This window comes from Nocardia vinacea, assembly GCF_035920345.1.
Classification (GTDB): Bacteria; Actinomycetota; Actinomycetes; order Mycobacteriales; family Mycobacteriaceae; genus Nocardia; species Nocardia vinacea_A.
Window position 1 is genome coordinate 1,198,417 of sequence record NZ_CP109149.1, and the last position, 228,866, is coordinate 1,427,282.

The window sequence follows — 228,866 nt, forward strand, 5'->3', positions numbered from 1 at the left end:
GCACACCCTCAAGGAAGTGCGGATCGTGGATTTGCAGGAGGGCACCTTCTACGCGGATCTGGTCTTCGAGAACGATCTGCGGATCTCGGCGCGGCCGTCGGATTCGATAGCGATCGCTTTGCGGGTGGGTTGCCCCATCTATGCCGAGGAGCCGGTGCTCGAAGAGGCGGGGCTGGTCATGCCGGACGAGCGCGAGGACGAGGTGGAGAAGTTCAAGGAGTTCCTCGAGTCGGTCTCGCCGGACGATTTCAAGGCCACCGATAGCTGAGTCATTGGCCGCGCCTCCGGCGCGGCGTGTTCGCGGCCCCCTGTGTCTCGCGTCCGAGCCGTCGAGACTCGCGCCTGCGGCGCATGCGCTTCGACGACTCGGACGCGAGACGGGCCGCGAACGGGTCGCTCGTAAGACTCGCTCCGTTGGGGTCGCTGATGGCGGATCGTTCGGCACCTGATGCCCTCACGTCGGGCGGTGGGGTTCCGCGTGTGCGGCGGATGCGCTTCGGCCACTGGGACGCGAGACGGGCCGCGAACGGTCGCTCGTAAGACTCGCTCCGCCGCGGTCGAGTTTTCTGGAGAACACGAATTGTGTACTGGCCCTAAAGTACTGGCCCTAAAGTAGAGGTCGAGACTCTTACCGCGCGTCGCGTTTGGTCGGATGATGCGGCTCCCGGGACAATCAGGGGGAGTAATCTCGATAGTTGGGCCACGTCCGTTATGGCCGGTCGTTGGTCGTTACGGAGCCGGGTCATCGATGAGGCAAGGCGTCGGCGAAGCAAGGGAGTGGTCAGTGGCAGAGCAATCGCAGGATGTGGTACAGCCAGGCCTGTTCCCGGATGATTCGGTGCCCGACGATCTGGTCGGCTACCGCGTGCCCAGCGCATGCCAGGTGGCCGGGATCACGTATCGGCAGCTCGACTATTGGGCGCGGACCGGACTGGTCGTGCCCTCCATCCGAAGTGCAGCGGGCTCGGGCAGCCAACGGCTGTATTCGTTCAAGGACATTCTGGTCCTGAAAATCGTGAAGCGACTATTGGACGCGGGCATCTCGCTGCAGAACATCCGCATCGCGGTCGATCATCTGCGCAGCCGCGGCGTGCAGGATCTGGCGGGTATCACGCTGTTCTCCGACGGCACCTCGGTGTATGAATGCACCTCGCCCGAGGAGGTAGTCGATTTACTGCAGGGTGGGCAGGGCGTCTTCGGAATCGCGGTCAGCGGCGCCATGCGGGAACTGACCGGAGCCATCGCCAACTTCCCGGCCGAGCGGGCGGTCAGCGGCAGTGCGAGCGAACGCCCGGAGGACGAACTGTCCTTCCGTCGTAAGGCTCGGATGAACCAGAAGACCGGCTAGAGCTCGGTCGAGCGCCCGTCGCCGCCGCGGCGGGCGCTTGTCATATGCACCGGAGTGATGAGCGCTACACGCCCATCCGGGGTCCGGTGGCGTCATTTGTTGCGCGCGCGGCATAAACTAGCGATGCGTCGCCGCCGTGCGGGAGAGTTCCGGACTTCACAAGAGTCCGGGCGCCGAAGGAGCAGCACCTCCCCGTCAATCTCTCAGGCAAAAAGGACCGTACGGGCTTCGACGTCTCTGGAAAGTGGTGTTTGGCGCACAACGCGGCGATCGCCCGCCCATGGGGAAAGGGGTCCTGAGCCCTGTCCGTTCGAGGCAGGGTGTCGCGGCGTCCGAATCTCTCAGGCTCCACGACAGAGGGGGAGGGCTGGTACCCGTCGACCACCGCTGGTCGACCCCGCCCGACCCTGGAGCTGCCGTGACTCGATCATTCGCCGACCGCCACATCGGACCCGACCGGGACGAACTCGCCCGGATTCTGGACGTCGTCGGCGTCGGCTCGCTGGACGAGCTCGCTACCGCGGCACTGCCCGCGAGCATTCTGGACGGCTCCGGCCTCGAGGTGCTGCCGCCCGCGGCCACCGAGCACGAGGTGCTCACCGAACTCGCCGAGCTCGCGCACTCGAATACCGTCGCCACCTCGATGATCGGACTCGGCTACTACGACACGCTGACCCCGCCGGTGCTGGTGCGCAGCCTGCTGGAGAATCCGGCCTGGTACACCGCCTACACGCCGTACCAGCCGGAGATCAGCCAGGGGCGGCTCGAGGCGCTGCTCAATTTCCAGACCATGGTGTCGGATTTGACCGGGATGGAGGTGGCCAATTCGTCCATGCTGGATGAGGCCACCGCCGCCGCCGAGGCGATGACGCTGCTGCGCCGCGCGGGCAAGTCCAAGTCCGCACGTTTGCTCATCGATGACGATCTGTTCCCGCAGACCAAGACCGTGCTGTCCACCAGGGCCGAGCCGCTGGGCATCGAGATCGTCTCGGCGGATCTGTCCGGCGGGGAGTTGCCCGAGGGCGAGTTCTTCGGCGTGCTGGTTCAGGTTCCGGGTGCGTCGGGGCGGATCGTGGACTGGCGGCCGGTGATCGAGGCGGCGCACGAGCGTGGTGCATTGGTGGCGGTCGGCGCGGATCTGCTTGCGCTGACATTGATTACGCCGCCGGGGGAGCAGGGTGCGGACGTATGTTTCGGCACCACACAGCGTTTCGGGGTGCCGATGGGCTTCGGTGGTCCGCATGCCGGATATCTGTCGGTGCACACCAAGCATGCGCGGCAACTGCCCGGCCGGTTGGTCGGCGTCTCCGTGGACGCGGATGGCAATAAGGCGTACCGGCTCGCACTGCAGACCCGTGAGCAGCATATTCGCCGGGAGAAGGCGACCTCGAATATCTGCACCGCACAGGTGCTGCTGGCCATTGTGGCCGCGATGTACGCGAGCTGCCACGGTGCCGATGGACTGCTGGCGATCGCCCGTCGCGTTCATGCGCGCGCGGCCGCCATCGCGGTGGGGCTCGATGGTGTCGTGGTGCATGAGAATTTCTTCGACACCCTGCTGGTGCGCGTGCCCGGCGGCGCGGAATCCGTTGTCGCGAAGGCGAAGTCGCGCGGGATCAACCTGCGGCTGGTGGATGCCGATCACGTCGGCATCGCGTGTGACGAGGCCACCACCGAGGCGCATGTCACCGCGGTGCTCGAATCCTTCAGTACCGGACTGCCATCGGGCGTCAGCGATCCGGGCGGTGTTCCGAGCGTGACCGGCGGTTCGATCGAGACCCGCACGTCGGAATTCCTCACCCATCCGGCCTTCACCAGCCACCACACCGAAACCGCGATGCTGCGCTATCTGCGCAGGCTCTCCGATAAGGACATCGCATTGGACCGCAGCATGATTCCGCTCGGCTCCTGCACCATGAAGCTCAATGCCACCGCGGAGATGGAAGCCATCACCTGGCCCGGTTTCGCGCGGGTCCATCCGTACGCGCCGGTCGAGGATGCGCCCGGTCTGCTGCGGGTGATCACCGACCTGGAGGGCTGGCTCTCGGCCATCACCGGGTACGACCAGGTGAGCCTGCAGCCGAATGCGGGCAGTCAGGGTGAGTACGCCGGGTTGCTGGCCATTCGGCGCTATCACCTGGATCGTGGTGATACACACCGGGATACGTGCCTCATTCCGTCCAGTGCGCACGGCACCAATGCGGCCTCGGCCACCATGGTGGGGCTGCGCGTCGAGGTCGTGAAGTGCCGGGAGAACGGCGATGTGGACCTCGACGACCTGCGCGCCAAGATCGCCGACCACGCCGACCGGCTGGCCTGCATCATGATCACCTACCCGTCCACGCACGGCGTGTACGAGCACGAGGTCGCCGAGTTGTGCGCGCTGGTGCATGATGCGGGTGGTCAGGTGTACGTCGACGGCGCGAATCTGAATGCCCTTGTGGGCCTTGCCCGTCCGGGCCGGTTCGGCGGCGATGTCAGCCATTTGAACCTGCACAAGACCTTCTGCATTCCGCACGGCGGCGGCGGTCCCGGCGTCGGCCCGGTGGCAGTGCGCTCGCATCTGGCGCCGTATCTGCCCGGTGACCCGCTCGAGCAGGGTTCGCACGCGGTGTCGGCGGCGAAGTATGGTTCGGCGTCGATCCTGCCGATCACCTGGGCTTACATCCGGATGATGGGGGCGGATGGCCTGCGTAAGGCCACGTTGACCGCGATTGCCTCGGCCAACTACATCGCGCGACGGTTGAACGAGCACTTCCCGGTGCTGTATACCGGTGAGAATTCGATGGTTGCGCACGAGTGCATTCTGGATCTGCGCGAGATCAGCAAGCGGACCGGTGTGACCGTCGACGATGTGGCAAAGCGGTTGGCGGACTACGGATTCCACGCGCCGACCATGAGCTTCCCGGTGGCGGGCACCTTGATGGTCGAGCCGACCGAGAGCGAAAACCTTGCCGAGCTGGACGAATTCATCCTCGCTATGACAGCGATCCGGGCCGAGATCGATCAGGTCGCTGCGGGTGTCTGGCCGGTCGAGGACAACCCGCTGCGTGGTGCGCCGCATACCGCGGCCTGCCTGGTCGGGGAGTGGGACCACCCGTACAGCCGGGAGGTAGCGGTGTACCCGCAGGGTCTGGATCCGGCGCGGGGCAAGGTGTGGCCCGCGGTGCGGCGCATCGACGGCGCCTACGGTGACCGCAACCTCGTCTGCTCGTGCCCGCCGCTGGACGCGTACTGACGGCTACCGAGCCGCACCTCGACCCTGTTGCAGGTGCGGCTCGGTAGCCGTCTTCACGGCGCGGCAGTCGCGTGATCTTGCTGTGGGGCAGCGGGTTTGTCTGGTCTGCGCGATCCTCTGCGCTTTTTCGAACGGAATTCGAGCCGCCCCACGCGTGATTACGCCGGGTCCGGAGCCGCTTCGGGTTCGAGTTCCGGGATCTCGCTGAGGGCTTCGATTCCGAGTTCCGAGCGTGTTGCGTCGATGACAGCGCGTTCGTCTTGGACGGTATTGGCAATTGCTTTGTGCCACAGTGCGCGGATCGCGTTGACGTCGTCCATGGTTGCTTCCTGATCGAGTTCGACCTTGAGGCGTTGCACGGTGATGCTCTCGGCTGCGGTGAGGGTGCGGAGGAGATCTTCGCACCGGTGCGGGATCTTGGGGTTCGACAGGACGCGGAGTCGGGTGATGTAGCGGTTGCATGCGGAGATGTTCTGATGCACCTCCTTGCCGAAACTGTCCACCTCCTCGACGGATTCGGCCTTCCAATCGAGGGTGTCCCACAGGGTTTGGCGGACGTCGGCGGTGGAGAGCAGTACCGAGGAGATCGCGGTGAGAACCGACTCACGTCGCCATTTGTCCTGTTCGCGGCGTTCTGCGGCGGCGTTGGCGTTGTCGATGTTGCGTTGCACGGCGGCGTTGGTCGTCTCGATATTGCGCTGTGCGGCATCGAGTGTGGTCCGGTTGCGCTCGTCGGCCGCGGTGATCGCGTTGCGATTGGTCCGGTTGTTGATCAGGACGCCGATTAGCGCCGCGGCGGCGACGATGAGCGAGCTGAGAAGCGGAAGCCAGGAAGTCACCGGGTCATCATTGCATTGCGAGGTGCTCCGCTGTGCCCCGATCGGCCGTCGGACTGCGCAGGCGTGCGCGTCGGCCAGCTCGGCATCGACCGCGCGGAGGCTGTCTTGCGTGGTCACCGGTTCGTAAGTCGGGTACTGAACGAATCGATATCGGCCAGTCCTCACGGCGTCGTCAGAGCATGCATCACCGCAGTCCCGAAGCTGACGTCGTCCGTGGTCGGCAGCCGCGTGTACGTCCCTCCGGTTCGCTGGGCGGCGGTTTGGAGGGTCTCGGTGCCATTGCTCCCGATGACGATCACATCGATGCGAACCGGGTGGGCCGGATCGGCGGCCGAGGTCAGCTCGGTCAGTAGCTTGGCTCCGGTAATGGTCGAGTCGTCATCCGGGCCGTCGGTGATGAGCAGAACGGAGTTGGTCAGCCCCGCGGTATATCCGCGAATAGCCGAGCGGTAGGCGGCGATCAGTGACGGATACGCCTGGTCGGTGCGAGGCTCGGTGGGTTTCACCGCCTCCAGCGCCGTATCCAACGCGGTGCGCTGCTGATTGCTCAGTGGCGCGGTGGGCGTTTGGATCTTGTACGGCGTTGTCCCGTCGAGGTTCTTCCCGAACGTCCACACGCCGAGTCCGAAGTCCGGCGGCATCACATTCATCGTGGAGCGCAGCGCGCCGAGTGCATTCGAGAGCCGGGTGACGGATCCGTCGTTGTTGCCCATCGAGGACGAGACGTCGAGCAGCACGGTAGCCTGCACGCCGAGAACAGGATTGGCGAGTGTGGCACGCACCTTGTCCAGTGCGGTCCGGGGCGCGGCGGGTGCGATGGTGGCCGGTGCCGCGGCGAATCCGGCGGCGGTGAATGTCGAGGACTGTTGGGGTGCGCGCAAGTAGTCGGTGAACAGCGATGCGATCAGATTCTGGGTCTTGTCCACCCACGCCCCGGACATCAGCGCAGCAGGATGATCGGCGACCGGTGCCGTCCCCGCGGGCCGAAATTCCGACGTACTACCAACAGCTTTCAGTTGCTGCTCAGTAGCCGCTACCGCATGAATGGGCGAATTCGTCCCACCGATCGCGGCCAATGCGGCCGTGGTGTCCGCCGCCTGCGGCGCTTTCGCGGCGAGCCCGGAGATCGCCGCGACAACCTGACCGGACTGCGCGACCTGATCGGTGAGCGGATCGGTTCCCGAAACTGCGGAGCCGACCGCTGCTGCCACCGCCAAGGTCGAGTCCCCGGCGGGCAATGCCATCCGCAGCCCACCCCACCCGGACAATCCGAGTTCATCCAGCGAACCCTGTTGCAGCCGTGGCAAATCCGCCCAGGTGATCTTGGCTTGCTCGAGCGCACCCCGCAGATCCTCGGGAACGGCGACCACGATCGGACTCATCGCAACCGACGCGGGTGTGCCCTCGATCAGCCCGGGCACCCGCATGGATTCGATGGACCGCATCGAATCGGCGATCCACAGCCCCGGCTGCGGACCGAGCGCACCGTTCCACGGTGTGCCCGCGGCGGTGAACCCGGCGACGATCGCCGCTGATGGTTGGGCGGTCACCACTACTTTCGCGCAATGATCGCGCACCTTCGGATTGGTCGTGTTGTAGCGCTCCGCCGCGGCCCGCACCGGATCGGCGATATCCGGATCGACCGTCACGAACAGCGTCGACGGCCCCTCCTTACATTCCGCCGCTGCCGACTTGTCCCGGTTCGCGGCGCGATCACTGAGTTGAAAAAACGCGAAGACCGCCGCGACTAGCAGCAAAACGGCAACCACTGCGATAACCGGACCTTTGCTGACGCCCCGGGACCTGGTTCCGCTGCGATGTGTGCCCACGATCCTCAGTGTATGTTCACGCGAGATTTGCCGTGCCGGTGTGTCCGGTGCGGCGCACCGGCACGGCGTGGCGTGAACGTCCGACTAGGGTCGGATCATCCGTCCGCGGTCGAACTCGTGTCCGCCCCAAACTCCGGACTGTCCAGTCCGCGCGGCGAATTCACCGCAGGCGTCCCGGATCGGGCAGCCGGCGCAAACAGCACGCGCGTACGCGAAATCCTGCGACGGGTACGGGAACCACGCCTCGTGATTCGAATCACCTCGGCACGCCGCCCGATGCCACTCTCGGGAATCCGAGAGCGGGAGCAGGTCGGTCAGATCGACAACCGCGCCGGTCTCCAATTCGACGGTCATTTCGAGCCTTCTCCTTTCTCTCTCGGCTCAGGTGGCGGCCAGTTGCTTCCAGATCCGCTGCTGCCGCTTGGCCAGGTGGTCTGGGGCCTTCGGCTGCCACAGCAAACGCATGCCTGCCTCCTCCGGCGTCCGGTCGGCCTTGCTCGAGTTGCACGGCGCGCACGCAGCGATCAGGTTGTCCCAGGTGTTCGGACCACCTCGGCTGCGGGGCCGGATATGGTCGACGGTGCGCGCCCAGGACGCGCAGTACCCGCACCGGTGGTGGTCCCGGCGCAGCACACCGGCCAGCGTCGCGCGACTGCCGTCGTGTACTCGCGTCACATGGTCGAGATACACGTACCGCAGCAGCCGGATCGTCTCCGGCAGCGCGAGCTCCAGGCGCTTGGACCGAATCGGGAAGTGCGGCTCCCGATCCGCGATCGACTCCGCGGCGCCGCCCATGAGCAGCACCACGGCCCGGTCGGCGCTGATCTCGGTGAGCGCCTCGTAGCTGGCGTTCAATACCAGTACCCGGGTGTGTATCCAGTCGTCGACAGTAGACACCACCGGATCGGTGGCACGGTGGAACATCATGGGAGTCACCATGTTTCGAGAGAGCGAGCGGATTCGGAAGGCGAGGGTCGGTCAGTTACCGGCCGGGAGGCGGCGCAATTCCTGCTCGACGCACGCGTCATATCGACGCAAGCTCGATACGACAATGGTCACGGCCGCCGCCTCCTTCCTCATACTCGTCGGCACCCGCAGAACCGGGTGATCATCATCGAAATCCATGGTGGCACAGCGCACCCACCGCTGGCGAAGGGTTTTTCAGGCCAGGCCGACCAGCCACTGCCGCAGCCACGAGGTGGCGGTGGCGCCGTTGGAATCCACGACGTAGGCCGGATAGTTCTGGTGTACGAATGAGTTGTAGAACCGCTCGAATTCCTGCTTGCGCTCGTTCATTTCCGGATCGGCGAGCTGGTTCTGGATGAGCGGGGCCACCCCGGTCGCCATCAGGTCGTTGAAGATGGCGAACGCCTCCTGCTGATAGCGCCACAGCTGAGCCGGGTCGGGATCGGAGGCCTGGGCCAGGAATCCGGCGAAGCGGGTCGCGAAGTCGGTGGGCGGTGCGGCGCAGTAGAGGTCGCCCACAGCGCAGATGGTGCGGGTCTTTTTGGTGAGGAAGCCGAAGCCGCCGATGCGTGGGCCGCCCGCACCGGCGCCGTTGACCGGCGGACCGACGAGTGCATCGGTCGGGGAGCGGCGCGGATCCGAGATGAGCCCGACCGCGGCGATGCGTTCGGGCCGAACGGGACTCAGTCCGGTGCCGATTTCGGCGGCGAGGTCGCCTGCCGCATCCGCGCCCTGGCTGTAGCCGATCAGCGCGATCTTGGTGTCGGTGCATTGCTGGGCCGTGGCCGTGACCAGACCGCGGGCATTATCGATGGCCTGCCGCTTGGACCGGCCGTAAACATCGGTCTCCCAGGGGAAAGCGGTCGCCGCGTAGGTCACGTAGTCGGTCCTGGTATTTCGCGGCAGGTTATCGGTGACGCTCGCGAGCATGCCCTCGCTGGGATTGGCATCGGAGGTCTCCCACGTGCCGGGTACCGCCACGACATACAGGTCGGGGCAGCCATCGGGCGCTGCCGTCGCCGCGCCGGCACCGCCGACGGCGCCCGCCGCACCTACCATGACGGTTCCCGCCATGGCACCGATCATCCTGCGCATAAACATGGTCCACACCTCGGTTTGCTAGGTCCGAAGCGGCCGGAGGGCCGTACGCGACTGCCTGCCGTCGCGTCGGAGACAACCGTACGGTCTGACCAGGGGTTGATGCGGGAACCACCCGTGACAAACGCCGAACATTTTTAACACAATGCGCAATGCCGACGATTCGCCCGGCGCGGCGGGATGAAGGAGCCGCGGGCGAGGGGGTGCGCGACTCCTTCATCGTGTCCGAGGGGCAGTCAGCGCCTCGTCCACGGTTGTGGTGGTTATCAGGACACCGATGACTCGCTCCCGTGCATCATCGTGTGCCCATCCATTGAACTCCGATCGACAGGCGTGTGTCCCGGCTTCGAACATATGCCGTTCGAGAAGGTCGGGTCAGCCGATGGGCGTGTGGCCCAACAGAACTCGACCGGTGAACCGGGTCTGCTTGGCCCGTGGCAGCGGGTGGAACAGGCAGCCGTGGATGTCGCGGTACCACATCTCCAGCTCGCAGCCGCGGAAAGCGTCGGTACTGCGACTGACAGCGTGTCTGAAGACCCTTGTGGGTCTTCAGACACCGCCCTTCTCGGGCGTCGTCGGTTCACGCCACGATGGTGTGAACGTCGGTTCCCGCGTCTTCCGGGCCGGTTTCACCGGCACACGTAGGGTACTGGTCAGCGCCTTCCCGTCGGCGGGCATTGGTGACCCGGCCTCCTGCTTGGGGGTCCGGGGATCGTGATCGGTTTTGGTGGGTCGCCGCCCACACGGCGAGGTTGACCGCCGCGTTCAGGTCACGGTCGGCGCGATACCCGCACCCGCAGGCGAACACCCGATCCGCCAGCGTGAGATCGGGATTGACGACCCCGCAGGCCGAACAGCGTTTACTCGACGCGAACCAGCGGTCGGCAGTGGCGACCGTGCCGCTGCGCCACGTCTGTTTGTAGCGCAGTAGTCGCGCGAAATCGGCCCATCCGGCGTCGCTGATTGCGCGCGCCAGACGATGGTTGCGGAGCATGCCCGCCACGTGGAGGTCCTCGGCAACGAGCTGGTCGTGGGTTTTGACCAGCGTGTTGGTGACCTGATGCAGGAAGTGGCGGCGAATGTTGGCGATTCGGTGATGGTGCCGCGCCAGCCGGGCAGCTGCGACTTGGCGGTTGCGGGATCCTTTCTGCTTGCGGGACAACGCTTTCGCCAGCCGCCGCTGCTGACGCAATCCGGTCGCAAGGGGTTTGGGTGGGTCGTTGATCCGGGCGACTTCGGTGCCATCGGCGGTGGCGGCGACCACGAACGCCGACAACCCACGATCTATCCCCACCCAGCCACCGTCATCGTCGGCTGTGCGCGGCGGGTGGTGGCAGGCGGGGTGCAGGTCAGCGGCCTCGGTGGTGATGCTGATCTGCCAGCGGCCCGCCCGGTAGGTGATGGCGGCGGACAGGATTTCGCCCGTCCCTTCGCGAGCAGGCGACGCAGGCGGCGGGTGTCCTCCCGCACCCGCAGCATCCCGATACCGGGCAGGGTAATCGACCGTGCGATGTCTTTGTCGCCGACGCGGATCGCCGCACGACCCGTCTTGGAAAGTTTGTTGCGTAGCCGAAACGACGGGGTGGTGGTGTGTTTCTTTTTGAAGCGCGGAAACCCGACCTTGGTGCCTTTGCGTTTGCCGGTGCGGGAGTCGGAGAACGCGGTCAGGGCGCGGCCGCAGTCGACGGCGGCTTCTTCGAACACCTGCTGACGCACCTGGGTGCGCCAGGCCAGCCCGGTCACCTCGACTTGGGCGACGCCCGCCGCGTCGACGGCGATCACGCGTCCGGCGGCTTCGGTTTTCTTCCACGTGTTGAATGCGTTGATCAGGCTGTATCCGGTCCACGGCACCGAATGGTCGGGATCGAATTTCCGTTGGGTGAGCGCGGTTTTGACGAAGTCCAGGGATTTGTTGAACGCGAACCGGGCCGCTCCGGCATGGCGTGCGAGCACAGCTTGCTGCTCGACGGTAGGGTCGAGGCAGTACCGGAAGGTGGTGTGGCGGCTCATTACGGCGAGTGTGACACGTGCCACCGACAGCAACGGGCCACTCCGGTGACCGACGGTGGCACACGAATCCGATCCCGAGATCTCGGATATGCTCTGAGTCCCGTTGCGGGATATACGGATCCGGTTGTACGCGCCTCGTGACCACTACGCAGTAGTCTCCCGAGCGTAGATGTAGTAGCGGTAGACGCCGTCCCCGGGATCGGCGCTCAGCGGCCACTCGCCGTCGGCGATGAACCATGCCCATTCGAGGGCGAGGCCCGCGTCGCGTTCGGCGATCGACTTCGCCCGGTCCAAGGAGCTGTCGGTGCCGAGGGCCTGGTCGTCGGTGCCGCAGAACTCGCAACTGTGCACCCGCCGCACCTCGTATGCGATCACTCGGTTACCTCCGGGCATCCAGATTAGACCCGGTTTATCCGGGTGTGCACCGATAACGTTCGGCGGATGCGGCCGATAACCAGCTCAACAGGCTCGTCCGCCGGGGTGACCGCGTGTCGAATGGGGAGTTCCGGAAGTGGCGTCCGCATACGCTGAGCGTCCACCCCGTGGCCGCCGGATGGTGAGATTTCAGAGGTTGCCGACGATGTGTTCGAGGCGGCGGGCCACCAGTTCGCGGGCCTGTTCGCGCAGGGCGGGACGGTAGCCGCTGGGGTAGACCGGGTCGCCCGGAGTGTAATCCTTCAGGACTTCCTTGGCGAGGGTGATCTTGTGGACCTCGGTGGGGCCGTCGGCGATCGCCATGACCTCGGCGTAGTTCATCATGTCGACGAACGGGAGGTCCTGGCTGACGCCGATGGCGCCGTGCAGATGCAGTGCGCGCTGGGCGATATCGTGCATCACCTTCGGCATCGCCACCTTGATGGCGGCAATGTCCTTGCGCACCTTCAGATAGTCCTGCTCCTTATCGATGCGCCAGGCGGTGCGCAGGACGAGCAGGCGGAACTGCTCCATCTCGATCCAGCTGTCGGCGATGCGTTCCTGGGTCATCTGCAGGCCCGCGAGCGGTCCCTTGCGCATCGGGCGGGAGACCGCGCGTTCGGCCATCATGTCGAAGGCCTTGCGCACCAGCGCGACTGTGCGCATCGCGTGGTGCACCCGACCGCCGCCGAGGCGGGTCTGCGCGACGACGAAGCCCATACCCTCCTGGCCGAGCAGGTGGTCGGCGGGCACCCGGACATCGGTGAAGCGCAGATGTCCCTCGTGCTCGCTGAAACCGTGCACGTGGAAGTTCTTGACGATCTCCAGGCCGGGGGTGTCGGCGGGCACGATGAACATCGACATGCTCTGGTACGGGCTGACATCCGGATTCGTGACGACCATGACGATATGGAAGCTGGCGAACTGCGCGTTCGAGTTGAACCACTTCTCGCCGTTGATGACCCAGGAGTCGCCGTCGCGCACGGCGCGGGTCTTGAACAGCGTCGGATCCGAGCCGCCGGTCGGTTCGGTCATGACATAGCAGGAACCGATCTCACCGGCCAGCAGCGGCTGCAGGTACTTTGCCTTCTGTTCCTCGGTGCCGTAGTGCGCGAGGATTTCCGCGTTACCGGAATCCGGTGCCTGGCAACCGAATACTGACGGCGCCCACACCGAGGTGCCGAGCACCTCGTTGAGCAGGCCGAGCTTCAGCTGCCCGTAGCCGGGGCCGCCCAGTTCCGGTCCGAGATGGCAGGCCCACAGTCCCTGTTCCTTCACCTTCTCCTTCAGCGGCCGCATCAGCGCCATCGCCTCGGTATCGGTGCGGTCGTAGGGATTCGGGTAGAGCAGATCGAGGGGCTCCACCTCGGTGCGGACGAACTCCGCCGCCCAGTCCAACTTCTGCTGGTATTCCGGGTCGGTTTCGAAATCCCAAGCCATGGTCAGCCTTTCGTGTCGGTGATGCCGTCGAGAATGGTGGACGCCACAATGCCGGCGATTTCGTCGGGGGAGCGCCCGCCGTGCGGGCGGTACCAGAAGGTCACCATGTTCAGCATGCCGAGGACACTGTTGGTGACCACGTGGTCGTCGGTGCGCAGCAGGCCCGCCGCATGCCCCGCGTCGATGACGCGCTGCCAGCAGGCCTGTATTTCGTCACGCATTTCCTGTAGTTCTTCGCCGCGCTCACCGGTCAGTGCGGTGACGTCGCGCAATTGGATGGCGACCTCGCGGCGGTGCTCGATGATCAGCCCGACGTGGCTGTGGATCAGCTTGCGCAACTTGACGATCGGATCATCGATGCCGCGGGAGATCCGCTGGGCATCGGTGAGCATGAGCTGGATGTAATCGCGCAGGATCTGCCAGAGCAGCTCTTCCTTGGAACCGATGTGGTAATACAGCGCACCCCGCTGTACCCCGGCTCGATCACCGATTTCCGCGACGCCGGTTCCGTGGAAACCCTGCTCCGCGAACAGTTCCGCCGCGGCCGCCACGATGCGCGCCCTGGTCGCCTCCGCCGTGGTCTCCGCTGCCGGTGGACGACCGCGGCGACGAGGCGAGGCCAACTCTGGCCCACCCGTCACCCGGCCACCACCCCTCATCGAATCGCTGTGCGATGCCGCGGTCATCGGCGCGGATCCAAGACGACTTTGGAAACCCCGTCGGCACGGTCGGCGAACATGCGGTAGGCGTCCGCGCCGTCCGACATCGGGAATCGGTGTGTGACAACGGCTTCGGGCCGGATTCGGCCTGCCGCAGTGAGTCGCAGCAGTGCGGGCAGCTCGTATTGGATCGAGCAGAGTCCGATATGGAATTCGAGCTCCTTGACCTGTGCCAACTGCATATGGAACGGGAAGGCGCGATTATGACTGACGCCGACCACGCCGACCCGGCCACGATGCCCCACGGCGCTGATGGCGAGCTTGATGGTCGCATCGGCGCCGACCGCCTCGATCGCGACATCCGCACCACCGTTGAGCATTTCGCGGATGACGGTCTTGGGTTCGTCGGATTCGACTATCTTCGCGCCCAATTCGGCGGCGCGCTTGCGGCGCTCGGCCACCAGATCCACCCCGAGCACCTGCGACGCGCCCATCGCGAATGCCGACTGCACGGCCATCAGCCCGACCGGTCCCAGCCCGATCACCACCACGGTCTCGCCGGGCGCAATGCGGGTGCGGCGCGCGCCGTACCAGGCAGTCGGGGCGTTGTCGGTGAGCACGATCGCGGCCTCATCGCTGACCGAATCGGGCAGCCGTACCAGATTCCCCTCGGCATGGGGGACCGCGAGATATTCCGCCTGCGCACCAGCGAGCGATCCGCCGAGTCCATAGCAGGCGTCGGCAGGCAGCGGATGGCGTTCACAGGCTGCCACGATGCCGGCCTTGCACTTCGCGCAGCGGTTACAGCCGACGGATGCGGAGACCAGCACTCGGTCGCCGACCGCGAATCCCTGCGTGTCCGAACCCAATTCGACGATCTCCCCGACCGCCTCATGGCCGACGCTGTATCCGGTGCCGTCAGTGAAGCCGTGCCCGGCGTAGATGTGCAGATCACTGCCGCAGATTCCGGCGGCGGTCACCCGAACGATTGCGCCGTCGCGGCCCGGCAGCACCGGATCGGGAACCTCGGTGTACGAGATCTGTTGCGGTCCTTGGTAAGTCAATGCCTTCATCGCCAACCACCGTCCAGCGCCAGAGTTGCGCCGGTGCAATACGCCGAGGCGTCCGTCGCGAAGTACAGTGCTGCGCCGACGATCTCATCCGGACGGCCGATCCGCCCGAGTGCCATATGCCGAGTCAGCTCAGTGCGCAACTCATCGGGCCACGCCTTGGAAATATCCGTCTCGAACGGACCGCATTGAATCGTATTGACCCGCACCCTCGGTGCGAAACTCTGCGCGAGTCCGCCGGTGAGATTGGCCAATCCCGCCTTGGCGGCCGCATAGGGCACCGCGAGCGGTTCCGGTCGTTCGGCCTCGACCGAGGAGATATTGATGATCGAACCGCCGCCGGCGGCGGCCATCCGGGTACCGATCAAGGTCGACAAACGGAACGGGCCCTTGAGATTGACCGCGATCACCTTGTCGAACATGTCCTCGCTCACCTGATCCAGGCTCGGATACAGCAGCGACATCCCGGCATTGTTGACCAGCACGTCGACCTTGCCGAACTCCGCGTAGGCCGCCTCGACCAGCGCATCGCACTGTGCCCAATCGCTGACATTGCACGCCACAGGCAATGCGCGCCGACCATGGGTGTTCTTCACCTCATCGGCCAGTTCGACACACCCGTCGAGTTTGCGACTGGCGATCACCACATCCGCACCGGCTGCGGCGAAGGCCAGCACCATCTCCCGGCCGAGCCCGCGGCTACCGCCCGTGACCAGCGCGACCTTATCCGCTAACGACTGTCCTGGCATTGCGCTCCATTGCTCCGGCTGCCGGTAATGTTCCAATCAGTACATTAATTCCGCCGGACGATACAATCAAGGCCCCGACACACCGTCAGGTCACTACCGATGGGTAACATTGGTTGCGATTTTTCCCACCCGGCTTTCTCAAAAGTGAGGCAGTAGATGACAGAGCGGATTCAGGTCGGCGGGCTCCAGGTGGCCAGCGTTCTCCACGAGTTCATCGAGAACGAGGCGCTCCCCGGAACCGGCGTAGATTCCGCCGCGTTCTGGGCCGGAGCCGAGCAGGTCATCAATGACCTCGCTCCGCGCAACCGCGTCCTGCTGGCCGAACGCGACGAGATCCAGGGCAAGCTCGATGCCTGGCACGCCGAGCACCCCGGCGCGAACTACGACAAGGCCGCCTACAAGAGCTTCCTCGGCGATATCGGCTATCTGCGCGCGGAACCGGCCGGCTTCAAGATCGCCACCCAGAATGTGGACGACGAGATCGCCACCACCGCGGGCCCCCAACTGGTGGTGCCGGTGATGAACGCCCGCTTCGCGATCAATGCCGCGAATGCGCGCTGGGGCTCGCTCTACGACGCCCTCTACGGCACCGATGCCATTTCCGAGGCCGACGGCGGCGAGAAGGGCACCGGCTACAACCCGGTCCGCGGTGGCCGCGTGATCGAGTTCGCGCGCAAGTTCCTCGACACCGCCGCGCCGCTGGCCAACGGCTCGCACCGGTCCTCGACGCACTACGCGATCGATGGCGGCAAGCTGGCGGTCACGCTGAGCAACGACGAGGTCACCACGCTGGCCGCCGATGGTGCGGAATTGGTCGGCTACCTGGGCGATCCGGCCTCGCCGGCCTCGATCCTGTTGAAGCACAACGGTTTGCACATCGACATCCAGATCGACACCGCCTCGCCGATCGGCAAGACCGATCCGGCGGGTGTCAAAGATGTGGTGCTGGAGTCCGCGGTCACCACGATCATGGATTTCGAGGATTCGGTTGCGGCGGTGGACGCCGAGGACAAGGTGCTCTGCTACCACAACTGGCTCGGCCTGATGAAGGGCGAGTTGGCGGAGAAGGTGACCAAGGGCGATAAGACCTTCACCCGCACCATGAACCCGGACCGTGTCTACACCGCGGTCGGCGGCGGCGAACTGGTGCTGCACGGCCGTTCGCTGCTGTTCGTGCGCAATGTCGGTCACCTGATGACCTCCGACGCGATCATCGACGCCGAGGGCAATGAGGTGCCAGAGGGCATTATGGACGGCCTGATCACCTCGCTGATCGCCAAGCACAGCCTGCTCGGCGATACCGAGCTGAAGAACAGCCGCACCGGTTCGGTCTACATTGTGAAGCCGAAGATGCACGGCCCGGACGAGGTCGCGTTCACCAACGAGCTGTTCGGTCGGATCGAGGACGTCCTCGGCCTGATCCGCAACACCCTCAAGGTCGGCATCATGGACGAGGAGCGCCGCACCACGGTCAACCTGAAGGCCTGTATCCAGGCGGCCGCCGAGCGCGTGGTGTTCATCAACACCGGCTTCCTGGACCGCACCGGCGACGAGATCCACACCTCCATGGAGGCCGGGCCGATGGTCCGCAAGGCCGAGATGAAGACCCAGCAGTGGATCCTGTCCTACGAGGACTGGAACGTCGATACCGGTCTGGCCGCCGGCCTGCCCGGTAAGGCGCAGATCGGTAAGGGCATGTGGGCCATGCCGGATCTGATGCGCGACATGCTCGAGCAGAAGATCGGCCACCCGCGTGCGGGCGCCAATACCGCCTGGGTGCCCTCGCCGACCGCGGCCACCTTGCATGCGACGCACTACCACCAGGTCGACGTGTTCGAGCGGCAGCAGGAGATCGCCGCCGGCGGCCGCCGCGCCACCGTCGATCAGATCCTGGAGATCCCGCTCGCAGCCGATCCGAACTGGACCGAGGAGGAGAAGCGTCAGGAGCTGGACAACAACTCCCAGGGCATTCTCGGCTATGTGGTGCGCTGGATCGATCATGGCGTCGGCTGCTCCAAGGTGCCCGACATCCGGGATATCGGTCTCATGGAAGATCGTGCGACCCTGCGCATTTCGAGCCAGCTCATGGCGAACTGGCTGCGCCACGGTGTGGTCACCGCCGATGAGGTGATGGCCAGCCTGCAGCGGATGGCGCCGGTGGTCGACAAGCAGAATGCGGGCGATCCGAACTACCGGCCGATGGCGGCGGACTTCGCGGGCAGCATCGCGTTCCAGGCCGCGAAGGAACTGGTGCTGGAAGGTACCAAGCAGCCGAACGGCTACACCGAGCCCATCCTGCACCGGCGTCGCCGGGAGGCCAAGGCGCTGGCTTGCGTCTAAGACATTGCGCGTCTGAATAACTCGTGATTCCCCCGCCCGGGAGCGTGCCGGGCGGGGGAATCTTGTATCACACGACGGCCGTCGACGGGGCGGATGACCGGTTTCGACCCACATAACGATCCGTTACCCTGGGCGCTGCACGAGACAGTCGGATGTGAGGAAGTTTTATGGGAAGTGTTGTCCTTGATGTATTCGCGCTGGTTGTGAATCGCGCGGCGATGTTCTGGAACTGGATGGCCACAGGTTCGGCCGGTTTCCCGCCGCTGTAATAGCCGAGCTGAACGTCTGGTACGACGACCCCCGGTCCCGGCCCCTCGATGGGATGCCGGGCCGGGGGTTTCCTTTGCCCGGCGAGACATCTCCACAGACGGTGAGCCGATTCCCTTCGGGGACAGGGCGGATCGACGTATCTTCTTTGGCATGAGCAACAGCCCCCGACCGACACCATTGTGGTTCGAGCTCTGGATGGGCGCCATCACCACCGTCATCGCATTGCTCTGTGCCGCGCTGTGCTGGGAATTGGCTGCTCAGGGCAGCTTTCCGGCCAAAGTGCTACTGTGGGTGGGACTTTCGGTGGTCGGGCTGGTCGCGATCGTCTTCGCCATCCTGGGCCTGATCCGCTATCACGCTGTCCTCGTGAGCCTTACCGCACCGCTACTGATCGCCGCGCTCGCCGCGCTGGTGTGGTACGAAGTGCCCGAAACCACCGGTTGGCGCCTGTCCCGCCCCATCCTCGAAGATCAGGCCACCGCCTGCGCCAACCCGGGCCACCACACCCGCCTCGGCGTCTACACCGTCACCTACGTCACCCGCCGCGACGGCGCCTGCCTGTTCTACGTCAGTGGCGGAGCCACGAATTCCGAAGGCTTCGCCTACTTCCCGGACAGCGCCCCGAGTACCGGGCCGGCCGGGCCCGGCGGCATCGGCTACGAACCCTTCCACGGTTCCTGGTACCGCTTCGTCGAAAACACCTGACGGATCCGGCCGAGGCCGCCATCGCTGTACAGCTCAGCGCCCGACACCAACCAGTGTTCGGATAATCATGAAGATTGCGGCCAGGCCGAAACAGGCCAGTCCGACCACCCATACCGTGAACATCTGCCGCATCGGTATCAATTTGTCCAGTCGGCCGCCTTCGAGATCGACGCCATCCTGTTGCGTCTCGAAGACGGTGCCGTGCGCACCCCAGGCGCCCGCACCGATCTGCAGCTGTTCGAACCGCTCCAGCCATCGGGCGTCCTTGCGTTCGGCGAGGCGATGGCTCGCCATGAGCATGATCGAGATGATCGACACGATCAGCGCGAGTAGCGCCGAGGCTATCCGCGCGACGGCATCGCTCCCGGCCCCCATCGAGATACTGAACAAGAATGCCTGGGCAGTCAGACTGAGGGTGGGAACCTGCCAGAGGAGGTTCTCGTATTGCAGACGTCGGTCCGCCACGGTCTGGTAGACCATCTCCAGATCGGCCGAACGGCGAGGAACTGGCTCCTCCACAAGGGGTACTGTCGCACAGTCGCGCAGATCTGGTGGGTGTTTGTCATGTTCGGGATGGGGTGCGAACCAGGATGAGGACGCTGACCACGAGCACCCACGCCGGGAAAGCCAGTGTCATCCATCTGCTCGTTTCGCTGGCCACCAGGAGTGCCACGGCCGCCAGGTAACTGAGACCGGCGAGCCAGCGGGGCATCAGCCCGGTCTTCAGCCAAATCGTCGCGAGCGAGATCATGAACACGGCCGCCATCCGCAGTGCGTAGGTCTGGCACGCCGAAACCACGATCATCTTGCCGAAGTCGACCACTTCGGCGCGGGCGGCCGGGTCGGTGACGTCGGTGTCACTGGACACCAGACCGGCGGCGACGGCGGTGCCGACGAACATCATCGCCAGGAACAGCAGTCCGCTGCCGAGGAATACCGATAGGAAGAACCGGTCCTCGTAGCGCCCGAATCCGTCCCGGACGACGCCGATGAACCATAAGAAGCTGATTCCGGCGAAGGGCATGAGCACCGTCGCTATTCGGATCGCGCTCCGCTGGCTGTTCAGCCAATGAGTCGAGCCTTCGATGCCGTCGGGCATGTCGATACGGATCAAGATCAGCGTTGTGCCGAACAACACCGCGAAGATCACTCCGGCCAGTGCGGCCGCTCGCGGTGTCGACAACCGGTGCGGGGTCGGCTCGGTGTGTTGCGGCGATGTCGACATGCCGTCATCCTGTCAAATCCGAGCGCCGGTGGGCTGGATTTCCGGCCAGGTCTGTTTTCCTCGTTTTGCTCCCGGCGCACAATTCGACGCACCGACGTCGTTGATTGAATTCCGTCCTAGTTGCCGGTGCTGTGTGGGTTTCGGCGAGGTCGGCCGAGGCATAGCATATTGAAAGTCCAGCTTACTGCCGAGCGGAAGGTGGGTGAAGATATGACGACCGAGCCCGACTGGAGTAAACCGGCGGCGGTGGCTATCCCGGCGGAGGGCTATTTCGAGCTGGAGCGGGGCAGATACGGTCCGATCTATCCCCGAACGCCGGCCTGCTACGGGTTCTCGATCATCGCCAAGGTGAAACCGGGTCGTGAGGAGGCTATTCGCGCATACGGCAAGCAGATCCAGGATGCGGTAGCAGCCGGTCCCGATGTGCTGGCACCGCTGCGGCTGCACTATCTGCGGTGGGTGTTGTTCGATGTCGGATCGGGACTGCATTTCCAATATCAAGGCATCTTCGACACCGATTTCGACAAATACACCGAGGATGCCGTAGCCCTGTTCTCCCAGACCGGTATCACCACGGCTTTCACCAATCTCGAAGGATTTCCGGAGGATTGGAAGGAAAACCCGGAGGCGTTCGTGAAATTTGTTCGCGAACACCAGTTTCCGAGCTTCCTCGAATACGGTGAGTATCCGTACGTCACCGCCGACGAGATCAAAAAGGCGCTGCGGCTGAAAGCGGCGTTCTCCGACATGCTCGACCAGATGCAGTAACCCCGTGCCATGCTCGAACTCGACGATATTCAGCACATCCTGCTGACCCGGACCCCGGCGATGACCGGCCGCTACGAGTTCCTGTCCTTCGACGATCCCGCAGGGGCACGGGCTTGGTTGACGCCGCTGGTGGACCGCGTGCAATCGGCGGCGGACGTGCGCGCCACGATGGACAGTTCCGACCGCTGGGTCACGCTGGCCTTCACCTGGCGCGGGCTGCGGGCGCTCGGCGTGCCCGAGGAAACGCTCGCCACCTTCCCGGACGAGTTCCGCGAAGGCATGGCCGCACGCGCTGACATCCTGGGCGACACGGGCGCTGCTCATCCCGATAACTGGGTAGGCGGGCTGGCCGGTGACGACCTGCACGCCATCGCGATCCTGTTCGCCCGCACCGATGCCGAGTACCAGCGCTGCACCACCGAACACCACAAACTGGTCGCTCGTTGCTCCGGTGTGCGCGTGTTGTCGTTTTTGGATCTGAACGCGACGCCGCCCTTCGACTACGCCCACGATCATTTCGGGTTCCGAGATCGGTTGTCCCAGCCGGTGATCGCCGGATCCGGCGAAGCACCGACCCCCGGCTCGGGCGCAGCGTTGCAACCCGGGGAATTCATCCTGGGCTACCCCGACGAGGAGAGGCCGGCGCGAGCGCTGCCACAGCCGGAGGTGTTGTTCCGCAACGGAAGCTATATGGCCTACCGGCGGCTACAAGAACACGTCGGCGCGTTTCGGAACTATCTGCGTGAGCACGCGGACACCCCGGACGGGCAGAACTTGATCGCCGCGAAGCTCATGGGGCGCTGGCGCAGCGGCGCACCCCTGGTGCTGGCACCGGACCGGGATGATCCGGCGCTGGGCGCGGACCCCATGCGCAACAACGACTTCAACTACAAGGAAATGGACCCGCACGGCTACGCGGTACCACTCGGCGCGCATGCGCGGCGCCTGAATCCCCGTGACACCGCGGTGAACATGAACCGCCGCAGAATGATTCGCCGCGGCGCCACCTACGGGCCCGCGCTACCCGAGGATGCCCCCGACGACGGGGTGGACCGCGGGATCGCCGCGTTCATCATCTGCGCCAGCCTGGTACGCCAGTTCGAGTTCGCCCAAAACGTCTGGATCAACGACAAGACATTTCACGAACTCGGCAACGAACACGACCCCATCTGCGGCACCCAGGACGGCACCCTCGACTTCACGATCCCCAAGCGGCCCATCCGTAAGACGCATGCGGGACTGCCGGCGTTTACCACGCTCAGAGGCGGTGCGTACTTCTTCCTTCCGAGCATAAGCGCTCTGCGATACCTGGCCACGCTCGACAGCCGAGAGGTCACACCATGAGCAGCACTCTGCCGCCGGCACGGACGTACAACCAGAGCCATATTCCGCGCAATCACGACGGGCGACGACGGATGAGCATCTATTGGGCCTGGAGCTATCCATGGGAGGCCCAACGCGATCCCGCCGAGATGTACAACCGCTTCTCGACGATGACCGAGGTCCGCAACGTACTGTGGCCGGGCTACGAGACTCCGGAATACGACGCCGCGCACTTCCTGCAGGGCATCGCCGGCACACTGGAGCTGTTCCATCGCTCGACGCTGGCGTTTCAGCAACTGGCCGAAGAGGCCACCGGTCACCCCGTCGCGGTGTTCCAGCGCATCGACCAGGCCGGCTACACCTTGCCGATCGACGAGCGGATCCTGGCCGACACCGACACCCTGATGGTATTCGGGCTCGATCACATCCTTTCTGAGCAGCAAGCCGCCTCAGACGAGATCGACGCGATCCGCGACTGGCTGCAACGTGAAGGCACCTGCCTGCTGCTGGCGCCGCACCACGACGTCGGGTGCACCGACGACTACGCGCAGCGACAAATGGAATACGCGCATCACGGCGACCCGTTGGTGCCGCGGCAGCAACGATTCGGCCAGTACACACGCTCGCTCATGCAGGGCCTCGATGTTCCGGTGCACAACAAATGGGGCCTGCGACCCGCCGTCGTCGACGGCACCGGCGACATCGCACCCTTGACCGGGTTCCGCGATCTCGACATGCCCCGGCTGCTGGACAACGTGACGACGTTCAACTTCCACCCCCATTTACCGCACTACGAGCTGACCGCGCCGGAATCCGACTCGCTTCGCGTCCTTGGCCGCCAGCGTGTCGACCCCGGGCGACCCCATCCCTTCACCGCCGCCGGCAATACCGAATTCAATGCGTTGATCTGGATGCCACCTGTCGACCGACGAGCCGGCGATATCGTGCTGATCGACTCCACCAACTTCACCACGCTGTTCGGCGGCACTGACAGTCTCCGCAACCTCTGGCACAACCTGGCCACCATGAAGTGACCACTGGTTCAGGGTTTGGGGTGAATCCAGAGGGCTTGGGCTACGGCGCAGAGGTCGCCGGAGGGGGTGGCGAGTGCGATGCCGACGGTGTGTTTGCGGCCTTGGTGGCTGATGGGCCAGGCGTAGGAGATGTAGGGGGAGTCGGCGTAGACGGGGTGGAGTTGGTTGGCGGTGAGGGCCGCGGTTACGCCGCCGAAGCCCATGCCTTGTTTGCGCATCGCGGTCCAGCCGCCGGGGCAGTCGAGAGCGGCCCAGACGACTTCCGGTGGGAGTCGGCCGGATTCGTCGGCCAGGCCGGGATCCGGAGTCCATGCGGCGATGACGAGGTCGTGATCCGGTGTGTCCCAGGTGAGTAGCCGCAGGCCGCGCCCGGGTGCGCAGGCGGCGCCGCAGCCATAGCAGTCGGTGACGCGGCGCGACACCATGGCCGCGTCGGTGACGGCCTTCGCCTCGGCCCAGCTCGGGGCGGGCGGCGGATCGATGGTGAGTGCCGCCGGAGTGGATTCGGCGAGCAGCGCGCCGTCGGCATCGGTCAGCGCATAGCCACCGGATCTGGTGGGGCGCAATGACATCGGGGTCTCCAGTGGTACCCTCGCGCGGAAGTCGACGCGCATCTCGGTGGCCTCGCATGGCCCGGCCAGCAGGCCCGCGACATAGCCGCCGAACGCGACGTCGGGATATCCGTGCACGTGTTCGGGGACGGTGACTGTCTCGGTCTGGATCACGTGTCGCTCGAGCCCTTCTGTGCCGTCTTTCTGGATCGACCGTACCTCCGGATTCGGACGCATCGGAATCTTGGTAGTGAAAACCTCGGGCTGTTCACCGCGTGGCCGACCCGCATCCGGTGAGGGGCGGGTCGGTTATTGCGCGGCCTGACCACCGAGTTGGGTGAGCAGCACGCTGATCACACCGGCCTCCTGACTCTGGCTCTGGAACATCGAGCGCGCGGTTTCCTTGATCGGGCCTGAGGTCAGAAGCTCGTCTGCGGCACGAGCCATCACCAGTCCGCCTTGATGATGACGGAACATCAACTGCAGGAACAGTATTTCGGCATCGTGACCGCGGGCTGCGGACAGTGCGTCGAGTTCGGCGGTAGTCGCCATACCCGGCATCGCATCGCCGGTCGACTGGCCTGCGCTCGGATGATGTTGCGACACAGCCGCCTCGGCGTGCATCCACGCCATCGGATGCGACGACAGTGGCGACGCATCGGCCAGCCGCAACCACCCGAGCATGGTCCCGATCTCGATGCGCTGCGCGTCCGAAAGCTGTTGCGCCAGCCGCAGCACGGTCGGGTCCACGTCACGATCCAAGCGCTGCACCATGATCAGTGCTTGCTGATGATGTGCGGTCATATCCTGCGCGAATCCGATCTCGACCGGGTTGAGAACCGGTGCGGCCGTATGCTCTTCGGGCAGTACGAGTGGGCGCAGCGCCGCGCCGAGCACCACCAGGACGAACGCAACAGAGACGAGCGCCGCGACTCGGAACCAACGGGACACAGCTACGACCCGACGGTCGATTGCTGATTCTCGGGCACCGTATACACGTCGTTCTCCAGTTGCAGCACCATGAATCCGTTATCGGAGCAGGCGACATACAGCTGGTTGCCGCGCCACTCCGGCGGCGAGAAACACCAGTCGGTGGAGACATCGCCGAAGGCGAGGTTGCCGGTGCGCGGGGTGAGCGCGTCCAACGGATTGAATTGACCCTCCAACACCGCGCGTACGGCCGGTGGTGTGCTCATCAACGGCACACCGATGATCGACGCGAGTGCATGCGGTGAGTTCCACAGGCTCAGGTTCTGGCCGGTTCGTGCGGGCGGATTGAAGTAGGCGATCTCGCGGATATCGTGCGGATCGCGGACGTCGAAAATCCTGATGCCGGAGGAGATCCAACCGCACGCGAGGGCAGTGGGGTTGTCCCGGCGGTCGGCGGCACAGTAGTGCGATTCGTAGGCGAAGACCGAACCGCCCATCGAACTACCGATATTGCTGTCGATGTTCTGCAGCAGGTTGATCTCCAGCTTCACCTTCCCGGCCACCTTCGGTGCGGTGTCGTTGGAGATATCGATGAGTTTCACGCCGCCGGAACCGCCTTCGTCGACGGTGTAGAGGTAGGGCTTGCCGTCGTAGGTCACCGGGATGCTGTGCTGGGTAGCCCAGCCGTCGGTCCAGAAGGTGCGGCCGATATGGGTGACCTGCGGGTTGGGATCGCGGCGCTGAACCGCGCTGATATCGAGCACAGTGAATCCGCCGAGCGCGGAAAGGTACATGCGATTGCCGTCCGGACTGATGCCGAAGCCGTGCGCCTCGATTCCGGTCAGCCCCTGCCAGATGACGTGCGGATCGGTCGGATCGGTGAGATCGACCGCGCTGACGAAACCGGGCGCGACGCCCGAGGCCCAGTAGGTGCGGCCGTCGGGCGACCAGCCGCCCTCGTGTGTGGTGATCGGCAGCGGCATCAGCAGATTCGTGCCCGGTCCCGGATTGAGCAACTTCGGATACGCGCAATCGGAGACGTCGTAGACCGACAGATAGCCGACGCCCTCGCCGACCGGCACACCGGTCCCGACCAGCAGTTTGCGTTCGGTATTGACCTTGAGGCTCTCCCAGGTACCCGCGAGCATCGCGGGTTCGGTCAGGGTGACCGTCGGGCGCGGGTGCGCTGGATCGGAGACGTCGAGCACCTGGACGCCGCGGCCCTCGCTGATCAGGTCGCCGGGAAAGAACGAACCCAGGTAGGCGCAATGGTCGAAGCTGGTGGAAGTGATGCCCGCGCCGCGCCCGGCGTAATTGCCGACCATCGACATATTGCAGCTGTAGCCCTGCGTGCTGCGCCGACTGTCGCGGTCGGCGGCCGAAACATCGCCCTGCAGCCCGGTTTCCGGCATCGATCCCGGTCCGCAGTCCGCCCGGGGTACCGAGGTCCGGCCGACATCGAGGAATTCCTGGACCGCCGTGGCGATATCGGATTGCAGATCGGCAGATGCGCTGCTCGGCAACAGCATCGCGGCCACGATAGTGGTGGCGAACAAGGCCAAGGGCCGGGCACGGCGCAGTCTCAGCTTCGGGTGCATCGTTGCATCCCAACTTTCCTCATCATGGGCACAGACCACGCCGACTCAGACGGAGCATGAACTGACTACATGGTAGTAATAGGGAGTAACTTAAAGGAGTGTTTTGGCGGAAAAGCCAGGTGCTCGGCGTGCGGCGCCGCGACGCTCAACTGGCGGTGAGTGCCTTGGTGTCTGCTGTCAGCAATGATGTGCAGACGTCGAGCAGTGACTGTCTGAGTCCCGTCGACCGCTCGGCCAACGCCGACTGCGCCCGGACGTATTCGGCACGCCCTACCGGTGTTTCGATGCGGATCGGCTCGTAGCCGTAGTCGGTGAGGTCGTACGGACTGGCGCACATATCGAGTTCGCGTGCAGCGCAGGCGAACTCGAAATAGTCGAGCAGCAGGTCGGAGGAGATGAGCGGGGTCAGTTTGAAACCCCATTTGTAGAGGTCCATATTGGCGTGCAGGCAGCCGGGCTGTTCACGGGCGACCTGGTCGGCACGGGTCAACGGTTCCGCGTTGCGACCCACCGCGTCCGGGGTGAAGAAGCGGAATGCGTCGAAGTGGGTGCAGCGCAAGGACATCGATTCGACGACGGCATCGGTGCCGGTGCTGCCCAGGCGCAGTGGCACCTGTTGGTGGCGGACCTCGTCGGTTTTGTACACCATTGCCCACTCGTGCAGGCCGAAGCAGGACAGCTGTGCCGGGCGGGATGCCGTGGCGCGCAGCAGTTTTGCGATGAACTCGACGGTGTCGCGACGCCGCCCGATGAACGCGGGGTCGGCGGTGTAGACAACCGCGCCGGAACGCATGTCATGCCGGTGATACCCCCGAGCTTCGTCGTACTCCCGCGCGCCCGCCAATGCGACACCGAATCCCGGGTGCCAGCGCCGCAGTTGGGCGGGCTTATGTCCGTAGTAGGTGAACAGGAAGTCGATCACCGGATGTGATGATCCCGCCGCGCGTCGTTCGAGATACGGTCCGACGAGCTCGTGCAGCCGAGCCCGGTGCGCGGCGGCCTTGGTCCGCCACTCGGACTCGGCCAGCACGATCATTCGATCACCCGGTGCGTCCCGTCGCGCACAGTGCCGACGAACTCTTCCACCAGATCCTCCAGCGCCACAATGCCCACCGTATTTCCACGGGTGTCCACGACACGGCCGAGGTGGGAATTGGTGCGGCGCAAGCGGGCCAGCGCCTCGTACAGGGGAGTACCGGCGCTCACCGTCGGCAGTGGGCGAATATCCGTGCGCGGGATGGGTGTATTCGGTCCGGCGCTTTCGTCGGCGACCTTGTCGAGCACATCCTTCACATGCAGATACCCGACCAGCGAGCCGTCGCTCGCGCACACCGGATACCGGGAGAAACCGGTTTCGGCGACCGCGGTTTCGATATCGCCGAGCGTGGTGCCATTGCCGCGCAACGGAACCGAGCGGGTCGTCGCCAGCTGCACCATCACATCGCCGACCACCCGATCGGAGGTGCCCAGCGCCTGGGTGAGGCGGCGGTGCTCCTCCTCGTCGAGCAGGCCCTCCGAACGGGATTCACCGATCATCTCGGCGAGCTCAACACTCGAGACCGTTGCCTCGAGCTCATCCTTCGGCTCGATCCGCAACATGCGCAGCGACAGATTCGCCGCCAGGTTGTAGAAGGCGATGAGCGGACGCGCCAAGCGCAACCACATCAGATGCGCCGGAACCAGCAGCAGCGCACTGCGTTCCGGTCCGGCCAGCGCGATATTCTTCGGAATCATCTCGCCGAACAGAATGTGCAGGATCACCACGATCGCCAGCGCGATGGCGAATGCCATCGGATGCAGCAGCTGCTCGGGCAGGCCGACCAGCTCGAACGGCCCCTCCAGCAAATGCGCCACCGCGGGTTCGCCGACCCGGCCGAGCAGGATCGAGCAGATGGTGATGCCGAGCTGCGCGGCGGCCAACATCATGGACAGGTTCTCACCGGCCCGGATCACCGTGTGCGCCTTGCGCTTTCCCTGTGCGGCGAGCGCCTCGAGACGGTCACGGCGGGCCGAGATGAGCGCGAATTCGGCGGCGACGAAGAAGGCATTGCAGGCCAGCAGCACCACCGTCAACAGGACACCGAGGAGATCACCCATGGCTGTTCTCCTTCAACACGGCGGCCGCGACCGGGACGAGCCGGATCCGATCGATACGCCGCCCGTCCATCCGTTCGACCTTGGCGATCCAGCCGCCGTCATCATCGTTCGGGTAGCGATGCGAGGACCGTGGATTCGGCAGGATCACCTCATCACCGGTAACCGGGATGCGGCCGAGCCGGGTGAGCACCAGACCGCCGAGGGTTTCGTATTCGCCCTCCGGCGCGTCGTAGCCGGTGGCCCGGGAGACCTCGTCGACGCGTAGCAGCCCCGAGCAGTCCCAGCCGTCGGCGACCCGGCGGACATCGCGTTCTTCCTCGTCGTGCTCGTCGCGGACATCGCCGAGGATTTCCTCGATGAGATCCTCCATGGTCACGATGCCCGCGGTGCCGCCGTATTCGTCGACCACCAGCGCGACCTGCATACCGTCGGCGCGCACCCGCTCGAGCACCTCGTCGCCGTCGAGGCTGGCGGGCACGATCGGCACCGGCCGGGCGAGCAGATGCAGCGGGATGGTGTTGCGGACATTCGCCGGATGGGTGAACGCCTGTTTGACGTGCACCACGCCGAGGGTGTTGTCCAGATCGCCGTCGATGATCGGGAAGCGGGAGTAACCGGTGCGGCTGGCGGCCGCGATCAGATCGGCGATGGTGTCGGACTTGTCCAGGGATTCGATCTTCACCCGCGGTGTCATCAACTCCTCGGCGCTGCGCTCACCGAATTGCAGCGAGCGATCGACCAGCTGCGCGGTGCGGTGGTCCAGCGCGCCGCGCAGTGCGGAGGTGCGCACCAGCGAGCCGAGTTCCTGCGGGGAGCGCGCCGAACGCAGCTCCTCGGCCGGTTCCACGCCGAGGCGCCGGACCACCCAGTTTGCGGTGCCGTTGAGGAAGTGGATCATCCACTTGAACACCACGGAGAAGGCGATCATCGGGCCCGCGGTCACCCGGGCGGTGCCGAGCGGCTTCGATATCGCGATGTTCTTCGGCACGAGCTCGCCGTAGATCATCGACAGCGAGGTGGCGAGCAGCAACGCCAGCGTGAGCGAGATACCATGCGCCGCACCATCGCTCAGACCGAGCGCGGTGAACAGCGGCGACAGCAGTCGGGCCAGGACGGGTTCGGCGATATAGCCCGTGATCAGCGTGGTGATGGTGATACCGAGCTGGGCTCCGGAGAGCTGGAACGACAATGTGGTGTGCGCTTGCCGGACCATGCGCGAGCGGGCGTCCCCGACCGCGCGCACATGCGATTCGACGGTGCTGCGTTCCAGAGCGGTGAGCGAGAACTCGGCGGCAACGAACAATGCGGTGCCAACGGTGAGGGCGATGAACCCGATCAGGCTGAGCACGGTGAGCACGACGGACATCGTCAGCACCACCTGCGAGACATGCGATGAGCTGAATCGGATCGGACGGCTAGGGGAAGGAGGGCGCCGGGTTTGTCACCCGGCTCGGTAGAGGAGCCCTCCTGTGCGGCGCCCTCGGACGCGGGTGACAACTTGTTCCTCTCGGCAAATGGGTTTGTGTAACCGGAAACCGGCAACCACTATGCTACCGGCCCACGCGCGTGCCCGCGTGGGCCGGTGTTGCTGTGTTGGATTTGCCGCGCCTGCGGCGCGGCGTGTTCGCGGCCCCTGGTGTCTCGCGTCCGAGCCGTCGAGACTCGCGCCTGCGGCGCATGCGCTTCGACGACTCGGACGCGAGACGGGCCGCGAACGGGTCGCTCGTAAGACTCGCTCCGTTGTGGTCGCTTGGGCGGGAAGTTCGGCACTGACGTATGCCTTCCCGGCGGCGCGGGGCATGTTCTTCGATGACTCGGACGCGAGACGGGCCGCGAACGGGTCGCTCGTAAGGCTCGCTGCGTTGTGGTCGCTTGGGCGGGAAGTTCGGCACTGGGCGTATGCCTTCCCGGCGGCGCGGCGCATGTGCTTCGACGACTCGGCTGAGTCGATGGCCGCGCCTTCGAGCGGTCGCGAGACGGGCGCTTGGGGTATCCGCTGAGGCGGGACGACCGGGTCCTTTCCGTTGGCGGCAGGGCTACCAGCCGCTCGGCAGCGGGCGGCCTTCGGCGAAACCTGCGGCTGATTGCACGCCGAGCACGGCCTTGTCGTGGAACTCGGTGAGGCTGCGGGCACCCGCGTAGGTGCAGGCGCTGCGGACGCCGGAGCAGATGTGGTCGATGAGGTCCTCGACGCCGGGGCGTTCCGGATCCAGGCGCATGCGCGAGCTGGAGATGCCCTCTTCGAACAGTGCCTTACGGGCGCGGTCGAAGCCGCTGTCGGTGGCGGTGCGGGCGGCGACGGCGCGCTTGGAGGCCATGCCGAAGCTTTCCTTGTAGGCATTGCCGTCGCGGTCGACGCGCAGGTCACCGGGGGATTCGTAGGTGCCGGCGAACCAGGAGCCGATCATCACATTGGACGCGCCCGCGGCCAGTGCGAGAGCGACGTCGCGCGGGTGCCGGACCCCGCCGTCGGCCCAGATGTGCACGCCGAGTTCCTTTGCGGCGGTGGCGCATTCGGCCACCGCGGAGAACTGCGGACGGCCGACGCCGGTCATCATGCGGGTGGTGCACATGGCGCCGGGGCCGACACCGACCTTGATGATGTCCGCGCCCGCCGCGGCCAGATCGCGGGTGCCCTGCGCGGAGACCACATTGCCCGCGACCAGCGGCACGCCGAGGCCGAGATCGCGGATGGCGCTGAGGGTTTCGAGCATCTTGGCCTGGTGGCCGTGTGCGGTATCGATGACGAGCAGGTCCGCGCCCGCGTCGACGAGCGACTTGGCCCTGGCCGCCACGTCGCCGTTGATGCCGACCGCGGTGGCGACGCGCAACTGGTTGTTGGCGTCCACATTGGGCTGGTAGATGCCGGCGCGGATGGCTCCGGTGCGGGTCAGCACGCCCGCGAGGCTGCCGTCTTCGGCGATGAGCACGGCGAGTTGCGCGTGTTCGGCCTCGAGCAGGTCGAACAGATCGCGGGGCGAGGTGCTGGCCGGTGCCCGCACGAAGTCGGTGACCGCCACATCGCGCAGCCGGGCGAACCGGTCGACATCAGTGCAGGACGCCTCGGTGACCACACCGACCGGCTTACCGCCGTCGACGACGACCACGGCACCGTGGGCGCGCTTGTGCATCAGGGCGACGGCCTCGGAGACCGAACGCTCCGGATCCAGCGTGACCGGGGTATCGGCGGTGAGCGAGCGGCTCTTGACGAAGGCGATGGTTTCCGACGCCGCGGCGATCGGGAGATCCTGCGGTAGGACGACGATGCCGCCGCGACGGGCGACCGTCTCGGCCATCCGGCGTCCGGCGACCGCGGTCATATTCGCGACGACAATGGGAATGGTGGTGCCGGACCCGTCTGCGGTCGAAAGATCCACGTCGAACCGTGACGCGACATCCGTCCGATTCGGGACGAGGAAGAGGTCGTCGTAGGTCAGGTCGTACGGCGGCTGATGACCAGGGAGAAACTGCACTTAACCGATTCTAACCGTTGCGCCGTAGTTCCGTGCAATCACCCAGCATTCGGTCCGGCCCAGCTCCAGATGTGAGGCGCGGCACCGGAATCAAGATCAGGTGGAATTGGCGGCGGCGCTTCTCGGCCGCTGCCGCCATGGTTTCCACGTGATCTCGAGCCGTGTGTCATGCCTCGGCTTGGATGCGGGAGAGTTGGATTGTGGTCGCGCACATGATGATTACGGCGATGGCGATTACGACGAGTCCGATGTGGTTGGTGCGGAGGCGTTCGTGGAGGACGGTGATGCCGATGAAGGCGGCGGCCAAGGGTTCGGCGATGGTTACGGCGGGCAACGATGCGACCAGGGGGCCGGATTGGAAGGCGCGTTGCTGCAGATAGAGGCCGATCAGGCCGGAGGCCAACAGGGCCCAGGTCTGCCAGCTGCCCGTTACGTGGGTCAGGCCGCCATCGAAGAGTTCGGTTACATACTCGGTGAGCGCGGCGGCCAGACCGAACAGGGCCCCGCCCACGGCGCCCAACAGGAGTGCGCGGCGGGTCGGGACGGAGGTACCGAGGGCGACAACGAACGCTACCGCCAGCAGACCGAGTAGGGCGGCCAGCGGCGGGATCCACTCACGCAGGGGCGCATTGGTATTGCCCTCGGACGGATCGCCGACGATCAAGAAGCAGGCAAGCGCCGCCGCGAGGACGATGGCGGTCGCCCACGTGCGCGGGGTGACGCGGCGGTGGTTGATCCGGGCGGAGAGCGGGAGCGCAAAGACCAGCATGCTCACCAGAATTGGCTGGACGAGCAGCACCGCACCCAGCGCCAGGGCGGCGACCTGCATCGCGAAGCCGCCCGCGTCACCGACGATTCCGGCCCACCAGCGCGGATTGCGTATCAGCGAACGAATGAGCGACTCGTCCTCCGGAACCGCGGCCGCCGCATGTTGCTGCGTGACCGCCGCCACCGCGAAGAGCAATGCCGAGATCAGCGCGCAGACGACCGCACCCACCTGATGATTCGCCACGCAGTCAGTTTGCCCCGCGATTGCGGCTGCCCGGCACTCCCTGCGCTCGACCGGCGCGTCGACGTGCACGCCCGGGCGTGTCGCCGCTGGTCGCAGCGGTGTGACCGGATGCGGCACCGCGACCGGAAGTGGCTCCTGTGCCATGGCTGGCCGAGGTGCTGCGCGCGGCAGAGCCCGATCCGGCGGAACGCGTCGCGGCCGCCTTCGTCGCCCCGGCGGCACGACCCGAGGTGCCGACACCGCGCCGACTCGACGTCGCGGTGGAGCTGGACGAACCAGCCGAGGACTTCTTCGCACCGCCGGCGCGACCACTCGCACCGGCACTACGCCGCCCGGCACCAGCTGAGCTCGCACCGCCCGAGCGTGTGCCGCGACCACGACCGCCGGAACCCGGTCCACCCGACCGGCGGCTCGACTTACCGACCTCCAACTCCCCCTCGTCACTCACCGTGACCGCCGAGTTCGCCGCGACGATCGGCACACCGGAGGGCTGCTTCGCGCCGGTGATCTGGATCAGCCGCCGATCACCTGGACGGACCTGCACGCCGTCGACATCGACGCCCGCCTTGCGGGTCATCTTCTCGACCTCGGCGCGTTCCTCCTCGGTGACCAGCGTGACGACGACGCCGTCCTCACCGGCCCGGGCGGTGCGGCCCGCGCGATGCAGGTACGCCTTGGATTCCGCGGGCGGATCCACGTGCACGACAAGGGAAATCCCGTCCACATGGATACCGCGCGCGGCCACATCGGTGGTCACCAGCACCGGTGTCATACCGTCGGCGAAGGCGGCCAGCGTCCGCACCCGGTTGTTCTGTGCCTTCCCGCCGTGCAGCGCGCCGGCAGCGATTCCGGCCGCACGCAACTGCTTGGCGAGCCGGTCCGCACCGTGTTTGGTGCGCACGAACATGATGGTCAGCCCGTCGCGGGCGGCGATCTGCGCGGTGATGTCGCGCTTATCGGCCTTGCGGAGGTACAGCAGATGATGCGACATCGTCGCGACCGAGGCCGACGGCGGTGCGGTGGAATGGGTGACGGGCGAGCGCAGATAGCGCTTGACCAGCTTGTCGACCTCACCGTCGAGGGTGGCCGAAAACAGCAGGCGCTGACCATCTTTCGGCGTCCGGTCGAGCAGCTTGGTGACCTGCGGCAGGAAGCCCATATCGGCCATATGGTCGGCCTCGTCCAGTGCGATGATCCGCACATCGGACAGGTCGGCCGAGCGCTGGTTGATCAGGTCTTCGAGCCGACCCGGCGTCGCGATGAGCAAGTCCACACCGCGCGCGAGCCGGTCGGCCTGCCGCTTGATCGGCGCGCCGCCGACCACCGAAGTGACCCGCAGCCCGAGCGACAATGCCGCACTGTCCAGCGCCTTTTCGATCTGGGCCGCCAGTTCGCGGGTCGGCACCAGCACGAGACCGCGCGGACGACCCGGCTTGGCTTGGGCGCCCGCGAGCAGCGCGAGCATCGGCAGCCCGAAGGCCAGGGTCTTGCCGGAGCCGGTGGGGCCGCGTCCGAGCACATCCTTACCCGCCAGCGCATCGGTCGCGGTCGCGGCCTGGATCGGGAACGGCGCCTCGATGCCGTCGCGGCGCAGCGCCTGGACGAGCACGGCGGGTAGGCCCAGCTCCGCGAAGGTGGTGGCAGGGGTGGAGGAGGTCAACAGGGTTGTGTGCCTTTCATGTCTCGGCGCGGGCGGATCCGGGCACGCGTGGTGCCGCCGAGATGGTTGGGCCCGGTCATCGGGATGCGGTAGGACCGGGTGTGTCGGGGAGAACCGGAGGAATCAGTTACGAAGCAGCCGATCCAGTTCGACCAGCCAGGGTACCGCGACGGCCATGGTCGGGACCACCAGGATGGCCGCCGATCCCAGATACGCCGCCGAGGCGACCCGAATATCGCCGATCCGTCCACCCAGGCGCTGGATGCGGATCAGGGTGGTCGGCCCGCCCGCGGCGAGCGCGCCCTGCGGAGCGGTGGATTTGGCGCACGCGACCAGCGCACGGGCCAGCGGCTTCGGGCCGGTCACCTTCACCGCCGAGTCGTCGGCGAGCAGTTCGATCAGCAGTTTCACCGAGCCGAGTGCGGCCTTGCTGCGCACCACCCGGGGGAATGCCTCGTGCACCGCGGTGAATGCCTCGAGCACCAGATCGTGCCGGGCGCGCAGATGCGAGCGCTCATGACTGACGATGGCGGTGACCTCGGCGTCCTGCAGGCTGGTCAGCGTGCCTTCGCTCAGTACGACCCGCTGGCGCAGGCCGGGCAGACAGTAGGCGATCGGCTCGGTGGAGGCGAGCACTCGGATATCGGCGGCGCGGCGCTGCGGTCCGCTCTGGTCGAGCAGATCGACGAGCATGCGGTGGCGCGCCCGACGCCTGCGGGTGTGCACGCCGACACACACGATCGCGTACATCAGCCGAGCGCCGACCAGCAGGGTCAACGCGAAGACGAAGACATAGGCCAGCCACAGCGGCAGTCCGAGCGCGTCGATTTCCCGGGCCGGGGAGGTGGTCGGGCGACCGTTCGGTCCGGGGACGAGTAGTTGGGCGGCGATGGCCAGGCCCGAGCCGAATGCGCTGAGCACGGCGGCGAGCGCGATGGCCTGCCATAACACGAGCGCGGCGCGCGGAGTCCGATACGGCCAGGTCGCGCGGCTCAGCAGCGCTGGGGCAGGCCCCGCGAGAAGCAAAGCGAGACCGGCGAAGACCGGCGCGGTTGCGTTCATCGAGTCAGCTCACTGCGTTGTGGGGCCAGGGCACTCACCTCATTGTGAGGCCAGGATCCCAAGACTACTGCTTCGGCGGCGCAGTATCTTCGGATGCCTCGAGCTTAGCGAGTGCTTCCCGCAACGCGTCCGTATCGTCCCTGCCGACCTGTTCGACGAAATGCACGAGCGCCGCCGCGCGGCTGCCCGCCACATCGGCCTGCTGCAATGCGTCGACCATCAAGCTGGCCACCAGTTCGTCGCGGGTGTGCACCGGGGCGTAGCGGTGAGCGCGGTCGTCGCGGCGCTGAACCACCAGGTTCTTCTTCGCCAGCCGTTGCAGCACCGTCATCACCGTGGTGTACGCGAGCTCACGGCGGGCGGCCAAAGCCTCGTGTACCTGCCGTACGGTCTGCGGCTCGTCACTGGACCACAGCTGGTCCATGACCGCTTTCTCGAGTTCACCAAGTCCTGCCATTCCACAAGTTTACGGACTCAACGACACAATTGCGTACTACACCCCGTCGTAACTACCTGATAGCTGGTGTGTCATTTGTCATACCCGGGCAAGATGTGCCGGGTTCCGATGGGCACGATCATCGGACGGCCGGAGACCGGATCCTCGAGGACCGAGGCATCGAGATCGAAGACCTCGCGCAGCAATGTGACATCGATGATATCGGCGGGCGCACCCTGGGCGACGATGCGTCCGTCGCGCATGACGATGAGTCGGTCGCTGTAGCGAATGGCCAGGTTGAGATCGTGCAGCACCATCACCACGGTGCGGCCGAGCTCGTCGTGCAGCCGGTCGATCAGGTCCAGGACCTCGATCGAATGTGCGAGGTCGAGGTAGGTGGTCGGCTCGTCGAGCAGCAGAATATCGGTGCCCTGGGCCAGTGCCATCGAGATCCAGGCGCGTTGGCGCTGACCGCCGGACAACTCGTCGAGTGAGCGATCGGCCAGGTCGGCGATGCCTGTGGCCGCGAGTGCGGACATGACCTCGGCCTCGTCGGTGGCCGACCACTGCCGGATCCAGGACTGATGCGGATGACGCCCGCGCGCAACGAGATCCGCGACGGTGAGCCCTTCGGGCGCGACCGGCGACTGCGGGAGCATGCCGATGATGCGTGCCACATCCTTGGTCTTCATCATCGAAATCGCCTTGCCGTCCAACAGGATTCGCCCCTGGCGGGGACGCAGCAGGCGGCCGAGTGAGCGCAGCATGGTCGACTTGCCGCAGCCGTTCGGGCCGATGACGGTGGTGACGACACCGGGTGCGATATCGATATCGAGTCCGTCGACGACGACGCGATCGCCGTAGCCGAGGGTGACTTCCTGCGCGGAGAGCCGCGAATCGATGGTCATGACAGGGTCGCCTTCCGATTCATACGCACGAGCAGGTAGAGCAGGAACGGTCCGCCGAAGGCGGCGGTCACGACACCGACCGGCAGATCGACCGGAAACAGCGTGCGCGAGGCCACATCCGCGCCGACTACCAGAATGGCACCGATGAGCGCCGAGCCGATGAGTGGTTCGCCAGGAGTTCGCAGCAGTCGGCGCGCGATCTGCGGTGCGGCGAGCGCCACAAAAGTGACCGGACCGACGGCCGCCGTGGCGACGGACGCGGCCACGACGGCCGCGCCGATCAATAGCGTCTGCTGAGTCTGGATGCGCACGCCGAGCACGCGGGTGGTGTCGGTGCCGAGACGGAGTGCGGCAAGGGTTCGTGCGGAGCCCACCGCGACCACGACGACAACGCCCAGGGCCAGCACGGCCGGGACGAGTTTGGTGCGGTCCGCGCTATTGAGCGAGCCATTGAGCCAGAGTTGCGCGCGAGCCGCGTCCTGCAGGCTGGCGCGGGTGAGCAGAAAGCTGATGCCGGACAACAACAATGCGTTCACCCCGATGCCGATCAGTACCAGTCGCATCGGCGTGACGCCGCGGTCGCCGGTCACGCTGCGACCCCAGGCGAGGAGGTAGATCACGATCGCGGTGAGCAAACCTCCGGTCAGTGCTGCCAGCGGTGCGCCGATGCTCGCGGCGAGTCCCGTTGTCGCGCCGCCGGTTCCGACCAGTACCGCGACCGCGCCGAGGCTCGAGCCGGTGGTGATGCCGAGCATATCCGGTGCGGCGAGTGGGTTGTGCAGGATCGATTGGGTGATCGCGCCAGCGATGCCGAGGGCCGCACCGACGACCGCGGCGGTGAGCGCGCGCGGCAATCGGGACTCCAGCACGATGAAGCGCTGGGAACGGGTGCCGCCGCCGCTGAGCACATCGAGTACTCGGTCGATCGGAATGTGGGCTTCGCCGAAGGCGATATCGAGGCAGAACAGTGTGAGCACGGTCGCGGCGAGCGCCAGAACTATGAGCGTCATGGTGGGGCGCAACACAATCGACACCGGACCGAGGCGCAGGGCGGGGCGGATGCGGCGCAACGGCGCCGTCGACGGAATACCGCTGGGCCCGGTCGCGGTGTTATCCGAGGAGATTTCGTCCATGATTCGTTCGCTCATGGATGCTCCCCGGTGGCCCGCAAATTCGTGCGCGGCCATCGCTGTGACATCTCCCTCACAGGCTCACCAACTTCTTGCGACGAACCAGCAGAATGAAGAACGGTGCACCCAGGGCCGAGATCATCACGCCGACCTGTAATTCGCCCGGCCGCGCCACAATTCGCCCGACCACATCGGCGACCAGCAGCAGCAACGCACCGAGCAGTCCGGAGTACGGGATCAGCCAGCGATAGTCGGGACCGGTGAAAACCCTTGCGACATGCGGCACTATCAATCCGATGAATGCGATCGGGCCGACCGCCGCTGTCGCGGCACCGCACAGCAATACGATCGCCGCCAGGCCGAGCGCACGGCTGCGTCCGATATGCACCCCGAGTCCGCGCGCGACCTCGTCACCGAGGCTCAGCAGATTCAGGCCGGGCGCAGCCGCGACGGCCAGCACAACGCCGATCGCCAAGAACGGCAGCACCTGCCAGAACACCTCGGCATCGCGCCCGTTCACCGTGCCGACCACCCAGAATCGGTAGGTGTCCAGCGCAGCATTGTCCATAAGGACAATGGCATTCGTCATCGCCTGCAGGAATGCGGTCACCGCGGCGCCGGCCAGCACCAGGCTGAGCGGGCTCGCCTTGCCACCGCCGATTGCGGACACACCGAACACCACCAGCCCGGCGATCAGCGCCCCCGCGAAGGCGAACCAGATGTACTGCTCGGGTGCGGTCAGCGCGAACAGGTAAATGCTCAGCGCTGCAAGGAAGGCCGCGCCGGCGTTCAAACCGAGCAGGCCCGCGTCGGCGAGTGGGTTGCGGGTGTAGCCCTGGATCAGCGCACCCGCGATGCCGAGTGCGAGCCCGGTGACCAGCCCGAGTGCGGTGCGCGGCAAGCGAAGTCCGCGCACGATCTCCTCCGCGGTCGACCCGGCGGGACAGGTGAACGGCCCGCCCGGGCAGCTGAGGGCATTGTGCACGGCGTCGTAGACGGTGCCGGGGGACAGCGATCGGGTGCCGATGGCGATGCTGGCCACGGTGGCGATGAGGAGCAGTGCGGTCAACGCGACGAGTCCGAGCCGGCGACTGCGCGCTGTATTCGTTCGTCGCGCCCCCGGCGCGATGGTGCCTGATGCCGTCACGGCGACGAACTACTCCTGACTCGATATCTGGAATCCGATAGCTAGGTCTGGTAAGCCTAACCTATCTTTGCAATCCGACCCATCACGGAGCCGACCCGAGGAGGTTCGATGTCCGAGCCAGTCACGACCTATCTGCCTCGCCAGTCCCAGGTGGCATTCGGTAGGGCCTGTGCCCGGTTGCGCTCGTTGCAACCCGAACATCCGCGGGTATATGCGGTGGCCGCCATGTCCGAGCAGGGCAAACGACGCTGGTGGCGGCTGGCCGACGGGTTGCGCGAGGGGCGGATCGAACTGATGTATCGACGGCACGCCGCCGAAATGATCAGCGCCGATACCGCCGCCGAAGTGGTGGCGACCGCACTGATCCACGCGGTGATCGGCCGGGTGGTCGCGCTGCTGGTGGCCGAGGGTCGGGTCTGGGATCCGGGTCTCGAGAATCTGTGGCTCCATACCGACAACGACGGTGGCATCGACTGGGCGGGCTTGGCGGACACCACGATTCGTGTGCTCGACGGTGATCGGCTCGCTGGGGAGGCCGGGGTGGTCACCTTGCCGTGCGAGCGGGCGATGTACGTCTGGCTCGCGCATCGGTGTGAGCCGTCGCTGCGGTTGATTCAGCGGACATTGGCGGGCTGCTCGGGGCTCGGCGAGCGCCGATTCTGGTCGCTGGTAGGTGAATCCATTGTGGGTGCGGCCACTTATGTGCCGGATCTGGCGCGGACGGATTCGCTGGTCGGCGCGCGCCGGGGTGAGGGGTTGCTGTCGACGCTGGAAGAGCGTGGTTTGCCGGTGCGACGCGTTGTGGGTTGCCTGGTTCGATAGTTGCTGCCGGTCATGCCCGGGTGCCGAGTCCGTAGTCGTGGAGCGTGGAATGGGTTCCGGGAGAAAGTGTCTGGTAGTCCGCATGGCCTTGATCGAATGCGTCACCGCGAGCATCCTGCAATACGACAGGAGTTGCTCACTTAGGTAAGCCTGACCTATACTAGGTTCGGCGTTGGGATCGGCCGAGTGTTCCGGAGGGCTGCCGTGAACCCCCGATCCACTGCCGCGGCGGGCTCCACGTGCGTGTGGAGCCCGCCGCTCTGTCTCGGCGAGCGAACGCCGGGAAGTAACCGTCGTGCGAGGGCCGGGACGCCCTGTGCCAAGGTGAATGCATGACACAGCAGGAAGTTGCCCAGATCGAGTCGCTGGCCGACGTGACGCCCGAGCTGATGACCGAGCTCAGCAAGAACACCTTCACCGATCTGATCGGCCTCGAATTCACCGAGGTCACCCCGGATCGGGTGCGCGGCGAGTTGACCGCGGGGCCGCAGTTGCTGCAGCTGGCCGGCATTGTCAACGGCGGCGTGTACTGCACGGTCGTCGAAACGCTGGCCAGCGTCGGCGGCGGGGTCTGGTACAACGCCCAGGGCAATAAGGGCACCGTGGTCGGGGTGAACAACAACACCGACTTCCTGCGCTCGGTCCGCGAGGGCAAGCTCTTCGGCGAGGCGACGCCGCTGCACCGCGGCCGCCTGCAGCAGCTGTGGCAGGTCGTGCTGACCGATGTCGAGGGTCGCACGGTGGCGCGCGGCCAGGTGCGGCTGCAGAACCTGCCCGCCCGTGATTGATCGGCGCTCCCGGAACGGGCGTGCCAGAATTACCGTCATTCCGATCCAAGAGCGCTGAGGAGCCCGGATGCGACTGTCGCCGCACGAGCAGGAACGGCTGCTGCTGAGCTACGCGGCCGAACTGGCCCGGCGCAGGCAGGCGCGCGGGCTCGAGCTGAACTATCCGGAGGCGGTCGCGCTGATCACCGATCATGTGCTCGAGGGTGCGCGCGACGGGCGCACGGTCGCGGAGCTGATGTCCTCGGGGCGAACGGTTCTCACGCGTGCCGATGTGATGGAGGGGGTGCCGGAGATGATCCACGACGTGCAGGTCGAGGCCACCTTCCCGGATGGCACCAAGCTGGTCACCGTGCACCATCCGATCGGCTAGGGCGACCATGATTCCGGGTGAATACCTCTGCGCCGAGGGCACTATCGAGCTCAACGCGGGCGCCGACCGCATCGAGCTCGATGTCGTGAATACCGGTGACCGACCGGTCCAGGTCGGCAGCCATGTGCATTTCCCGCAGGCCAATGCCGCGCTGCGCTTCGATCGGGAGGCCGCGCACGGACGTCGGCTCGATATTCCCGCCGGTACCGCAGTGCGCTTCGAACCCGGTCTCGGCCAACGGGTTTCGCTGATTCCGCTCGGCGGGGCGCGCGAGGTGCACGGCATCAGCCTGAATCCCCCCGGACGTTTGGACGGTGCGTCATGAGTGAGCTGAGCCGCGCGCGCTACGCCGAGCTGTTCGGTCCGACCACCGGCGACCGAATTCGCCTGGCGGATACCGATCTGCTGATCGAGATCACCGAAGACCGCAGCGGCGGACCGGGTCTCGCGGGCGATGAGGCCGTCTTCGGCGGCGGCAAGGTGCTGCGCGAATCCATGGGCCAGGCCCGCGCGACCCGCGCCGACGGCACCCCCGACACTGTGATAACCGGCGTGGTCATCATCGACCACTGGGGAATCATCAAGGCCGACGTGGGAATTCGCGACGGCCGCATCGGTGCGATCGGCAAGGCGGGCAATCCGGACACCATGAACGGCGTGCATCCGGATCTGGTGGTCGGCCCGAATACCGAGATCATCGCGGGCAACGGCCGCATCCTCACCGCGGGCGCCATCGACTGTCATGTGCACTTCATCTGTCCGCAGCTGATGGACGAGGCGCTGGGCGGCGGCATCACCACATTGATCGGCGGCGGCACCGGCCCGGCCGAGGGCAGCAAGGCGACCACCGTGACGCCCGGATCCTGGCATCTGGCCCGGATGTTGGAGGCCACCGACGCCTGGCCGATGAATATCGTGTTGCTGGGCAAGGGCAATACCGTCAGTGCCGAATCCATGTGGGAGCAATTGCGCGGAGGCGCGGCGGGGTTCAAGCTGCACGAGGATTGGGGTTCCACCCCGGCCGCCATCGATGCCTGTCTCACCGTCGCTGATGCGGCGGGTGTGCAGGTGGCGCTGCACTCGGACACCTTGAACGAAGCCGGATTCGTCGAGGACACGCTCGGCGCCATCGCGGGCCGCGGCATCCACGCGTATCACACCGAGGGCGCGGGCGGCGGGCACGCACCCGACATCATCACCGTCGCTGCACATCTCAATGTGCTACCCAGCTCGACCAACCCGACCCGTCCGCATACCGTCAATACCCTGGACGAGCACCTGGACATGCTCATGGTGTGCCACCACCTCAGCGCGTCCATCCCGGAGGATCTCGCCTTCGCGGAGAGTCGAATTCGGCCCTCCACCATCGCCGCCGAGGATCTGCTGCACGATCTCGGCGCGATTTCCATGATCGGCAGCGACTCCCAGGCCATGGGCCGCATCGGCGAGGTCGTCATGCGCACCTGGCAGACCGCGCACGTCATGAAGCGCCGCCGCGGCGCGCTGGCCGGCGACGGCGCCGCCGATAACGCCCGCGTGCGGCGCTATATCGCGAAATACACCATCTGCCCGGCCATTGCGCACGGACTCGACCACGAAATCGGTTCGGTCGAGGTCGGCAAGCTCGCCGACCTCGTGCTGTGGGATCCGGCGTTCTTCGGTGTCCGCCCGCATGCCGTCCTCAAGGGCGGCGCGATCGCCTGGGCTGCCATGGGCGACGCCAACGCCTCCATCCCCACCCCGCAGCCGGTGCTGCCGCGACCCATGTTCGGTGCCGCACCACTGGCCGCCGCCGCGACCTCGTTGCACTTCGTATCCGAACAAGCCGTCGAGGACGGACTCGCCGACCGTTTGGGCCTGCGCCGAAAACTGGCTCCCGTCAAGAACGTTCGTCGCGTTACCAAGGCGGATATGCCGAACAATGACGCCATGCCACGGATCGAAGTAGATCCGGATACCTTCACCGTGCGCATCGACGGCGAGGTCTGGACCGAGCAGCCCGCCACCGAATTGCCCATGGCCCAGCGCTACTTCCTGTTCTGATCGGCGGTGCGGGCAACATGTCCTGCATGCGGCGTGCGCAGGCGAAACTCCGCAATCAGGTCACGGACATGGTGCACGACGCGGTCGGCGACGACGACGCCGGTGCGGCGATCATCGGCCAGTACGCCGATCGCTTTCCAGACGTCGATCCCGTCGATCCGGTTCCTACCTGGGTACCCGAGCCGCCGATTTACAGCCCACCGCCCACCAGCTTCCAGCCCGAGCCGCCGCCATCGGGAACGCGCAAGCCCAATCGCGATGACGTCGTCGTGCCCGACGAACCGACCGAAGAGGATCTGTACTACCAGCGCAAGTCCTGGCTGGAGTAGGGCGCCCGGGCCGAGCGACGCAAGTCCTGGCTGGAGTAGGGCGCCCGGGCCGAGCGACCTGGTTCCATTCGAATCGGATGGAACCGGATGTGCGGTGGGAGCGTCCTAGTCAGAGGCCGTCATTCGACGGCGCGAGGTACGGCGAGTGAGGACGATATGGGCAATTCAGATGCGGTGAACGTCGACCCGGATCAGTTGCGCGATCATGCGCAGAAGGTGGAGCAGGCGATCGAGGGGGTGCCGTTGTCCCGCGAGGCCGCCGACTAGCTGGCTCAGGCGGATGACGGATACGGGTTGTTTGCTGCTCAAACTGACCATTGCGCTGATCAGCCTGGGCGCATTGCTCCGTGAAATGATCAAAATTGTCACCGCGGTCACTCAGATCGAGGTCGAGGCGGCGAAAGCGTAAAACCCCGAGCAGTTTCGTATCGATTCAGTGCAGAACTCCCGATGACCGGATGGCCTGGGTGATGATATCGGCGACGCCGCGCATGCCTTCGAGGGTGGGGTGGTAGGGAACCAGGGTTTCGGTGGCGATGATGGGGTCGAACCAGCGGATTCCGGCGGGCGCGCACATGTCATGGCCTATGGATTGAGGGCGGGTGTCGATATAGGTCGCACCCGCGGCGGCGGCTTCGCGGGCGACGATGCTGTTCAGGCGGTCGAAGGCGGCCTGGATGGTGGCGGCGTCGGCGGGGCGCAGGCCGATCAGGTCGGGGCAGCCGCCGTCGCGGACGTAGGTCGGCCAGCCGTCGACGAAGATCCTCGCATTCGGGGCGAGCGCCGAGATCCGGTGCAGAGCAGTCGAATATGCGGCGGCGATGCTGTCGATATCGGTGTCCCACGCCGGGTCGGCGCAGGGCTTCGCTCCGGCCAGGTGACAGGTGAGGATGTATTTGGTCATATGGGCGTCGTTGGCGCCGATATGGACCGTCACGAGTTGGGTTTTCGGTCCGAGGGCGTCGAATTGCGGGTTGATGCCAGGCCCTTGGGATGCGGTGAGGTCCGGAATCTTGGCGGAGCTGCAGGTTCGGTCGTCCAGTTTCAGGCTGAGGTCGGCGGCGACCAATTTCGGGGTGTTGGCAGTGGAGCGGGCGCACTGCAGCGGTGCCCCGGTATCGAATTTCTGGACACCGGTGGTCGCGGCGCCGGAATCGCCGAGGGCGACGTAGGCGGGGCCGCCGTCCGCCGGCGCGGATGATGCGGGTGCAGCCAGGAAAGCGGAGGTGAGGGTCAGCAAGCTGATCGCGAGTGCGCCTGCGCGCCAACCAGTTCGGCGGGTCTTCATGGATCGCTCCCTCGTCAGCAGTGAAAGTGATACGGCTTGGTCTCAGTTCTGGGCACGCTACTGGGCGAGCGGTGTGGCCCGCAAGGTTTCCGGGAACACGGGTGTCGGCTCTTCAGTTTCGGCGGTATCCGGGCACCCGGTGGCAGACTTCATGGCATGACGACGTTCGAGTGGGCCGACGTGGACAGCTACATCGTGGACTCTCTGATGGGAGGCGAGGATTCGACGGCGACGGCATTGGCCGCGAATGCGGCGGCCGGACTGCCCGCCATCGACGTATCGCCGGCGCAAGGGAAGTTCCTGCATTTGATAGCGCGGTCGATCGGGGCGCGGAGGGTGCTCGAGATCGGCACGCTCGGCGGCTACAGCACGATTTGGTTGGCGCGGGCGGTGGGTAAGGACGGCCAGGTCATCACCCTGGAATTCGAGCCGCGGCACGCACGGGTGGCGCGGGAGAATCTGGATCGGGCCGAGGTCGGGGACCGGGTCGAGATCCGAGTGGGTGCGGCGCTGGACAGTCTGCCCGTACTGGCGGAGGAGGATCCGGATCCGTTCGATCTCGTGTTCATCGACGCCGACAAGGTCAACAATTCGAACTACGTGCTCTGGGCGCTGCGCCTGACGCGGCCCGGCTCGGTGATCATCGTCGACAATGTCGTGCGCGATGGCGCTGTCGCCGACGACCATTCGGACGATCCGGCGGTCCAGGCCAGCCGCGATCTGGTGGACCTGCTCGCCGCCGAACCCAGCCTCGACGCCACCATTGTGCAAACCGTCGGCAGCAAGGGCTGGGACGGTTTTGCCTACGCCGTGGTCAACGGTGAGTTCACCGACTGAGCGTCGCTGACGGCCGGGCGCCCCGGGGCGGCGGCATCCTGTGCGGCACGGACGCATGATGGGGGCGAACGAGGCTACGGCGGTTGAACATTCGGTGTTCGGAGTTAGGGGCACCATCAGCGCCGTCCCCGCGGACGCGCTGGTCATCACGGACAACCTCGACCGAGCGATGCACGCAACGGTCGAGGGGTTCCGCGAGGAGGACGATTCGGGCTACCGCTCCTACGCCTGAAGCACCACCTTCCCGACGGTGCCGCGCGACTCGAGCGCGCGGTGCGCGTCGGCAGCATCGGCAAGCGCGAAACGCTGGACCGCGGGCCGCAGCCGACCGGCTGCAGCCTCGGCCATGGCCTTATCCTCTAGCGGGCGTAGGTCGCCGCCGACACGCTGGAGCATGCGCGGTCCGACGACCATCTCGGAGATGATGCCGCGCGTGGCCAACTCCTCCTCCGAAAGCGATAGCGGAGCACTGTCGGCCGCGCCGTAGATCAGATGCTGACCGCCCTTGCCGAGCAGATCGATTGCGGTGCGGCTTATTTCGCCGCCGACACCGTCGAACAGCACAGTGGCCCTGCGGTCGCCGAGTTGGGCACGCACCTGCTCGGGCCAGTCGGGGCGTAGGTAGTCGATCGCGATATCCGCGCCATTTCGCTGCACCAGTTCGACTTTCGCGGGTCCACCGGCCAGCCCGACGACCGTCGCCCCAACATTCTTCGCATGCTGAACAAGCAGTGTCCCGATGCCGCCCGCGGCGGCGGTAATCACCACAACACTGTCGGGGCCGAGTTCGGTGAACAACAGAATCCCCATGGTCGTTCGCCCGGTGCCGACGATCGCGACCGCCTCCGCCGGATCGAGATCGGCCGGAATCTCGTGCAGCCGAGCTGTTTCCGTCACGGCCAACTCGGCGTAGCCACCGGGCCCCTGGCCGAGATGCGCGACGACCCGCTTACCAAGCCAGGACGCATCGACGTCGGGTCCGATCTGGTCCACGGTCCCGGCGACTTCGCGCCCCGGGATCGTCGGCAACGTGGGCGGCGGATAGGGACCGGCCGCACCGCGACGCAACGCCGTATCGATGAAATGCACGCCCGCCGCCGCGACCCGGATGAGCACCTGACCTGGTCCGGCCACCGGATCGGGAACCGTTTCGTAGCGCAGATTTTCGGCTGGTCCGAAGGTGTGAAGGCGGATGGCGTGCACGGTGGCTCCTATTCGTCGGCGAACCAGCCCACCCTGCAACCTGAAGTGCCGTTCAGGTCAAGCGGTGGCGGACCTCGAGCACCGTGTCTCGAATCCGTCGCAGAGCGCGGACAATCCGATATACAGCAGATCCTCCGAGGTCAGGTCGCTGACGCCACTGCCGTTCAGATCGGCGAGCGCGGGCGGGATCGGCAGTTGTGATGTTCCTTCCAGCAACGCCCGCAGTCCGTTCGAGCCCTCCGGGTTCATGCCCTTGCGCGCGACCAGCGCACCGCTGATATGCGGCAGCGTGGCCCCGGAGATGTAGTTCCACACCGCGAAGGCCATGGTGGACGCCTCGCGGGTCGAGACATTGAGCTCGCGCAGCCCCTCGACCAGCCATGCGAAACAGGCCAGACCCTGCGGGCCGAAGCTGTAGCGGGGCATCGCGAAGGTGAGCAGCACCCACGGATGCTTCTGGTAGAGCGCCCAATCGATTTCGGCGGCAATGCGGACTCGGTCGCGCCAGGTCCAGTTCTTGCCCTCCGGCGACGGATACGGGTTGCGGGCAGAGATCTCGTCGGTCATCAGTGCGAGCAGTTCGTCCTTGTTCGCGACGTGCCGGTATAGCGACATGGCTCCGACACCCAGTTGTTCGGCGATATGTCGCATGGACAATCCGTCGAGCCCCGCCTCGTCGGCAAGGGTGATCGCGGTGTCGACAATGGCCGCTCGGGTGAGCTTCGGCTCGGTCATCCCATGACTCGCTTCCAGTTTTGGGACCGCATGCGTACACTGTACCCGGATTGGTGCGTACGCCGTACGCCGTACGCGACACGGGAGAGGAAATCGACATGACTCAGGTGGAGGTCGCGCAGGCGGCGCCGACCGGTTCGCGGCGTGCTCGGCTCGGTCTCGCGGTACTGCTGTTGCCGGTGCTGCTGGTGTCGATGGACATCTCGGTGCTGTTCCTGGCTATGCCGACGCTCACCCTCGATCTCGACCCCTCGGCCGCGCAGCAGCTGTGGATTCTCGATATCTACGGCTTCCTCATCGCGGGCCTGCTGATCACTATGGGCAATCTCGGCGACCGGATCGGGCGGCGCAATATTCTGCTCGCCGGTGCGTCGATCTTCGGTATCGCCTCGATCATGGCGGCCTTCGCGCCGAGCGCCGCGGTGTTGATCATCGCGCGTGCGCTGATGGGTATGGGCGGCGCGACCCTGCTGCCCTCGAGTCTGGCGCTGATTTCCAGCCTGTTCCCGAACGCCCGCGAACGCGCCGCCGCGATCGGAGTGTGGACGGCGTTCTTCGCGGGCGGATCCGCGGTCGGCCCGATCCTCGGTGGCCTGTTGCTGCACCACTTCTGGTGGGGATCGGTATTCCTCATCAATATTCCGGTGCTGCTGATCCTGCTCGCCTTCGGTCCGTTCGTGCTGCCGGAACATCGCGCCGGTGTGGTCGGTCCGCTCGATATTCCGAGTGTGCTGCTGTCGATCGGCGGCATTCTGCCGGTGGTGTACGGGGTGAAACAGATCGCCGCGGAAGGGTTCGATGTCGAACCGCTCGTAATCGGACTTATCGGTGCGGTGCTGCTCGCGATCTTCGTGCGGCGGCAGCGGCAGCTGGCCGAACCGCTGCTGGATCTGCGACTGTTCCGGCGGGCGCAGTTCTCGGTCGCCATCGGCTCCAGCTTGGTCGGCATGATGTCACTGGCCGCGATGAGCTATCTGACCAGTGTCTACCTGCAATCGGTGACCGGACGTGACCCGCTCGCGGCCGCGCTGCTCGGGATTCCGATGGCGATCGCGGTATTCGTGTGCTCGATGGGTGGTGCGCGGGTCGGACACAAGCTCGGGGTGCGTCCCACCTTCGTGCTGGCGCTGCTGGCCTCGGCCATCGGCAACCTGATGCTGATCGGTGTCGGCGTGGACGGCGGAATCGCCTGGTACCTTGCGGGATCCACGATCGCGGGCATCGGTTACGGCCTGGCGTTCACCCTGGTGTCGGATGTGGCAGTGTCCTCGGTGCCACCCGAGCGGGCCGGATCCGCGGTCGGGATCTCCGAGACCAGTTTCGAATTGGGCAACGCGCTCGGCCTCGCGCTGCTGGGTTCGGTTGCGGCACTGGTCTTCCGGTCCGGTGGCGGCTATGCGGACACGCTCGGTGAGACCATCCAGCATGCAGGCGACAATTCCGCACTGATCGATTCCGCACGCGAATCCTTTGTCTCCGGAATGCATGTCGCGACCTCGGTCGGTGCGCTGCTGTTGGTGGTGATGGCGGCGGTCGCCGCATTCGCACCCCGGCGCTGACCGGCGCGCCTCCCGGGATTCTGCCGCGATTCGCGATATAATCAGATGTCATGATTTCGCATGACATCACCTCGATCGAGGGTTTCATCCGCAGCTACGACGAGATCGTCGCGGCATCGGATTTCGCCGCACTGGCAAGCCTTTTCGATCCGGCGATTCTGGTAACCACCCCGACATCGAGTCGTTGTGTGAGCCGGGAGGAGTTCGTGGCCGCCGCCCGAGCGCGGGCCGACCAGTTCGATGCTGGGTCGACGCCGCGCACTCGGCTGGTCGAGCAAACCACCTTCGAACTGGGCGGACACTGCTGGCTGAGCTCGGCCCGGTGGGCGCTGTCGCTCGGCGAACGGTCCCTCGACGTCTACAGCGACTTCCTGGTGCGCCGTGCCGAAGACGGGTTGCGGATCGTGGCCTACCTGCCCCGACAGGATCTGCCCGAGCTCCTGAGTACCTCGGCAAATGAGCGCGAATAGGGCAGGTCGGCGCATACAGTCGAGAGGGTGAACGACACTCCCGAATCGAGCAATGGCCGCCCGCTCGCCGAGCGAGTGGCGTCCTGGCTGCTGTACCCGACCTCCCGACCGCGCGAGAAATCCCTGCGCGAGGAGGTCGCGGGCCGGACCGTGCTGGTGACCGGCGCATCGCACGGCATCGGCAAGGCGAGCGCACGCAAACTGGCCGCAGCCGGTGGGATCGTGCTGCTGGTTGCGCGCTCGGTCGACGCTCTGGAGCAGGTGGCGGCCGAGATCACTGCCGAGGGCGGTACCGCGCACGTGTACCCGACGGATATGACCGATATGGACGCCGTCGAAAAACTCGGGCGCGATCTACTCGCGGAGCACGGTCATATCGATGTGCTGATCAATAACGCGGGCAAGTCGATTCGCCGTTCGATCGACGAATCCTACGACCGCTTCCACGATTTCACGCGCACCATCGATGTGAACTATCTCGGGCCGGTCCGGCTGCTGCTCACCTTGCTGCCGAGTATGCGCGAACGCAAACAGGGCCATATCGTCAATATCTCCACCTGGGGCGTGCTCATGCCGCCCGCCCCGCGGTGGGCCGCCTACGGTGCTTCCAAATCCGCCTTCGATGTCTGGTTACGCAGTGCCGCAGCGGAAATCGCCGCCGACAAGGTGACGACGACCTGCATCTACATGCCGCTCGTGCACACCAGGATGAGCGCGCCGACCGACTTCAGCCGCGTTCCCGGGCTTACCGTCGACGAAGCCTCCGATCTGGTCTGTCACGCCGTGGCCGCCAAGCCACGCAAGATCGCGCCCTGGTGGTCGACAGGGGTCCAGGCCTGGTCCGATCTGACCCGAGGACGGGCGCAGCGCTTCATGGAACATGCGTTCCTCGCTGATCGCTATACGCCACGTGTCCGGCGCGGACGCGGGCCGATCTGATCGAGCAGCACATTGACCTCGTCCGGGAAGCCATTGGTCACCGCCTTCGGCGTCTTGTTCGGGAATCGGCGCACGTGCTCCTCCGCGGCCGATCCGGGCAGGACGTAGACGGGTTCGGCCTTGTTCTGCAGCGGACGCACGACATCGTCGAGGTGGGTTTTGCGATCGTCGAGGTAGGCGCCGATCACATCCTCGCCGGCCGGGCAGACGGCCATGCAGTACCCGGCCTTGTAGTTGGGTTTGAACGACAGGCTCTGCCACATCGAGAACGATTCGCCGGTGGTGACGCGCTCGCGGTACTCGGCGGCGCTGTCGCTGTCGGCGACGGTTTCGGCCCAATCGGTGAAGCCGCCCATGAACTCTCGGTAGTTGTGGGTATAGCAGGCCTGGAAATCGAAGCCGCCGTCATTGGCAATCGCGCCGACCGGACAGGCCGATACGCACAGCTTGCATTCCAGGCACGGATTGAAATCCAATGCGGCGCTCGGCTCGTCGATCACCGCATCGGTGACCACCGTGCCCAGCAGGATGAAATTGCCGAACTTCGGGTGAATCACGTTGCGGTGGATACCCATAACGCCCAATCCGGCCGCCTCGGCCACCACCTTGTGTGCGATCACCCAGATCCGACCCGGGAACTTGTCGACCTCCATCGGATATCCGGGCGCGGGGTAGACGGCGCGGTACCCGGCATCCTGCAGGGCCCTGGTAATGCGGCGTGACACCTCGTTGGTCTCGTCGTCGGCGTGGTTGAATTCGGTGTTGGCCAGGCTGCGCATGGTGCTGCGCAGGTTGTCCCGGTTCATCCGGACACAGAAGGTCACGAATGTGCGTGCGGAGGGCAGGATTTCGCGCGCATGCTCGAGTTCGACCGCCACCCTGGGATCGTCGACCGGTACGAAGCCCACATCGTCGGCTCCGGCCGCGAGGCAGAGCTCGCGCAGCCGCGCCGCATTCAGCACCGGATCCGGTGTCGTGCGCGCTATTTCGCTCATCCGCTTGACGGTCGGATGCTCCGCGAATCGTCGCTGTCCCGTTGGTTCCTTATCCGACATCGGCCCTCCTCAAAAACCGCGAGACCGAACCGGCCTCAGGAAGATAGACCGCGCAGGCCCCCGAAACTCATCGCACTCCGGGCGTGTCGGATGGTAAGTGGTTGGCGGTCTTGCGGTTCGAGCGCAACTTGTCGGCCGTCCACGCGACGGCAGCGCCGACGCCCGCGCCGAGCAGCCAACCGGCCAGTACATCGGTCGGCCAGTGCGCACCGAGATACACCATGCACCCGCCGACGAACACCACCGCCACAACGAGCGCGGTGCCGGCCGCACTGCGCATACGGGGCGAGCGCCACTCCACCGCGAGGAATATGCCCGTCGCCAGTGCAGAGGTGGCCGCAGCATGAGTGGAAGGCATTGCCCAGCTGTGGATTTCGGGCCACAAGGTCAGATCTCCAGCCGGACGCGGGCGCCTGACCACCTGCTTCAACCAATGCGCGATGAAATCGCCCAGCAACAGACTCGCCGCCGCGACACCGCCGACCCGCCAGCTCCGCGTCGCGACCACGGCTAATACCCCGGCCAGCGCGACGATCTCGAGCACCTCGATGCGCATTCCGGCATTGCCGATGCCCTGAATCACCTGCGTCACCGCGTCGGCGCGCCGGACCGAGATGACGCGCATGATGCTCTCATCGAACCCCATCGCGCCCATGTTTCCAGACCCCCAGCGGTGGCAGGAGACATCCTGAGCCCGCTCAGGTTCGAAGATCATGTGTGGCCCGGTCGGGGTGAGGGAGCCCGGCCGTGTCACGCATAGGATCGACGGGTGCATGGATCGGACGCGGGGACCACGGGGTTGGCGACTTTGTTCGCGTTGGCGGATTCGCGGCTGCCGATCGGGGGGCATGTGCATTCCGGCGGTGTGGAGGAGGCGGTCGCGTCCGGCGTGGTGCGCGATGTCGCGACGGTGGAGCTGTATTTGCGGCGGCGGATCCGCACGTCCGGACTGGTGGCGGCCTCGTTGGCGGCGGCGGTGTGTGCGGGGAAGTCGACCGCCGAGCGGGCGGAAGCGGAGGCCGATGCGCGGACACCGGCTCCGGCTGCGCGGGCGGCGTCGCGGGCACAGGGGCGTGGTTTGGTGCGGTTGGCGAAACAGGTTTGGCCGGGGGCGGATTGGACGGTTCTCGGTGTGCGGCCGCATCTGTCGACGGCCTTCGGTGTGGTGGGGCAGATCTGCGGTGCGACTCCGGAGCAGGCCGCTGCGGTCGTCGTCTACACGACCATGACCGGCGCGGCGACGGCGGCACAGCGGTTACTGGCGCTTGATCCCGCCGCGGTCGCCGCCTGCACGATCCGGCTCGGCGAACTCTGCGACCGGACCGCCGTCGCGGCCGCGACCGAACTCGCCGCGCTCTCGGATCCGCTACAGGACGTACTCGCACAGCGACACCTCGTACGCGATATGCCCCTGTTCGCGTCCTAGGCGCGCAATCCGCAAGGATGGAAGCGGAAAGGAGCACGATATGCCACCCCATCTGATCGACGGCGAGCCGCACGATCACTCGCACGACCGGCCCAAGCGCGAGCGCACGCCCGGCGAGGCGCTGCGCATCGGTATCGGCGGACCGGTCGGTTCGGGCAAGACCGCCCTGGTGGCCGCCCTGTGCCGACAGCTGCGTGACAAACTCTCGCTCGCGGTGCTGACCAACGACATCTACACCACCGAGGACGCCGACTTCCTGCGCAGGCACGCGGTGCTACCCGATGAGCGGATCACCGCCGTGCAGACCGGTGGCTGCCCGCATACCGCCATTCGCGATGACATCACCGCGAATCTCGATGCCATCGACGATCTGATCGCGGCCAATCCGCCCCTGGATCTGATCCTGGTCGAATCCGGTGGCGACAACCTCACCGCCACGTTCTCCTCCGGCCTGATCGACGTACAGATCTTCGTCATCGATGTCGCGGGTGGCGACAAGGTGCCGCGCAAGGGCGGTCCCGGCGTGACGTTCTCGGATCTGCTGGTGATCAATAAGACCGATCTGGCCCCGCTGGTCGGCGCCGACCTGGACGTTATGGAGCGCGATGCCGCGAAGGTGCGCGAGGGCCGCCGCACGGCGATGATCTCGCTGACCGAGGATCCGGCCGCCACCGCGGTGCTCGCCTGGGTGCGCGAACAGCTGCGGGCCATTGCCGAACAGGACAAACCGGCCACCGAATCCGCTGTTGCGCACTGAGGTTCGCATTGTCGCGGCCGTCGGCACGCTGCCCGAGATCCACGCGAGCGGTGGGTTGGCGGCCCGGCGCACGGGTCCGGACACCGTCCACCTGATCGGCACCGCGGCCACTCCGCTCGGCGGCGATGAACTCGATATCGAGATCGTGGTCGGTGCGGGCGCACGCCTGGTGGTGCGCTCGGTCGCGGCCACCATCGCGCTACCGAGCACGCGCACGCCATTGTCGTTGGCGCACTGGCATTTCGACGTCGCGGGCGAGCTGGATTTCGATCCGGAGCCGACGATCGTGGCGGGCGGCGCGCACCACCACACGGTGACCGAGGTGCGATTGACCCCCGACGCCCGGCTACGGCTGCGCGAACGCGTACAGATCGGGCGCATCGGCGAGGACGACGGCGGTTGGCGCGGCGACCTGATCGCCGATATCGGCGCCCTGCCGCTGCTGCGGCATCGACTCGAACTTGGTGCGGGTAGTGCCACCGATGACAATCTCGCCGCACCAAGGGCATTGGACAGCGAACTCGTGTATCCGGACGACCGCCCCGTGGAAACCGACGGCCTGGTCGCGGCCCGCCTCCCGCTCGCTTTGGGCGGGACTCTGTCCACCCGAACGGGACCGCTGCTCGTCAGTACGCGATAGCTCTCGATTCGCCGCGGAATGTGTCATCCATCACAGCGGGGCTTTGCCCGGACCGACACGGTGTGGCGATGCGCCGGGCGGGGGAATGAAAGAGGTGGGAACCCGACAACGTCGTCAGGTTCCCACCCCGGTTCGGCGCTCGATCAGTCGCCGACGACCCGTGAGGGCGCGTTGAACGCGTTGACCGCGCCGACGGCCGCACCGGCGGCCGCCCCGATGGCGGCCGCGGGGAACGTGATCACGGCCGCACCGACCGCCGCCCCGAGTACCGGACCCGCGACGAGCCCGACAGGCACGAGCGGTAGTCCGATGACCAGACCCAGCGCACCGCCGACCATCGCGGAGCTTGCCGTGACAGGGACCGCTGCCCCCGCCCCCGCCAGCGCACCCATTGCGGCGGTGCCGATGGTTTGTCCGGCGATCCGGTCCGAGCGGCTGCGCTCCATACCGATCGAATCGAGGAATGTCGCCAGATTGGCCTCGGCCATTGCGGAGTTGTCGTTGATCTGGATCGCCTGCTCCTGGTTGATCCAATCCGGTGCATCGACGGTGACGTCACCGAACCGGAACTTGCCAGGCGGCGGCGCGATCGGCGGCACCGGAGCCACGGGGCCGGGCGGGTGCAGCACACCGACGGGCGCGAGGTACTTCTTATCCGGCGCGGGCCGCGACCACTGCAGCGAGCTCTTGGTGCTGTCCGGGATGTGCAGACCCTCGTACGGCATCGCGTTGGGGGCGTCGGCCGCGGGCCACTGCGGCTTCTGGTCCTGAGTGACCGTATTCGATTGTGCGGGATCGGCATTCGCGGTGCCGGTGCCCACCAGCGCCAGAACGAGCGGTACTGCTCCCGCCGCGACCATCGTCCCCATCTTCTGCCGCTGCGGGTTAGGAGCTCTGTGCTTGCCTGTCCCCATACATCGCCTTTCATCCGGAGAAATGTCATCCGGCATTCGGATTGGCGGCACTCTCGGATGGGTGCAAATTTGCAGGGCGGCGATGTTGCTAATGATTAGCTAACTGGAGTGGCTAGCCCACCTTGCGGTCGGCTGCCTTCTCGGAGCGCGCGGCCTTCCCATTCTCTGCGGGCGGCGCCCCCAGCGCGGCCGCGAGTTCGTCGGCGTCCTGCTGATCGGCCTGCACCGCCTCCACCGCGAGCCGGGCGAAGACCCACTGCTCGGTAGCTGCCATCTGCCCGCGAGTGCGGCCGAGGAAGGTCACGAACCACTGGATGACGGTGATGATCCGGCTGCGGTAGCCGACCAGGTAGTACAGGTGCAGCGCGAGCCAGGCGAGCCAGGCGATGAATCCACCGAACTCGAGCTTGCCGACCTGGCAGACGGCGCTGAACCGCGACACCGTCGCCATGCTGCCCTTGTTGAAGTACTTGAACGGCTTGCGGTCCTGCGGCGCTTGGCCTTTGAGTCCGGCCTTGATCTGCTTGGCCGCATACGTCGCGCCCTGGATCGCGCCCTGAGCCTGACCGGGCACATTCGGCACCGACATCAGGTCGCCGACCACGAAGACATTCGGGTGGCCCTTGATGGTCAGATCGGGTTCGACGATCACGCGTCCGGCGCGGTCGGTCTCGGTGCCGTCGGAGCGTTCGGCGAGCATCTTGCCCAGTGGGCTGGCCTGCACACCGGCCGACCACACCTTGCATGAGGATTCGATCCGGCGCACCGTCCCGTCGGCATCCTTCACCGTGACCCCGTGCGCGTCGACATTGGTGACCATGGCGTTGAGCTGGATCTCCACACCCATCTTCTCCAGCCGCCGCTTGGCCTTACCGCCTAGCTTCGGACCCATCGGGCCCAGTACCGCACCCGCGCCCTCGACCAGGATCACCCTGGCATCGCGCGGATCGATGTTGTGGAAGGTGCCCTCCAGGGTGCGATCGGCCAGTTCGGCGATCTGACCGGCCAATTCGACACCGGTGGGTCCGGCGCCGATCACCACGAAGGTGAGCAGTCGGTCCCGCACTTCCTGCGTGGTGGCCAGTTCGGCGCCTTCGAATGAGCCAAGGATGCGCGCGCGTAGCTCCAGCGCGTCGTCGATGGTCTTCATGCCGGGCGCGTAGGTGGCGAACTTGTCATTCCCGAAGTAGGACTGCTGCGCGCCGGTCGCCACGATCAGACTGTCGAAGGGGGTGATGGTGTTCTGGTTGAGCAGCTGCGAGGTGACCGTTTTGTGCTCGAGGTCGATATCGATGACATCGCCGAGCAGCACCTGGGCGTTCTCCTGCTTGCGTAGCACCAGCCGGGTCGCGGGGGCGATCTCACCGACCGACAGGATGCCGGTGGCCACCTGGTAGAGCAGCGGCTGGAACAGGTGGGTCGAGGTCTTGGAGATCAAGGTGACGTCGACGTCGGCATGTTTGAGGTGCTTGGTACCGAACAAGCCGCCGAATCCGGAGCCGATCACCACCACCCGGTGGCGATGGTTCTCCTGGACAGACTGAGTGCTCATCGTCGGTGCTCCTCAAACCTGGGGTGCGGCCCCTCGAACGGTGTTGACCCGACTTACGGTAGTCGGCGCTCGGCTGGCCGTCGCGGCGAGATCCCGGTTGTTGATGTGCCGATTCTTTTCGAGCGAATGAATGTGAAAAAGAGAATACGATAGATCCTGTCGTTCAGGGAGGTTTGTCATGGTCGTCGGTGGCCGTGTCGCCCACATCCGCAGCGGGATTGGAAAGCCCAGCGTGCGGCACCAATCCGAGAATGCGTCGCTCATCGACATCCCGGACGACCACCTGATCGATCGACTGCTGCGCCGGGTTCCCGAGCGTCCCCATGTGCTGGCCTCACCGCCACGCGGCAGCACCGCGACCGCGGTCACAGGAGATGCCGGACTTCCATATTTCGGCCGGGGCCTGCACTACCTGCGCTGGGGTCCGGCGGAAATGATGCAGCGGTATCGCCGCTACGGTCCGGTATCGCTGAATTCGTCGCTGGGCTTGGATCGGGTGCTGGTCTGCGGTCCGGAGGCGATCGATGAGGTGCTCGGTAAGCGGCGTCGCGATTTCGGCCAGGGCTGGGACTACTTCATCGGTCCGTTCTTCCGGCGCGGGCTGCTGCTGCTGGAATTCGACGAGCACATGTTCCATCGCCGGATCATGCAGCAGGCCTTCACCAGGGAGCGGCTGGAGGCGCATCTCGCGACGTTGACGCCGGTGGCGCGGGCCGCCGTCGCTCGGTGGGTGCCGCGGACCGGCGGCACCGTCCGGCTCTATCCGACGATCAAGGAATTGACGCTGGAGATCGCGGGCGAGACCTTCATGGCCGTCGATGTCGGGGTGCGGCGCCGCAAGCTCATCGATGCGTTCATCGACTGCACCCATGCCGGACTATCGGTTATTCGACATCCGGTGCCCGGCGGCAATTGGCGTGCCGGGCTGCACGGGCGCAAGGTACTCGAGCAGTACTTCACCGACATGCTGCCGAGCAAGCGACGGACCGAGTCGACGGATTTCTTCTCCGGACTGTGCCATGCGCGCACCGAGGACGGCGCCGAATTCAGCGATGCGGATGTGGTCAACCACATGATCTTCCTGATCATGGCCGCGCACGACACCACGACGACCACCGCCACCGCCGTGGCCTACTACCTCGGCAAACATCCCGAATGGCAGCGGCGGGTGCGCGCCGAGGTGTGCGCGGTCGATGCCGAAATCGGCGGCGCCGCACCGACAGTCGGCGATCTGGACCGGATGCGCGAACTGGATCTGGTGATCAAGGAGAGTTTGCGATTGATGCCGCCGGTGCCCGGACTGCCGCGACGGGCGGTGCGCGACACCGAAATTCTCGGGCACTACATTCCGGCGGGCACACCGATCGATTGCGCGTATACGGTCAACCACTTCCTGCCGGAACTGTGGACCCGGCCGGAGGTGTTCGATCCGGAACGCTTCGGCGACGCGCGCCGCGAGGACAAATCGCATCGACTCGCCTGGGTGCCCTTCGGTGCGGGTGCGCACAAGTGCATCGGGATGCACTTCGGGACATTCGAGGTGAAGACGATCATTGCCGCGCTGGTGCGGGATTACGAATGGGAGCTCCCGGGGGATTACCGAATGCCGTGGGGATTCACGACGATTCCGTTCCCCCGGGATGGTGCGCCTGTGTCTTTGCGCCGTAGCGATCGCTTGCGGGTCGCTCGATAGGTCAGCTCATCGTCCGCTGAACAGGAGCTCGGCGACCTTGGTATCGGTCGCGGCTCCTTCGGTGTAGCCGCCGTCGCCGCCGAGCGAACTCATGATGGCTAGGGTGTAGCGCTCGCCGGGTCCGGCGAAGCCGACCGAGTTCACCACCCAACCGCCTTGCTCCTCGGACCAGCCGTTCTTGAGGCCGGGCCGCATCGCGGCGCCCGCGCCCCACACACCCCAGTGCTGGTTGCTGTCGACCGCGCGCATACGGTCGAACAGGTAGTTCCGGTCGTCCGGGTGCATATTGTTGAAGATCGAATCCATCAGCCGATCCAGGTCGGCGGGGGTGCACTTCTGGAACGACCAGTCCGGGAACATCGCGGTATTCGTCGGCTGCGGAACCAGGTTCACCATGCCGCTGGCGCGGAAGGCATTGTTATAGGCCATCCGATCGAGGCCGGCGTACTTGTTCCAGAGGATGTCGGCGGCCTGGTCATTGGAGGTGGCGAGCATCGATTCCATCAGGCCGCGGTCCTCGGGACCGAGACCGATCACGCCCGCCCGCGCGCGGTTGAGCAGATCGGCGGCGATCGCCAGTTTGATGGTGGAGGCGGTCCAGACCGAGTTCTCCGCGTTCTCGTTCGCGTACACCCCACCACTCACTCGGTCGCGGACCACATAGCCGGTCACGCCGGGCCGATTCTTCAAATACGCGTCGACAGCGGCGATTCGGCTGCTCATATGGCAATCGAAACCGGCCATGCAACCCTGCGTATGGGCCGGAGGCGCCGCGTAGGCCGACGGAATCAGCGCGGTAGTAGTAGGGACCAGGATCGCCGCAGCGGCGAGGACAGAGACGGAGGCGTGACGCACGAGGCAACACGATCGCACATCGGCGGGCCGGACGCACGTCTTGAGCTCTGCGCGATGCTGTGGTAGGTGGCGTTGCGTGCTTGTACCGCAGCGTCTTTCGCGCTAGCGGAATGCGGCGTGCAATTCCTCGACGGTGCGACCGTTGAGGCGGTAGCAGTGGGCGAAGGCCTCGGCATGCCGATCGCGCGGCCAGGAGTGTAGGACGACGGTGCGACCATAGCAGCGCGAGTTGACCAGCTCCCATCTGTCACCGACCCGGCGGACCGTGAATCCGCCTCTCGGCATCAGGGGAATCACCATCGCCATCATGAACGCGAACCAGCCTTTCGTGCAGCTATCCCGTTCCTCCCCGGTTGAGCACTGTTGCACATCGCCGCCCGCGATCCGACATGACACGACGAAGTAAATCGTTCGCGTGTGGCATATTTCACTCCCGCGGGAATGGGGCCGGGAGGTTGCGTGCTGGTCGCTGGGCGTATAAACGTGCGGAAGCGCCGAGGCGTACGGATAGGCAACTTGACGCGCAGTGTGGACATACCGGACCAACCGACGAGAGGGCGCAGATGCCGCTGCACATACATCGTGCCGAGCGCGCCGATGCGTTGGCGGAGGCGTTGGCCGCGCTGCTTGCGGAACCGTTGCCGGATGCCTTCGCGGCCGAGGTGGTTGCGGTGCCCGCGAAGGGTGTCGAGCGGTGGTTGACGCAGCGGCTGTCGACGGTGCTCGGCGTGTCCGGTCGCTCCGACGGTATTGCCGCGAATATCGAATTCCCGTCTCCCGGTGCGTTGGTCGCCGAAATATCGGCGGCGGCGAGTGGCGTGCCTGCAGAGGCGGATCCGTGGGCGTCGGAGCAGGTCGTGTGGACGTTACTGCGGGTGATCGATGCGTCGCTGGGCGAACCGTGGAGTGCGGTACTCGCGCGACATCTCGGGGTCGGGGAACCCGCCGGACATCGGGTCGGTCGGCGGTATGCGACCGCTGCGCATCTGGTGGCGCTGTTCGACAGCTATGCGGCGCAGCGGCCGGGACTCATCAAGGAGTGGTCGGCTGGTTCGGATACCGACGGTGCCGGCCATGCGGTGCCGGATGATCTGCGGTGGCAACCGGAATTGTGGCGGCGGTTGCGGGCCGAGGTCGGGGTGCCGAGTCCGGCCGAGCGGTTGGGCGCGGCCTGTGCGCGGTTGCGGGACGAGCCGGATCTGGTGGATCTGCCTGGGCGTTTGTCGCTGTTCGGGGTGACGCGGCTGCCGAGCGATCAACTCGCGGTGTTATCCGCGCTGGGGGAGCGGCGGGATGTGCACCTGTGGCTCGCGCATCCGAGTCCGGCGATGTGGGCGCAGTTGAGTGGACTGCCCCCCGCTGTGGCACGGGCCGATGATGTCAGTGCGACGGTGGTGCGGCATCCGTTGCTCGCGGGGCTCGGCAGGGATGTACGGGAGCTCCAGCAGCGGTTGGTCGGTGCCATGGATCAGCACCATGCGGCTGTCGGCTCGAATCAGGATGGCCGTCAGGAAGATTCGGGTCGGACACTGTTGAGCGCCCTGCAATCCGGGATTCGCGACGATGTGTGGCCGCCCGAACCCGCGAGCTTTCCCGACCGCACCGTGCAGGTGCATTCGTGTCATGGATCGGCGCGACAGGTCGAGGTGTTGCGCGAATGCCTGCTCGGCTTGTTCGCGGCCGATCACACGCTGGAACCGCGTGATGTGTTGATCATGTGTCCCGAGGTGGAGGCGTATGCGCCGCTGGTGCGGGCGGCGTTCGGGCAGAAGATGGTGGGATCGGTCGAGTCGGTGGGGGATTCGGCGCATCCCGCGCATCTGCTGCGGGTCCGGCTCGCTGATCGGGGGCGTGGGGTGACCAATCCTATGCTCGCGGTGATCGCGGTAATGCTCGAGCTCGCCGACGGGCGGGTGACGGTGACACAGGTCCTGGATCTCGCGGCGTCCGAAACCGTCCGTCGCCGTTGCGGTTTCGATGACGATGATATCGAGCGGTTGCGCGAGTGGGCAGCCGAATCCGGCGCGCGGTGGGGTATCGGGCAGCGCCAGCGGCAGGCGTTCGGGCTGGCCGACTTCGCCCAGAACACGCTCAATAGTGCGGTGGACCGCATCCTGCTCGGTGTCACCGCGGACGAATCTTCCGAGGACTGGCTGGATCTCGCGCTGCCACTGGATGATGTGGACAGCAATGATGTGGATCTGGCCGGCCGGTTCGCGGAATTCATCGACCGGCTCGCGGTCTGCCTGCGCGACCTGCGCGGACCCCGTCCGGCGCACGAGTGGGCGGCGGTGCTCGGGCGTTGCCTCGAACTGCTCACCGATGTGCCCGACAGTCAGGCGTGGGTGCGCACCGAGGCCCGCCGTGAGCTGGCCGCCGCCACCGAGCATGCGGGTGATGTGCCGTTGCGGTTGGCGGATGTCGGTGTGCTGCTGTCGAGTCGGCTCGCGGCACAACCGACCAGGGCGAATTTCCGGACCGGCGAACTGACGGTGTGCACGATGGTGCCGATGCGTTCGGTGCCGCATCGAGTGGTGGTGTTGCTCGGCCTCGACGACGAGATCTTCCCGCGCACCAGCGGCGTGGACGGCGACGATGTGCTCGCCCGCAATCCACTGCTGGGCGAACGGGATGCGCGCAGCGAGGATCGCCAGCTGTTGCTGGATGCCGTGCTCGCGGCCACGGAGCAGCTGCTGGTCTTCCACACCGGCGCAGACCCGGTGACCGGTGCGCATCGCCCGCCCGCCATCCCGGTTGCCGAACTGCTCGATGCACTGCGCGCACACGTCGGCGCGGCAGGTATGGACGCGGTGGTGACCCGACATCCGTTGCAGGGCTTCGACCGTCGCAATTTCGCGGCCGAGCGCCCGTTCAGCTTCGATACCGTCGCCCTCGCCGGCGCGCAGGCCGCCGGACAACCCGCACAGCCGCGTCCCGCCTTCCTGCCCGAACCGCTGCCCGCACTCGAACCCGCGGATGTCGCACTGGCCGACCTGATTTCGTTCGTCGAGCACCCGGTGCGGGCATTTCTGTGGCAGCGCCTCGGACTGCGCGTCCCCGAACACGAAGACGACATTGCCGACCGGCTGCCCATCGAACTCGACGGCCTCGCGAAATGGGAGCTGGGCGAGCGACTGCTGTCCGCACGGCTCACCGGTGCGGATCCATCGACGCAGCGCGCGGCGGAGTGGCGGCGCGGGACCCTGCCGCCGTTCGGTTTCGGTGGTGCGGTGCTCGACGAGGTCGAGTCGACGGTGGACAAGCTGGTCCGGGCGGCGATGCCGGAGTACGAGGGTGCGCCGCGCGCAGTCGATATCGCGGTGGATCTCGGTAATGGCCGTCGGCTCACCGGCACGGTGCCCGAGGTGCGCGGTGAATCCCTGGTCCGCACCACGTTCTCCCGGCTCGCCCCGAAACACCGCATCGCGGCTTGGGTTTCGTTGCTGGCCTTGGCTGTTACCGAGGACCGATCGTGGCGCGCGGTCACGACAGGTCGCGGCCAATTCGGCCGTCCCGCATGGCGTTCCGAGCTCACGGCTCCGGAACCGCCTGCCGCGCTGGTGATTTTGCGTGAACTGGTGCGACTGCGTGATGCCGGTTTGATCGAACCGCTGCCGATCGCCCCTTCCGCAACCGCCGTTTACGCCGAACGTCGCTTCCGCGGCTCGAACGCCGACGAAGCGGTGAGCGCGGCCGAACGCGAATTCAATGGCGGGCCCAATGGTCCCGGGCCGTTCGGTGACCACACCGACCGTCACCTGCGCTACATCTGGGGGCCTGCTCCTCGCCTGGATCACCTCTTGGCTGCCTCCGCGCCCGCGGGCGAGCCCGGCGAAACCACCCGCTTCGGGTCCCTGGCTCGTCGCATGTGGGCACCGCTGTTGGCCGCCGAGAGTCAGGGCCAGCCATGAGTCGGCGTACTGGTCGAATGGGACGGCACCTCGTCCGGCGCGCCTCCCGGATACGGGCGGGCGTCGGGTGGACGGTGGAGGCGAGCACCGGATTTGCCAGGCACGGGAAGGGGCGGCGGCGATGACCATCGAGGACACCGCATTCGCAGCGCCCTCGCTGGACGCCGACCGATTCGATCCCACCGGGCCGCTCCCTACCGGAACCACCGTGCTCGAGGCGAGTGCCGGTACCGGTAAGACGCATGCGATCGTCGGGTTGGCGGTGCGGTATGTCGCCGAGATCGGGATCGATATTTCGCAGCTATTGCTGGTGACATTCAGTCGGGCCGCCACCCAGGAACTGCGGGAACGGACCCGAGACCGGTTCGTCGCGGTGGCAGCGGCACTGGCTGATCCGGAGACGGCTCGGGCCCATGCCGATGAGCTGATTCGGCTACTGGCGCAGGTGGATTCGGCCGAGGTACTGCTGCGGCGTCGGCGATTGCTCACCGCGCTTTCGGATTTCGATGCCGGGACGATTGCGACGACGCACAGTTTCTGCCAGCGAATGCTCGATGAGCTCGGCTTGGCGGGCGAACATGATCCCGGGTCGCGGTTGGTCGAGACGATCGATGATCTGATCGGCACGGTCGCCGATGACCTGTACCTGAACCGTTATGCCCGTGCGGAGCCGCCGTTTTCGCTGAAGGAGGCGCATACGCTGGCGCTGGCGGCGGTGCAGGATCGCCACGCCGTATTGGTGCCGAAGGGGGAGGGACCGGCGGGGGAGCGGGTCGCCTTCGCCGCCGCGGTGCGCGCGGAAACCGAGCGCCGCAAACGCCTCGCCGGACTGCGCGATTTCGACGATCTGCTGGTGCTGTTGCACGATGTGCTCGTCGATCCGGCGCACGGGCCGCGGGCCTGTCGCCGCATCCGCGACCGGTATCGGGTCGCCCTGGTCGACGAATTCCAGGACACCGATCCGCTGCAGTGGGACATCTTGCGGTTGGCGTTCCACGAGCATTCGACCTTGGTGCTCGTCGGTGATCCGAAGCAGGCCATCTACGCGTTCCGCGGCGCGGAGGTGCTCAGCTATCTCGACGCTGTCGCCCACGCTGATACCCGCAAGGAGCTCACCGACAACTGGCGCAGCGATGCGGGTCTGCTCGCCGCACTGGATCATCTGCAGGGCGGTGCGGCATTGGGGCACAAGGAGATCACGGTCTACCCGGTCACCGCGACCCGCGGCTGGTCGCGACTGTCCGGCCCCGAGGAACTGACGACGCCGCTGCGGATGCGGTGTCTGCCGCGCACGGGTGCGGGGCCGTTGAACAAGTCTGGATTCCCTGCGGTCGGGCGCATGCGGGCGAAGGTCGCCGAGGATCTCGCGGCGGATATCGTGCGGCTGCTCGAGTCCGGTGCGCTGTTCCAGGCTAAGACCGGACCGCGGCCGATCGGGCCCGGCGATATCGCGGTACTGGTGCGGACTCGATCTCAAATCGATGTGGTGCGAACCGCTTTGGACCGTGTCGGGGTTGCCTCCGTGCTTGCCGGTGGCACCAGCGTCTTCGCCACCAGCAGTGCGACGGACTGGCTCTGGCTGCTGCGCGCGCTCGAACAGCCCCATCGCTCCGACCGTGTCCGCCTTGCCGCCTGCACACCGCTGCTCGGCGTGACGGCGGTTGAAATCGACAGCGGTGGTGCTGATCTCGTCGGTCGTATTTCCGCCCAACTGCGGGAGGCGGCCCGGCTGTTCGCGCGCGCGGGTTTCGCGGCGGTCTTCGAAAAGATCTCCGCCGAAGCGAATCTGGCCCAGCGACTGCTCTCGGTCGAGAACGGCGAACGGGAGCTGACCGATCTGCGGCATATCGCGCAGCTGCTGGATCAGGTCGCGCTGAGCGAAGGTCTCGGCCTCACCGCGCTGACCCGCTGGCTGGCCGACCGCGTGCGCGATCCCGCCTCCGGATCGGTCGCCGACCGCAGCCGTCGCCTCGATCGCGATGCCGCCGCCGTGCAGATCGCCACCGTGCATGCCAGCAAGGGCCTCGAATTCCCCATCGTCTACCTGCCTTTCGCCTGGGACAATGCGAAGAACCCGTATCCGCAGACCCTGCTGTTCCACACCGACGACGGCGCTCGTGTACTCGATGTCGGCGGCCAGGATGCGTCCGGCTATGGCGAGCGCAAGCTGCGCAGTGAAACCGAGGAGGCGGGTGAGGAACTGCGGTTGCTGTATGTCGCGCTCACCCGCGCGATGTGCCAAATCGTCGCCTGGTGGGCACCCGCGATCACCACCGCCAATTCGCCGCTGCATCGGATGGTCCTCGGCCGCCCGGACGGTGGGGATCTCGTGCCGAGTAAGGCGGCGGTGCCCGCGGATGCCGTTGCGGTGTCGATGCTTTCGGCCTGGGCCGCCGGTGCGCCGGAGGCCATTTCGGTGGAAGGCGTCGAGCACACCGATACGGTCGAGATCCGTCGCGTGCGTAGCGAACTCCCGACCGGAGCCGTCGCCGCCGCGCACTTCGCCCGCACCATGGACCTGCAGTGGCGTCGCACCTCCTATTCGGCACTGACGGCAGGTGCGCACGATGCCGCCATTCCCGAGGCCGAACCCGAGGACGACCGCGGCCCGTCCGACGAACCCGGCACGCCCCTTCTCGCCGAAACCGAGCCCGCGATCGCCGGTGCGGCCCCGTCCCTGATGAATGCGCTGCCCTACGGCGCCGAATTCGGCACCTTGGTGCACGGTGTGCTCGAGCGAATCGATACCGACGCACCGGATCTCGCCACTGAGGTGCACACCCGCTGCCGTGCGGCCACCGACGAGCTGATGGCCGAGGCCGATCCGGTGGTACTCGGCAATGCCCTACTCGCGGTGCTGCATACCCCGCTCGGATTCGGTTGTCTCGCCGACATTTCCACCCGAGACCGGCTCAACGAACTCGACTTCGAGCTCCCGCTCGCAGGCGGTGACATTCCGGGTGCGCATACGGTCACGCTGCGCCGGATCGCCGATCTGCTGCGAACCCATCTCCCGGCCGACGATTCCTTGTCCAGCTATGCGGACCAACTCGCGTCCCTGGACGACACCCCGCTGCGCGGCTACCTCACCGGCAGTATCGACGCGGTACTGCGCATCATCGAAAACCCGGGCGCGCAACCACGATTCGTTATCGTCGACTACAAAACCAACCGCCTCGGCACCGGCGATCTCACCGTCGACCACTACACCCACGACCGCATGGCCGCCGAAATGCTGCGCTCGCACTACCCGCTGCAGGCCCTGCTCTACGCGGTCGCCCTGCACCGCTATCTGCGGTGGCGGCTGCCCGGTTACGATCCGACGCGCCATCTCGGTGGTGCCCGCTACCTCTTCGTCCGTGGCATGATCGGTCCCGAAACTCCGTCGGGCTGTGGTGTTTTCGACTGGAATCCGCCGGCCGCGCTGATCGTTGCCCTGTCCGATCTTCTGGCGGGGGAGGCTGCCTGATGACGTCGATCCAGTTGGCGCAGCGGGGAACCGGGCTGCTGCGCATATTCAACGAGGCCGGTGTGCTCTCCGCCGCCGACGTGCACGTCGCTCTCCGATTGGGCCGGATGGGCCGGGAAACCTCGGAAGAGGTGCTGTTCGCGGCCGCGCTCGCGGTGCGGGCGGTGCGTTCGGGTTCGGTCTGTCTGGAACTGCAGCGGATGCGCGAGATCGGCGTCGATGCCGATGAAACCTGGGATGCGGGTGCGGGAATCGATCCGGCGACGTTGCCGTGGCCGGATATCGATTCGGTGGTCGCCGCGCTGCGGGTCAGTCCACTGGTGTGTGGGGGACCGGCTGGTCCGTTGCAGCCGTTGCGGCTGGTCGCGGGGCCATTGCTCTATCTGGACCGCTATTACCAGCAGGAGCAGACGATCCGTCGCGTGCTCACCGAGCGTTCCGGACATCATCCGAAGGTGGATCCGGCTATCGTGCGCCGCGAACTCGACCGGCTCTTCGATGCCCCGGTCGGTGCGGCCCCGGACCGCCAGCGGATCGCCGCCGCACTTGCCGCGACGCACTGGACCACGGTGGTGGCGGGCGGGCCGGGTACCGGCAAGACCCACACCATCGCCCGCATCCTGGCTCTGCTCGACGCGCATCAGCAGGCGCATCCGAAGTTGCCCGCACTGCGCATCGCCATGGCCGCGCCCACCGGCAAGGCGGCCGCGCGACTGCAGGAAGCGGTACGCGAACAGGCTGAATCGCTCGCACTGCCGGAGCTGACCGCCGCAACCTTGCATCGTCTGCTCGGTTGGCAGCGCGGCCGGGCGACCCGGTTCCGGTACCACGAATTCAACCGGCTGCCCTATGACGTGATCGTGGTCGACGAGACCTCCATGGTGTCGCTGACCATGATGAGCAGTCTGCTGGCCGCACTGCGCCCGGATACCCGCCTGGTGCTCGTCGGTGACCCGGATCAGCTCGCCTCGGTCGACGCGGGCGCGGTACTCGCCGATCTCGTCGCCGGACCCGTTGTCGGCGAACCGAATCCGGTTCTGGAACAGGTGCTCGGTGCGGAATCCATTGCAGTCGACGGTAATCCGGAGGCGCTGACCGATCTGGAGCGAATCCGGCTGCGCGGCGGCATCGTCCGGCTGACCCGTGGCCGCCGCTTCGGGGGCAAGATCGCCGAACTCGCCGTCGCGGTCCGCGCGGGTGATGTCGAGACCGCACTCGCACTGCTGCGGGCGGGCGGTGAAGAACTCTCACTCTGTACTCCCGAGGACACCCCAGCCGTCCGCGCCGATGTGGTGCGCGCCGCCCGCGAGGTCACCGCGGCCGCCCTGGACGGCGATGCCGCGGCCGCACTGACCGCCCTCGAATCCCACCGCCTCCTGTGCGCGCACCGCCAAGGTCCCTTCGGCGTCGAACGCTGGGACCGCATGGCCGGCGAATGGGCCGCGGCCGGTGGCGCGGGGCCGGACTCGCACCAGGCACCGTGGTATCCGGGTCAACCCCTGCTGGTCACCGCCAACGACCACGAGGCGCGCATCTACAACGGCGATACCGGCGTCATTGTGCGTATGCCCGACGGTTCGTTGCGTGCGGCCCTGCAGCGCGGCAGCGAACCCTATCTGGTGCACCCGACGCAATTTCCGGCCGTGGTCACGGTCTTCGCCATGACCATCCACCGCAGCCAGGGCAGCCAGTACGACACCGTCTCGGTCGTCCTGCCCGAACCCGAATCCACCCTGCTCACCAGGGAACTGCTGTACACGGCCATTACCCGCGCCCGCCGCCACGTGCGCATCATCGGCACCGACGACTCCATCCGCGCCGCCATCGACCGCCGCGTCCTGCGTGCCAGCGGCCTGTCGCGCACCCCGGAGCCGCAGTGAGCCTGACCTGGGAATCTCACGTTTTCCGCGCCACCGACGTCTACCCAGCGTGAGATTGCCTCCGTTCGAGGAAGTGGTGGCCGAATACGGCCCGATGGTGCTGCGCGTGTGCCGGGCCGTGCTCGGTCCGACGGATGCGGCCGATGCCTGGTCGGAGACTTTTCTGTCGGCCCTGCGGGCCTATCCGGACCTCGACCCGAAGACGAATATCGAGGCGTGGCTGGTCACCATCGCGCACCGGCGCGCGATCGATGTGGGGCGCGCACTGACCCGCGCACCCGTTCCCGCCGAAACCCTGCCCGAACGCACCGCACGCGATGCCGACCCGGCCGATTACGACCCCGATCTGTGGGATGCGCTCGCGTCGCTGCCGACCAAACAGCGCCAAGCGGTGGCCTACCACTACCTGGCGGGACTACCACACGCCGAGATCGCTCAACTGCTGGGCAATTCGACCGACGCTGCCCGCCGCGCCGCCGCCGACGGCCTCAAAACATTGCGCAAGCTCTACCCAAAGGATCGAACATGATGGCCACTATCGACCGGGATCCGGACGGCCTCTTCGACGGCCTGAACCCGAACTCCGCCGAGATCCTGTCCCGATTGCGTCGACGGCTCGCCGCCGACGCCCAGGCCGCGGGCCTGCTCGACGTCGCCTACCGCACACTGGACACCCCCGTTGGTACCTTGCTGCTCGCGGCCACCCCTGTGGGCCTGGTGCGGGTCGCCTACCCCAACGAAAATCACGACACCGTGCTCGCTACACTCGCCGAGCGCATCAGCCCGCGCGTCCTGGCCGCCCCGGCGCGTCTAGATACCGCGGCACGTGAGATCGACGAGTACTTCACCGGTGCACGAACACAATTCGATCTGCCACTCGATCTGCGTTTGACCGTCGGATTCCGGCGCCAGGTGATCGAGCACCTGAGCGATATCGGCTACGGGCATCGCGAGAGCTACGCCGATGTCGCGGCGGCCGTTGGTAATCCGCGTGCGGTTCGCGCGGTCGGCTCGGCCTGTGCGCACAACCCGCTGCCGTTGGTCATCCCGTGCCATCGCGTGGTGCGCAGCGACGGGTCGATCGGCCAGTACGTCGGCGGCGTCACTGCCAAGACCACCCTGCTCACGCTCGAAGCGGCGTGAAAGGAGATATTATGAAAACCCTTGCCGCACTGGAGGAACGAGTCGAAGCGCAACAGTGGCACGATCTGATCGAGGAGATCGACGCCTACGGCTGCGCCCAGACCGGCCCGCTGCTGAGCCCGGACGAGTGCGCCGAATTCGCCGCCATGTGGGCGGATCTGGACCGCTTCCGGTCGACGATCGATATGGCCCGCTATCGATTCGGTCAGGGCACCTACCGGTACTTCGCCGATCCGGTCCCCACACCGATCATGCGGCTGCGCAGGGCTTTCTACCGCAAATTACTGCCCATCGCCCGCACCTGGGCCGACCGACTCGGCGACCCTACGCCATGGCCCGACGATTTCGACGATTGGCTCGCCGCCTGCCATGCCGCCGGGCAGGCAAAGCCGACGCCGATTCTGCTGCGCTACACCGAAGGTGACTGGAACGCGCTGCACCGGGACCTCTACGGCGAGCTCGTCTTCCCGCTGCAAGTCGTGATCGGCCTGGACCGCCCCGGCATCGACCACACCGGCGGTGAATTCCTCCTGGTCGAACAACGCCCCCGCGCGCAATCCAAGCCGACGGTCACCATCCTGGAACAGGGCCACGCACTCGTCTTCACCACCCGAGATCGGCCGACCCCATCGTCGCGCGGTTGGTCCCGTGCTCCGATTCGCCACGGCGTCAGTCGAATTCGCAGCGGCCACCGACACACCCTGGGCCTGGTCCTGCACGACGCCGTATGAGATGTACACCCTGACCGGCGCCGACGGCCGCCCGTATCCCAGCCCCACCCCGGGCCGATACGGCGGTCACCGGCGCGGGAAGCTGTACGGCCGCCTCGACTGCCCCTCGGCCGTGCGGGCCTTGGCGCGCGGCCACTACCGCGCCCACCGTGTCTTCTTTGCCGACGAACAAACCGCTATCGCCGCCGGTTACCGACCGTGCGCGATCTGCCTGCCCGCCGCGTATGCGGCATGGAAAGCCCGCTCCGGCAGATGATCTCACGTTTCGGTGCTGGAGAGCGTCTACCTGATGAAGGCTCGATAGAGAGGAGCGACATGATGTCCGATACCGCCATCGCACGACTGGTGCACGGCTCGACACTGGGCAATCTGTTGATCGAAGCGAACCAGGTCGGCGTCACCCTGGTTGCGTTCACCGATGAGTTGCCGACCGAATCAACCGGCGAGAATTCCACGGCGCGTGAGCATCTGGAGACCGCCGCAGACCAAATCGACGAATACCTCACCGGCGAACGCCGGCAGTTCACAGTGCCGATGGATCTGACGGATATGAGCGCGTTCGATCGAGAGGTTCTGCATATGCTCGAGGCGACCACGGGATACGGCCGGACAACCACCTACGGTGCCCTGACCCGGCAACTCGGCCGCACCCCCGCCGACGCCCGCAAGATCGGCGCCGCGCTGGCACGCAACCGCCTGCTGCTCCTGCTCCCGTGCCACCGCGTGCTCGGGGCCGATGGATCCCTGACCGGGTATGCGGGTGGGCTGCCCGCCAAACGAGCCCTGATCGACCTCGAATCGGCCGACCTCGTGCTGCCGCTGGGCGGATAAGGGCGCGATCGGGAATATCGGCGGCGACTCTGTGCTTGCATGAGGTCATGACGAGCGCTGAGTTGTTGGCCGATGCCTTCGGACGGGTGCGGGAGAATGTGCGCGGCGCGGTCGAGGGACTCGGACAGGACGAGCTGGCGGCGCTGATCGATCCGGACGCCAACTCCATCGCCTGGCTGATCTGGCATCTGACACGGGTGCAGGACGACCACGTCGCGGACGTGGCGGGGCTGGAACAGGTGTGGACGGCGGCGGGCTGGGCCAAACGGTTCGACCTGCCGTTCGCCGATGAGGCGACCGGCTATGGGCACCGCGCCGGGGAGGTCGCCGAACTCGGCGGTATCTCCGCCGAGCTGCTGTTGGGCTACTACGACGCCGTGCACACGCAGACGATCGACTACGTAACCGGACTCACCGATGCCGACCTGCCCCGCATCGTCGACATCCGCTGGGATCCGCCGGTCACCCTGGGTGTGCGGCTGATCAGCGTTGTGGACGACGATATCCAGCACGCAGGCCAGGCCGCCTTCATTCGCGGAGTTCTGCTGCGCCGCAGGTAGTTTCAGTGCTCCGGCACATCACCGAACAGTAGGTCCGCGGCGCGCACGACCACCTCGAGCCGGGTGCGCTCGTTGTGGTCGGCGGCGAGGAAGTGTTTGCCGACCGCCAAACAGAATGCGAGCAACGCGCGGGCCTCGATTTCGTCCGGATCCGAGCAGATCTTGCCGAACAGCTCGCGCGCGTACTCCATCCGGTGGTTGTCCACCCGACGTAGCCGTTCGGCGACCGCCGGATCGCGGCGGGCCCAGTCGCGCACGGCGAGGTCGATGGGCAGGCGCTCGTCGGAGAAGGTGAGCAGGCCCGCGCGCCGGATCTTGGTCCGTGGGTCGCCGCCCTCGCTCTCTACCTGCGCACGAACCTCATCGGTGCTCTCGCGCTCCCACGTATCGAGCATTTCCGCCAGCAATGCGTTGCGGTCGGCGAAGTGCCCATAGAAGCCCCCCTTGGTGACACCGAGCGCCTGCGCGAGGCTCTCGATGCGGACAGCATCGGGACCGCCGGTCGACAGCGCCAGCAGACCCTGCTCGATCCAGCTGCTTCGTGGGGTGCGAGTGACGGCAACCATACCTTCAGTATCGCGGACGGTGTTGACACCGGCGCAGCGCTGGCTACGATCGAAGTATACGGCACCGTATATTTGAAAGCCGTTGGTACATCCGCGAATTGCGAGGGCAACGCTGTCCTCACCAACGAGAGGGGACCGTCATGACGGTCGGATTCGTCGCATTCCACTACCCACGACCCGAGGATTTCGACGACTTCGTCGCCCGGGTCCACAAGGTCGGCGCGGTGCTGCGATCGGTGCCCGGATGCCTGTCCGCGGACTGCTGGGTTACCACCGACGGTGATGATGATGCGGTCGTCTCCACCGGACAGTGGGAATCCGACGAGGCATTCGCGGCGTCCTTCGCGGCCGTCGCGGCGGCTGATGTGGACGTCGCCTTCGACGAGCGCGAACACCGGCCGCGCCAGATCTTCGAGCTCGCGTCCCGGTGACGGCCTCGGATATGGATGGGGCAATGCGACTACTGAATTCCGCGCACACGTCTCGGCCATGGCGGATCCATGACATAGCGCCCGATTTCCGGGTCGAGGATGTCTGGGCATTGCCGACGCCGGGCGGTCCGGACGACTTTCCGCGGCTGGTTCGGCAGGTGACCTCGGGTAACAACTCGAGTGAATTCTCCGTCGTCTACCGACTGCTGTTCGCGATCCGCTGGAAGCTCGGTGCGCTCCTCGGCTGGGATAAGGCCGATGCGGGTATCGAGGCGCGCGTACCGTCGCTGCGTGACCGGTTGCCCGCTGATCTCCGCGATGTGCGTGGACCAGCGTTCGAGGGTGCGCCGTTCCGTTCGGTCTACCTGACCGACACCGAATGGGCCGCCGAGATCGCCAACCGAACCATGCACGGCCTAATGCATATCGGATGGGTCCGCGACGAAATCGGCGGCTACCGCGGACAGATGGCCGTGCTGGTCAAACCGAACGGCGCACTCGGCAAGCTCTATATGGCCGGAATCCTGCCGTTCCGCCATCTGCTGGTATATCCGGCGCTGATGCGCGGTATCGAACGCGGGTGGCGAGCTTCGGGCGATCCGGTTGCGGGATAACCGGATTCGCCCCGGAGTAATAACCTGTCAGCTGCCTTGGGGGAGCAGTGGGACGACGGATTCGGCGATCTCGGTGACGTTATCGCAAGGGGAGAGTTTGCGGGGATGTAGGCCGCGGGGGTCGTCTACGAGGATGTAGAGGGAGCCGGATTTCATATCGATATTGACGGTGCAACCGCCGGGGACGTCGGGGCGGGCCTCGTAGCGCAGGGCCTTGCGGCCGTCGATGGTGAGTTCGGTTGCGGCGGGGAACTTTTCGCGTACCTGGGCGAGGGTTCCGTTGGTCGTCTGGACGCCGAAGGTGTAACGCGCCTGTGCCAGGTAGGCACAACCTTTCCAGGTGAACGCACCGGTGGTGGTTTGCTTGTGCTCTGGAGCTCGGGCATCCCATTGATGCTGAGCCAGAAATTGCGGCGTCAACGCGGTGCAGGGATCGAACGCGGTCGCGGCCGCGCTGGTCGATCCGGCCGCTGAGGACGAGGCGGCCGGGGTGGTGCTCTCGGGGGTCGCTGAACCCTTGTCGCTGGTGCATGCGGTGACAAGTGCCAGCACTGCTACCGGCACCGCCGCACCGGCCAACCGCCGATGACGTGGCGATCGCTCGCTCATACGCGGATCTCGCGCAGCTGACGAGCGAACTCGGCGTCGGTCTGCTCGTAGGCGTCGCGGATGGTTTTGAACAGGTTCTGGATCTCGGTGGCGACCGTTATATAGTCACCGACGGTGTCATAGGCGTTGTTCGGGCCGCCGAAGGCCTTCTCCCGGAACAACTTCACCAGCTCGATGGCGGAAGTGAGTCGGGGATTGTTCTCGCCGAGTCCCCAGGACTCTTTCTCGCCGAGCGACCGGGCATCGTATTGCGCGACCGTAAGCTCGTCGATCAAGTTCTGGCAGGCCGCGTCGATATCCAGAAACGCCTGCGGTTCCATCCGCACCTTCAGCGCCCCGGTCTTCGCATCCTCGATATACCCGCCGAACGGGCTGTCAACAGCCATAGCGGCCCCTTCCACTAGTCCCGTCTGATCATAGAGACGCACGCGCCGACGAAACGGTTCCATCGAAACACAGATCCGCGAAACCGGGCGTTTTCGCCGACTCCGGCTGCACGGTCCTCGACCAAACCGCAACGGATAGGCTGGAGGGTGAAGTCGGTGCGAATCGCGCCGTCGAATATCGGAGGACGAGATCGATGAGGATCGCTGGCGAGCACGTCGATGTGCTCATTGTCGGTGCCGGACTGTCCGGCATAGGCGCGGCGTATCACCTGCGGCGAGCCTTCCCGGAGAAGAGCTACACGATTCTGGAGAGCCGCGACGCGATCGGCGGCACCTGGGATCTGTTCCGCTATCCGGGAATTCGCTCCGATTCCGATATGTACACCCTCGGCTACCGCTTCCGTCCGTGGCTGGGGGAGTATTCGATCGCCGACGGCGCGGACATCCTCGACTATGTGCGTGCCACGGCCGCCGAGAGCGGGATCGACCGCCATATCCGCTTCCATCATCGGGTCGTCGGCGCCGAATGGTCATCGGAGGAAAACCGGTGGACGGTGCGCGCCGAACGCACCGATACCGGCGAAACCGTCACTCTCACAGCCGGATTCCTGTTGTGCTGCTCCGGTTACTACCGCTATGACGAGGGCTACACCCCGGAATTCGCGGGTACCGAGCGTTTCGCCGGGCCGATCATCCACCCGCAGCACTGGCCGCGCGATCTGGATGTCGCGGGCAAGCGTGTGGTGCTGATCGGCAGCGGCGCGACCGCGGTCACGCTGGGACCGGCACTGACCGACCAGGGCGCGCACGTGACGATGCTGCAACGCTCACCGAGCTACATCATCTCCGCACCAGCCCGCGACGACCTCGCCGTCAAGGCGCGCAAATTCCTGCCGACCCGCGCCGCCTACGCGGTGGCCAGGGCCGAAAATGTGGCGCTGGCAACCGTGATCTACCAACTGAGCCAACGGTATCCGCAATACATGCGCAAGCGGATCAAGGGCTGGCAGCGGCGCTGGCTGCCCGAGGGCTACGACATCGATACCCATTTCACCCCGACCTACAACCCCTGGGATCAGCGACTGTGCTTGGCCCCCAATGGCGATTTCTTCCGCGCGATCCGCAAGGGGCGATTGGATGTCGTGACCGATAAGGTCGAGACATTCACCGAGACGGGCTTGGCCCTCGCCTCCGGTGCGACCCTCGATGCCGACATCGTCATCACCGCAACGGGTTTGAATCTGCTCGCCTTCGGTGGCATCGAACTCACCGTCGACGGACAGGCGGTGCACCTCGCGCAACATATGGCCTACAAGGCCATGATGCTGTCGGATGTGCCGAATTTCGCGTACATCATCGGATACACCAACGCCTCCTGGACACTGAAGGCGGATCTGGTGTGCGAGTATGTCGTTCGGCTACTACGCCACATGTACGGCAACGGATATGCCCGCTGCACGCCGGTGCGCGATCCGTCCGTCGGCGCGGCGTCGCTATTCCTGAATTTCAATCCGGGTTATGTCCAGCGCGCCGCCAGCCAATTCCCGATCCAGGGCACCAAGGCGCCGTGGCGCCTACGCATGAATTACCTACGTGATCTGGTCACGCTGCGCCACGGCAAGATCACCGATCGCGCGATGGTGTTCGAACGGACGCGGGATCGGGATCCGGTATCCACACAGGGCTAACGGCTGCTCAGTGCACCTGCGGGCGGCTCGGACGACCGCGCGGCCGAGATATTGCGCAACACGCTGGTCGCGTGGTCGTCGAACCGTTCGCGTGGAATATCGATGGTGCCGTCCAGCCACGGGCGGTACATATACGCCATCGCGCCGAAAATGGCGTTCGAGTTGAGGCTGTTCTCGTACTGGTCCGGTGGGGTCTGTGGACTGTCGGCAGCCAACCCGATCGTGAGCGCGATCGGGGCGGTGAACAGTTCGATGAGCTCATTGCCTCGGTCGCCGAGTACCCGGGTGGCCTGTGATTCCACGAACATGATCTGGCCGCGGCGGCGATCCTCGACCAGATAATCGGTGAATGCCGAAATGGCATGGCGAAATAGTTTTTGCGGTTCGGGTGGTGCGGTGGCCAGTGCCGCGAGCAGGCGTTCCTGCGCGCCGAGAACGACCGCTTCCAATGCCGCGGTGAGCAGTTTGTCCAGACTCGGGAAGCTCTCGTAGAAGTAGCGCTCGGTGAGTCCGGCCTGCCTGCAGACCCCGCGCATGGAGATGTCGGAGGCTCCGATCGTGGCCATCAACTCGATGGCGGCCTCGATGAGCTGTTCGCGGCGCGCGGCGATTCGGTCGGCCGGGGGCGTGCCGCGCCAGCGGCGCATACCCGGTATCGATCCATCGGAAACGGCGTCGTTCATGGCCCGATCCTCCCATAGTCGGGAAGTTGACATCATGTGATGTTGACAGCATTTGATGTCGGCAATACATTGATTGTCCAGGGACCAGACGTGAGGACCATCAGATGGGCACTGCTTACGCCGATCAGGCTCATGCCATCAACGCGCGGGACGTCAGCTTCGATTTCGATTCGGTGCCGATGCACTACATCCCCGGCGAAGTCATGGCCACCCACATCATCAATGTGATGCACCTGGTGCTCCCTGAAGGCGAGCGGGCCATGGCGCAGGCGCTGGCCGAGGCCTTACCGCAGATCGACGATGAGCGATTGCGGGAAGAGGTCCGTGGCTTCATCGGTCAGGAGACGATGCACGCCGGTTCTCACGAAAAGGCCCGCCGGCAATTGGAAAGCCTCGGACTCGAGGTCGGCCCGATGGTGGATCGCGTCGCCTGGCTGATCGATCGGCTGCTCGGCGACCACGGACTGTCCGGCCGGGCCAGACACGAATGGCTGTGCGAGCGACTGGCCCTGTTCGCGGGGATGGAGCACTACACCGCCGTCATCGGCGAATGGCTGCTCACCAATGACAAATTGGCGGCCAAGGGGATGCATCCGGCAATGCTGGATCTCGTTCGCTGGCACGGCGCCGAGGAGGTCGAACATCGCAGCGTGGTCTACGACGCGTACATGCATCTCGACGGTGGCTATGCCCGCAAGGCGCGTCAGGCGTTGATCGCCAGTTCGGGATTGCTCGCGCTGTTCGTGATTTCGAGTGCCTACCTCTTCCAGCGGGACCCATCGCCGAATAAGGGCCGATGGTGGCCGCTACAGATGGCCAGCGCCTCGCTGCGCGGTGTGGTCCCGAACTTCACCACCTTCTTGACCGAGATTCCGCGGTACCTGCGGCCGGGATTCCATCCCTCCCAACTCGGTCCGATGGATAACGCACTGCGCTACCTCGCGCAGTCGCCGGCGGCACGCGCAGTGACCGAGCGCAGCGAGGGAACCATGAACACAGTCGCCCAGGCGGGCGTGACGGAGCCGAGCGCCAGCGAGGCGGAGTCATGACCGCCGTGGAGGAGCAGTTCCGGCCGGGAGCCGGGCTGCGGATGATCGCGTCGGCGGTGGACACCTACAAGCGGGTATTCACCGAAGGGAAAGCGGCGCAGCTGCTTTCGCGGCCGCAGCCGGTGCGGCGCACCGGTTTCGATTTCGAGCTGGCGATCATCGGAATCGAGGTCGAGGCCGACGAGGTGGTCAGCCTGACCCTGTGCGATCCAGGCGGCGCGGATCTGCCCGCCTGGACGCCAGGCGCCCATATCGATGTATTCCTGCCCTCGGGTCGGCAGCGGCAGTATTCGCTGAACAGCGACCCGGAGGATCGCAGCTGCTACCGAATCGCGGTGCGGTACATCGCCGATGGCGACGGTTGTTCCCGCGAGATCCACGAGCAGCTGCGCGTCGGCGACCGACTGTGGGTGCGGGGCCCGCGCAATGCGTTCCCGCTCATCGACGCACCGGAGTATTTCTTCGTGGCGGGCGGTATCGGGATCACGCCGATTCTGCCGATGGTCACCGCCACCGAACGTGCCGGAATACCGTGGCGGCTCATGTATTTCGGGCGCTCGCGGGCGCGGATGCCGTTCCTGTACGAGCTCGCCCACTTCACCGGTGGTGATGTGGTGGTACGACCCGATGACGAGTTCGGGGTGCCGGATCCGCGGATGATCTTCGAACAGACGCCGACCGGTGCCGCGGTATATGTCTGCGGACCACCGGCATTGGCGGAAGCCGCGCGCAAAGTGCTGCTGTTGCACGATCCGACGGCTTCACTGCATACCGAGCGCTTCTCGGCGGTACCGGTCAGCAACGGCGCGCCGTTCCGTATTCGATTGCGCCGCAGCGAAACCGAGGTCGATGTCGCGGCCGACGAATCCGCGCTGACCGCGATCCGGCGGGCGGTACCGGGCGTCGCCTACTCGTGCCAGCAGGGCTTCTGCGGGACGTGCCGGGCGAGTGTGCTCGCCGGTGAGGTCGAGCACCGGGACCGGGCGCTACTACCCGGCGATCGAAACAGTGCGATGCTCACCTGCGTATCACGTTCTCGCGGTGGCGAACTCGAACTCGATCTGTAGATTCACTCCGCGGCCGGGAAGATACCCGGCAGCGTCATCGCGTATTCGAGATCGGCGCGGGTGCCGAGCGTGGTGAGCAGCACGCGGATCATGGTAAGCCGTCCAGCGGCAACGGTTTCCGCGTCCGGCTCGGCGCCGGGCGCGGTACCCGCCGAAATGCGATAGACCACATACTCGCAAACATGCAGGGCCGCATCGAGATCCAGCGGTGAGGGGACCGGGCGGCCCAATTCCGTGAACGTTTCGCGCACCAGCGCGCGGATATCGTCCAGTGCCCGTTCGCGATAGGCCGATACCGGTGAGGCCGGATCGTGCAGTTCGGCGAACAGTGGGCGCAGCATCGCACCGTGCCCGCGGGCCCAGCCGAGGTAGGCGTCGATGAGACGAATGCCGAGCTCGACCGGCTCGTCCGGACCGGTCAGTGCCGTGCGGATGCCGTCGACGAGGCCGTCGTTGGATGCCTCCAGTACGACGTGCAGCGGTTCGGTGGCATTGCCGAAGTAACGGTAGAAGGTGGGTCGGGCCAGTCCGGCCTGTTCGATGATCTGGGCGACGCTGAGTCCGCGCGAGCCGCCGCGGGTGAATACCGCCGCGGTGGCGAGCACGATGCGGGCGCGGACCTCCTCGGCCTGCTCCTGGGTCTGCGGTGGTCGGCCCCGGCGGGCCGCGCCATTCGTCTGGGAAGTGTCAGCGGACATGGTGATGCCTCACAACTCGAAGCCTGACCTGTCTGTGTGCCACACCCGACAGCTTGACACGAGGTGTGACACCGGCATTAATCTAACACCAGTGTTCAGGAAATAGCTGAACCCGGCTTACCGCCTCGTCCAGCGCAGGCGCCCGACCCAGGAGAGGGCCGACAATGACGACCGCCCGCCAGCTGACCGAACCGACGGCCCTGCCCGCGGCCCTGGTACAACCACTGCTAGATCGCGCGATCGCGGGCGGCGCCCCCGCGGTCGAGGTCTTCGCACCCGCGACCGGGCACAAGATCGCGGACCTGCCGCAGTCCTCGACCGGCGATATCGAGACCGCCTTCGCGAGCGCGCGCGCCGCGCAGCAGGAGTGGGCGCGGTGCTCGGTGCGCGAGCGGGTCGCGGTGCTGCGGAAATTCCACGACATCGTGCTGGCCGAACAGGACGCCATCCTCGATATCGTGCAGACCGAGACCGGTAAGTCCCGGGCGCACGCCTTCGACGAGGTCGGGGATGTCGCGGTCAATGCCAGGTACTACGCGGCGGTCGCGAACAAGCTGTTGGCCACCCGCAAACCGCGTGGTGTGCTGCCGGTATTGACCCAGGTCGATGTGCGGCATCGGCCCAAGGGCGTGGTCGCGGTGATCTCGCCGTGGAACTATCCGCTGGCCCTGGCCGTCTCCGACGCCCTGCCCGCACTGGTTGCCGGAAACGCCGTCGTCGCGCGACCGGATAACCAGACCGCGCTGACCGCGCTATGGGCCATCGATGCCGCCGAGCGCGCCGGGCTGCCGCGCGGACTCTGGCAGGCGGTGCTCGGCCGTGGTTCGGTGATCGGCGGTGAGGTGATCGCGCGCGCCGACTATGTCGACTACACCGGGTCCAGTGCGACCGGCCGGACCATCGCGCAGCAGGCCGGAGAGCGGCTCATCGGATATTCGCTCGAACTCGGCGGCAAGAACCCGCTGCTGGTGCTGGCCGATGCGGATGTGTCCAGGGCGGCCAAGATCGCGATTCGGGCCTGCTTCGCCTCGGCGGGGCAGCTGTGCGAGTCGATGGAGCGAATCTATGTGCACGACAAGGTCTATGACCAGTTTGTCGGCGAATTCATCGAGCATGTGCGGGCGATCGAATTGGGCGGTGCGCTCGATTACGCCAGTGATATGGGGTCTTTGACGTTCCAGCGCCAATTGGACACCGTCAGTGCACATGTCGACGATGCCGTCGCGAAGGGCGCGACGGTGCTGGCAGGCGGTAAGGCGCGTCCCGATCTCGGACCGTACTTCTACGAGCCGACCGTGCTGACCGGGGTGCGGCCCGGCATGACGGTGTATCGCGAGGAGACCTTCGGGCCGGTGGTATCGATCTATCGAGTCGGCAGCGACGGCGAGGCGGTCGAACAGGCCAATGACACCGCGTACGGGCTCAATGCGAGTGTCTGGACCAAGGATGTCGATCGAGGTCGTCAGGTAGCCGCGCGCATCAATGCGGGTTCGGTGAATGTGAACGAGGGCTTCATCGCGGCCTGGGGTAGCGCGGACGCGCCATCGGGCGGGCTCGGCATTTCGGGCACCGGGCGTCGGCACGGTCCAGAGGGCTTGTTGAAGTACATCGACACCCAGACGATCGCGGTGCAGCGGATGCTCCCGATCGCACCGCTGCCCGGCATGTCCGAGGAACTGTGGGCGAAGACCATGACGCTGTATTTCGGCGTCATGAAGGCGCTGCGCCAAAAGTAGTTGCGCCAAAAGCTATTCACGACGAAATCAGGATGAGGACGAATGAAACTGGACACGGTAGCCGATAAGAAGGTCCTGGTCACGGGCGCGGCAATGGGCCTGGGCAAGCTGTTCGCCGAGCGTGCGGTGCGTGAGGGTGCGGCCGCGGTGGTGCTGTGGGATATCAACGAAACCGCGCTGAAGGAGACCGCGGTCGAGTTGTCCGGTCGCGGCGTCGCCATCCATCACTATGTGGTCGACGTGTCCGCGCAGGACGCCATCAGCGAGGCCGCGGCGGCGGTGCGTGCCGATGTCGGCGATATCGACATCCTGATCAACAATGCGGGCATCGTACGCGGCAACAGCTACTTCTGGGAGACCACCGATCGTGCCGATATCGATAAGACGATGGCGATCAATTCCCTTGCGCCGATGTACATTACGCTCGAATTCCTGCCCGCGATGGTGCGCGGCACGGGTACAGCGCGGGTCATGACCATCGCGTCCTCGGCGGGTCTGGTTTCCAATCCGCGCATGAGCGTGTACGCGGCCTCGAAGTGGGCGGCGCTGGGCTGGTCGGATTCGGTGCGCATCGAGCTGGAACAGGCGGGCCACGACCATGTGCAGATCACCACGGTCTGTCCGACCTACATCAATACCGGAATGTTCAATGGCGCAAAGGGTTTCCTGTTCACACCGATTCTCGAACAGGACGATGTCGTCGACGCCTCGTGGCGCGAAATGAAAGCGGGCACTGCCTTGGTGATCCTGCCGTGGACATCCCGGCTCAACAAGGCGCTCTCCGGTCTGCTGCCGATCAAACTGCGCGATCTGTTCCTGAATTCGGTTGGCGTGTACCACTCGATGGACGAGTTCACCGGTCGCAAGAAGTAGCGGCCTCCATGTCGATTTCATCGGCGTCGGGTGGTGATCGGAATCAAATGTCTGGCTTGGTGCCGATGACGACGGTTGAGTAGAGCTCGTCGGATTCGGCGATGCGGCCGGTCAAACCGTGCGCGGTGAGAACGGTGATCGAGGGCAGGGCCTGGGCTTCGGTGGATTCGACCAGCAGGTGGCCGCCCGGCGCGAGCCAGGTGCGGGCGGCGGCTACGACGCGGCGGAAGATATCCAGGCCGTCGGGTCCGCCGTCGAGGGCAGTGCGCGGTTCGTAATCGCGTGCCTCCGGAGGCATCTTGGCGATCATCTCGGATGGCACGTACGGGGTGTTGGCGAGCAGGATATTGATTCGGCCGCACAATTCACGGGGGAGCGGCTCGAAAAGGTCGCCTGCGTAGACGGGCGCGCCGATCGGGGTGAGGTTGCGACGGGCGCATTCGACCGCCGCGGGTTCGATATCGGTGGCGGCGAGTTCTATCGGGCGGCCTTCGGTGGCAAGAGTGTGTGCCAGCGCGAGACCCAATGCGCCTGAGCCGCAACATATATCGACGACAACCGGGTGCTGAGGCATGGCGCGGGCGAGTTCGGCGGCCTCGTTGACGAGGAAGGCGGTGCGCTGGCGCGGTACGAAGACGCCCGGCGCGACCGCGACGCGGATGCCGTGGAATTCGGTCCAGCCCAGCAGGTATTCCAGCGGTGTTCCGGAAACGCGTTGTGCGACCAAGTCGCTGAGATCGGCACCGGTCTCCGCCGCCGCGGCGATGAGCAACCGCGCCTCGTCCTCGGCGAATACACAGCCTGCCGCGCGCAGTTGCGCGACCACTTCTCCGGTTGGTGTCATCGGGATATCGTGCCGTGTGGACGGGGTGCGGTGGGTCTGAGCGTGCAGATTTGCGCGATTTATGTCATTTCAGACGGAAAGCGCACGCTCAGACCCATTCCGCTCAGCGTGCGGTGGCGAGCTGGAATGTCCGCGTCGCGTCGAGGTAGATGCCGCGCTGCGCCTGCCTGGCAGGCGGCGGCAACTGCGATACCAACTGCTCGAGTGAGGTGGTCGCCCCGACCACCTGAGTGCCCGCGACAATGAAATCGGCGACCGCGCGCCGGATGTGGTTCGGCGAGGTCACCACGACCGCGCTGTTCGCGCCGATATCGCGCAGCATCCTGGTGCTGAACAACGCGTTCTGCACCGTCGATCCGGCTCGGCTCTCGACATTGATCCGGGACTCCGGCAGCCCCTTGCCGACCAGCCAGGCCCGCATGGCCTCGGCCTCGGTGATCCCGTTCTGCGGGTTTCCGCCGGTGACGACGATCGGTGAAAGTGGCGAGGCGACCGCCTGCAACCACGCCGCGGTCAGCCGGTTCACCAACTCGGGGCGCAGCGAACCGTCCGGGAGCAGGCCGTAGCCGAGCACCACGATTCCGGTCTGCGGCCCGACGATCGATGGCAGCGGATTCGGCAGGGTACCGATCGCGGCGCCGATCGCGCCGAGCACATTAGTGGTGCCCTGGGCCATTGCCGGGTCGACGGCGGTGAGCCGGGCCAGTGCATCGGCCATGGCGGGCAGGTCATAGGCGTAATTCGACCAGATCGCCTGCAGCGAAAGGGCCTCGGCATCGGCCGGGTCGGCGGCGATCAGCTGTCGGAGTTCGGCGCGGCCGGCGGCATCGTCGCCGTCGGTGAAGGCGCGCTGGGCGGAGTTGTAGAGGGCGTCGGTTTCCGGGGCCGCGATGGCGGGTGCGCCGGATAGTCCGGTGATGGTCGCGGCCGCGAACGCGGTCGCGACCCATAGTTTCCAATGCCTCGAGATCTTCACTACAGTCGACACCTTTCCACGCGTGAAACGGGGCTTCGGTAGGTCTGCTGACAGTTAGCCATTGGCAATCACAGCAACGATACGGCTGGTAACTGCCATAACCGGGTAATTGCCAGGCGTTGTTTCCGGCATTCGGGCAAACCGGGCGGCGCGCGGGGTGCCCGCCGAAACCCGCCGCGCAGTGCAGCCGATAAGGTGTGACAACGTGGATACCGTTTCGCTGTCCGGCAAGGAACTCGCCGCCGCCATCAACGCCGACACCAAGCAGCGTGCCGCCGCGCTCACCGCGAGCGGAACCGCGCCGCGCCTGGCCCTGATCGTGGCAAATGACGATCCGGCCAGCGCGTGGTACGTGAACTCACTGCGCAAGGCCGCCGAACGCCTCGGAATCGCCTGCGACACCATCGAACTCGGCGCCGACGCGAGTACCGAGCGGATCCGCGACGAACTCACCGCCCGCAGCGCGGACTCCGCGGTCGACGCGATCATGCTGCAGACCCCGCTGCCCGCCGGTGTCACCCTCGACGATGTCAGCTCCGCCATCGCCGCCGGCAAGGACGTCGACGGCGTCAGCCCGCTCTCGCTCGGCCTGCTCGCCTCCGGCCTCGACGGCTTCGTCCCCGCCACCTCCGAGGCCGTCGTCGAACTACTGAAGCATCACGAAATCCAGCTGGCCGGACGGCATGTCGCCGTCGTCGGCCGCTCCAATATCGTCGGTAAGCCCCTGGCCCAACTCCTGCTCGCCGAAAACGCCACCGTCACCATCTGCCATTCCCGCACCACCGACCTCCCCGCCGTCACCTCCGCCGCCGATATCGTCGTAGCCGCCGCCGGCCGCATCGGCCTGGTCACCGGCAAACACATCCGCGAGGGCGCCACCGTCATCGACGTGGGCACCAACGAAGCCCCCGACGGCAAAATCGTCGGCGACGTAGCCGCGGAAACGGTCCGCGGCAAGGCCGCCGCCCTCAGCCCCGTCCCCGGCGGCGTCGGCCCCGTAACCACCGCCCTGCTCATGCGCCATGTAGTAACCGCCGCCGAAAATTCCCGCTCCGCCTAACACGCACCGCCCCAAGGGCTTCGGCACGCGCAACATGAACCGCGCGACGCGCCGATCCGCTGCAACATTCCCCCGCACTGCACCGATGCGTTGCTCATGCAGGGGAATGCGATGGTCCACCGTTCACCGTTCGATCCTGGATTCGGGTCGTTCGCCGCCGACGCCCGACTACAAGCTGGGCACTCTCGCGGCGCACTATGGCGTTCGACAAGCACACGCGCACAATGCACTCGACGATGCCCGAGTGCTGGCCGCAGTGCTGCGCGCGCTGATCGCCGACGCGGCCGGGCTGGGAATCGCACCGCCGCTGTTGGCCTGCCCGCCGAAGGAGAACTATCAGAGTCGCCAGGCGTTGCCGCAGTCGCGTAGCGGACCCAAGATGCCGTGTGCCTTCGCATATCCCGGTCGGCTCGAGACCGGCGGGCGACTGGTGCAGCGGATGAAGATCGCGATCACCGGTGATACCTCGACCGATCGAATCGAGCTGGTGAGTCGGGCCGAAGCGGCAGGGTTGGATGTGACCGGTGCCGTGAGCCGACGGATGAGGACTTCATTTTCTACAACCAGCCCGAAGCCTCCGGTGCCCGCCTGGCCGCGGACGGCCCGAACGAGCAATCCTTTGCGCTGTCCCTCGACAGCCTTCCGCACCACTGCTGCCGCATTGTCGTCGCGGCGGTGCTCGACGGCGATGGAATAACTTTCGGCGATGTCGGTGCCATCGAGATCGAGGCAACAACCGGCACCGAGGGTGCAATTGTCGCCCGAGCCACCCTGGACGCCGCGACCGAGGAACGAACCCTGCTGCTGGCCGAGATCTATTTACGCGGCGAGGTCTGGCGACTGCGTGCCGTAGGTCAGGGCTACGTCACCGACCTGGCTGCCTTGGCTCGCGGCTACGGCGTGGATGTCGCGGGGTGACGCCAGCCGCGGCGGGCCTTGCGGGTGGTGCGTTGCATGCGGACGAGGTAGGTGGAAAGCAGGCCGGAGATTCGGCGATGGCCTCGGGGGTCCAGTAGATGGTTTACGACGTGAAGTCCAGCATGCCCCGATTCAGCTGCGGGGCGGCGGTGCAGTCGACGAGATGTTCGTTGGGCCGACCGGCGCCTCCGAATCGAGTGCGGCAAGCAAATCGCGAAGCGTTGTGCGCTGCTCTTCGCTCAGGCCGGCGAAGACCTCTTCAGCGGCCGCACGGCGGGCCGCGGCCATCTGGGAGAGCGCGGCCCTGCCGGAGTCGGTCAGCGTCACCAAGGTCGAGCGGCGGCTGGTCGGGTCGGGCGAGCGCGAGACCAGGCCTGCGGCTTCGAGCGCATCGACGACGGTGGTCGCGGATCGCGGAACGATGCCGAGGTGGTCGGCGATTGCCGCCATCCGCAGGGGCTCGTCGTGGTGGCCGAAAATGCGGAGAGCGCGGGCCTGACCTGGGGTAATGCCCAGGGGAGTGAGTCGCGCGACCTGGTTGCGGCGGATGCGTTTCGCGGTGCGCAGGAACAGCTCGGGGAGATCGGGATCGAGCGCGGTATCCATTTGTTGAGCATAACTCATTGTTTTGGGAACAATTATGAGTCATGCTCAGTTTCATGACGTAGTCCTCGGAAGGAGGCGCCTATGCAGCCCCCACATCAACTTCGCCGGATCGTCCGGCTGTTTCGTCCGTATCGCGCGCGCTTGGCGCTGGTCGCCGCGCTCGTCGGTTTGTCGTCACTGGTCGCGCTGGCATCACCGTTCATGCTGCGCGGAATCCTCGATGACGCCCTGCCACACGGCCGCACCGGTCTGCTGACCGCACTCGCGGCAGGTATGGTCGCGGTCGCCACACTCACGAGCGTCTTCGGCGTGCTCCAGACCTACATCTCCACCGCGGTCGGTCAGGAAGTCATGCACGATCTGCGCTCCGCGGTGTATGCGCAGTTGCAGCGAATGCCGTTGTCGTTCTTCACGACCACCCGCACCGGCGAAGTGCAGTCGCGGATCGCCAACGATATCGGCGGCATGCAATCGACGGTCACCTCGACCGCGACCTCACTGGTGTCGAACTTCACAACCGTAATCGCCTCGGTGATCGCCATGATCGCCCTCGACTGGCGGCTCACCTTGGTCTCACTGATCATGCTGCCGTTCTTCGTCTGGATCAGCAGGCGCGTCGGCGACGAACGCAGGAAGATCACTGCGCAGCGGCAGCAGAAATTGGCGGGCATGTCGGCGATTGTGGAGGAATCGCTGTCGGTGAGTGGCATTCTGCTCGGGCGCACGATGGGCCGCGCACCCGCGCTGGTCGACGATTTCGCGAAGGAATCGCGTGGGCTGGTGGATCTGGAGATCAGGTCCGGAATGGCTGGCCGGTGGCGGCAGTCGACGATTCAGATCGTCATGGCGGCCATGCCCGCGATCGTCTACTGGGCGGCGGGATCGACCGTGGCAGCGGGACATCCGCTGGTCTCGATCGGCACCTTGGTCGCCTTCACGACCTTGCAGACGAGCCTGCTGCGGCCGATGGTGCAGTTGCTGAATACCGGTGTGGAGGTGCAGAGTTCCATGTCGCTGTTCGGTCGGATCTTCGAATACCTGGACCTGAAGCCGGATATCGAGGAACCGATAGTGCCGGTGCCGGTGCCGGATTCGGGTGTCAAGGGCGAGGTCCGCTTCGAGCATGTCGGCTTCACCTATGGATCCGGGACACGGGATGTGTTGCAGGACATCGATATCACTGTGCCCGCCGGGTCCAGTCTGGCCATTGTCGGCGAAACCGGTTCGGGCAAAACCACACTCGGCTACCTGGTGGCGCGACTCTACGATGTGACATCCGGACGGGTCGAGATCGACGGAATCGATGTGCGGGACTTGTCCTTCGCCGATCTCGCCGCCGCCGTCGGTGTGGTCTCGCAGGAGACCTACCTGTTCCACGCCTCGGTCGCGGACAATCTGCGCTTCGCCAAACCCGATGCGACCGACGAGGAGATGTACGCCGCGGCGCGGGCCGCGCAGATCCACGACCATATCGCGAGCCTGCCGGACGGCTACGACACGCTGGTCGGCGAACGCGGCTATCGGTTCTCCGGCGGTGAGAAGCAGCGCTTGGCGGTGGCACGGGTGATCCTGCGCAATCCGCCGATCCTGGTGCTCGACGAGGCCACCAGCGCGCTGGATAACCGGACCGAGCAGGAGGTGCAGGCCGCCATCGACGCGCTGTCCGAAGGCCGAACCACCATCACCATCGCGCACCGGCTCTCCACCATCCGCGACGCCGACCAGATCGTCGTACTCGACCGCGGCCAGATCATCGAACGCGGCACCCACCGCGAGCTCATGGACTCCGACGGCCGCTACGCCGCCCTGGCCTCCGGCGGCGACCTCCTCCAAGCCGCCTGAAGCGTTCAGACGGGTTCCGGGTCGGTTGCGGCGCGTGTGTCGAATTCGTCACGCGCGGTAAGGATTTCGCTGTGGTGCTGCACCGACCAGACCCCCATCGCGTGGCTGAGTTCGCCGAGGCTGGCCCCCAGATCGGTCAGCGAGTACTCGACGCGCGGCGGAACGGTGGGGTAGACCGCGCGGCGGACCAGTCCGTCGCGCTCCAGGTTGCGCAGTGTGCGGGTGAGCATCTTCTGGGTGATGCCGTCGAGCCGACGGCGCAGATCGTTGAAGCGCACCGGCCCGCCCGCCATGCGCAGCACGCCGAGGACCAGCAGCACCCATTTGTCGGCGAGCACCGTCAGCACTTCGCGCGCCGGGCAGTTGGTCAGATAGCTCTTGACCAGGTTGTCGGAGCCGGACCAGTCGGCAATGGTATCCATCGGGTACCTCGGGATCATTGAAGTGCCTTCTTTCCCTTGGATACTAAGGGACCGCAGAATCGGTGGCATGCTCGCAATCACGCAACAAACATTCGGTGGTCCCGAGGTCCTGGAAATCGTCGAGGTCGATCGGCCGAGCGCTGGACCGGGCGAGGTGGTGGTGCGGGTCGCCGCCACCGGTATGAATGCGGCGGACTGGAAGCTGCGGTCCGGGCTGGTGCGCAAACTCGGGGATCCGCCGTTCACCCTGGGCTTCGATGTGTCCGGGATGGTCGATGCGGTCGGCGCCGGTGTCGAGCGATTCCGGGTCGGCGACGAGGTCTACGGCATGGTGCTCAGCCGGTCCGGCGGGTATGCGGAATACGTTGTGGCGCAGGCGGATATCCTCGCACCGAAACCGGCGGTCCTTGATCACATCCACGCGGCCGCCGTGCCGACTGCGGTGCTGACCGCCTGGCAGGGGCTGACCGAAGTCGTTGCCGGACAACGCGTGCTGGTACATGCGGCGGCCGGTGGGGTCGGACATTTCGCGGTGCAGATCGCCAAGGACCGCGGCGCGTATGTGATCGGCACGGCTCGCGCCGCCAACCACGAATTCCTGCGGGAGATCGGCGCGGATGAGGTGATCGATTACACGACAACCGATTTCGCGAAGGCGGTGCGTGATGTCGATGTCGTTTTCGATCTCGTCGGCGGTGACTACGGATCGCGGTCGCTGCCGGTGCTCACCGCGGACGGTCGCCTGATCGACGCGCAGGGCAATGATGCCGAGGACGATCCGCGGTACGAGCGGCTGTATGTCGATCCGTCCGGCCGCGATCTAGGCGAGTTGGCCGCCCTGTTCGAGGCGGGCCGGTTGCATGTGGAGATCGATCAGGTGCTGCCGATGGCCGAGGTGGTCAAGGCCCATCACCTGAGCGAATCCGGGCGCGTCCGCGGGAAAATCGTGCTGGTGCCGTGGAATTCGCCGGTGTGACGGTCAGGCCGCGCCGATTCCGGTGATAAGGGTCTGGTTGCCCACCCGCGCCGTCGTGACGACCTGGGGTTTGTAGGTGATCGATGTCGAATCGGGTCGATGCTCGGTCACCTGCACCAGGTACTGGCCGACGAAAGCTCCCGGCGTAACACTGATGCAGTGGGTGGTGCCGGCCGGAATGCCATCGATGCCCTGTTGAATCGTACCGGCGGGCGAGACGGATGCGTTGGGCGCCACGAACTCTCGGGTCGCAACACCGGATCGGGTGACGTAATAGGCGTACTGGAACGCGAATATGACACCCGGTCCGGAATCCAGCCCGCCCGCGCCGTTGCCGGTAATGGTGTCCCCGACCCGCTCGGGCGGGCACTGCGCCGCGGAAGTGGATCCGGAGACCGCGACCTGGCTGGGCGTGGAGGAGGCCACTGTCGCCGGTTGCGGCTCCGGCCGAATTTGCACGAACGCCACCACGAGTAGTCCGGCCGCCGCGACCGACCCGACCAGCACCGGCATCCACCGGCGCTTCGACCGATTCCGACCGGACCGATCGATCATGGCAGCCAAGGCCTCCTCATGCCGGAAGTAGTCCGGCGCAAGCGGTTTCGGCTCCGCAGGAAGTTCCTCGACCCATTCGGACCAGTCGCCTCCATAGTCGAGCTCATGCGGCGCGGATTCCCCATCCGCTGCCTGAATCGGGTTGTGCCGCACCAGAGCCTGCTCGTATGGGTCCGGCGCGTGGTGGTTCGGATCGTGCCGAGTGGGGTCTGTGTCGAAAGCCCCTGGGTGAATCGGGTTCTGGCGCATCGGATCTCGCTGAACCGGTCCGCGTTGGTTCGGGTACTGGGGAACAGGCGCATGCCAATCTTGTGGAGCAGGCGGACGCGGCACGACAGGCGCAGGAGGACCCGGGTTCCGGTTGACGGGCACCTGACGGATCGGTTCCGGCAACGTCAGCGACCCCTGCTCGCTGTCCTGCACAGTCGGCGCTCGACGCATCGAGACGTGCGGAACCGGGGGCTGACGCGGGGGGCCTTCCTGGATCGGAATCCGCGGTATCGGCCCGGTTTGCCTCGGGCTCTGGGGATTCGGAGCCTGGCCGCCGGAAACTTGTTGACCGCGAATGCGCCGGAACGGGTCCGTATTCGTCGGCGCACGGTCGACGGGAACTCGGGGCAGCGGTCCGGATTGTGTTGCGGCGCGGTCGATCGGCACGCGGCGTAGTGGACCAGTGTCGATGGGTGCGCCGTCGATCGGGATCCGCGGAATCGGCCCGGTCGGCGCGTTGTCCTCCGTGAAGCCGATCCGGTGGAACGGGTTCGGCGGTGTCGGAGTCTGGTATGCCCTCGGCGCACCGAGCGGCTGTTGTGGCGCAGCGCCCGGCTGCGGGCCGGAATTCGCCCGCGAGGTCATATCCGGTCGATCCATCGCCCTACCTTCATCAGGTCATACGATCACGTGTGTCCCGCAGTTGTATCAACCTCGGCAGGATACCGCCAGGTTTGCTGCGCGTGACGAAATTGAGGGGAGGTGTCGCGAAGGAAAACGGATTGTTTACGGCTCACCAGTGCACGGTGACCGGATCGCCGACGCCGACGGTCTCGTAGTACCAGGCGGCGTCATCGGGAGCCAGGTTGATGCAGCCGTGGCTGACATTGGCATTGCCCTGCGAATCCACCGACCACGGTGCGGAGTGCACGAAAACGCCACCCCACGTTAGGCGTTCGGCGTACTCGCCATTGATGACGTAGCCCTCGGGCGAGCTCAGCGGGATCCCGATGGTGCGCGAGTCGAAGACGACCGAACGGAACTTTTCCAGCACCGGGAAGGTACCTGTCGGTGTCTCGTAGCCAGGCTTGCCCATGGATGCGGGCACCGACCGCGCGAGCGCACCGCCGATGCTCACGGTGAAGGTATGCGCCGACATATCGGCGTCGGCCACCACGCCCGCATTGGTGCGGAACTCCGTGCGCGCGTTACCGACCTGCACCGAGATCGGCGCCCGGGCTGGCAGGAAACTCGTTGGCGTCCAAGTCAATTCACGATCACTCGACCAGGAGAAAGCACCCGGCAGCGGCTCGGTGGCTCGGATATCGACCAGTCGTTCGGCTCTGTCGCGGTCGGCGACCGGATTGGCGAATCGAATCGTCACCGGTGCCGCGATACCGACTTCCTGGCCTGCCGACGGGGTAATCGTTGCGACCGCGTCGACGTTGGGTTTCAGAATCGTTGTGGCGATTGCCGCTCCGGACCCGAACGCCGCCAAGGCGACGACCGTGGTCGCGAGGAACAGGTATCTGAGTGCGTTCCGCATGGTCCACCCCTTCACGCTGGTGTGGGGACGCAGAAATCCATTCTAGGACTTCATGATCAACTCGACGTACCGGTTCTGTAACGGCCGTCCAAGTCCACAGTTTCGTATAGGGGCGTCATACCCGGCATCACACCGAACAAACGATCCGACCGTTCGTTCGGATTCAGCCGCGCACGGCGTGCAATACGTCGGCGTGCAGTGCGTCCGCGCGGGCGGTGATCTCGTCGATGCGGATCAGCACCGCCGCGAACTTATCGCCCTGTTCGGCGCTGAGTGAGCGGACATTGATTTCGATATTGAGCTGCGAACTGGTGGCCGCGGCCCGCGCCGCATCGGCGGCGGCGCCGATATCGGTGACCACATTGGGATTGCCGATCGGCAGCAGTTCGGTGGCGAGTGAGAGCACCTCGTCGGCCTCGTCGACGACCGCGGCGGGCACCCGGGCGGCCTCGAGCAGCGCGGCGGTAATGGCATCGCTGCGCGCGGCGGCCTGCGTCGGAGAATCCTTCGGCAACTTGTAGGCGTTGCCGACGGCGGTGAACGCCGCCGCATCGGCGTCGGCCAGGGCCAGCGCGCGCTCGCGGGCCGCATCCGCCGCCTCGATGATCCGGTCGATGACCGGTCGGTGGTCGGCGTCCTTGGCCCGGGTGGTGTAGCGCGCCACCATCGCGACCAGTGCGGCACCCTGTGCGGCGTGCAGCGCTGCGACGGCGCCGCCACCTGGTGCGGGCACCTTCGCGGCCAGGTCGGTCAGATACTGCGCGAGGGTAGCCTCAGCGAAGGCGGGCTGCGACACGGCGGGTGGCCTTTCGTTTTCCTGCGACGACAGTGGAGAACTACGGCGAATACGCTACCGCTCGCGCCAGGGTGGCCGGTGCGCGGCCGGTACGTAGCTGCGGTTAGGTTGAGTGCTATGCGGATCGGATTGAGCATCAACTACTCGGGCGGCTTCAAAGAGGCGGCCGCCGAAGTGGCCGACCTCGAAAAGGCTGGACTCGACATCGTGTTCGTGCCGGAGGCCTACTCGTTCGACGCGGTGAGCGCGCTCGGATATCTGGCGGCCAAGACTACTCGGCTGCAGCTGGCCTCGGGCATCCTGCAGATCTACACCCGCACGCCCAGCCTGACCGCCATGACCGCCGCGGGCCTGGACTTTGTCTCCGACGGTCGATATGTACTCGGCCTCGGCGCATCGGGCCCGCAGGTGATCGAGGGCTTCCACGGCGTTCCCTACGACGCACCCATCGGACGCACCAGGGAACTGGTGGAGATCTGCCGCAAGGTATGGCGTCGCGAGCGGCTGGAGTACCAGGGCAAGTACTACCAGATCCCGCTGCCCGCCGACCGGGGCACCGGCCTCGGCAAGCCGCTCAAGCTGATCAATCATCCGGTGCGTGAACGCATTCCGGTGCTGCTGGCCGCGCTTGGCCCGAAGAATGTGGAGCTGGCCGCGGAGATCGCCGAGGGCTGGCAGCCGATCTTCTTCGTACCGGAGAAGGCCAAGGAAATCTGGGGCGAATCGCTGGATGCCGGTCTGGCCAAGCGTGATCCGATCCTCGGCGAGCTGGACGTCTACGCTGGGCCCGCGCTGGCCATCGGCGAGAATGTCACGCCGCTACTGGAATTTGTGAAACCGCATCTGGCGCTCTACATCGGCGGCATGGGCGCCAAGGGCAAGAATTTCTATCACACGCTGGCCACGAAGTACGGCTATGGCGCCGAGGCGGACCGGATCCAGGAGCTGTATCTGGCCGGCAAGAAGGAGGAGGCCGTCAAGGTGGTCCCGGACGATCTGGTTCGGGATATCTCGCTGGTCGGCCCGGCTGGATTCGTGAAGGAGCGGATCGCCGCATTCCGTGCGGCGGGTGTCACGGTACTGAATGTGGTGCCGATGGCGGCGACCCGGGCCGAACGGGTCAAGCTGATCGAGCAACTGCGCGAACTCTGTGTCTGATTTGTAGCGCCTGCGGCGCTGCATGTTCGCGGCCCCCTGGTGTCTGGCGGTCGAGACTTGCGACTTCGTCGCATGCGCTTCGACCGCTCGGCCGCCAGATGGGCCGCGAACGTCGCTCGTAAGACTCGCTCCGTGGTGGGTCAGATGATCGGAAAAGCTCCGGTTGAAATCAGGCCGCGCTACCGGAGTGCGGCCAGCGCCTCGGCCAGGGTGGTGTGCAGTGCGAACACCTGATCCAGACTCGTCATCTTGAGCTGCCGGCTGGTGGCCGGACCGTCCGCGACCAACACGATGGTGGTGGTGTCGCCTGCACGCTGATGCGCCGCGACCAGGGTCGCCATACCCGCCGAAGCAAGGAAGCTGACACCGGTCAGGTCGATGATCAGGACCGCCGGTTTGCCGGTGAGGATGGCCTCGATGGTGTTCTCCAGCGCTGGCGCGGTCGCCAGATCGACCTCGCCGGAAACCGTGAGCACGGTCGCGCCATCGTGTGCCTCGACTGTGGTGGTCATCGTGTCCGCCAGGGGATACGCGTCTCCGGAGTTGTTTGTCACATCATCACAATCTGCCATGAACCCGCCTTTCGCGCTGCATTCCTCAGCCAGAAAACTGGCGGTTCGTGCCACGCAGTGGGTTCGCTACGGGGGATTTGATCGCGGGCAACGTTACCGACATGCGGACGCGGGTGCCCAGCCCGCTGTGGTCTATCTCCAATTCTTCCGTCAAAGCCCGCATCATGTCGATGCCGCGTCCGCGCGGCCCCGGATCGGCGGAGCGTGGTTTCCACGTTCCGGTGTCGGCGACCAGAATGACGACCTTTTGGGTATCACATTCGGCGGTCAATTCGACGAGTCCAGGATCGGTGGTGGCGGCCGCGGCGCTGGTGGCACGGCCGAGCAGTTCGGCCGTGGAGCTGATCGCGCGGGTGACCGGCCCGCCGCCGTTGCGGTAGGCGTGTTCGATGCTGTTACTACAGGCCTCGTTTGCCGCGGCGACGAGGTCGGAGGCGAGATCGTGCGGTACCGCGGTGGCGGCGAGCCAAGCCTTGAGCCGCTTGCGCATAGCCGAGAGCTGATCCGGATTGGCCGGAATCTCGAGCCGCAACGGTGCCGGGGGTTGCCGGTACACGACCATGGCGACGTCATCGTCGTAGCCCGCGGCCGGACGCAGTCGGGAGAGCACGGCATCGGCGACCTCGCGCGGCAGCTTGCCCGCGGTATCGGCGAGCACTCCCGAGATCTTCGCGAAACTGTCATCGATATCGATGCCGCGCTGTTCGACCAGGCCGTCGGTGAACAGCACCAGCGTCGAACCCGGCGTGAGCGCCGTGGTGGCCTCGGGGCGCCGTGGCGTATCGAAAGTAGCCAGCGGTACCGCGCGGCCGCCCTCGAGCAATCGGCCCGGCTGGCCGACATCGGCCAGAATCGGCGGCATATGTCCGGCGCTGCTGTAGCGGACCAGTCCGCGCACCGGATCGAGGACGGCGGCGCAGACCGTCGTGCACATCGCGCCGGGAATCCGGCCCGCGACGGTATCGAGTTCCGCGAGCAGCTGCGCCGGGCCCGCGCCGCGCAGCAGGAGAGCCCGTGCGGCCGTACGCAATTGGCCCATTACGACGGCCGCGGACAGACCACGTCCGACGCAGTCGCCGACCACGACGCCGATGGTGCCGTCGCGCAGCGGAACCACGTCGTACCAGTCGCCGCCGATCTCCAGCGGCGGCAGCGCGGGCTCGTAATGCACCGAGAACCGCGGCGGCAGTTCGATCGGACCGAGCATGGCGCGCTGCAGCGTCAGCGAGGTCGAACGCGCCTGATCGAAGTTGCGCGCCCGCTGCACCGCCAGACTCAGATGTCCGATGAGCAGCGAGAACAATGTCCAGTCGGCGGCGCTGATGGCGCGCGGCGCGGCGAAGCGCAGCCACAGTGCCGCATCACCTGTCTCGCCGAGCGGTGCGACGATGCCCTCGGAACTCTCGGTGCCCTCCGGAATCGCGAACAGGCTGCGTGCCGGACGACGCCGGGCCCGATCCAGTAGCGCCCGCGCGCGGGCGTCGAGCACGGAGCCCTCCGGAACCCCCTCGGCTCCCGAGACATACGTCTCCGGCCCGGTATTGCGGTTGGGCCACACCATCACCACCGCGGTTTTCGCGCCGACGGTGCGTCGCAGTTCGTCCAGTCCGACGGCGAGCACCTCGACCACACTCGTCGCCGCGCCGACCGCGGTGGCCAGTCGTGACGCCGCCTGATCGCGGGCCTGCGCATCGTGTTCGGCGGTGACATCGCGGATGGTGCCGACGAAGATCTGCTCGTACTTCTCCGGTTCGACCATCGCACTGGTACTCACCGCGAGCCAGACCGTGCGGCCGTCGCGATGCTTGACCGGAATCACGAAACGCTGTGCCTCGCTACCGAGATCGGGATAGCGCGGACCTTCCGGCGTCGACCACGGATGCGGCAGTGGGAAAGGCAATTCCGATGCGCCGTAACCGGTCAGCGCGCCGAAGGCGGAGTTGACCTCGATGATGGTGCCGCGGGCGTCGGCCACGAAGAAGCCGTCCTGCAGCGACTCCACCAGGGCGGTGCGGAAGGCGTCGCGCCCGGCGAGATCGTCGATGCGCGAACGCTGTTGTTCGGCGCGGCGGGTGCCGTCGATATATCCCCGGGTGGCGATGTCCAGGGCAGCGAGAGTCTGCAGCAGGAATTCCAGTGCGGTCTCGGCGTGTTTGGCGGATTCGTCGGCCTTCGCGGCGCCCGATTCCGCGGCTTGCACCACCCGGTAATGGTTTTCGGTGAGATCGAGCAGGCTGATGCCCTCGACGAGAGCGCGCCGGCCGAGTTCGTAACCTTCCCCGAGGCCGGCCTGCGACGGTGAGTCCAAGTGCCGCCGTAGCGCATCTGCGTAGGCGTCGAGGAATGCGGCCAGCGCCGCGCTCATGTCTCCGCCTCGCTGGCGTTCGGCGCGGTGGCGGCTGCGTCTTTTGTTCGCTCGCTGCGCTCGCTCATTGCATTCCGCCGTTCACGCTGGTGCCTCCAGTACGCCGCCCCGGTGGCGGGCCGCGAGCACCAGTGCGTCGTCGGTGTCCTTGGCATGCCTGGCCAGGATTTCGGCGGTGATCTCGGCAGTGGATTTGGAAGGATCGATGCCGCTGTCGGCGGATTCGGTGACGATGCCGTCGGTCGACATCAACAGCAGATCGCCCGGACGCACCGGAACGGTCTGCACCTGTAGGTTCTGGGGTAGCCGATAGCCTACGATGCCACCGGTCATCAGGACCGTCGCGCGCATGGCGAGCCCGACCGGACCCGCGGTCAGAATCCGGGAATCGACATTGCCGACGCCGAGCCAGTGCACCGTATCGGATGCGCCGAACAGTGCCAAAGAGACTGCCGCACCGCGGGTGTCGGCCATGGCCCGATGACACAGCACCATCAGGACGTCCAGCGGTTCGGCGCGGTTCTCCGAGAGCACCTGCGCTGCGCGATCGGCGGCGTCCGCAGCCGCCGCGCCGTGGCCGAGTCCGTCGAGGACGGCGAAGAGCACCGAGCCGCCGCCTGCGTCGAGGACCACGCCGCGGTCACCGGAGACCCGCTGACCGGGCAGGGCACGGCCGGCCACCGCCCATTCGATCCGGCCGATGATCCCGTCCTCATGCACCGTTGGGTACCCACTTCCACATCTCCACCAACGTGCCGCGACCGGGTGCCGAATCGACGGTGAGCCGGTCCATCAGCCGGCGCGCGCCGGGCAGGCCGAGTCCGAGACCGCGGCCGGTGGAGTACCCGTCGTCGAGCGCGCGGGCGATATCGAGGATGCCGGGGCCCTGGTCCTCGGCCTGGACGACCAGCGCCTGTCGCCCCTCCCGGTCATCGACCAGCAAACGTATTTCACCACTGCCCGCGTAACTGGTTATGTTGCGGGCGATCTCGGAGATCGCCGTCGAGATCATGGTCATATCTGTCAGTGAAAATCCGAGCTTGGCCGCCAGCTCACGTCCGGCTTGACGTGCGATCACGATGTCACCCGACACCCTGACCGCGATCACCAAGTTCTCAGCGGCCACTGTCACGACCATCTCGCTGGCGGCGAGCCGGAGCCATGCGGTTCAGCCACGCCAAGCCCTCTTCCAGGTCGAGGGCGGTGTGCATGTCCTCGAAGGTGAGGCCCAACTGCACCATGGCGAACGCGACTTCGGGTTGCAATCCGACGATGACCGTTTCGGCACCGCGGAGCTGCGTCATGTGCGCGATGGTACGCAGCGATCTGGCCGCGAACGAATCCATGACATCGATCGCGGTGACGTCCACGATGATCCCGTGCGCCCGGTATCTACTGACCTGTTTCATCAGGTCGTCCTGGAGACGTTCGGTATCCGCGTCGGTCAGGGCTGACTGGACCGACGCGATCAGATAGGTACCTTGTTTGAGGATCGGAACCGGCATAGGGGGGCCCGATCAGCGCCCGTCGCGCTCGGTGAGCATTCGATCCGTGACGCGGGTCACCTCATAGCCGAGTAAGCGTTCCGCCTCTTCGATACCTCCCTGGAGGTCACCGACCGCGTTCATCTTGGACAGGTCGAGGCCGATGGTCACCAGTGTGAGGGCGATCTCGGAGGACAGGCCGGTGATGATCACATTGGCGCCCATCAGGCCGGATGCGTCGACGGTCTGCACCAGGTGGTTGGCCACCGTGGAGTCGATCGCGGGCACACCGGTGATGTCGATGACGACCACCTTCGCGCGATTGGCGCGGATGGCGCGCAGTAGCTGTTCGGTGAGCTGGCGGGCGCGTTGCGAGTCGAGCACACCGATGATCGGCAGGATGAGCAGCTGCTCACGCACCTGGAGCACCGGGGTGGACAGCTCGCGAATGGCTTCCTGCTGCTGGCGGATGACGCGCTCGCGCTCCTGCACGAACGAGATGGCCACGGTGCTCGCGATGCGGTTCGCGGCGGGCTCGTACGCGTCCAGTACCGCGTTGAGCATTTCGAAGTCGGCCTGGTATTTCTCGAACAGCGAGCGGGCCAGCACGTCGCGCAGGAGCAGCACGATGCCGAGGACCTCGTCGGTTTCGACGCCTCTCGGAATGATGCGCTCGGACAGATCGCGCGCGTAGGCCTGCAGCGCCTCGACGCTACCGGTTACGAGCACCTCGACGTAGTTGTCGTACATGGAGGTCGCCTCGGAGAAAATCTCCTCCGGGGTCATCGCGGTCAGCAGCTGGGCCTCGGTAATGCGCCTTGCCCACTCTTCACGCAGCCCGGTTCGGTTCTGCCGCAGGTGTTCGACCAGCTGCGGAAGCAAGTTGTCGACCGGTCCTACGGGCAGGGAATCCGCCGAAAGGCTCATGGACACCTCGGACATGGAAATTCCAGCCCCTTTCGAACGGGATTGTCGGGATAGTCGTGCATTCGGCTGCGTGCCGATACCGAGCCTAGTCATACCCCATCCCGGTCGCCCGTGAAACCTGCCGTTAGCTCGATGGTAGATCCGGATCCTCGCTCGGCAGTGCGAATCCGCGTGCCAGCGCCGCGAGCGCCTCGTCGAGATAGACCGTGAGGTCGGCATCGGCGCGGGTCAGCCAGGCATCGAAGGCGGCGCGCGCCGCGGCCAGGGTGGTGCGGCCGACCGCCAGTGCGACCAGGTTGTCCTGCGGTACGCCGAGTCGGCGTGCGGCGAACGCGCTCACGGCCCGCTCCCAGGCGTCGTAGTGCGCGCCCGCGGTGGCGGCCAGTGCCGGATCGCCGCCGACGAGCTGCATGCGAACGCGTAGTTCGGGCACGTCTTCGGCGCGATATCGGTTGGCGTTCACCACAACTCGGCGTACGGCCGTCATCATCGGAACCTCGTCGGGCACGGTGGCGAAGGCCGCGCGCAACGCCTCGACTTCGGCGTCGAACTGGTACCAGAGCACCTCCGCCTTGGTGGGGAAGTAACGGAAGAAGGTGCGCCCGCTGATACCCGCGGCCGCGGCGATCTGCTCGACGGTGGTTTCGTCGAAGCCCTGTTCGGTGAACAGTCGCATGGCTATCAGTTCGAGTTCGCGCTTGGTTGTGCCGCGTGGACGGCCCCGCACCTTGGCATCGGTCACGGTTGTCGATTATGGCGCCGATCGCAGGTTCTTGATTATGTCAGTGACTGACGATAATCTCGCGGCATGGTGGAAAGTGTCGCGGAACACACCGTGGCCGCGCGACTGACCTGGCCGGAGGCCGGGTCGCGCGCGGCTGCGGGCGCGATCCTTGCCGTGCCGATCGGGGCGACCGAACAGCACGGACCGCATCTGCCGCTGTCCACCGACACCGATATCGCGGTGGCATTGTGCGCGCGGCTGGCCGAGTCGCGGTCGGATGTGCTCGTCGCACCGGCGATCCCGTATGGAGCCAGCGGTGAGCACGCGGGTTTCGCGGGCACGCTGTCGATCGGACAGGCCGCGCTGGAGTTGCTGATCATCGAGTTGTGCCGTTCGGCCACCGATACTTTCGACCGCATCGTGCTCGTCAACGGGCACGGCGGCAATCTCGAACCGCTGCGCAAGGCGGAGGCGTTGCTGCGTACCGAATCCCGGGACGTGCGGGTGTTCATGCCGCGCTATCCGGGTGATCCGCACGCGGGCCGCGCCGAGACCTCGATGCAGTTGGCGCTGCGCCCGGATGTGGTGCGGACCGAACTCGCCGTCGCCGGTGATACGAGGCCGCTCGCCGAGCTCTTGCCGCTGCTGCGCGCCGGGGGAGTGCGCGCGGTGAGCGCCAACGGGGTCCTCGGCGACCCGACGGGCGCGAATGCCGACGAAGGCACTGCACTGCTTACTCAACTGACCACTGACCTGCATGAACAGATCCGGCTGTGGTGGCCGGTGGCTTCCCCGAAAGGATCCCTCACATGAACCGCTGGTTCGAAACCGTTGCCGAGGCGCAGCGGCGGGCAAAGAAACGACTGCCGAAGTCGGTGTACGGCGCACTGATCGCCGGATCCGAGCGCGGCCAGACCATCGACGAAAATCAGCAGGCCTTCACCCAACTCGGCTTCGCACCGCACTGCGCGGGCCCGATCGGCGATCGCGACCAGTCGACAACCGTACTGGGACAGCAGCTCTCGATGCCGGTGCTGATCTCGCCGACCGGCGTGCAGGCGGTGCATCCGGATGGTGAAGTGGCCGTGGCCCGTGCGGCGGCGGCGCGCGGCATCGCGATGGGGCTCAGTTCCTTCGCGAGCAAGCCCATCGAGGAGGTCATCGCGGCGAATCCGGCGACATTCTTCCAGCTGTACTGGTGCGGTTCGAAAGATGAGATCCTGCAGCGGATGTCGCGCGCCAAGGCGGCGGGCGCGGTCGGTCTGATCCTGACCCTGGACTGGTCCTTCTCGCACGGGCGCGACTGGGGCAGCCCGGTGATCCCGGAGAAGCTGGATTTCAAGACCATGCTGACCTTCGCGCCGCAGACCCTGGCGCGGCCGCGCTGGCTCGCCACTTATGTTCGCTCCGGCCGTATTCCGGATCTCACCGCACCGAATATGGCCGTTGGCGGCGGTCCGGCGCCCGGCTTCTTCGGCGCCTACGGCGAGTGGATGGGCACTCCCGCACCGGATTGGGCGGATGTTGCGTGGATCTGCGAACATTGGGACGGGCCCGTCATGCTCAAGGGCGTGATGCGCGTCGACGATGCGCTGCGCGCGGTCGACGCCGGCGTCGCGGCCATCTCGGTGTCCAATCACGGCGGGAACAATCTGGACGGTACGCCTGCTGCGATTCGGGCATTGCCCGTGGTGGCCGACGCAGTCGGATCGCAGATCGAGGTGGTGCTCGACGGTGGCATCCGACGCGGTAGCGATGTGGTGAAGGCGGCCGCGCTGGGCGCTCGCGCGGTCATGATCGGGCGGGCCTACCTGTGGGGCCTCGCCGCGAACGGGCAGGCCGGTGTCGAGAATGTGCTCGACGTCCTGCGTGGCGGCATTGATTCGGCGTTGCTGGGACTGCGCAAGACCAGCATCGGCGATCTCGATCGGGGCGATCTAGTGGTGCCGGACGGGTTCGAGCGGGCATTGGGAGTGCCGGACCCGGCCGTGCGGTCGGCTTGACCTGGCGGATTATTCGGTAGCCGCGGCTCTTCGATGATGGGTGAGCAGCGTGTCGTAGATATCGGCGAGGGCGGCCAATTGCTGGCGGTCGAGTACGTCGACCATATGTCTGCGCACGCTCTGCACATGTGCGGGCGCGGCGGTGGCCAGCACGTCGGCGCCGCGCGGCGTGAGCCGCGCGGCGGTGCGGCGGGCGTCATCCGGAATCGGTTCCCTGGCGACCAGCGCACGTTTCTCCATGCGGGTGATCTGATGGGACAGCCTGCTCTGCGACCATTCGAGTTTGGCGGCGAGATCGGCGAAGGTGAGTCGATGATCCGGTGCGTCGGCCAGGTAGGCCAGCACCGAGTATTCGACGTAGGTGAGGTTCGACTCGCGGGATGAGTCGCGTCCGACCGCGGCGGCGATGAGGTCCCTGGTGCGCACATATCCCACCCATGCGCGCATTTCGATGTCATCGAGCCAGTGGGGATCGGTCACGAGAGCGCTCCAAACTCTGACATGTCATTGAATTGTCCTGCCGCATGATGCCGCGCGACAACTGCCAGAACTGAGAGGTAGCACTGCTGGGGTTGAACGTGCAACCTTTTGGTGGGATGCACCGAGTGAGGGTTGCCTAAGCACGGTCGGCCTCCTATTACTGGATACGCTCCTTGTGCTCGTGACCAGCCTGCCGAAGACCTGCCAAGGCCCCGGCGGTGCGTCAGCCCTGAGACCGAATAAGGAGTGCGTCCGTGACCGCGCCGGATTTCCGCTATTCAGATCTGCTGCCGATCGGCGCCGACGACACCCCGTACCGGTTGATCACCACCGAGGGCGTCAGCACCTTCGAACACAACGGCCGCACTTTCCTACAGGTCGAACCCGAGGCATTGCGCCTGCTCACCGCCGAGGCGATGCACGACATCAGCCACTACCTGCGGCCCGCGCATCTGTCGCAGCTGCGCCGGATCATCGATGACCCCGAGGCCAGCGGTAATGACCGCTTCGTCGCGTTGGACCTGCTCAAGAACGTCAACATTTCCGCGGGCGGCATCCTGCCGATGTGTCAGGACACCGGCACCGCCATCGTGATGGGCAAGAAGTCCGAGGGTGTGCTCACCGGCGTGGACGATGCCGAATGGATCAGCCGCGGCGTATTCGACGCCTACACCAAGTTGAATCTGCGCTACTCGCAGCTCGCGCCCATCACCATGTGGGACGAGAAGAACACCGGCACCAATCTGCCCGCGCAGATCGAGTTGTACTCCACGGCGGGCGATCCCGCGCATCCGTCCTACAAGTTCCTGTTCATGGCCAAGGGCGGCGGTTCGGCGAACAAGTCGTTCCTGTACCAGGAGACCAAGGCCGTGCTGAATCCCGCCCGCATGCTGGAGTTCCTGGACGAGAAAATCCGCTCGCTCGGCACCGCCGCCTGCCCGCCGTACCACCTCGCGGTGGTAATCGGCGGCACCAGTGCGGAATTCGCGTTGAAGACGGCCAAATACGCGTCCGCGCACTACTTGGACACCCTGCCCACCGAGGGTTCGCTCGCGGCGCATGCCTTCCGGGATCTGGAACTGGAGGAAGAGGTCTTCAAGCTCACTCAGTCCTTCGGTATCGGCGCGCAATTCGGCGGTAAGTACTTCTGCCACGACGTGCGCGTGGTGCGCCTGCCCCGACACGGCGCCAGCTGCCCGGTCGCCATCGCGGTGTCCTGCTCGGCCGACCGGCAGGCGCTGGCCAAGATCACGCCGGAGGGTGTGTTCCTGGAGCAGCTCGAGCGCGAGCCCGCGCACTACCTGCCCGAGCAGACCGATTCCATCCTCGGTGGCGATGTGGTCAAGGTCGACCTGAACCGGCCGATGTCGGAGATTCGCGCCGACCTGTCGAAATACCCGGTGAAGACCCGGCTTTCGCTGACCGGTCCACTGGTCGTCGCCCGCGATATCGCACACGCCAAGATCAAGGAGCGCCTCGACGCGGGCGAGCCGATGCCGGAATACCTGCGCGAGATGGCCGTGTACTACGCGGGCCCGGCGAAGACGCCCGAGGGCTACGCGTCGGGTTCGTTCGGTCCGACCACCGCGGGCCGGATGGACTCCTACGTCGATCAGTTCCAGGCCGCGGGCGGGTCGTTCGTCATGCTGGCCAAGGGCAATCGCTCGGCCCAGGTGACCAAGGCGTGTAAGGAACACGGCGGTTTCTACCTCGGTTCCATCGGCGGGCCTGCGGCGCGACTGGCGCTGGATTGCATCAAATCCGTCGAGGTACTGGAGTATCCGGAGCTGGGCATGGAGGCGGTCTGGAAGATCGAGGTCGAAGATTTTCCGGCATTCATCGTGGTGGACGACAAGGGCAACGACTTCTTCGCGGAAACGCAGAAGCCGATTGCGTTGCGGGTGCGCACCCGCTCGAAGGAACGCGTCTGAAATGTTCAGCCATCAGGGCACATGTCCGGACACCGAATTGTCACCCCGTTCGCCGGGGTAACAATCCCGCCGAAGCGATGCACTCTTGATTAGGGGTACATCGCTGCACCGGTGTCGATGGAGGTCGAGGAGGGCAATGAGTACGTCGTTTCGTATCTCGGAATCCGCCAGCCGTCGGTTGGCCGAACGCGCCGCTCGTGAGGGAACCAGTTCGACCGCACTACTCAACCGCCTGATCCGGGAGGGTTTCGATCAGCTCGACCATCCCGGAATCGTTTTCCGCGGCCCCATCTCCGATCGCCGCGCGGCATTGGCTGCGGGCCCGGAGGTATGGGAAGTCGTTGCGCGCCTACAAGAACTGGACGGTCCGGAAGAACGCCGCATCGCTGTCCTGAGCCAGCAATCGGATCTGCACTCCCGCAGGATCAAGATCGCCATCGCCTACGCGCGGGCGCACGGCCCGGAGATCATCGAGCGCATCGACCGCAATCGTGAAGCGGCCGAAGCGATCCGCGGTTCGGACTCGGTGCGCCCCTGACCCCATAGCCGATCAACGCCATAGCGGGTGGCTATCGCACTCATCCAGTGTGCGATAGCCGCCCGTTCTGTGTCTGCAGAGCGCCCGTGTCGCATCGGAAAGGCTTGCGATGCAATAGGATTGCGTCGCATGTGGGCGATCGTGGGGCGCTGGGTTGCCGATCAGGACGGCGGCTTCGGGGTCGTGACGACCGAGTCGTGCGAGGAGTTCGTGGTGCGCGATGCGGTGATCGAGTCCGATTCGCCGCTGCATACCGGGGACCGTGTCTGGCTGGAATTCGTCGACGGTGGGGATTCCGGCGAGGTCATGAAACTCGTGAAGGCGCGGTAGTTTCCGGGTTTCTCGGGGGTTGCTGGGGAATGTTGATCGTGATCCACAACACTGGAATAGATTGTGGACAGGGGGATTTCCGCTGCGACAAATCGGGCGTGGCACAGGATGTTTCGGACATTGGTGATTTATTGTGCTGTGAGTATGTGGAAAGCTATGTGAATGACGTCCGTTCGGACAGGCCGGTGTCCTCGCGTTCGCCGGTGTGTTGCTAGCGGTGATCGGTGGCGGGGTGTGAGCCGTAGGGGAGTAGATACGGGGTCCGCGGTCGCAGGGCCGTTACTATCGCTGACATGTCGCTGACGCTTCGTGCCCGGACCCTGCTGGGCATATCCGCCGCGCTGTTCCCAGTGATCGGAGCTGCCGGGCTGTCCATGCCCGCCGCCACGGCCGCGCCGGTCGTGCAGGTGGCCGGTAATGCCAGCGGGACCGATGGGCTGGAGCCGGGGCTCGCCGCCGCGTATACGCAGGCCGAGAACCAGGCGCATGTCGAAGGGGTCGCGCTGTACATCAACTCCGGCTACCGCACGCCCGCCGAGCAGCAGGCGCTGTGGGACGACGGGGTGCGGACTTACGGCAGTCCCGAGGAGGCTCGGCGGTGGGTACTGCCGCCCAATGAGTCGACCCATGTGCAGGGCCGGGCGATCGACGTGGGGCCGCAGGCCGGGGCGCAGTGGCTGGAGGCGAATGGGAATCGCTGGGGCCTGTGCCGGATCTTTCAAAACGAATGGTGGCATTTCGAACTCGCCACCGCCCCGGGCGGCGCCTGCCCGGCGTTGCGCGCGGACGCGAGCGAGGGCGGTACCGCGCCGGCTCCGTCGTCGCCGATCCAGCCCGTCCTCCCGGGGTTGCCGTCCATCCCCCTCCCGCCGTGGTTGAGCGGCTCCTTCGGGCTGTAGTCAGCCGACCGGCACAGGCACCGGGATCTCTGCGCTCGGCTGCCGGATCAGCACCGCCGGGCTGATCGTGCTCAACGCGCAAATGGCAACGATGTAGCAGGTCACCGCCGCCGAAGTCGAGCCCGCGGTCCACAGTGCGGTCGCGATGAGCGGGGCGAGGCCGCCGCCGAGGACGACCGAGAGCTGCACGATCGGCGACCTGCCGGAGTAGCGGACCGATGGTGGGAAGAGTTCGGCGACGATGATGCCGCGGGGGTGGCGATGGCGACCTTGGGGTGGGGTGGAGCTCGAAGACACTGCTATCCATTTACATTCAGCTGACTGGCGCCGGGGTGCCCGGCATATTGTCCAGTGCCAACCCGCCCTCGATCGAGTTCGGGATGCGGCGGCGGTTGGGGGAGCCGAGCGCTGCGGTGAGATCGGTCCCATCGTGTTCGGCGAGCAGATCGCCGCTGTCCCACACCAGCAGCGTTGCGCTGACCGTGTTCTCGGCGGCCGAATGCGCGAGATCGTAATGCGCGCAGCCGGGGACGTGCGGGTAGGTGATCCACAGGTCGTAACCGGTCATGAACAGGTCGAGGTCGAATTGCACACTCAGGCCGAGCAATTCGCTGCGGCCGTTGTCGTCGACACCGGCGAATGCTTCGTCCAGCGCGAGCAGTCGCGGTGCCTGCGGATCGGCCGAGTCGAGCATGACGTGCGCGGCGGCGAACAGCGGCAGATGCAGCGAGACCGACTGTTCACCACCGGAGAGCGCACTGTGCCTGGCCACGGTCAGCTTGTCCTCGCTGCCGTCGGCGGAGATGAGAGTAAAGGAGAACACCCGCCAGGTCCGGTAATCCAGTGTCGCGCCCAGGATTTCGGGGTAGGAACGCTCCGGATGCGCGGCGCGCGCGGCCCGGATCTCGGCCGCGAAGTGGGCGCGGATGGCCGCCAGATCATCGGCGACGAGCGAGGAGGCGTCGCGATCCAACAGCTTGCACATGGCCCGTGCCGCATCCGAGAGCGAATCGGAGAGCACCCAGTGCACGCCGATGGTATTGCCGGAGGACATGCGGCGCTGCTTCATCTCCGCACCCATGCGGGCGATGAGATCGCGCGCATCGCTGGTGCGCTCATAGATCTGCTGCGCGAGCCCGGTGAGCAGCGCGTCCTCGAGGATCCGGCGTTCGGCATCGGTGAGCAGCAATTCCTGATCGCGGCGGGCGGCGTCGATGCGGGTGGCGAAATCCGCGAGGGCCGACAGCCCGTTGTCATCCTGTACCTGAACGACGGTCAGGCCGTCTGCGGCATCCCATTGCAGCCGGTAATCGCGGCCGGAAGCGGCCAGCGCGGCGTCGAATTCCTGGAGTGCCGAGGTCACCGCACTGCGCGTGGATTTGCGGGCCGCCTCGCCCGCCCGCACGGAAGACGTTGCGGCGGTCAGATTGTCGAAGAGTTCGGCTACCTCATCCGGGAGCACCTGGGGTTCGACCTCAGGCCCGGCCGTCGAAATGCGGTAGAGCAGTTGTTCTGGGGTCGACCAGGCGGCATCGCTGCTCGGCCAGCGGCTGTCGGCAGGTGCACCGAGCAGGGTGAGCAGATCCGGCTGGGCGTAGGGCGCAAGGGCTTTCACATCGGCAAGGACCTCGGTGAGCGCGGTGCCGAGCGACTCGTGCGCGGTGCGGTATGCGGCCTCCGCATCACCGACCGCCTCGATCGCCTCATTTGCGGCCTTGCGAGCGGCCTTCTGCTCAGCCCGGGTCGCCTCGATCTTCGCGCGCGCCTGGTCGAGTTGGCGATCGATGTCGGCGGCGCCCGCGCCGAGTGCTTCGCGCAGGGTTTCGAGTTTACGCAGCTGCTCCTGGTAGCCCGCATCGGCGGCCTCGGCCTCTTCGGCGAAGGCCTCGGCCAGATCGCGGGCCTCGTCGAAGCGGTCCGAACCTTCGCGTTCGCGTTCGCGCTCCCGTTCGTGGTCGGCACGCAGGCGCAACAGGCCGGTCCCGGTGTTCTCGAAATGGCGGATGGCGGCGGCGAGGGCATCGATCTCGCGGGCGCCGCGCGGCGTGCGGTGCGCTTGGGCGACCGAGCGCAGCTTCTTCTCGACAGCCGACGCCTCGGCCACCGCTTGGTCGAGGTCGCGTTCGGCCTGGGCGACCGCTTCGGAGCGCGAGCGCATCATGCCCGCGGCTTCCGAAACCGCGCGCAGGGCTGCGGTGACGGCCGAGGGGCGCGGCAATGCTTTGGCGGCGGCGGAGATTCGCGCCAGCTCGCCGCTCGCCGCGGCCTGGGCGGCCTGTGTCTGCCGCTGTGTCTCCTCGGCGGACTCGATTGCCGTGGCCAACTCGGCGAGCCGGATTTCCCGGCGCTTCGCGCGGGCGGTGGCCCCGATGAATTCGGCATCGGGTTTGTGGTGGCGGCCCACCTGAACGCCCTGGCGGAAACCGCCGGTGGTGCTCACGCCGACTTCGGTGCCGAGGTCGGAGTCCTTGTCGTACAGGGCGATGGAGGCCAGCACGTTTGCGATGACCTGCTTCGGCACCGTGACGTCGGCCGAATCATCCTCCACGACAAGGACATCGGCCAGTGTGCGCCCGGACGGCCGCGCTGAGGTGGGCAGTGGAATCAGGAACTGGTCGGAGGTGTATTCCGGCCGTTCGGCTTCTGCGCAGACCCAACTGTCGAGCAGGTCCGCGGCGTGCAGGGCGGCCTCGATGCCCGCGGCCTGCGCTGGTGTCACGGAATCAGCGAAACGGACCAGTCGCCACAGCGGCGCACCCGGACGGCCTTCCGCATTCCGCGCACGAGCGGCCGAAACCGGTGGGGCCTCGTCACGTTGGGCAGCGACCGCATCGCGTTCGGCATTGAGTTCGACCAGCCGGTCACCGGCCAGCGCGGCGGTGGCGCGCGCTTCTTGACGGCGGGTGCGGATGTCATCGAGCAGCGGTTCGGCGCGTTCGGCCAAAATCTCGGCGACACCGGCTGCCTCATCGGAGCCTGCATCGGCCAGTGCGGTGTCGAGCGCTTCGAACAGGCCTTTCTGAATGGGGGAGTACACCTCTCGATGCGCATCCCACCAAGTGCGCAGTGCGCCACCGGCTTCGGTGCGTGCCAGCACAACGGCCGCTTCGGCGGCCGAGACCTCGGCGGCGGCCGATTCGCGCAGCGCCCGAGCCCGTTCGGCGAGCTGTTCGGCCCGATTCCGTTCGGCCGTAGCGGAATCCATCAGACCGAGCGCCTTGCGGACCGCGCGCACGTCGGCGTCGCGTTCCTCGGCATGTCCGCGGACCGCGGCGGTCAGCTGATCGCCACGGGCCTGGTCGGCCAATCCCGCCCAGGTGATGCCCGCCTCTTCCGCGGCGGCACGCAATTCGTCCTCGCCGCGGGCCAGCGCGGCGGCCGCGTTCTGTACGGCCGCCTTGGCGCGCTCTGCTTCCTGGCCGCGCTGATCGAGGGTTTGCCGGGCCTTGAGCGCCTTGTCCTTGTGCACACCCGCCGAGGTCTCCAGGCGGCGCACCGCGTCGGCGAGATCGTCGAGTTGCTGTTTGCCCTCATAGGCGCTCGAGCGCTGCAGGGTTTCCCGGTCGGAAAGCGCTTGTTCGTAGGCGCGGTCGGCATCGTCGGCGCGCGCCTCGGCGGCGGTGCGTTCGGCCTCGCGACGTTCACGCAATGCGGTGGCGGCGAAGAGGGCGGTGCTGGCGTGGGTCACCGCATCGAGTCGTGTCCGCACCTGATCGACATCGGTCTTCGCCTGTACCGCAAGGTATTTCCGGTACACACCGACAAACGACCTGGTGGCGGTATCGGCGTGGACCAGCCCCTCCAGGGTGCGCCCGACCTCCTCCATATCGCTGAACGAACGCGCCGCGTCCAGGATCAGCTGCTCGTCGAGCGGGCGCAGACCATCGGTGAGCGCCTGCGAAAGTCCCCGCGGATCAAGGTTTTTCGCGAGTTGGGGACGGCGCAGCGTGAGGATGAGATTGATCAGCTGGTCGTAGCGCTGAGTGCCCAGACCGAACATGCGTGCGTCGATCGCATTGCGATACTCGACCGGTCGATCGACGATGGCATCGGTGCCGATCTGCTCGGCCAACTGCTTGCGGGTCAGCGGTCGATCGTCGGGGCCGATGAGTGAAAAGTCGACGCCCGCACGGCCGTCGGCGACAAAGTACCAGCGGGTCACCTTGTCCGTGGACCGGGTGGCGCGCATACCGATGCCGATGGTGACGACCTCGGGATCGTCCCATTTACCGCGCGCGAACTCCATCCACACATACGAATAGGCGGATTCCTGCTTGCGGTACAACAGGTTCGATTTCATGGTGCGCTCTTCACCCGCGAACGGATTGAGCCTGCGTGGTTCGATCCGGCCGTCGAGCACGAACGGGAACAGCACCTCGAGCGCCTTGGTCTTACCGGAACCATTGGGCCCGCGCAGTACCAGCCTGCCGTCGGCGAAACAGTATTCCTGGTCGCGGTAGTCCCACAGGTTGATGATGCCGGCGCGGGTCGGGACGAACCGCACTCCGCCATGGATGAGCGACATGGTTTAAATCCCTTCCGTACCAACGCTGTCGGCCCCGAGCGTGTCGGAGGCGGTGACGAACAATTCGGCGGCCCGCTTGGTACGAACGGTGACGACCGCACCGCGGTAGCGAGCCAGTGCGGGCAGAATAATCAGACCGTCCTCGACCACCTGGACCAGCCGCAGCCGTTCCAACAGGGCGGTCACCTCCCTGGCCAGCCCGGGCACATCCGCCTGCCACTGCGCGGCGAAGGTGACACCGTAGCGGTCGGTCAGCGCCTGCACGGTCTCGCCGACCCAGCTCGCTTCGACGAACGGGTACGTCGCACGCACATACGCCATCGCCTCCGCGTCGGGATCCGAAATCTCTTCCACCACATCGGGATCGGTCGATGGGAGATCGGCGAGCGGCACGAATACGGTGGACTCCGGGATTGCGCCATCGAGTTGCTCGGCAAGCGCGACGGCCGGATCGGGTGCGCCGGGACGCACCGGTACCGGATTGTCGATATCGAGGACACGATCGGCGATCTCACCGACCAGCAGCAGCGCCACCTGCGCCAATGTGCCGGTGCCCGGAAAACGGACATCGGAGAGACGCCCGGAGACATCAATCAATGCGACGCCCTCCGCGCGGCGTTCGGCCCGCAGCCCCGTGAACTGTTCGACATCCGCGACGACCCGATCCTGCAGCAACAGCGGTCGTTCGTCGTAGGCCAGATCCTCGGCGTACACCACCGGACGCTCCACGAGACTGCGCCGCACCCGCCGCGCCGCATCGGCGGCCTGCGCATTGGCGGCCGGACCGTGCGCGAGCGCGTCCTCGGTCAGCAGACCACGGACACTGTGCAGATGCTGCAGCGCGCGCGGCGGTCGAAACAGCGCGAAAACCACCGGCCGGTCGATGTCGTAGAGCGCCTCACCCGCCTCCGGATCGGCGGCCCAGCCACCCGCATCGCCATCGGCCAGGGTGAGCGCACCCCGATGCGCGAGCCAGCCGACGGCATCGACGAAGGCATCGCGATCGGCGGCGCGGTCGGGTGCCAGTTCGAGGCCGTCGACCCGGCCGGTATAGGCGGCGACCTGATCGGCCAACTCCGACAATGTGATCTGATCGCCGGCGCGGCCGAGCGCTGCCAGCGCCAAGGCCAGATAGGCGTAGCGGCGGCGGTCGAAGACGCGCTCGGTGACGGAGCGGGCGGGTTTGCCCGAATCGAGTCGATCGATGACCGGGAAGACCCGGGCCGTCGTTTCGGTGACCTCGAGTCGGTAGCCGAACAATTCGGCCAGATCCTCGCGGAGTTCAGTGGCCCAGCGCCGGATCAGCGGCAGTGCGATCCGGTCCGGATAGGTCCGGGTGACCAGGTGGTTGGCGAGGATTACGCGGGCGGCGCGCTGATAGTTGTCGAGCGCGAGCGAATCGATGCGGCGGGCGTTGATCATGCGCGCCGCCCGCTGGTCGACTGCTTCACCTCGAGGCGGCGGTTGTTCAAATGCAGTAGCCCGCGTGCGGTGCGGATCACCGTCGAACCCGAATGTTCGGAGACGGTGAGGGTGACGCCGCTATCGGATCCGGTGGTGCTGTCGACGCGGCCGCTCACCGGAACCCAGGCCGTGGACGCGGCGTCGAGCAGGCGCAGCAGCACCTCGGTCTCCCGTTCGTCGAGGACGCGCTCGTGTACCGAGGCGGCGGCCAGGGATTTGGCGGCCTCGGCGCGGGCGCGCTGCGCATCCAACTGCGCCTCGCGGAGTCGGCGAATTCCCGCGTCATTGCGTTGAATTCGGGCCGGGGCACCGGCCTGTGGCGGCCTACCAGTCTCGGCGAGGGTGCGCGAGATCTCCAGTGGCGGTGCCTCCCACCAGGAGCGGATCGCGGGAATCAGATCCGCATCCGGATGTTCCAGGGAAATATGACGCGGCCTGCCGAGACCGAAGACGGCGTCGAAGAGCGCATGCGCGCTGTCGGTGGCCGGGGCTGCGGTGAACCAGCCCGCGAGATGCCGCAGCGCCGATTCGCGACTCACCCCGCCCTTCCGTGAATCGGTGACCCGCCGCAGCAGCGACAGCACGGCGGCAATGGCGCTCATGGTCGCCTCCCGCAGCCGATCCGCCTCGGTGGAGGACGATTCGCCGGGAATATCGGAGGCCGTCGCGATGAACCAGGTCCGCAGCCCCTGCCAGCGCGCCCGCCAATCCGCTTGCCGCTCGGCCGGACTCAGCAGCACCCGTTCGTCACAGCGCGCCGCCCGCTCGATGAGTTCCTCGACGCCGGTCTCCTCGATCTCACCGATCGCGGCGGCCAAGCGCGGCGCGAAGCGCGCCAGGTCCATGCTGAACTCGCGCATATGCGCGAGCAGCGCGTCTTTGTGCGCCAGGAACGACTCCGGGGTGATCTCGGTGGTACGGACCATATCGCCGAGCGAGAGGTAGAAGTGCGCGGCCCGCGCCGCCATATCCGAGAGTGCGGCATCCAGGCGGCGCAGCGTCCGGTACACACGTTCCGCATCACCGGCCTTATTCGCCTCGGCGAGGGTATTGAGATCCGCGAGTAGTTCGGGCAGCACCAGTCGCGACAGCGCCGCCTCGTCCAGCCGCGCCTCGAGCACACCCGCGACCGCCCGATATGCCTTGAATCCGGCCTGTGTCAGCTGATAGACGTAGTGCCGATTCCGATATTCCGCGAGCGTCGCGGCGCGCGTGCCGTCATAGCTGCGCTCGACCACACCCCACTGATGCAGCTGATCCAACAGCGGCCCGATCTCCGCGCCGGTGAGCTGCGGTGCATCAGGCGCACTGCGTTCGATCCAGGTCGCGACATCGTCGGCATGCAGCAACACCACATACGCCGCGCGCGCACTGTCGAACGCCCGCAGCACCCACAGATACTCCGCCCGCTTCTCGGCCGTGGCGAAGGAGAACAGCCGCAACCGCTCATCCCATAGCGCGGGCGCGGCATACGGCAGGCCGTCAACGGAGTCGGTCACCGGGAACAGGGTAGTAGCGGGCCGGTCGCGGGTGTCGAGACCGACCCCCATTCGGCGTGGCCGCGTCCGGTTTGCACCTGTTCGCCACCCGATGACTCACAGGTCGAATCGGGCCCGCAGCCCGATCTTGACCTGCTCGAGCACCTCCGAGGTGAGGTCACCGACCTGCTCGGTGAGACTGTCCTTCGGCACGATGGCGATGTCGTACAGCGCGATCACCTGCGAACTCTCCGGCATTGCGACGGTGAGCAATTGATGTCGCGACGGAACTTCGCGAGCCTCGCGCACCGGCGCGGCGACCAACATCGGCCGCTGCCGAATCACCACATCGGAATCCACGATCACCACCGTCGCGCGACGCCCGGAGATCCGGCTGACGAGATTCCAAATCTGGCCTTGGTGCGTGGGTTCAGCTGGCACGGCCGAACAATACTTGTTCGGCGGTCTGCTCGGCATCCTTCACCCATTCGGTCCCGGTGCTGTCCGGCAATGCCCTGAGTTCATCCTCGAGCAACTGCCTGCGCACGGCCTTGGAGATGTAGTCGCTCAACTTATCGTCGGATGCCGCACGGAGACGGGCCGCGAGATCGTCGTCCATCGAGATATTCAGGCGCACCGTCATACAGCAGACTTTACAGCGGACACCACACATAGTGGTACAGAGATGGGCACTACCTGCGGAATTACGGCGGCGGCAGGAGGCGCCGGAGGAATGTCTTCCCCTGTTCCAGCAGGGCGTCGATGCGGGTCGACCCGAGTGGGTTCGGGTCGACGATCTCGACCACGCGACCCAGGTTGGTCAAGGCGAATTCCAAATCGCGGAGGGCGCGGGGGCTGGACGGATCGGTTTCGAGGACGTCCTGGGCGATCGCGAGGGCCTCGCGGTAGACCTCGACGGCGGCGTCGTAGTCGTGTTCGCGTTCGGCGGCATCCCCGATCGCCCAGAGGATCAGACCGACATCGCGGTGCAGTTGCAGATTCTCCGGGTCGGCGGTGGCCAAGCGGCGGGCGATGGTGAGTGCCTCGGTGTTGTGGCGGAAGGCGAGGGGGAAGGCGCCGGTCGCGGCGGCGACCCTGGCGAGTTGGTGATGGGAGATGCTCAGGTCGCGCTGCTTTTCGGTATTGGTCGGGTCGGCGGCCGCGAGTTGTTTTGCGAGGGTGAGGGATTGGGTGTAGTGGTGGTCGGCGGCCAGATAATCGCCGGTGTGGATGGCCAAGTCGCCGAGTTTGTCATGGGAGATGCTGAGGTCGCGCTGATTTCGGGCATTGCCCGGGTCGGCGTCGGCGAATCCGCGGTGGATGGCCAGGGATTGGGCGTAGTGGATCGAGGCCGTGGTGAGTTCGCCGAGTCGCAGCGCCACATCACCGGATCGGTTGAGTGCGATGGCGAGGTCGCGTCGGTACTCGGCATTGCCGGGATCCTTCTCGGCGAGTTCGCGGTGGATGGCGAGGGATTCGGTGAAGAAGGTGAACGCTTCCTCGGGCGTTTCGTAGAGCAATGAGGTGTCGCCGATCTGCTGCATGGCAATGGCGACATCGCGGGTGATCTCGGTATCGCCCGGATCGGCCAGCGAAAGTTCGGCACTGATGCGCAGCTTTTCGAAGTAATGCCTGCTCGCGGTCTCGCCGTGCCCCGCGCGCATGGCGAGATCACCGAGTTTGCCGTGCGCGATGGCCAGGCCACGCCGGGATTCGGCGGCGTCTGGGCCGGATTCGATGAGACCGCCGTGCATCGTGAGCGATTCGGTGTAGAGGTAATGTGCGCCGTCGAGATCGGCGGTCAGCACTGCCAAGTCGCCGAGCCGGGTGCAGGCGTTGGCGAGGTCGCGACGCAAGTCCACGCGGGTGGGGGCGTTATCGGCGAGGGAGCGTCGGATGGCCAGTGCCTCGGTGTGGTGGGCGAGGGCCGCTGTGAGATCGCCGGTGCGCACGGCGATATCGCCGAGGCTCTCCAGTGCGCGGCTGAGGACCTGTTGCATATCGACGTTGTGCGGGTCGGTATTCGTGAGATGCCTTGCGGTGCGCAGGGATCGGCTGTAGTGCTCGCGCGCCGTGCCGAGATTTCCGGCCAGCATGGCGAGTTCACCGAGGGTGTCCAGCCCGATGACCAGCGCGCGTCGGGCATCGGCACTACCCGCGGCCGATTGGACCCGGGCTCGCAGCACCTCGACCAGCGCATACTGGCGATCGGTTGCGGCACCGAGGTTCCCGGTCCGGCGCAGTGCGCGCACCTCGCGCTCGCCGAGCTCGAGATAGCCGGGAGTTCCGGTCGGCAGTGTGGGCATGATCTCGCCGAGCAGGGCGGCGACCTGCAATTGGTCCAACTCGCGGCAGAAGGGGATGGCGAGTTCGGTGAGTTCCGCGTAACGACCCGCGGTGAGGAGATGTCCGCACGCCTCGCTGTAGTCGTCGAAGTCCCGGAAGCCGGCCGAGATTCGGGCCATCCGCATCCCGTGGGCTCGGTTGTGACGGCGAATACGATCAGTGCCCTGGTGGGCATCGAGGGCTTGGGCGACCCACGGGTGCACGAGATATCGGTCGTCGTAGGTGGTCAACAGCGTCAACCTGAGCAACGTATCGATGGCCGCCAGCACTTCGCGGCGCTGGTCTCGCGTCGCGTCGGCACCGAAGCGGGCATGGGAGATATCCAGATCGCGCAGCGGCGTCCGCGAGAGCGAGATCTGTAGCAGCAGTTCGCGTTCGGATGCATCGAGTAGGTCGAGCAGCGCGTCGACGAGGATGTCGCGGGTGCCGAGCACCACCGCGGTGTCGAGGCTTTCCGACAGCGTCCGGTCCTGGGCGAGATCGACGGCGTGTTCGTCGGCAAATCGGCGTAACCGTTCACCGACCGGCCGCAATGTGCCATCGCCACCACGCAATAACGCGTCGACGAATTCGATGAGCCGCGGGTGTCCACCGATCGTCCGCGCGACCAGCCGCTGCTCGTCCACGCGCAAACCGCTGATCTGTGGCAGCCGCAGGAACATTCGCTTCAACTCCGCGGGGCTCAGCGGAGTCAGGCCGACCTCGGTGAGATCGCCGGGAACCGGATAGCGACAGGTGACCAGCAATCGGCCTGTCCCGGCAATCCGGCACAACTGTGAAAACTGTTCGGCGAAACCGGGATCGAGGAATTCGGCACCGCCCGGTCGGGTCAGATTCTGCTCGAAATCATCGAACAGCAATAACACTCGGCTCCCCGCCAACAACTGATGGACATGCTTCAGTGCCTGCTCCCCGCTGTCGCGGGCGAGCGCATCGGACACCGTGCGCAATGCCGGATCATCCTCGATCGCCGCGTGGACTGCGTCGCACAATGCGGACGGATTCCATTGCCCCACATGTTCGGCGATATGCCAACCGCGCTCGCGCATGCGCGCGGCCACGCGACCGGCCACCGCCGTCTTCCCGAGTCCGCCCATCCCGGTGATCACCACACCCGGACGCCCACGCGACGAATCGAGCGTCCGGACGATATCGCGCACCGGCCCACGACGACCGATCAGATATCCGACCGGCAACTCACGCACCGTCGCACCGCTCGGCGCTTGCGTCCGGCGCCCGAGCGGCCGTGACGGCGCCGTCGGATGCCAGAGCGGTCGGTCAGCGACGCCGGTGAGCAGCGTCGGCACGAACCATTCGGGCGCAACCGTTGCTCCGTCGGCGAGGCGCTCCTGCTCGAGGGCCTGGCGCGCCTGCCCCAATGCGAAGGCGACCGACCCGGCCGGATGCGCGGACAGCATGGCGTAGAACGATTTCGCCAACAGCGTGGCATACCGGTCCGACACCCGCGTCTGCATGACGAGCACTCGTTCGACACCCCCGCTGATCAGCGTGCGTGCCAACCCGGCAGGCCCACCGTCGACACCGCCGCAACTCGACAACACCACCAGCGGCAGTGCCCGCTCCGAAGCACGCAGCGCGGCAATGAGATCCGCGGCCTCGACCACATCCGGATCGCCGTCCTCATCCTCCAATTCCAGAATCGTCGCCGACCCGTGCGCGCTCAGATGCAGCACGTGGAACTCCTCGGCCCGCAGTGCCGCGGTGATCTGTTGTAGCGAAGCGACTTCCAGAATGCGCACGCCGCCCCCATCCGCGGTCGGCACCTGTGAGACCGCGTCGAGGATCGCCTGCATCTCGGCTTCCACATCCAATGCCACATTGGCCGTGCGGGTCTCGGTCGGCGCGGCGACCGCGGCCAGGACTTTCAACGGTCCCGGTGTCAGCACGGGGGTGGGCTGCCCGGCACCCGAATGCCTGCGGGAGACGGCTACGGTCGGCCGCATGGCCAGGGGCATATCGTCGGCGAGTACCAGCATCTCGTAGGGGAGCAGCATCGTATCGTCGTCGACATCGAAGACGACCTCGGTATCGGAGCCGTCGACGAGTCGCGTCAGCTGCCACGTCGTGTGTGGCTCGAACAGTGCGTCACGCAGTGCGGTACCGATCTGGACGACCGCTCGACGCACCGTTTCCGGTTGACCGCCCACCACGTCCCACGCGCACGCCACCAGATCAGGCAGTGGCGCTACCCGTTCACCGATGGGCGCACCCGCCTCGAACACTGTGGTGCGTAGCGATTCGTTCGCATCGCGACGCACAATGACGCGAACCCGATTCATCGCCCACCCCTTACCGCTGGCGATGAGTCAAACTTACGCCGAAATGATCACTCGCAGGACAAGGTCCGCAACTGATCCAGATACACCCGGGTGCGTGGATCGCCCGGATAGCGCTCGATGATTTCGCGCGCCGCCTCGCCCGCGATCCACATCAGCGATGGCAGTGACCGCCGCTTGCCCGCGAAGGCCCGCATACCCTCGTCCAGCGCGAGCTCCAGATCGCGGTCGCGCACTGCGACCACCGCGAGGGTCAGATGTGCCTCCGACACCCGCATCGGATTGCGTATCGTGCCGTCGGCGCGGGTCGAGTGGCGGATGACCTCGCGCGCATAGGATTCCGCGAGCGGATCCTCACCCGCGACCCGGCTGCAGTCCATGGCGTAGAAGTCGAACTTCTGCGGATCGACCACGAAATGGTTGTCCAGATTGGTCGGATGGTCGAGTCGCTCGAGAATAGCTCGCCCCTGGTTCAGCGATGCCTCCACCTCGCGCCGATCACCCAGGCGGGCCCAGGCCTTCGCACGTTGTGCGCATAACTGGACACCGACGCCGAGTTTGCCGCTGGTTGTCAACGCCGGGTCGACCGCCTCGATCGCACCCCGATAGTTGCCCTGGGTCAGTGCGAACCAGGCCGCCATTTCCGAACTCCAGCCGGTGATCTCGGCATTCTCGGCTTCCTGGCCGAGCGAATAGGCCGCGCGGCGAGTGGCTTCCGCGGTGGTGCGCCGACCGAGGTCGTAGTCCACGCAACCGACCAGCAGTGCGACCCAACCGGCCAGTACGAGAATTTCGCGATGCTGCGCCAGAGTCAGCCGGCCGTCCAGCAGCGACGTGATGCGGCGCAACCAGGATGTGCCCTCGGTATGCAGATCGTGCGGATCGGCGAACGGATATTCGCAGCACAGCCGCTCCGCGGTGATGCGGATGGCATCGAGTGTGGCCGTGGAGACGTCGGACATCCGTAGCCTGCCAATGAATTCGAGGGTGTCCATCCCGGTTGCCGAGAGCAGTTCATCGTCGCGATTGGGACGATTTTTCGGGAAGAACGCGGCTGTCACCGTATCGAATGCGGCCGCGATGATAGGGGCATAGAAATCGTCCGGACGCGACTCGCCCGACTCCCAGCGTCGCCAGTTACGCAGCAGGGTACTGTCCGTCGGCAGGTTGTGCGAAGACTTCGCGCGCATCACACGGACGGCGTCGGCTTGTGACCACCCCCGCGCATCACGTTCGGAGCGCATTCGGACAGCCCAGACGGGTCGATCGTCTCCAGCGGCCACGTCTGTAGTATCGCATCAGTTAACGCTCAGTGGCCCGGATAGGGCATACAGATGTCACTGGGTTGACACCTGCACTCGCAGTTTTGCGTCCTACATGATGGATATGGGCGCGGAAGATTTGCCACGCTCCAGATGTAAGAACATCTGCTCTTACAAGTACGCAGTACCCCTCGGCGACGGGGGTGATCCACATAAGAGAACAGCGAGATCCCCAATCCAACGGAGGTTCGGGTGGAAGCGTTGATCTATGGATACTTGCGTGACGATCTGGCCGATGGCCACAGTGCAGAGCTCGAGGACGCGATGAGCAGCCTCGCCCGCGAGGAAGGGCTCTGCTTCGCCGCAACATTCCATGAATCGACTTCCGGTGACGGCACGGCATTCGCCGAGCTGACCCAGGAGCTCAAGCGGGCGGACGCGCATCACGTGGTGGTGCCGTCACTCGATCACTTTGCCGGCCAGACGATTCCGCGAGACATTCTGCTCGCGAAGCTGGCCCAGGACGCGGCGGCGCAGGTGTGGACCATCGAGAGCTGCGCGCTTCGAGACGAAGCTCTTGGCGAAGAAGCTGTGCACCAGGACTGACCTGCGTCGCAGGTTCGCCACCAGCCAGGTCGCGACCGCACCGGCTGCGAGAGATGCGAGCAGCGCCGCGACATGGTGTTGCCCGAATGGCGGATAGACCTGCCAGTGCAGCAGATAGACGAATAACGAGCTGTCGGCCAGCAGCGCGGCGACCCCAGCCACCAGCGCTGGCACGCGGACCGCGGGCAGCCAGATCAACAACAGCAGCCCGGACATCACCAGCCGCTCCCGATCGGGAACGCCGAAGTAGCCGGGCACCGAGATCAGCAGCACCACGCTCACGAGCAGCCGTTGCCAGATCGCCGTAGCCTTCGCGGCCGCCCAGCCGAGAGCGAAGAACCAGCAGGCCAGCGGCGAGAACGGCACATCCTTGGCCGGGTAGAGCCCGAACGACCAGAGCCGGAACGCCATAGTGAGCCCGACCAGCCCCATGGCGAACCAGAACGGCTCGCGCCGCTGCACGGCATCGATGAACGGCACCCGCACCAACAGCGCGGACACGACCATGAACAGCACAAGCACCTCGATGAACCACAGGTGCCCGGCGGTGTCGCTGGCGCGCGGTCCGAGAATCTTGTTGAGCAGCAATACATTCTGCCAGCTGTAATAGTCGGTGAACAGCAATGTCAGCGCCACCCAGGCGGCGGTCGGAATCGCGATGAGCGCCACCGTGTGCAGCGCGTGCCGCAGCCGTTCGGCGCGCGGAGTCATGGTGACCGCGAAGCGGGCGAAGTTGAATCCGGCGACACCGAGCAGGATATGTGCGGCGCCCCAGAGCACGAACATGCCGATATGCGAGCCAGCGATCAGGACGATCCCGGCGGCACGCAACAAGGTCGGGGTGTCCACTGTGCGACCGAATGTCCGGTGGCCGTCTGGAACTCGCTCGAGTTCGGCGACGGTCAGGTCCGGCCAGTTCGCGGGCAGTCGCCCGAGTGCGCGCTCGAGGCGGGTCGAGGTGGTGATGTAAGTCAGCGAGTTGCCGCCGAGATCGACGAAGGTGCTGTCGGGCCGGATCCGGGCCGGATCGATGCCGAGGGCAATGGCATAGAGCGCACGGATATCACGTGGCGGCTGCTCGGATTCGGGTGCGGCGAGTCGGCGGATCGCCGGATAGTCGGGCTTGTCATTGGGCAGGCGCGGTATTTCCTCGACCGCGCAGGCGCGAATCGCCGCGGCGGGCAGACCGGACAGTTCGGCGGCGGTCGCAGCGAGCGATTCCGCCGGAGATTCCGCGGCGACGACCAGCTGGTCGGCATCATCGGCGCAGCACGCCGTGAAACCAGCTGCGGCCAAACCGGATTCGAGCCGTTGCAGATCGATGCGCAGGCCGAAGATCTTGGCGAACCGGCTGTGCCTGCCGACCACCTGGTACAGGCCCTCGGGTGTGCACCGGGCCAGATCGCCGGTGTGCAGCGATTCGACCGTGCGGCCGCGGGCGAGATCGCGTGGGCCGTCGGCGTAGCCGAGCATCACATTGGGCCCGTGATAGACCAGCTCCTCGTCGTCGGTATCCGGCACGGGCTCCAGGGTGAATCGGCCGCCGGGAATCGGCTTGCCGATGCAGTCCGGATGTTCGGCGGCCAATTCCGGTGGCAGATAGGCCATTCGCGCGGTCGCCTCGGTCTGGCCGTACATGACGACGAAGTCCCAGCCCGCCCGCTTGCCGAGCCGGGCGTAGGCGCGGACCCGTTCGGGTGCCAGGCGGCCGCCAGCCTGGGTGATGTAGCGCAGGCTCGGCAGTATCATCTCGGCGAAGCCGACGCGGTCGAGCAGATCGATCGTGTACGGCACCGCCGCGAAAGATGTTGCGCCGTAGCGACGGAACTGGACCCAGAATTCGTCGTCGAGAACCGATCGGTCGGTGAGCAGCAGGCTCGCGCCGCGCAGCAGATGGCTGTGCACCACCGACAGTCCATAGCAATAGAACATCGGCAGGGTTGTCGCGGCGCGATCGTCGGCGTCGATGGCCAGATATTCCGCAATGGCGTCCGCATTCGACATCAGATTGGCCGCGGACAATCGCACCAGCTTCGGTGAACCGGTCGAGCCCGACGTACTCAGCAGCAGCGCCAACTCCGGATGCAGGCGATGCGCGGAGCGGGCCCGCCGGATATCAGGCGGGCCCGCATCGATCACGACATCGGGATCGTAGGTATCCAGCAATTCACTGGTGATCTCCGCGGTGAGCAGAACGACGCAGCCCGCGCTCAGCGCGCCGAGATACGCGACGAGCGAGTCGATATCGTTTCGCGCTGCGAGCGCGACGAGGCGCCGGTTCGCTCCGAGCTGCCGCGCGTATTCCTCGACACGTGCCGCCAGCTGCGCATAGGTGATCCGCTCCAAACCATCCGGCACCGATTCCGCTGCTGTGACGGCCGCCGATGGAGATCGAGAGCAGAGGACGGCGATCCGGTCGTCGAAATTGCGAAGGTGCGCGACGATCCGGTGAATAGTCACCCGGGAAGTCTAGATGGCAAGCCTTTCCGTACCTACGCGTGGCCCCGTGGCGAACTTTCGGTGAATTGTCCGAACCCGGACCGCAACAGCGCGAACCGATTACAGCCCGAAGCTGCCCGGACCCCGCCTGCGCAGGTACTTTTCGAATTCGGCCGCGATCGCGTCGCCATCGATCTTGGCCATCGCGTCGTTGAGATCGACGGCCGCGTCGCCGCGTTCCTCGAGCGAGCGCACGTACTCGCTGATCTCGTCGTCGCCGACGGTCATCTCGTTGACGGCGGTCTCCCAGTCCTCGGCCTGTTTGGGCAGCTCGCCGAGTGGCACCTCGATATCGAGTACATCCTCGACGCGGTGCAGCAGCGCGATGGTCGCCTTCGGATTCGGCGGTTGCGAGACATAATGCGGCACGGCCGCCCAGAACGAGACGGCGGGTACGCCCGCCTTCACACACTGATCCTGCAGTACGCCGGTGATACCGGTCGGTCCCTCGTAGCGGGTCTGCTCCAGGCTGAACCGCTCGGCGGCTTCCTTGCTATATGCCGACCCAGTCACCGGTACCGGGCGGGTGTGCGGGGTGTCGGCGAGCAGCGCGCCGAGTATGACGACGGTCTGCACGCCGAGTTGTTCGATGAACTCGAGCAGATCCGCGCAGAAGCTGCGCCAGCGCATATTGGGTTCGATACCGCGCAACAGCACCACATCGCGATCGCTGCCGGGCGGCGAGCAGACCGAGAGCATAGTGGAGGGCCACTGGATTTCCCTGGTCACGCCGTCGACCTGACGCACCGTCGGCCGATTGACCTGGTAGTCGTAATAGTCCTCGGAGTCGAGTTCGGCCAGCGGCTCGGCATCCCAGATCAGTTCCAGATGCTCGACGGCACCACTTGCCGCATCACCCGCGTCGTTCCAGCCTTCGAAGGCGGCGACCAGCACAGGATCCCGCAAAGTCGGCAGTTCCGGCTCGGGTGATACCGGAGATTCACTGGAGTTCACCCCGGTCAGCCTACGGCGTGTGAGCACGCGGCGTTGAATTTGCGCAGTCGGCGCGGCACCGTCGGTTCATCTGTCTGGGCAGGTGTGGCGCCCGACACCGGTACGGTGGTTCGGCATGTCGTAGCGGCCCACTACGCTTGATCACATGTCTGAGTCCAGCCCAGTCGCCTTCGATACCACCCTTCTCGACACGCTCCGGCGGCGTGTTGTGATCGGCGACGGTGCGATGGGCACGATGTTGCAGGCGGCAGATCTGACCCTGGACGACTTCCGTGGTCTGGAGGGCTGCAACGAAATCCTCAACGACACCCGCCCGGATGTACTGCGCAATATCCATCGCGCGTACTTCGAGGCCGGTGCGGATGCGGTCGAGACCAATACCTTCGGCTGCAATCTGCCGAATCTCGCCGACTACGACATCGCCGACCGGATTCGCGATCTGTCCGAACGCGGCACCCGCCTGGCTCGCGAGGTCGCCGACGAGATGGGCCCCAGCGCAGACGGTACCCCGCGGTACGTGCTGGGGTCGATGGGACCGGGCACCAAACTGCCGACACTGGGTCATGCGCCCTTCACCGCGCTGCGCGATGCTTACACCGAGGCCGCGCTCGGCATGCTCGAGGCCGGTGCGGACGCCATCCTGATCGAGACCTGCCAGGACCTGCTGCAGGTCAAGGCAGCGGTGACCGGAAGTCAGCGCGCGATGGTCGCGCTCGGACGGCGGATTCCGATCATCACCCACGTCACGGTGGAGACCACCGGCACGATGCTGGTCGGCAGTGAGATCGGCGCGGCGCTCACCGCGCTGGAGCCGCTCGGTATCGACATGATCGGATTGAACTGCGCCACCGGGCCGGCCGAGATGAGCGAACATCTGCGCCATCTGTCCCGGCATGCGACGGTTCCGGTGTCGGTCATGCCGAATGCCGGTCTGCCGGTGCTCGGCGCGAACGGCGCGGAGTACCCGCTGACCCCTGAAGAGCTGGCAATCGCGTTGCGCGGCTTCGTATCCGAATTCGGGCTCGCACTGGTCGGCGGCTGCTGCGGTACGACGCCGGAACATATTCGTCAGGTCACAGCGGCGGTCCGCGAGGTGGAACCGACGCTGCCTCCGCTGGAGGCGCGCCGCGAACCGGTACACGAGCCGAGCGTATCGAGCATGTACACCGCGGTGCCGTTCGAACAGGATGCCTCCGTCCTGATGATCGGCGAGCGCACGAATGCCAACGGCTCCAAGGCATTCCGCGAGGCCATGCTCGCCGAGGACTGGCAGAAATGCCTCGATATCGCCAAGGATCAGACCCGCGACGGCGCGCATATGCTCGACCTGTGCGTCGACTACGTCGGACGCGACGGCACCACGGATATGTCGGCGCTGGCGTCGCGACTGGCGACGGCCTCGACCCTGCCGATCATGCTCGACTCCACCGAAACCCCGGTCCTGCAGGCCGGCCTGGAACATCTCGGTGGTCGCTGCGCCGTCAACTCGGTGAACTACGAGGACGGTGACGGTCCGGACTCCCGGTTCCAGCAGACGATGAAGCTGGTCGCCGAACACGGCGCCGCGGTGGTCGCGCTGACCATCGATGAGGTGGGCCAGGCCCGCACGGCCGAGAAGAAGGTGGAGATCGCCGAGCGGCTCATTGCCGATATCACCGGCAACTGGGGTCTGCGCGAAAGCGACATCATCATCGACACGCTGACCTTCACCCTGGGCACCGGCCAGGAGGAGTCGCGGCGCGACGGCGTCGAAACCATCGAGGCCATCCGCCTGCTCAAGCAGAAGCATCCCGAGGTACAAACCACCCTCGGTCTGTCGAATATCTCCTTCGGCCTCAATCCCGCGGCGCGCCAGGTGCTGAATTCGGTATTCATGCACGAATGCGTGCAGGCCGGACTGGATTCGGCCATCGTGCACGCCTCCAAGATCCTGCCGATCGCCCGCATTCCGGAGGAACAGCGCGAGATCGCACTGGACCTGGTCTACGACCGCCGTCGTGACGATTACGACCCGCTGCAGAAGCTCATGTCGCTGTTCGAGGGTGTGTCGGCCTCGTCGTCGCGGGCCTCGCGCGCGGAGGAGTTGGCGGCGCTACCGCTGTTCGAGCGGCTCGAACGCCGGATCGTCGACGGTGAGAAGGCCGGGATGGAGGCCGATCTCGATGCCGCCATGACCGAGGTGCCGCCGCTGCGGATCATCAATGAGACGCTGCTGTCGGGCATGAAGACGGTCGGTGAGCTGTTCGGCTCCGGCCAGATGCAGCTGCCGTTCGTGCTGCAGTCGGCCGAGGTGATGAAGACGGCGGTCGCCTACCTCGAGCCGCATATGGAGGCCACCGACGACAGCGGTAAGGGCCGCATCGTGCTGGCCACCGTCAAGGGCGACGTGCACGATATCGGTAAGAATCTCGTCGACATCATCCTGTCCAATAACGGCTACGAGGTCGTCAACCTCGGCATCAAGCAGCCGATCGCGACCATTCTCGACGCTGCCGTCGACAAGAAGGCCGATGTGATCGGCATGTCCGGTCTGCTGGTGAAGTCGACCGTGGTGATGAAGGAGAATCTGGAGGAACTCAACGCCAAGGGCGTCGCCGACCAGTTCCCCGTGCTGCTCGGCGGTGCGGCGCTGACCCGCGCCTACGTCGAGAACGATCTCACCGAGGTCTACCGCGGCGATGTGCACTATGCCCGCGACGCCTTCGAGGGCCTGCGGCTGATGGACGACATCATGACCCGCAAGCGCGGCGGCGGCATCGATCCGGACAGCCCGGAGGCGATCGCGGAACGCGAGAAGGCGGTCGAGCGCAAGGCGCGGCACGAGCGTTCCAAACGGATCGCGGAACAGCGCAAGGCGGCCGAGGTGCCGATCGAGGTGCCCGCGCGCTCCGATGTCGCCGCGGACCTGCCGGTCGCGGTGCCGCCGTTCTGGGACACCCGAGTGGTAAAAGGCGTTTCGCTGCACGAGTATTCGGGACTACTCGACGAGCGCGCGCTATTCCTCGGCCAGTGGGGTCTGCGCGGTCAGCGCGGCGGCGAGGGCCCGAGCTACGAGGAGTTGGTGGAGACCGAGGGGCGGCCGCGGCTGCGGTACTGGCTGGACCGGCTGTCCACCGAAGGCGTACTGCAACATGCGGCCCTGGTCTACGGGTACTTTCCCGCGGTCTCCGAGGGCGATGACGTCATCGTGCTGACCGAGCCGAATCCCGATGCGCCGCAACGCTACCGGTTCACCTTCCCGCGCCAGCAGCGCGACCGGTTCCTGTGCATCGCCGACTTCATCCGCTCGCGCGAACGCGCCCGCGAAACCGGTCAGGTCGATGTGCTGCCGTTCCAATTGGTCACCATGGGACAGCCGATCGCAGACTTCGCCAATGAGTTGTTCGCGGCGGACAACTACCGCGACTACCTCGAGGTGCACGGCATCGGTGTCCAGCTCACCGAGGCGCTCGCCGAATACTGGCACCGCCGCGTCCGCGAAGAGCTGGTGCTGGAAGGGCATTCGATCGCCGACTCCGACCCCTCGGATGTGCAGGAGTACTTCAAACTCGGCTACCGCGGCGCCCGCTACTCCTTCGGTTACGGCGCCTGCCCGGAACTGGAGGATCGGGCGAAATTGGTCGACCTGCTCGAGGCGGACCGCATCGGCGTCGTACTGTCGGAGGAGTTGCAACTGCATCCGGAACAGTCGACCGATGCGTTCGTGTTGCTGCATCCGGAAGCCAAGTACTTCAACACGTAAGCGCCGACCAGTCTGTTTCCGGGCGGGATTCGTTATCCGACCCGTCCGGACATTGTGATTCTCACCGCATCGGAATCGGTACGATAGGTGCGTTTCCGGTGCGGTGATGGCCTTGATTACCTCGTGATATGTGAGATCGAATGTGGACGCCGACGACACGAGGGCTTGCGACGCGCGGGCGTATCCGATCGGCCACGCGCCTCTGACCTGGGGTATCGCCTCCGGGTTCGCGCGTCGGTGGATAGATGTCGGTCGGGTATGACAAAGTCGGAACTGTTGCAACTGCATCCGGGGCAGTCGGCGGATGTGAACGTCCTGCGGCAATTCGGGTGCAAAGGACTTCGGCGCGTAGCATTTTCGAAGATTTCCGCTTACGCGCGGAGTGCGGAATTGGCTCGGCGGGCAAGCAGGAGGGGCACAACACCATGACGGCGGACCGGTTGATCGCTGGACGGTATCGGCTGACGGATCCGATCGGCACCGGTGCCATGGGTGTGGTGTGGCGGGCCACCGACGTCCGGCTGCGCCGCACTGTGGCCGTGAAGCAGCTGCTGCTCGCGCCCGGTCTGTCCCGGTCCCAGGCCTTGGAGGCCAAGCTGCGGGCCATGCGGGAGGGCCGCATCGCTGCGCGACTACACCATCCCAACGCGATCACCGTCTTCGATGTCGCCGAGGAGGACGGTCAGCCCTGGCTGGTCATGGAGTACATGAACGCGCCGAGCCTGGCCGCGAAACTGGCGGGCAAGCGGACCCTCGCACCGACCGAGGTGGCCCGCATCGGGGCCCAGGCCGCGGGCGCGCTGGCTGCCGCACACGATGCCGGCATCATGCACCGGGATGTGAAACCGGCGAACCTGCTCGTCGGTGACGACGGCACGGTGAAGATCACCGACTTCGGCATCTCCCGCGCCGTCGGCGACGTGACGGTGACCGCGACCGGATTCCTGGCGGGCACCCCCGCTTACCTCGCGCCGGAGGTGGCGCGCGGCGAGAATCCGGAACCGGCCTCGGATGTCTTCGCACTCGGCTCCACGCTGTATGCGGCGGTCGAGGGCAGTCCGCCCTTCGGTGAGGGTGATAACGCCCTCGCGGTCCTGCACGCCGCAGCGCGGGCACAGATTCCGCCGCCACGGCACGCCGGGGAACTCGGGCCGGTGCTGATGCGCCTGCTGGCCGCCTCGATCGACGGCCGCCCGAATATGCGCGAAGCCAAGGAGGCGCTGGAAGCCGTTGCGGCGGGCCGGACTCCGGCGCTGGTGACCACACCAACGGTGACCAAGGTGCTGCCCGCGCCCGGCGCGGATGCGACCACCGTCCTGAACCAGTCGGGCGCCGCGGCGGAGGATGCGACGCAGGTCGTTCCGCTCGCGGCGGGTCCCGCCGCACCCGCCGTCACCGTCGCACCGCCGAAGTCCGGCGGCACCCTGCCCGGCGGTGGCGGCGACGGTGAGCAGAGTCGTGGCCGACTGATCGCTGTGGCCGCGGCTGCCGCAGTCGCGGTGCTGGTGCTGGTCGCGGTCGTCGTGTCGTCACTGAACAACGACGACAAGGGCGGTGCGGCTGTCGGCTCGACGACGCCGACACCCGCGACCAGCAGTTCGGAGACCGGACCGCAGTCCCCGATCGCGATCGAGCCGGGTCAGCCCGAGCCGCAGGCGCCGACGACCACGGTGGCGCCGACCACCCAGCCGAGCACCACGGTGACGCCGAGCCCGTCGGCCAAGCCGTCGACCACCGCACCACCGACGACCGTCACCACCACCCCGTTCGGTCCGGCCACCCCGGATCGGATCTCGCAATTCGTCTACGGCTACTACGGGACGCTGCCGGGCAATGTGCAGGGCGGATGGTCTCAGCTGACGCCGTCGTACCAGGCCCAGACCGGCGGCTTCGGCTCCTACTCACAGTTCTGGTCCACCGTTCGTTCGGTGAGCGTGGGCGGCGTCACACCGAACGGTGAGAACCGGGCGATCGTTTCGCTTACCTATAGCCTGAAGAACGGCTCGACCACATCGGAGAACCGATGGATCCAGGTCGTGTCGGACAACGGGCGATTGCTGATCGCCGCTTCGGGCGTATAGGAAAGGGAGACGAATCGGGACGTGAGGGAGCGAAGCGAGCGAACCATCGGCGCAGCCGCATCGGCGGCGACGGAGCCGAGCGCCAGCGAGGCGGAGTCGATCGCGCGACTTGCCGGGGTGCTGTGGGATATGGACGGCACCCTGCTCGATTCGGAGAAGCTGTGGGATGTCGCTGTGCGCGAACTGGCGCGCGCACACGGCCATGAGATGACCGATGAACTGCGGCACGCGTTGATCGGTGCGTCCGGACCGAACGCCTTGCGGCTCATTTTCGATGGTTTGGGTATCGAGGCGACACCCGAGGCGGTGCGGGCCGCCGGTGAATTCATCGAGCGGCGGGTGACCGAATTGATGGCGGGCCCGATCCCATGGCGGCCCGGCGCGAAGGATGCGCTCTCGTTGGTACGCACTGCGGGCCTCGCGACCGCATTGGTCACCAATACCAAGCGGTCGCTTACGGAATTCGGATTGGATACGCTCGGCCGCGATTTCTTCGACGTCTCGGTCTGCGGTGACGAAGTCGCGCACGGCAAGCCCGAACCCGAGATCTATCTGCGCGCCGCCGAACTGCTCGGCGTACACCCGCGAGACTGTGTGGCACTGGAGGATTCGCCGACCGGTGCGGCCGCGGCCGGTGCAGCGGGCTGTGCGGTCATCGTGATCCCGTGTGAGATACCGGTTTCGGCGGCGCCGGGGCGGGTATTCCGTAAGTCATTGGTGGGATTGACTCTGCAGGATCTGGAAGACGCGTTACGCGTCAGAGGTTGAACCGCGCACCCGACCATGGGTGCTTTCGGGACGGAACATGATCGCGAGTCCCGCCGTTTGTGAGCCGACACTCCAGACCTCGGCATAGTGAGAGTTACTGTGCCGCAACGCAAGTGCGCGCAGTTGATAGGTGTGACCGTAGTCACCGGCAACTTTGTCGAATCCCGGGCGTGTCGCCGATTGCTCTACCAAAATGACGCCATGGCAGCGACGGATGTCCTGGACGAGATCGTCGATACGGCACGGTATCCGCTGGGGGATCCGACCGGCGCGGCGTGGGGGGAAGCGGTGGCGCGGGCGCGGGCGGAGCTTGCCGAAAGTGGCTGCACCGTACTGCGGGAGTTCATCCGTCCGGAGCTGATCGACACCTTGCGTGCACAGGGCGAGGCGATGGCCCCGGATGCGCACTACGAGGTCGAGCGGGTCAACGCCTACAATATTCCGCTGAATACCCAACTGCCGCAAGACCATCCGGGTCGCATCGTGCTGGAACGCGGCAACGCCTTCGTCCCGCGCGACCGCATCCCCGCCGAGGCCCTGATCCACCGGCTCTACGCCAACACGGTGTTCCAACGATTCGTCGCGGACTGCTTCGAACTGACCGAATTGCACGAATTCGCAGACCCTTTGGCCGGACTGTGCCTGAATGTGGTGGCGCCCGGAATGTCGCATCCCTGGCATTTCGACACCAATGAATTCACCGTCAGTATGTTGACCCAGCCCGCCGAGACCGGTGGAATCTTCGAGTACTGCCCCAATATTCGCTCACCCCACGCCGAGAACATCGACGATGTGCGGGATGTGCTCACCGGATCCGGTGCGCAGCTGATCCGGCACCTCGATCTGCGGCCCGGCGATCTGCAACTGTTCCAGGGCCGCTTCTCGCTGCACCGGGTTTCACCGGTCGAGGGCGGCGCCGCACGGCATTCGGCGATTTTCGCCTATACCGATCGGCCCGGTGTCATCGGCACCGTGGAACGTACCCGCCAATTGTTCGGGCGGGTGCTGCCCGATCACCTAGCCGCCGCGGCCGACGCCGTCCGTGGCGATCGGTTGCTCGACTGAGAGGGACGACATGCCAGTGCCGTTGCATACGACCGGAAAAGCTTCCTTCGACGATATCTACGACCGTCCCGATCCGCGCGATTATTACGCCCGGATGGCCGAATTGGATTACCGCATACCAGAACTGGCGAAACCGTACTTCCAGCAGCAGATTCGGGAATATCGAGCCTCCGCGCGTGTGGACACCCCGACCGTGCTCGATATCGGTTGCTCCTACGGCGTCAACGCGGCCCTGCTGCGCTTCGACACCACCGTGAGCGAACTCGCCGAACACTACGGCGCCGCCGAGGACGACGCCGACCAGGCCGCACTCATCGCCCGCGACCGGGTCCGCTTGGACTCCCGCGACCAGCTCCCCGGCGTGCGCTTCATCGGCATGGACGCCGCCCGCCCGGCGCTGGCCTACGCCCAGGAAGCCGGATTCCTGCACGACACGGTGCACGCGGATCTCGAGGCCACCGATCCGACCGAAGCGCAACGCCGTACGCTGGCGGACGCGGATATCGTCATCTCGACCGGTTGCGTCGGATACGTCACCGAGAAGACGTTGGCGCGGGTGGCGACGGCGCACCCACGTCGCCGGCCGTGGATGGCACACTTCGTACTACGCATGTTCAGTTTCGAACCGATCGCCGCGGAGCTGGCCGCGCTCGGCTACCGCACCGAGCGAGCCCCCGGGGTGTTCGAACAACGCAAGTTCGCATCCGATAATGAACGCACCAAGGTGCTGAATGCCTTGGCCGCCAACGGAATCGACACCGTTGGCCAAGAAAGTACAGGTTGGCTGCTCGCCAACCTGTACATCTCGCGACCGCTACCGAAACACGCCGACCCCGAGGACCCGCATTGACCGAACGCACCTTCGCCGCCGACGACCACCTGCCAAGGGTGCCCCTGCCGACGCTGGAGGACAGTGGCGAGCGGTTGCTGCAGTGGTGTGCGCCACTGCTGACCGCCGACGAATTCGCCACCACCGAAGCCGCGGTCGCCGACCTGCTTCGCCCCGATGGTCCGGGCCGAAAGCTCCATGCGGCACTGGCCGAATACGATGCCACCCCCGGTGTCGGAAGCTGGCTGGATCTGTTCTGGCCGTCGCGCTACCTGGGCCGTCGCGATCGCATCGCATTGAACGCCAACTTCTTCTTCCTGTTCCGCGATGACACCGCACTGGCCGCCTCCACCGGCGCGTCGCAGGTGGAGCGGGCGGCCGGAATCATCACGGCCGCGGTCGATTACAAGCTGGCGCTCGATACCGAGGCCATCCCGCCGGTCACCCAGCGCGGACAGCAGCTGTCGATGTGGCAGAACAAGTACCTGTTCTCCGAGACCCGGATTCCAGGGGAGACGCAGGATTCCGTGCGAGCGCCCTACAGCGACGCATGGCCCGGACCGTCGACTGCCAGGCATATCGTGGTGTTCTTCCACGGCAGCATGTTCCGGATGGAGGTGATCGGTCCGGACGGTGTGCCCTACTCGCTGGAGGATCTCTCCGACGGACTGCGCGCGGTGCTCAAGGCGGGGGCACGCTCGGCCCGCACCGATACCGCCGTCGGCCATCTGACCACCAAGGCGCGGGCCGAATGGGCCGTCAGTCGGCAGGGATTGCTGGCCGAACCCGCCAATGTCGCGGCTTTGGACATCATCGAGACCGCGCTGTTCGGCCTGTGCCTGGAAGATTTCACGCCACGCGACGAACTGCATGCCTGTGATCAGCTGCTGCACGGTGACAGTGGCAACCGCTGGTTCGACAAGTCGGTATCGTTCATCGTCTTCGCCGATGGTCAGGCCGGCATCAATATCGAACACTGCGGTCTCGACGGCACCACCATCCTGTCCTTCGTCGACACGCTGCTGCAGGCTCCGGCGGCCGAACACGCCGAACGGGCCGGGGCACAGCCGCAGGGTTTGCCGTCGGTCGAACCGATCGAATTCGTGCTCGATCAGGCGCAGCGCGCCGATGTCGTGGCGGCTGGAGCGGCGTTCTCCCGGTATGCGGCCGAGAACGCCACCGCGACAGTATCTTTCGAGCTCGGCACCGCCCGCGCCAAGCAACTCGGCATTTCACCGGATGCGTTCGCGCAGCTGAGCTATCAGCTGGCGCATCGGCGCAGCAAGGGATTGACCGGCGCCACCTACGAGTCCATTGCCACCAGGCAGTACCGCAACGGTCGCACCGAGGCCATGCGGGTGGTGACACCGGAAATGGTGGCCTTCGTCGATGCCATGCAGGATCCGGCGGTCGCGCAGGCCGACCGGCTCGCTGCCGCACGGACCGCGGCGAGCGCGCATGTCGAACGTGCCAAGCAGTGTCAGGCGGGAGATGCGCCCGAACAGCATCTGTGGGAACTCGAGTGGATCCAGCGGCGGCGTGGCGCCGAACTCGGCGTCACCGAGCCGATCCCGCTCTACACCAGTCCCGGCTGGACGATCATGCGCGACGACTACCTGAGCACCAGCTCGGCCCCGTCGGTCAATATCCGGTACTTCGGTTTCGGCTCCACCAGCCAGAAGTGCATCGGCATCGCCTACGTCCTGCTGCCGGATCGCTGGAACATCTACCTGGCCACTGCGAAGCCGGTCGCCGACGAGATGTACGCCTTCGCCGACCACCTGCGCACCGCCGTAGCGGACCTGGAGGCCCTCCTCTCCGAGGCCTGACCCGGCTGCCATGCGTCCCCGTCGCTCCGGTCCTGCCGGGTCGACGGGGACGCATGGCGTTACGAGCGGAACAACAGCTCCGGACACGGGGCTGAGAGTGCATCCGTGAACTCAGCGGTGCTGCTCTGGTCTTCAGGGTTGTTGTCACCGCAGGGACCGGCAACGACCGTACAGTGTCGGTGGCTGGTGCGATGCTGTTGCGGTGGGGAGGTTTACGAGTTTCCGGTTCTGTCTCGACCCGACCGTCGAGCAGCAATCACTGCTGTCGCGCCATGCTGGTGCGGCACGGTTCGCTTTCAACCAGTGCCTGGCTATGACGAAGGCAGCATTGCAGAGTCGTCGCCGTAACCAGGATGTGCGTGTGCCGTGGACCGGTTTCGATCAGATCAATGGGTTCAACGCGTGGAAGAAGACCGAGCAGGCCGGACGGATGTTTGCGGTCGATTCGTCGGGGACGGCATCGCTGGTTGTGGTCGGGCTCGGGTGGCGAAATCAGGTGTGCCAGCAGGTGTTCGAGGAAGCCGCCGTGGATCTCGGACGAGGATTGGTGGCGTGGCGGGATTCACGGATCGGAAAACGTGCCGGACGCCGGGTGGGGTTTCCGAAGTTCAAATCGAAAACCTCGACGGTCCCATCGTTTCGGTTGCGGAACAAGAGCACTCCGCGTGGGAGGGCCATGATCCGGGTCGGTGATGATCATCCGCGGTCGGTAACTTTGCCGGTGATCGGCGCGGTGCGGGTGCGGGAGGACACGCGCCGGTTGCGGCGGATGATCGCCGCGGGCCGGGCGAAGATCGTATCGGTGACGGTGTCATATCGTGCGGGCCGGTGGATGATCAGCCTCACCACCGAAGCCACCGACTTGCATCCCGTGCACTGGCATCCAGTGCGCGACGGCGGTGACCACGGCGGCTGGGTGGGGGTGGATCGGGGATTGTCGGCGTTCCTGGTCGCCGCAACAAGCGACGGCATCGAGGTAGACCGGATCACCGATCAACCGAAACCACTGGTAACCGGGATGGCGCGGCAGCGCCGTCTCGCCCGGTCGGTTACCCGCAAACGGAAGGGAAGCCGTCACCGGCGCGAGGCCGCAGCTCGGTTGGCGCGGCATCATCATCGTATCCGTAATCTTCGAGCGCATTTTCTGCATCAGGTGTCGAACCGGCTGGTCAAGACCCACGACCGGCTGGTCATCGAGGACCTGAACATCGCGGGCATGCTCCGCAACCGGAGTCTGGCCCGTGCGATCGGTGACGCCGGGTGGGGCGAGTTCGCCCGTCAACTCCGCTACAAACAGGGTTGGCGTGGAGGAGAAGTGGTCACAGTCGACCGCTGGTTCCCGTCTAGCCAGCTGTGTTCACGTTGTGGAGCCCGCACTGTCGGGTTGACGCTGGCCGACCGCATATTCACGTGTGGCTGTGGGATACGACTCGATCGTGATCTCAATGCCGCGATCAATCTTGCTACTCGGGGCGAGCATCTGGATCTGTGCCCGAGTCCGGGAGCCCGAAGCACGAGCCCCGGTTGACAACGCCCGCCGACGGGACGGCTCTGGCACAATCCACCCCGGTTGTGTGAAACCAGCCCGGATGACGCGGGAACCGGCGCCACCCCACACCGGGATGAGCACCGGACGTCCGAGAAGGACGGCGTCGACGACTTCCCCCGGGGAGTTTCTCAGACGCGCTGTGAAACAATGGCTCACCGTGAAGAACTTCGAAACCCTGTTCGCCGAGCTGCAAGATCGTGCGGTCACCCGCCCCGAGGGGTCCGGGACCGTGGCGGCATTGGACGCGGGCGTGCATTTCCAGGGTAAGAAGGTGCTCGAGGAGGCCGGCGAGATCTGGTTGGCCGCCGAGCACGAGGGCGACGATGCGCTCGCCGAGGAGATTTCGCAACTGCTGTACTGGGTCCAGGTGCTGATGGTGGGCCGTGGGCTGAAGCTGGAAGACGTGTACCGACATCTGTGACGGCGGTGTTGAATTAGCGGCACTCGCGGGCCCCTTCGTGGTTACGCTCCGCTACCGCCTCCGGGGCCGTCGCTCGCGCCGGCACGTCGATCCTTAGTTCACCCCCCGAAAGGACCCTCCCATGCTGCGCGTCGCAGTCCCCAACAAAGGCGCACTTTCCGAATCGGCCACCTCGATCCTCGCCGAGGCCGGTTACCGCAAGCGCACCGATTCCCGCGACCTGACCGTCCTCGATCCGGCCAACCAGGTCGAGTTCTTCTTCCTGCGGCCCAAGGACATCGCCATCTACGTCGGCTCCGGCGAGCTCGACCTCGGCATCACCGGCCGCGATCTGGCGCTGGATTCCGGTGCGCCGGTTCAGGAACGGCTCGCACTCGGTTTCGGCCGCTCCACCTTCCGATACGCCGCCCCAGCCGGCCGCGAATGGAAGGTCGAGGATCTCTACGACAAGCGCATCGCCACCTCGTACCCGAACCTGGTCCTGAGCGATCTGCAGCGCCGCGGGATCGAGGCCGAGGTGATCCGCCTCGACGGCGCCGTCGAGATCTCCATCCAGCTCGGCGTGGCCGATGCCATCGCCGATGTGGTCGGCTCGGGCCGCACCCTGCGCCAGCACAATCTGGTCGCTTTCGGCGAGACCCTGTGCGATTCGGAGGGCGTGCTCATCGAGCGCACCGGCTCCGATCAGGACGAACGGGCCCGCAATCAGCTCATCGCGCGCATTCAGGGCGTCGTATTCGGTCAGCAGTACATCATGTTGGACTACGACTGCCCGAAGGAACTCCTGGAGGAGGCGGTCAAGATCACGCCCGGCCTCGAGTCGCCGACGGTATCCCCGCTCGCCGATTCGAATTGGGTCGCCATCCGCGCCATGGTGCCGCGCAAGCAGGGCAACGTGGTAATGGACCAGCTCGCCGAACTCGGCGCGAAGGCGATCCTGGCCTTCGATATCCGGTCCTGTCGCGCCTTCTGACCCGATTTCGTACACTCGGCCCCGTCACTCGGCGGGGCCGAGTTGTTTTGTACGAGTGATCGATTCACTGCGATTGCAATCGGTGTGCTGACCTGCGGTTGATTGGTACGTTGCGGCCTCGATGAGGAAATGCAAGGAGTACCACCGTGTCGCAGACACCGCCCGCGAAACCTTCGGGCAGCACATTCACATGGAATGAGGACTGGCTGGCCGCCATCGTCGGCCTGGTTCTCATCGCCCTGGTCCTGGTCGGCGCAATCCCGGATTGGTTGGTGCCGTGATGTCGGAGAGCGACGCCAGGACCGAGACGGACGCAGTTGATGAGGATGCAGTCCGATCCGAGACTGCTGTACTGCAGTCGATTTCACGCCCCACGGTAGCCGAGATCGGAGCCGGCATCGCCGCTGTCATCCTACTCGGCGCGCTGACCCGCTACTTCGACACCCACGTGCCGCAGTGGGCCGTCGGCACACCGTTCAACCGGATCGCCAAGTCGATAGAATTCCCGGTGTACGCCATTGTCATCGGTCTGATCGGCAATGTCGTACTCGCGAAACTCGATCTCCGGGAACGCCTTTCGGCCGGATTCCGCACCGAATTCTTCATCAAGACCGGTGTGGTGCTGCTCGGCGCATCGATCAATCTGAAGATCCTGGTGACCGCGGCAGGCCCGTCGATCGTGCAGGCGCTGCTGTTGATCACCGCGGTCTTCGGGTTCACGTGGTGGCTGGGCGGTCGACTCGGCCTCGACGATAAGCTGCGCGCCCTGCTGTCCTCGGCCGTCTCGATCTGTGGTGTCAGCGCCGCCATCGCGGCCGCGGGTGCGGTGCAGGCCAAACGCGAGCAGATCGCGTATGCGGCATCGCTGGTGATCATCTTCGCGCTGCCATCGATCTTCGTATTGCCGTGGCTCGCTGATGTTTTCGATCTCTCCGATGCGGTCGCGGGCGCGTGGATCGGCGGCAATATCGACACCACCGCGGCCGTCGCGGCCTCCGGTGCGATCGCGGGGGAGAAGGCGCTGCAGATCGCCACCATCGTGAAGACCACCCAGAATGCGCTCATCGGTATTGTCGCCATTGCGCTGACCGCCTACTTCACGATCCGGGTCGAGCGCATTCCCGGTGCGGCACGGCCGTCGGTGCGCCAGTTCTGGGAGCGGTTCCCGAAGTTCGTGATCGGCTTCGTCGCCGCGTCCGTCATCGGCACGCTGTATTTGCAGTCGGTGGACAAGAAGACCGGCGCGGCGCATATCGCGATCGTCAACGATCTGCGCACCTGGTTCCTGATCTTCGCATTCGTCTCGATCGGTCTGGAGTTCTCGCTGCGCGGCCTGCGCGAGGCAGGCTGGCGTCCGGTAGTGGTCTTCGGATCCGCGGCCGTCTTCAATCTGGCCGTCGGCTTGGGCCTGTCCGTGCTGCTGTTCCACAACTTCACCGCATAGATCCGCACCGGCAACCTGCCGTTTCGGTGCTCGCCGGTCACCCCGGCGAGCATCGCAGGGGGATGGCAGCCGGCGGAGTTTGGGTAGTGGGCGTGGTGGGTGAGCACAGGGGGATGGCAGCCGGCGGAGCTTGCGTAGTCGGCGGGGTGGGTGAGCACAGGGGGATGGCAGCCGGCGGAGCTTGCGTAGTCGGCGGGGTGGGTGAGCACAGGGGGATGGCAGCCGGCGGAGCTTGCGTAGTCGGCGGGGTGGGTGAGCACAGCGGCATCGTGTGCGTTCAGTTCGCGAGCGAACTCACGAGAACTTCATGCTTCGCTGTCAACACTTGGGGCGTGTCGGGCGAAACAACTATGGAACACCTCGGACGGGCAGTGCCGTTCGAGCACGGACAGGGGGAGGACCCAGTGAAACCGAGTGTCGAGTCGGTCGGGTCGTGGTGGCGGATTCGCAATGTGCTCATCGTGATCGGTGATGCCGTCGGCGTACTTGTGCTCATCGGCGTTATTGCCGCACTCGGCTCGCACGGCCTCGATCTGAATCTGTTCGGCTGAGCTCAGTCGGCGACCGCTTCGGCGAAGGTTTCGTCTGGTGAATCACTGGTGCCACTGTCCGGCCAGCCCGGATAGACCGGTGGTGTACCGCCGAATGCGGGGCACAGACTCTTGTAGCTGCAATGTCCGCACAGCCAGCTTGTGCTCGGCAGGAACTCGCCGGTCCGCCCGGCCGCCAGAATGGCCTGCCACAGGGCGGAGAGAGTGCGTTCGAAGCGCAGCAGTTCGTCCTCCTCCGGGGCATAGGTGAGGATCTGTTCGTCGGCCAGGTAGATCAGCCGCAATTGGGTGGGCAGGATGCCGCGGGTGCGCAGCACCACCAGCGCGTAGAACTTGAGCTGGAACAGTGCCTTGGTCTCCTGGGCGAGTCCGGGCGCCCGGCCGGTCTTGTAATCGACGACGCGCAGCTCCCCGGTCGGCGCGACGTCGATGCGGTCCACAAACCCGCGCAACAGCACACCGTCGCCGAGTTCGACCTCCACCCGCGACTCACACGACTCCGGATCGAACCGGGTCGGATCTTCCAGCCGGTAGTACGTCTCGACGAAGGCGCGCACCTCGCCGAGAAAGCCCGCCAGTCCGTCCGCTGCGACCACGTCGGCGCTCTCCGGTCTATCGGCCAGCACCCGGGCCCATGCAGGCTCGACAAGCTCGGCAGCCCGTTCGAACCGGCGTTCCCCGGCGGGCAGTCCGTACAGATCCTCCAGCACCGCGTGCACCACCGTGCCGCGCACCGCGATCCGCGTCGGCGGCTCCGGAATCCGATCGATGGCCCGGAACCGGTACTTCAGCGGGCACTGCTTGAAATCCATTGCCCGCGAAGGTGACAGCGCCGGACGCGGACGGTCGGGCGCGACCTCCCGCGCGGTGTCGGCAGGGGGCGTGGATACCGGCGAATGCATACCTGGCAGGCTATCCGGGCGCACCGACACGCCGGTGCCACTCAGTGCAGACAGCAGCGACGACCAGCGAACGGAGATACATGACGGCCAGACGGACCGGGCCATTCACCATCGGGGACCGGGTACAGCTGACCGATGCCAAGGGGCGCCTCTACACCGTGGTGCTGGAACCGGGTAAGGAATTCCACACGCATCGCGGCGGTATCAAACACGACAATCTGATCGGCGCCGATGAGGGCAGTGTCGTGCAATCCACCAATGGCACACCGTATTTGGCGTTGCGGCCGTTGCTGATCGATTACGTGCTCTCCATGCCGCGCGGTGCGGCGGTCATCTACCCCAAGGACGCCGCCCAGATCGTGCACGAGGGCGATATGTTCCCCGGCGCGCGCGTACTGGAGGCCGGTGCGGGCTCCGGCGCGCTGACTTGCTCGCTGCTGCGCGCGGTCGGTCCGCAGGGCCAGGTGGTCTCCTACGAGATCCGCGAGGATCATGCCGAACACGCGATCCGCAATGTGGAGACCTTCTTCGGCGAGCGGCCGGACAACTGGTCGATCACGGTCGCGGATGTCGCCGCCTACGATGGCCCGCCGGTCGATCGCGTCGTCCTGGACATGCTCGCCCCGTGGGACGCGCTACCCGCCGTGTCCAAAGCGCTGGTCCCTGGCGGTGTGCTGATCGTCTATGTGGCGACCGTCACACAATTGTCCAAAGTGGTCGAGGCGCTGCGCGAGCAGGAGTGCTGGACCGAGCCGCGCTCGTGGGAGTCGATGGTGCGCGGCTGGCATGTGGTCGGTCTGGCGGTGCGGCCCGAACATCGCATGCAGGGCCACACCGCCTTCCTGGTCAGCGCGCGGCGGCTCGCCGAGGGCACGGTCACCCCGAAGCCGCAGCGTCGCCCGTCGAAGGGCTGAATCAGGCTGGAACGCAGGGCGCCTGCGCGAAGCTGAGCATCAGGCAGCCGCTGGCATCCGAGAGCTTCCAGGTACCGTCGACATGTTCCCAGGTCAGGGGCATGGCAGGGGCGGTGCCGTGCGGTGAGGTGATGGTGACCTGGGCGGTCGCGGAATTGCCGCTGGTGGTGATATCGGCGACCGCGTAGGTGAGCTTGCCGTAGTTACCGAGTGCCTGGTTCATCTGGTCGATATTGGCGGCGCGCTTTTCGCCGTCGACGATCAGCTTGGTCTTCTCGGAGGTGGGTTTCGCCGGGTCGGAAAGGGCATCCAGGACGGCGGTGAGCGTTTCGGCGGTGGGTGTGGCGGCGTTGCCGTGGTCGCCGTGACCTGCGGCGCTGGTGGAGGCGGCGGCGGAAGTGGTACTCGTGGCCTTGGCATCGGACTTGTCGTCGGAGCCGCAGCCGGTGAGCCCGACGGTAGCGGCCATCGCCGCCGCGGCGATAACCATGGACGTACGCAGCGTCCTGGCGGGAAGGAGCATCGTCAGCAACCTTTCGGTTCGGTCGGCGAAGCGCGTCGCCGTGGACTGGTTAGGGCAGGCTAACATGGTGTATCCGCCGTCGACCGCAGCCCAGATGTGATCACGACGAAACCATGTCGGAAAGCGAGAACGGTTCGCGCCCGGTAGCGTTAATAGACCGGGACTGGGAGGAGCAGCACATGAGCCCCATCGAGAATTCGGATTCGGCGGCCTGGAGAGAGCTCGAGGCGGTACGCGCCGAAGCGGCTGCACTCCGCAGGCAACTGGCCGATTCGCCGGATCGTGCACGGGAATTGGAAGCCCGTATCGATTCGCTGACCATTCGCAACACCAAGCTGATGGACACCCTCAAGGAAGCGCGCCAGCAGTTGGTGGCGTTGCGCGAGGAGGTCGATCGGCTCGGTCAGCCACCCAGTGGATACGGCGTTCTGATCGGTGTGTACGAGGATCAGACGGTCGATGTGTTCACTTCGGGGCGCAAGATGCGTCTGACGTGTTCACCCAATATCGACACCTCGACCCTCGAGTACGGCCAGACCGTGCGCCTCAACGAGGCGCTGACGGTCGTGGAGGCCGGCATCTTCGATGCAGTGGGTGAGATCGGCACCCTGCGCGAGATCCTCGACGACAGTCGTCGCGCGCTGGTCGTCGGGCATGCCGACGAGGAACGTGTGGTGTGGCTGGCAGGTCCGCTGGCCAAGCTCGCCGAAGTCGACGATCTCGAAGACCCCGATCAGCCGATTCGCAAACTGCGGCCGGGTGATTCACTACTCGTGGATACCAAGGCGGGTTTCGCCTTCGAGCGCATCCCCAAGGCCGAGGTCGAGGATCTCGTACTCGAGGAAGTCCCCGATGTCGACTACGGCGATATCGGTGGTCTCGGTCGGCAGATCGAGCAGATCCGCGATGCGGTGGAATTGCCGTTCCTGCACAAGGATCTTTTCCGCGAGTACGCGCTGCGCCCGCCCAAGGGTGTGCTGCTCTACGGTCCGCCCGGTTGCGGTAAGACGTTGATCGCCAAGGCCGTTGCCAACTCGCTGGCGAAGAAGATCGCCGAGGCACGCGGTGAGGATGCCAAGGAAGCCAAGTCGTTCTTCCTGAACATCAAGGGCCCCGAGCTGCTGAACAAGTTCGTGGGTGAGACCGAGCGCCACATCCGGATCATCTTCCAGCGGGCACGTGAGAAGGCGTCCGAGGGTACGCCGGTGATCGTGTTCTTCGACGAGATGGATTCGATCTTCCGCACCCGTGGTTCGGGCGTGTCCTCCGATGTGGAGACCACGGTCGTGCCGCAGCTGCTCTCGGAGATCGACGGTGTCGAGGGCCTCGAGAATGTCATCGTGATCGGTGCGTCCAACCGCGAAGACATGATCGACCCCGCGATCCTGCGGCCCGGACGTCTCGATGTGAAGATCAAGATCGAGCGCCCGGACGCCGAATCGGCGCAGGACATCTTCTCGAAGTACCTGACCGAGTACCTGCCGCTGCACGCCGACGATCTCGAAGAGTTCGGCGGCGACAAGGGCCTGTGCATCCGCGCGATGATCGAACGGGTCGTCGACCGGATGTACGCCGAGAGCGAAGACAATCGCTTCCTGGAGGTCACCTACGCCAACGGTGACAAGGAAGTCCTGTACTTCAAGGACTTCAACTCCGGCGCCATGATCCAGAACATCGTGGACCGCTCCAAGAAGTACGCCATCAAGGCCGTCCTCGACACCGGCAACCCTGGCTTGCGCATCCAGCATCTCTACGATTCGATCGTGGACGAGTTCTCCGAAAACGAGGACCTGCCCAACACCACGAATCCCGATGACTGGGCCCGCATTTCGGGTAAGAAGGGCGAGCGGATCGTCTACATCCGCACGTTGGTCACCGGCAAGAACGCCAGTGCCAGCCGCGCCATCGACACCGAGTCGAATACCGGGCAGTACCTGTAGATCGGCTGACTCCGAGGGCCGTGCTTCCAGCTGGGAGCACGGTCCTCGACTGGTTCGGGCAAGCTGATCGTCTACTGCATCTAATTCACCGGCAAGAACGCGAGTGCCAGTCGCGCCATCGACACCGAGTCGAATACCAGGCAGTACCTGTAAATTTCGAACCGAGGGCCGTGCTTCCATTCGGGAGTGCGGCCCTTGGGCGTTTCGGGGTTCAGTTCCGGTGATCGGGAGGTCGGCCACGTGGTGGAACTGCTGGGATGCGAGTGAGCGCGCGAGGTGCTCAGCGGTGTGTGGGTCCACGCTCGGCACGCTACTGACCATGCTGGGTGACTCCAGGTGATTTCGGGGGTAGTCCCTGCGGGGTAGGTGGGGTCATTCTTGGGGTTGATGTGGCGGTTTGGGCGGGTGGGTTAAAATTTGGCCATGCGGCCAGAAAATGGGACGGGTGGTCGGCAGCGGTCGTTCATCGAGGAGGCGCGGCGGCGGCAGATTATCGCCTCGGCGGTGGAGGTGATTTCGGAAGTGGGGTACGGACGGGCTTCATTGGCGCGGATCGCGAAGCATGCCGGGATCTCCAAAGGTGTCATTTCGTATCACTTCGCGGGGAAGGATGAGCTGATGGAGCAGCTGGTGATCCAGCTGTATGTGTCCGGCGGCGAGCACATCGCGCCAGCGGTGATGGCGGCGGACGGGCCGCGGAATCAGTTGCTCGCCTATATCGGGGTAAATCTCGGCTTCATCGAAGCGAACAAGAAGTATGTCGCGGCGCTGACCGATGTGGTGCTGAATCTGCGTGATGCGGATGGAAAGCCGCGGTTCGCCTCGGCGGAAGGGGAGCAGGAGATCATCCAACCGCTCATCGACATCATGCGGGAAGGGCAGCGCAACGGCGAATTCGGCGAATTCGATCCGGCGGTCATGGCCAAGTCGATCCGCGATGCCATCGATGGCGCGGCCGGACGGGCGATTCGGGAGAAAGACTTCGATATGACGACGTACTCGGCACACGTGTGCCGACTATTCGATTTGGCGACCCGGAAGGGGGGACGTGATGACAACCGTGGTGGAAAGTGAAGTGCGGCAGGAAGATAACGCCGAAACGACACCGTCGTTCGCGTGGCTCGGTGTGGGCACGATCGCTGTGGTGTCGGCGATCGTGCTGTTCGCATCGCTCGGACGATACGGATACTTCGGTGATGAACTGTACTTCCTGTCGGCCGGTCGTCGGCTCGGATTCGGCTATGCCGATCAGGGGCCGCTGCTGCCCGCGATCGCCCGGCTGATGGATGCGCTGGCGCCGGGATCGCTGGTGGCACTGCGGATTCCGGCCGCACTGGTCACCGTTGCCGCAGTGCTGATCTGTGCCCAGATTGCCCGGGAGTTCGGTGGGTCGCGGACCGCGCAGGTATTGAGCGCGACCGCGTATGCGACCTCGCCGTTCCTGCTCGTGCAGGGAACTCAGTTGGCCACCAATACGATTGATACCGCATTGTGGGTGGCGATCAGCTGGCTGCTGATCCGGTGGGTGCGCACCCGCCGCGACAGTCTGTTGCTGTGGGCCGCGCTGGTCACGGCGCTGGATATGCAGGTGAAGTGGCTGATTCCGTTCTTCTGGATCGCGGTCGCCATCGGGGTGGTGATCTACGGTCCGCGGGAGCTGTTGCGGCGGCCGGTGCTGTGGGTGGGCGCGGGTGTCGTTGTCCTGGTCATGGTGCCGACGCTGATCTGGCAGGCCGGGCACGACTGGCCGCAGCTGCGATTGGGTGCGGTGGTCGCGGCGGAGCAGGCAACGATCGGTGGCCGCTACGCCTGGCTGCCACTGGCGCTGATCGCGGCCGGGCTGTTCGGTGGGGTGCTGCTGGTCGTGGGAATCTGGGCGCTGTTCCGCTCGGAGACCTTGCGGCCGTACCGATTCCTCGCGCCGCTGCCGCTGCTGCTGGCGGTGGCATTCATTGCGACCAACGGTCGCCCCTACTACGCGGCCGGCTGCTACGCGGCGATCATGGCGGCGGGCGCGGTGCGCTGGACCGAGTACACCGGACGATGGCGAACCTATGCGACCGTTCCGCTGGTCGCGATTTCGGTGGCGATCGCGGTGATCACGATGCCGTGGCAATCCGAGTCGTCCATCGATCCGGTCGACAGTCAGGCCGAGGCCGGTATCGAAATCGGCCTGTACGGAAAGTTCGGCTGGCCGGAGCTACGCGAGGCGACTGCCGACGCCTACCAGGTCCTCCCACCGGCCGAGCGTGCGAAAGCGGTGATCGTCACCGATTCCTATTGGCAGGCAAGCGCTTTGGATGTCGACTCGAATCGCTTCGGCCTGCCCGCCATCTATAGCCCGAACCGCGGTTTCGGATACTTCGGCACCCCACCGGATTCCGCGACAACGGTGCTGTGGGTCGGCAATGCCGAAGACGAAATGCGTGCCACCTGTAGCGAATTGACCCCGGTCGGTCGCGTCGACGCACGCCTCGGCTACCCGGACGTCACCCGCAATGTCACCATCTGGCGCTGTGCCCCACGTCAGCCCTGGTCACAGGTCTGGCCCGATCTGCTTCGCCTCGACTGACCAGCCGTTTGTCCGATTCGTTCAAGACATCAGAACACCACCGGCGTTGACTGAACCATGGCCGGGGCCGACGCCGCCCCCGGCCATGGTTCGAGGATCAGGAGGATCGGTATGAAAACGAATATCCGCGCGATCACCTTGGCCGTAAGCGACCTCGAACGGTCGCTGCGCTTCTACCGCGACGGCCTCGGCCTCTCCTCACCGGGCATTATCGGCACCGAGTTCGTCCGGGACGAGCACAACCCCGGCGGGTCGGTCGCCATGTTCACCCTCGACAACGGCCTGATCCTGTCCCTCTACTCGCGTACCGACCTGGCCATGGATGCGGGCATCGCCGTCGACCGAGTCACCGGCTCACCGATGAGCCTCGGCTTCTTCGCCGACTCCCGCGAGGACGTCGACCGTATCCTGCAACAGGCCGAACAAGCGGGCGGCACCATCGTCCGACAACCTGTGACGCGCCCATGGGATATCTACGCGGGCTACTTCGCCGACCCTGACGGTCATCTGTGGGAAGCGGTGTACTTCGTGAACGGTCTGTCGGATTGATATCCGTTGTCTCACAGTGCTATTCGTTAGTGAACAGGCCGGTGAGGAACGGGATCAGTTGGGGCCAGGAAGCTTCGACGATGCCCTGGTGGTCGGTGGGGTAACTTCGGAACTGGTATCGGGTTCCGGAGGTGCTCAGTTGGCCCAGGAGGACTGCGGTCGAGGGGAAGGGGACCGTGGTGTCCTGCTCGCCCTGGGTGATGAGCAGCGGTTGTCGGTAGCCGGCGGTCGGTACGGCCAGGTAGCGGGTGAGTCGAGCGGTGAAGTCGCCGGTCAGTAGCGGTTTGGTGAGTAGCGAACCGAGGGAGAGGCCCTGGACCTGGGCGGGCCAATTCGACACGCACGAGGTGGCCAGACGTTCCATCGCGGCGATACCCGTTGGGGTGTAGTAGCTTTCGATATCGGAAGTGGGGTTGGCGATGCGCATGCCCTCGAGTACCGCGGCGACGTTGTCGATGAAGCCATCGAGGACCGGCGCGCGGCGTACGTAGGGACCCGCGAGTGCGATGGCCTGCTCCACGTTGGCCGGTGGTGCGAGGGCAGCGGTGCCGCGGAAGTCGAGTTCGGGCGCGTAGGTCGGGGCGAGGGCGCCGGTGTTCAAGGCCGCGTGTCCGCCCTGGGAGACGCCCACAACCGCCCACCGCGTAGACAGGTCGCGATCGGCGGTGCGCGCGGCGCGGACGAGGTCGATGGTGGCGGTGGCTTCGGTGCGGGATTGCAGGTAGGGATGCGGTGTCGCGGCACCGGGATTCAGGCCGACATACTCGGGGGCGACCACCGCATAGCCTCGGTCCAGCAGGCGATGCAGATACGAGGCATCGGACCGGGCTTTCGTGGTGGTGATTCCGCGCTGCGGGCCCAGGCCGCTGGTGCCGTGATCCCATGCGATTACCGGCCAACCTCCGGGTGGCGGTGTCGCACTCGGGGTGAGCAGCAGTCCGGTCGCCGTCGTGGCTGCGCCGGTCGGGCCCTCGGTGACGTATTGCTCGGTACAGATGTCAGCAGACTATCGAGAACCCGCCATCGGCGGTAGGCGAACTCGAGTCGCTCGCCCGTGACGAGATCGGATACGACACATGCCCTTTCGCCGCAACTCCATACGAAAGGGCTTGTGCCGTATGGACGCTAACCGAGTTCGGCGAGTTGAGGTACCACCGGCGCCATACCCTCGATCCACGCCGCCGGGGACCCGGAGGTCGGGATAATGATCACGGTGTGCACGCCGAGCTTTGCGTAATCGGCCATCTGGCGGACGAATTCGTCGCGATTGTCCGGATTCGGGCGCGGATTATTGGCCATGATGGTGATGCGGATATCGTCGAAATCGCGCCCGACATCGTCGCAATGGCGGCGCAGGACGTCGAGTTTGTGGCCGACATCCTCTGGGGCGGAACCGAAGAGATTGCAGGCGTCGCCGTACTGCGCGACCAACCGCAGTGTCTTGCGTTCGCCGCCACCGCCGATGAGCACCTTGGGCCGGTTGATCGGCTGCGGCGAGCACAGCGTCTCGGCCAACTGGTAGTGCTTGCCGTCGAAGGGGCCGTTGTTCTGCGGGTCCCACATCTGCTGACAGATGCGCAGCGTCTCCTCGAGGCGCTCGAACCGTTCGGCGATCGGCGGGAACTGCACGCCGAGCCCGCGATGTTCACGTTCGAACCAGGCGGCGCCGAGGCCGAGCACCGCGCGGCCGCCCGACAGGACATCGAGGGTGGTGACGATCTTGGCGAGCAGACCGGGATGCCGGTAGGTCACACCGGTGACAAGGAGGCCGAGGTTGATGCGGGAGGTGTGCGCGGCCAGATAGCCGAGGGTGGTGTAGCCCTCCAGCATGTTGGCCTCGGCAGGCAGGCCGGTCGGCTCGATCTGGAAGTAGTGGTCCATGAACGACAGCCAGGTCGCACCCGATGCCTCTGCCGCGGCGCCGACCCTGGCCAACTCACCGGCAATGGCGGTGGTGCCGCCGTCGATGTCGAATATCGGTAGGTGAAAACCGAGTTCCATGAAGTGATCCCCTGGTACTAGACGATTTTGCACTGCCAACGCTATGACCTGGAGTGCACTCCAAGTCAAGTGTCGGGACGCAAATCTCGCAGGGGGCCCACCAAAAAACCGATGGCGGTGTCGCCATGGACGACACCGCCACCAGCTTATGTCGATCAGCCCTGAGCGGTGGTCACCGAATTCAGGACGACATCGGCGTTCGGGCGACCGTCTTCGCCGCCCGCGGCGCCCGCATTGGCGACCCGCGCCAGAACATCCAAACCGCCGGTGATCTTGCCGAACGGGGTGTAGTTCGGCGGCAGCTGCGAATCCTTGTAGACCAGGAAGAACTGGCTGCCGTTGGTGTCGGGACCGGCATTGGCCATCGCGACCGTACCCGCCGGATAGGTGGCGCCGTCCAGGTTCTCGTTCGGGAACTGGTAGCCCGGACCGCCCGAGCCGGTGGCGGTGGGATCACCGCACTGCAGGACGAAGATGCCCGCGGTGGTCAAGCGGTGGCACTGGGTGTGGTCGAAATACTTCTGCCCGGCGAGGAATACGAAGGAGTTCACCGTGCGCGGTGCGCGGGCGGCCTCCAGGGCGATATCGACTGTGCCGCAGGTGGTTTCCAGCTGTGCGGTGTACTTGGCGCCCGTATCGATCGCCATTGCGGGCTCGCTGGCCCACTGCTTGCTCTCGGGCTTGGCCGAATCGGGGGCCACGCATCCGGCGACCGGTGTGCCCGGATCCGCCGAGACCCCGCCGGTGGCGAAGATCGCGAGGGTGGTGCCGACGGCGAGTACACCGAGGCCCCGTAGCAGGGCAGTCCCGACTCTGCGATGCTGCCTGATGGGCTGATGGTGGTCGAATTGCCGCACCTGCACTTCGCTGCTCACCGGTCAGGGTCTCCTTCTGTTGTGTATCGCATCGGGTGATGCTGAGCGGATCATTCCATCTCGACGCTTCCAGCGGAACGAGATGCGTATTGCGACTGTGTGGCAAAGGAAATCCGCGGATGTGCGGCGGGTGGTCGGCTAGCATCTTTTCGGTGATCGTGCCCGTCATCCCAGCCGGTGACGACGGCGCCACCAGCTTCGATATCGAGCCGGGATCCTAAGCGCGGCGAACGCGACGGTAGGTGGGGGCCGCGGTGGTTGCGGCGGCGAGCTCGCTGGTGAGCCAGTCCAGCTCGCCGTCGGTGATCGCGGCGACGGTGATGCGCAGGTGGTCGCCGTGCGGGTGGTCCTCGACCTCGAAGGGGCGGCCGGGTGCGCCCTTGATGCCCGCGGCGGCCAGGGAGATCATGGCCGCGTTCTCGTCGGCGACGGGCAGCCACAGGTTTATGCCGTCACCGCGAGCGACGGCGACGCCCTTGCGAGCCAGTGCGCGGCGGAGTTCGGTTGAGCGCCTGCGATATTCGGTGCGAGCGGCGGCGACGGCGCGCACGGCGGTGTCGTCGTCGAGCATGGTGAGCAGCAGGCGCTGCAGCAGTCGACTGGTCCAGCCGGGACCGAGCATGCGCCGTTCGACCATCGGATCGAGCAGCTCGGCGGGGCCGCCGACCACCGCGAGGCGCAGGTCCGCGCCGTGCGATTTGGAGTAGGAGCGGATATGTACCGTTCGGCTCGGCAGTCGCGAGCCGAGGGAGCGCAGTGTGGTGGATGCGATGCCCGCGGAGTGGTCGTCCTCGATGACGAGAGTGTCTGTGCCGGTAAGGATTTCGGCCAGTTCGCGGGTGCGTGCGGCGGTGAGCGACACACCCGTCGGATTCTGTGCGCGCGGCTGCAGGATCAGCGCTGCGGCACCACGTGCACGCTCGAGATCGTCCGGCAGTAAACCGGATTCATCCATGCGAACCGGAATAGGCCGAGCTCCGATCCGGGCGAGCAGGTCGAGAAAAGGTGGGAAGCAGGGATCCTCGACAGCGACCGCATCGCCGAGCCGCACATGGGTGGTGAGCAGTCGATCGATGGCGTCGAGCGCCCCGTCGACGACGGCGAGCCGTTCGGCGCGGAAGGGCCAATCGGTGCGCACCTTGGCGGCCAATTCCGGCAGCACGGCCTCGCCGAGATAGTCCGCCGCGAGATCGTTGCCGCGTCCGTGCTCGGTGATCGCGCGCAGTGCGGCGACCAGATCCGGAAGAAGCTGCGGATCCGGGGTACCGCGGGACAGATCGATGCGGAAGGCGCTGTCCGAAGGCGGGTGCAGGCGCTGATAGCGTCCCGTCGGCGCGGTCGCGCGGGTGGCGCTGCGTTCGCCGACGAAGGTTCCGGCACGCCCCCTCGCCACTATCGCGCCGGTGGCGGCCAGCGCGCGCCAAGCCTGGTTGACGGTAGCGGGGGAGACCCGCAACTCGCGGGCGACCTCACGCACGGTCGGCAGCCGCGATCCGGGTTCGATTGCTCCGGAACGAATCCGGCGGCTCACCGCTGCCGCGATTCCGGCCGGGGTGCGATCTTCGAGATCCGCGTTGAACAGGCCGGACCGGGCCGCGACGGGGGCGGGCGCGGTGTCTCGCAGGTTGTCTGCGGGCACCTGCGGCGCGGTCGTCGGATCGAAGTTCACAGCGTCATTCTGCGTCGGGCACAGCGCCGGAACGAAGACCGGCCCCAAGGTTTACGGCTACGAAACTGTTTCCGCAATCTTGTAACACAACCGAATTGGATCTCGGTGAAGTATAACAAAGCATGGGAATCGTTCGAGCGGCGCTCGTCCAGACGAACTGGACGGGTGATAAAGAGTCCATGATCAAGGCGCACGAGGACTATGCACGCCAGGCCGCCGCGCAGGGCGCCAAGGTGATCTGCTTCCAGGAGTTGTTCTACGGCCCGTACTTCTGCCAGTTGCAGGACACGAAGTTCTATGACTACGCGGAATCGGTGCCGGGTCCGACGACGGAGCGATTCGCCGCCCTGGCAAAGGAATTGGGCTTGGTAATGATCCTGCCGGTATACGAGCAGGAACAGCCCGGGCTGCTCTACAACACCGCGGCAGTCATCGATGCGGACGGCAGCTATCTCGGCAAGTACCGCAAACACCATATTCCGCACGTCAACGGATTCTGGGAGAAGTTCTACTTCCGGCCAGGAAATGTGGGCTGGCCGGTCTTCGATACCGCGGTCGGCAAGGTCGGCGTCTACATCTGCTACGACCGGCATTTCCCGGAGGGTTGGCGCGCCCTGGGCCTGGCGGGTGCGGAAATCGTCTTCAACCCCTCCGCGACCTCGCGCGGCCTGTCCGGCTACCTGTGGAGGCTGGAGCAACCGGCCTCCGCGGTCGCCAACGAATACTTCATCGGCGCCATCAACCGGGTCGGTATAGAGGAATACGGCGATGACGATTTCTACGGAACCAGCTATTTCGTGGATCCGGAAGGTAAATTCGTCGGAGACGTCGCCTCGGACACCGATCCGGAACTGGTGATCCGTGACCTCGATATGGATCTGATCAAGGTGGTGCGCGACCGCTGGGCGTTCTATCGCGATCGCCGCCCCGACGCCTACGGACCGATGGTGGCTCCCTGAGGCTGGTGATATCGATATGACGAAAACATTCATTCACGGCGGCACGGTGGTTTCGCCCACCGGATCGCAATTGCTCGATGTGCTCGTCGACGGCGAGACGATTGTCGCGGTCCTGCAACCCGGTGCCACCGCATTGGGCGCGGATCTCGCCGCGTCCGCGGATGTGGCCATCAATGCGACCGGCAAATATGTGATTCCCGGCGGCGTGGACGGCCACACCCATATGCAGCTGCCCTTCGGCGGCACCGAGGCCTCGGATACCTTCGAGACCGGCACCCGCGCGGCCGCCTGGGGTGGCACCACGACCATTGTCGACTTCGCGGTGCAGAAGCCGGGGGAGCGGGTGCAGGACACCCTCGGTCTGTGGCACGAGAAGGCCGCGGGCAACTGCGCGATCGACTACGGATTCCATCAGATCATCGGTGAGGTGAACGACGAATCCCTCAAGGGGATGAGCGAATTGGTGGCCGAGGGTGTCACCAGCTTCAAGTTGTTCATGGCCTATCCGGGTGTCTTCTACTCCGATGACGGTCAGATCCTGCGGGCCATGCAATCGGCGGGCGATCTCGGCGCGCTGCTGATGATGCACGCGGAGAACGGCATCGCCATCGATGTGCTGGTCGAGCAGGCACTGGCCCGCGGTGAGACCTCGCCGTACTACCACGGTGTCTCCCGGCCGTGGCAGATGGAGGAGGAGGCCACACATCGCGCGATCATGTTGGCGCAGTTGACGAATGCGCCGCTGTATGTCGTGCATGTCTCGGCCAAGCAGGCGATGGAACAGATCGCCGCCGCGCGGGGTAACGGGCAGAACGTCTTCGGTGAGACCTGTCCGCAGTACCTGTATCTGTCGCTCGAAGAGCATTTGGGCGCACCGGGTTTCGAGGGCGCGAAGTGGGTGTGCTCGACGCCGCTGCGGTCGAAGGTGGAGGGACATCAGGACGAGCTGTGGCGCTATATCCGCACGGGTGATGTCACATCGGTGAGCACCGACCACTGTCCCTTCTGCATGAAGGATCAGAAAGAGTTGGGGCTCGGCGACTTCAGCAAGATTCCCAATGGGATCGGCGGCGTCGAACATCGGATGGATCTGATGTTCCAGGGCGTCAAAAACGGGTTGATATCACTGGAGCGCTGGGTCGAGGTCTGCTGCACCACCCCGGCACGCATGTTCGGTATGTATCCGCGCAAGGGTGTCATCAGTCCGGGTGCCGACGCCGACATCGTCATCTATGACCCGACCGGGCACACCAGCATCGGGTTCGGCAAGACACACCACATGAATATGGATCATTCGGCCTGGGAGGGCTTCGAGATCGACGGACACGTCGACAAGGTGCTCTCGCGCGGCCGCGTGATCATCGACGACGGCTCGTATCTGGGCAGTGCCGGTCACGGCCGGTTCATCACCCGCGAACTGTCGCAGAACCTGATCTGACCCGATTGGAGAGTGCCGCATGGATATCGGTGTGGTGCTGCAATGCACACCTCCCGCCTCGCGGGTGGTCGAACTGGCCAGACAGGCGGAGACACACGGCTTTTCGCATGTTTGGACCTTCGATTCGCACCTGCTGTGGCAGGAGCCCTACGTCATCCACAGCCAGATTCTGGCCGCCACCCGCAAGGTGGTCGTCGGCCCGATGGTCACCAACCCGGCCACCAGGGACTGGACGGTGACCGCGTCGACCTTCGCGACGCTCAACGATATGTTCGGCAATCGCACCGTCTGCGGTATCGGCCGCGGCGACTCCGCGGTGCGCACCCTCGGCGGCAAACCGACGACCTTGGCGACATTGCGGGAATCCATCGAGGTGATCAGGGAACTCGGCAATGGTCGCAGTGCCCGCGTCGGCGACACCGTGGTGCGCTTCCCGTGGGCGAGCGCCTCGCGGCTCGAGGTGTGGGTGGCCGGATACGGTCCGCGTGCACTCGATCTGACCGGTGAGGTCGCCGACGGATTCATTCTGCAACTCGCCGACCCGGATATCGCCGCGTGGACGATCGCCCGGGTGCGGGCGGCCGCCGAGCAGGCCGGGCGCGCGCCGGGATCGGTGAAAATCTGTGTGGCGGCACCGGCCTACGTCACCGACGGATCCGAGGCCGCGACGGCGCATGCCCGCGAACAGTGCCGCTGGTTCGGCGGCATGGTCGGCAATCATGTCGCCGATATCGTCGCGAAATACGGTACCGACGGCGATATTCCGGCCGCGCTCACCGACTACATCGCGGGCCGTCAGGGCTACGACTACAACGAGCACGGGCGCGCGGGCAATACGCATGCCGAATTCGTGCCGGACGCCATCGTGGACCGTTTCTGTGTGATCGGCACGCCCGATGAGCAGTTGGCTCGGCTGCACGAGCTGGAGAAGTTGGGTGTCGACCAGTTCGCGGTCTATCTCCAGCATGATGCCAAGACCGCCACGCTGGAGGCGTACGGGGAGTCGGTGCTGCCACGGTTGGCGTATCCGGTCACGGCGACGGCGGGCGCCGAGTGATCGCCTCGGCAGCGGCGGCGCTCGCGGCGGGGTGCTATGAGCTGGTCAAGAGGCGTCTCGCGGAGCCGGTTCCGGTGTCGGCGGGCGATCAATGAGAGCGGGAGCTGTGCGGGCTCGGCAGGTCGGCTACGCGGTCGGTGTGCTGGTGCTGGTGGTCGCGGTCTGGGAACTCGTCAAGTACTTCGTGCCCGAGCGCGGGGTGAGTATCGGCGATACCCGGATTCTGCCGCGCACGAGCGACGCTGCGTTGCCGCACGTCTGGTCGGTCATCGCGGTGCTCGGTGACAAAGACGGCGCCGGCACCGTTGGCGGAACACTGCTGCGCACAGCGGGATTCACCTTCGGGCTCGCGCTGTTGGCATTGGCGATCGGAACGGTAGTCGGTATCGCGCTCGCGGTGGTGATGCAGCGTTTCTCCTTCGTCGAGCGCGGATTACTTCCCTATATCGTTGTCTCGCAGACGGTTCCGTTGATCGCCTTGGCGCCGCTGGTGGCCGGGTGGGGCGGGAAGATCGTCATTGCCGGTGAGCCGTGGCGGCCGTGGATGAGTATCGCGGTCATCGCGTCGTATCTGGCCTTCTTCCCGGTGGCGGTCGGAATGTTGCGCGGATTGCAGGCGCCGTCCAAGGCGTCGGTGGAATTGCTGCACAGCTACTCCGCGAATTGGTGGGAGACATTGGTGCACTTGCGGTTTCCCGCCGCAGTGCCGCATTTTCTGTCCGCCCTGCGCTTGGCCGCCGCGGCATCGGTGATCGGCGCCGTGGTCGCGGAGATCTCGACCGGCACCGCGGGTGGCATCGGCCGCCAGATCATCGTCTTCTCCCAGCAGGCCACCGGCGATGCGGCCCGGCTCTATGCGGCTGTTCTCGCCGCCGCACTGCTCGGTGTCGCCGTGACCGCCGTCGTCGGCCTGGCCGAAGTGGCACTACGTCGATACAGCCGTCCCGCCGGGGCGCGCGGTTCTTCAGGAGGTACCCGTTGACCGGGAAAGTGGAATCGGCCACCACGGGCAGCGATGCGGCCGATGAGCAGATCCAGGCGCCGGATCCGGGTTCCGTCGCGGCGAAGGCCGAAGACGTTGCGGCGGTTGACCTCACCGATGTTGGGAAGATCTTCGACGCGGGTTCGGTAACCGCGCTCACGGGTGTCTCGCTGAAAGTCCTTGCGGGGGAGTTCGTCTCGCTGATCGGTCCCTCGGGCTGCGGCAAATCCACCCTGCTGCGCATCATCGCCGATCTGGAACGGCCGAGCAGCGGCAGCGTGACCGTGCACGGCAAGACCGCGCGGCAGGCCAGAATCGACCAGGATTACGGCATCGCCTTCCAGCAGGCGGGACTCCTGGACTGGCGCACCGTTCAGTCCAATGTCGAATTACCACTCGAGCTACACAAGGTTACGAAGGCTGAAAGACGCTCTCGCAGTGCGGAACTCCTCGAGATGGCCGGTCTCACCGATTTCTCGCACCGCTATCCGGCGGAACTGTCCGGTGGTATGCAACAGCGCGTGGCGATTGCCAGGGCATTGGCCCGTAAACCTTCGCTGCTGCTCATGGACGAACCATTCGGGGCGCTGGACGAAATGACCCGCGAACGCATGCAGGGCGAGTTACTGCGCATCGCCGGAGAAACTGGTGCCGCAGTGGTTTTCGTGACGCACTCCATTCCGGAGGCGGTGTTCCTGTCCGACCGCGTGGTGATCATGTCACCGCGGCCCGGCCGCATCACCGAGATCGTGCCGACCGGCGGCTGGGGCCGGGAAGCGGGCGTCAGCGGTGACGATATCCGTTCCAGCGAGGCGTTTTTCGAGGCCGTCGCCGCCGTCCGCACCGCACTGCGCGGCGGACACGAGACCGCCGACATCATCGTGGCGGGACAGGATCTGCAATGAAGACGTGGCTACCGGCGGTGGTATTCGGCGTCGGCGGATTAGCGCTGTGGCAGGTGCTGACCGTCGTCGCGGGTGTGCCGTCTTTCCTGCTGCCCGCACCGACCGCGATCGCGAAACAGTTCACCGAGAACTTCGACCGCATCGTCGATGCCGCCACCGCGACTGGTACGAACGCTCTCATCGGCCTGCTGGTAGGTGCGGTCGTAGGCATTGTGGCGGCCATGGTCGCGGTACGGTTCCGGCTGGTCGAGGGGCTATTGACGCCGCTGGCCGCCGCGGCCGCCGCGGTGCCGATCGTCGCGCTCGCCCCGCTGCTGAATTCGATGTATTCGACCACCACCGACACCCCGCGCCGCATGGTCGTGGCCATCGTGGTGTTCTTCCCGATGTTCGTCAGCACCGCCCGCGGCCTGCGGCAGGTGCCGCAGGTGCAGACCGATCTGATGACCTCGTATGCGGCAGGCGGCTGGCAGATCACCCGGACGGTGCGGCTGCCCGCGGCACTGCCCTACCTGTTCACCGGGCTGCGCATCGCGGCGCCGGGTGCGGTGATCGCGGCCATCATCGCCGAATACTTCGGTGGCCTGCAGAACGGCCTCGGCAGCCGAATCACCTCCGCCGCAGCGAATACCGCCTATCCGCGTGCGTGGGCCTATGTGGTCGGCGCCATGATCGTCGGCCTGCTCTTCCTCGCCGTCGTTCTGATTCTCGAACAACTGACCCGCCGACCCCGGAACATCCTGATCCGCGACATCTTTGGGAGATCGAAATGAGAACTGCCACAGGGCGTTTACGCGCTTGTCTCGCGCTGGCGGCGTTGGCGGCGGCCGCGCTGACCGGCTGCAGCACCACCGACAGTGGCTCCGGAACCACCGCAGACGGCCTGACCAAGGTCCGCCTGCAGTTGCAGTGGTTCAAGCAAGGGCAGTTCGCGGGTTATCTGGCCGCCGTGGACCAGGGCTTCTACAAGGAGCAGGGTTTGTCCGTCGAAATCCTCGATGGCGGAACCGATATCGTGCCGCAGACGGTACTGGCCCAGGGGCAGGCCGACTACGCGATCGCTTGGGTACCCAAGGCGCTGGCCTCGCGCGAGTCCGGGGCGGGTATCACCGATGTGGCGCAGGTGTTCCAGCGCTCGGGCACCAAGCAGGTGTCGTTCAAGTCCGACAACATCACGGGCCCGGCCGCGCTGCGCGGTAAGACCGTCGGAAACTGGGGCTACGGTAACGAATTCGAGCTGTTTGCGGGCATGACCAAGGCGGGCATCGATCCGTCCAAGGATGTCAAGCTGGTCCAGCAGCAGTTCGATATGAACGCCTTCCTCGCCAAGGACATCACTGCCGCCCAGGCCATGTCCTACAACGAATACGCCCAGCTGCTGGAGACGAAGAATCCGGCCACCGGGAAGCTCTACACCGCAGACGATTTCGCCACCATCGACTGGAACGACGAGGGCGTGGCCATGCTGCAGGATGCGATCTGGGCGAATTCGGAGAAACTGAAGGATGCGAAATACCAGGACCAGACCGTCAAATTCCTCGCGGCCTCGCTGAAGGGCTGGGCGTTCTGCCGCGACAATGTCGACAAATGCCGCGATATCACCGTCGCCGCGGGCAGCACGCTCGGCGCCAGCCACCAGCAGTGGCAGATCAACGAGGTCAACAAGCTGATCTGGCCCTCGCCCAACGGGATCGGCATGATCGACAAGTCCGCATGGGACCGCACCGTGAAGATCGCCAAGGAGACCAAGAACCAGGAGGGCGTCACGGTGCTGAAGCAGGATCCCGATGCGGGCGCGTTCACCAACGAATACGTGACCAAGGCACTGGACCTACTGAAATCCGGTGGAATCGATGTCACCGGAACGGGATTCGCGCCGCAGCAGGTGACACTGACCGAAGGCGGTAAATAGGTGGTCGATCACGTCTTCTGACCCCCAGATCGGGGTGGAACTCGCCTCGAGTGCGTGTTCATGGGATCAGAGGGGCTGCAACGAGTGCCTTGTCGCCTGGAACCAGGTTGCACCGGTGGCGGTGTACCGCTGGGATGCGGAGGTGACCCGACCGACCACCGACTCTGCCCTTCGGGCCGCTAGGTGTCGGTGGGGTGCTGATGGCGGCGATGATCATCGAGCAGGTGGCCGACTTCAAGCGGAGCCAGGTGCCCGGCATCGGCCTCAGCCCCCGGCGAAATGCTGCTCGCCAGCGGCTTCTCCTGCGCCGACGCACACCGCGCGCCGCGACTACAAGCAGATCTCCTTCAACCGGCGATAGGATTGAATTCGCAGTCCGCGACTACTCGTTGGTGGGGCGGTGAGATGTGGGGTAAGCGCGAGGACATGATTGTGCGGGGGCGGCTGCCGTTCAACGCCGAGCCGCCGCCATCGGTGCTGGCGAGCAGCGAAATCACCGCGGTGGACGCGTTCTATGCGCGCAATCACGGTCCGTTCCCCGACATCCCCGCCGAGCGGTGGCGGTTGGGCGTCGATGGACGGGTGGACAACCCGCTCACCGTGACCTACGACCAGCTGACGACCGGTTTTGAGCAACACAGCGTGGTAGCGACGCTTGCGTGTGCCGGCAACCGGCGCGCTGAACTGCTGGCGGTGCGCCCGATCCCCGGCAAGGAGCCATGGGAGCACGGCGCGATCTCGACCGCCGAGTGGGCCGGGCCCAGGCTGGCCGATGTACTGCAGGCGGCCGGGGTGGACCACGATGACCGACTGCACGTCGCATTCGCTGCGCCCGACGTGGCCCAAGAGGCCCGGCCGGTCCAGTCCTATGGCAGTTCCATCCCGCTGTCCAAGGCGCTCCGCGAGGAGGTGTTGTTGGCCTGGCAGATGAATTCTCAGCCACTTCCGCGCGCTCACGGTGGCCCGGTGCGTGTGGTGGTGCCTGGCTACATCGGGGCTCGCAGCGTCAAATGGGTCACCGCCGTCACCGTGCAATCCGTCCCATCACAGAACTATTTTCAGGCCCTCGACTACCGTATTCTTCCGCCCGAGGCCGACCCAGAGGCGGTCGCACCGGGCGAGGGCATCTCGCTATCGTCGCTGGCGCTCAACTGCGACATCCTCGTGCCCACCGAGGGCGATCAGATTCCGCGTGGCTCCCGCACCGTTCGTGGATGGGCAATCGCCGGCGACGGCCACGGCATCGCACGGGTCGATGTCTCCGTCGACGACGGCCGCAGCTGGCGGCAGGCCGACCTGCACCCCGCACCCAGTCGGTGGGCGTGGCGGCCGTGGTCGCTGACCGTCGACATGCGACCCGGGCCACTGAACATCACCGCGCGCGCCTGGGACGACGCCGGAGCCACACAACCCGAATCCCCAGCATCCGTCTGGAATCCCCGCGGATACGGCAACAACGCCTGGGCCCACATCAAACTGACGATCCTTTAAGGCATGGGACTGCCCGGCCGACGGGCTGAGCCGTCACGGGTTTAGGGGCCGCTTCTTCCTAGAGGAAGATGGCCTGTCGCTGCTGCACTGCCACAGTCAACTGCACATGGACTTCGGTTTCATGGCCCTGCTCCACGCCACCTGACCCGACACCGGCTACGAAACCTGTTCCCCCGCAACACCGGCCGCCAACATGCGGGTGATGATCGCGTCGATCGACCAGTGGCCGGGGCCGATCCACAACAGGAATATCAGGCCACACAGCATCGCGAAATCGGTGCGCGCGTCGTGCGCCATCCCCCAAAAGCCTTGCACGCCTTGGAATCCACCCGGCCCCAGCTCGCGCAGCTTGGTCAGCACGATCGCCAAAATAATGTCGATCAGTAGCGGGATCGCCGCCAGCCGGGTCAGCAACCCGACCACAATCAGTGTGCCGCAAACGATTTCGACCACCCCGTCCAGGTTCGCGAAGAACGGCGCGGCGGGGATACCGATTTTGTCGAACCGCCCCGGTCCCAGCTTGTCCGGATACAGAAACTTCTGGATCCCCTCACTGAGGAACACCAACCCGACCGACACCCGAATACAAACCACCGCGCCCGGCCCGTCAGCACCCAGCAGCCCCGCCCACAACCCCCGACTCGATCCAGCCACCGTGACATCGCCTCCCGATATCGCAGATCACCGCTGGGCCGAGCCTACCCACGGGCCGTAGCTCTCGAGCTAGCGGCCAGGACCGTGGATGTCAGGAGTCGCGCGGGGCTACCAGGCCGGATTCGTAGGCCAGAACTACGAGTTGGGTGCGGACGCGGGCGTGGAGCTTGGTCATGGCTCGGTTGATGTGGGTTTTCGCGGTCAGCGGGCTGATCACCATGCGGTCGGCGATCTGGTCGTTGGATAGGCCGTGCGCGACCAGGGCCACGGCCTCGCGTTCGCGAAGGGCGGTATCGGCTGGAGGCCCGATCTACGACGAATTCGTCGACCGGGTCGTCTCGACTGTGCGGGCGCTGCGGCTGGGCGTCGACTGCCCGGACGTCGGTGCCGAATTCGAGGCGATGACCTGCACCGCGCAGGTCGACCCCGGTCATGCGCACATAACCCACAAGTAGAGACATAGTGCCGGTTCTGCGGAGTAACCTACGGTTTCATGAGCGCATGCGAGGTTTGCGGTAACGATTACGCTATGCCGATCGTCGTCGAGGCTCAGGGAATGCGGCATGTCTTCGACTGCTTCGAATGTGCGATCCACCGCATGGCACCTATCTGCGGGCACTGTAACTGCAAGATCATCGGCCACGGTGTGGAGGCCGACGGTCGATTCTTCTGCTGCGCGCACTGCGCCGTGTCCGAGGGTGCCAGAGGCTTGGTCGACCACGTGTGAGGGCGGTGTCGTCCCGGGACCGAGGGTGCTTCCCGTCATTCCGGGCGATGTCGAATGTCATTGGTCAGAACCAGCCTTTGTGTTTCGCCCAGACGAGTAGGTACGTCGATATCGCGAGCATCGCGAGCAGGGCAAGGGCTAGCCAGATCCATTGGGTTCGGTCGTTCACGATCAGGTTCATGCCGATGATGGACGACAGTGCCGTGATCGGCAGCGTGATGGCGGCGATGACGGCGAGCCGCTCGGCCGCGATGGTCATCTTGGTGTTCGTGCGTGCCTGATAGAACTCGATCGTGCCCTGCAGGTAGTCCTTTTGGCTGTCGGCCATCACTGTCAGGTGCTCGAACTGATCGACTGCGTCGAGCAGCAGTTGCTGACCCGTGCCGGCGCCGAACGCCTCGATGGTGACCATCCGGCCGTACAGGGCGTGGCTCAGCGTGGCCATGGTGCGGACCGTCAGCAGGCCGTGGCGGGCCCGGAACATTTCGTCGAGGAAGGTTTCCGGATCGCCGAGATGTCCGGCGGTGACTTGCTGCTCGAGCTTCCAGACGTCCTTGGTCAGCTCGGCGGTGTAGGCCCGCATTCGCGCGGTGAGCGCGGCGAGCAGGGCGTGGGACAGTTCGAATGCGTTGCCGGGCTCGAGCCTGCCCGACTCCAGCCTGCCCAGCACGGCGTTCACCTCGACCATCGCGGTCGATTGATCGATCGCCGGATTCAGTGGTCCGTGCACTGTCACGAGGTAGCGGCCGCCGATGAACTGGTCGAGTTCGACGTAATGCACGTGCCCCTGCGCCCCGGACTGTGGTGCGTGCAGCACCAGGAACATGTGGTCGGCGTACCGGTGCACCTTGGGCACCTGGTTGCGGTTCATCGAGTCCCGGATAGCGAGAGGATGAAATCCGAAGACGTCGGTCAACGCGTGGGCGGCCTGATCGTCCCAGGTCGGGACGTCCACCCAGACCAGTCCGTCAGGCCGGTCGAGTAACTCGTTCAGATCGGTAGCCGGATACGCGCGCACACCGCCGTCGGAGATGAACCGGACGTCCATGTCGGCCTCCTCACGCGATGCACCGTCTCCTCCGTGATAGCACCGGAGCCGTGCCGACGGGGTGACTCGTCGAATTCGGGCGAGATGATCCGGACGACCAGATCTGCGTGGCGGTCGCCTGATCTTGGAGGCGACGCAGCATACTCGATGCCGGGGCGGCCGTATCCTGGCGGCTTCGAGGGTGCCGTGCGCGCACGGGCGCCTACGTGGAGCACGAATTACGCAGTGTCAGCGAGATCGTGGAGACCGGTGAGGTTGCAGCGTTCACCGGGCCAGCTCGGGAGCCGGAATCATCATTGCCCATGGAGGTTCGGCGCTATCTTCTGTACGTGGAAGCCGCCAAGGGTCAGCCTCGTCGTCCGCCGAGGATCACGTAGGCAGTGACCACGATGATGATCATCACCAGGATGGCGGAGCCGACCATGACTGCGTTCGTGCTGTAGCTGGGGAGATCCCCCGATTGGGTGGCGAGCAGCACCACGCGTCCGTTGTTCATCGCTTCCCTTTCCGATATTTCGAGCGTAAGCCGCTGATAGCGGGCCCGGCCGTTGAGATGTCGCTAAGAAACCTCCGAGGTCGGAGCCGGGTAATGCCGTGTGCCGGTGTTGCCGCGGTGGCGATGTTCCGATCCAGCGCGGCGGGAAGTGATCGTGTGGGGTCAGGTCCGCGGATGGGGCGAGGGTTCGGTTGTGGCACAGTCAGGTTCGACCCGCCTGCGCCGGGGATGTCACCGACGGTGGACGTGTCCGCCCGCGGATGCGGTGACGACCGCGGGCGGGCTGTAGGACGCCCGCAGGTAGGCCCGCTCTTGGGCGGTCACATCGTCGCCTTCCCTGCCGACTACCGCGCCATGGCCGATTCGGTGCGCGACAGCCGGGCATTCGCATTGCGTATGGCCAAGACGCTGGTTCCGAATTCGCCGCCGGACTATGGGGCACACCGGGGCCGCGCGGTTGATCAATGTGCTGCCGCTCGGAATCTCCAGGGCCGCAGCCGAACTCGATAGCAGAGGGGCATGTGCCTGCACGGCTCGATGAGGGTCCCGAACTACGACAACCTCAGCCTGCACCCGGTCGAGCCTCGCGTGAAATGGGGCTATCCGGCGGATCCGCAGCGAATTCGCTGAGTTGACGCCCAGACTCTCCTCGCTGGCAATCCATACCGCCCGATAATGTGCGACACACTTGCGCGGATCGATGAGATGTGACAGACCGCCGAGTCGGTTACGGTGGCAGCGCCGTGGTCCCCGCCCGATCGGGTGCGGATCAGCAAACGAGGAGTTAGGGCATGAGCACTGAGTCTCCGGTCGCAGAGTCGGCGCGTGTAGCGAGCGGTCCGCATTCGGCCGGGATGGCGGTGGTGGTCGGTGCGCTCGGGGTGGTGTTCGGTGATATCGGTACCAGCCCGATCTACACCCTGCAGACGGTGTTCAACCCGGATGATCCGCATCCGGTGCCGATCAGCACAGCGAACGTGTACGGCATCGTGTCGCTGATCTTCTGGTCGGTGATGCTGATCGTCACGCTGACCTACGTGACCCTGGTGATGCGCGCCGACAACGACGGCGAGGGCGGGATCATGGCGCTGATCACGCTGCTGCGCCGGATGGGTGGGACACGCGGTCGGGCCGCCACCGCGCTGGCCGCGCTCGGGATCTTCGGTGCCGCACTGTTTTTCGGTGACAGTATGATCACCCCCGCTATTTCGGTGTTATCCGCGGTGGAAGGTGTGAAGGTCGTCGCGTCGGGGTTGGAAGATCTGATCGTGCCGATCACGGTGGTGATCATCGTGGGTCTGTTCGCGGTGCAGCGCCATGGGACCGCGGTGGTCGGGCGGTTGTTCGGGCCGGTGATGATCGTCTGGTTCGTCTCGATCGGCGCTTGCGGTGTGGGTGGCATCGCCGGGCATCCGGAAATCCTGCGCGCGCTCTCGCCGACATATGCGTTGAGTTTCATGTTCGGGCATTTCGGTATCGCTTTCTTCGCGTTGGCGGCTGTGGTGCTCGCGGTCACCGGCGCGGAGGCGTTGTACGCGGATATGGGCCATTTCGGTCGTAAGGCGATCACGCGCGGCTGGTTGGGGTTGGTGCTGCCGGCGTGCACACTGAGCTATCTCGGGCAGGGCGCGCTGCTGCTCGGTGACGAGAGCGCGGTGAGCAGTCCGTTCTTCCTGTTGGCACCTGGCTGGGCGCGGCTGCCGATGGTGCTGATCGCGACCGCCGCCACGGTGATCGCCTCCCAGGCGGTGATCACCGGTGCCTATTCGGTGGCATCGCAGGCTGCTCAGCTCGGTTATCTGCCGCGGTTGCGGGTGGCGCATACCTCGGAGTCGACGATCGGGCAGATCTATGTCCCCTGGATCAATTGGGTCCTGATGGTTTCGGTGATCACTCTGGTGTTCGCGTTCCGTAGCTCGGCGGCGTTGGCGTATGCGTTCGGTATGGCGGTGGTCGCGACGATCACGATCACGACCCTGCTGTTCTTCTACATCGCTCGGGCCAAGTGGGGTGCCCCACTGTGGCTGGTCCTGCTCGGTGCTGTTCCGTTGCTGGCGGTCGACCTGCTGTTCCTGGCGGCGAATATGACCAAACTGGTGCACGGGGCGTGGCTGCCGCTGTTGATCGGGGTCACGGCGTTCACCGTGATGACCACGTGGGCGTGTGGGCGTGCGGTCGTCACCCGGGCGCGGGAGGAGAAGGAGGGGCCGCTGCGCGGGTTCGTCGATCAATTGCGTGATCGTCAGCCGCCGCTGCTGCGGATCCCCGGTACCGCGGTGTTTTTGAACCGCGGCAACGAGACCACGCCGCTGGCGATGCGCGCCAATGTCGAACACAACCTGGTGCTGCATGAGCACGTGGTCATCCTGGCGATCGACACGGTGCCGGTACCGCACGTCCCGGACGCCGAGCGCGCCGAGATCGATGCCCTCGGCTACGGCGACGACGGAATCATCCACGTGACAGCACATTTCGGGTACATGGAGACACCGAACGTCCCGCACACGCTGCGGCTGCTCGATCCGACGCAAACCGAAGGCCGGATCTCGGTCGACGGTGCCTCCTACTACCTGTCGAAGATCGAGCTGAAGAAGGGCGCGGCACCGACCATGGCGGCATGGCGCAAGCGACTGTTCATCGCCACCTCCTACATCACCGCCGACGCCGCCGAATATTTCGGCCTGCCGGGTGAGCGGACGGTCATCATGGGTTCGCGCATCGAGGTGTGAACACGATCGAATCGGCCTCGCGGACATTCATCGGGACCGTAAGGGCGCCATCAGTATTGAGCCTGCCGAACCCGGGCAGCACGTTCGCGCATCAGCGCCTGCGGTATTCGGTGAGGGTGGGTCTGGATCGGGTTACGGGCGGGCGTGGGCGAGGTATTCGGCCCACCTGAGTTCGAGTTGGCGCTCGCGCATCTGCGTGTACCCGAATCGGTGTGACTGCGACTGTGGTGCCGTCACTAGGACGGCCCGGGACGGTAGCGGCGAGCGGAGGCGGTCCGGACGTCGACTGCCAGGCCCGCTCAGTTGGCGGAGGCGAAGCGCCAACCGACGGAGGGGAAGCCCTAGCCGATGAACTGGCCGATGATCGCACCGACCGCACAGCCGATGATGGCACCCACCAGGAAGAACCAGATCCCGATGAGAATGCCGATGACACAACCGATCACCTCGCCGACCTCGACGACGGCGAAGACTCCCTGTGCCTGGTGCTGCCCGGGCACGGGGGCCGATGCCGGGGTCAGCGTCAATTCCGTGCCGGTGTTGTCCAGCGTCGGCGTGAGGTTGAACGTCTGCCCGGTCTGGGCCTGCAATGTCCTCGGAATGGTGCCGACGACGGTGCCGTCGTCCGCGGTCACGGTGACCGCGTCGGGGCCGAGCGTGAATCTGCCGGAGGCCAGCCGGACCAGCGCGCTGGTGTGAACGGCGGCGAGGGTGGTGGTGTAGGCGACGGGGCCGGCGTTCGCGCCGACGGTGACGTCCGAGGCCACCCCGGCCTGACCGTTGGCCATGACAGTGGTTGTGCCGGTGGCCGCGATGGCCAGGATCGCAGTCGCCAGGAGCTTCTTGATCTGCACCGCACTTCCATTCGTTCCGATTTTCGACGTTCCCAGACGAACGGCACTGAATAGGATCGCTCCCGGCTATCTTCTTGCCTTCGGACAATATCGCATGTCAGAGCAAATCATTGCCGCATACACCGCTCGTTAGCTATTTCATCGCAATCATTCTCCGGTGCGCGACGGCCCGTCGAGCCGGGCTACCGACGTGGAAATGCCCCATGTCGAGGTCACCTGAGACCGCACGGTAGCCGATGAGCGTGCATATCTCGGGCGGCGCGTGCGGACCCGGCACTACGCAGTACCGCCGATCGAGTTGCCCGCGCATGTCTTCGGCAATGTTCATCAGGGTCGGGCGGTGTGAGCGGAGTACTGCCATGCACCTTCACGCTCTAGCCAGGTGGTGAAATCCAGCAGTTCCGGATGGCATCGCCGCAGCGACACGATGTCGGCATTCCAGCCTCCGCCCTGGTTGGCGAACCGGTAGCCGGCGAGGGCGTCGGGGTCCTTGTCCGACAATGCTTCTCGTGGGATCGCTCGGTATTCGATCGGTTGTCCGAGGGACCGGCTCATGGCCTCGGTGATCTCGGTCATGGTCAGCTCGTCGCCCGCCAGTTCCACCGCGGCTCCGATGTATTCGTCCGGGTGAGTGAAAGCCCGTGCAGCGAAGACACCGATGTCGGTACCCGCGATCAGCTGCACGGGAACGTCCGGATGAATGACATCGGTGAGTACTCCCTCGCGCAAGCCGAAGCGGGGGTCGAGCTGGTTCTCCATGAAGCGCACCGGGCGTAATGCGGTGGTCGGCAGGCCGAGCCGAGTCGAGTATCTCTCCAACTCCGCCTTGCTCTGCCAGCGGCGAATGCCGTGATCGGCGTCCGCAGCGCCGACCGAGGCGTAAACGAAGTGAGCAACCCCGCTGCCGCGGCTGCATCCGCGACATTGCGGCCGAGCCTCAGTTCATCGGCGACGGTGAAGCCGGGAGGTGTGCCAGGGTATCCCACGGTCGGTTGCACGCTGAACACCCCGTGAACACCCGCCGCCGCCGTATCCAGCGTGGTTCGGTCGCCCATATCGCCAGGCGCCAGTTCCGCACCCGCCTCTGCCAACACCCGAGCACCGGCCGTGTCCGGGTCACGCACCAGCGCACGCACCCGCCAACCCGCCGCCAGCAGTGCACGAGCCGTTGCGCCGCCCTGGGTGCCCGTCGCTCCGGTAACCAACACGATGTCCGACATCGCAGCCTCCTCGAGTAGCGCTGTTCGCCTGTATCGGCAATAAGTGGGGATTGTCCCCGTTTAACCGTCGGCTACGATACGGGGACTATCCCCGTTTTGCAATCGGAGTGTAATGACACCAGCCCCGAGTAGACCGGCTCGCGCCGACGCGCTGCGCAATTACGAGCGGCTCATCACCGCCGCCACCAATGCCTTCGCCGAACACGGCCCGCAGGTGCCGCTGGACGACATCGCACGCGCCGCCGGGGTCGGCAATGCCACGCTCTACCGCCATTTCCCGACCAGACAGGCACTACTGGAAGCGGTCCACCACGACCACATAGAGGCACTGGTCCACCGAGCCGGCGACTTGGCCACGGCACACGCCCCCGCCGAGGCGCTCAGGTTGTGGCTCGACACCGTTGTCGCACAGGGCAGCGCCACCCGCGGCCTGGCGGCCTCGCTGCTCGCAGTCATAGGCACATCGACCGAATCTTGGTGCCGGAAAGAAATATTCGCCACGGCAACCGGCCTTTTGCAGCGCGCTCAGGATGCGGGCGAGATCCGTTCCGGGCTGACCGCACCCCAGTTACTGAAGCTCGTCAACGCGATAGCCCTTGCCACTGAAGGAGATCCGGACCGAACCCAGCAAGCCCATACGCTGCTGGACTTCCTCTTCGACGGCCTTCGCATCCAAGCGTGACACTGTGCACGCGACAGACCTGTGCGCAACTCGAACGGACTGGCCGAACGTTCGCCGATGCCGCTGATCGCGCTGTTCGGAATGGCACATACGGCGCGGCCCGGCCCGGGATAGAACGGTCCTGGCCGGGCGGGGATTGGTGTGCCGGTCAGTTCGCCACGTTGTCGAATGTGCCGGCCTGGTAGGAGCCGCCTGTGGTCTTGGTGATCACCAGCAGCCGGTTGCGGCGTTGGTCATGGCGACCAGGTAGACCAGTGCGGCGATCTGGTCATCGTCGTAGTGCTTGCGCACCAGGAACTCCCGCCGACTCACAGCAAAGATCTCACCGTGACGGACATCGCCTTCGACTCAGCAATTGGGCGGGAAACATCCTCTTCTGCCGCTGTGCGCGCTGAGCGGAGCGGCTTGCGCGGTACCTCGGAAGATCAACGGGCAGAGCGTCGTACGACCGCCCGCAGTGCGCTTAAGTAGCCGATGAGCGATTGGAATGTAGGCCCGCCCTGGACCGCACCGACGGTAGTGGCCGAGGCAGGCTTGGCGGCGTCGCCCACGTGGTCGCCGGGTTCCCTTTTGCTGCAAGTGTTTTCGATGCCGCCATTGTGAGCGTTTTCTGGAGGCTAGAGCTCGATCAGCCGATCGGTGGTGCGAGGTATTCCAGCGCGTAACCGTCGCCGGAGGCGGTTACGCGGGCGATGCCGGGTGAGTCGAGGTGGGCTCCGGCTACGAAGTGGTCTGGTTGGGTCAGTTGGTCGAGGAGGGCCGCTCGCGCGGCGCGGGCCTGGGACTGGTTGCCGTCGAACTCCCAGGACACGTTCGGCTGATCGAATTGCAGCGTGGGAACGTGCACGGTGTCACCCCAGACGAGAAGGTGGCCGGTGCCGCTGCTGACGTCATAGACGGTGTGACCGGGGGTGTGGCCCGGTGTCGGGACCGCGGTGGTCCAGTCGTTGATTGCGACCTTCTCCGACATGGGGACGACCCGCTCGCGGATCGGCTTGAGCCGCCCTGTGAACACCGAGGTGTCGCCCGCACCGATCCACACGCGCTCGAGTTCGGGAAACGCCTCTGAACCGTCCGGCGCGATCAGCCCACTCACGTGATCTTCGTGGTTGTGGGTGATGGCTACGTCGGTGATCCGCGCGCGGTCGATTCCCGCTTCGTCGAGTGCGTCGTAGATCAATCCCATGGTGGGGTCGTGCCAGTTGTCGGACGCGCCGGTGTCGATGAGAACCGACCGTGTGCCATCGGTGACGAAGAAGGCGTTGACCGACAGCCGCAAGTTGTCGCCGACCAGCGGCACGGCGGCTGGCAGCTCGTCGAGCGTGCGCCCTTCCTCGTCACGGAGCCGGGTCGGCGGCATGTCGATGTACCCGTCTCGCAACGAGACCATTTGCAGTTCGCCGAACTCGAACATGGCATGGTGCTGGCCACTCGAGATCAAACGCATGGAACCTCCATCGGGTTGAGCGCCTATCGTCTGTCTTTGATAGAAGACTAGATCTTCTTTAGAAGAAATATACTGTGGGCGGCGAGATACCGATCGATCGAGGAGCACGGTGGTCGAACACGACGGAACCGCGACCGAACCACAGCACGGTGACGACCTGGCGGGCGACTTCGGCGGTAACGTGCGGCGACGCCGCGAGGAGGCGGGCCTGACGCTGGAACAGCTGTCCACGCGGTCGTCGGTCAGCCGGGCGATGCTGTCCAAGGTCGAACGCGGTGAGAAGAGCCCGACGATCGGCGTCGCGTCCAGGATCGCCCACGCGCTCGACGCGTCGCTCTCGGAGCTGATCGGTGGGGCAGCCGCTGCCGCCTCCGGTGCGGCCGTGGTCCTGCGCAAGAACGACCGCCCCGTTTTCCGTGACCCGGAAACCGGCTTCGAGCGGCACATGGTGTCAGCGGCACCGGGTGCGGGAACAGGCGAGATGGTCCTCCACTACCTCCCCGCACAGGTATCCACCGGGTTGTTGCCCGCGTATCCGCCGGGCACGGAGAAACAACTCGTGGTGCTCGAAGGCACCCTCACCGTCTTGATCGGCGGTATGAGCGAGACCCTGAACACCGGCGACTCCCTGTTCTTCCGGGCCGACGCGGACCACGGCTTCGCCAACCGAACGAACGCTCCCTGCGAATACATCATGGTCATCTCGAGCAGAACCTAAATGGCCCGGATCCGAATAGCTGGCACGAAACGGTGGGCAGCCGCATACGAGGGAGCATCCCACCGGGCACCTGGATCAAATCCTGGCCGGGACCTGATCCTGACACCAGTCTCCAACCAGCTGCAACCCGCGCATTCCGAAGCAGCCGCGCGGGCCTGCCGAAGATCAACGGGCAGAGCACCGTTCGGCCGCTGGCGATGCACTATGCCGATATGCGCGCACGATATCGTCGTTCTACCGGCACGGGATCGCTATGGTTTGCGCTGTGGCCCTGCTAGTGCACCTGACACCGGAGAAGAACGCTCGGCGAATCCGCCGTGCGGGCATCACAGCGCGTGGCTTTGGGCGCGGAGTGTTCTGTATGCCGGTGATGCCGTCCTATGTGCTGTCGCATCAATGGTTGCGCGAGCTGCGCCGCGGCGGGCAGCGGCTGATCATCGCGGTGAATTTCCGGGTACCCGACGACGAACCCGTCCTCGTTGGACACTACTCGGCCGCCAGCACGGAAATGACTGTGGCCGAGGCCGTTTCGGTGATTCTTCACGCCGAGGACGCGCGCGGATACCAGATCGTCGTACCTCGTTCGATCGCCCCCGCCGAGCTGCATCGAGTTCGGCATGTACGACAGGTGACGGGGTGGCGGTATCACCCGAACGCGCACGGTCGCCCGCCCTGTGCCTGTCCTGCGTGCCTGGGACCTGGAGAATTCAAGGCCGCCGACCTTCGCCGCCGGTTCCCCACCGAACCCCCGGAGCTCACGAAACCTCAACTGCTGGACCAATTGCGTAACGCGGGCAACGATGACGAGCTGATCGACGCCCTCTACGGCTTGGGCCGTCGTAGTCGTGGTGATGTCGCCGACATCGCGCACCTGCTCGACCATGCCAACCCCGAGGTCCGTCACGCTCTCGCGTTGGCATTGCACAGTTACCGTGGCAGCGAGGCCCGCCGACTGGTGGCCCTCTTGGCCGCCGATCCCGATGCCGAAGTACGTGACGCGGCGACGACGCGACCATAGCCATCCGCGGACCTTGCTACGACCAAAGATCAGCGACTCAACCATGGCGGGAGTTCGCAACAATCGCATCGTCGGCTCGAAGAAGAACACGGCCTGAACGTGCCAGCGGTCCCGACGCGCGGTAATGCCGCGTGGAGCGCGTTCTCGAAACGTCCGCAACTGCCGATTTCAGTGTGCGGCGCGTGCCAGACGGGCCGTGACGCTTCAAACAATGATCTTTCATGGAAGTGATTCACCAGACTGCCAAGTGATCGGAGAGGGCACCCTCGATTCTGCCGTGATCCGCGCCTCATCAACCGAACGGTGCGGCCCGGAATCAGGCCAGAATGACGCATCGTTGTGGAGGACTTTGAACGACACGTAATAGGAATGCCCGGCCGAATCAAGGAACGGCTCCTCGCCCACCGCGAGTGTGCCCTCTTCTCGGGCCACCTCGTACCAGAAGTCGTAGTCGAGACGGACGACGAACACCGGCACGAGAACGACGTCGGCATACAGCCACGAACCCGTAGCGACGATCTCCCGGCCGTTCATGATGACCAGATGCTATGCGGGGGTTGGGGGACACTCGTTTCGGCGCCTGGCCAACGTCCTATATTGCCGCGACCCGCGCGTTCGGGAACGTCCGCATCTGCCGCTTATCGAGCGGTTTTCTACTGGTCATGATCGGTGCAGACCTCGAGGACACTGTGAGCAACCATGTCGTCGAGCACGTACATCGGGACGAGAAGCAGCGACGGTGTGGCGTTGGGAGCAACCATCAGCACGCGGGGTGCCGATCTCGGCGCCCACGAGGTGCCGCAGTTCCGCCGGCAGCCGAAGGTGGCCCTTCCTCGTCACCGTGGCAGAGCCGTCCACGCTGGGGGACAGGACCGCCTATTCCGCCGCTGGATACGCCAGCCGAGGCGATCACCCGGCTCCCAGACCCGTGAGGCGACCAGCTCACGGTCCATGATCTGTCCATGCGTATCGACTGGACGCAACGAGTACTCGGCCGCGTCCGGGCGATGAGGGGTGAGCGGCAGCTCGGCCATGTCTCGTGCCGCGGCTCCCGGATGCTTGACGGCTTGGCCGGGCCCCTCGGACCTGTGTGGAATCGCAGGCGGGACAGTTCTTGTCATATGCCGCGCCTCCAGCCGCGCAGGCGTCGCAATCGGGCTATGGTGCCAATGTGCTGTTCTATCCAGGTTCGAAGGGGGAATTTGCCCCATGAGCGGGTCAGATCACGTCTTCTATCCCTGGAGCGCCCAGGCGACCCTGAATCCGGTACCGATCGTCGGCGCGTCGGGCTCGTGGTTCTGGGAGGAGAGCGGCAAACGCTACCTCGACTTCTCCTCCCAACTGGTGAATGTCAATATCGGCCACCAACATCCGGATATTGTCGCGGCCATTATCGATCAGGCACAGAAACTCGCGACCATCTCGCCGACCGTCGGCAACGAGGCGCGCAGCGAACTGGCCCGGCTGATCGTGGAACGCGCGCCGGGCGAGCTGAACCGGATTCTGTTCACCACCGGCGGTGCGGAGGCCGTCGAACATGCGGTGCGGTTGGCCCGCAGCTACACCGGACGCACCAAAATGCTTGCCGCCTATCGCTCCTATCACGGCGGCACCGGTGTTGCGATCGGGTTGACCGGTGAGCCGCGGCGCTGGGGTGCCGAGCCGACCAATGTCGACGTGGTCCGCTTCTTCGGGCCGTACCCCTACCGATCCCCTTGGGGCACAAGCACTCCCGAAGAAGAGACGACGGCGGCGCTGAACCACCTGCGCCAGGTCATCGAATTGGAAGGGCCGCAACACATTGCGGGCCTGATCCTGGAGACGGTGGTCGGCACCAACGGTGTGCTCGTGCCGCCGCCGGGCTATCTCGCCGGTGTCCGGGAACTGTGCGACGAATTCGGCATCGTCTATATCGCCGATGAGGTGATGGTTGGATTCGGCCGGGTCGGTGAGTGGTTCGCGGTCCAGGCCTTCGATGTCGCACCCGATATCATCACCTTTGCCAAGGGCGTGAACTCCGGTTATGTTCCGCTCGGCGGTGTGCTGATGGCCGAACGGATCGCGCAGCGCTACGACAATACGGTGTATCCCGGCGGACTCACCTACGCCGGACATCCCCTCGCCTGTGCCGCGGGCATCGCCTCGATCAATGTCTTCGAACGCGACGGCATCCTCGACCATGTGCGCACGGTCGGCGTGGATGTACTCGGAAAGGGTCTGGCGGAGTTGGCGTCTCGGCATCCGAGCGTCGGCGAGGCGCGCGGCCTCGGCTTCTTCTGGGCACTGGAGTTGGTGCGCGATCCACACACCCGCGAGCCGCTGATCCCGTTCGCGGCCGCCGGCTCCGCCGCCGAACCGATGAACCGGGTCACCGCCGCCGCCAAGGAGCGCGGGCTGTGGCCGTTCAATGCCGGTAACCGCTTCCAGATCGCGCCGCCGCTGACCACCTCGGCCGACGAACTGCGCACGGGGCTGGAGATCGTCGACGAGGTGTTGGAGGTCGCCGACGAATACGTGGGGTGAATCGCCTGCTGACCGGCGGAGGAAATGGCCGTTTCCCGCTACGTTCGATCGGTCCACCTCGGAACTCCGCAGGAGCTGACGTGACCGACACCGCCGATCGTCGGGAGTCGACCGCCACCGAGGCGCGCCCGCCAATGGCGACCGTGGGCGTCGGTGTCATCGCCGCCGCGTCCGCGGCCGTCTTGGTGTTCTCGACCAGCCGCTATGACTACTTCGGCGATGAGCTCTACTTCCTGGCGGCGGGTCGTCGGCCGTCGTTCGGCTATGCCGATCAAGGTCCGGTATTGCCGATGCTGGCGCGGTTGATGGATACGATCGCACCCGGAAGCTTTTTTGTGCTGCGGCTACCCGTTGTCGCGCTGACCGTCCTCGGCATCGTGCTGTGCGCGGTGATCGCGCGTGAACTCGGCGGCGCAGCGGCGGCCCAGGTGCTCGCCGCCCTCGGCTACGCGACCTCACCGTTTCTGCTGCTCCAAGGCAAAATGCTGACCACCAACGCGGTCGACACCGTGCTCTGGGTGATCATTACCTGGCTGGTGGTGCGCTGGGTGCGGACCCGCCGTGATCGCCTGCTGCTGTGCGCTGCACTGGTTACCGCGGTCGATATGCAAGTGAAATGGCTGATTCCGTTCTTCTGGATCGGCGTCGCGGTGAGTTCGCTGATCTTCGGTCCGCGCGAACTGGTGCGGCGGCCGCTACTGTGGCTCGGCGGTGTCGTCGTGGTCGCGGCGACCGCGCCGTCACTGATCTGGCAGGCGCGCAACAATTGGCCGCAGCTGTCGATGGGCGAGGTAATCAGCGGTGAACAGGGCATACTCGGCGGCCGGGTGCTGTTCGTGCCGCTCGCGGTGCTGCTGGCGGGGTATCTGGGAGCGGCACTGTTGGTCTATGGCGGGTGGGCGCTGCTGTGCAATGCCTCGCTGCGCCCGTACCGGTTCCTCGGTGCGACTCTGCTGATACTCGTCGCCGTCTTCCTGGTGATCGGTGGCCGGATCTACTACGTCGCCGGCATGTTCGGTGTGGTGATCGCGGCGGGTGCGGTCGGTCTCGTCGGACTCGCGGATCGACTGAATCCCACACCGAAACGCTTGGTCTCAGTGATCGGTGTGGTGCTCGCCGCCGTCGCCGCGGGCTATGTGCTGTGGTCGACGCCGTGGCGCGATGCCGCGCACGTCGAGCCACCCGCCGATGACGCCGAGGCCGCCATCAATATCGGTGTGTACGGTGAATTCGGTTGGCCCGAACTGACTTCCGCCGTCCTCCAGGCCTATGAATCGCTCACCCCGGCCGAAGGTGCCGACGCCGTCATCGTGACCGACACCTACTGGCAGGCCAGCGCCCTGGACCAATTCGACCGCGATCGCCTGCCACCTATCTACAGTCCGAGCCGCGGTTTCGGCTACTTCGCCATGCCACCCGACAATGCCTCGGCCGTGATCGCCGTCGGCGTGAACGAAGCCTTCCTGCACTGGGATTTCGACGACGTCGAACCAGTTGCCAAGGTGGACAGTCGAATCGGCTATCCGGGCAACACCCAGAACGTCACCGTGTGGAAATGTACCGGTCTGCGCCACCCGTGGTCGCAGGTGTGGCCGACCTGGATGCACCTGTAGGTACGCTGCGACCATGACATCTGGGCAAACCGAGATCTGGCACAACCCGCGGTGCAGCAAGAGCCGCAATGCCACCGCACATCTGGACGAGGCGGGCGTGGAGTACAAGGTCCGGCGCTACCTCGACGATCCGCCCACGGCGGCGGAATTGCGGACGGTGCTTAAGCGGCTGGGCGCCGAGCCGTGGGATATCACCCGCACCGGTGAGCAGATCGCCAAGGATCTGGGTGTATCCGGCTGGGGACGCACCGCCGCGGACCGGGAGCGCTGGATCGAAGCGCTGGCTGCGAATCCGCAGCTGATCCAGCGGCCGATCGTGCTCACAGCCGACGGCGGTGCGGTCGTCGCGCGCGATGAGCAGACCTTGGAATCGCTGGACCCTTCGTAGCCGAAATAGCCGGTAGGGTCGGCATTTATGAAGGTACAACTGCGTCATAGTCCGGCCTCTGCGGTCGCGCGGTGCTTCCTGGCCGGCGGTGAGCCGATGCGGGTCGAGAGCGGCGCCATGGTCGCGCATTCGGCGGGAGTTTCGTTGCAGGCCAAGGCCGAAGGCGGCATTCTCGCCGGGCTGAAGCGTTCGGTGCTGGCGGGTGAATCATTTTTCGTCTCGACCTTCACCGCACCGGCGCAGGGCGGCTGGGTGGACGTGGCGCCCGCATTGCCAGGCGACATGCTGAACCTGCAGATCACCCCCGATCGGCCGTTCTTCATCAGCCGCGGCGGTTGGATCGCGAACTCGCACGGCGTGCAGGTCGAGGGCAAATGGGGCGGTGTTGCGAACCTGTTCGGCGGCGAGGGCGGCTTCGGTCTGCGCGCGCACGGCGAGGGTGAGGTGGTCGTCGGTGTATTCGGCGCGATCGATGTGATCGATCTGCAGCCCGGCGAGCCGATCACCATCGATACCGGCCATGTGGTGGCCTATGACCTGGCCATGAACTTCACCATCCGGCGCGCGGTATCCGGGCGTTCCATCCAGTCGCTGAAGTCGGGCGAAGGCTTCGTCTTCGACTTCACCGGACCTGGCCGGGTGTTGCTCCAGACCCGCAATCCGGGAGCCTTCGCGGCATGGGCGGGGTCGGTGGCGTCCTCGGGTTAGTCACCGGTTTTCACGGCTCTCTTACCTGCTGGACACGTAGCTCGTGCAGAATGCAACTTTCATATCGGGTCCAGCAAGGGAATGTACATGGAGCTCCTCGAAGTCGTCGCGAACCTCTTCACCCAGGTCATGGGTGCTATGAGCGGTAGCGCCGCCTGACAGAACGCAGGCTCATCGGCCCATCAGGTCCTCGACCTGGTGGGCCGATGGCGTTTCAAGCCAGCAGCTGGTCGGTGAGGATGCGGGTGTCGGGGACGAACGGCCAGGTCGGGTCGGCCAGATGTGCGCGCAGTTCGGCATCGGTCCACCACCAGCCGTCCACGATCTCCTCGGGCTGGTGCCGGATGGGCCCGTCGTAGCGCAACTCGTAGGCGAACAGATGGCAGCGCATCGGCGTGCCCTGCCAGCTGCCGTCCCAGGACGCGCTGGCCCGCAGGGGGAGCGGTGGTGCGTCGGCGGGCAGGACGATGCCGAGTTCCTCGGCGAGTTCACGGACCGCGGTCTGCGCCGGGGTCTCGCCGGGATCGACGACACCACCAGCAAGGCAGTCGTACATACCGGCGAAGACCATCTTGGTATCGGTGCGACGGTGCACATAGACGCGTTCGCCGTCGCCGGAGCGAACGAGCACACCCGCACTGGCATGCCAGATACCGTCGCGATAGACGGTGGCCCGGTCGGCCGTGCCGATTTCGCAGCCCGCGGCGTCATAGACCGCGATCATCTCCGACTGAGGGTGCACGAACACCGGTCGAGAGTAACCTGATCTCCGCACGCAGTACCGCCCACGGCAAATGACTGCGAATCCGCTTGCTCGGGTAGTCATTACGCCGTGCGGGTTGGCGTCACCGGGGTACGGACAGTCGTGGTCAGCGTCACGTGGTCCTCGTCCCGCGTGATCCGGTAATGGCAGTGACCTGACACCGCTCTGAACCGGCTTCACCGCCACAGCTCAGACCCGGTCTCGGTCCATTCCAGGCTGTGGAGCGACGTAGGTGGCGGCCGCGCGGCGGAACCAGCGTTCCCGTGACCGCAATGCCCGCCGGCTCACCTCGGCGCGCGGCACCAGCCGGTCGAAGCCGTGCCAGCAACCCGGGTAAACCTCGAAGTCCACCGGCACCCCACACGCACGCAAACCATCCACATAAGCGACTGTCTCGTCCAGGAACGGCTCGAGTTCGCCGACGTAGGTGAAAGTGGGTGGCAGGCCCCGCAGATCGATTGCGCGGGCGGGCGCGGCATATATCGGAACACGTTGTGTCCCATACAGATCGCGCAGATACAGCTTCCATGCGGTCACCAAAGTGACGGTATCGAGCATTGGGGCGTCATTGTCACACGAGGAGGCAGTGCACACCCGGTCATCGATCATCGGGTAGATCGGCATCTGGAAGGCTATATTCACCTCACCGCGGTCCCGGGCGAGCAGTGTCAGCGCCGCCGTCAGTCCGCCGCCCGCACTCTCGCCCGCCACGACCAGCTGATCCGGACGAATGCCGAGCCGAAACGCGTTGTCGCGCATCCAGATCAGCGCGGTGTAGCAATCGTCCAGAGCCGCGGGATACGGCTGGTCGACGCTGCGTCGATAGTCCGGGGCGAGGATGACACATCCGGTCTTGACGACCATCCGGCGATAGACCGCGACATCCTGTTCGGGCCGTCCGAGGAAGTAGCCGCCGCCATGCAGCCAGAGCACGCCGGTGGCGGCGGGGGCCGGTTCGAGCGGCGAGTAGATCAGCATCCGCAGCCGGGTGCCATCGCCTCGCTCGATGCCGACCTGTCGCACCCGCATCGTTCTCGACACACCGATGCGTGCCAGCGGCGCCACCGCGTCGACGAGCTTGGCCGTGCGCCGTAATCGCCGTTCATCGTGCGAGGACATCAATCGGCGAATCCACACGCCGGTGCGCCGCAATTGCTTGTCGATCATCGCGTCGCTGATTTTCATGCCGAACCTCCCGAAGGTGCGGTGACGCTATCACAAAAGCGGAACCTTCTACGAACACCTGTCCAGACAGTTGATCTGTCGATGTGGGCTCGATCGGTCCTGTTCACAAGCACAGTGTTGATTTGGAAGTCTGTTCGGAATAGCATCCAGACACGTGTCCTGAAACGTATTCCGCTCGATCAGGACGTGAGTAGCAGACAGGCGAAATCATGACCGAAGCCGACTACATCGTCGTAGGCGCGGGCAGCGCCGGCGCCGTCATCGCGGGCCGACTGGCCGAGCACGGCGCCAACGTGATCCTGCTGGAGGCGGGACGCGCGGACAACACCCGACTGGTCTCCAGCCCCGGGCTGGTCACGATGGTCCACACCATTCCGGCGCTCAAAAAACGAGTGTGCTGGAAGCAGTACTCGATCCCGCAGAAGCACGCCAACGACCGCACGATCCCCATGACCCGCGGCAAGGTGCTCGGCGGCTCGAGCTCGGTGAACGGCATGCTTTACGTCCGCGGAAATCGAGCAAACTTCGATTCTTGGGCAGCGCAAGGTAATACCGGCTGGACCTACGAGGAGATCCTGCCCGCCTATAAGCGCCTCGAGAACTGGGAGGGCGGCCCCGACGCCTATCGCGGCGCCGGAGGACCCATCCAAGTCACCCGCCAGAAGGACCTCACCCCGATCGGCGAAGAGTTCATGACCGCAGCGTCCGAAACGCTCGGGACACCGATTATCGAGGACTACAACGGCGAATCGCAGGAAGGCATCTCGATCTTCCAGCAGAGTGTCTGCAATGGCTTGCGCTACAGCTCTTCTCGCGCATTCATCACCGAACGGCCGAATGCGGGCCTGCAGGTCATCACGCGGGTCCACGTGACCCGCATCGTCATCGAGAACGGCCGCGCCACCGGCGTCGAAATCCAGGAGAACAACGGCGCGCGCCGAATCGTCCACGCCGGCAAGGAGATCATCGTTTCCGGCGGCGTGATCGGCTCGCCGCAACTGCTCATGCTCTCTGGCGTCGGCCCGGCAGCACACCTTCGTGAACTCGGAATCACCGTGCACGCGGATCTACCGGTAGGCCAGAACCTGCACGATCACATGTTCGTGCCCATGACCTACATTTCAAAGAAAGCCATCCACCGCGGCATACCCACGTATTTCGCCCGCGCGCTCCTGCGCGAACTGCGCCGTCCGGACAGTTCCTGGATGGGTCGCACCGTGTTCGAGGCCGTCGGCTTCGTCAAGACCAAATTCGCCGAGGCCGGTTACCCGGATATGCAGCTGCACAGTCTGCCGTGGAACTATCCGGTGCCCAATCAGGACGAGGACAAGATGTACCTGGTGGAGCGCCGCCCCGCACTGACGGTACTGCCCAGCCTGATCTATCCGAAGAGCCGTGGTGAGCTGAAATTGGCATCGACGGATCCCTTTGCCGCGCCGCTCATCGACCCCGGCTATCTGAGCGATCCCCGCGATACCGAATTCCTGATCGAAGGCATCAGGACCGTCCGGGAGATCATGGCGCACAAGAGTATTGCCGGTGACCTCGTCGAGGAGCACACGCCCGGTAGGGAACTGATGGACGAGTCCGCGCTGCGGCGGGAACTGCCCAACCGGGTGCATTCGATCTATCACCCGGTCGGCACCTGCCGCATGGGCGTCGATGAGGCGGCCGTGGTCGACCCCGCGCTGAAGGTACGCGGCATAGAAGGGCTACGGGTCGCTGACGCTTCGATCATGCCGAGCATCACGGGCGGCAATACCAACGCACCGTCGCTCATGATCGGTGAGAAGTGCGCGGAGATACTCGGCACCGTCGGCTAATGCCTGTGGCCCTGCTGATATTCACTCCAGCAGGGAAAAGGGTGGCCCTCCAGAACCCGCGATCGTCGATCGAGAGACGTCAGCTTCTCCCATCCCGGAACGCGAGTCGCCAACCGGCGGAAGTCGGCAACCACCGCCGATCCTACGTCGAGGTCTATCCGCTGCGAGCACCGTCGGGAGGGGCGGATCACCGAATCGGTTCCACGCCGTCGCTCAGGAGGGCCAACCGGTCGTGCCTGCATAGATGGCCCTATGCCCGGTGCACAGCGATTCCGTGTCACGACTATCGCCGAGGACGCCTCGGTTACTCATCTCGAGCTGTTCTTCGATTTGGTGATCGTTTTCGCGTTCACCATGGTCACCGACATGGCCGCGCACGAGACCACGGCGATCAACCTGTTGCGGGCCGTTATGACCTGGAGATCATCATTTAGATCGATTGACCAGGTGCTTCGGGCGCTGTTGAATAGGGCTGCTATAGCTCATCGACCGTATAGGCCGCAATGATTGTCAAGGAGTGGACCGGACCCGAGGTCCAAGCGCTGAGAAGGATCGCGCTGCGCGAAACACAGGAGGAATTCGCCGAAACCACGGGCTTTTCGGTGCACGCGGTCCGGAAATGGGAGAAGGCCACTCAACCCTTGCGCGGCCGGGCAGCGGAAGCGATGGACACGGTGCTCAGCCGTCTCGACGAGCGACAACGGGAGCGGTTCCGGGCCCCCGGGTGGGTGGATGCCGTGAACGAACCGGCGATCCAAGGCTCGAATGCGTCTGTGGTTACCAGCGCAACAGATAACAACGGGCTTGCCGGCGATGCCGGGAGGTCTACCGAATTCGCCGAATGGGCCGGCAATAGCCGGCCGGACCAACTGACAGTTGACGCGCTGGCATACGAATTGGCCGGGATCGCACAGCGGTTCGTCCACGGCTCGCCGCAGCCGCTGCTGTCAGAGCTGTCGTTTGTCCGTGACCGGGTACGCGCGGCACTACAGGCGGGACCACCTCCGCAACGTGCAAGTGAGTTGTTGTTTCTGGGTGGGCTGGCGATCGAACTCCTCGCTCAAATAACCGGCATTCTCGGCGCCACGATCGTGGCCATGCAGCACGCGCTCGCGGCCGAATCGTTGGCCGAGCGAGCCGGTCACCGGGACTTACGAGCATGGGTCATCGGTACGAAGGCGCTGATCGCCGAGTGGAGCGGAAACCTTCCGTCGGCCCTGGCCTTCGCGCGAGAAGCCGCGGCGTACGCCCCCGCCGGGCATCAGCGGATCCGGCTGGCAGCCCTCGAGGCGCGGTGTGCGGCCCGGACGGGCCAGCGCCAGGCCGCCGAATCGGCGATAGCGCGGGCCCTGCGTGCTTTCGAGGCCGGACTCACCGGCGCGGACGCGGTCGCGCAGTTCGGTGGGGTACTGCACTTCCGACCCGCGAAGATGGCGTGCTACATCGGTACGACCTACCGAATCCTCGGTGATCACCGAAATGCCGAGTTGTTCGCGCTCGGTGCCGTGCAGGGGTATTGCACCGGCCCGGCCCACGAACGCTCCTACGGCCATGAAGCAGTAGCTCGAGCCGACGTAGCGATCATCCGCATCGAACGTGGCGCGCTCGACAGTGCCGACGAGGTCCTCGCACCCGTATTCGACTTGCCCGAGAGCCAACGCGTTCCCCGCGTCATCGAAAGCATGCGCACCGTCCAGAAGTCGTTGCATACCAGGGGCGATGTGAACGGTGCGACAGTCGGAGCCCTCGGCGCACGCATCGACAGGTTCACCGCAACCGATGTGCTGCGACTGGAGCGCTCGATTGCCTGCTGACATCGCCGATGTCAGCCTGGCAGCGGGTGAGCCTGGGCCGACATTGCTCGGTCTACAGTCCGAAGCGCTTGGGCTGCCCTAGAAAAACCCCGCGCCGCACCCCGTACCGTCCGCGTAACCGAAATGGCCGCGTGCGGGTTGTCCGACTTGGGTACCGCCAGGACGGTATGTAGCGGAAATGTGCGACTTTCGGATCAGTTACGGCGCTTTGCTGGACACGGTCGCTCGGCAAAGCTGGAAACGCACCCGGAGTGGCAGCCGCTGAGGTCGGTACCCGTCTCCGCAGGCGTGTACAGCGGTATCGCCAGAACCGTTACACGGCAATCCAATCCACCGTGTCTGGTCGCCACGCCGGGTGCACCTACCAGGAGGCGCCCATGCAACGACCCACCTCGCCCTCCCGGGACCGGTGGCTGAAGCTCGTCGATGTCCAAGAGTTGGCGTGTACCCGCGTATCTCACCAAAGTTCGCAGGTTCTCGGTCTGCCGGGCGTGCGAGAAATCTTGGCCGCGGTACTCGGCGCACAGTCCACAGCGGCTGCGCGGGAACAACATACGATCGCGCGATGGGCGGGCGAGCTGGCCCACATTTGTTTACAAGGCCACAACCCGCACTCTGGCGATGCGCGGGTGCGGGCGGTGCGGATCATCCGGATCATCGACTTCTGGATCGAAGTCTATGTCCGACAGGACCGTGACGTTCAGGTCGAACCGGGCGAGACCATCGGAACGGTAATCAGTCGGATAGCGGAAGTCGGCGCAGAGCTGTACAGCCTCGAGGTTTCGCGGATTCCCGGGAACCCGTCGGCCGCCATTCTAGAGCGCAAACTCGATCGCCTTGCCAAGCAATACACGGCTCGCGCCACCGCGCTCGCCGCCGCTGGGCGCTAGCGGCAACGTTCGGGTTCCATCCGCACATCGGTACGAAGGCGCGAGGTACACAGCATGGTGACACGACCCCACGCGCTCACTGACGCGATCATTCCACCCATTGTGTTGTCCGGAGTGGTGGAGATAGGACATCACCTCGGCGCATCGGTCGAGTCGTGGTTCTCGGGAACCGGATTGGATTCGGAGCGACTATTCGAGTCCGACATCGTCAATGTCTCCTACGATCAATCGGCCACCGTGTTGCGACGCGCCCTGCGCACGCTTCCGCCCGTTCCCTGGGGTATGCGGCTCGGTCAGCGCGACGTCCTGGTCTCGATGGGGATGCTGGGAATCGCGCTGAGCGCGTGCGCGTCGCTCGCCGACGCCCTCGTACTGGGTGCCGAATTGCACATGGCCTCCGGCAGTCTGGTCGACATCGAGTTCGAGACCATCGACGGCGAGGTAGCGCTGAGTCTGCGTCAGCGTGAAACCGATCCGGAGCTGACGACCTTCCTTTTCGAAGAGGCACTGTGTACCGCATTGACGTTCGTGCGAACAATGCTCGGCGCCAACCGATCACCGCTCTCGGTCGAGTTGTCCTATCCGGCACCGGCGTACGCCCGCGAGTACACCCAGTTCTTCCGCTGCCCGATCGAATTCGATGCCGCAGCCACCCGGATGCGCTTCCCGACTTCCCTACTGGCTTCCCGACTTCCACACCACCACGAACCGACCCGCAGCGTAGCCGCGGCCGCCTGCCGCCAACTGATCAGCCTGCCCACCTTCGAGGACGACATCATCACTGCGGTCGAGACCCTGCTCGAGGGCCACACCCGCACCCCCTTGACAGTGACCGCCGTGGCCCGCCACCTGAACCTCACCGAACGCACGCTACGCCGCCAATTGACCACTGCCGGTGTAAGTTTCAGCGCCGTGCGCGACCGGGTTCGCGAACGATGCGCGACCGTCCTGCTGCAGGAGTCGGCCCTGACCATCGGCGCCATTGCCCGTGAGGTCGGATTCAGCAGTGGTCGTGAATTCCGACGGGCCTACATCCGCTGGACCGGGCGCTCACCGACTGCGGCGCGGTACGAACGGAACTGATCCACGAGGTGCCTGGGCTCTGGCTGGGCCACAACGACCGCGCGACCGAATCCGGTATGCCGTGGATCACCGATTCAATTGAAGCAAACGGTTATCCACGGCGTCCGTCATTGTCTCGGAACTGGGAACTACTGACTTGCCATGCCGAGGTATTCACCCAGGTTCTTCTCGACCTCATCGAGTCCGATCTGGCCGATAAGCGTGCCGAACTGGGGCAGCCGTGCCTGGAATCCCGGCCAGGTGACTTCGGAAAGCTCCGACCAGGATGCTCGCAGGTCGGCCTCCGGCGGCAGAGTTGCCCGATTGATCTGCGCCTTGGCGCCCACGACAGCTGCCTTGTCGAACGATGCGATGCGAGTCGCCACGCCGTTCACGAAGTCGTCGAGTTCGGCATCGGCAAGGGTTCGGGTCACCCATCCGTAGCGCTCGGCCCGATCGGCGTCGTAGTCCTGGCCGGTGAAGATCGCTTCGAACGCGCGGTCTCGTCCGAGCAGCCGAGGCAGACGGTCCGCGCCGCCCCCGCCGGGTATCAGGCCGGTCGCGACTTCGGGCTGACTGAAGATCGCTTGTTCACGGCTGGCATAGCGTAGGTCGAAGGCCAGCGTGAGTTCGTCGCCGCCGCCCCTGGTCCGGCCACGGATGGAGGCGATGCTGACGAACGGCGCGTTCGTCAGCCGGGTGACGAGCTCGATCCAGGTCGGAGTCGAGTCGGCATTTTTCAACCCCAGAAGTTCGGTCATCTGGGCCAGATCGGCGTGGTTGAAGAAGTATCCGGGTGTGCTGCTGTCGAAAATGACGACCTGGACTTGTTCGTCGCGGCTCAACGTATCGAGGACCTCGAGTAGTTGGGTGACGGTATCCGCGCCGACGACGTTCACGGGTGGGTTCGAAAAGGTGACTTTGCGGATCTTCGGTGCCACGGTTTCGATGCTGAACTGCTGTGTCATGGCGTGTGTCCCGTTGCTGAGGTGGATGGATTCGTGCGGGAGATCTGTTTCGAGCGGTGTTCTTCAGTCATCGAGGAAGTTGGCTACCTGGACAGCGAAGGCTTCGGCGTGCTGGAACAGGAAGGCATGACCGGCGTCGCTGTATCCGAGCAGAGTGGCGTTGCCGGTGTGTTCGGCGGCGGTGTAGGAAACCACGGCCGGTGTCATGATGTCGCGCAGGCCGGTGGCGTACAGGACCGGCCGGTCGAGGCATTGCAGGTCGGTCACCACCTGCTCGAACGGGATCGACATGTTTTTCCCGATCGCGGTGATCTGGCCCTTGCCCGCTGCCTCGGACACGGCGGGCTCGCCGGTGGTCAACCGGGCGGCGACCCTGGCGAGGTATTCGTGTCCGGCGGTGCGGCCCGTGTCGGTCTCGGGGAAGAACAGGTACACCAAGTCGTCGCCGGTGACCTCCGGCTTGGTCATGGTGGCGAACACCTTCTCGTCCGGAGCAGATGCGCCCGGCACCTGACCGCCAGGATTGCTTGCCGCCAGCACCAGCTTGCGAACCAGGTCGGGCCGCCGCAGCGCCACCCGCTGGGCCACGGTGCCGCCCAGGGTCCAGCCGAGCAGATCGACCTGGGGCAGTCCGAGTGCTTCGATGAATTCGATTGTGCCGTCAGCGAATCCGTCGACGGAGTCACGGGGTTCACCGGTGGTGTAGCCGACGCCGATGTCGTCGAACACGATCACGTCATGGTCGGCGGCTAGAAAGTCCAGTAGCTGCGGGTCCCACCAGTCGATGGTCGCGCGGACACGGTTCAGCAGGATCAGGGGGATGCCACCGCGGGGGCCGATGCGCCGATAAGTGAACGTGGCGGACGCAGCGTCCACGGTCAGGTTCTCGGCACTGTCCGACATATAGGTGCTCATGGCGAGCGTCGCTTTCTGTTGTGGTGGAGGGGGTCAGGCGGGGAGCCGGTTGAGCTTGCGGAGCTGCTGGTCGAACATGCGGGCGGGCACGAGGCGGCGCATGGTGCTGACCCGAGCGGTCTGGCCGACGGGGTAGCGCAGTTTCGGCTTGGTGTCGGTGGCCGCCGCGACTATCGCCTTGGCGACGAGGGCGGGGTCATCGCCGCTCTTGACCGCCTCGGCCATGTATTCCTCGAAGACCAGTCGGTGCGTGGCATAGACGTCCAAGGGTTGGTCGGGTAGCACACTGTTGGCGTCGAAAGCGGTACTGGTCCAAGCGGGTTCGATGAGCAGGGCCCGGACGCCGTATTCGCGGATTTCGTGGTCGAGTGATTCGGTGTAGCCCTCGATCGCATGCTTGGAGGCGGCGTAGACGGCCATATAGGGCTGCGGCATGAACCCGACGATGGAGGAGATATTGACGATGCGCCCGCTGCCTTGGGCGCGCAGGTGCGGCAGGACCGCGTTGGTCATGCGGATGACGCCGAAGACGTTGATATCGAAGACACTTCGGGCCTGTTCCACCGAGCTTTCCTCGGCCGCGCCCGCCGACCCGATGCCGGCGTTGTTGACCAGGATGTCGATCCGGCCGAACTGCGCGATCACCTTCGCGACGAGAGTGGCGACCGATTCGTCACTGGTGACGTCGAGGTCGAGGAAGCTCACCCCGTCGGGCGGGGTCAACGCGCTGGTGTTGCGGCCGGTTCCGATTACCTGGAATCCCGCCTCGACCAGGGCAAGGGCGGCCGATTTTCCGATACCGGAGGATGCGCCGGTGACCAGGGCTACGGGGCGTGATGTGATCATTGTGAGCTCCTAAAAGTGGTGGTTTCGGTGTGCTGTAACGAGATTCGTGCGCGACCGGAGATGGCGGGCATCCGAGCCGACTAGCTGCTCGCGACGACTTGGGGGTAGAGGATCGCCGGGTCGGCGGCGAGCCCAGCCTTGACCTGTCGCGTCAGGTCATCGGCGATCACTTCCAGCGCGTCGGCCTCGATACCATCGAGAGCTTGCGTCGCGACGCTGTGCGGGGAGGTCTTGGGGGCGTCCACCCCTGCGGTCAGATCGGTGTCGACGTAGCCGACATGCAGCCCGGTGACGCCGATACCGCGCGGGCGCAGCGCGAGGCGCACCGCGTTTGTCTGCGACCACAGTGCCGCCTTGGACGCGGCGTAAGCATCGGTGCCCGGGACCGCGATCCAGGACAACGCCGAGTGAATGGTCAGGATGTGGCCGCCGCCGTTGCCTTCCAGAATCGGGGCCAGGGCGCGGGTGACGTGCAGCGCTCCGAAGAAGTTGATGTCGAACTCGCGGCGGATCTCGGTGATCGGTGAGTCGAGGAACGACGAGCCGAGCGCGGTCCCGGCATTGTTGATCAGGATCGTCACATCCGGTGCGTGCTCGGCCAGCGCCGCGGCGGCGTCCGGGTCGGTGAGCTCCAACGCGAGGGGGATCGCATCCGGATGGGTGATGGTCCGCGGGTCGCGGGCGGTGGCGTAAACCTTGGCCGCGCCGCGTGCGTAGAGCTGTTCCACTAGTGCCTTGCCGATGCCGCGGCTGCCGCCGGTGACGAGTGCTACCGAATCTTTGATGCTGGTCATGGACTGAACTCCTTTTGGAAACCGATCTGTTTCCTCAAGATAAACAGATCGGTTTCCAAAACGCAAGGGGAAGGCTAATCTGAGATTCATGACCGACCCGATACCGCCGGTAGCCTCCGGTTCCACCCGCGACCGGTTGCTCGACGCCGCCGCACAGTTGTTCTACGAACAGGGCGTCCACATCGGCGTCGACGCGCTGTGCAAAGCGGCCGGAGTGTCCAAGCGCTCGATGTACCAGCTGTTCAACAGCAAAGACGAGCTGGTGGCCGCTAGCCTGGAACGCATCGCGCCCGACTATCGGGCCGCCCTGCTGCCGGCCGACGACGACCGATCGCCGCGCGAGCGGATCCTGCACGTCTTCCAACGGTTGGAATACCTGGAACCAGCGCAAGATTTTCGCGGATGCCCCTATGTCGCGGCGGCGGTCCAACTCAAGTCACCCGAACACCCGGCCAGTCTGGTCGCTCGCCGACACAAGGATGGTCTGACCTCGTTCTTCCAATATGAAGCCGAGCGTGGCGGCGCACCCGACCCCGTCCTGCTCGCCCGGCAACTGACCCTCGTTTTCGACGGGGCCAGCGCCCGATCGGTCGTCCAAGCCCACGACCTCGACGGTCTCGCCGTAGCCACCGCCACCACACTCCTCGATGTCGCCGGTGTTGGTGATTCCCTGCCGCCCAATGGTTTCGCCCAGAATGCGACAGGCTCCGACGCGGGCGCGCAGGATTAACACCCGCATTGGATCCGTTCGTCCAACTCTCGGCGAACCCCATTGACAAAACTATGGTGACACCTCCGGCGTCACGGCTCGACGATTACCGCTACGAATCCCACCGATCCCACGCCCGCGGTCGCCGGGGTGCGGATAATCCCTGGCTTCTGCTCCTCAGCGCAGCCGCCGCGCACGCCGACGCGATCGCGTTGCGGTCCATGAGCATTCGCTGCAGTGGACCGACCTGCAACTGCAATCAGATATGGGAGCTGTTGTCATCCAGGGCCTCTCCCACGCCGCGCGCTGTGGTCCCGCGTACCGCGACAAGTGAACGGGCACAATTCTGGAATAGTGTCTGGAATGTGGTCCATGTCATATGGTAGCGTCACCGCGCAGAGATTGAGTTGGTTCGCACGGCCGCGGGGGACGGCGGGGGCATCGGTGCCCGCCGTCCAGTTCACCCTCGCGGGGTGATTACTCGGCCGGACAAGGAGGTTCGATGTCGGCGGCAGATCTGTCCTTTCGATCGGATGTCGACGAGATGTCGGCGGCGGGGGTTCTCCGCCGGAATTTCGCCGATACCGTCCTGTCGAGCCTGGCCACGCTCGGTCGCGCATTGCGCATCGGCGCCGCCGCGGTCCGCATCGGAGTGACGGACGCGGTGCGCCTGCGCTTCCAGGTGCACGAAACCCTCACGCAGGCATGGTTTTTGATCAGGGTCACCGCGCTGCCGAGCGTACTGATGGCGATTCCGTTCGGGGTCATCGTTTCCGCGCAGGTCGGCAATATCGTGTCTCAGCTCGGCGCCGACTCGATGATCGGAGCGGCCGGTGGGCTCGGGGTGATCAAGCAGGGCGCTCCGATGGCCACCGCGATGCTGCTCGGTGGTGCGGGCGCCGCCGCGATCGCGGCCGACCTCGGGGCGAGGACTATTCGCGAGGAGGTCGACGCCATGCGTGTCATGGGGGTGGATCCGATACAGCGCTTGGTCGTTCCCCGCATCGTGGCGATGATGCTGGTCGCCCCGCTGCTCAATATCCTGATCATCTTCATCGGAATCGCGTCGGGCTTTGCCGTCGCGGTATCCGCGCTCGGCGTCACGCCGGGCAGCTACTGGCAGTCGTTCGGTTCCTTCACCACGCCCATCGATATCTGGGTTTCCCTGGTCAAGGCGTTGATCTTCGGCTTCCTGGTGGTCGTCATCGCGTGCCAGCGGGGTCTGGAGGCCAAAGGTGGACCGCGTGGTGTCGCGGACGGCGTCAACGCCGCGGTGGTGATGTCCGTTGCGGCGGTCGCCGTGCTCAACACCGCGATCACTCAGGTGGTCACGATGTTCTTCCCGGTAAGGATGGCGTGATGACGGCGAGTCCGTACTTCCCCGCAGGGCTGCGGTGGGTGGGCCGGTTGCAGCGCCGGGTTCATCCGCTGCGCCCGGTCGAGTCGATCGGGTTCGTGATCGGATTCGGCTGGCAGGTGCTGTCGTCGCTGCCCTACACGCTGATGCACTACCGGCGCCAGACGGTTGCGGTCATCACGGATATGACGTGGGGGCGCGGCTCGGTCATCATCGGTGGCGGCGTGGTCCCCCTCATGCTGTTGCTGGGCGCCGCGATGGGCGCGTCCATCGGTATCGAGGCATTCAGCGCCCTGAATCTGCTGTCGCTCGGTCAGCTCAGTGGTCTCATCTCAGCGTTCGGCGTCACGCGTGAACTGGCGCCGATCGCAGCGGGCGTCGGATTCGCGGCGCAGGCCGGGTGCCGGATGACTGCGGAGATCGGGTCCATGCGGATCTCCGAGGAAATCGACGCACTCGAGTCGCTCGGCATCCGATCGGTGCCGTTCGTCGTGACGACCCGGGTCATCGCCGGAATCGTCGCTGTCGCACCGGCGTTCGTCGTCGCGCTGATACTCAGCTATTTCTCGTGCGAGCTGATCGTGACCACCATCCACGGCACGCCGTCGGGAACCTACAACCACTATTTCGATCAGTTCGTACTGGGCTGGGACGTGATCGCCGCGACGATCAAGGTGATGGTGTTCGCGGTCGCCGTCGTGCTGATCCATTGCTACCAGGGGTTTTTCGCCACGGGTGGGCCCGAGGGGGTCGGCATCGGCTCGGGGCGCGCCATCCGGGCCAGCCTGGTGTCGATCATCGCCCTCGACATGTTCGCCACCATCGTGCTCTGGGGATTCCAATCTCCCATCTCCTTCACCGGGTGAGGTCATGCCTGCTTATGCTCTGCCCGGAACGGAAGTCGGACCCCGCCGCGCCCGCATACTCGGTGCCTGCGCCATTGTGCTGACAGTCCTGACCGCCATCGGCTGGCGGGTGTGGCCGGACGCCGAGCCGGCGGACGAGATTCGCGTCGCGCTGCTGGTCGGCCGGGTAGGCGAGGGCGTCGGGCCGGGGACGGATGTGCGACTCGACGGCGTGCGCGTCGGAGCGGTCGCCACTATCGACTCCACCGCGCCCGGCCGACAGCGAATCGAACTGAGCCTGAACGGATCCCAGCTCTTCGGCCTCACCGATGCGGTGACCGTCGACTATGCGCCGGGAAACCTGTTCGGAATCAGTGCCATCGAACTGCACTCCAACCAGGGCGGCGCGGCGCTGGCCAACAGATCGACGGTCGATCTGACCCGCGACACCGATCGGGTCCGGGATGCCACCCTCGCGGCCCTGCTGAAGTCGACGGGCAGGCTCACCGGCGACGTGCTCACGCCTGAACTCGTCGAGTTGCTGAGCAAGGTGTCACGGGACCTCAATGCGTTCACTCCGCTGTTGCAGGCCATCGGCGTGACCGCGCGTTCGTTCGCCGAGACCCAGCAACTGCCGCCGTCGCTGCTGTTCGATCGGTTCGGCTCGGCATTGGTCGGACTCCCGCCGATGTTGACGGGTGGATTGGCCGTGCTGGAGGCGACCTACACGAACAAGTATCTGGAGTCTCCGGAGCGCCTCGCGCGATTCAGCGAGATGTTCACGAGGGTCCGGACGGACCTGCTGCCGACCGCCACGACCCTGCTCGGTACCTCGCGACAGTACTTTTCCGGGCTGTTACCCATCGGCACAACGATTCTCGACCAACTGTCCGCCTCGGTGAGCACGCCGGACCGGTCCGCGCAGCAGTTGAGCGAACTGCTCGCGCGGGTCAGCGCGGCATTTCACGACACACCGGAGGGGCCGGTGCTCGACGCCGCGGTCGAATTGGATGTGGTGCCCGGCCTGGCCGCACCACTGTCGGCCATGCTGGCGCAGCGTCCCGCCACGGGGGAGCGCTGATGACCACGCGTTCCCTGCTACTGCGCGTCGCCGTGGCGATACTCCTGATGGGTGTGGTGCTGGCGGGTGTGTTCCGCTTGGTCGAGCGACCCGTCAGCGGCGAAACCGACACCTACACAGCGATGTTCACCGACGCGAACGGATTGCGCCTCGGTGATGACGTGCGCCTGTACGGGGTACAAGTCGGCAAGGTGCGAGACGTCAGTCTGGACGGCACGCTCGCGCGGGTACGCTTCACCGTCACCCGCGACCATCCGCTGTTCGCCAACAGCAAGGTCGCGATCCGATACCAGAACCTCACCGGGTTCCGGTATCTCGAGATCCAGCAGCCCGACCAGCCGGGCGCGCGGCGCGACTCGGAATCGGTCTTCGGCACGTCCGAGACGGTGCCGCCCTTCGACATCACGACCTTGTTCAAGGGCCTGCAGCCGGTCCTGGCGCAGCTGTCGCCTGATGATCTCAATCAGTTCGCCACCAGCATGCTCGCGGTCATCCAGGGTGACGGCACCGGGCTGGGGCCGGCGCTGGGCGCCATCGAGAAATTGAGCCACTACGCCTCCGATCGCCAGGCGGTGCTGTCGACGCTGGTGGGCAATCTCTCCCAGATCTCTGATCACCTCGGCGGCAAGTCCGGCAACGCCATGAAACTGCTGACGAATCTGACCGATCTGTTCATCACCATCAGCGACCAGTTGCCCGGACTCGTCAGCTTCTCGATCGAGATTCCGCCTGTGCTGCAACCGCTTCGGAGCATGCTGACCGTGCTGGGCGTCACCGGTGACCGCGACAAGGATCTGGACGCCGTGCTGAAGCAGGCATTCCCCGACCCGCAGGAGGCCGTGAACGTCTTCGACCGCCTGCCCGGCCTGATCCAGGAGATGACGGCAGCCGTTCCGCAAACCGGGCCGGGGGCCGAACTCACCTGCTCGCACGGTGCCGCAGCCGCACCCGAACCCCTTCGAATGCTGATCGCCGGACAGAGGATCGTCCTATGTCACAAGTGACACTCCGGCGGCGATTCGCCGATCGCCGCCGAGAACGTGCCGCGGAACGCTTGCCCGCCAACGATCTTCGGTGGGGGATCGCGGGGATAGGCGCCGCCGTGTTGCTGATCATCGCCATCGGTACGGTCTACGTGATTGGAACTTCCCCGGAACGAACGTATTCGGCGGACCTGGCGCAGGCCGGAGCCGTCCGGTCCGGTGACGACGTCCGCATCGCCGGGATTCCGGTCGGAAAAGTGAAATCGCTGACCCTGCTGTCGGATCGGGTCCGGATGGAGTTCACCGTCGCGAAACAGGCATTCATCGGAGATCAGACCACACTCGACATCCGCATGCTGACCGTGGTAGGCGGCAACTATGTGGCAGTCGAGCCTGCGGGAACGAAACCGCTGGGAGCTGCGGTGATACCGCAGGAGCGAGTCATGCTCCCGTACAACCTTACTCAGGCGTTCCAGGATGCCGTTCAACCGGTCCAGAAGATCGACGGGGACATATTGCGACAGGATCTGGCCGCGGTTGCGCAATCGGTCGGCAACAGCCCGGATGCCCTTCGCGCAGCCGTGCAGGCGGCCGGTCACCTGGTCGGAATGCTGGACAAGCAGAACGCGGACATCTCCCGCACCTTGTCCATCGCCGACGAGTATCTGACGGCCTTGAACGAGAACTCCGATGTGCTGGCGAAACTGCTGACGACGCTGGGCACCCTCGAGACGATCGTCCAGAACAATAAGGTACAGGTAGCCCAGGCCCTGAACGATCTGGCGACCGTCCTGCACGATCTGACTCCGCTGGGACGGGCGTGGGACGAGTCGTTGAAACATCGAGCCCAGCCGCTCGCCGACGCGATTCCCAAGCTGCAAGAACTCGGGAGCCGCTTGGGCGCGCTCATCGATTCCCTGCGCGGCTTGGAACAGCGCCTGCTTCCGCTCATGTCGGCCGGCGGCGGGGTGACCGTCGACCAGTCCGCCGTCACGATCCCGCTGCCGGCGGTATGTGTGCCCGTTCCCGGAGGGGGGTGCTGAAAGTGAAGAGAATTCTCGGATCGAGAGGGCTGATGTCGGCCGCCGTGGTCATCACCCTCGTGCTGGCCGCCGCGTTCGGGCTGAAGCTGAGCAAGCCGAGCCCGCAGATGCGCGGATACTGCGCCGAAATGCCCGACAGCATCGGGCTGTACAAGGGCAGCGCGGTCACGATCATGGGTGTGCCGGTCGGCCGGGTCACCGACATCCAGCCGGACGGCGCCTCTGCCCGTGTGCAATTCACGGCCCGAGCCGACCGCAAGCTCCCGCCGGACGTGGGCGCCGTGACCGTGAGCGATACCCTGGTCGCCGACCGGAAACTGGCTCTCATCGGCGCCGAACCGGCCGGCCCGGGCTGGGACGCCGACCGATGTATCACCAAAACCCTGACGCCCAAGAGTCTTTCGCAGACTTTCGAGGCACTGACCGGCATCATCGATCGGCTGAACGGCTCTGGAGACCCCGCGCAGCGCACCGCCCTCGCCGACGGGCTGGACGCGCTCGACAACGCTACGGCGGGATCCGGTGACCAGATCAACGGCATTGTCCTGCAACTGTCCAAGGCGCTCACCGCGCCCGACGCCGCCATCGGCCATATCGGTAAGCTCCTGGACGCGCTCACCGAACTCGCGCATCGGGCCCGCGGGGGATGGCCGCAGGTACAGACGACCGTGACCGGGCTGCCCCAAACCTTCGGTGACATCGTCACCATCGCGTTTCCGCCCATCATCGAACTCGTCGCCGCGCTGTCCGAGCTACTGCCGCAAGGCAACGACGCCATCATGATGTTCGGGTCACCAGCTTTGCGAGCGCTCGATGCCATCCCCGACCTGTCTCACATGATCGCGTCCGGGGTCGGTTCGCTCTCAGAGCTCATTCGGATGGCACCGGCCGTGGCGGCCGGATTCGCGACCGCGATCGATCCGGCCTCGGGCAAGCTGACGATCGGCTACGCGCCACCGAAACTCGCACTCGCCCAACAAGATACCGAAAGGGTCTGCGCGGCCGTGCAGACGATCACTGGGCAGCAGTGCCAGAGGTCCGACGGCGGTGCGGTGACGGTGCCTGCCCTGCCCGCGCTCCTGGCGGCGGCGAGCGCGCGATGAGAACAGTCCACCGGGTTCGCCGCGTCGGCATGCACGTAATTGCCTGTGTCACTATGGTTTTCACCGCCACCGGATGCGACTTCCAGCCGGCCGATCTGCCCGTGCCCGGGTCCGGAGTAGGCGGGCCGACTTATCCTCTGCGGATCGAGTTCGGCAATGTGCTCAATCTTCCGCAGGGCGCCAAGGTCATCGCAGACGGTGTCCGGGTGGGTCAGCTGACCCGGGTCACTCTCGTCGACCCGGTCGCCGCCGCCCCCGGCGGAGTCGCGCGCCGGGGATACGCGATCGCCGACATCGTGATTCGGAAGTCGGTGCGACTGCCGGTGGGCACCACCGCGGAACTGCGTCAGGAGACTCCACTGGGAGATGTGCACATCGCGCTCACCGAACCGGCGAAAGCCGGCTCGGGCGAGTTGGAACCGGGCGCGACCATCCCGCTGTCGGATACCGCACAATCACCGTCGATCGAAGACATCCTGGCCGGACTGTCCACGTTCATCGGCAGCGGAGCGGTTTCGGATTTCCAGAGCATCGTCCGCAAGATGAACGCGGTGATGCCCAGGGATCCGGCCGACACGGCTCGGATCGCCGGCGTGCTGGGTTCAGATCTGTCCGACCTGGGCGACCACCTGAACTCGGTCGACGCCCTGCTCGACGGCCTGCAGGCCACGGTGAACGACGGGCTGCAGCAGAACGTGCCGATCTTCGATGATCTGCTCACCCCCTACGGAGTCCAGCACACCACCGATGCGGTGAACGCCCAGATCGGCGTCATCTTCGTGCTGACGTCGCTGGGGCCCCTCGCCCCCGCTGCCAAGTGGCTCGCTCCCTTGTTGCAATCGCTCGACGGCACCACCCGGGCAGTGGTGCCCATGCTCTTCGGTAGCCACCCTCTCGATACCGGCTCGCCGTCGAACATGAAGCAGCTCGTCGATCTCATTCAAAACAAGATCATTCCATTTGTCGAACGAGGTCCGAAGGTCAACATGGTCGATGTCACGCTCGCCCCCTCGGTGGGAGCCGCCACGATGTCTCCCGATGAACAGACCAGCCGCATCGTCGACGCCCTCCGGATGATCGGCGCGGTCAGATGAATCTTCGTGCGACAGTGTCGCTCTCGGCGATCGCCGCGGTACTGGTCCTCGGCGTCGGCTACATGACGGTCGGCGTTCTGCATCTGGACCCCAGGCGGACCTACATCACCGCCGACATGCGGATGGACAACTCGGGTGGACTCGGTCCGAACGCTCCGGTTCTGCTGGCGGGTATTCAGGTCGGCCGCACCGAGTCGGTGAGCAAACAGGCCACCGGCGTACTCGTGCGGTTGCGCATCGACAACCGCTACCGCATCCCTGTCTCCAGCGACGTCCGCATCGAGCAGTTGTCTGCCCTCGGCGAGCCGTACATCGAGTTCGCGCCGCAGACCGGCTCTGGACCGTATCTCGAGAACGGGCAGGTCATCGCGGCGGATCGAGTCAGGACGCCGACGACGATCACGGCCCTGTCCGCCAGGGTGGTCGAACTGCTGAAGCAGATTCATCCCGAGTCATTCGCGCGCTTGGTCGATACCTTCAACCGTGCGCTGGCGGGAACGGATACCGCGATGCAGACGCTGCAACGGTCGACCGATCTGCTCGCCGCTGCCCTCCTGAGTCGCAAGGCATCCATCCGCCAGTTGTTCGCCGACGTGCAGGCATTGGGCGGCGACATGGACTGGCTCGGGCCCTCGCTCGCCGACGCCGGTCCGAAATTCGGCGAGTTCGGCGTGACGCTGAACCAGATTGTGGAGTCGGGTGCCGCGCTGTCCGAAAGCCGGCCGGTGCCCGACTATTTCACAGGCGACGGGCTCGTCCCGTTTCTCGGCAACCTGACGGCACTGGTGGACAAGATCGGTCCCGGTATCGCACCGCTGGGACCGGCCTTGGAACCTGTTGTGAAGGATGCGGTGCGCCGAGCACCCGCCATCGATATCAGTGCGTTGATCGACCAAGCGCTACACGGCGTAGGAGACGACGGCGCAGTGCATTTCCGAGTTGGCGTCAAGTAGCTGGAGTAACTGCCGGACATCGCCGAATCGGCGGAAGGACACCGAACATGAGCACAACCACCGACGAAGACGCCGACCGAACCGAAACCGCAAGTGAATCAAAGGTTTCCGACGAACCAGGCCAGCAGCCGCGCACCGTATCGATTCGACTGTCGACGGTACTGGTCACTGCTGCGATCTGCGTTCTCACCACCGCCGCAGTGACGTTCGCGGCGCTGTACTGGTCGGCCAGATCGACCATTGCGGACCGCGATGCGAAAGCCGCCGATGACCGGCATGCCGAACAGGTCGCGACGGATTACTCGCTGGGCGCGTCGACGATCGACTATCACGACGTCAAGGGCTGGCTGGGCCGTCTCCAGGCCGGTACGACCCCCCAGCTCTCGGCCAAGTTCGACGCCACCGCCCCGCAGCTCGAGCAGATCCTGCTGCCGCTGCAGTGGACATCGAAAGCGTCACCGCTGTCCGCGACCGTGACTTCCGAGTCCGGCGGGATATACAAGGTCAACGCCTACCTCAATGTGACCTCCAGCAGTGCGCAGACGCCGGACGGAGCCCAGACCACCGTCACGTATTCGCTGACCATCGACCGCAATTCGGGTTGGAAGATCACCGACGTCGGGGGGCTGCAGAACTCGTTGCCGTCGAAATAGGGGTCGGCGGGTGATTCGGGTCCCGCTGCCGATGCTGTCCTGCGGTGTGCGCTGTGATCGGTTCGAATCAGTATGCGATGAAGAGGATTTCGTCGCGGGTGTACTCGTGCTCGGGGTGTTTCTCGGCCAGGTGGGCTCGCGTCTTCTCGACAAGGTCGTCCTCGTCCGTGCCACGGACGTACTCACCGCACGGGCAGCTGAGGCGGGTCTTCTGCACCATCATCTCCTTGTCCGACGTGCTCGGGTGCCGTGCAGGTCGACGCCTGCACGGCTAGCGACGGTCGAGTATGCGCTGCGCGAGCTGTTCGGACGAGCGGTCGCCGCAGGAATCCGCGGCGTACCCGGTTGCGGCGTCGAACAGGGCGGCGGTGTAGATCGCCTCCAGGTTCTGGAGGATCGTGGTGTCGGGGCGCGGCCCCAGCGCGGCCCGGATTCTGCGCTGTATCTCACCCGCTGTCCGCGCGCGCAGGCGAAGCACGTCGAGGGCGTCGGATCTGAGATCGTTCTCTCTGCTCGACGTCATTTGTCCGGATATCGCCCGTGTTTGCGGCGCCGAGATCAGTTGGCGCCATAGCACTTCCGAGATCAATTGGGCATCGGATCCGAAGTATGTGTGCGCGGACGAGACGTTTACGCCGGCTTCGCAAGCGATGACCTGAACGGTGAGGCCCTCGAAGCCTTCTCGGGCGATGACGGTCCGAGCCGAATCGAGTAGCCGGTCGAGTATCTCGGCCCGATCTGTCTCGGAGTTGTCGAGCAGCTGACCGGTGACAGACAATTGATCGGACATGTGTCCGAATGCTAGTCCGATCTGATGTACAAGGCAAGGGACTGCCTGGTCGGATCGGTGATCGCCCGCTGCGGTCGTAGTCGTCATCGGTCGAGTTGCAGGTCGCGCCGGAAACGCTGCACGTCGCGGATTTTCTCGGCTGTGGTCGCGGCGGGCCAGCAGTAGAACATCCAGGGCGTGGTGAGGATGTGCAGGTGTGCGGGGCGATCGGGAGTACTACTGCCGCACCGGCGTCGTGAACACGCCGGGTGCGGTCACCAGGGGGAGGTCGAGCATCGTACGGATGCCGGGCGCGGCCGCGACCACCGCGGGAATGGCGTTCACGATGCGTCCAGCTGCCGCCACGATCGCGGCGTGGTTGTGATCGCCCTTGCGGCTGGTTGGGCAGATGTCCACGAAATAGGACGGCTCGCCGGTGATTTCGACACGGTACGAGCCGCCCGCCTGTGCGGGTTGCGGCCAATCCGGGCACAAGTCCTCGCGCAGGCGCGTGATGTGCTCGATGACGATGGCCGGGTGCTCGCCGACCATGCCGCACAGTTCGAATCGCAGTGCGGCCAGACCGCCCTCGGGGATGTGTCCGGCGACGATGTCGAACGCCTCCGCGGCCGGAATCCGTTCGTAGCGTTCGGTGATCGTGTCCACGGTGATGCCGAGCCCGGTGGCGAGCTGCCGGATCGCGGGCCCCCACGCGAAGCTCAGCACGCCTGGCCGCAACAGCATCGGGGTTTCGTCGAGAGGTTTTCCGAAGCCCATGACGTCGAACATGACCGTCACGCCGTCGTAGGTCGCGTAGTCGGCGATTTCCATGCAGCGGACCTGCTCGACGGTCTGGCATGTACCCGTCAGCGCGAAGGGCAGCAGGTCGTTGGCGAATCCGGGGTCGACACCGGTGATGAACAAACTCGAATCACCTTGCCGCGCTGCCTCTTCAACCGAATCTATGTACTTCTGGGGCAATACTCGCCACGGATATTGCAACAATCCGGGGGCCGAGCCCACGACGTTCACTCCAGCCGCGAGGATCCGCCGGCAATCCTCGATCGCCTCGTGCAGACGGGTGTCTCCCATCGCGCAGTAGACGACGCACTCCGGTTCGGTCGCGAGCAGTGCATCGATGTCGCCGACGGCCGCTATGTCGGTTGTGATGTCGAGACCGGCGAGTTCGCCGGCGTCTCGCCCGACCTTGCCGGGTGTCGACACGCATACGCCGGTCAGCTCGTAGCGGGGGCTTTCGATGAGGCCGGTGAGGGCAAGGCGGCCGACATTCCCGGTACCGACGTGGGCGACGCGGATGGGCATGGATTCTCCTCGCGAATTGTGGATCAGTGCTGGTCAACATGACCTGGTCCAGAGTCCGGTCATATTTCCGGACAGTAGTCTGGATTGTGTTCCAGTTCGTATGTTAGCGTGGCCGCCATGGGACGTGTAGACGGCAAAGTTGCACTCATCAGTGGCGGGGCGCGCGGGATGGGCGCCGCACACGCGGAATTGCTCGTGGCCGAAGGGGCCAAGGTTGTCATCGGCGACATCCTGGACGAGGACGGTAAAGCGGTCGCCGAATCACTCGGCGACGCAGCGCGTTACGTCCATCTCGATGTCACCGAGCCGGTGCACTGGGAGACGGCGGTGAACGAGGCGCTGCATGCGTTCGGGAAGCTCGATGTCCTCGTGAACAATGCCGGCATCGTCAACGGCGGTCCGCTCGGGAAGTTCGATCTGGATAAGTGGCGTCAGATAATCGACGTGAACCTGACCGGCACCTTCCTCGGGATGCGAGCCGTCGTGGAACCGATGGTCGCCGCGGGCGGCGGGTCGATCATCAACGTCTCCTCGATCGAAGGACTACGGGGCGCGCCCTGGGCGCACGGCTATGTTGCCTCCAAGTGGGGTGTGCGCGGCTTGGCCAAGTCGGCCGCACTCGAGTTGGCGCCCCACAACATTCGCGTCAACTCGCTGCATCCGGGCCTGATCCGGACACCGATGACGGAGAACATTCCCGACGACTTGGTGACCATTCCGCTGGGCCGGCCCGCGCAGCCGTCGGAGGTCGCCACGTTCGTGCTCTTCCTGGCCAGTGACGAATCCTCGTATGCGACGGGCTCGGAGTTCGTCGTGGACGGCGGTCTCGTCGCAGCGGTACCGCACAAGACCTCTTAAGAGCCCGCGCGGCATACCTCCTGAGTTCCGGGCATCCTGCACCCGGCCCTGGCCGTATCCGCGCCCGGATAGCCGCCCGGCCCCCGCGTCGATGCCCCCGCGCGCACCCGCAGAGCGCAGCGGTGAGGCGGCCCGGGGCCGGACGGGCCCGAACCATGATCGAACCGCGTATATGGAGGCATCGATGACTTTCGCCGAAGCCAAGCGAACCCGATTGCACGACACTGCCGGCGGGGCGGTGACCATGAGCGAGATCGTGCGTGGCGTCATCGCCCGGAGAGCGGGTGCGCCCGTCGAATTGGCCGACATCATCATTCCGGATCCCGGGCCGCACGATGTGGTCGTGCGGGTGCTGGCGTGCGGGGTATGCCACACGGACCTGACCTACCGCGACGGCGGCATCAACGACGAGTTCCCGTTCCTGCTCGGGCACGAGGCGGCCGGGATCGTGGACCGGATCGGCGATTCCGTCACCGAGGTAGAGGTCGGCGACTTCGTGGTGCTTAACTGGCGGGCGGTGTGCGGGCGGTGCCGCGCGTGCCGTCGCGGCCGCCCCTGGTACTGCTTCGACACCTACAACGCCGAGCAGAAGATGACTCTCGGCGACGGGACCGTCCTGACGCCCGCGCTCGGGATCGGCGCGTTCGCCGACAAGACGCTGGTGCACGAAGGCCAGTGCACCAGAGTGGATTCCACGATCGACCCGGCGGTCGCCGGGCTCCTCGGCTGCGGCGTGATGGCCGGTCTCGGAGCCGCGCTGCATACCGGACAGGTGGGGCGTGGTGACAGTGTCGTGGTCATCGGCTGCGGCGGAGTCGGAGCGGCCGCCGTCGCCGGGGCCGTGCTGGCGGGAGCGACGACGATCATCGCCGTCGATCGCGACCCGGCCAAACTGGCCGCCGCGGCAGAGTTCGGCGCCACGCATACGGTCGACGCGTCCGCCGAGGACTCTGTTGCTCGAATCCAGGAGTACACCAACGGTTTCGGCGCCGACGTCGTCATCGACGCGGTGGGTCGCCCCGAGACCTGGGAGCAGGCGTTCTACGCGCGCGACCTCGCGGGGACGGTGGTGCTGGTCGGCGTGCCGACGCCGGACATGCGGATCGCTATGCCGCTGCTCGACTTCTTCTCCCGTGGCGGAGCCTTGAAGTCCTCGTGGTACGGCGACTGCCTGCCGGAGCGCGATTTCCCCACCCTGATCGAGCTCCACCGGCAGGGACGGTTGCCGCTGGAACTGTTCGTCTCCGAGCGGATAGCTCTCGACGAGGTCGAAAAGTCCTTCGACACCATGAAATCGGGGCGGGTACTACGATCGGTGGTCGTGCTGTGACCGAGGTATCCGTCCGCAGCGTCGGCGCGGTCCGTATCGATAGGGTTGTCACGTCGGGCACCTTCGCGCTCGACGGCGGCAGTTGGGACGTCGAGAACAACGTCTGGATCATCGACTCGCTGCGCGACCGCGTGTTCACGCTCGCCGCCGACACAGTGGTGCTGACCGGGCATGGACTGGGAACCGATCTCGCGACCGAGAGTCCACACCTCGACGAGTGGATCGCCCGCGGATGGTGATCCGTAGAAAGGTTTTCGCATGATCCAGGCCGATTTCGCCGCTCGTGCCGGGGACCTGTTCGCTCTCGCCGAACAGGTCCCCGGATTCATGCCTCCCGAGGAAGGCCGCGCGCTCTACGACGCGGCCCGCGCCTACACCGGTGACGGCACCATTCTCGAAATCGGCACCTACTGCGGCAAATCCGCCATCTATCTGGGTGCTGCCGCCGTGGAAACCGGAGCCACCGTCTTCACCGTCGACCACCACCGCGGGTCCGAAGAGCACCAGCCCGGCTGGGAGTACCACGACATCTCGCTGGTGGATCCGGAGACCGGCGTCTTCGACACCGTGACGGCCTTCCGGCGCAGCCTCGTGCGCGCCGGACTCGCCGAGACCGTCGTCGCCATCATCGGCTCCTCCACGGTCGTCGCCCGCATCTGGCGCACACCGCTGCACCTGCTGTTCATCGACGGCGGCCACACCGAGGAAGCCGCTCGGCGCGATTACGAGGGCTGGGCCCATTGGGTGGCGATCGGCGGCCTGCTGGCCATTCACGACGTCTTCCCGGACCCGGCCGACGGTGGCCGGGCTCCGTTCAATATCTATCGCCGCGCTCTGGATTCCGGTGAGTTCCGGGAAGTCTCGGTGACCGGTTCGCTGCGGATCCTGCGGCGCGTCGCCGTCCGTGACCAGGGGGTTGCGGACAACGGGCACTGACCGGACCGACTTCTGTCGGCCATTTCGCGCACTGCGCGAGTGGTCGGCGTCAGTGGGGGAGCGCGTCGCGGAAGATCCCGTTGGCGGCCGTGGTGCGCGACAGTGCGTCCGCGGCCAGGATGACCGCGGCGGCGGTCCAGGTGGTGCGCTCCTCGGGCCAGCGTTTGCCGTCGGTGAACACCATTCCGGTCCAATACGATCCGTCCGATTCACGCAGATGCTGCATCTCGGTGAAGAGCGCCGCGGCGGTGGCGGTGTCACCGTCGGCGTCGAGCGCCAATACCAGTTCGCAGGTTTCGGCGCCGGTGACCCACGGCGCGTCGGACACACAGCGGATGCCCAGGCCTGCAACGACGAATTCGTCCCAGTGGCGCCGGATGCGGTCGCGGGCCTGGGGGCCGCGGACCGCGCCGCCGAGGATCGGGTAGTACCAGTCCATGGAATAGCGGTTCTTATCCAGAAAAGCTTCCGGGTGGTCGCGCAAGGCGCTACCGAGGCGGCGGCGGGCCGCGGCCCAGTCCGGCCTGGGATCGCCGAGGCGCTCGGCCAGGGCCACCGCACAGCCGAGGCTGTGGAAGATGCTTGAGCAACCGGTGAGCAGGGCCTCGCCCGAGCTGCCGGATTCGCTTGCGGACCAGTGGATCTCGCCGTGCTCACCCTGCTGCAGGCCCAGTACGAACTCGACCGAGGCGCGGACGGTGGGCCACATCTCGGCGGCGAATTCGGAATCACCGGTGACGGTGAGGAAATGCAGCACACCGGTGGCCAGGTAAGCACAGAAGTTGGTGTCGGCGTCGTGGTTCTCGATGACGCCCTGACGGAACTGCATGGGCCAGGAGCCGTCGTCGCGCTGAGTCTTGGCCGACCAGATGTAGGCGTCGCGAGCCTCATCCCACAGTCCGGCGACGGTGAGCGCCATGGCCGACTCGATGTGATCCCAGGGGTCGGTGTGGCCGCCGGTGAACCAGGGCAGGGCGCCGTCGGGCTCCTGTGCGGCCGCGATGGATTCACCGCTGCGCCGGATATCGTGGCCGGAGAGGCCGCCGGGAACGGCGGGCAGCTCAGCGTGCGCCACTGTGCACCGCCGGTTTGGTGAAGTAGAGGGCGACGGATTTGCCGATGAGGGGGTTGAGCATGCGTTCGGCCGTGCGGGTGAGCGCGGGCGCGGACATCATGTCCCACACCAGCATCCGGTGATAGGCCGCCACCGCCGGATGCGTGTCGTCGGCGACCCCGACCGCGCACTTGAGCCACCAGAATGGGGAGTGCAGGGCGTGCGCGAAATCCTGGTGGACGTAGCGCACGCCGCGCGCGGTGATCTTGTCGCGCAGCTCGTCGGCCCGGTAGATGCGGACGTGGCCGCCTTCGTTCGCGTGGTACTCGTCCGAAAGCGCCCAGCAGACGCGTTCGGGCAGCCAGCGGGGGACCGTGACGGCCAGTGCGCCACCTGGTTTGAGGACGCGCACCAGCTCGGCGATTGACTGCTCGTCCTGCGGGATGTGCTCGAGGATCTCCGAGGCGATGACCACGTCGAATTCGCCGTCGCCGTAGGGCAGGTCGAGCGCGTCGCCGCGCACGGTCTCGGCCTTCGCGTACTCCGGCACCTCGCCGGCCGCGGCCATGGCCTCGAACATAACGCCGACATCGGCGAGGTCGGTGGCGTTCTGGTCGAAGGCCACGATGTCTGCGCCGCGCCGGTACGCCTCGAAGGAGTGCCGCCCGGCCCCGCAGCCGATATCGATCACGCGCACCCCCGGACCTACGCCCAGACGATCGAAATCGACGGTCAGCATGTGACCTCCTGCCTGCCGGTGATGAGTATCGAAAGATGAATCAACGGTTCGCTCCAGCCGATTCGACCGGTGCGCGGCGGCCGTGCCGCTCGATCGCCTGCTCGTAGACCGCGACGGTCTGTGCGCCGACGGCGGCCCAGCTGAACACCTCCAGTGCGCGCCGCCGTCCCGCACTTCCCATGTGGTGCAGGCGATCCGGATCGCGAAGCAGCTGGCCCAGTGTGCGGGTCAGGGCCGTCGCATCGCCGGGCTCGACCAGCGCCGCGCAGGCGCCGGTGACCTCGGGCAGCGCCCCTGCCCGGCTGGCGACCAGCGGCGTGCCACTGGCCATGGCCTCCACGGCCGGCAGCGAGAAACCCTCGTACAGGGACGGAATACAGGCGACCTGCGCCGAGGCGAGCAGCTCGGCGAGGTGCTCGTCGCTCAATCCGCTGACCGCGGTGACGATGTCGGCCAGCCCCAGTTCGGCGATGAGCTTCTCGGTCGGCCCGTTGGGCTCCAACTTCGCCACCAGCCGCAGCTCGATGTCATGGGTATGACGCAGCCGGGCAACGGCTTCGAGCAGATGCGCGATACCCTTGAGCGGCTTGTCCGCGCTGGCTACCGCGACGATGCGGCCCCGCACCCGAGGCGTCTCGCGCGGCCGGAACAGCTCGGTGTCCACGCCGAGCGGGACGGCGTGCAACTGCTGTGGCGACACCCCGAAGTCCTCGGCGATGTCGGTCGCCGACGACGAGGACACTGTGATCAGGTCCGGAATCTGCCGTGTTACCCGCTGCTGCATGCCGAGGAATCCGTACCAGCGTCGCACGAAGGGCTTGCGCCGCCACGGTGCGGCCGCCAGGTCCACCGCCCGGTCGCGGGTGATGGGATGGTGGATTGTCGCCACCACCGGCAGGTGCCGGGCGATGTCGAGCAGCCCGTAGCCGAGGCACTGGTTGTCGTGCACGACATCGAAATCCTGTGTGCGCGACCATAACAGCCGCGCGGCCCGCAGACTGAACGTCCTGGGCTCGGGAAATCCGGCGGTCCACATGGTGGCGAGCTCGAGCAGGTCGATCCGGTCGCGGATCTCGCGCGGATGGGGTGTGCGAAAGGGATCGTCGTCACGGTACAGGTCCAGGCTGGGCACCTCCGTGAGCCGCACGCGCGGATCGAGGTGTTCCGGATAGGGCTGGCCGGAGAAGACCTCGACCTCATGGCCGAGCTCCGCCAGCCCCTGACTCAAATATCGGACGTAAACCCCTTGCCCCCCACAGTGGGTCTTGCTGCGGTAGGACAGCAGGGCTACGCGCACAGGCCCTCCGCCCTCCGCAGTGCCGCACAATTCGCGCTGATCATCAGTACCGCACTTGCCAATGCTTGATGCCGTTGATCCAGCCCGAACGCAGGCGCTCGGGCTCGGAGACCTGGGACAGGTTCGGCATCGCGTCGGCGATGGCGTTGAACATCAGATCAATTTCCAGCCGGGCCAGGTTGGCGCCGACGCAGTAGTGTGCGCCCGTGCCGCCGAAGGCCAGATGCGGGTTGGGGTCGCGCAGGATGTCGAAGCTGAACGGGTTCTCGAAGGCGTCCTCGTCGAAATTGGCAGAGCTGTAGAACAATCCGACGCGTTGTCCCTGACGGATCAGCTGTCCGCCGAGTTCGGTGTCGGTGGTGGCGGTGCGCTGGAATGCGGTCACGGGAGTCGCCCAGCGCACGATCTCGTCGGGCGCGGTGCGTGGACGCTGCTGTTTGTAGAGCTCCCACTGGTCCGGATTGTCGACGAATGCCTTCATGCCGTGGGTGATGGCGTTACGAGTGGTCTCGTTGCCCGCTACCGCGAGCAGAATGACGAAGAAGCCGAATTCGTCCGAGCCCAGGGCTTCCCCGTCGACGTCGGCCTGTACGAGCTGGCTGACGATGTCGTCGAGCGGATCGGCGCGACGCTGTTCGGCCATGTTCCAGGCATAGCCGAGGATTTCCACCGACGCGTTGGTGCCCGCCGTCGTGGTGGTGGCGTCGCCGTATTCCGGGTCGTCGTAATTGAGCATCTGGTTGGACCAGTCGAACAGTTTACGGCGGTCTTCCTGTGGTACGCCGATGAGTTCGGCGATGGCCTGCAGGGGTAGTTCACACGCGACCTGTTCGACGAAGTCGCCGCCGCCCTCTTTCTCGGCCGCGTGCACGATGGCAGCCGCTCGTTCGGTCAGCGCGGCGCGCAACCCCTCGACGGCGCGTGGACTGAAGCCTTTGGAGATGATGCGCCGGATCTTGGAGTGCTTCGGCGGATCCATGTTCACCAGCAGTGCGCTGGTCAGTTCGATCTGCTCGATGGTGATCTGCCCGGGCAGCCGGATGATGGAGCCTTTCTGCTGTGAGGAGAACAGCTCCGGTTTGCGCGAGATCTCTTTGATGTCCTCGTGTTTGGTGACCACCCAGTAGCCGCCGTCGCGGAATCCTCCGGACTGCGCATCGGTCTGCGGGTTCCACCACACCGGCGCGGTACGGCGCAACTCGGCGAATTCCTGGACGGGGTTGCGGGTTTCCCAGAGCACCGGGTCGGTGAAATCGAATCCAGCGGGAATGGACGGCGCTGACACAGCTTCCTCCTGAAAGGCCGACGTCTTTGTGGACCGGAATGTGCGGGACTCACCGCCGCCGACGGCGGTAGCGGACGCGGCACGGCTGCTGCAGCTGCACCACCATTTTGGAGTGATCGTTGCGATAGGTGTCCGACGGCTGTGCCAGTTCGAACTCCCAGTCCCGCAACAGAATGGAGAAGATCGCTTTGAGCTGCATGAGCGCGAACGGCGCCCCGACGCAGCGATGACGGCCCGCGCCGAAGGGGATCCAGGTCCAGCGATTTACGATGTCCTCTTGCCGAGGATCAAGGTAGCGGCTCGGATCGAAGGTGTCCGGATCCGGGAAGTCCTCCGGAATCCGGTTGGAGATCGCCGGAGTCGCGGCCACCATGTCGCCCGGCGCGATCCGGTTGCCACACACCTCGAATTCGTCGCGGGCGATGCGCATCAGGATGATCAGCGGCGGATGCAGGCGCAGCGCCTCCTTGAGCGCGGCTTCCAGGTTCGGAATCTGCCGCAGCGCATTGTGACTGACCTCCGAACCGTCCGAGTACAGCTCGTCGAGCTCGGTGACGACGCTCGCCAGTGTTTCCGGGTGGCGCAACAGCTCGATGATCGTCCAGGCCGCGGTGCCGGAGGTGGTGTGGTGGCCGGCGAACATCATGGAGATGAAGATGCCGGTGATTTCGCTGGCGGAGAACCGTGGCGACCCGTTCTCGTCCTGCACCGAGATCAGGACGTCGAGCATGTCGCGGTCGTCCTTGCCCGTAGGTGGGTTCGCCTCGCGCTGATCCATGATCGCCTGCACGAGTTCGACGAGCTTGACGCGGGCTTCGTCGCGGCGACGGAAGCTCTCGATCGGCGCGTAGGGATCGACGTAGGCCAGGGCATCGGTGCCCTGCTCGAGTTCGTGATAGAGATGCGCGAAGCGGGAGTCGAGCTGGTTGCGGAACTTCACACCGATCAGGCAGGACGAGGAGGTGTAGATGGTCAACTCGGCGAAGAATTCGAGCAGGTCGATCTCGCCCTCGTCGTCCCACTGAGCCAGCATCTGGTCCACTTCGCGGGCGATGGTGGCGGCGTGCCCGCGCATGTGGTCGGCACGCAGGGCCGAATTGTGCAGCATCTCTTTGCGGCGTTCGGGTGGAGCGTCGAAGACGACGCCCTCGCCGAAGATCGGCTTCATGAACGGGTATGCCGCGCCCTGATCGAGGTCCTCGTCGCTGGCGCGGAAGAAGAATTCGTTGGCCTCGGCGCCTGACAGCAGGATCACATCGCGCCCGGCGAGCACGAATGACCCGACATCGCCGCATTCGGCGCGAACTCGCCGCATCAGCGCGATCGGATCGGTGCGGAACTCCTCCAGGTGCCCGTGCTCATCCTCGCCTCCGGACACTCGCTGCGGCTTGACCAGCGTCATTGGAAATCCTTTCCGGGATACCTGTCCAGACAGATGATGGACATGTGTCCGGACAGTACTATGGTTAAAGCTGCGCGACAAGGCTTCCGGTGTTTTGCCAGGCCGGTGCCACCACTGACGCTCGATGACGACTGCCAGTGCGCTGATCTCGTCGGCCGGGGAATGTTCGCGAAGTCCGCCGACTGCGCAGCTGTGAATGCTGTGGGCCGCCAATACCTGTGCGATGCGCGGCGCGTACGACGGCCACATCGCCGCGGAATCTGCCGTTGCGTTGCGCATGTCCGACGAGTCGCGGGAGAGGAGGACGATGTCGGCTTGCGCCGCAGCGTCTTTCAGGCGGCACGCTGCTCGAGCCGGTAAGAAGACGAAGAGAGATCCGAGGCGCCGAAGCTGCGAGGTGCAGCAGGTGATCCTGTGGTCGTTGCCGGTGGATGCCGCGGTAACGGTCGGTCCTCCGACGCCAGGCGCACGAGTAAGGCATCGAGACGACCACGGACCGCAACCGCGCCGGACGGCGGTTCGGCCGGGCATGCATAGCCGGAGCGAAGGCCTAGTGTGCTGTCTCGATCACCTACTGGCTTGTTCCCGGCCTTCGGCCGTATCGAATCGGGAAGTTTCCGCTGCCGCGCGCGTAGTGTGGACCGGCGGGTCGCGGGGAGGGCGCCGAAGGTGTTGACCCTGCTGAGGTGAGCGGATCATTCTCTACGCCTGGGCAGCACTTGCCGCTCTCAACATCGTCGCGTGGAGCATTCGGACACGACGAGCCGGATGGACGAAGGACTCGTCGTCGCCGTCGTCCGACGATCAGCTGCCGGCGCCCGGATCGGCCAGCAGGCGCCGCGTGGAGATTTCCAGGAGGTCGGCGACCTCTTCGTAAGAGAGCAGTCCCATGCCTGCCTGCAACAGTGCGCCGGCGTAGAGCAATTCCAGCATCGAGAGACGTTCGGAGTCTTTCGATCCGAGCGCATCGGCGAGTCGGCTGCGAATCTCCCTGCCGATTCGCACCCGCAGATGCTGTACGTCGGGATCGTCGCCGAGCAGGGCATTGCTGACCGCGCTCGCCAATGCTGGTTCGTTGGCCACCAACATGGAAACCTGACGCAGGACCGCGACCACACGTGTGGCCGGATCCTCGTCACGAGTCTCCAGTGGTGGGGCGGCGATCAGGCGGCGCCAGTACACCTCCGAGACCAGATGCTCCTTTGAGGAGAAATACGTGTAGGCGGTGGCTGTTCCGACACCCGCAGCGGCGGCGACCAGTCGTATCGTTGTGCCGGAGTATCCTTCGCGGGACAATACATCGACTGCCGCCGCGGTCAGGCGGTCGACGGTGTCGGCCTGCTTCTCGGTGAGACGCCGTCGAGTTGCTTCGATGCCGGTAGATGCGAGTTCGGACATGTGTCTGGATCCTACTGTAGTCTCATGACCAGGACAATTGACGTGGGCCCGGTGCCCTGTCGGGCGATTCGCTATTGATCGTCGCCCCCTCCCACCCGGTGGTCCGGGATGTGGGTGGCGGCATAGTCTTTGGCCCACCGGTAGTCGGGTTTGCCGCTGGGGGATCGGGTGATGGTTTCGGCGACCCAGATGGTGCGAGGCACCTTGTAACCGGCGAGGTGACGGCGCACGTGGGCGGTCAGCGCGCCGAAGTCCAGCGGCCCAGCGCCTGCGATGGAGACCACCGCGGCGACCTGCTGTCCCCAGCGCTCGTGCGCGATGCCGACGACTACAGCGTCGAACACCGAATCATGGGATTTCAGAACGCCTTCGACTTCCTCCACGAACACCTTCTCGCCGCCGGTGTTGATCACCATATTGCCGCGGCCGAGCAAGGTGATGGAGCCGTCGGCCTCGGCGCGGGCACGGTCGTCGGTGACCACCATGCGGACTCCGTCGACGGTCTTGAACAGGCGCTCCGTCTTTGCGCTGTCCTTGTAGTAACCCAGCGGCACCGAGCCGGTCTTCGCCAGCCAGCCCTGCGTGCCGGCCGCGACCGGCCGCCCGGAGTCGTCGACCACCACCGCGCCGCGGCCGGTCTGCACGCGCGGTCCGCGCCCCGGATCATCGTCCTTGTTGGCGAAACCGATTCCGCCGAAGCCTGTTTCGGATGATCCGATGGAATCGGAGACCACCGTGGACGGAAACGTTTCCAGCAGAGCGTTTTTCACCGGCTGAGACAGCAGCGCCGCGCCGGAGGCGATGGCCAGCAGCGAGGACGCGTCCACCGGGTCGGCGGCATAGGCGTCGAGCAGCGGGCGGGCGATAGCGTCGCCAGTGATCACCATGACCTGGGGCCGTTCGCGTTCCACCGTTCGCCACACCTGTCGCGCATCGAACTTCGACTCGAACACGATGGTATTGCCGGTCCACAGCGCGGTGAACGTGGGCATCATCGCCGCGGCGTGGATCAGCGGCGGCAGGATCAGCCAGGTGCTGGGATCGGTCTGCGCGCCGACCCGGGATTGCTGGAATTCGTCGGTGACGGGCTCACCGGTGTAGAAATCGATGCCGCCGCCGAGGACCCGCCACATGTCCTCCTGACGCCACATCACGCCTTTGGGCATGCCGGTGGTACCGCCGGTGTACATCATGAACAGGTCGTCGGCGCTGCGCTCGATCTCGCGACGCGCGGGCGATCCGGCTCCGAGGGCCGCCTCGTAGCTTCCGGCCGTACTGTCGAGGTGTTCGCTGCACAGATCGTCGTCCGCCACGATGGCGTGGCGCACGCAGGGTATGCGTGAGAGTGCCAGTGCCACAGCAGGTTCGTAACTGCGGTGGTATACCAGGACTTCGATGTCGGCGTTGTCGTAGAGGTAGCACAGCTCCTCGACGCCGTAACGGTAGTTGACATTGATCGGGACCGCCCGGAGCTTGAAGCAGGCGAGGAGGGTCTCCATGGTCTCGATGCTGTTGTGCATCTGGAAACCTATATGGGACCCGGTGCTTACGCCGATCGAAGCGAGGTGATCGGCCAGCCGATTGGCCCGGGTGTCGAGTTCGGCGAAGGTGATGCTCCGGCCGCCGTGGATCAGAGCGATGCGGTCGGGCATCGCGTCGACGGAATGTTCGAATAGGTCAGCGAAGTTGCACGCCATGGGAATTCGTCTCTCAGTGGTGCTCAGACCACGGTCAAGGGCAGCGGGATGCCGCGGTCGGCGAAGCGGAAGTCGGCGCCAGTACTGAACCGGGTGATCGCGACTTCACCGGCTTCGGCGAAGGGCTTGTCGGCTCGGAGAAAACAAATCGCCAGCTCCTCGTCGGTGTCGCCGACGACATGGGCCGCGTAGTGGGGGTTGACCCCGCGCGCCATGGCCTCCAACGGCGCGAGGTGCGCCGCGTCGATTACCGACGGCCACACCTGGTCGTGAATGGCTGCACTGTGTTTCGGAAGCCGCAGGCGGACTCCGATCTCGCTCAGATCGATGCGTGCTCCGGTGTAGCGCAACGGATTCCACGCCGGATGCAGTCCCAGCACCCGGGCCAGCGCCGAATTGTCGTCACCGAGACCGAGTGCGTCGCGGATGCGCTCGGAGGTGAGGCCCGCGATGCCGGTGAACTGTTTGCGCACGATGTCGGCCACCGCGTCGGTGCGGCTGCCGACCGCGATGCGGAAACCCAATGTCAGCAGATGATGCTGCAGGCATACTTCGTCGGCCATGCGGATCAGGGCGGAGCGGGAGAAGTCCGCGAACCGCAGGTCGCTGAGCAGCGGGCCGGAGTAGTCGGCGCGGCCCGGATCGGCGGGCTCTATCGGGTCGAGATGCACTCGGGCCGCGTGGGAATCGGCGACCTTGTCGGCATTGGGCGGGATCGGCGGTGGGACGTGTGCGGGATCGATGGTGACCGTCCACGCGCAGACCGGATGCCGGTCGGCCGGCACCCGGGGCGGGCGATGGATCGGCCGCACCTGCGCATGCGGATTGGTCGCGAGCGCGGTGGCATCGAAGGTGGGGTCCTCGATGTCGTGACACATCGATCGCACGTAGGTCTCGCCCATGGGTTCCACGTCGGCCAGCGCACCGCAGTGGTCGAGCCAGAACTCGCCGTGATCGTGGTCGTCGACCCGGAAGCGGAAGTCCATGAATTGTGGCGGCGCGCCGACCTCCAGTTGCATCCCTTTGAAGATCGTCTCGACGCTGTCGCCGGTGAACCCGAATGCGCGCTGCATGCGCCGGGTGTAGACGGGGCTTGCCACTTGCCATTCCTCGATCGCGATGGCAGTCATGCCCTCTCGGCCGAAGGCGGCGATGCTGTGCGCCATCCCGGATCGGTCGATCAGGTGGCCGCTCAGCAGGAGTTCGGGGACCAGAACCGCCAGTTCGGCTCGCGTCAGGTCCGCGAAACCGCTGGCGCGCTCGGACTTCGCACTCACCACAGCGGCACCGGCGCTTCGCCGATCGTGTACCAGCCGGGCAGCTTCTCACCCGAGGTGGCACGTTCGATGCGCTTCTGCATGCCGTCCGACAGCGCGTTGTCGGTGATCATGTCGAGGAACAGTGCGCTGACGTTGCCGAAGTCGAAGAAGTCGCGCTGCCACGACCATTGGAAGTTGCCGCCGTAGCGGAACCAGCTGCCGCCGATGCCTTCCGGCGAGTAGTTGCGGCCGTCGGGTCGCTTCTTATCGCTGACCTGCTTCCACAGGCCGATGAGGTTGCCGCTGCGCTCGTCGATGACCCAATCCTGGTAGGGATAGGTCCAGCCCTCGAGCCCGTCCATCTCCAATCCGATTGCGATGTCGCGGATCTCGTCGCGTCCGACGGCCATGAACTCCTGTTTGGGGCCGTAGTTCCAGCCGTAGGTGGCGTCTTCGGTGTAGTACTCCGCGAGGGGCCGCCAGTCACCCTCGGCTTCGCATTCCCGGTTGGCCTGCAGCCAGCGGCGCACCATCTCGTCGAGTTCGGCGCGGTCGAAATCGGCCATGGCAGGGATCCTTTCGGTTCTCGGTCGGTGGTCAGTCGTCGCCGTCGGTGATCGACAGCGCTTGGGTGGGGCAGTAGCGGACGGCTTCTGCGACGGCGGCACGGGCAGCGGGACCCGGATTCGGGTCGAGGATTTCGACCTTGCCGTGCTTGGGCACGGTGAAGACCTCCGGCGCCTCGGCATGGCACACGGCGTGGCCTTGGCACAGATCCAGATCGACGGTGATCTTCATGAGCGGCTCCCTGCGTCGCCGGAGAGCACCCGGGCCTCGGGCTGGACTTCGGTGAGCTGAATATGGGCGCCGCGCGGTGCGGAGACGACCGCGACGATGGAGGTGGCCAGATGGGCGGCGCGCAGCATTTCGGGATGCCGCGCGAAACCCCACTTCGACCAGTCCTCGAGCACCGGGCCGATGATCTCCGAGGTGGTGTCCATGCCCATGCCGGTGAGAGTCGGGCCGGGCCGCACGAGCGAGGCCCGAATGCCGGTGCCTTCCAACTCCATCCACATCTGCCGGGCCATGACCTCGACCGCGGTCTTGGCGGCGGGGTAGGCCCCCATGCGCGGGCGGGGGTTGTTCGCGGTGTCGGAACTGATGATCACGAAATCGCCGCGCTGTCTGGCGATCATGCCGGGGATGACGCGGTTGGCCAGCCGTTGCACGCCGATCAGGTGAACGTTGATCTGTTGCAGGAAGTGCTCGGGACTCATCTCGTGCACCAGGGAGAACGACAGGTCGCCGGCTCCGGACACCACTATCTCGGCCGGGCCCAGCGCGGCCTCGGCGGCGGTGACGAAGGCGTCGACCGATGCGGTGTCGCCGACGTCGAGGTAGTGCGCGAACGCTTCACCGCCGTTGCTCGTGATCTTCGCGGCGAAGGCCTCGCACTGCTCGATGCGACGGGCGCCCAGAGCCACCGGAAAGCCGAGTTCGGCCAGCGCTTCGGCAGTGGCCGCGCCGATGCCGGAGGAGGCCCCGGCGATCAAGGCGGGCCGGCGGTCGGGGTGGGGTTCGAACCCGGGCATTACCGGACCTCCACGGTGATGGGAAGTTTGGCGAATCCGCGGACGTTCGTCGAGTGCACGCGTTCGATGCCGGCCTCGACGAGGTCGTAACCGCGGACGCGAGAGGCGAATTCGCGCAGGGCGATCGTGGTCTCCAAGCGAGCCAGGTGAGCGCCGAGGCAGAAGTGCACTCCCGCACCGAAACTGGCGAGGTTGCCTTTGTCGGGACGGTCGATCCGATAGGAGTCGCCGTCTTCGAACACCTCCGAGTCACGGTTGGCCGAGCCGATAAGCAGCAGTACCTTCGAACCGGCCGGAATCGTCAAGCCGTGCATGTCGATATCGGTCGCGGCGCTACGCGCCACGATCTGGCTCGAGGTGTCATAGCGCAGTGTCTCCTCGACCCAGTCCGGCACCAGGTCGGGGTCGGCGAAAACCTTGGCGTATTCGCCCGGGTTGCGTGCCGACCAGTACAGGGCGTTGCCGAGCAGTTTGGTGGTGGTTTCGTTCCCGGCGACCACCATCAGGAACATGAATCCGATGATCTCTTCGTCGCTGAGTCGATCGCCGTCGATCTCGGCGTGCAGCAGTGCGGAGGTGAGATCCTCGGTTGGCGTGCGCCGCCGTTCGGCGACCATGTCGCTGTAGTAGCCGAGCAGTTTCAGCGCGGCTTCGATGGCCGCGACCGGCACATCGAGCACGCCCTCCTCGCGGTGGACGACCAGATCGGCGAGCCGGCGTACCTCGGCGCGATCGGTTTCCGGCACGCCCATGAGCTCGGAGATGACGTCCATGGGCAGCTTCCCGGCGAAATCCTCGATCCAATCGAAGGTTCCGCGCGCCAACGCCGGTTCCAGGTGCTCGAGGGTCAATTCGTGTATCCGGCTGTCCATTTCGGTCACCCGGCGCGGCGTGAAGCCCTTGTAGACCAGCCGCCGCATGCGCACGTGCCGCGGATCGTCCATGGCGAGAAAGGACATCGTCCTGTGCGCGTGCGGGCCCCAGGCGGCGGGATCCAGCGACACACCATTGGCGCTGGAGAGCCGCACGTTGTCCCGGAAGGCAGCGATGACGTCGGAGTGCCGCGACAATGCCCAGAAGTTCAGCTCCGGATTGTGGTACAGCGGGGCGTCGGTGCGCAGGCGCTCGTAGGTCGGGTACGGATCGTCGTGGAACCGATAGTCGTAAGGGTCGAACGTGAACGGCTCCAGTGCGGCCGAAGTCATTACACCCCTCTCCAGGAAGACACATAGCTGGACATGTGTCTGGACGGTATCACCGACAGGAGTTCATCACAAAGGTCAACTCCGGATATCGTCAGGATCCAGCGTGACCGAGGGTGTTCGCCACCGTGGTGACGGAGGTTGTCGCCGGGCGTTGCCCTTGCGCCCGGTCAAGTCTCCGAACTATATTCCGAACACCTGTCCAGACATGTATCGGAGCTTGCATCATGAACGGCCTCGTCCCTCCTGAGGGCACGCCCCTGCTGATCGGCGGCAAGCTGGTCCCCGGCGGCTCGGGCGTCTTCGCGACGATCAATCCCGCGACCGAGGAAGTGCTCGGCCACGCTGCCAACGCCTCGGCCGAGGATATGAACGCGGCCGTCGGCGCGGCACAGACCGCCTTCGCCGAGACCGATTGGTCCCGTGATCCCGCCTTCCGTGCGCACTGCCTGCGTCAGTTGCGAGACATCATGCGCGATCACATCGAGGAGTTGCGCGCGATCACGGTCGCCGAGGTCGGCGCGCCCGTCATGCTCACCAGTGGCCCACAGCTGGAAGGACCGATCGGTGATCTGTCGTTCTCCGCCGACCTAGCCGAAACCTACTCGTGGGAAACCGATCTCGGCACCGCCGAGCAGATGGGCATCTCGAGCCGGCGCGTGGTCCGCCGCGAGGCGGTGGGCGTGGTCGGGGCCATCACGCCGTGGAACTTCCCGCATCAGATCAACCTGGCGAAGGTCGGGCCCGCACTGGCCGCCGGAAACACGGTGGTGCTCAAGCCCGCTCCGGACACACCCTGGTGTGCGGCGGCACTCGGCCCGCTCATTGCCGAGCACACCGACATCCCGGCGGGCGTGCTCAATATCGTCACCTCCGACGACCACACCCTGGGCGCGCGGCTGGTCGAGGATCCGCGGGTCGACATGATCACCTTCACCGGATCGACCCAGACGGGGCGATCGGTGATGGCGGGTGCGTCGGCCTCCCTCAAGCGCACGTTCCTAGAGCTCGGCGGCAAATCTGCCGCCATCGTTCTCGATGACGCCGACATCGCGGGCGCCGCGAGCTATACCGCGTTCTCGGTCGCCCTGCACGCCGGACAAGGCTGCGCGTTGACCACTCGCATGCTGGTGCCGCGCGCGGCCTACGACGAGGCGGTCGCCGCGGCGGCCAAAGCGCTGTCCGGCATCCGGGCCGACGATCCGACCAAGCCCGGAACCGTGTGCGGGCCTTTGATTTCCGCACGCCAGCGCGATCGGGTGGAGCGCTATCTCGACATCGCCCGCGCCGAGGGCGGGCGCATCGTGGTCGGGGGCGGCCGGCCGTCAGGCAAAGACCGGGGCTTCTTCATCGAGCCGACGCTCATCGCCGGGCTCGGCAACACCGCCACCGTCGCTCAGGAGGAAATCTTCGGTCCGGTGCTCGTGGTGATTCCGTACGACGGTGACGCCGATGCGATCCGGCTGGCCAACGAATCGCCCTACGGTCTTTCCGGTTCGGTGTGGGGCGCCGATTCCGAACGCGTCGACCGGGTGGTCTCGGGCGTGCGCACCGGGACGCTGAGTGTGAACGGCGGGCTCTGGTACCACGCCGACGCGCCGTTCGGCGGCTACAAGCAATCCGGCATCGGCCGGGAGATGGGCGTCGCGGGTTTCGAGGAATACCTCGAAACCAAGTTGATCGCCACCCCTGCCTGAACTCACCGACATCCAGCACAAGGAGCCGAACACACCATGGCACGTTTCACCGGTCGCACCGCGATCGTCACCGGCGCGGCACAGGGCATCGGCGCGGCGTACGCCAAAGCGCTTGCCGCGGGTCTGGCCAAGGTCGGCATCAATGGCCTCACCCAGCAACTCGCCACCGAGCTGGGTGGTTCGAAGATTCGCGTCAATGCCGTCGCGCCCGGACCGATCGACACCGAGGCCACCCAGACCGTCACCCCCCGGGAACATCGTGAAGGACATGGTGTCTCGCATTCCGATCAAGCGGATGGGCACGCCAGAGGATCTAGTGGGCGCCTGCCTGTACCTGCTCTCCGACGACGCGGGCTGGGTCACCGGTCAGATCCTCAATGTCGACGGCGGGCAGATCATCCGATGACGACCGAATCCTTCTTCTGGTTCCCCATTCTCGACCACGTAAGCAACCTCGGCGAGAAGGACCTGTTCCTCCCGCTCGAACTGGGCGACCGGCTCGCGGTACCACTGCCGCTGGCGCAACCAGCCCTGGGTCGACTTGCGGAGGGGTTCGGCGTCGGAGAGTCGTTGCTCGACAAGGAGGCATCATGACAATTGACGGAAATGCCAATGGCAACAACAGTATCCGGCAGCGCGGACTGGCGAAGATGAGCGAAGTTTACGGCTGGGATTTTGCGGACGGCCCCGGTGACCTGTTCGGCGTCACCGCGGATCATCTGTTCGCCGAAATCTGGTCTCGTCCCGGCCTGAGCGTCCGGGACCGGCGGCTGCTGCTGCTCGGAGCCCTCAGTGCGCGAGGACTGTTCGACGTCGCCGAGATCCAGCTCGGCGCGGCGCTGCGCAACGGCGAACTCGCCGAGGAGCAGTTGCGTGAGGTCGCACTGTTCCTGTGTCACTACATCGGATGGGCGTCGGGCACCAAGCTCGACAACGCGGTCGGCACGGTGCTGGCGCAGGAACGCCGCGAACAATCGTGAGTCAGCCGGGCGTGAATCATGCTGAACCCGAAGCGAGAAGGCAGCAGCTGACCATGTACTCCGGCGGAGAGAACGCCGCGCCTTCAACGCGATCGCGACGCCCGCGCCGCGCGGTCACGTCCCGCAGATGCGGAAAAAGCACACCGGGGAGAAGGGCGGCGGGCTACATGCTGATGAAGCCACTGGTTGAAATGGCTGAAAAGCTCGGCGTCCGAGTGGAATACGACACCCGCATCCAGGGTGCGTGGCGTGGGCCGGGCGGCCGCTGACCGAAATGGACACGAAAGGAATAGCGCCCGTATGCGATTCGGAATAGTACTGTTCACCAGCGATCGCGGCATCACACCCGCCGCCGCAGCCCAGGCGGCCGAAGAGCGCGGCTTCCGGTCGTTCTTCGTACCGGAACACACGCACATCCCGGTCAAACGCGAAGCCGCGCATCCCTCGACCGGCGATGCCTCCCTGCCCGATGACCGCTACACCCGCACCCTGGACCCCTGGGTGTCGCTGGCAATGGCGGCAGCGGTGACCGAGCGCATCGAACTGTCCACCGCCGTCGCCCTTCCGGTGGAGCACGACCCGATCACGCTGGCCAAAACTGTCGCGACGCTCGATCATCTTTCCGGCGGCCGCGTCACCCTAGGGGCCGGATTCGGCTGGAACACAGACGAACTCACCGATCACGGAGTACCGCCGAACAAGCGGCGCGCCGTATTGCGCGAGTACGTCGAGGCCATGCGGGAGCTGTGGACCCGGGAGGAAGCGAGCTACGACGGCCAGTACGTGAGCTTCGGTCCCAGCTGGGCCTGGCCCAAACCGATACAGCCCCACATCCCGGTTCTCATCGGCGCCGCCGGTACCGAGAAGACCTTCCAGTGGATCGCGCGCAGCGGTGACGGCTGGATCACCACCCCGACCGAAACCGACATCTCCGCCAGACTCGAGCTGTTGCACAAGATCTGGGCCGATGCCGGTCGATCGGGGGCGCCCCGCGTCGTGGCCCTGGATTTCAAACCGGATCCGGACAAGCTCGCGCGCTGGTCCGCCGAGGGGGTCACGGATGTGCTCTACGGGCTTCCGGATCGATCCACCGAGGAAGTCCTGCACTATCTCGATCGCCTCAGCGCCAAGCTGGCCGCCTTGGATCTGCCGTAGCCGGAAGGCGGTCATTCCGATCGCGGATCCGCTCGCACACGTTCGCATCCGCGCCGCTCGCCACACCGTATGCGCCCGGATTGCCGATACCGAAGAGCGGCAACGACTCTGGCTCCCTTTGACCGAGTTGTACGCCGATTTCGATACCTACCAGTCGTGGACGCGGCGCGAGATCCCGGTGGTGATCCTCTCGTGTATGACCCGATGACAAGTCCATATCGCTGCGTCGAACGCGCGGCAGTGAGGAGGCGGAGATGTCCGCAGACAAGAAACTTGCCGGCCGCGGGGCCGTTGTCGTGGGAGGTGGCAGCGGCGTAGGCCTGGCCGTCGCGAGCGCACTGGCCGCCCACGGCGCGGGCGTCGTGGTCAATTCGCGCAATGCGACGGCGGTGCGCCGAGCGGCCGAAGCCATTGCCCGCAGCGGTGGAAAGGCTTTGGGCATACCGGGTTCCGCGGCGGACGAGGTGGTCGCCGAACAGCTCGTCTCGACCTGTGAGTCGGCCTACGGCGGCATCGATATCCTGGTGAACTGCGCGGGAATCGCCGAGCCGTTCGGATCATCCATACTGACCGTGACAACCGCCGAGTGGCGTGAGCTTCTCGATTCGCATCTCACGACGGTTTTCAACACCTGCCGCGCGGCGGCGCCACTGATGGCGGCGCGTGGTGCCGGTTCGATCATCAATACCGGATCGTTCGCCTACCTCGGTGATTACGGGGGTACGGGCTATCCCGCCGGCAAGGGCGCGGTCGCGAGCCTGACCATGGCAATGGCCGCCGAGCTGAAGGAGTCCGGCGTTCGAGTGAACGCCATCTGCCCGGGGGCGAAGACCCGGCTGTCCTCCGGCCCCGATTACGAAGCACATATTCGTCAGTTGCACCAGCGGGGCCTGCTCGACGAGATGACCATGCGCGGATCGCTCGAAGCACCGCCACCGGAATACGCCGCCGCGCTCTACCTCTATCTGGCCTCCGAGGCCGCTCGTGCCGTGACCGGTGAGATCTTCATCGCCGCAGGCGGATTCGTCGGCAGGTTCGAACGCCCGGTGGCGGCGCCGCTGGGTTACCGCGACCATGCGCACGAACAGCCCTGGTCGGTGGAGGAACTGAACCACATGATCGATCGGCGTTGAGGCGGCGTCGGGGCGAGCCTCGGTGGCAGAGAAACTTCCGGACAGATCCTCCCCGGGTATGCCCAGACGCCGATCTCCGGATGCGCCGACCGCGTACACGATCGCATGACAGTACTCGAGAAGTTCGCGATGCGAGATATCGCTTCCGACATCGACATTCAGGTGGAACCGGACGGAATCGCGTTTGAACGCCGCCCCGAACATATCGGTGACCCCGCGCGTTTCGGGGTGGTCGGGCGCTACACCGTAGCGGGCCAGGCCCCATGGAGCCGGCAGCCGGTCGAACATCTCGATCTCCACGTGGCCACGGGAAAGCAGCTGCTCGGCGGCGTAACAGGCGGCGGGGCCGGTGCCGACGATAGCGACACGCAGCGGTCCGCGATCGCGGGGCAGCCGCTGCGTGGTCGCCGCGGCGATGATCCCGATGTCGAGCGGGTGGTGCCGGAACCAGGCCGCGTTCACCTCTGCGTAGCGGGCCAATTCCGGGGGCAGGTCATCGTCGCCGTAGATCGCGTCCACCGGGCAGGCTTCGACGCACGCCCCGCAGTCGATGCAGGTGTCGGGGTCGATGTGCAACATTTCGGCGGTGGCGAAGCCCGGATCGTCCGGGCGCGGCCGGATGCAGTCGACCGGGCATTCCGTGACGCAACTGGCATCGTTGCAGCAACGCTGCGTGACTATGTAGGCCATGGGCATGTCCTCATGAGATAGAAACCGGGAGAGTGGGTTTCGGGATCAGGGATTGCGCAGCCGGTCGTCGTAGCCGCGGCGGGCGTCGCGGTCGACACGGTCGAGGAAGGTGGTGTGCACGCCGAGCCGCCTGGCGATGAACTCGCCGAGGGGGCGCGGGGTGAGTTTGTTGAAGGTAGCGAGGACACCCGCTGCGCGGGTCACCGTGACGCGTCGTCGTGGACGTGCGATGAGCGCGGCAACAGCCGCGGCGACGTCCTCCGGATCGGCCAGCAAGCCGAGCGGAGCGCGGGTCCCCGCGATCAGCTCGGTGCGGGTGAACGTAGGCAGGACCGCCGAGAATCGGACCCCGCTGTCCCGGTGTTCCAGTCGCATCGCCTCGGTGAATCCGAGCACCGCCTGCTTGCTCGCGCAGTACGTCCCCAAGCCCGGAGTCGGGTTCTCGCCGGCCAATGAGGCGATGTTCACGATATGGCCCTGTCCGCGCGAAAGCATCCGAGGCAGAGCAAGTTTGGTGCCGAGCATGACGCCATAGACGTTGATGCCGAGGATACGGCGAGTGATCTCGTCGGACTCCTCGGTGAACCGTCCGACCGGCATGATGCCCGCGTTGTTGATCAACACATCGATTGGGCCGATGGTGGATTCGACCTTGTCGAGGAATGCCCCGAACGACAGGGCATCGGTGACATCGAGATGGTGCGCGACGACCGGAGTCGGCTCGGTACCGGCCCGGGCGACCGCGTCGCGGTCGATGTCCCCGACGGCGACATACGACCCGAACCGGGAGAGCTCGTTGGCGATGGCGCGGCCGATGCCGCGGACCCCACCGGTGATCGCGACGACCTTGCCGTGGTGTGACCGGGAGGCGAGGGCGCGGAATGGAACGAGGTGATGTTTTTCGGACATGTGTCTGGATACTATTTCGGACATGGTTCCAGATCAACACCTACGGGCCGTGAATTGCACCCCTCGGCCGGGTGCAGGTTCCGGGTGGGCGCGTGCACATGCCCGGTGTCCGAGGCTGCGTCAGGTCAGCCGCGTAATCACCGCCTCGGCGACGGCGCGGGCGCTGGCAGGGTTCTGTCCTGTGATCAGCCTGCCGTCCTCGACCACATACGTGTCGAACGGCTTGTCCGCGAGGCTGTAGTTCGCACCGCGCTTCTTCAGCTCGTCTTGCAAGCTGAACGGAACAGCGTCGGCGCGCTGAGCTGCCTCTTCCTCCGGCCAGGAGAAGCCAGTGACGTTCTTACCCTCGACCAGCGGATCACCGTTGCCGAGCGTGACCTCCAGCAAAGCGGCTGGACCGTGGCACACCGCCGACACGATCCGTCCCCTTTCATAGAACCTGGCGGTCAGTGCGGCCAGCTCCGGGCCGCCGAAGTCGAACATGACGCCATGGCCGCCGGTGAAGTAGATGGCGTCGTAGTCCTCGACGTCCACGTCGGCCACCGTCTTGGTGTCCGCGAGCAGATTCATGAACTCGCGGTCGGCGTAGCGCTTGCCGGTGCCCAGCTGGGCGAGCACGTTGCGCGCGAGGCTCTCCGGATCGATCGGCACGTAGCCGCCGGTGGGGCTGGCGATGTCCAGCTCGAACCCGTTGTCCTGGGCATAGTCGTAGAAGTGTGTCAGCTCACCGAGCCACAGACCGGTGCGCATACCCACCTGTTCGTACTCGCGAGTGTTGGTGACAATGATCAGGATCTTGTCGGTGCTCATACTGATCTTTCCTCCTGTTCGGTCGGCGGGTCACGATCCGCGTTGCCGATATGACGCTGACAGCGATGCTTTCGACATTTCGTTGGCAACAGCGGTGGTGTGGATCTCGCCGCCATTGACCTTCTCGAACACGAAGGGGGTCCCGGGGTCGATCTCTAGGTGGGTCATGTCGGCGACCGGAATCGGTGTGCCGGTGGGTAGGTCGGTCTTGTCGCCGGTGGCTACGGTCTCGGCGATGGTCTCGGGCAGGGGTGCCATTGTTTTCTCTCCTGACGAGAGTGTGAGAACGCTTCGGTCGGCCCCGTGGTGTCTCGGTGCTGATGGTTACGGCCCCAGGAACAGTCGTTCATAGGGCAGCCGCGGCGGCAAATAGTCGGCGGTATCGCGCACCAATTCGATTGTGCCCCAAGGCTTACGCCGCCAATCGTGGATGAAATTGCGTACCGCGACCGCGGTGGCGGTGTAGTCGAAGACCATGCCTGCCAGCCAGATCCGCAGGTGCACATCACCTTCGGACGGGAGCCATCTTTCGATGGTCACGCCCAATCGCCTCCTCGGGCAATGTGTAATCCTGCAGCGTCCAGTCTTCTTTCGGAGTCCATGGGTACCTCGTTCAAGAGTGCAACGGTGTCGATCACACGAGTCGACGGTATATTGACGATTGTCGACAATCCTCTGTTTGTGGCAAACTGTCAACCCCACGGTGCTCGCGATTCGCTTCGTCGAGAAGAACGCTATCGAACCCAGGTGGTGGAACCGCGTTCGCTGGACGAGCAGCGTCCATAGTTCAGGGAGTACGGGCGGCGGCGCTCGCGCGGAGCAGTCCGGTGAAAGTGGAAAACTGGCCGATCTGCGGTCGTTGTAGTCGGCGACCGAGGTTGTTGTCGCGGCGTCGGATCGTGCACTGCGGCGGCTTCGAGCTACCTACGTGCCGACGGCCGTCGGTCCTGCCAGGCCCGCACGACGCGGGCCTGGCAGCGCGTGCCAGCTGTCTGGCTCGCGTATTCGCCGGTAGGCGGTCTGAAACCGGCGTCAGCGGATCATGCGGGTAATGCGGCGCCGACCACGGCGCCGATTCCCGCGCCGACCGCTCCGCCGGCGATGGTTCCGGCTTGGATGAAGGTCACTCCGACCGTGATGCAGCCGACGATCGCGCCGGGGATGGCCAAGATCCCGGCGGTCGGGGCGCCGACGGCGGCACCTGTACCGAGTGCACCGAGTGCGCAGCCTGCGGCGAACCCGATCGCACCACCCACGGCCGCCCCTATCACGGTGCCCAACGAAATGGCTCCCGGAATATCCCGGCGCGCGGGTTCGCTGGCCGGCGCGCTGATCGCTGTCGCCTTCGCGGCCACCGGCTCTTCGGCGGGAACCGGCGATACCGGGGCGAGGCCGAGCGCCGCCGACTGGCCCTGATCAGCAGTCAAACGCAGAGTGTTGCCAGCGATATCCGCGGTGAACGGGATCGACCGATCGGCCAGCTTGAAAGTGAGCGGCACCCGCAGGACGACCGTCCCGGCCGCGTTGGTGAGTTCGATCGCATCGCCCACATGCCGGAAACCCCCGGAACTGACCTGGGTGACGACCGTGGCGCCCTCGACGTGGGTATTCCAGTCGATTTGTGCGTCCGGAGCCGCGGTGGCGGAGCCGGTGCCGGTCACCAATGTCGCCAGCACGGCGACGCCGGTCAGCGCCGACGCAAGTGACATTCGAACATGACGCATTACTTGTACTCCCATTCAGGTGGCGAGCCGACAGGGCTCAGTAGCTTGTCCGAAGCGCTTGGGCTGCATACCGATTGGAGTTGCGCTAGCCGGCAACTACAGCCGTTCGAGTCGACATGGTTCGGATTGTCTTCGATGAATCGGAACGCCATTCACATGGCGCGCAGCCGAGATGTAGGTAACCACCGCGACAGACCGCGCACTGGGCGGGCAAACTCGAATGGCCGCAACGCGCACAACTACGTCCGAACAGCCCCCCCGACCGGGTGCCGACCTTGATAAACCGCCGAGGAGAACGAAACTCAGTGGGCGTGATCGGCCCATCGCCGCGAACGGAACCGGCGACAATCTGCCAGGATGTCGCATCATGTATCTATCCGCTCAAATTCTCGCCGGCCTGATCGCCGCTCTGCACGGCTACATCCTGGTGCTCGAAATGTTTCTCTGGACGACACCGCGCGTCCGTCGAATATTCGGTGTCAGCGCCGAACTCGCCGACCAGACCAAGGCCATGGCTGCCAATCAGGGCCTCTACAACGGTTTCCTCGCAGCAGGTTTGGTGTGGGGTTTGGTCGCGTCGAGACCGACCGGCTCCGCGGCACTCATCTTCTTTCTGCTCTGCGTCGCGATCGCCGGCTGCTACGGCGGCTTCACGGTCTCCCGCCGAATCGTGCTGATCCAGACCGCACCGGCCGTACTCGCCCTGGCTTTGTTGCTTGCCGGACGTTGATCCTCGGTGCCGAAAGATGTTGCGCCAGATGGCTCGGGTGCTTCGGTATTCGAGCCGGTCAGCCCGGAAGTGGGTGAGTACGGAAAAAGTCCCAGATCACGTCGTTGGCGTTGATCGAGGTGGTGTTGTTGCCCACGACCAGGGGTGGATACAGCAGCGATGTGCTGCCTGGCCAGATGTGACCGCCGCCGATGATCGAGTACAGCTGGACGGTGGCGTCGGCGGGACACGGATATTCCCGTAGGACGACATCGGGGGCGATGCGTCGCTCGGTCGCCTCGGTTTCGCAGCCGTTGCGCCGAGCCCAGGCCGCAGCATCGTCCGGAATGCTCTGCGGGCCGGGGCCGTTGCGCGTGGTCGCGTCCGGCTGATCCGGACCGGGCGAACTCGAGCCATTAGCAGACGGCAGCCAGCGGACCAGCGGACCAGCGCCTCCGGTGTAGGCGACGATAGGGTCGGCGGTGCCGTGGAACGCGAGTACGGGAACCGGTCGTGTCGTCCGACACCACGCGAAATCCTGCAACCCGGCTACTGCGGCAATGGCCGCGATCCGATCGGAGAGTTGGCACGCCAGTGAGGAGCTTGCGAAAGCACCCATCGATAGTCCCGTGACGTAGATCTGCAGCCGGTCCACGCATAACGTCGACTCCACGTGAGTGAGCAGATCCGACAGGTACCGCATATCTCGGCTGCCTTCTCCGAAATCCCACTGGGGCAGGGCCAATTCGTCGAGCTGTGGGGTGATGGTCACGTAACCCTTCAGGTAGCCGAATGGGGCTAGCGCGGTCCCGTAGTGCGCGACGATGGCCGGTTCGAGGTAGCCGTGCAAGTTGAGCACCAGTGGGAGCGGATGGTCGGCCCCCGGCGGGACGTCCTGGATGTAGCTTCCCACCGCGCCCTCTGCCGCGAAATTGAGCGTCGAATTGCCTACCGGCCGTGGCGTTTCCGTACACCCGGCGGATGGCACCGGCTCGGGTGCCTGTCCGTACGCGGTCGTGTCGACGACCGCGACAGCAGCAGCGAAGACGGCGATCACCGCGAGGCCGATAATGCTTCGGAAGAGCAGTGGTGATCCCTGGCTGCGTGCAGTGGATATGAAATTGTTGAGCATCTCGGCAGATTTGCACACCGTGGCCGATCAGTTGTCGGTAATGCGCCCTTTGTCGTCATTCGGCCACGCGAGCGCTGCATGTCACTTCGAGTCGCTACCGAGATGGTCCTGGTAGACGCAGGTATTCGCACCTACTCGTCCGCCGTGGGATGTAAGTGGGCTCGACGGCAACACCGCCGCTCCTACAGTCGCCGACTGGTCGCAGCCGGAAAGTCACGGTGGACATCGGCGGCCCTTGATTTCCCGGACCGAGACAGGCACACTGATTCAGTCGATTGTCGACAATAACCAATATGCACTGTGTGTGCTCAGTCCAGAAGGAGATGCGGCGTCAATGGGTCTGCTCGATGAAAAGGTTGTGATCATCACCGGTGCCGGCGGCGGAATCGGTTTGGACACGGCGTTGCACCTCCACGAGGAGGGCGCGCGTGTGGTGGCGACAGTGCATTCCGAGTCCGGATTGGCCAAGCTCGATGTCGGTAGCGAACGGCTGGTCGGCCGAGTCGTCGATGTGACCAGCGAGGAACAGGTCAAAGCATTGATCGAGTTCACTGTGGAGAGGTTCGGCCGACTCGACGGGATCGTGAACAACGCGGGCATCCTGATTCCGGGCACGATTCTGGAGGCCACGGCCGAGGACTACCAGCGGACCTTCGATGTGAACGTCAAGGGGGTCTTCCTGGGTTCCAAGTACGCCATCCCGGAGCTGCTGAAGTCCGGCGGCGGGTCGATCGTGAACTTCGGGTCGATCAACTCGGTGGGCGCGGAGAAGATGCTGACCACCTACACTGCCAGCAAAGGAGCAGTGCTGACCCTGACCAAGGCGATCGCGCTGGACTTCGGGGCGCAGGGGATCCGGGCCAACACGCTGTGCCCCGGTTTCGTGGATACGCCACTGAATGTGCCGCATTACACCGCGCTCGGTGGGCGGGAAGCGCTCGACGCCGGGCTGGCGGACTTCCAGCCGATCGGTCGTCCGATCCTGCCGCTCGAAATCGCCCACTCCGTTGCGTTCCTGCTCTCGGACCACTCCACCGCCATCACCGGGACGGCGTTCATCGTGGACGGCGGCGTCCTGGCCGGAGCCTGACCGATTCGTGACGGCGCCGGTTCGGGCATCGAAGTTGGCGACTGCGCGTAATTTAAATCTGTCGACAATCGACGAAAGGGGTCGACGTGACCACCTTCAAGCCTGAGCCCGCACCTGATGTCGTCCACCATGAACCCGTTGACGTGCTCGTGATCGGTGCGGGTCCTTCCGGAGCGGTCGTCACGCACACCGCCGCGGTCGCGGGACTCTCGGTGTTGTGTTTGGAACAGGGCGACTGGGTCAATCCCAGCGACTTTCCGGCCAACCATCCCGAGTGGGAACTGCTCATCCAGCACGACTGGGCGCACGACCCGAACGTTCGCGCCCTGCCCGCCGACTACCCGGTCGACGTGACCGACTCGGATATGTGGCCGGTGATGTTCAACGGGGTGGGCGGTGGATCCATCTTCTACGGTGCGGAGTGGCCGCGCCTGCTCCCGTCGGATTTCCGGGTCAAGTCCCTTGACGGTGTCGCCGACGATTGGCCCATCGATTACGACGATCTGAAGCCGTATCACGATGAGGTCGACCGGTTCATCGGTGTCTCCGGCCTGGATGGCGATACCGCCTATCCGCCTGGGCTGGAGTATCCCTTGCCACCGCACCCGCTGGGCAAGCCGGGCATGACGGCCGCCGCCGCCGCCAACAAACTCGGCTGGCACTGGTGGCCCGGTACGAACGCCATTCCCAGCCAGAAGAACAAAACCCTCGCGCAGTGCGCACGAATGGGCGTCTGCGAATGGGGTTGTCCGCAGGGCGCCAAGGCGTCCTTCGATTTGATCTACCTGCCGCAGGCGCAACAGGCCGGTGCGCGGGTGCAGACGGGCGCGCGGGTGCGCCGGGTGCGCACCGACCGATCCGGGCAGGCCACCGGCGCGGAGTGGGTTGATCGTTCTGGAACGATTCATTTCCAGCCCGCGCGGGCAG

The 228,866-nt window shown here is 65.7% G+C and carries 219 protein-coding genes, 6 pseudogenes and 1 riboswitch (2 of these 226 only partly in view); of the genes and pseudogenes, 116 read left to right on the forward strand and 109 right to left on the reverse strand.

Annotated features, from left to right (window positions below; all coding sequences use genetic code 11):
• The 3 genes from OIE68_RS05690 to gcvP form a co-directional block, all read left to right on the forward strand.
• Positions 1–268, forward strand: partial view of a bifunctional nuclease family protein gene (locus tag OIE68_RS05690; protein WP_327098336.1) — the 3' portion only. Its footprint begins 206 nt before the window's first position; 268 of the gene's 474 nt are visible here — the last part of the coding sequence; its start codon lies off the left edge, out of view; the stop codon is at positions 266–268.
• A 480-nt stretch (positions 269–748) separates the two neighbouring features.
• Positions 749–1,348 (forward strand): MerR family transcriptional regulator, encoded by a 600-nt coding sequence (locus OIE68_RS05695; protein WP_327098337.1) that lies wholly within the window; start codon positions 749–751, stop codon positions 1,346–1,348.
• 129 nt (positions 1,349–1,477) lie between these two features.
• A riboswitch (glycine riboswitch) is annotated at positions 1,478–1,578 on the forward strand.
• A 188-nt stretch (positions 1,579–1,766) separates the two neighbouring features.
• Entirely contained in the window at positions 1,767–4,586 is a 2,820-nt protein-coding gene (gene gcvP, locus OIE68_RS05700; protein WP_327098338.1) for an aminomethyl-transferring glycine dehydrogenase, read from the forward strand.
• A 158-nt stretch (positions 4,587–4,744) separates the two neighbouring features.
• Here gcvP and OIE68_RS05705 read toward each other — a convergent pair whose 3' ends face one another.
• From OIE68_RS05705 to OIE68_RS05760, 12 genes are all read right to left on the reverse strand, one after another.
• Positions 4,745–5,425: a hypothetical protein gene (locus OIE68_RS05705; protein WP_327098339.1), complete on the reverse strand. Its 681-nt coding sequence runs from the start codon at positions 5,423–5,425 to the stop codon at positions 4,745–4,747.
• Between the two features lie 161 nt (positions 5,426–5,586).
• Positions 5,587–7,254, reverse strand: a complete 1,668-nt coding sequence (locus tag OIE68_RS05710) for a VWA domain-containing protein (RefSeq protein ID WP_327098340.1) — start codon at positions 7,252–7,254, stop codon at positions 5,587–5,589.
• A gap of 84 nt (positions 7,255–7,338) precedes the next feature.
• The gene (locus OIE68_RS05715) at positions 7,339–7,608 is read right to left on the reverse strand and encodes a WhiB family transcriptional regulator (protein WP_327098341.1); all 270 of its coding nucleotides are present in this window, start codon (positions 7,606–7,608) and stop codon (positions 7,339–7,341) included.
• Positions 7,609–7,635: 27 nt separating this feature from the next.
• Positions 7,636–8,178, reverse strand: coding sequence for an HNH endonuclease (locus OIE68_RS05720; protein WP_327101581.1), 543 nt, complete (start codon positions 8,176–8,178; stop codon positions 7,636–7,638).
• A gap of 237 nt (positions 8,179–8,415) precedes the next feature.
• Complete coding sequence (locus tag OIE68_RS05725; protein WP_327101582.1) at positions 8,416–9,315, reverse strand: cutinase family protein; 900 nt, start codon at positions 9,313–9,315, stop codon at positions 8,416–8,418.
• A 583-nt stretch (positions 9,316–9,898) separates the two neighbouring features.
• On the reverse strand, positions 9,899–10,720 hold the full coding sequence (locus tag OIE68_RS05730; RefSeq protein WP_327101583.1) for a transposase: 822 nt from the start codon (positions 10,718–10,720) through the stop codon (positions 9,899–9,901).
• Entirely contained in the window at positions 10,603–11,328 is a 726-nt protein-coding gene (locus tag OIE68_RS05735; RefSeq protein WP_327098342.1) for a helix-turn-helix domain-containing protein, read from the reverse strand. Before OIE68_RS05735 ends, OIE68_RS05730 begins: the two co-directional genes overlap by 118 nt.
• A 144-nt stretch (positions 11,329–11,472) precedes the next feature.
• A complete protein-coding gene (locus OIE68_RS05740) occupies positions 11,473–11,703 on the reverse strand; it encodes a hypothetical protein (RefSeq protein ID WP_327098343.1) in 231 nt (76 codons plus the stop codon).
• A 189-nt stretch (positions 11,704–11,892) separates the two neighbouring features.
• Positions 11,893–13,182 carry an acyl-CoA dehydrogenase family protein gene (locus OIE68_RS05745; RefSeq protein ID WP_327098344.1) on the reverse strand — a complete coding sequence of 430 codons (1,290 nt, stop codon included), beginning with the start codon at positions 13,180–13,182 and terminating at the stop codon, positions 11,893–11,895.
• Between the two features lie 2 nt (positions 13,183–13,184).
• Complete coding sequence (locus OIE68_RS05750) at positions 13,185–13,868, reverse strand: TetR/AcrR family transcriptional regulator (protein WP_419150682.1); 684 nt, start codon at positions 13,866–13,868, stop codon at positions 13,185–13,187.
• Positions 13,865–14,914, reverse strand: coding sequence for an alcohol dehydrogenase catalytic domain-containing protein (locus OIE68_RS05755; RefSeq protein WP_327098345.1), 1,050 nt, complete (start codon positions 14,912–14,914; stop codon positions 13,865–13,867). Before OIE68_RS05755 ends, OIE68_RS05750 begins: the two co-directional genes overlap by 4 nt.
• Entirely contained in the window at positions 14,911–15,660 is a 750-nt protein-coding gene (locus tag OIE68_RS05760) for a glucose 1-dehydrogenase (RefSeq protein WP_327098346.1), read from the reverse strand. Before OIE68_RS05760 ends, OIE68_RS05755 begins: the two co-directional genes overlap by 4 nt.
• A 156-nt stretch (positions 15,661–15,816) precedes the next feature.
• On the opposite strand from OIE68_RS05760, the gene OIE68_RS05765 reads away from it, so the two are divergent.
• Together OIE68_RS05765 and OIE68_RS05770 are read left to right on the forward strand one after the other, a co-directional pair.
• Complete coding sequence (locus OIE68_RS05765) at positions 15,817–18,000, forward strand: malate synthase G (protein ID WP_327098347.1); 2,184 nt, start codon at positions 15,817–15,819, stop codon at positions 17,998–18,000.
• A gap of 420 nt (positions 18,001–18,420) precedes the next feature.
• Positions 18,421–18,975 (forward strand): hypothetical protein, encoded by a 555-nt coding sequence (locus OIE68_RS05770; protein WP_327098348.1) that lies wholly within the window; start codon positions 18,421–18,423, stop codon positions 18,973–18,975.
• Positions 18,976–19,008: 33 nt separating this feature from the next.
• Here the strand turns inward: OIE68_RS05770 and OIE68_RS05775 are convergent, their stop codons facing one another.
• Positions 19,009–19,494 (reverse strand): hypothetical protein, encoded by a 486-nt coding sequence (locus OIE68_RS05775; protein ID WP_327098349.1) that lies wholly within the window; start codon positions 19,492–19,494, stop codon positions 19,009–19,011.
• Positions 19,495–19,537: 43 nt separating this feature from the next.
• On the reverse strand, positions 19,538–20,200 hold the full coding sequence (locus OIE68_RS05780; protein WP_327098350.1) for a hypothetical protein: 663 nt from the start codon (positions 20,198–20,200) through the stop codon (positions 19,538–19,540).
• Between the two features lie 210 nt (positions 20,201–20,410).
• On the opposite strand from OIE68_RS05780, the gene OIE68_RS05785 reads away from it, so the two are divergent.
• The 3 genes from OIE68_RS05785 to OIE68_RS05795 are packed head-to-tail and all read left to right on the forward strand — an operon-like array spanning position 20,411 to position 23,325.
• Positions 20,411–20,968 (forward strand): hypothetical protein, encoded by a 558-nt coding sequence (locus OIE68_RS05785; protein ID WP_327098351.1) that lies wholly within the window; start codon positions 20,411–20,413, stop codon positions 20,966–20,968.
• A gap of 9 nt (positions 20,969–20,977) precedes the next feature.
• Positions 20,978–22,312: a peroxidase gene (locus OIE68_RS05790; RefSeq protein ID WP_327098352.1), complete on the forward strand. Its 1,335-nt coding sequence runs from the start codon at positions 20,978–20,980 to the stop codon at positions 22,310–22,312.
• On the forward strand, positions 22,309–23,325 hold the full coding sequence (locus tag OIE68_RS05795) for a hypothetical protein (protein ID WP_327098353.1): 1,017 nt from the start codon (positions 22,309–22,311) through the stop codon (positions 23,323–23,325). Before OIE68_RS05790 ends, OIE68_RS05795 begins: the two co-directional genes overlap by 4 nt.
• A gap of 8 nt (positions 23,326–23,333) precedes the next feature.
• Here OIE68_RS05795 and OIE68_RS05800 read toward each other — a convergent pair whose 3' ends face one another.
• From OIE68_RS05800 to OIE68_RS05865, 14 genes and pseudogenes are all read right to left on the reverse strand, one after another.
• A complete protein-coding gene (locus OIE68_RS05800) occupies positions 23,334–24,113 on the reverse strand; it encodes a hypothetical protein (protein ID WP_327098354.1) in 780 nt (259 codons plus the stop codon).
• Between the two features lie 72 nt (positions 24,114–24,185).
• Positions 24,186–24,827 carry a DUF305 domain-containing protein gene (locus tag OIE68_RS05805; protein WP_327098355.1) on the reverse strand — a complete coding sequence of 214 codons (642 nt, stop codon included), beginning with the start codon at positions 24,825–24,827 and terminating at the stop codon, positions 24,186–24,188.
• Positions 24,828–24,829: 2 nt separating this feature from the next.
• Complete coding sequence (locus tag OIE68_RS05810; protein ID WP_327098356.1) at positions 24,830–26,404, reverse strand: hypothetical protein; 1,575 nt, start codon at positions 26,402–26,404, stop codon at positions 24,830–24,832.
• A 145-nt stretch (positions 26,405–26,549) separates the two neighbouring features.
• Positions 26,550–27,440, reverse strand: coding sequence for a 3-methyladenine DNA glycosylase (locus tag OIE68_RS05815; protein ID WP_327098357.1), 891 nt, complete (start codon positions 27,438–27,440; stop codon positions 26,550–26,552).
• On the reverse strand, positions 27,437–28,501 hold the full coding sequence (locus OIE68_RS05820) for a hemolysin family protein (RefSeq protein WP_327098358.1): 1,065 nt from the start codon (positions 28,499–28,501) through the stop codon (positions 27,437–27,439). The genes OIE68_RS05815 and OIE68_RS05820 overlap by 4 nt, the downstream gene beginning before the upstream one ends.
• Positions 28,494–29,867 carry a hemolysin family protein gene (locus tag OIE68_RS05825; RefSeq protein WP_327098359.1) on the reverse strand — a complete coding sequence of 458 codons (1,374 nt, stop codon included), beginning with the start codon at positions 29,865–29,867 and terminating at the stop codon, positions 28,494–28,496. Before OIE68_RS05825 ends, OIE68_RS05820 begins: the two co-directional genes overlap by 8 nt.
• 670 nt (positions 29,868–30,537) lie before the next feature.
• On the reverse strand, positions 30,538–31,974 hold the full coding sequence (locus tag OIE68_RS05830) for a GuaB1 family IMP dehydrogenase-related protein (protein WP_327098360.1): 1,437 nt from the start codon (positions 31,972–31,974) through the stop codon (positions 30,538–30,540).
• Between the two features lie 166 nt (positions 31,975–32,140).
• Entirely contained in the window at positions 32,141–32,986 is an 846-nt protein-coding gene (locus tag OIE68_RS05835; RefSeq protein WP_327098361.1) for a DMT family transporter, read from the reverse strand.
• 313 nt (positions 32,987–33,299) lie between these two features.
• Positions 33,300–34,649 (reverse strand): annotated as a pseudogene (locus OIE68_RS05840) (DEAD/DEAH box helicase); the annotation flags it as partial.
• A gap of 120 nt (positions 34,650–34,769) precedes the next feature.
• Positions 34,770–35,708: a M56 family metallopeptidase gene (locus OIE68_RS05845; protein ID WP_327098363.1), complete on the reverse strand. Its 939-nt coding sequence runs from the start codon at positions 35,706–35,708 to the stop codon at positions 34,770–34,772.
• A 64-nt stretch (positions 35,709–35,772) separates the two neighbouring features.
• Entirely contained in the window at positions 35,773–36,165 is a 393-nt protein-coding gene (locus OIE68_RS05850) for a BlaI/MecI/CopY family transcriptional regulator (protein WP_040689937.1), read from the reverse strand.
• A gap of 71 nt (positions 36,166–36,236) precedes the next feature.
• On the reverse strand, positions 36,237–37,052 hold the full coding sequence (locus OIE68_RS05855; RefSeq protein WP_327098364.1) for an ABC transporter ATP-binding protein: 816 nt from the start codon (positions 37,050–37,052) through the stop codon (positions 36,237–36,239).
• The gene (locus OIE68_RS05860) at positions 37,049–38,200 is read right to left on the reverse strand and encodes a FecCD family ABC transporter permease (protein WP_327098365.1); all 1,152 of its coding nucleotides are present in this window, start codon (positions 38,198–38,200) and stop codon (positions 37,049–37,051) included. The genes OIE68_RS05855 and OIE68_RS05860 overlap by 4 nt, the downstream gene beginning before the upstream one ends.
• Positions 38,201–38,255: 55 nt before the next feature.
• Positions 38,256–39,329, reverse strand: a complete 1,074-nt coding sequence (locus tag OIE68_RS05865) for a FecCD family ABC transporter permease (protein WP_327098366.1) — start codon at positions 39,327–39,329, stop codon at positions 38,256–38,258.
• Positions 39,330–39,437: 108 nt separating this feature from the next.
• On the opposite strand from OIE68_RS05865, the gene OIE68_RS05870 reads away from it, so the two are divergent.
• From OIE68_RS05870 to OIE68_RS05900, 7 genes are all read left to right on the forward strand, one after another.
• Positions 39,438–40,151 carry a hypothetical protein gene (locus tag OIE68_RS05870; protein ID WP_327098367.1) on the forward strand — a complete coding sequence of 238 codons (714 nt, stop codon included), beginning with the start codon at positions 39,438–39,440 and terminating at the stop codon, positions 40,149–40,151.
• 389 nt (positions 40,152–40,540) lie between these two features.
• On the forward strand, positions 40,541–40,939 hold the full coding sequence (locus OIE68_RS05875; RefSeq protein ID WP_327101585.1) for a PaaI family thioesterase: 399 nt from the start codon (positions 40,541–40,543) through the stop codon (positions 40,937–40,939).
• Between the two features lie 67 nt (positions 40,940–41,006).
• Positions 41,007–41,309 carry an urease subunit gamma gene (locus OIE68_RS05880; protein WP_327098368.1) on the forward strand — a complete coding sequence of 101 codons (303 nt, stop codon included), beginning with the start codon at positions 41,007–41,009 and terminating at the stop codon, positions 41,307–41,309.
• Between the two features lie 7 nt (positions 41,310–41,316).
• Complete coding sequence (locus tag OIE68_RS05885) at positions 41,317–41,634, forward strand: urease subunit beta (protein ID WP_327098369.1); 318 nt, start codon at positions 41,317–41,319, stop codon at positions 41,632–41,634.
• On the forward strand, positions 41,631–43,352 hold the full coding sequence (locus OIE68_RS05890) for an urease subunit alpha (protein ID WP_327098370.1): 1,722 nt from the start codon (positions 41,631–41,633) through the stop codon (positions 43,350–43,352). The genes OIE68_RS05885 and OIE68_RS05890 overlap by 4 nt, the downstream gene beginning before the upstream one ends.
• 26 nt (positions 43,353–43,378) lie before the next feature.
• Positions 43,379–43,681, forward strand: a complete 303-nt coding sequence (locus OIE68_RS05895; RefSeq protein WP_327098371.1) for a hypothetical protein — start codon at positions 43,379–43,381, stop codon at positions 43,679–43,681.
• A 280-nt stretch (positions 43,682–43,961) separates the two neighbouring features.
• Positions 43,962–44,090, forward strand: coding sequence for a hypothetical protein (locus OIE68_RS05900; protein WP_327098372.1), 129 nt, complete (start codon positions 43,962–43,964; stop codon positions 44,088–44,090).
• 24 nt (positions 44,091–44,114) lie between these two features.
• On the opposite strand, the gene OIE68_RS05905 is transcribed toward OIE68_RS05900, so the two are convergent.
• Positions 44,115–44,969: an SGNH/GDSL hydrolase family protein gene (locus OIE68_RS05905; RefSeq protein WP_327098373.1), complete on the reverse strand. Its 855-nt coding sequence runs from the start codon at positions 44,967–44,969 to the stop codon at positions 44,115–44,117.
• Positions 44,970–45,125: 156 nt separating this feature from the next.
• On the opposite strand from OIE68_RS05905, the gene OIE68_RS05910 reads away from it, so the two are divergent.
• Both OIE68_RS05910 and OIE68_RS05915 read left to right on the forward strand, forming a co-directional pair.
• On the forward strand, positions 45,126–45,806 hold the full coding sequence (locus OIE68_RS05910; protein ID WP_327098374.1) for an O-methyltransferase: 681 nt from the start codon (positions 45,126–45,128) through the stop codon (positions 45,804–45,806).
• Between the two features lie 94 nt (positions 45,807–45,900).
• A complete protein-coding gene (locus OIE68_RS05915) occupies positions 45,901–46,038 on the forward strand; it encodes a hypothetical protein (RefSeq protein ID WP_327098375.1) in 138 nt (45 codons plus the stop codon).
• On the opposite strand, the gene OIE68_RS05920 is transcribed toward OIE68_RS05915, so the two are convergent.
• Positions 46,029–47,009, reverse strand: a complete 981-nt coding sequence (locus OIE68_RS05920) for a zinc-binding dehydrogenase (RefSeq protein ID WP_327098376.1) — start codon at positions 47,007–47,009, stop codon at positions 46,029–46,031. The genes OIE68_RS05915 and OIE68_RS05920 overlap by 10 nt on opposite strands.
• Before the next feature lie 57 nt (positions 47,010–47,066).
• Positions 47,067–47,744, reverse strand: a complete 678-nt coding sequence (locus tag OIE68_RS05925) for a TetR/AcrR family transcriptional regulator (RefSeq protein ID WP_327098377.1) — start codon at positions 47,742–47,744, stop codon at positions 47,067–47,069.
• 98 nt (positions 47,745–47,842) lie between these two features.
• Between OIE68_RS05925 and OIE68_RS05930 the strand changes: the two genes are divergently transcribed.
• The 3 genes from OIE68_RS05930 to OIE68_RS05940 are packed head-to-tail and all read left to right on the forward strand — an operon-like array spanning position 47,843 to position 50,712.
• Positions 47,843–49,303: an MFS transporter gene (locus tag OIE68_RS05930; protein ID WP_327098378.1), complete on the forward strand. Its 1,461-nt coding sequence runs from the start codon at positions 47,843–47,845 to the stop codon at positions 49,301–49,303.
• 50 nt (positions 49,304–49,353) lie between these two features.
• Positions 49,354–49,773, forward strand: coding sequence for a hypothetical protein (locus OIE68_RS05935; RefSeq protein WP_327098379.1), 420 nt, complete (start codon positions 49,354–49,356; stop codon positions 49,771–49,773).
• A 27-nt stretch (positions 49,774–49,800) separates the two neighbouring features.
• Entirely contained in the window at positions 49,801–50,712 is a 912-nt protein-coding gene (locus OIE68_RS05940; RefSeq protein ID WP_327098380.1) for an SDR family NAD(P)-dependent oxidoreductase, read from the forward strand.
• On the opposite strand, the gene OIE68_RS05945 is transcribed toward OIE68_RS05940, so the two are convergent.
• Positions 50,673–51,767 (reverse strand): 4Fe-4S binding protein, encoded by a 1,095-nt coding sequence (locus OIE68_RS05945; protein WP_327098381.1) that lies wholly within the window; start codon positions 51,765–51,767, stop codon positions 50,673–50,675. The genes OIE68_RS05940 and OIE68_RS05945 overlap by 40 nt on opposite strands.
• Before the next feature lie 67 nt (positions 51,768–51,834).
• Positions 51,835–52,413 (reverse strand): phosphatase PAP2 family protein, encoded by a 579-nt coding sequence (locus OIE68_RS05950; protein WP_327098382.1) that lies wholly within the window; start codon positions 52,411–52,413, stop codon positions 51,835–51,837.
• 123 nt (positions 52,414–52,536) lie between these two features.
• On the opposite strand from OIE68_RS05950, the gene OIE68_RS05955 reads away from it, so the two are divergent.
• From OIE68_RS05955 to OIE68_RS05965, 3 genes are read left to right on the forward strand one after another with little or no spacing between them, the layout of a single operon-like run.
• Positions 52,537–53,193 (forward strand): urease accessory protein UreF, encoded by a 657-nt coding sequence (locus OIE68_RS05955; protein ID WP_327098383.1) that lies wholly within the window; start codon positions 52,537–52,539, stop codon positions 53,191–53,193.
• 40 nt (positions 53,194–53,233) lie between these two features.
• Positions 53,234–53,950, forward strand: coding sequence for an urease accessory protein UreG (gene ureG, locus OIE68_RS05960; RefSeq protein WP_327098384.1), 717 nt, complete (start codon positions 53,234–53,236; stop codon positions 53,948–53,950).
• On the forward strand, positions 53,940–54,590 hold the full coding sequence (locus OIE68_RS05965; protein ID WP_327098385.1) for an urease accessory protein UreD: 651 nt from the start codon (positions 53,940–53,942) through the stop codon (positions 54,588–54,590). Before ureG ends, OIE68_RS05965 begins: the two co-directional genes overlap by 11 nt.
• Positions 54,591–54,733: 143 nt before the next feature.
• Here the strand turns inward: OIE68_RS05965 and OIE68_RS05970 are convergent, their stop codons facing one another.
• Entirely contained in the window at positions 54,734–55,504 is a 771-nt protein-coding gene (locus tag OIE68_RS05970) for a hypothetical protein (RefSeq protein ID WP_327098386.1), read from the reverse strand.
• Positions 55,505–55,616: 112 nt separating this feature from the next.
• A complete protein-coding gene (locus OIE68_RS05975) occupies positions 55,617–57,056 on the reverse strand; it encodes an NAD(P)/FAD-dependent oxidoreductase (RefSeq protein ID WP_327098387.1) in 1,440 nt (479 codons plus the stop codon).
• Positions 57,057–57,234: 178 nt separating this feature from the next.
• On the opposite strand from OIE68_RS05975, the gene OIE68_RS05980 reads away from it, so the two are divergent.
• The gene (locus tag OIE68_RS05980) at positions 57,235–58,749 is read left to right on the forward strand and encodes a cytochrome P450 (RefSeq protein ID WP_327098388.1); all 1,515 of its coding nucleotides are present in this window, start codon (positions 57,235–57,237) and stop codon (positions 58,747–58,749) included.
• A gap of 6 nt (positions 58,750–58,755) precedes the next feature.
• Here the strand turns inward: OIE68_RS05980 and OIE68_RS05985 are convergent, their stop codons facing one another.
• Together OIE68_RS05985 and OIE68_RS05990 are read right to left on the reverse strand one after the other, a co-directional pair.
• Positions 58,756–59,472 carry a tat pathway signal sequence gene (locus tag OIE68_RS05985; RefSeq protein WP_327098389.1) on the reverse strand — a complete coding sequence of 239 codons (717 nt, stop codon included), beginning with the start codon at positions 59,470–59,472 and terminating at the stop codon, positions 58,756–58,758.
• 234 nt (positions 59,473–59,706) lie between these two features.
• Entirely contained in the window at positions 59,707–59,904 is a 198-nt protein-coding gene (locus tag OIE68_RS05990; protein WP_327098390.1) for a hypothetical protein, read from the reverse strand.
• 263 nt (positions 59,905–60,167) lie between these two features.
• Between OIE68_RS05990 and recC the strand changes: the two genes are divergently transcribed.
• The 9 genes from recC to OIE68_RS06035 all read left to right on the forward strand — a co-directional run bounded on the left by recC (position 60,168) and on the right by OIE68_RS06035 (position 72,129).
• Entirely contained in the window at positions 60,168–63,515 is a 3,348-nt protein-coding gene (gene recC, locus OIE68_RS05995) for an exodeoxyribonuclease V subunit gamma (RefSeq protein ID WP_327098391.1), read from the forward strand.
• A gap of 121 nt (positions 63,516–63,636) precedes the next feature.
• On the forward strand, positions 63,637–66,984 hold the full coding sequence (locus OIE68_RS06000) for a UvrD-helicase domain-containing protein (protein ID WP_327098392.1): 3,348 nt from the start codon (positions 63,637–63,639) through the stop codon (positions 66,982–66,984).
• Positions 66,984–68,864, forward strand: a complete 1,881-nt coding sequence (gene recD, locus OIE68_RS06005; RefSeq protein WP_327098393.1) for an exodeoxyribonuclease V subunit alpha — start codon at positions 66,984–66,986, stop codon at positions 68,862–68,864. Before OIE68_RS06000 ends, recD begins: the two co-directional genes overlap by 1 nt.
• A gap of 49 nt (positions 68,865–68,913) precedes the next feature.
• Positions 68,914–69,393, forward strand: a complete 480-nt coding sequence (locus OIE68_RS06010; protein ID WP_327098394.1) for a sigma-70 family RNA polymerase sigma factor — start codon at positions 68,914–68,916, stop codon at positions 69,391–69,393.
• Positions 69,393–70,007: a methylated-DNA--[protein]-cysteine S-methyltransferase gene (locus tag OIE68_RS06015; RefSeq protein ID WP_327101586.1), complete on the forward strand. Its 615-nt coding sequence runs from the start codon at positions 69,393–69,395 to the stop codon at positions 70,005–70,007. The genes OIE68_RS06010 and OIE68_RS06015 overlap by 1 nt, the downstream gene beginning before the upstream one ends.
• An 11-nt stretch (positions 70,008–70,018) precedes the next feature.
• A complete protein-coding gene (locus OIE68_RS06020) occupies positions 70,019–70,738 on the forward strand; it encodes a 2OG-Fe(II) oxygenase (protein ID WP_327098395.1) in 720 nt (239 codons plus the stop codon).
• A gap of 1 nt (position 70,739) precedes the next feature.
• The gene (locus OIE68_RS06025) at positions 70,740–70,994 is read left to right on the forward strand and encodes an Ada metal-binding domain-containing protein (RefSeq protein WP_327098396.1); all 255 of its coding nucleotides are present in this window, start codon (positions 70,740–70,742) and stop codon (positions 70,992–70,994) included.
• A 62-nt stretch (positions 70,995–71,056) separates the two neighbouring features.
• Positions 71,057–71,569: a methylated-DNA--[protein]-cysteine S-methyltransferase gene (locus tag OIE68_RS06030; protein ID WP_327098397.1), complete on the forward strand. Its 513-nt coding sequence runs from the start codon at positions 71,057–71,059 to the stop codon at positions 71,567–71,569.
• Positions 71,570–71,616: 47 nt separating this feature from the next.
• Positions 71,617–72,129 carry a mycothiol transferase gene (locus OIE68_RS06035; protein ID WP_327098398.1) on the forward strand — a complete coding sequence of 171 codons (513 nt, stop codon included), beginning with the start codon at positions 71,617–71,619 and terminating at the stop codon, positions 72,127–72,129.
• A gap of 2 nt (positions 72,130–72,131) precedes the next feature.
• Here the strand turns inward: OIE68_RS06035 and OIE68_RS06040 are convergent, their stop codons facing one another.
• On the reverse strand, positions 72,132–72,695 hold the full coding sequence (locus OIE68_RS06040) for a TetR/AcrR family transcriptional regulator (protein WP_327098399.1): 564 nt from the start codon (positions 72,693–72,695) through the stop codon (positions 72,132–72,134).
• A gap of 140 nt (positions 72,696–72,835) precedes the next feature.
• On the opposite strand from OIE68_RS06040, the gene OIE68_RS06045 reads away from it, so the two are divergent.
• The gene (locus OIE68_RS06045) at positions 72,836–73,126 is read left to right on the forward strand and encodes an antibiotic biosynthesis monooxygenase (protein WP_327098400.1); all 291 of its coding nucleotides are present in this window, start codon (positions 72,836–72,838) and stop codon (positions 73,124–73,126) included.
• A 23-nt stretch (positions 73,127–73,149) separates the two neighbouring features.
• A complete protein-coding gene (locus OIE68_RS06050; RefSeq protein WP_327098401.1) occupies positions 73,150–73,740 on the forward strand; it encodes a DUF2867 domain-containing protein in 591 nt (196 codons plus the stop codon).
• A 27-nt stretch (positions 73,741–73,767) separates the two neighbouring features.
• Here the strand turns inward: OIE68_RS06050 and OIE68_RS06055 are convergent, their stop codons facing one another.
• Together OIE68_RS06055 and OIE68_RS06060 are read right to left on the reverse strand one after the other, a co-directional pair.
• Positions 73,768–74,349, reverse strand: a complete 582-nt coding sequence (locus OIE68_RS06055; RefSeq protein WP_327098402.1) for a DUF3558 domain-containing protein — start codon at positions 74,347–74,349, stop codon at positions 73,768–73,770.
• The gene (locus OIE68_RS06060; protein WP_327098403.1) at positions 74,346–74,735 is read right to left on the reverse strand and encodes a hypothetical protein; all 390 of its coding nucleotides are present in this window, start codon (positions 74,733–74,735) and stop codon (positions 74,346–74,348) included. The genes OIE68_RS06055 and OIE68_RS06060 overlap by 4 nt, the downstream gene beginning before the upstream one ends.
• A gap of 194 nt (positions 74,736–74,929) precedes the next feature.
• Here OIE68_RS06060 and OIE68_RS06065 point away from each other — a divergent pair, with 194 nt between their 5' ends.
• Positions 74,930–76,423: an NAD(P)/FAD-dependent oxidoreductase gene (locus OIE68_RS06065; protein WP_327098404.1), complete on the forward strand. Its 1,494-nt coding sequence runs from the start codon at positions 74,930–74,932 to the stop codon at positions 76,421–76,423.
• Here OIE68_RS06065 and OIE68_RS06070 read toward each other — a convergent pair.
• On the reverse strand, positions 76,420–77,106 hold the full coding sequence (locus OIE68_RS06070) for a TetR/AcrR family transcriptional regulator (RefSeq protein WP_327098405.1): 687 nt from the start codon (positions 77,104–77,106) through the stop codon (positions 76,420–76,422). The genes OIE68_RS06065 and OIE68_RS06070 overlap by 4 nt on opposite strands.
• A 104-nt stretch (positions 77,107–77,210) precedes the next feature.
• On the opposite strand from OIE68_RS06070, the gene OIE68_RS06075 reads away from it, so the two are divergent.
• A complete protein-coding gene (locus tag OIE68_RS06075) occupies positions 77,211–78,155 on the forward strand; it encodes a metal-dependent hydrolase (protein ID WP_327098406.1) in 945 nt (314 codons plus the stop codon).
• Positions 78,152–79,222, forward strand: a complete 1,071-nt coding sequence (locus tag OIE68_RS06080) for a PDR/VanB family oxidoreductase (protein WP_327098407.1) — start codon at positions 78,152–78,154, stop codon at positions 79,220–79,222. The genes OIE68_RS06075 and OIE68_RS06080 overlap by 4 nt, the downstream gene beginning before the upstream one ends.
• A gap of 2 nt (positions 79,223–79,224) precedes the next feature.
• Here OIE68_RS06080 and OIE68_RS06085 read toward each other — a convergent pair whose 3' ends face one another.
• The gene (locus tag OIE68_RS06085) at positions 79,225–79,920 is read right to left on the reverse strand and encodes a TetR/AcrR family transcriptional regulator (protein WP_327098408.1); all 696 of its coding nucleotides are present in this window, start codon (positions 79,918–79,920) and stop codon (positions 79,225–79,227) included.
• A gap of 164 nt (positions 79,921–80,084) precedes the next feature.
• Between OIE68_RS06085 and OIE68_RS06090 the strand changes: the two genes are divergently transcribed.
• Together OIE68_RS06090 and OIE68_RS06095 are read left to right on the forward strand one after the other, a co-directional pair.
• Complete coding sequence (locus OIE68_RS06090) at positions 80,085–81,656, forward strand: succinic semialdehyde dehydrogenase (RefSeq protein ID WP_327098409.1); 1,572 nt, start codon at positions 80,085–80,087, stop codon at positions 81,654–81,656.
• A gap of 42 nt (positions 81,657–81,698) precedes the next feature.
• Complete coding sequence (locus tag OIE68_RS06095) at positions 81,699–82,529, forward strand: SDR family oxidoreductase (RefSeq protein WP_327098410.1); 831 nt, start codon at positions 81,699–81,701, stop codon at positions 82,527–82,529.
• A 43-nt stretch (positions 82,530–82,572) separates the two neighbouring features.
• On the opposite strand, the gene OIE68_RS06100 is transcribed toward OIE68_RS06095, so the two are convergent.
• Both OIE68_RS06100 and OIE68_RS06105 read right to left on the reverse strand, forming a co-directional pair.
• Entirely contained in the window at positions 82,573–83,373 is an 801-nt protein-coding gene (locus OIE68_RS06100) for a putative protein N(5)-glutamine methyltransferase (protein ID WP_327098411.1), read from the reverse strand.
• A 103-nt stretch (positions 83,374–83,476) separates the two neighbouring features.
• Complete coding sequence (locus tag OIE68_RS06105; protein ID WP_327098412.1) at positions 83,477–84,349, reverse strand: YdcF family protein; 873 nt, start codon at positions 84,347–84,349, stop codon at positions 83,477–83,479.
• Between the two features lie 205 nt (positions 84,350–84,554).
• On the opposite strand from OIE68_RS06105, the gene OIE68_RS06110 reads away from it, so the two are divergent.
• The 3 genes from OIE68_RS06110 to OIE68_RS06120 all read left to right on the forward strand — a co-directional run bounded on the left by OIE68_RS06110 (position 84,555) and on the right by OIE68_RS06120 (position 86,327).
• On the forward strand, positions 84,555–85,409 hold the full coding sequence (locus OIE68_RS06110) for a bifunctional 5,10-methylenetetrahydrofolate dehydrogenase/5,10-methenyltetrahydrofolate cyclohydrolase (RefSeq protein ID WP_327098413.1): 855 nt from the start codon (positions 84,555–84,557) through the stop codon (positions 85,407–85,409).
• 106 nt (positions 85,410–85,515) lie between these two features.
• The gene (locus OIE68_RS06115; RefSeq protein ID WP_327098414.1) at positions 85,516–86,106 is read left to right on the forward strand and encodes a hypothetical protein; all 591 of its coding nucleotides are present in this window, start codon (positions 85,516–85,518) and stop codon (positions 86,104–86,106) included.
• Positions 85,998–86,327 (forward strand): TerD family protein, encoded by a 330-nt coding sequence (locus tag OIE68_RS06120; protein ID WP_327101587.1) that lies wholly within the window; start codon positions 85,998–86,000, stop codon positions 86,325–86,327. Before OIE68_RS06115 ends, OIE68_RS06120 begins: the two co-directional genes overlap by 109 nt.
• Positions 86,328–86,459: 132 nt before the next feature.
• Here the strand turns inward: OIE68_RS06120 and OIE68_RS06125 are convergent, their stop codons facing one another.
• Positions 86,460–86,933: a MarR family transcriptional regulator gene (locus OIE68_RS06125; protein WP_327098415.1), complete on the reverse strand. Its 474-nt coding sequence runs from the start codon at positions 86,931–86,933 to the stop codon at positions 86,460–86,462.
• A gap of 81 nt (positions 86,934–87,014) precedes the next feature.
• Here OIE68_RS06125 and OIE68_RS06130 point away from each other — a divergent pair, with 81 nt between their 5' ends.
• A complete protein-coding gene (locus OIE68_RS06130) occupies positions 87,015–88,775 on the forward strand; it encodes an ABC transporter ATP-binding protein (protein ID WP_327098416.1) in 1,761 nt (586 codons plus the stop codon).
• A gap of 5 nt (positions 88,776–88,780) precedes the next feature.
• On the opposite strand, the gene OIE68_RS06135 is transcribed toward OIE68_RS06130, so the two are convergent.
• On the reverse strand, positions 88,781–89,197 hold the full coding sequence (locus OIE68_RS06135) for a helix-turn-helix domain-containing protein (protein ID WP_327098417.1): 417 nt from the start codon (positions 89,195–89,197) through the stop codon (positions 88,781–88,783).
• A 67-nt stretch (positions 89,198–89,264) separates the two neighbouring features.
• Between OIE68_RS06135 and OIE68_RS06140 the strand changes: the two genes are divergently transcribed.
• On the forward strand, positions 89,265–90,173 hold the full coding sequence (locus OIE68_RS06140; protein WP_327098418.1) for an NADP-dependent oxidoreductase: 909 nt from the start codon (positions 89,265–89,267) through the stop codon (positions 90,171–90,173).
• Positions 90,174–90,176: 3 nt separating this feature from the next.
• Here OIE68_RS06140 and OIE68_RS06145 read toward each other — a convergent pair whose 3' ends face one another.
• From OIE68_RS06145 to OIE68_RS06155, 3 genes are all read right to left on the reverse strand, one after another.
• Positions 90,177–90,977 (reverse strand): hypothetical protein, encoded by an 801-nt coding sequence (locus OIE68_RS06145; RefSeq protein WP_327098419.1) that lies wholly within the window; start codon positions 90,975–90,977, stop codon positions 90,177–90,179.
• A gap of 754 nt (positions 90,978–91,731) precedes the next feature.
• Positions 91,732–92,484, reverse strand: a complete 753-nt coding sequence (locus OIE68_RS06150; RefSeq protein WP_327098420.1) for a L,D-transpeptidase — start codon at positions 92,482–92,484, stop codon at positions 91,732–91,734.
• A 163-nt stretch (positions 92,485–92,647) separates the two neighbouring features.
• A complete protein-coding gene (locus OIE68_RS06155; RefSeq protein ID WP_327098421.1) occupies positions 92,648–93,280 on the reverse strand; it encodes a cyclodeaminase/cyclohydrolase family protein in 633 nt (210 codons plus the stop codon).
• A gap of 117 nt (positions 93,281–93,397) precedes the next feature.
• Between OIE68_RS06155 and OIE68_RS06160 the strand changes: the two genes are divergently transcribed.
• Positions 93,398–94,438, forward strand: a complete 1,041-nt coding sequence (locus OIE68_RS06160) for an LLM class F420-dependent oxidoreductase (protein ID WP_327098422.1) — start codon at positions 93,398–93,400, stop codon at positions 94,436–94,438.
• A gap of 179 nt (positions 94,439–94,617) precedes the next feature.
• Here the strand turns inward: OIE68_RS06160 and OIE68_RS06165 are convergent, their stop codons facing one another.
• The 7 genes from OIE68_RS06165 to mftR all read right to left on the reverse strand — a co-directional run bounded on the left by OIE68_RS06165 (position 94,618) and on the right by mftR (position 100,528).
• Positions 94,618–94,950, reverse strand: a complete 333-nt coding sequence (locus OIE68_RS06165; RefSeq protein WP_040691794.1) for an STAS domain-containing protein — start codon at positions 94,948–94,950, stop codon at positions 94,618–94,620.
• Positions 94,951–95,035: 85 nt separating this feature from the next.
• The gene (locus OIE68_RS06170; protein WP_327098423.1) at positions 95,036–97,375 is read right to left on the reverse strand and encodes a SpoIIE family protein phosphatase; all 2,340 of its coding nucleotides are present in this window, start codon (positions 97,373–97,375) and stop codon (positions 95,036–95,038) included.
• An 81-nt stretch (positions 97,376–97,456) separates the two neighbouring features.
• Positions 97,457–98,095, reverse strand: a complete 639-nt coding sequence (locus OIE68_RS06175) for a SpoIIE family protein phosphatase (protein ID WP_327098424.1) — start codon at positions 98,093–98,095, stop codon at positions 97,457–97,459.
• Positions 98,088–98,513 (reverse strand): ATP-binding protein, encoded by a 426-nt coding sequence (locus OIE68_RS06180; protein ID WP_040691752.1) that lies wholly within the window; start codon positions 98,511–98,513, stop codon positions 98,088–98,090. The genes OIE68_RS06175 and OIE68_RS06180 overlap by 8 nt, the downstream gene beginning before the upstream one ends.
• A complete protein-coding gene (locus OIE68_RS06185; RefSeq protein WP_327098425.1) occupies positions 98,491–98,880 on the reverse strand; it encodes an STAS domain-containing protein in 390 nt (129 codons plus the stop codon). The genes OIE68_RS06180 and OIE68_RS06185 overlap by 23 nt, the downstream gene beginning before the upstream one ends.
• 12 nt (positions 98,881–98,892) lie before the next feature.
• Positions 98,893–99,801, reverse strand: coding sequence for an STAS domain-containing protein (locus tag OIE68_RS06190; protein ID WP_040691747.1), 909 nt, complete (start codon positions 99,799–99,801; stop codon positions 98,893–98,895).
• 109 nt (positions 99,802–99,910) lie between these two features.
• Positions 99,911–100,528: a mycofactocin system transcriptional regulator gene (gene mftR / locus OIE68_RS06195; protein ID WP_327098426.1), complete on the reverse strand. Its 618-nt coding sequence runs from the start codon at positions 100,526–100,528 to the stop codon at positions 99,911–99,913.
• Between the two features lie 66 nt (positions 100,529–100,594).
• On the opposite strand from mftR, the gene mftE reads away from it, so the two are divergent.
• Together mftE and mftD are read left to right on the forward strand one after the other, a co-directional pair.
• Positions 100,595–101,323, forward strand: a complete 729-nt coding sequence (gene mftE / locus OIE68_RS06200) for a mycofactocin biosynthesis peptidyl-dipeptidase MftE (protein WP_327098427.1) — start codon at positions 100,595–100,597, stop codon at positions 101,321–101,323.
• A complete protein-coding gene (mftD, locus tag OIE68_RS06205; RefSeq protein ID WP_327098428.1) occupies positions 101,320–102,513 on the forward strand; it encodes a pre-mycofactocin synthase MftD in 1,194 nt (397 codons plus the stop codon). Before mftE ends, mftD begins: the two co-directional genes overlap by 4 nt.
• A gap of 9 nt (positions 102,514–102,522) precedes the next feature.
• On the opposite strand, the gene OIE68_RS06210 is transcribed toward mftD, so the two are convergent.
• Positions 102,523–102,993 carry a MarR family winged helix-turn-helix transcriptional regulator gene (locus tag OIE68_RS06210; RefSeq protein WP_040691737.1) on the reverse strand — a complete coding sequence of 157 codons (471 nt, stop codon included), beginning with the start codon at positions 102,991–102,993 and terminating at the stop codon, positions 102,523–102,525.
• A 254-nt stretch (positions 102,994–103,247) separates the two neighbouring features.
• On the opposite strand from OIE68_RS06210, the gene OIE68_RS06215 reads away from it, so the two are divergent.
• The 4 genes from OIE68_RS06215 (at position 103,248) to OIE68_RS06230 (ending at position 106,691) form a co-directional block, all read left to right on the forward strand.
• Positions 103,248–104,924 carry a fumarate hydratase gene (locus tag OIE68_RS06215; protein ID WP_327098429.1) on the forward strand — a complete coding sequence of 559 codons (1,677 nt, stop codon included), beginning with the start codon at positions 103,248–103,250 and terminating at the stop codon, positions 104,922–104,924.
• 136 nt (positions 104,925–105,060) lie between these two features.
• A complete protein-coding gene (locus OIE68_RS06220; RefSeq protein ID WP_040691734.1) occupies positions 105,061–105,462 on the forward strand; it encodes a hypothetical protein in 402 nt (133 codons plus the stop codon).
• 129 nt (positions 105,463–105,591) lie between these two features.
• Positions 105,592–105,792: a hypothetical protein gene (locus tag OIE68_RS06225; protein ID WP_040691731.1), complete on the forward strand. Its 201-nt coding sequence runs from the start codon at positions 105,592–105,594 to the stop codon at positions 105,790–105,792.
• Between the two features lie 293 nt (positions 105,793–106,085).
• Entirely contained in the window at positions 106,086–106,691 is a 606-nt protein-coding gene (locus OIE68_RS06230) for a M15 family metallopeptidase (protein ID WP_327098430.1), read from the forward strand.
• Here the strand turns inward: OIE68_RS06230 and OIE68_RS06235 are convergent, their stop codons facing one another.
• From OIE68_RS06235 to OIE68_RS06280, 10 genes are all read right to left on the reverse strand, one after another.
• A complete protein-coding gene (locus OIE68_RS06235; RefSeq protein WP_327098431.1) occupies positions 106,692–106,988 on the reverse strand; it encodes a hypothetical protein in 297 nt (98 codons plus the stop codon).
• Between the two features lie 16 nt (positions 106,989–107,004).
• Positions 107,005–111,216, reverse strand: a complete 4,212-nt coding sequence (locus OIE68_RS06240; RefSeq protein ID WP_327098432.1) for a TIGR02680 family protein — start codon at positions 111,214–111,216, stop codon at positions 107,005–107,007.
• A 3-nt stretch (positions 111,217–111,219) separates the two neighbouring features.
• Positions 111,220–112,635 (reverse strand): TIGR02678 family protein, encoded by a 1,416-nt coding sequence (locus OIE68_RS06245; RefSeq protein ID WP_327101588.1) that lies wholly within the window; start codon positions 112,633–112,635, stop codon positions 111,220–111,222.
• Complete coding sequence (locus OIE68_RS06250) at positions 112,635–114,122, reverse strand: TIGR02677 family protein (RefSeq protein WP_327101589.1); 1,488 nt, start codon at positions 114,120–114,122, stop codon at positions 112,635–112,637. The genes OIE68_RS06245 and OIE68_RS06250 overlap by 1 nt, the downstream gene beginning before the upstream one ends.
• A gap of 153 nt (positions 114,123–114,275) precedes the next feature.
• Entirely contained in the window at positions 114,276–114,599 is a 324-nt protein-coding gene (locus OIE68_RS06255; RefSeq protein ID WP_040691710.1) for a type II toxin-antitoxin system PemK/MazF family toxin, read from the reverse strand.
• Complete coding sequence (locus OIE68_RS06260) at positions 114,589–114,801, reverse strand: hypothetical protein (RefSeq protein ID WP_040691708.1); 213 nt, start codon at positions 114,799–114,801, stop codon at positions 114,589–114,591. Before OIE68_RS06260 ends, OIE68_RS06255 begins: the two co-directional genes overlap by 11 nt.
• 61 nt (positions 114,802–114,862) lie before the next feature.
• Positions 114,863–118,804: a CHAT domain-containing protein gene (locus OIE68_RS06265; RefSeq protein ID WP_327098433.1), complete on the reverse strand. Its 3,942-nt coding sequence runs from the start codon at positions 118,802–118,804 to the stop codon at positions 114,863–114,865.
• A gap of 47 nt (positions 118,805–118,851) precedes the next feature.
• Positions 118,852–119,991, reverse strand: coding sequence for an XRE family transcriptional regulator (locus OIE68_RS06270; RefSeq protein WP_327098434.1), 1,140 nt, complete (start codon positions 119,989–119,991; stop codon positions 118,852–118,854).
• Between the two features lie 531 nt (positions 119,992–120,522).
• The gene (locus OIE68_RS06275) at positions 120,523–123,129 is read right to left on the reverse strand and encodes an AMP-binding protein (RefSeq protein WP_327098435.1); all 2,607 of its coding nucleotides are present in this window, start codon (positions 123,127–123,129) and stop codon (positions 120,523–120,525) included.
• A 99-nt stretch (positions 123,130–123,228) separates the two neighbouring features.
• On the reverse strand, positions 123,229–124,131 hold the full coding sequence (locus OIE68_RS06280; RefSeq protein WP_051182178.1) for a PAC2 family protein: 903 nt from the start codon (positions 124,129–124,131) through the stop codon (positions 123,229–123,231).
• 136 nt (positions 124,132–124,267) lie between these two features.
• On the opposite strand from OIE68_RS06280, the gene metH reads away from it, so the two are divergent.
• The 12 genes from metH (at position 124,268) to OIE68_RS06340 (ending at position 139,374) form a co-directional block, all read left to right on the forward strand.
• Complete coding sequence (metH, locus tag OIE68_RS06285; protein WP_327098436.1) at positions 124,268–127,864, forward strand: methionine synthase; 3,597 nt, start codon at positions 124,268–124,270, stop codon at positions 127,862–127,864.
• A gap of 425 nt (positions 127,865–128,289) precedes the next feature.
• Complete coding sequence (locus OIE68_RS06290; protein WP_327098437.1) at positions 128,290–129,945, forward strand: serine/threonine-protein kinase; 1,656 nt, start codon at positions 128,290–128,292, stop codon at positions 129,943–129,945.
• Positions 129,946–130,044: 99 nt separating this feature from the next.
• Positions 130,045–130,713, forward strand: coding sequence for an HAD family phosphatase (locus OIE68_RS06295; protein WP_327101590.1), 669 nt, complete (start codon positions 130,045–130,047; stop codon positions 130,711–130,713).
• 201 nt (positions 130,714–130,914) lie between these two features.
• A complete protein-coding gene (locus OIE68_RS06300) occupies positions 130,915–131,778 on the forward strand; it encodes an arpA protein (RefSeq protein ID WP_327098438.1) in 864 nt (287 codons plus the stop codon).
• Between the two features lie 10 nt (positions 131,779–131,788).
• Entirely contained in the window at positions 131,789–132,628 is an 840-nt protein-coding gene (locus OIE68_RS06305) for a class I SAM-dependent methyltransferase (protein WP_327098439.1), read from the forward strand.
• Positions 132,625–134,436, forward strand: coding sequence for a choline/carnitine O-acyltransferase (locus OIE68_RS06310; RefSeq protein WP_327098440.1), 1,812 nt, complete (start codon positions 132,625–132,627; stop codon positions 134,434–134,436). Before OIE68_RS06305 ends, OIE68_RS06310 begins: the two co-directional genes overlap by 4 nt.
• A 202-nt stretch (positions 134,437–134,638) precedes the next feature.
• A complete protein-coding gene (locus OIE68_RS06315) occupies positions 134,639–135,964 on the forward strand; it encodes an RNA-guided endonuclease TnpB family protein (RefSeq protein ID WP_327098441.1) in 1,326 nt (441 codons plus the stop codon).
• Positions 135,965–136,124: 160 nt separating this feature from the next.
• Entirely contained in the window at positions 136,125–136,406 is a 282-nt protein-coding gene (locus OIE68_RS06320; RefSeq protein ID WP_327098442.1) for a phosphoribosyl-ATP diphosphatase, read from the forward strand.
• A 121-nt stretch (positions 136,407–136,527) separates the two neighbouring features.
• Positions 136,528–137,379 (forward strand): ATP phosphoribosyltransferase, encoded by an 852-nt coding sequence (hisG, locus tag OIE68_RS06325; protein WP_327098443.1) that lies wholly within the window; start codon positions 136,528–136,530, stop codon positions 137,377–137,379.
• A gap of 146 nt (positions 137,380–137,525) precedes the next feature.
• Positions 137,526–137,660, forward strand: coding sequence for a hypothetical protein (locus tag OIE68_RS06330; protein ID WP_327098444.1), 135 nt, complete (start codon positions 137,526–137,528; stop codon positions 137,658–137,660).
• Positions 137,660–138,823 carry a YeiH family protein gene (locus OIE68_RS06335; protein WP_327098445.1) on the forward strand — a complete coding sequence of 388 codons (1,164 nt, stop codon included), beginning with the start codon at positions 137,660–137,662 and terminating at the stop codon, positions 138,821–138,823. Before OIE68_RS06330 ends, OIE68_RS06335 begins: the two co-directional genes overlap by 1 nt.
• 404 nt (positions 138,824–139,227) lie before the next feature.
• Positions 139,228–139,374, forward strand: a complete 147-nt coding sequence (locus tag OIE68_RS06340; RefSeq protein ID WP_327098446.1) for a hypothetical protein — start codon at positions 139,228–139,230, stop codon at positions 139,372–139,374.
• Between the two features lie 2 nt (positions 139,375–139,376).
• On the opposite strand, the gene OIE68_RS06345 is transcribed toward OIE68_RS06340, so the two are convergent.
• Complete coding sequence (locus OIE68_RS06345) at positions 139,377–140,276, reverse strand: RecB family exonuclease (protein ID WP_327098447.1); 900 nt, start codon at positions 140,274–140,276, stop codon at positions 139,377–139,379.
• Positions 140,277–140,356: 80 nt separating this feature from the next.
• Here OIE68_RS06345 and OIE68_RS06350 point away from each other — a divergent pair, with 80 nt between their 5' ends.
• The gene (locus OIE68_RS06350) at positions 140,357–141,190 is read left to right on the forward strand and encodes a tRNA (adenine-N1)-methyltransferase (RefSeq protein ID WP_040691664.1); all 834 of its coding nucleotides are present in this window, start codon (positions 140,357–140,359) and stop codon (positions 141,188–141,190) included.
• Position 141,191: 1 nt separating this feature from the next.
• Here the strand turns inward: OIE68_RS06350 and OIE68_RS06355 are convergent, their stop codons facing one another.
• Complete coding sequence (locus tag OIE68_RS06355; protein WP_327098448.1) at positions 141,192–141,713, reverse strand: hypothetical protein; 522 nt, start codon at positions 141,711–141,713, stop codon at positions 141,192–141,194.
• 179 nt (positions 141,714–141,892) lie between these two features.
• Between OIE68_RS06355 and arc the strand changes: the two genes are divergently transcribed.
• The 4 genes from arc (at position 141,893) to OIE68_RS06375 (ending at position 146,774) form a co-directional block, all read left to right on the forward strand.
• Positions 141,893–143,653: a proteasome ATPase gene (gene arc, locus OIE68_RS06360; protein ID WP_327101591.1), complete on the forward strand. Its 1,761-nt coding sequence runs from the start codon at positions 141,893–141,895 to the stop codon at positions 143,651–143,653.
• Positions 143,654–144,076: 423 nt separating this feature from the next.
• Positions 144,077–144,727, forward strand: a complete 651-nt coding sequence (locus OIE68_RS06365; RefSeq protein ID WP_327098449.1) for a TetR/AcrR family transcriptional regulator — start codon at positions 144,077–144,079, stop codon at positions 144,725–144,727.
• Positions 144,705–146,225 carry an ArnT family glycosyltransferase gene (locus OIE68_RS06370; protein WP_327098450.1) on the forward strand — a complete coding sequence of 507 codons (1,521 nt, stop codon included), beginning with the start codon at positions 144,705–144,707 and terminating at the stop codon, positions 146,223–146,225. Before OIE68_RS06365 ends, OIE68_RS06370 begins: the two co-directional genes overlap by 23 nt.
• Before the next feature lie 111 nt (positions 146,226–146,336).
• Positions 146,337–146,774, forward strand: coding sequence for a VOC family protein (locus OIE68_RS06375; protein ID WP_327098451.1), 438 nt, complete (start codon positions 146,337–146,339; stop codon positions 146,772–146,774).
• A gap of 19 nt (positions 146,775–146,793) precedes the next feature.
• Here OIE68_RS06375 and OIE68_RS06380 read toward each other — a convergent pair whose 3' ends face one another.
• The 4 genes from OIE68_RS06380 to OIE68_RS06395 form a co-directional block, all read right to left on the reverse strand.
• On the reverse strand, positions 146,794–147,771 hold the full coding sequence (locus OIE68_RS06380; RefSeq protein ID WP_327101592.1) for a lipase family protein: 978 nt from the start codon (positions 147,769–147,771) through the stop codon (positions 146,794–146,796).
• Positions 147,772–147,899: 128 nt separating this feature from the next.
• Positions 147,900–148,775 carry an LLM class F420-dependent oxidoreductase gene (locus tag OIE68_RS06385; protein ID WP_327098452.1) on the reverse strand — a complete coding sequence of 292 codons (876 nt, stop codon included), beginning with the start codon at positions 148,773–148,775 and terminating at the stop codon, positions 147,900–147,902.
• A 155-nt stretch (positions 148,776–148,930) separates the two neighbouring features.
• The gene (locus OIE68_RS06390) at positions 148,931–149,650 is read right to left on the reverse strand and encodes a peptidylprolyl isomerase (RefSeq protein ID WP_327098453.1); all 720 of its coding nucleotides are present in this window, start codon (positions 149,648–149,650) and stop codon (positions 148,931–148,933) included.
• Between the two features lie 217 nt (positions 149,651–149,867).
• On the reverse strand, positions 149,868–151,319 hold the full coding sequence (locus OIE68_RS06395; RefSeq protein WP_327098454.1) for a PLP-dependent aminotransferase family protein: 1,452 nt from the start codon (positions 151,317–151,319) through the stop codon (positions 149,868–149,870).
• Positions 151,320–151,441: 122 nt separating this feature from the next.
• On the opposite strand from OIE68_RS06395, the gene OIE68_RS06400 reads away from it, so the two are divergent.
• The 8 genes from OIE68_RS06400 (at position 151,442) to OIE68_RS06435 (ending at position 160,063) form a co-directional block, all read left to right on the forward strand.
• Positions 151,442–152,278, forward strand: a complete 837-nt coding sequence (locus tag OIE68_RS06400) for a nitrilase-related carbon-nitrogen hydrolase (RefSeq protein WP_327098455.1) — start codon at positions 151,442–151,444, stop codon at positions 152,276–152,278.
• A gap of 16 nt (positions 152,279–152,294) precedes the next feature.
• A complete protein-coding gene (gene hydA, locus OIE68_RS06405) occupies positions 152,295–153,716 on the forward strand; it encodes a dihydropyrimidinase (RefSeq protein WP_327098456.1) in 1,422 nt (473 codons plus the stop codon).
• A gap of 19 nt (positions 153,717–153,735) precedes the next feature.
• Positions 153,736–154,773 (forward strand): TIGR03842 family LLM class F420-dependent oxidoreductase, encoded by a 1,038-nt coding sequence (locus OIE68_RS06410; protein WP_327098457.1) that lies wholly within the window; start codon positions 153,736–153,738, stop codon positions 154,771–154,773.
• Positions 154,774–154,864: 91 nt separating this feature from the next.
• Complete coding sequence (locus OIE68_RS06415; RefSeq protein WP_327098458.1) at positions 154,865–155,755, forward strand: ABC transporter permease; 891 nt, start codon at positions 154,865–154,867, stop codon at positions 155,753–155,755.
• Entirely contained in the window at positions 155,752–156,660 is a 909-nt protein-coding gene (locus OIE68_RS06420) for an ABC transporter ATP-binding protein (RefSeq protein WP_327098459.1), read from the forward strand. Before OIE68_RS06415 ends, OIE68_RS06420 begins: the two co-directional genes overlap by 4 nt.
• Positions 156,657–157,433 (forward strand): ABC transporter permease, encoded by a 777-nt coding sequence (locus OIE68_RS06425; RefSeq protein ID WP_327098460.1) that lies wholly within the window; start codon positions 156,657–156,659, stop codon positions 157,431–157,433. The genes OIE68_RS06420 and OIE68_RS06425 overlap by 4 nt, the downstream gene beginning before the upstream one ends.
• On the forward strand, positions 157,430–158,572 hold the full coding sequence (locus OIE68_RS06430) for an ABC transporter substrate-binding protein (protein ID WP_327098461.1): 1,143 nt from the start codon (positions 157,430–157,432) through the stop codon (positions 158,570–158,572). Before OIE68_RS06425 ends, OIE68_RS06430 begins: the two co-directional genes overlap by 4 nt.
• Before the next feature lie 405 nt (positions 158,573–158,977).
• Entirely contained in the window at positions 158,978–160,063 is a 1,086-nt protein-coding gene (locus OIE68_RS06435) for a sulfite oxidase (RefSeq protein WP_327101593.1), read from the forward strand.
• 156 nt (positions 160,064–160,219) lie between these two features.
• On the opposite strand, the gene OIE68_RS06440 is transcribed toward OIE68_RS06435, so the two are convergent.
• Both OIE68_RS06440 and OIE68_RS06445 read right to left on the reverse strand, forming a co-directional pair.
• The gene (locus OIE68_RS06440; protein WP_419150683.1) at positions 160,220–160,696 is read right to left on the reverse strand and encodes a DoxX family protein; all 477 of its coding nucleotides are present in this window, start codon (positions 160,694–160,696) and stop codon (positions 160,220–160,222) included.
• A gap of 112 nt (positions 160,697–160,808) precedes the next feature.
• A pseudogene (locus tag OIE68_RS06445) lies at positions 160,809–161,015 on the reverse strand (response regulator transcription factor); the annotation flags it as partial.
• Between the two features lie 231 nt (positions 161,016–161,246).
• On the opposite strand from OIE68_RS06445, the gene OIE68_RS06450 reads away from it, so the two are divergent.
• The gene (locus OIE68_RS06450; RefSeq protein WP_327098462.1) at positions 161,247–161,444 is read left to right on the forward strand and encodes a hypothetical protein; all 198 of its coding nucleotides are present in this window, start codon (positions 161,247–161,249) and stop codon (positions 161,442–161,444) included.
• A 64-nt stretch (positions 161,445–161,508) separates the two neighbouring features.
• Here OIE68_RS06450 and OIE68_RS06455 read toward each other — a convergent pair whose 3' ends face one another.
• Complete coding sequence (locus tag OIE68_RS06455; RefSeq protein WP_327098463.1) at positions 161,509–162,492, reverse strand: magnesium transporter CorA family protein; 984 nt, start codon at positions 162,490–162,492, stop codon at positions 161,509–161,511.
• Between the two features lie 346 nt (positions 162,493–162,838).
• The gene (locus OIE68_RS06460) at positions 162,839–162,988 is read right to left on the reverse strand and encodes a hypothetical protein (protein ID WP_327098464.1); all 150 of its coding nucleotides are present in this window, start codon (positions 162,986–162,988) and stop codon (positions 162,839–162,841) included.
• 854 nt (positions 162,989–163,842) lie between these two features.
• Here OIE68_RS06460 and OIE68_RS06465 point away from each other — a divergent pair.
• A complete protein-coding gene (locus OIE68_RS06465; RefSeq protein ID WP_327101595.1) occupies positions 163,843–165,717 on the forward strand; it encodes a potassium transporter Kup in 1,875 nt (624 codons plus the stop codon).
• A gap of 341 nt (positions 165,718–166,058) precedes the next feature.
• On the opposite strand, the gene OIE68_RS06470 is transcribed toward OIE68_RS06465, so the two are convergent.
• Both OIE68_RS06470 and OIE68_RS46975 read right to left on the reverse strand, forming a co-directional pair.
• Positions 166,059–166,571: a hypothetical protein gene (locus OIE68_RS06470; protein ID WP_327098465.1), complete on the reverse strand. Its 513-nt coding sequence runs from the start codon at positions 166,569–166,571 to the stop codon at positions 166,059–166,061.
• A gap of 327 nt (positions 166,572–166,898) precedes the next feature.
• Positions 166,899–167,791 (reverse strand): annotated as a pseudogene (locus tag OIE68_RS46975) (NmrA/HSCARG family protein).
• 112 nt (positions 167,792–167,903) lie between these two features.
• Between OIE68_RS46975 and OIE68_RS06480 the strand changes: the two are divergent.
• A complete protein-coding gene (locus OIE68_RS06480; RefSeq protein WP_327097738.1) occupies positions 167,904–168,473 on the forward strand; it encodes a TetR/AcrR family transcriptional regulator in 570 nt (189 codons plus the stop codon).
• 628 nt (positions 168,474–169,101) lie between these two features.
• Here the strand turns inward: OIE68_RS06480 and OIE68_RS06485 are convergent.
• Positions 169,102–169,920: an MBL fold metallo-hydrolase gene (locus tag OIE68_RS06485; RefSeq protein WP_327098466.1), complete on the reverse strand. Its 819-nt coding sequence runs from the start codon at positions 169,918–169,920 to the stop codon at positions 169,102–169,104.
• 109 nt (positions 169,921–170,029) lie between these two features.
• Between OIE68_RS06485 and OIE68_RS06490 the strand changes: the two genes are divergently transcribed.
• Both OIE68_RS06490 and OIE68_RS06495 read left to right on the forward strand, forming a co-directional pair.
• Positions 170,030–170,638, forward strand: a complete 609-nt coding sequence (locus tag OIE68_RS06490) for an XRE family transcriptional regulator (RefSeq protein WP_327098467.1) — start codon at positions 170,030–170,032, stop codon at positions 170,636–170,638.
• A 265-nt stretch (positions 170,639–170,903) separates the two neighbouring features.
• A complete protein-coding gene (locus tag OIE68_RS06495) occupies positions 170,904–171,656 on the forward strand; it encodes a HEAT repeat domain-containing protein (RefSeq protein WP_327098468.1) in 753 nt (250 codons plus the stop codon).
• Between the two features lie 219 nt (positions 171,657–171,875).
• Here the strand turns inward: OIE68_RS06495 and OIE68_RS06500 are convergent, their stop codons facing one another.
• Positions 171,876–172,190, reverse strand: coding sequence for a hypothetical protein (locus tag OIE68_RS06500; RefSeq protein ID WP_327098469.1), 315 nt, complete (start codon positions 172,188–172,190; stop codon positions 171,876–171,878).
• Positions 172,191–172,865: 675 nt separating this feature from the next.
• On the opposite strand from OIE68_RS06500, the gene OIE68_RS06505 reads away from it, so the two are divergent.
• The 4 genes from OIE68_RS06505 to OIE68_RS06520 all read left to right on the forward strand — a co-directional run bounded on the left by OIE68_RS06505 (position 172,866) and on the right by OIE68_RS06520 (position 176,888).
• Positions 172,866–174,179: an aspartate aminotransferase family protein gene (locus OIE68_RS06505; RefSeq protein ID WP_327098470.1), complete on the forward strand. Its 1,314-nt coding sequence runs from the start codon at positions 172,866–172,868 to the stop codon at positions 174,177–174,179.
• A gap of 80 nt (positions 174,180–174,259) precedes the next feature.
• Positions 174,260–175,792 carry a glycosyltransferase family 39 protein gene (locus OIE68_RS06510; protein WP_327098471.1) on the forward strand — a complete coding sequence of 511 codons (1,533 nt, stop codon included), beginning with the start codon at positions 174,260–174,262 and terminating at the stop codon, positions 175,790–175,792.
• Positions 175,793–175,805: 13 nt separating this feature from the next.
• Positions 175,806–176,180: an arsenate reductase family protein gene (locus OIE68_RS06515; RefSeq protein WP_327098472.1), complete on the forward strand. Its 375-nt coding sequence runs from the start codon at positions 175,806–175,808 to the stop codon at positions 176,178–176,180.
• A 27-nt stretch (positions 176,181–176,207) separates the two neighbouring features.
• Complete coding sequence (locus tag OIE68_RS06520; RefSeq protein WP_327098473.1) at positions 176,208–176,888, forward strand: TIGR00266 family protein; 681 nt, start codon at positions 176,208–176,210, stop codon at positions 176,886–176,888.
• A gap of 214 nt (positions 176,889–177,102) precedes the next feature.
• Here OIE68_RS06520 and OIE68_RS06525 read toward each other — a convergent pair whose 3' ends face one another.
• Positions 177,103–177,612, reverse strand: coding sequence for an NUDIX hydrolase (locus OIE68_RS06525; RefSeq protein WP_327101596.1), 510 nt, complete (start codon positions 177,610–177,612; stop codon positions 177,103–177,105).
• Positions 177,613–177,840: 228 nt separating this feature from the next.
• Positions 177,841–178,836, reverse strand: a complete 996-nt coding sequence (locus OIE68_RS06530; protein WP_327098474.1) for an alpha/beta hydrolase — start codon at positions 178,834–178,836, stop codon at positions 177,841–177,843.
• A 209-nt stretch (positions 178,837–179,045) separates the two neighbouring features.
• Here OIE68_RS06530 and OIE68_RS06535 point away from each other — a divergent pair, with 209 nt between their 5' ends.
• The 5 genes from OIE68_RS06535 to OIE68_RS06555 all read left to right on the forward strand — a co-directional run bounded on the left by OIE68_RS06535 (position 179,046) and on the right by OIE68_RS06555 (position 184,446).
• On the forward strand, positions 179,046–180,659 hold the full coding sequence (locus OIE68_RS06535; protein ID WP_327098475.1) for a GMC family oxidoreductase: 1,614 nt from the start codon (positions 179,046–179,048) through the stop codon (positions 180,657–180,659).
• Between the two features lie 252 nt (positions 180,660–180,911).
• Positions 180,912–181,166: a low temperature requirement protein A gene (locus OIE68_RS46980; RefSeq protein WP_419150684.1), complete on the forward strand. Its 255-nt coding sequence runs from the start codon at positions 180,912–180,914 to the stop codon at positions 181,164–181,166.
• Positions 181,163–182,473, forward strand: a complete 1,311-nt coding sequence (locus tag OIE68_RS06545) for a hypothetical protein (RefSeq protein WP_327098476.1) — start codon at positions 181,163–181,165, stop codon at positions 182,471–182,473. Before OIE68_RS46980 ends, OIE68_RS06545 begins: the two co-directional genes overlap by 4 nt.
• Before the next feature lie 503 nt (positions 182,474–182,976).
• On the forward strand, positions 182,977–183,363 hold the full coding sequence (locus tag OIE68_RS06550) for a hypothetical protein (protein ID WP_327098477.1): 387 nt from the start codon (positions 182,977–182,979) through the stop codon (positions 183,361–183,363).
• Positions 183,364–183,417: 54 nt separating this feature from the next.
• A complete protein-coding gene (locus OIE68_RS06555) occupies positions 183,418–184,446 on the forward strand; it encodes an AraC family transcriptional regulator (protein ID WP_327098478.1) in 1,029 nt (342 codons plus the stop codon).
• A 128-nt stretch (positions 184,447–184,574) separates the two neighbouring features.
• On the opposite strand, the gene OIE68_RS06560 is transcribed toward OIE68_RS06555, so the two are convergent.
• From OIE68_RS06560 to OIE68_RS06575, 4 genes are all read right to left on the reverse strand, one after another.
• Complete coding sequence (locus OIE68_RS06560; protein ID WP_327098479.1) at positions 184,575–185,393, reverse strand: enoyl-CoA hydratase/isomerase family protein; 819 nt, start codon at positions 185,391–185,393, stop codon at positions 184,575–184,577.
• A 63-nt stretch (positions 185,394–185,456) separates the two neighbouring features.
• Positions 185,457–186,296: an alpha/beta hydrolase gene (locus tag OIE68_RS06565; protein ID WP_327098480.1), complete on the reverse strand. Its 840-nt coding sequence runs from the start codon at positions 186,294–186,296 to the stop codon at positions 185,457–185,459.
• 45 nt (positions 186,297–186,341) lie between these two features.
• Positions 186,342–187,154 (reverse strand): oxidoreductase, encoded by an 813-nt coding sequence (locus tag OIE68_RS06570; RefSeq protein ID WP_327098481.1) that lies wholly within the window; start codon positions 187,152–187,154, stop codon positions 186,342–186,344.
• A gap of 80 nt (positions 187,155–187,234) precedes the next feature.
• The gene (locus OIE68_RS06575; protein WP_327098482.1) at positions 187,235–187,948 is read right to left on the reverse strand and encodes an SDR family oxidoreductase; all 714 of its coding nucleotides are present in this window, start codon (positions 187,946–187,948) and stop codon (positions 187,235–187,237) included.
• Positions 187,949–188,036: 88 nt separating this feature from the next.
• On the opposite strand from OIE68_RS06575, the gene OIE68_RS06580 reads away from it, so the two are divergent.
• From OIE68_RS06580 to OIE68_RS06625, 10 genes are all read left to right on the forward strand, one after another.
• Entirely contained in the window at positions 188,037–188,678 is a 642-nt protein-coding gene (locus tag OIE68_RS06580; protein WP_327098483.1) for a TetR/AcrR family transcriptional regulator, read from the forward strand.
• Between the two features lie 481 nt (positions 188,679–189,159).
• A complete protein-coding gene (locus OIE68_RS06585; RefSeq protein ID WP_327098484.1) occupies positions 189,160–190,017 on the forward strand; it encodes an ABC transporter permease in 858 nt (285 codons plus the stop codon).
• Complete coding sequence (locus OIE68_RS06590; RefSeq protein WP_327098485.1) at positions 190,017–190,880, forward strand: ABC transporter permease; 864 nt, start codon at positions 190,017–190,019, stop codon at positions 190,878–190,880. Before OIE68_RS06585 ends, OIE68_RS06590 begins: the two co-directional genes overlap by 1 nt.
• A gap of 4 nt (positions 190,881–190,884) precedes the next feature.
• The gene (locus tag OIE68_RS06595; RefSeq protein ID WP_327098486.1) at positions 190,885–191,940 is read left to right on the forward strand and encodes a hypothetical protein; all 1,056 of its coding nucleotides are present in this window, start codon (positions 190,885–190,887) and stop codon (positions 191,938–191,940) included.
• Entirely contained in the window at positions 191,940–192,944 is a 1,005-nt protein-coding gene (locus tag OIE68_RS06600; protein WP_327098487.1) for an MlaD family protein, read from the forward strand. The genes OIE68_RS06595 and OIE68_RS06600 overlap by 1 nt, the downstream gene beginning before the upstream one ends.
• The gene (locus tag OIE68_RS06605) at positions 192,932–193,966 is read left to right on the forward strand and encodes an MlaD family protein (RefSeq protein ID WP_327098488.1); all 1,035 of its coding nucleotides are present in this window, start codon (positions 192,932–192,934) and stop codon (positions 193,964–193,966) included. The genes OIE68_RS06600 and OIE68_RS06605 overlap by 13 nt, the downstream gene beginning before the upstream one ends.
• 2 nt (positions 193,967–193,968) lie before the next feature.
• A complete protein-coding gene (locus OIE68_RS06610; RefSeq protein WP_327098489.1) occupies positions 193,969–195,069 on the forward strand; it encodes an MlaD family protein in 1,101 nt (366 codons plus the stop codon).
• Positions 195,070–195,122: 53 nt separating this feature from the next.
• Positions 195,123–196,163, forward strand: a complete 1,041-nt coding sequence (locus OIE68_RS06615) for an MlaD family protein (protein ID WP_327101597.1) — start codon at positions 195,123–195,125, stop codon at positions 196,161–196,163.
• On the forward strand, positions 196,160–197,116 hold the full coding sequence (locus OIE68_RS06620) for an MlaD family protein (protein ID WP_327098490.1): 957 nt from the start codon (positions 196,160–196,162) through the stop codon (positions 197,114–197,116). The genes OIE68_RS06615 and OIE68_RS06620 overlap by 4 nt, the downstream gene beginning before the upstream one ends.
• A gap of 47 nt (positions 197,117–197,163) precedes the next feature.
• A complete protein-coding gene (locus tag OIE68_RS06625) occupies positions 197,164–197,769 on the forward strand; it encodes a hypothetical protein (RefSeq protein WP_327098491.1) in 606 nt (201 codons plus the stop codon).
• Positions 197,770–197,836: 67 nt separating this feature from the next.
• Here OIE68_RS06625 and OIE68_RS06630 read toward each other — a convergent pair whose 3' ends face one another.
• The 3 genes from OIE68_RS06630 to OIE68_RS06640 form a co-directional block, all read right to left on the reverse strand.
• Positions 197,837–197,989 carry a DUF1059 domain-containing protein gene (locus tag OIE68_RS06630; RefSeq protein ID WP_327101598.1) on the reverse strand — a complete coding sequence of 51 codons (153 nt, stop codon included), beginning with the start codon at positions 197,987–197,989 and terminating at the stop codon, positions 197,837–197,839.
• 51 nt (positions 197,990–198,040) lie between these two features.
• Positions 198,041–198,559 carry a TetR family transcriptional regulator gene (locus tag OIE68_RS06635; protein ID WP_327098492.1) on the reverse strand — a complete coding sequence of 173 codons (519 nt, stop codon included), beginning with the start codon at positions 198,557–198,559 and terminating at the stop codon, positions 198,041–198,043.
• Between the two features lie 216 nt (positions 198,560–198,775).
• Positions 198,776–199,861 (reverse strand): diacylglycerol kinase, encoded by a 1,086-nt coding sequence (locus OIE68_RS06640; protein WP_327098493.1) that lies wholly within the window; start codon positions 199,859–199,861, stop codon positions 198,776–198,778.
• Positions 199,862–199,978: 117 nt separating this feature from the next.
• Between OIE68_RS06640 and OIE68_RS06645 the strand changes: the two genes are divergently transcribed.
• From OIE68_RS06645 to OIE68_RS06660, 4 genes are all read left to right on the forward strand, one after another.
• Positions 199,979–200,719, forward strand: a complete 741-nt coding sequence (locus tag OIE68_RS06645; RefSeq protein WP_327098494.1) for a glucose 1-dehydrogenase — start codon at positions 199,979–199,981, stop codon at positions 200,717–200,719.
• A gap of 244 nt (positions 200,720–200,963) precedes the next feature.
• Positions 200,964–202,049 (forward strand): S-(hydroxymethyl)mycothiol dehydrogenase, encoded by a 1,086-nt coding sequence (locus OIE68_RS06650; RefSeq protein WP_327101599.1) that lies wholly within the window; start codon positions 200,964–200,966, stop codon positions 202,047–202,049.
• A complete protein-coding gene (locus OIE68_RS06655) occupies positions 202,046–202,288 on the forward strand; it encodes a hypothetical protein (RefSeq protein WP_327098495.1) in 243 nt (80 codons plus the stop codon). The genes OIE68_RS06650 and OIE68_RS06655 overlap by 4 nt, the downstream gene beginning before the upstream one ends.
• A gap of 19 nt (positions 202,289–202,307) precedes the next feature.
• Positions 202,308–202,985, forward strand: a complete 678-nt coding sequence (locus OIE68_RS06660; RefSeq protein WP_327098496.1) for a class I SAM-dependent methyltransferase — start codon at positions 202,308–202,310, stop codon at positions 202,983–202,985.
• Between the two features lie 49 nt (positions 202,986–203,034).
• Here OIE68_RS06660 and OIE68_RS06665 read toward each other — a convergent pair whose 3' ends face one another.
• The 12 genes from OIE68_RS06665 to OIE68_RS06720 all read right to left on the reverse strand — a co-directional run bounded on the left by OIE68_RS06665 (position 203,035) and on the right by OIE68_RS06720 (position 215,913).
• Positions 203,035–204,060 (reverse strand): prenyltransferase, encoded by a 1,026-nt coding sequence (locus OIE68_RS06665; RefSeq protein ID WP_327098497.1) that lies wholly within the window; start codon positions 204,058–204,060, stop codon positions 203,035–203,037.
• A complete protein-coding gene (locus OIE68_RS06670; RefSeq protein ID WP_327098498.1) occupies positions 204,047–204,778 on the reverse strand; it encodes a class I SAM-dependent methyltransferase in 732 nt (243 codons plus the stop codon). The genes OIE68_RS06665 and OIE68_RS06670 overlap by 14 nt, the downstream gene beginning before the upstream one ends.
• A gap of 40 nt (positions 204,779–204,818) precedes the next feature.
• On the reverse strand, positions 204,819–206,075 hold the full coding sequence (locus tag OIE68_RS06675; protein WP_327098499.1) for a glycosyltransferase family 4 protein: 1,257 nt from the start codon (positions 206,073–206,075) through the stop codon (positions 204,819–204,821).
• Between the two features lie 43 nt (positions 206,076–206,118).
• Positions 206,119–207,360 carry a cytochrome P450 gene (locus OIE68_RS06680; RefSeq protein ID WP_327098500.1) on the reverse strand — a complete coding sequence of 414 codons (1,242 nt, stop codon included), beginning with the start codon at positions 207,358–207,360 and terminating at the stop codon, positions 206,119–206,121.
• A 49-nt stretch (positions 207,361–207,409) separates the two neighbouring features.
• Complete coding sequence (locus OIE68_RS06685; protein WP_327098501.1) at positions 207,410–208,762, reverse strand: cytochrome P450; 1,353 nt, start codon at positions 208,760–208,762, stop codon at positions 207,410–207,412.
• Positions 208,763–209,566: 804 nt separating this feature from the next.
• Complete coding sequence (locus tag OIE68_RS06690; protein WP_327098502.1) at positions 209,567–210,160, reverse strand: TetR/AcrR family transcriptional regulator; 594 nt, start codon at positions 210,158–210,160, stop codon at positions 209,567–209,569.
• A gap of 71 nt (positions 210,161–210,231) precedes the next feature.
• Complete coding sequence (locus OIE68_RS06695) at positions 210,232–211,857, reverse strand: acyl-CoA synthetase (RefSeq protein ID WP_327098503.1); 1,626 nt, start codon at positions 211,855–211,857, stop codon at positions 210,232–210,234.
• A gap of 23 nt (positions 211,858–211,880) precedes the next feature.
• Entirely contained in the window at positions 211,881–213,137 is a 1,257-nt protein-coding gene (locus OIE68_RS06700) for a hypothetical protein (protein ID WP_327098504.1), read from the reverse strand.
• Positions 213,131–213,682, reverse strand: coding sequence for a nuclear transport factor 2 family protein (locus tag OIE68_RS06705; RefSeq protein WP_327098505.1), 552 nt, complete (start codon positions 213,680–213,682; stop codon positions 213,131–213,133). The genes OIE68_RS06700 and OIE68_RS06705 overlap by 7 nt, the downstream gene beginning before the upstream one ends.
• Positions 213,683–213,713: 31 nt before the next feature.
• Positions 213,714–213,914, reverse strand: coding sequence for a ferredoxin (locus OIE68_RS06710; protein WP_327098506.1), 201 nt, complete (start codon positions 213,912–213,914; stop codon positions 213,714–213,716).
• A complete protein-coding gene (locus OIE68_RS06715; RefSeq protein ID WP_327098507.1) occupies positions 213,911–214,708 on the reverse strand; it encodes an SDR family oxidoreductase in 798 nt (265 codons plus the stop codon). The genes OIE68_RS06710 and OIE68_RS06715 overlap by 4 nt, the downstream gene beginning before the upstream one ends.
• Complete coding sequence (locus tag OIE68_RS06720) at positions 214,708–215,913, reverse strand: cytochrome P450 (RefSeq protein WP_327098508.1); 1,206 nt, start codon at positions 215,911–215,913, stop codon at positions 214,708–214,710. Before OIE68_RS06720 ends, OIE68_RS06715 begins: the two co-directional genes overlap by 1 nt.
• Before the next feature lie 224 nt (positions 215,914–216,137).
• Between OIE68_RS06720 and OIE68_RS06725 the strand changes: the two genes are divergently transcribed.
• The 8 genes and pseudogenes from OIE68_RS06725 (at position 216,138) to OIE68_RS06760 (ending at position 220,875) form a co-directional block, all read left to right on the forward strand.
• Positions 216,138–217,607, forward strand: a complete 1,470-nt coding sequence (locus OIE68_RS06725; RefSeq protein WP_327098509.1) for an aldehyde dehydrogenase — start codon at positions 216,138–216,140, stop codon at positions 217,605–217,607.
• A gap of 81 nt (positions 217,608–217,688) precedes the next feature.
• Positions 217,689–218,013 (forward strand): annotated as a pseudogene (locus tag OIE68_RS06730) (SDR family oxidoreductase); the annotation flags it as partial.
• Positions 218,010–218,201 (forward strand): hypothetical protein, encoded by a 192-nt coding sequence (locus tag OIE68_RS06735; protein ID WP_327098510.1) that lies wholly within the window; start codon positions 218,010–218,012, stop codon positions 218,199–218,201. The pseudogene OIE68_RS06730 and the gene OIE68_RS06735, both read left to right, overlap by 4 nt.
• A complete protein-coding gene (locus OIE68_RS06740; RefSeq protein WP_327098511.1) occupies positions 218,198–218,587 on the forward strand; it encodes a carboxymuconolactone decarboxylase family protein in 390 nt (129 codons plus the stop codon). Before OIE68_RS06735 ends, OIE68_RS06740 begins: the two co-directional genes overlap by 4 nt.
• A gap of 53 nt (positions 218,588–218,640) precedes the next feature.
• Positions 218,641–218,826 (forward strand): annotated as a pseudogene (locus OIE68_RS06745) (flavoprotein); the annotation flags it as partial.
• Between the two features lie 61 nt (positions 218,827–218,887).
• The gene (locus OIE68_RS06750; RefSeq protein ID WP_327098512.1) at positions 218,888–219,742 is read left to right on the forward strand and encodes an LLM class F420-dependent oxidoreductase; all 855 of its coding nucleotides are present in this window, start codon (positions 218,888–218,890) and stop codon (positions 219,740–219,742) included.
• Positions 219,648–219,950, forward strand: coding sequence for a nitroreductase/quinone reductase family protein (locus OIE68_RS06755; RefSeq protein WP_327098513.1), 303 nt, complete (start codon positions 219,648–219,650; stop codon positions 219,948–219,950). Before OIE68_RS06750 ends, OIE68_RS06755 begins: the two co-directional genes overlap by 95 nt.
• A gap of 46 nt (positions 219,951–219,996) precedes the next feature.
• The gene (locus OIE68_RS06760) at positions 219,997–220,875 is read left to right on the forward strand and encodes an SDR family NAD(P)-dependent oxidoreductase (protein WP_327098514.1); all 879 of its coding nucleotides are present in this window, start codon (positions 219,997–219,999) and stop codon (positions 220,873–220,875) included.
• Between the two features lie 534 nt (positions 220,876–221,409).
• Here OIE68_RS06760 and OIE68_RS46985 read toward each other — a convergent pair.
• The 6 genes and pseudogenes from OIE68_RS46985 to OIE68_RS06790 form a co-directional block, all read right to left on the reverse strand.
• Positions 221,410–221,571, reverse strand: a pseudogene (locus OIE68_RS46985) (4Fe-4S dicluster domain-containing protein); the annotation flags it as partial.
• 39 nt (positions 221,572–221,610) lie between these two features.
• The gene (locus OIE68_RS06770) at positions 221,611–222,474 is read right to left on the reverse strand and encodes an SDR family oxidoreductase (protein WP_327098515.1); all 864 of its coding nucleotides are present in this window, start codon (positions 222,472–222,474) and stop codon (positions 221,611–221,613) included.
• A gap of 120 nt (positions 222,475–222,594) precedes the next feature.
• Entirely contained in the window at positions 222,595–223,284 is a 690-nt protein-coding gene (locus tag OIE68_RS06775) for a type 1 glutamine amidotransferase domain-containing protein (RefSeq protein WP_327098516.1), read from the reverse strand.
• Between the two features lie 30 nt (positions 223,285–223,314).
• Positions 223,315–223,542: a hypothetical protein gene (locus tag OIE68_RS06780; RefSeq protein WP_327098517.1), complete on the reverse strand. Its 228-nt coding sequence runs from the start codon at positions 223,540–223,542 to the stop codon at positions 223,315–223,317.
• A gap of 66 nt (positions 223,543–223,608) precedes the next feature.
• The gene (locus OIE68_RS06785; RefSeq protein WP_327098518.1) at positions 223,609–223,824 is read right to left on the reverse strand and encodes a hypothetical protein; all 216 of its coding nucleotides are present in this window, start codon (positions 223,822–223,824) and stop codon (positions 223,609–223,611) included.
• A gap of 500 nt (positions 223,825–224,324) precedes the next feature.
• Positions 224,325–224,993 carry a hypothetical protein gene (locus tag OIE68_RS06790; protein ID WP_327098519.1) on the reverse strand — a complete coding sequence of 223 codons (669 nt, stop codon included), beginning with the start codon at positions 224,991–224,993 and terminating at the stop codon, positions 224,325–224,327.
• Positions 224,994–225,375: 382 nt separating this feature from the next.
• Here OIE68_RS06790 and OIE68_RS06795 point away from each other — a divergent pair, with 382 nt between their 5' ends.
• The gene (locus OIE68_RS06795; protein ID WP_327098520.1) at positions 225,376–225,738 is read left to right on the forward strand and encodes a DUF1304 domain-containing protein; all 363 of its coding nucleotides are present in this window, start codon (positions 225,376–225,378) and stop codon (positions 225,736–225,738) included.
• 58 nt (positions 225,739–225,796) lie between these two features.
• On the opposite strand, the gene OIE68_RS06800 is transcribed toward OIE68_RS06795, so the two are convergent.
• Positions 225,797–226,849: a hypothetical protein gene (locus tag OIE68_RS06800; protein WP_327098521.1), complete on the reverse strand. Its 1,053-nt coding sequence runs from the start codon at positions 226,847–226,849 to the stop codon at positions 225,797–225,799.
• Positions 226,850–227,183: 334 nt separating this feature from the next.
• On the opposite strand from OIE68_RS06800, the gene OIE68_RS06805 reads away from it, so the two are divergent.
• Positions 227,184–227,939 (forward strand): SDR family NAD(P)-dependent oxidoreductase, encoded by a 756-nt coding sequence (locus OIE68_RS06805; RefSeq protein WP_327098522.1) that lies wholly within the window; start codon positions 227,184–227,186, stop codon positions 227,937–227,939.
• Between the two features lie 86 nt (positions 227,940–228,025).
• A protein-coding gene (locus OIE68_RS06810) for a GMC family oxidoreductase (protein WP_327098523.1) crosses the window boundary here: on the forward strand, positions 228,026–228,866 show its 5' portion. 809 nt of this gene lie beyond the right edge of the window; the window shows 841 of its 1,650 coding nt (coding positions 1–841); its start codon is at positions 228,026–228,028; its stop codon lies beyond the right edge, outside the window.

Bases quoted from the DNA above. Each gene is read 5' to 3' on its own strand.
- OIE68_RS05695 (WP_327098337.1), top strand. From the start codon at position 749: ATGAGGCAAGGCGTCGGCGAAGCAAGGGAGTGGTCAGTGGCAGAGCAA.
- OIE68_RS05715 (WP_327098341.1), bottom strand. From the start codon at position 7,608: ATGACCGTCGAATTGGAGACCGGCGCGGTTGTCGATCTGACCGACCTG.
- OIE68_RS05720 (WP_327101581.1), bottom strand. From the start codon at position 8,178: ATGTTCCACCGTGCCACCGATCCGGTGGTGTCTACTGTCGACGACTGG.
- OIE68_RS05725 (WP_327101582.1), bottom strand. From the start codon at position 9,315: ATGCGCAGGATGATCGGTGCCATGGCGGGAACCGTCATGGTAGGTGCG.
- OIE68_RS05735 (WP_327098342.1), bottom strand. From the start codon at position 11,328: ATGAGCCGCCACACCACCTTCCGGTACTGCCTCGACCCTACCGTCGAG.
- OIE68_RS05745 (WP_327098344.1), bottom strand. From the start codon at position 13,182: ATGGCTTGGGATTTCGAAACCGACCCGGAATACCAGCAGAAGTTGGAC.
- OIE68_RS05750 (WP_419150682.1), bottom strand. From the start codon at position 13,868: ATGACCGCGGCATCGCACAGCGATTCGATGAGGGGTGGTGGCCGGGTG.
- OIE68_RS05755 (WP_327098345.1), bottom strand. From the start codon at position 14,914: ATGAAGGCATTGACTTACCAAGGACCGCAACAGATCTCGTACACCGAG.
- OIE68_RS05760 (WP_327098346.1), bottom strand. From the start codon at position 15,660: ATGCCAGGACAGTCGTTAGCGGATAAGGTCGCGCTGGTCACGGGCGGT.
- OIE68_RS05765 (WP_327098347.1), top strand. From the start codon at position 15,817: ATGACAGAGCGGATTCAGGTCGGCGGGCTCCAGGTGGCCAGCGTTCTC.
- OIE68_RS05770 (WP_327098348.1), top strand. From the start codon at position 18,421: ATGAGCAACAGCCCCCGACCGACACCATTGTGGTTCGAGCTCTGGATG.
- OIE68_RS05780 (WP_327098350.1), bottom strand. From the start codon at position 20,200: ATGTCGACATCGCCGCAACACACCGAGCCGACCCCGCACCGGTTGTCG.
- OIE68_RS05785 (WP_327098351.1), top strand. From the start codon at position 20,411: ATGACGACCGAGCCCGACTGGAGTAAACCGGCGGCGGTGGCTATCCCG.
- OIE68_RS05790 (WP_327098352.1), top strand. From the start codon at position 20,978: ATGCTCGAACTCGACGATATTCAGCACATCCTGCTGACCCGGACCCCG.
- OIE68_RS05795 (WP_327098353.1), top strand. From the start codon at position 22,309: ATGAGCAGCACTCTGCCGCCGGCACGGACGTACAACCAGAGCCATATT.
- OIE68_RS05800 (WP_327098354.1), bottom strand. From the start codon at position 24,113: ATGCGTCCGAATCCGGAGGTACGGTCGATCCAGAAAGACGGCACAGAA.
- OIE68_RS05810 (WP_327098356.1), bottom strand. From the start codon at position 26,404: ATGCACCCGAAGCTGAGACTGCGCCGTGCCCGGCCCTTGGCCTTGTTC.
- OIE68_RS05815 (WP_327098357.1), bottom strand. From the start codon at position 27,440: ATGATCGTGCTGGCCGAGTCCGAGTGGCGGACCAAGGCCGCCGCGCAC.
- OIE68_RS05820 (WP_327098358.1), bottom strand. From the start codon at position 28,501: ATGGGTGATCTCCTCGGTGTCCTGTTGACGGTGGTGCTGCTGGCCTGC.
- OIE68_RS05825 (WP_327098359.1), bottom strand. From the start codon at position 29,867: ATGTCCGTCGTGCTCACCGTGCTCAGCCTGATCGGGTTCATCGCCCTC.
- OIE68_RS05845 (WP_327098363.1), bottom strand. From the start codon at position 35,708: ATGAACGCAACCGCGCCGGTCTTCGCCGGTCTCGCTTTGCTTCTCGCG.
- OIE68_RS05850 (WP_040689937.1), bottom strand. From the start codon at position 36,165: ATGGCAGGACTTGGTGAACTCGAGAAAGCGGTCATGGACCAGCTGTGG.
- OIE68_RS05855 (WP_327098364.1), bottom strand. From the start codon at position 37,052: ATGACCATCGATTCGCGGCTCTCCGCGCAGGAAGTCACCCTCGGCTAC.
- OIE68_RS05860 (WP_327098365.1), bottom strand. From the start codon at position 38,200: ATGAGCGAACGAATCATGGACGAAATCTCCTCGGATAACACCGCGACC.
- OIE68_RS05870 (WP_327098367.1), top strand. From the start codon at position 39,438: ATGTCCGAGCCAGTCACGACCTATCTGCCTCGCCAGTCCCAGGTGGCA.
- OIE68_RS05875 (WP_327101585.1), top strand. From the start codon at position 40,541: ATGACCGAGCTCAGCAAGAACACCTTCACCGATCTGATCGGCCTCGAA.
- OIE68_RS05880 (WP_327098368.1), top strand. From the start codon at position 41,007: ATGCGACTGTCGCCGCACGAGCAGGAACGGCTGCTGCTGAGCTACGCG.
- OIE68_RS05885 (WP_327098369.1), top strand. From the start codon at position 41,317: ATGATTCCGGGTGAATACCTCTGCGCCGAGGGCACTATCGAGCTCAAC.
- OIE68_RS05890 (WP_327098370.1), top strand. From the start codon at position 41,631: ATGAGTGAGCTGAGCCGCGCGCGCTACGCCGAGCTGTTCGGTCCGACC.
- OIE68_RS05895 (WP_327098371.1), top strand. From the start codon at position 43,379: ATGCGGCGTGCGCAGGCGAAACTCCGCAATCAGGTCACGGACATGGTG.
- OIE68_RS05900 (WP_327098372.1), top strand. From the start codon at position 43,962: ATGACGGATACGGGTTGTTTGCTGCTCAAACTGACCATTGCGCTGATC.
- OIE68_RS05905 (WP_327098373.1), bottom strand. From the start codon at position 44,969: ATGAAGACCCGCCGAACTGGTTGGCGCGCAGGCGCACTCGCGATCAGC.
- OIE68_RS05910 (WP_327098374.1), top strand. From the start codon at position 45,126: ATGACGACGTTCGAGTGGGCCGACGTGGACAGCTACATCGTGGACTCT.
- OIE68_RS05925 (WP_327098377.1), bottom strand. From the start codon at position 47,744: ATGACCGAGCCGAAGCTCACCCGAGCGGCCATTGTCGACACCGCGATC.
- OIE68_RS05930 (WP_327098378.1), top strand. From the start codon at position 47,843: ATGACTCAGGTGGAGGTCGCGCAGGCGGCGCCGACCGGTTCGCGGCGT.
- OIE68_RS05935 (WP_327098379.1), top strand. From the start codon at position 49,354: ATGATTTCGCATGACATCACCTCGATCGAGGGTTTCATCCGCAGCTAC.
- OIE68_RS05945 (WP_327098381.1), bottom strand. From the start codon at position 51,767: ATGTCGGATAAGGAACCAACGGGACAGCGACGATTCGCGGAGCATCCG.
- OIE68_RS05950 (WP_327098382.1), bottom strand. From the start codon at position 52,413: ATGGGGTTCGATGAGAGCATCATGCGCGTCATCTCGGTCCGGCGCGCC.
- ureG (WP_327098384.1), top strand. From the start codon at position 53,234: ATGCCACCCCATCTGATCGACGGCGAGCCGCACGATCACTCGCACGAC.
- OIE68_RS05970 (WP_327098386.1), bottom strand. From the start codon at position 55,504: ATGGGGACAGGCAAGCACAGAGCTCCTAACCCGCAGCGGCAGAAGATG.
- OIE68_RS05975 (WP_327098387.1), bottom strand. From the start codon at position 57,056: ATGAGCACTCAGTCTGTCCAGGAGAACCATCGCCACCGGGTGGTGGTG.
- OIE68_RS05980 (WP_327098388.1), top strand. From the start codon at position 57,235: ATGGTCGTCGGTGGCCGTGTCGCCCACATCCGCAGCGGGATTGGAAAG.
- OIE68_RS05985 (WP_327098389.1), bottom strand. From the start codon at position 59,472: ATGAGCAGCCGAATCGCCGCTGTCGACGCGTATTTGAAGAATCGGCCC.
- OIE68_RS05990 (WP_327098390.1), bottom strand. From the start codon at position 59,904: ATGGTGATTCCCCTGATGCCGAGAGGCGGATTCACGGTCCGCCGGGTC.
- recC (WP_327098391.1), top strand. From the start codon at position 60,168: ATGCCGCTGCACATACATCGTGCCGAGCGCGCCGATGCGTTGGCGGAG.
- OIE68_RS06000 (WP_327098392.1), top strand. From the start codon at position 63,637: ATGACCATCGAGGACACCGCATTCGCAGCGCCCTCGCTGGACGCCGAC.
- recD (WP_327098393.1), top strand. From the start codon at position 66,984: ATGACGTCGATCCAGTTGGCGCAGCGGGGAACCGGGCTGCTGCGCATA.
- OIE68_RS06015 (WP_327101586.1), top strand. From the start codon at position 69,393: ATGGCCACTATCGACCGGGATCCGGACGGCCTCTTCGACGGCCTGAAC.
- OIE68_RS06020 (WP_327098395.1), top strand. From the start codon at position 70,019: ATGAAAACCCTTGCCGCACTGGAGGAACGAGTCGAAGCGCAACAGTGG.
- OIE68_RS06025 (WP_327098396.1), top strand. From the start codon at position 70,740: ATGTACACCCTGACCGGCGCCGACGGCCGCCCGTATCCCAGCCCCACC.
- OIE68_RS06030 (WP_327098397.1), top strand. From the start codon at position 71,057: ATGTCCGATACCGCCATCGCACGACTGGTGCACGGCTCGACACTGGGC.
- OIE68_RS06035 (WP_327098398.1), top strand. From the start codon at position 71,617: ATGACGAGCGCTGAGTTGTTGGCCGATGCCTTCGGACGGGTGCGGGAG.
- OIE68_RS06040 (WP_327098399.1), bottom strand. From the start codon at position 72,695: ATGGTTGCCGTCACTCGCACCCCACGAAGCAGCTGGATCGAGCAGGGT.
- OIE68_RS06045 (WP_327098400.1), top strand. From the start codon at position 72,836: ATGACGGTCGGATTCGTCGCATTCCACTACCCACGACCCGAGGATTTC.
- OIE68_RS06050 (WP_327098401.1), top strand. From the start codon at position 73,150: ATGCGACTACTGAATTCCGCGCACACGTCTCGGCCATGGCGGATCCAT.
- OIE68_RS06055 (WP_327098402.1), bottom strand. From the start codon at position 74,349: ATGAGCGAGCGATCGCCACGTCATCGGCGGTTGGCCGGTGCGGCGGTG.
- OIE68_RS06060 (WP_327098403.1), bottom strand. From the start codon at position 74,735: ATGGCTGTTGACAGCCCGTTCGGCGGGTATATCGAGGATGCGAAGACC.
- OIE68_RS06065 (WP_327098404.1), top strand. From the start codon at position 74,930: ATGAGGATCGCTGGCGAGCACGTCGATGTGCTCATTGTCGGTGCCGGA.
- OIE68_RS06070 (WP_327098405.1), bottom strand. From the start codon at position 77,106: ATGAACGACGCCGTTTCCGATGGATCGATACCGGGTATGCGCCGCTGG.
- OIE68_RS06075 (WP_327098406.1), top strand. From the start codon at position 77,211: ATGGGCACTGCTTACGCCGATCAGGCTCATGCCATCAACGCGCGGGAC.
- OIE68_RS06080 (WP_327098407.1), top strand. From the start codon at position 78,152: ATGACCGCCGTGGAGGAGCAGTTCCGGCCGGGAGCCGGGCTGCGGATG.
- OIE68_RS06085 (WP_327098408.1), bottom strand. From the start codon at position 79,920: ATGTCCGCTGACACTTCCCAGACGAATGGCGCGGCCCGCCGGGGCCGA.
- OIE68_RS06090 (WP_327098409.1), top strand. From the start codon at position 80,085: ATGACGACCGCCCGCCAGCTGACCGAACCGACGGCCCTGCCCGCGGCC.
- OIE68_RS06095 (WP_327098410.1), top strand. From the start codon at position 81,699: ATGAAACTGGACACGGTAGCCGATAAGAAGGTCCTGGTCACGGGCGCG.
- OIE68_RS06100 (WP_327098411.1), bottom strand. From the start codon at position 83,373: ATGACACCAACCGGAGAAGTGGTCGCGCAACTGCGCGCGGCAGGCTGT.
- OIE68_RS06115 (WP_327098414.1), top strand. From the start codon at position 85,516: ATGCGATGGTCCACCGTTCACCGTTCGATCCTGGATTCGGGTCGTTCG.
- OIE68_RS06125 (WP_327098415.1), bottom strand. From the start codon at position 86,933: ATGGATACCGCGCTCGATCCCGATCTCCCCGAGCTGTTCCTGCGCACC.
- OIE68_RS06130 (WP_327098416.1), top strand. From the start codon at position 87,015: ATGCAGCCCCCACATCAACTTCGCCGGATCGTCCGGCTGTTTCGTCCG.
- OIE68_RS06135 (WP_327098417.1), bottom strand. From the start codon at position 89,197: ATGGATACCATTGCCGACTGGTCCGGCTCCGACAACCTGGTCAAGAGC.
- OIE68_RS06140 (WP_327098418.1), top strand. From the start codon at position 89,265: ATGCTCGCAATCACGCAACAAACATTCGGTGGTCCCGAGGTCCTGGAA.
- OIE68_RS06145 (WP_327098419.1), bottom strand. From the start codon at position 90,977: ATGCGCCAGAACCCGATTCACCCAGGGGCTTTCGACACAGACCCCACT.
- OIE68_RS06150 (WP_327098420.1), bottom strand. From the start codon at position 92,484: ATGCGGAACGCACTCAGATACCTGTTCCTCGCGACCACGGTCGTCGCC.
- OIE68_RS06160 (WP_327098422.1), top strand. From the start codon at position 93,398: ATGCGGATCGGATTGAGCATCAACTACTCGGGCGGCTTCAAAGAGGCG.
- OIE68_RS06165 (WP_040691794.1), bottom strand. From the start codon at position 94,950: ATGACCACCACAGTCGAGGCACACGATGGCGCGACCGTGCTCACGGTT.
- OIE68_RS06170 (WP_327098423.1), bottom strand. From the start codon at position 97,375: ATGAGCGCGGCGCTGGCCGCATTCCTCGACGCCTACGCAGATGCGCTA.
- OIE68_RS06180 (WP_040691752.1), bottom strand. From the start codon at position 98,513: ATGGTCGTGACAGTGGCCGCTGAGAACTTGGTGATCGCGGTCAGGGTG.
- OIE68_RS06185 (WP_327098425.1), bottom strand. From the start codon at position 98,880: ATGCCGGTTCCGATCCTCAAACAAGGTACCTATCTGATCGCGTCGGTC.
- OIE68_RS06190 (WP_040691747.1), bottom strand. From the start codon at position 99,801: ATGTCCGAGGTGTCCATGAGCCTTTCGGCGGATTCCCTGCCCGTAGGA.
- mftE (WP_327098427.1), top strand. From the start codon at position 100,595: ATGGTGGAAAGTGTCGCGGAACACACCGTGGCCGCGCGACTGACCTGG.
- mftD (WP_327098428.1), top strand. From the start codon at position 101,320: ATGAACCGCTGGTTCGAAACCGTTGCCGAGGCGCAGCGGCGGGCAAAG.
- OIE68_RS06220 (WP_040691734.1), top strand. From the start codon at position 105,061: ATGAGTACGTCGTTTCGTATCTCGGAATCCGCCAGCCGTCGGTTGGCC.
- OIE68_RS06225 (WP_040691731.1), top strand. From the start codon at position 105,592: ATGTGGGCGATCGTGGGGCGCTGGGTTGCCGATCAGGACGGCGGCTTC.
- OIE68_RS06230 (WP_327098430.1), top strand. From the start codon at position 106,086: ATGTCGCTGACGCTTCGTGCCCGGACCCTGCTGGGCATATCCGCCGCG.
- OIE68_RS06240 (WP_327098432.1), bottom strand. From the start codon at position 111,216: ATGTCGCTCATCCATGGCGGAGTGCGGTTCGTCCCGACCCGCGCCGGC.
- OIE68_RS06260 (WP_040691708.1), bottom strand. From the start codon at position 114,801: ATGACGGTGCGCCTGAATATCTCGATGGACGACGATCTCGCGGCCCGT.
- OIE68_RS06265 (WP_327098433.1), bottom strand. From the start codon at position 118,804: ATGAATCGGGTTCGCGTCATTGTGCGTCGCGATGCGAACGAATCGCTA.
- OIE68_RS06270 (WP_327098434.1), bottom strand. From the start codon at position 119,991: ATGCGCGCGAAGTCTTCGCACAACCTGCCGACGGACAGTACCCTGCTG.
- metH (WP_327098436.1), top strand. From the start codon at position 124,268: ATGTCTGAGTCCAGCCCAGTCGCCTTCGATACCACCCTTCTCGACACG.
- OIE68_RS06290 (WP_327098437.1), top strand. From the start codon at position 128,290: ATGACGGCGGACCGGTTGATCGCTGGACGGTATCGGCTGACGGATCCG.
- OIE68_RS06300 (WP_327098438.1), top strand. From the start codon at position 130,915: ATGGCAGCGACGGATGTCCTGGACGAGATCGTCGATACGGCACGGTAT.
- OIE68_RS06305 (WP_327098439.1), top strand. From the start codon at position 131,789: ATGCCAGTGCCGTTGCATACGACCGGAAAAGCTTCCTTCGACGATATC.
- hisG (WP_327098443.1), top strand. From the start codon at position 136,528: ATGCTGCGCGTCGCAGTCCCCAACAAAGGCGCACTTTCCGAATCGGCC.
- OIE68_RS06335 (WP_327098445.1), top strand. From the start codon at position 137,660: ATGTCGGAGAGCGACGCCAGGACCGAGACGGACGCAGTTGATGAGGAT.
- OIE68_RS06345 (WP_327098447.1), bottom strand. From the start codon at position 140,276: ATGCATTCGCCGGTATCCACGCCCCCTGCCGACACCGCGCGGGAGGTC.
- OIE68_RS06350 (WP_040691664.1), top strand. From the start codon at position 140,357: ATGACGGCCAGACGGACCGGGCCATTCACCATCGGGGACCGGGTACAG.
- OIE68_RS06355 (WP_327098448.1), bottom strand. From the start codon at position 141,713: ATGCTCCTTCCCGCCAGGACGCTGCGTACGTCCATGGTTATCGCCGCG.
- arc (WP_327101591.1), top strand. From the start codon at position 141,893: ATGAGCCCCATCGAGAATTCGGATTCGGCGGCCTGGAGAGAGCTCGAG.
- OIE68_RS06365 (WP_327098449.1), top strand. From the start codon at position 144,077: ATGCGGCCAGAAAATGGGACGGGTGGTCGGCAGCGGTCGTTCATCGAG.
- OIE68_RS06370 (WP_327098450.1), top strand. From the start codon at position 144,705: ATGACAACCGTGGTGGAAAGTGAAGTGCGGCAGGAAGATAACGCCGAA.
- OIE68_RS06375 (WP_327098451.1), top strand. From the start codon at position 146,337: ATGAAAACGAATATCCGCGCGATCACCTTGGCCGTAAGCGACCTCGAA.
- OIE68_RS06385 (WP_327098452.1), bottom strand. From the start codon at position 148,775: ATGGAACTCGGTTTTCACCTACCGATATTCGACATCGACGGCGGCACC.
- OIE68_RS06400 (WP_327098455.1), top strand. From the start codon at position 151,442: ATGGGAATCGTTCGAGCGGCGCTCGTCCAGACGAACTGGACGGGTGAT.
- hydA (WP_327098456.1), top strand. From the start codon at position 152,295: ATGACGAAAACATTCATTCACGGCGGCACGGTGGTTTCGCCCACCGGA.
- OIE68_RS06410 (WP_327098457.1), top strand. From the start codon at position 153,736: ATGGATATCGGTGTGGTGCTGCAATGCACACCTCCCGCCTCGCGGGTG.
- OIE68_RS06415 (WP_327098458.1), top strand. From the start codon at position 154,865: ATGAGAGCGGGAGCTGTGCGGGCTCGGCAGGTCGGCTACGCGGTCGGT.
- OIE68_RS06425 (WP_327098460.1), top strand. From the start codon at position 156,657: ATGAAGACGTGGCTACCGGCGGTGGTATTCGGCGTCGGCGGATTAGCG.
- OIE68_RS06430 (WP_327098461.1), top strand. From the start codon at position 157,430: ATGAGAACTGCCACAGGGCGTTTACGCGCTTGTCTCGCGCTGGCGGCG.
- OIE68_RS06435 (WP_327101593.1), top strand. From the start codon at position 158,978: ATGTGGGGTAAGCGCGAGGACATGATTGTGCGGGGGCGGCTGCCGTTC.
- OIE68_RS06450 (WP_327098462.1), top strand. From the start codon at position 161,247: ATGCCGATCGTCGTCGAGGCTCAGGGAATGCGGCATGTCTTCGACTGC.
- OIE68_RS06455 (WP_327098463.1), bottom strand. From the start codon at position 162,492: ATGGACGTCCGGTTCATCTCCGACGGCGGTGTGCGCGCGTATCCGGCT.
- OIE68_RS06460 (WP_327098464.1), bottom strand. From the start codon at position 162,988: ATGAACAACGGACGCGTGGTGCTGCTCGCCACCCAATCGGGGGATCTC.
- OIE68_RS06465 (WP_327101595.1), top strand. From the start codon at position 163,843: ATGGCGGTGGTGGTCGGTGCGCTCGGGGTGGTGTTCGGTGATATCGGT.
- OIE68_RS06480 (WP_327097738.1), top strand. From the start codon at position 167,904: ATGACACCAGCCCCGAGTAGACCGGCTCGCGCCGACGCGCTGCGCAAT.
- OIE68_RS06485 (WP_327098466.1), bottom strand. From the start codon at position 169,920: ATGCGTTTGATCTCGAGTGGCCAGCACCATGCCATGTTCGAGTTCGGC.
- OIE68_RS06500 (WP_327098469.1), bottom strand. From the start codon at position 172,190: ATGAACGGCCGGGAGATCGTCGCTACGGGTTCGTGGCTGTATGCCGAC.
- OIE68_RS06505 (WP_327098470.1), top strand. From the start codon at position 172,866: ATGAGCGGGTCAGATCACGTCTTCTATCCCTGGAGCGCCCAGGCGACC.
- OIE68_RS06515 (WP_327098472.1), top strand. From the start codon at position 175,806: ATGACATCTGGGCAAACCGAGATCTGGCACAACCCGCGGTGCAGCAAG.
- OIE68_RS06520 (WP_327098473.1), top strand. From the start codon at position 176,208: ATGAAGGTACAACTGCGTCATAGTCCGGCCTCTGCGGTCGCGCGGTGC.
- OIE68_RS06525 (WP_327101596.1), bottom strand. From the start codon at position 177,612: ATGATCGCGGTCTATGACGCCGCGGGCTGCGAAATCGGCACGGCCGAC.
- OIE68_RS06530 (WP_327098474.1), bottom strand. From the start codon at position 178,836: ATGAAAATCAGCGACGCGATGATCGACAAGCAATTGCGGCGCACCGGC.
- OIE68_RS06535 (WP_327098475.1), top strand. From the start codon at position 179,046: ATGACCGAAGCCGACTACATCGTCGTAGGCGCGGGCAGCGCCGGCGCC.
- OIE68_RS46980 (WP_419150684.1), top strand. From the start codon at position 180,912: ATGCCCGGTGCACAGCGATTCCGTGTCACGACTATCGCCGAGGACGCC.
- OIE68_RS06545 (WP_327098476.1), top strand. From the start codon at position 181,163: ATGATTGTCAAGGAGTGGACCGGACCCGAGGTCCAAGCGCTGAGAAGG.
- OIE68_RS06555 (WP_327098478.1), top strand. From the start codon at position 183,418: ATGGTGACACGACCCCACGCGCTCACTGACGCGATCATTCCACCCATT.
- OIE68_RS06560 (WP_327098479.1), bottom strand. From the start codon at position 185,393: ATGACACAGCAGTTCAGCATCGAAACCGTGGCACCGAAGATCCGCAAA.
- OIE68_RS06565 (WP_327098480.1), bottom strand. From the start codon at position 186,296: ATGTCGGACAGTGCCGAGAACCTGACCGTGGACGCTGCGTCCGCCACG.
- OIE68_RS06570 (WP_327098481.1), bottom strand. From the start codon at position 187,154: ATGATCACATCACGCCCCGTAGCCCTGGTCACCGGCGCATCCTCCGGT.
- OIE68_RS06575 (WP_327098482.1), bottom strand. From the start codon at position 187,948: ATGACCAGCATCAAAGATTCGGTAGCACTCGTCACCGGCGGCAGCCGC.
- OIE68_RS06580 (WP_327098483.1), top strand. From the start codon at position 188,037: ATGACCGACCCGATACCGCCGGTAGCCTCCGGTTCCACCCGCGACCGG.
- OIE68_RS06585 (WP_327098484.1), top strand. From the start codon at position 189,160: ATGTCGGCGGCAGATCTGTCCTTTCGATCGGATGTCGACGAGATGTCG.
- OIE68_RS06590 (WP_327098485.1), top strand. From the start codon at position 190,017: ATGACGGCGAGTCCGTACTTCCCCGCAGGGCTGCGGTGGGTGGGCCGG.
- OIE68_RS06595 (WP_327098486.1), top strand. From the start codon at position 190,885: ATGCCTGCTTATGCTCTGCCCGGAACGGAAGTCGGACCCCGCCGCGCC.
- OIE68_RS06600 (WP_327098487.1), top strand. From the start codon at position 191,940: ATGACCACGCGTTCCCTGCTACTGCGCGTCGCCGTGGCGATACTCCTG.
- OIE68_RS06605 (WP_327098488.1), top strand. From the start codon at position 192,932: ATGTCACAAGTGACACTCCGGCGGCGATTCGCCGATCGCCGCCGAGAA.
- OIE68_RS06615 (WP_327101597.1), top strand. From the start codon at position 195,123: ATGGTTTTCACCGCCACCGGATGCGACTTCCAGCCGGCCGATCTGCCC.
- OIE68_RS06620 (WP_327098490.1), top strand. From the start codon at position 196,160: ATGAATCTTCGTGCGACAGTGTCGCTCTCGGCGATCGCCGCGGTACTG.
- OIE68_RS06625 (WP_327098491.1), top strand. From the start codon at position 197,164: ATGAGCACAACCACCGACGAAGACGCCGACCGAACCGAAACCGCAAGT.
- OIE68_RS06630 (WP_327101598.1), bottom strand. From the start codon at position 197,989: ATGGTGCAGAAGACCCGCCTCAGCTGCCCGTGCGGTGAGTACGTCCGT.
- OIE68_RS06635 (WP_327098492.1), bottom strand. From the start codon at position 198,559: ATGTCCGATCAATTGTCTGTCACCGGTCAGCTGCTCGACAACTCCGAG.
- OIE68_RS06640 (WP_327098493.1), bottom strand. From the start codon at position 199,861: ATGCCCATCCGCGTCGCCCACGTCGGTACCGGGAATGTCGGCCGCCTT.
- OIE68_RS06645 (WP_327098494.1), top strand. From the start codon at position 199,979: ATGGGACGTGTAGACGGCAAAGTTGCACTCATCAGTGGCGGGGCGCGC.
- OIE68_RS06650 (WP_327101599.1), top strand. From the start codon at position 200,964: ATGAGCGAGATCGTGCGTGGCGTCATCGCCCGGAGAGCGGGTGCGCCC.
- OIE68_RS06660 (WP_327098496.1), top strand. From the start codon at position 202,308: ATGATCCAGGCCGATTTCGCCGCTCGTGCCGGGGACCTGTTCGCTCTC.
- OIE68_RS06670 (WP_327098498.1), bottom strand. From the start codon at position 204,778: ATGCTGACCGTCGATTTCGATCGTCTGGGCGTAGGTCCGGGGGTGCGC.
- OIE68_RS06685 (WP_327098501.1), bottom strand. From the start codon at position 208,762: ATGACGCTGGTCAAGCCGCAGCGAGTGTCCGGAGGCGAGGATGAGCAC.
- OIE68_RS06690 (WP_327098502.1), bottom strand. From the start codon at position 210,160: ATGTCCGAACTCGCATCTACCGGCATCGAAGCAACTCGACGGCGTCTC.
- OIE68_RS06695 (WP_327098503.1), bottom strand. From the start codon at position 211,857: ATGGCGTGCAACTTCGCTGACCTATTCGAACATTCCGTCGACGCGATG.
- OIE68_RS06705 (WP_327098505.1), bottom strand. From the start codon at position 213,682: ATGGCCGATTTCGACCGCGCCGAACTCGACGAGATGGTGCGCCGCTGG.
- OIE68_RS06710 (WP_327098506.1), bottom strand. From the start codon at position 213,914: ATGAAGATCACCGTCGATCTGGATCTGTGCCAAGGCCACGCCGTGTGC.
- OIE68_RS06715 (WP_327098507.1), bottom strand. From the start codon at position 214,708: ATGCCCGGGTTCGAACCCCACCCCGACCGCCGGCCCGCCTTGATCGCC.
- OIE68_RS06720 (WP_327098508.1), bottom strand. From the start codon at position 215,913: ATGACTTCGGCCGCACTGGAGCCGTTCACGTTCGACCCTTACGACTAT.
- OIE68_RS06725 (WP_327098509.1), top strand. From the start codon at position 216,138: ATGAACGGCCTCGTCCCTCCTGAGGGCACGCCCCTGCTGATCGGCGGC.
- OIE68_RS06735 (WP_327098510.1), top strand. From the start codon at position 218,010: ATGACGACCGAATCCTTCTTCTGGTTCCCCATTCTCGACCACGTAAGC.
- OIE68_RS06740 (WP_327098511.1), top strand. From the start codon at position 218,198: ATGACAATTGACGGAAATGCCAATGGCAACAACAGTATCCGGCAGCGC.
- OIE68_RS06750 (WP_327098512.1), top strand. From the start codon at position 218,888: ATGCGATTCGGAATAGTACTGTTCACCAGCGATCGCGGCATCACACCC.
- OIE68_RS06755 (WP_327098513.1), top strand. From the start codon at position 219,648: ATGTGCTCTACGGGCTTCCGGATCGATCCACCGAGGAAGTCCTGCACT.
- OIE68_RS06760 (WP_327098514.1), top strand. From the start codon at position 219,997: ATGTCCGCAGACAAGAAACTTGCCGGCCGCGGGGCCGTTGTCGTGGGA.
- OIE68_RS06770 (WP_327098515.1), bottom strand. From the start codon at position 222,474: ATGTCCGAAAAACATCACCTCGTTCCATTCCGCGCCCTCGCCTCCCGG.
- OIE68_RS06775 (WP_327098516.1), bottom strand. From the start codon at position 223,284: ATGAGCACCGACAAGATCCTGATCATTGTCACCAACACTCGCGAGTAC.
- OIE68_RS06780 (WP_327098517.1), bottom strand. From the start codon at position 223,542: ATGGCACCCCTGCCCGAGACCATCGCCGAGACCGTAGCCACCGGCGAC.
- OIE68_RS06790 (WP_327098519.1), bottom strand. From the start codon at position 224,993: ATGTCACTTGCGTCGGCGCTGACCGGCGTCGCCGTGCTGGCGACATTG.
- OIE68_RS06795 (WP_327098520.1), top strand. From the start codon at position 225,376: ATGTATCTATCCGCTCAAATTCTCGCCGGCCTGATCGCCGCTCTGCAC.
- OIE68_RS06800 (WP_327098521.1), bottom strand. From the start codon at position 226,849: ATGCTCAACAATTTCATATCCACTGCACGCAGCCAGGGATCACCACTG.
- OIE68_RS06805 (WP_327098522.1), top strand. From the start codon at position 227,184: ATGGGTCTGCTCGATGAAAAGGTTGTGATCATCACCGGTGCCGGCGGC.